The organism is Klebsiella sp. F11 (assembly GCF_056712265.1).
Genome location: NZ_CM160060.1, coordinates 5395744 through 5625211, shown reverse-complemented (window position 1 = coordinate 5625211; position 229468 = coordinate 5395744). Strand labels below are relative to the sequence as shown.

The window sequence follows — 229468 nt, the reverse complement described above, 5'->3', positions numbered from 1 at the left end:
GGGATTAAAAAAGCCCGATCACGGGCGGATGGTGCGCATAATCGGGTTTTGCAGGGAGATCAGCGTCTCGGTGGACTGAATTTCATCGATTGTTTGGATCTTGTTGATAAGTACCTGCTGGAGGGCGTCGATCGAGCGGCACATTACCTTAATAAAGATGCTGTAGTGGCCGGTGGTATAGTATGCCTCGGTCACTTCATCCAGGCTCTCCAGCCTGGCCAGCGCGGAAGGGTAGTCTTTGGCGCTTTTCAGGATAATGCCGATAAAGCAGCAGACGTCATAGCCGAGCTGCTTCGGATTCACGTCGATTCGCGCGCCGGTAATAATGCCCGCCTGCTTCATCTTCTCCACGCGCACGTGGATAGTCCCCGGGCTGACGCCAAACTGTTTGGCCAGTTCGGCGTAGGCGGTGCGCGCATTGGCCATTAAGGCTTCAAGGATGCCGCGGTCCAGATTGTCGATCTGATAATTTTCCATAGGTTTTTCTTATGATGTTTGAAGGTTCTTTCTATATTAGCCCTATATTTTAATGAATCAAAAGTGTATGCGCCTTTTTGTTGTTTGATTATTGAATTGACGGCCTGTTTTGTTGCTTAATCAAAAGCAACAGGACGCAGGAGTCATAAAAATGAAAACCGCATATATCGCAAAACAACGCCAGATCAGCTTCGTTAAGTCTCACTTTTCCCGCCAGCTGGAAGACAAACTGGGCCTGATCGAAGTCCAGGCTCCCATTTTAAGCCGCGTCGGGGACGGGACTCAGGACAACCTGTCTGGCTGCGAAAAAGCGGTTCAGGTAAAGTGAAAACGCTGCCGGACGCCCAGTTTGAAGTCGTTCATTCCCTGGCTAAATGGAAGCGGCAAACCCTGGGACAACACGACTTCAGCGCGGGCGAAGGGCTGTACACGCACATGAAGGCCCTTCGCCCCGACGAAGACCGGCTGACCGCCATCCACTCCGTTTACGTTGACCAGTGGGACTGGGAGCGCGTGATGGGCGACGACGAACGCCACGACGGGACGCTGAAATCCACCGTAAAAGCCATCTATGCCGGGATCAAAGCGACCGAAGCCGCCGTCGGCAAAGAGTTTGGCCTGACGCCGTTCCTGCCGGAGCAGATCCAGTTTGTTCATAGCCAGGAGCTGCTGAGCCGCTACCCGGATCTCGATGCTAAAGGGCGCGAGCGGGCGATCGCCAAAGAGCTGGGCGCCGTATTCCTCATCGGGATTGGCGGCAAGCTGACCGACGGCCAGCGCCACGACGTTCGTGCGCCGGATTATGATGACTGGAGCACCGAGGCTGCCGAAGGTTTTGCCGGCCTGAACGGCGATATTCTGGTGTGGAACCCGGTTCTGGAAGATGCTTTTGAGCTTTCCTCTATGGGGATCCGCGTCGATGCCGAGGCCCTGAAGCGCCAGCTGGCGATCACCGGTGATGAGGATCGCCTGAAGCTGGAGTGGCACCAGGCGCTGCTGCGCGGCGAAATGCCGCAGACCATCGGCGGCGGTATTGGCCAGTCGCGCTTGACGATGCTGCTGCTGCAGCTCGATCACATCGGCCAGGTCCAGTGCGGCGTATGGCCTGCACAGGTCCGTGAAAGCGTCGCTTCCCTGCTTTAATTCGCTTCTTAACGCCGCCAGCGTCTCAGCAGGCGGCTGCGCAGCCCGGTATCAAAGCGCCAGATATGATCGAAGATGCGCATGATCCCGGGTTTGCCATGCGCCGACATCGCCACCGCGTGGAAGCGATGCTGGTGCCTGCGCTGAAGATCTCCCACCTTACCGATCACCTCGTCCGGCAGGCGCTGGGCGATAAAATCGGAAATCACCACCGCATCGGCATCGGCCCACTGCGGGTTTTGCATGCGTTCGATAATGGCGCGAAAACAGCTGGCCAGATCGGTACCGCCGCGAAAGCGCTGGCTGAGGAAGCGAATCGCCTGCTCCAGTCCCTGCGGGCCGGTGAGCTCGTAGTGCACCACTTCGCTGGAAAACAGCATAATAAAGCAGTGCCGGTTGTCCGCCAGCGCAATCCGCATTAACGCCAGGCAAAAGGCCTTGGCGCACTGTTCGTTGAAGCCGCCCATCGATCCCGACGTATCGACGCAGACGATAAATGGCCCGCGCGGCTGCTCGTCAAAATCCTGGTGGATAACCGGCCGTTCGGTAATTTTTTCCCGCCATGCGTCGCCGTGCAGCCGGTAGGTCAGCAGCTGTTTTTCCACCAGCTTGCGGTAGAACTCGAACTCCAGTTCGGTGATCCCGAGGGTGGCCAGCTCCGGCGGAAGCAGGCGTAGGATATCGTCACTTTGCTGCAGGCCGTCAACCTGCTCCGGTACCGTGGCCGGTTCACGAACGAGGCTGCGAAAAGCCTCCATCGGCGCATCCTTTTTCGGGACCGATTTTGCTTCCCGCGAGCGCCCGAGCTGTTCAGCCAGCTGCATCAGCTCCGGCTGCTGCGTAAGAAAATCGCCATAGCGAACGATCAGCTGATAATCGCCTCGCTTCAGCTCGCCTGCGCTCATATCCCACAGGCGCCCTGCCGAGTTATCGTTTTCCACCAGCACCGGATCGAGCTGGCCGCTGAGGGTCATCCGCTCCTGCATGGTGTTGAGCAGCCGATCGCGTTCTTCATCCAGCAGCTGCTGGTTGAGGGTGGTGGCCTGCACCACCAGGCTCAGACGCCAGCGCTGCAGAAACAGGGTGTGCAACGCGGGCGTAAAGTGCGGGTTATCATCCGCCAGCTGCTGGGCCTGGGCGGCAAAAGGGGACTCAAGCTTGTGCAGCTGCGTAAGAATTTGCGGCAGCTGAACGATAAACTGCGAGGTCGAAAGAAGCTGCGACCGCTGATAGTTCTGCACTTCAGCATCGAGCTCGGGCGGGATATGCGTCTCTTTTAGCCTGGCTCTGACGGCTTCGCGCCAGCGCGGGATATCGGCGGCGATAATATTCTTCAGCCGCGGGAATTTCTCAAAGAAAACGGCAAGCTGCGGGGAGGCCAGCAGCGCCAGCAGCATCTCTTCGATCATCCCCTCTTCGCTGACTGCCAGCATGACATTCAGCATATCCAGCGTCATGGCTGACGGGCCTGTTTGATCTGCGCCCCGACGTCCTGCAGGCTGGCTTCGATACGTCCCAGCCAGTCACCGGGAATAAACAGACATTTTTGCTGTTCGCTAAAGCGGTTGTGCTGCTGATGCCACTCGTCGTCGAGGGCTTCCAGCTGCTGCCTGATCTCCGCCGGCATGTTTTCCTGCGCTTCGCTGCCGGGAAGAGCCAGCCGCGAACCCTGCAGGCTGACGTCGCGCACCACCAGATGCTGGCTGGTATCGACATCCATATTTAGCGGCTGGGCAAAACCAATGCCGTTGAGCTTGCCGCGGATCTCGCCGCCCTTCTCCAGCCAGTGGGAGAGCTCCTCGCGGGTAAAGGTAATATGGATGACCTCCATATCGTGCAGCTTAAGCGGCTGCTGCAGCAGTAAAAGAAGCGTGGTTCCTTCTACGTCGGCGGGAAGCTCATAGTGCGCTTTCCGGCTGAACATGCCGCCGAGACGGGTGACCTTCAGCGCGGTTTTGTCGCTGTGCTGCTGCTGGATCTGAATACGCCGTTGGGTAATCGCGCCGAGACGCGTCAGCATCGCCTGCTGCTGCCAGGCGTGGTTGGTCATCAGGGTTTCCAGCAGCTGCGACATCAGGTTCATGCTTTCGATGTCGTGCCACAGGCAGTCTTTCAGCAGGATCAGGTCGATGGGCGCGATGGTATCGCGGCCGCTGAAGAAGGCGCTGGCCTGCAGCAGGCGAATAGCCTTTTTCCAGCGGCGGTCCGAAACGTAGGGCGCTTTGGGCTGCGTCTCCAGCTGTTGGCGCAGCTGATAGATCAGTTCGAATACGCCATCCGTCAGCTTCACGCCGCTGATATCCTGCTGCCATTGGGCAAACTCTTCGCTGCTAATCTGCAGGGATGCCGGGACGGGATTGCTGTTTTCATCCTGCTGGCTGAGCAGCATGGAACGGAAGTTGGTTTTATCCTGTACCTTGTCGAGCCACAGGCGGATCAGCATTCGGTCATACAGCGCTTCCAGGCTGCTATCCGTTTCCGGGAGTTCGTTGGAGGCCGCCACCAGCAGGCGCATCGGGATTTTCACCTCGCTGGCGCCGTTGCGGAAATGGCGTTCGTTGATCGCGGTCAGCAGGGTATTAAGAATGGCCGGGCCGGCTTTCCAGATCTCATCGAGGAAGACGATCTCCGCTTCCGGCAGGTAGCCTGCGGTTAAGCGTTCGTAACGGCCTTCATCCTTCAGAGCCTGGATCGACAGCGGACCAAAAACCTCTTCCGGAGTCGAGAAGCGGGTCATCAGGTATTCAAAGGCGCGAGCCTGCTGGAAGGCGAATTTGAGACGGCGGGCGATCAGGCTTTTAGCGATACCCGGCGGGCCCAGCAAAAACACGCTCTCGCCGCTGAGCGCGGCCAGCAGACAGAGTCGTATCGCGTGGCTGCGTTCAAATAAACCTTTTTCCAGCGCCGCGCTCAGCCGGGAAATTCTTTCTGCCAGTAAATGTGATTGAGCCATAATTGAGTTGCATGCTTTTTCATGTGTCGTTATTGAGTCGAGTATAGATGTTTGATTAGGTGCGGTAATAGCCTGAAGATTCGATTTATTTTCTTTGAGCCAGGTTAATATGATGTCCGTTAGGGGTACGATTCAGCAAATAATCGTGCATACTGTGCGCTTTTTGTGAGCCTGAGGACCGGGAACACATTTGTTTTATATACACAAAAACATTCAAGTTGCGGCAAGGCAGCAAGGGATGAAATCCCCTGGCGCACGGCTATGTGACCGGGATTTCTGGACGCCAGCAGCGCAGAAGCAGCTTGAAAAATGATATGTATAAACGAAAAGACTAGTCTATGAGCTCTGATAATAAGCAATCGCTTCCGGCAGTAACGCTGGCGGCAATCGGCGTGGTGTACGGCGATATTGGTACCAGCCCGCTGTATACGCTACGTGAATGTCTGTCAGGTCAGTTTGGGTTTGGCGTTGAACGTGATGCTGTTTTTGGCTTTCTATCGCTAATTTTCTGGCTGTTAATTTTTACCGTATCACTCAAATATATTACCTTCGTTATGCGGGCGGACAACGCCGGTGAGGGGGGGATCCTGACGCTAATGTCGCTGGCGGGGCGCAATACCTCCGCGCGAACAACCTCGGTGCTGGTTATCCTCGGGCTGATTGGCGGCAGCTTCTTCTATGGCGAGGTGGTCATTACCCCGGCGATCTCGGTGATGTCGGCGATTGAGGGGCTGGAAATTATTGCACCCAATCTGGATACCTGGATTGTCCCGATCTCCATCATTGTGCTGACCCTGCTGTTTGCCATCCAGAAGCACGGCACCAGTATGGTGGGTAAGCTGTTTGCGCCGATTATGCTGATTTGGTTCCTGCTGCTGGCGGTGCTCGGCGCGCGCAGCATTATTGCGAATCCGCAAGTCCTGCAGGCGCTGAACCCGTACTGGGCGGTGCACTTCTTCCTCGAATATAAGACCGTCTCTTTTGTCGCCCTCGGGGCGGTGGTGCTCTCCATTACCGGCGTTGAGGCGCTGTATGCCGATATGGGCCACTTCGGCAAATTGCCTATTCGCCTGGCCTGGTTCTCGGTGGTGCTGCCTTCGCTGGTGCTGAACTACTTCGGCCAGGGGGCCCTGCTGCTCAAGCATCCTGAGGCGATTAAAAACCCGTTCTTCCTGCTGGCGCCCGAATGGGCGCTGATCCCGATGCTGATTATCGCCGCTCTGGCGACGGTGATTGCCTCCCAGGCGGTTATCTCCGGGGTCTTTTCGTTGACCCGCCAGGCGGTGCGCCTCGGCTATCTGTCGCCAATGCGCATCATTCATACCTCCGAGATGGAATCCGGGCAGATCTATATCCCGTTCATCAACTGGCTGCTGTACGTTTCGGTGGTCATCGTGATTATTAGCTTCGAGCACTCCTCCAACCTGGCGGCGGCGTACGGTATTGCGGTGACGGGAACAATGGTGCTGACCACCATTCTGTTCACCACCGTGGCGCGTCAGAACTGGCACTGGAATAAATTCCTCGTGGCGCTGCTGTTTATTGCCTTTATGTGCATCGACCTGCCGTTGTTCTCGGCCAACCTCGATAAGATCGTCTCCGGTGGCTGGCTGCCGCTGACCCTCGGTCTGGTGATGTTCACCGTGATGACCACCTGGAAGAGCGAGCGTTTCCGCCTGCTGCGCCGGATGCACGAACACGGCAACTCGCTGGAAGCGATGATCTCCTCGCTGGAGAAATCGCCGCCGGTCCGCGTTCCGGGCACTGCGGTGTATATGTCCCGCGCCCTGAACGTCATTCCGTTTGCTCTGTTGCACAACCTCAAGCACAACAAGGTGCTGCATGAGCGGGTGATCCTGCTGACGCTGCGGACCGAAGATGCGCCTTACGTGCATAACGTTCGCCGGGTGCAGATCGAGCAAATCTCACCGTCGTTCTGGCGCGTGGTGGCGAGCTACGGCTGGCGCGAAACGCCGAATATGGAAGAGGTTTTCCACCGCTGCGGGCTGGAAGGGCTGAGCTGCCGGATGATGGAAACCTCGTTCTTCATGTCGCATGAATCGCTGATTATCGGTAAACGACCGTGGTATCTGCGCCTGCGCGGCAAGCTCTATCTGCTGCTGCAGCGCAACGCCCTGCGGGCGCCGGATCAGTTTGAGATCCCGCCTAACCGGGTCATTGAGCTGGGTACCCAGGTCGAAATTTGATGTTCCGAAGCCCTTCCTTGCGAAGGGCTTTTTACCGCTATTGGCCTGCGTTCACTTTTCTCTCCCCGCGCGTTGCGAAACGTTTCGATGGCGATCACATTTCTCTCTTCTGGCGGTGGTTTTCTGCGCGCACTTTGACAATACTCTGTTCAGCGAAACGTTTCGCTACTGGAGCAGAAGAGAAAAATGAAAAAAGGTACCGTACTTAACGCTGATATTTCCTCGGTTATCTCCCGCCTGGGTCATACCGATACGCTGGTGGTTTGCGACGCCGGGTTGCCGGTTCCCCGCAGCAGCGCGCGTATTGATATGGCGTTAACCCAGGGCGTTCCCTCCTTTATGCAGGTTCTGGAGGTGGTAACGACGGAAATGCAGGTTGAGGCGGCGATCCTTGCGGAAGAGATTAAAACTCATAATCCGCAGCTCCATGCGACGTTGCTCACTCACCTTGAGCTGCTGCAGCAATACCAGGGAAACACCATTGAAATTCGTTACACCAGTCATGAGCAGTTTAAAAAACAAACCGCGGATAGTCAGGCGGTGATTCGCAGCGGGGAGTGTTCCCCGTTTGCGAACGTCATTCTCTGTGCCGGCGTCACGTTCTGAGGTCGCCGATATGGAAGCCTTATTGCAATTAAAAGGGATCGATAAAGCGTTCCCGGGCGTCAAAGCGCTCTCCGGCGCCGCGCTCAACGTCTATGCCGGCCGGGTGATGGCGCTGGTGGGCGAAAACGGCGCCGGTAAGTCCACCATGATGAAGGTGCTGACCGGGATCTACGCCCGCGACGCCGGCTCCTTAACGTGGTTAGGAAAAGAGACCACCTTCAGCGGGCCGAAATCCTCCCAGGAAGCCGGGATCGGTATTATCCACCAGGAGCTCAACCTGATCCCCCAGCTGACGATCGCGGAAAATATTTTCCTCGGCCGCGAGTTCGTTAACCGGTTTGGCAAAATCGACTGGAAAACGATGTATGCCGAAGCGGACAAGCTGCTGGCGAAGCTGAACTTACGTTTTAACAGTCAGAAGCTGGTGGGCGATCTGTCGATCGGCGACCAGCAGATGGTTGAAATCGCCAAGGTGCTGAGCTTTGAGTCGAAGGTCATCATCATGGATGAGCCGACGGACGCCCTGACCGACACCGAAACGGACTCTCTGTTCCGCGTTATCCGCGAGCTGAAGTCTCAGGGGCGTGGAATAGTCTATATCTCCCACCGTATGAAAGAGATCTTCGAGATTTGCGATGACGTTACCGTCTTTCGCGACGGGCAGTTTATTGCCGAGCGCGAGGTGGCGAGCCTGGACGAAGACCTGCTGATTGAGATGATGGTCGGCCGCAAGCTGGAAGACCAGTATCCGCGCCTGGATAAAGCGCCGGGCGCCGTGCGTCTCAAGGTTGATAACCTGTGCGGGCCGGGCGTGGAAAACGTCTCCTTTACCCTGCGCCAGGGGGAGATCCTGGGCGTCGCCGGGCTGATGGGCGCCGGGCGCACGGAGCTGATGAAGGTCCTGTACGGCGCGCTGGCGCGCAGCAGCGGCTCCGTCACCCTCGACGGGCACGAAGTGGTCACCCGCTCCCCGCAGGATGGTCTGGCAAACGGCATCGTTTATATCTCCGAAGACCGCAAGCGCGATGGCTTAGTCCTCGGCATGTCGGTTAAGGAAAATATGTCGCTGACCGCGCTGCGCTACTTCAGCCACGCCGGCGGCCGGCTGAAGCATAAAGATGAACAGCAGGCGGTGGGCGATTTTATCCGCTTGTTCAATGTCAAAACGCCATCGATGGAGCAGGCGATTGGCCTGCTCTCCGGCGGTAACCAGCAGAAGGTGGCCATCGCCCGCGGGCTGATGACCCGCCCGAAGGTCCTGATCCTTGATGAGCCTACCCGCGGCGTTGACGTGGGGGCGAAGAAAGAGATCTACCAGCTGATTAACCAGTTTAAAGCCGATGGTCTGAGCATCATTCTGGTCTCTTCGGAGATGCCGGAAGTGTTAGGCATGAGCGATCGCATCATTGTGATGCATGAAGGGCATCTCGGCGGTGAATTTACACGCGAGCAGGCCACCCAGGAAGTATTGATGGCTGCCGCTGTGGGCAAGCTTAACCGTGTGAATCAGGAGTAAAAAAGATGACAACCCAGGCTGTTGCTGGTCGCCGCTATTTCACAAAGGCATGGCTGATGGAGCAAAAATCGCTGATTGCCCTGCTGGTGCTGATAGCGATTGTCTCGACCATGAGCCCCAACTTTTTTACCGTCAATAACCTGTTCAATATCCTGCAGCAGACGTCGGTTAACGCCATTATGGCGGTGGGGATGACGCTGGTTATTCTCACCTCGGGGATCGACCTGTCGGTGGGGTCCCTGCTGGCGCTGACCGGCGCGGTCGCGGCATCGATTGTCGGCCTGGAGGTTAATGCGCTGGTGGCGATCGCCGCGGCGCTTGCCTTAGGCGCGGCGATTGGCGCAGTGACCGGCGTGATTGTGGCTAAGGGGCGCGTGCAGGCCTTTATCGCCACGCTGGTGATGATGCTGCTGCTGCGCGGGGTGACGATGGTCTACACCAACGGCAGCCCGGTCAATACCGGGTTTACTGATAATGCCGATCTGTTTGGCTGGTTTGGTATCGGCCGCCCGTTAGGGGTTCCGACGCCGGTGTGGATTATGGCGATCGTCTTCCTGGCCGCCTGGTACATGCTGCACCACACGCGTCTGGGCCGCTATATCTACGCGCTGGGCGGCAACGAAGCGGCCACGCGGCTGTCCGGCATCAGCGTCAATAAAGTCAAAATCATCGTCTACTCACTGTGCGGCCTGCTGGCTTCGCTGGCGGGCATTATCGAAGTGGCGCGCCTCTCCTCCGCGCAGCCGACGGCGGGGACCGGCTATGAACTGGATGCCATTGCCGCGGTGGTGCTGGGCGGTACCAGCCTGGCCGGCGGCAAGGGGCGTATCGTCGGCACCCTGATCGGCGCGCTGATCCTCGGCTTCCTGAATAACGGCTTGAACCTATTAGGCGTTTCTTCCTATTACCAGATGATCGTAAAAGCGGTGGTTATTTTGCTGGCGGTACTGGTAGATAACAAAAAGCAGTAACTAAGAACTCTACAGGACATCTTAACTATGAATATGAAAAAACTGGCGACCCTGGTATCTGCTGTTGCTTTAAGCGCGACCGTGAGCGCCAACGCGATGGCGAAAGATACCATTGCCCTGGTTATCTCGACTCTTAACAACCCGTTCTTCGTCTCCCTGAAAGATGGCGCGCAGAAAGAAGCCGACAAGCTGGGCTACAACCTGGTGGTGCTGGATTCGCAAAATAACCCGGCGAAAGAGCTGGCCAACGTGCAGGATTTGACGGTGCGCGGCGCTAAGCTGCTGCTGATCAACCCGACCGACTCTGATGCGGTAGGTAACGCCGTGAAGATGGCTAACCAGGCGAAGATCCCGGTTATTACCCTTGACCGCCAGGCGGCAAAAGGCGACGTGGTCAGCCATATTGCTTCTGATAACGTGCTCGGCGGCAAAATGGCCGGCGACTATATTGCGCAGAAAGCGGGCGAGAACGCGAAGGTTATTGAGCTGCAGGGTATCGCAGGGACATCCGCGGCGCGCGAACGTGGCGAAGGCTTTAAGCAGGCCGTAGCGGCGCACAAATTTAACGTGCTGGCGAGCCAGCCGGCAGATTTCGACCGTACCAAGGGCCTGAACGTCATGCAGAACCTGCTGACGGCGCATCCGGACGTGCAGGCGGTATTTGCTCAGAACGACGAAATGGCGCTGGGTGCGCTGCGTGCTTTACAAACGGCGGGTAAATCCGATGTGATGGTGGTTGGATTTGACGGTACTCCGGATGGCGAGAAAGCGGTAAATAGTGGCAAACTGGCTGCGACCATCGCCCAGCTGCCTGAGCAGATCGGCGTGAAAGGCGTCGAGACTGCTGATAAAGTGCTGAAGGGCGAAAAAGTGGATGCCAGCTATCCGGTTGAGCTGAAACTGGTCATTAAGCAGTAATATGCGATTCGGGCCGGCAACGGTCCGAGGGACAACATAAAAAAGAAAAGCAGGGCATGCGCCACCGGAGTCCGGTGGCGCGCTTTCCCGGGAACTCAAATGATGAAAACCTCAGGCAAACTTGTCGTCCTTGGCAGCATCAATGCCGATCACATTCTTAACCTTAAATCTTTCCCGACGCCGGGCGAAACCGTCACCGGTAACCATTATCAGGTAGCTTTCGGCGGTAAAGGGGCCAACCAGGCCGTTGCCGCCGGGCGCAGCGGGGCAAATATTGCGTTTATCGCCTGTACCGGCGATGACGATATCGGCGAGCGCGTTCGTCGCCAGCTGGCGAGCGATAACATCGACATCGCGCCGGTACGTGCGGTAAAAGATGAATCAACCGGCGTGGCGCTGATCTTTGTTAACGGTGAAGGTGAGAATGTCATCGGCATTCATGCCGGCGCCAATGCCGCGCTTTCCGTCGCCCAGGTGGAGGCGGAGAAGACGCGGATTGCCGACGCGGATGCGCTGCTGATGCAGCTGGAGTCGCCGCTGGAGAGCGTGCTGGCGGCGGCCAAAATCGCTCATCAGCATCAAACAAGCGTGGTGCTGAATCCGGCCCCGGCGCGCGAGCTGTCGGATGAGCTGCTGGCGCTGGTGGACATCATCACGCCTAATGAAACGGAAGCGGAGAAGCTGACCGGTATTCGCGTCGAAAACGATGACGATGCGGCCAAAGCGGCTAACGCGCTCCACAAGAAAGGCATCGGCACCGTTATTATCACGCTGGGCAGCCGCGGCGTCTGGGTGAGCCACGACGGTGAAGGCCGCCGGGTTCCGGGCTTTAAGGTTCAGGCCATCGATACCATTGCCGCAGGCGATACCTTTAACGGCGCCTTAGTGACCGCCTTACTGGAGGGCACCGCGCTGGCAGACGCTATCCGCTTCGCCCATGCCGCTGCCGCCATTGCCGTTACCCGCAAGGGCGCTCAGCCTTCAGTGCCGTGGCGAAAAGAAATCGACGAATTTTTACGTCAACAGGGGTAACGCTTGGCTACCATGAAGGATGTGGCCCGCGAGGCGGGCGTTTCCACCTCGACGGTTTCCCACGTCATTAATAAAGATCGTTTCGTCAGCGAGGCGGTTACCGCCAAAGTGGACGCGGCGATCAAAAATCTTAACTACGCGCCGTCCGCTCTGGCGCGTAGCCTCAAGCTCAATCAAACCCGTACCATCGGTATGCTCATCACTGCCAGTACCAACCCGTTTTACTCTGAGCTGGTGCGCGGCGTAGAGCGTAGCTGTTTTGAACGCGGCTATAGCCTGGTGCTGTGCAATACGGAAGGCGATGAGCAGCGCATGAACAGTAATCTGGAAACGCTAATGCAAAAGCGCGTTGATGGTTTACTGCTGCTCTGTACCGAGACCCATCAGCCTTCGCCAGAAATTATGCAGCGCTATCCTTCGGTGCCAACGGTGATGATGGACTGGGCGCCGTTTGATGGCGACAGCGATCTGATTCAGGATAACTCGCTGCTGGGCGGCGATATGGCGACCCAGTACCTGATTGATCAGGGGCATACCCGGATCGCCTGTATTGCCGGTCCGCGGGATAAAACGCCGTCGCGGCTGCGCCTGGAAGGTTATCACGCCGCGATGTCCCGCGCCGGGCTGGAGATAGCGGAGGGATACGTGATTAGCGGCGACTTTGAGTTTGGCGGCGGATTCAGCGCGATGCAGGAGCTGCTGACGTTATCTGAACGGCCGCAGGCAGTATTTGTCGGCAACGACGCCATGGCGTTTGGGGCGTATCAGTCGCTTTACCTGGCCGGGCTGCGTATTCCGCAGGATATGGCGCTGGTGGGCTATGACGATATTGAGCTGGCCCGCTATATGACGCCGCCGCTGACGACTATCCATCAGCCGAAGGATGAGCTGGGCGAGCTGGCGATTGATGTGCTGATCCACCGGATGGCCGATCCCGGACAGCAGCAGCAGCGCGTGCAGCTCACGCCCGAGCTTATCGTTCGCGGTTCAGCTTAGCGTTTGTGCCGTTCCTTTATCAGGTTGCGGCCATCCTTCGCTTTTAACAGCATAAACACCAGCGCGGACACCACGGTGATCGCGCCCATCGTAATAAAGGTGTAGTGAAACTGCTCCACGGTATTGGCGCTGTCGAATCCTTCATAGAAGCGCAGTACTGCCGCGCTAATCGCAACCCCGAGACTGATTGATAGCTGCTGCGTGACCGCCAGCAGGCTGTTGCCGCTGCTGGCATTATCATCGGTCAGGTCGGCAAGCGTAATGGTGTTCATTGAGGTGAACTGAGTGGACATCGCCATCCCCAGAACAAACAGCGGCAGCAGCAGCATCCAGACCGGCATCGCGGGCGACTGGAGCGAGAACTGGGCGATCATCAGGCCGATAAATATCGTGACCCCAACCAGCGTTTTCCGGTAGCCGAGCCAGCGCAGAATCTGCGTGACGGTGGACTTTGCGATAATAGAGCCGACGGCGGTCGGCGCAATCATGCAGCCGGCGATAATCGCCGGGTAGCCAAAACCGACCTGCAGCATCAGCGGCATCAGGAACGGCACGCAGCCCGTGCCCAGACGGGTGGCCAGATTGCCGGCGATCCCCACGGAAAAGGTTCGGGTCTTAAATAAAGAAAGCGAGATCAGCGGCGTGGGATGGCGGCGGGCGTGGCGGACATAGGCCAGCAGCAAAAGGACGCTCAGGGTGATAATCGCCAGCGCGATCCATGTGGCGACGATTTTCTCGCCAAACAGTTCGATGCCGCTGGAAAACAGCACCAGGCTCAGCCCAAACAGCAAAAATCCGCGGGTATCGAAGCGGCGACGTGGGGTAGTGAAGTTCGGCATGCATTTACGCGCGTAAAGGATGCCAATAATGCCAATGGGAATATTGATCAGGAAAATCCAGTGCCAGCTGGCCCAGGTCACCAGCACGCCGCCGAGCACGGGTCCGAGAATCGGGCCGACCAGCCCCGGCATCGTCACGAAGTTCAGCACCGGCAGCAGCTCGCTGCGCGGATAGGCCCGCAGTAACGCCAGCCGCGCGACCGGCATCATCATCGCGCCGCCGATCCCCTGAATGACGCGAAAGATGACCAGCTCCGCCAGGGAGCCGGAAAGCGCGCAGGCGAGGGAGCCGAGCGTAAACAGGCCAACGGCAATAATAAACACTTTACGCGTGCCGAAGCGGTCGGCCAGCCACCCGCTGACCGGAATGAGCATCGCCACCGTTAGCGTATAGCTGATGATCGCGGATTGCATTGCCAGCGGCGAACGGTTGAGGCTATGGGCTATTGCCGGAAGGGCGGTATTCAGAATGGTGGCGTCCAGCGCCTGCATAAAAAGGGCCATCGCCGCAATCCACGGCAGTCCGGCCATACTACGCCCTTTCTTCTCGGTCATGCGGAACCCTTTATTTAGCTGAATGGTTTGGCGCGCTCAGCAGGGCCTGACTGGCGCTGAGCGCCTGCGGGCCGTCGCTGTTCAGAATCGCGTCAACAATGGCCTGGTGGAGATCGAGCTTCACCACTTCATTTTGGGTAATAGAGGTGAAGTAGGTGTGATAGACCGAATGAAATAGCGAGGCGAAAGAGATCAGGAAAGGATTACCGCTCATTTCATAGATGTGCTCATGCCAGGCCATATCGACTTCAATCCAGCGCTCGCGCTGGAAGCGCCTTTTCAGCTCACCCATCTCTTCCATTAAGCTGTTGAGCTGCGCTTTCTGCTCCGCGCTGCCCAGGGTAGCGGCCAGGAAGCAGGCCTGCGGCTCAAGGCTGCTGCGCATGACGAGGAAATGGGTCACCACCTCTTCGAAGTTATCTTCCGTTAACCACCAGGAGAGCAGCTCCTTGTCGAGAAAGTTCCAGCTACTGCGTGGCATAACCCGGGTACCGATGCGCGGGCGCGGCAATAACATACCTTTCGCTGTCAGCGTCTTGACCGCCTCTCGTACCGCCGTTCGGCTGACGCCAAACTGTTCGCCCAGCTCCATTTCGCCGGGGAGAATACTTTCCGGCTGATATTCGCCGGTTAGAATTTTTTGGGCCAGTTTCTCCGCCAGTACCCAGGAGATGTTTTTCTGTGCCGCCAGTTGCTGTGCGCTTAGAGACATAAATGCCGTTCCTTTCTCTTTTCTACTCTATCAGTATGCCACCAGGCGGGGCGTTTCGTTGTTTAAAACGGCAAAACGCCGGGTTTTTGCCACTCTGCGACCCGTTTTGATGAAAAAAGAGGCGGTTGAAAAGTTTTTTGCAAACAGGGCTTGTCAACGCCGGAGAACTCCCTATAATGCGCCTCCACTGACACGGAACAACGGCCAGGGCGCCGCCGGGTCAGCAGGCTTCAGCGCTGAATATCAGCCGCGAAAGCCGACGGAGAAAAGCAAAATAAACGCTTGACTCTGAATGAGGAAAACGTAATATACGGGACCTCGCGACAGAGCGCTAAAGCGCGTCGCACCTGCTCTTTAACAATTTATCAGACAATCTGTGTGGGCACTCAAAGTGACATGGATTCTTAACGTCTTCGGACGAAAAATGAATACCAAGTCTCTGAGTGAACATACGTAATTCATTACGAAGTTTAATTCAAGAGCATCAAACTTAAATTGAAGAGTTTGATCATGGCTCAGATTGAACGCTGGCGGCAGGCCTAACACATGCAAGTCGGGCGGTAGCACAGAGAGCTTGCTCTCGGGTGACGAGCGGCGGACGGGTGAGTAATGTCTGGGAAACTGCCTGATGGAGGGGGATAACTACTGGAAACGGTAGCTAATACCGCATAACGTCGCAAGACCAAAGTGGGGGACCTTCGGGCCTCATGCCATCAGATGTGCCCAGATGGGATTAGCTTGTAGGTGAGGTAACGGCTCACCTAGGCGACGATCCCTAGCTGGTCTGAGAGGATGACCAGCCACACTGGAACTGAGACACGGTCCAGACTCCTACGGGAGGCAGCAGTGGGGAATATTGCACAATGGGCGCAAGCCTGATGCAGCCATGCCGCGTGTATGAAGAAGGCCTTCGGGTTGTAAAGTACTTTCAGCGAGGAGGAAGGCGATAAGGTTAATAACCTTGTCGATTGACGTTACTCGCAGAAGAAGCACCGGCTAACTCCGTGCCAGCAGCCGCGGTAATACGGAGGGTGCAAGCGTTAATCGGAATTACTGGGCGTAAAGCGCACGCAGGCGGTCTGTTAAGTCAGATGTGAAATCCCCGGGCTCAACCTGGGAACTGCATTTGAAACTGGCAGGCTTGAGTCTTGTAGAGGGGGGTAGAATTCCAGGTGTAGCGGTGAAATGCGTAGAGATCTGGAGGAATACCGGTGGCGAAGGCGGCCCCCTGGACAAAGACTGACGCTCAGGTGCGAAAGCGTGGGGAGCAAACAGGATTAGATACCCTGGTAGTCCACGCTGTAAACGATGTCGACTTGGAGGTTGTTCCCTTGAGGAGTGGCTTCCGGAGCTAACGCGTTAAGTCGACCGCCTGGGGAGTACGGCCGCAAGGTTAAAACTCAAATGAATTGACGGGGGCCCGCACAAGCGGTGGAGCATGTGGTTTAATTCGATGCAACGCGAAGAACCTTACCTGGTCTTGACATCCACGGAATTCAGCAGAGATGCTTTAGTGCCTTCGGGAACCGTGAGACAGGTGCTGCATGGCTGTCGTCAGCTCGTGTTGTGAAATGTTGGGTTAAGTCCCGCAACGAGCGCAACCCTTATCCTTTGTTGCCAGCGGTTAGGCCGGGAACTCAAAGGAGACTGCCAGTGATAAACTGGAGGAAGGTGGGGATGACGTCAAGTCATCATGGCCCTTACGACCAGGGCTACACACGTGCTACAATGGCATATACAAAGAGAAGCGACCTCGCGAGAGCAAGCGGACCTCATAAAGTATGTCGTAGTCCGGATCGGAGTCTGCAACTCGACTCCGTGAAGTCGGAATCGCTAGTAATCGTGGATCAGAATGCCACGGTGAATACGTTCCCGGGCCTTGTACACACCGCCCGTCACACCATGGGAGTGGGTTGCAAAAGAAGTAGGTAGCTTAACCTTCGGGAGGGCGCTTACCACTTTGTGATTCATGACTGGGGTGAAGTCGTAACAAGGTAACCGTAGGGGAACCTGCGGTTGGATCACCTCCTTACCTGAAAGAACCTGCCTTTGTAGTGTCCACACAGATTGTCTGATGAATGATAAATTTCAAAATGTACTGTTAAGTGCATTGTGAAATTTTGCTCTTTAAAAATCTGGATCAAGCTGAAAATTGAAACGACACACAGTTTCCTTTCTCCGTAATAAGAAAGGAAAAACGGTGTGTTCGAGTCTCTCAAATTTTCGCAACGCGACTGTTTTACGAAACAGCTTCGGGTTGTGAGGTTAAGCGACTAAGCGTACACGGTGGATGCCCTGGCAGTCAGAGGCGATGAAGGACGTGCTAATCTGCGATAAGCGTCGGTAAGGTGATATGAACCGTTATAACCGGCGATTTCCGAATGGGGAAACCCAGTGCAATTCGTTGCACTATCGTTAAGTGAATACATAGCTTAACGAAGCGAACCGGGGGAACTGAAACATCTAAGTACCCCGAGGAAAAGAAATCAACCGAGATTCCCCCAGTAGCGGCGAGCGAACGGGGAGCAGCCCGGAACCTGAATCAGTTTGTGTGTTAGTGGAAGCGTCTGGAAAGTCGCAGGGTACAGGGTGATACTCCCGTACACTAAAATGCACATTCTGTGAGTTCGAAGAGTAGGGCGGGACACGTGGTATCCTGTCTGAATATGGGGGGACCATCCTCCAAGGCTAAATACTCCTGACTGACCGATAGTGAACCAGTACCGTGAGGGAAAGGCGAAAAGAACCCCGGCGAGGGGAGTGAAAAAGAACCTGAAACCGTGTACGTACAAGCAGTGGGAGCCTCTTTTATGGGGTGACTGCGTACCTTTTGTATAATGGGTCAGCGACTTATATTCTGTAGCAAGGTTAACCGTATAGGGGAGCCGCAGGGAAACCGAGTCTTAACTGGGCGTTAAGTTGCAGGGTATAGACCCGAAACCCGGTGATCTAGCCATGGGCAGGTTGAAGGTTGGGTAACACTAACTGGAGGACCGAACCGACTAATGTTGAAAAATTAGCGGATGACTTGTGGCTGGGGGTGAAAGGCCAATCAAACCGGGAGATAGCTGGTTCTCCCCGAAAGCTATTTAGGTAGCGCCTCGTGAATTCATCTTCGGGGGTAGAGCACTGTTTCGGCTAGGGGGTCATCCCGACTTACCAACCCGATGCAAACTGCGAATACCGAAGAATGTTATCACGGGAGACACACGGCGGGTGCTAACGTCCGTCGTGAAGAGGGAAACAACCCAGACCGCCAGCTAAGGTCCCAAAGTCATGGTTAAGTGGGAAACGATGTGGGAAGGCCCAGACAGCCAGGATGTTGGCTTAGAAGCAGCCATCATTTAAAGAAAGCGTAATAGCTCACTGGTCGAGTCGGCCTGCGCGGAAGATGTAACGGGGCTAAACCATGCACCGAAGCTGCGGCAGCGACGCGTATGCGTTGTTGGGTAGGGGAGCGTTCTGTAAGCCGTTGAAGGTGGCCTGTGAGGGTTGCTGGAGGTATCAGAAGTGCGAATGCTGACATAAGTAACGATAAAGCGGGTGAAAAGCCCGCTCGCCGGAAGACCAAGGGTTCCTGTCCAACGTTAATCGGGGCAGGGTGAGTCGACCCCTAAGGCGAGGCCGAAAGGCGTAGTCGATGGGAAACAGGTTAATATTCCTGTACTCGGTGTTACTGCGAAGGGGGGACGGAGAAGGCTATGTTAGCCGGGCGACGGTTGTCCCGGTTTAAGCATGTAGGCGGAGGTTCCAGGTAAATCCGGAACCTTTTAACGCTGAGGTGTGACGACGAGGCACTACGGTGCTGAAGTAACAAATGCCCTGCTTCCAGGAAAAGCCTCTAAGCATCAGGTAACATCAAATCGTACCCCAAACCGACACAGGTGGTCAGGTAGAGAATACCAAGGCGCTTGAGAGAACTCGGGTGAAGGAACTAGGCAAAATGGTGCCGTAACTTCGGGAGAAGGCACGCTGATGGTAAGTGAAGCGACTCGCTCGTGGAGCTGAACTCAGTCGAAGATACCAGCTGGCTGCAACTGTTTATTAAAAACACAGCACTGTGCAAACACGAAAGTGGACGTATACGGTGTGACGCCTGCCCGGTGCCGGAAGGTTAATTGATGGGGTTATCCGTAAGGAGAAGCTCTTGATCGAAGCCCCGGTAAACGGCGGCCGTAACTATAACGGTCCTAAGGTAGCGAAATTCCTTGTCGGGTAAGTTCCGACCTGCACGAATGGCGTAATGATGGCCAGGCTGTCTCCACCCGAGACTCAGTGAAATTGAACTCGCTGTGAAGATGCAGTGTACCCGCGGCAAGACGGAAAGACCCCGTGAACCTTTACTATAGCTTGACACTGAACACTGGTCCTTGATGTGTAGGATAGGTGGGAGGCTTTGAAGCGTGGACGCCAGTCTGCGTGGAGCCATCCTTGAAATACCACCCTTTAATGGCTGGTGTTCTAACGTGGGCCCGTAATCCGGGTTGCGGACAGTGTCTGGTGGGTAGTTTGACTGGGGCGGTCTCCTCCCAAAGAGTAACGGAGGAGCACGAAGGTTAGCTAATCCTGGTCGGACATCAGGAGGTTAGTGCAATGGCATAAGCTAGCTTGACTGCGAGCGTGACGGCGCGAGCAGGTGCGAAAGCAGGTCATAGTGATCCGGTGGTTCTGAATGGAAGGGCCATCGCTCAACGGATAAAAGGTACTCCGGGGATAACAGGCTGATACCGCCCAAGAGTTCATATCGACGGCGGTGTTTGGCACCTCGATGTCGGCTCATCACATCCTGGGGCTGAAGTAGGTCCCAAGGGTACGGCTGTTCGCCGTTTAAAGTGGTACGCGAGCTGGGTTTAGAACGTCGTGAGACAGTTCGGTCCCTATCTGCCGTGGGCGCTGGAGAATTGAGGGGGGCTGCTCCTAGTACGAGAGGACCGGAGTGGACGCATCACTGGTGTTCGGGTTGTCATGCCAATGGCATTGCCCGGTAGCTAAATGCGGAAAAGATAAGTGCTGAAAGCATCTAAGCACGAAACTTGCCCCGAGATGAGTTCTCCCTGACTCCTTGAGAGTCCTGAAGGAACGTTGAAGACGACGACGTTGATAGGTCGGGTGTGTAAGCGTAGCGATACGTTGAGCTAACCGATACTAATGAACCGTGAGGCTTAACCTTACAACGCCGAAGCTGTTTTGGCGAAGAGACGAATAGTCAGCTTGATACAGATTAACTGACAGGCCTTATGGCGTGTCGGAAACAGAATTTGCCTGGCGGCAACAGCGCGGTGGTCCCACCTGACCCCATGCCGAACTCAGAAGTGAAACGCCGTAGCGCCGATGGTAGTGTGGGGTCTCCCCATGTGAGAGTAGGGAACTGCCAGGCATCAAATAAACAGAAAAACCTCATGCGAAAGCATGGGGTTTTTTGTTGTCCGCGGTTCAGGAAAAGCGATGTATCGCTGCGCTGGGCGCCGAGATACGCAACGAAACCTTGCGTCATCACCCTCGTTCTTCTTCTAACCAGCGCACAATAAACGCTGCGATCTGCGAGATATTATTTAAATCCAGCTGAGGCAAAGAGGTCGCAACCGGAGCATCGCTGGCCACGGCAATAACGTACTCATCCAGCACAAGATCCTCAACACCATGCCCGCCGTTTTGCCTAAAGAGTACGATCTTTGCCACAGGCTCATGCTTAAAACCTTCTACCAGCACAACATCCAGCTTTGCGGCATCCATCCGGCTAACCAGCCACGGCAGGTCTATTTCTTCTTGATCCGGGGTTTCCGTCATCAGCGCCCAGCGCTGCCTACTGGCGACAATAGTCTGCGCAGCGCCCGCTTTGCGCAGCTCATAGCTGTCTTTTCCGGGCTTATCGACATCCATATCGTGATGGGTATGCTTTATCAAACCGGGACGCAACCCCTCGGCGCATAATGCCGGGATCAGCTGCTTTAATAAGGTTGTCTTGCCGGTTCCGCTCCAGGCCGATATGGCCAATACAGGGATCATGAAGGCTCCTGGGTATCGTGAATATTCTGCAAATCAGCAAGCGTATTCATATTAATAAACGCCGACTTTACGTCACTAAAATCGACGCTATGCCCGCCCGCCTGGCGCATAAAGACCATCACCCGTCGCTCTCCGGCCGCCAGATAGGCCTCAAGCTGTGGTATCAGCCGGCGATGCATCAGGGCGATAGCGGGATGATCCCGCTCCCCGTCGTGCACCCAGACTACCGGGGATCCTTGTTTCTGCTGCAGCAAACGTTCAACCAGAAACGGAGGAATAAACGGCGTGTCGCAGGGGCAAAACGCAAACCAGGGGCACTCTATCCGCTGCATCACCGACAGCATACCGGCCAGCGGCCCGGGAAAATCGTTAAGACTATCGGTATAGATGGGGTAACCTGTCGCGTGCCATCTTTCCAGGTTACGGTTAGCGCTGATCGCCAGCTTTGTCACCTGCGGTTCCAGCGCATCGGTAACATAGCGCCACAGCGGCTGGCCGTTTAGCGGCTGCAGTCCTTTATCCACTCCGCCCATCCGCGTGGCTTTTCCGCCGGCCAGCACGATGCCGGTTATTGCCTCGCCTTGCATATAAATATCGCCTCTTTCATTGTGGGATTGACCCTGTTAACTTGTGCCTATCAAGAGTAAGGAGCATGACCATGAAATGTAAACGTCTGAATGAAGTTATTGAACTCCTCCAGCCGGCCTGGCAAAAAGAGCCGGAACTGAATCTGATTCAATTCCTGGAGAAACTGGCGAAAGAGGCCGGTTACAAGGGGGAACTTGCCGATCTCTCTGACGATATTCTTATTTACCATCTGAAAATGCGTGACTCTGCAAAAGAAGCCGTTATTCCGGGGATTCAGAAAGATTACGAAGAAGATTTCAAAACGGCGCTGCTGCGCGCTCGCGGCGTGATTAAAGAGTAAAAGGTTGTAAGTGCGACCGCAGAATGAGTTATGAGATGATATCCTGAACTATTCGTACGATTATCGGATGTCAGGATGCACGATAAGGCTTTCAATTTTCAGACGCTTCACCCGGATACCATCATTGATGGCCTGTTTGATCTGGGGATGCGGGTAGACTCAGGTCTTACCCCGCTAAACAGCTATGAAAACCGCGTTTACCAGTTTCAGGACGAAGATCGCCGCCGCTATGTGGTGAAGTTCTATCGTCCTGAACGTTGGTCTGCCGAACAGATCCTCGAAGAACACCAGTTTACCTTCCAGCTAGAGCAGGATGAGGTGCCCGTCGCCGCGCCGCTGCTCTTCAACGGTCGCTCGCTTCACCAGCACCAGGGCTTCTTCTTTGCCGTTTTCCCAAGCCTGGGCGGGCGTCAGTTTGAAGCGGATAACCTCGATCAGATGGAATGGGTCGGGCGTTTTCTTGGCCGCCTGCATCAAACCGGGCGCAAGCAGCTCTTTGTTGCCCGACCGGAGATCGGCATTAAGGAGTATTTACTCGAACCGCGCGCGGTCTTTGAGCGCTCAACGCTGATACCGGCCGGCCTGAAAGAGCGCTTTCTTGCTGCCGCTGATAAGCTGATCGCTGCGGTCACGGCGAAGTGGGACGGCGGCGCGCAGATCCTGCGCCTGCACGGCGACTGCCACGCCGGAAATATTCTCTGGCGCGACGGTCCGCTTTTTGTCGATCTGGATGATGCCCGCAACGGCCCCGCTATCCAGGATCTCTGGATGCTGCTGAACGGCGATAAGGCCGAGCAGCGCATGCAGCTGGAGACGATCGTTGAAGCCTATGAAGAATTCAGTCCGTTTAACACCGACGAAATTGCCCTCATCGAACCTTTACGCGCCATGCGCTTAGCTTACTACCTTGCGTGGTTGCTCAGACGCTGGGACGATCCTGCCTTCCCTATCAACTTCCCATGGTTAACCGGGGAAGACTACTGGCGCGGGCAGACCACAACTTTTCTTGAGCAGGTGAAGGTTCTACAGGAACCCCCTCTTCAGTTAACGCCAATGTATTAATCTGATATTTCCAGGAGAGAGTTAAAAATGAAAAAAATTTGGCTGGCGCTGGCTGGTATGATTCTGGCTTTTAGCGCATCCGCTGCCCAGATAACCGATGGCAAGCAGTATATTACCCTTGAGAAGCCGGTTGCCGGCGAGCCTCAGGTGCTCGAATTCTTCTCGTTCTACTGCCCGCACTGCTATCAGTTTGAAGAAATTCTACACGTTTCCGAAAACGTGAAGAAGAAGCTGCCGGAAGGCGTCAAAATGACCAAATATCACGTGGAGTTCCTTGGCCCGCTGGGCAAAGATTTAACTCAGGCGTGGGCGGTGGCCATGGCGCTGGGCGTTGAGGATCGGATCACCACGCCAATGTTTGAAGCGGTACAGAAAACCCAAACCGTGCAGACCGTTGCCGATATTCGTAAAGTCTTCGTTGACGCCGGCGTGAAGGGTGAAGATTACGATGCGGCCTGGAACAGCTTCGTAGTGAAATCGCTGGTTGCCCAGCAGGAAAAAGCGGCTGCTGACCTGCAGCTGCAGGGCGTACCGGCAATGTACGTTAATGGTAAATATCAGCTGAACCCGCAGGGGATGGATACCAGCAATATGGACGCTTTTGTCGCCCAGTATGCTGATGCTGTTAAACAGCTGGTTGAGAAGAAATAAAAAAATAACGCCGGTCACTGACCGGCGTTGTTGTTTTCGGGCCCAATAAGATTATTTTTCCTGCCGTTGCAGCATTTCCGTCAGCCGGGCGTCTTTTTCTTGCCATAACTCGTTCAGCCAGCGCTGAAAGCGACGTTTAAAGTTTTTATCATTCACATAATCACCGTGCAGCTCTTCAGCGACGGGCATCAGATTAACGCGGACCACAATGCGCGTGAGGCGGCCGCAGAGCATATCGTAAAAGGGGCGCCGATTATTCTGCGGATAGCATAGCGTCACGTCCAGCAGCTTATCGAACTGACTACCCAGCACGTTCAGCGCCATAGCAATGCCTGCCGCCTTTGGGGGCAATAGGTTGGCGTAAGGCGAACGGGTCTGGTGCTGCTTTTCCTCGGTGAAACGCGACCCTTCAACGAAGTTCACGATGGTTGTTGGGTAGGCGCGGAATTTCTCGCAGGAACGACGGGTCGTTTCAACATCTTTGCCGCGGCGCTCCGGGTGGCGAATTAAATAGCCTCGCGAGTAGCGGCGCATAAAGGGCATATCCAGCGCCCAGCAGGCAAGGCCGATAAAGGGCACCCAGGCTAGCTGCTGCTTGAGGAAGTATTTGTTCATCGGTATATGCTTGCGGAACAGAACGCAGAGCACCACGATATCCGCCCAGCTATGATGATTGCTGATGAGCAGATACCAGTTCTTTTTATTCAGCCCTTCAAGACCCTGCACGTCCCACTTCAGCTGCGGATTGAGGTATAGCAGCAGCGCCAGCCCTTCGCACCAGCAGTACATCATGAAATTACAAAAATGAGATATAGCCCGCCATACCGCGGGGATCGGCACCAGCAGTTTAATCAGTCCGGCGAGGATTATCGGCACGGAGCAAATAATGGTGACTAAGATGGTAAGAGCGATACTCAAAGGAAGCGTTATCGCAACGAGTAATCTCGACATAGTTATTTTATTCAGAAAGTTAGGCTGAGAAAGAGCGCAATTAAACGGCGCAAAAGCCTGATTTTATCAGAAAACGCAGCAAATGACGGGTCTAACGAGAACAGAAAAACAGGCGGATCTTATATCCACATGGAGCATTGAGTCATCTCTGCGGCTTCAAATCAATAATCTATATATAACATTATGATAAATAAAACTTAATTATAATGACGTATATCTTTTTTTAGACGCTCTGGCTACCAGCCTAAAACTATACACAAACTTATCCACAGACGGCCCTGCCGCAGGATCGACCGGATCGATGAATCTTTTCGGTGAAATGTGGGAAAAATTCAGGTTTTCATGCCTGTCTGTGGCATCCTTTACCCATAATCTGATAAACAGGCACGGAAATTATGGTTCAGATCCCTGAAAACCCTCTCATCCTCGTTGACGGCTCCTCTTACCTTTACCGGGCGTATCACGCATTCCCGCCGCTGACGAACAGCGCTGGTGAGCCGACCGGCGCAATGTATGGCGTGCTGAATATGCTGCGAAGCCTGATCCTGCAGTACCAGCCCACTCATGCCGTAGTGGTGTTTGATGCCAAAGGAAAAACTTTCCGTGACGAATTGTTTGAGCACTACAAATCCCATCGCCCGCCGATGCCAGACGATCTGCGCGCGCAGATTGAGCCGCTGCACACGATGGTGAAAGCCATGGGCCTGCCGCTGATGGCGGTACCCGGCGTGGAGGCCGACGATGTGATTGGCACCCTGGCGCGTGAGGCTGAAAAAGCGGGGCGTCCGGTATTGATCAGTACCGGCGATAAGGACATGGCCCAATTGGTGACTCCGGGTATCACCCTGATTAACACCATGACCAATACGATCCTCGGCCCGGATGAGGTAGTGACGAAGTACGGCGTCCCACCAGAGCTGATCATCGACTTCCTCGCCCTGATGGGCGACTCCTCGGATAATATTCCCGGCGTTCCGGGCGTCGGCGAGAAAACCGCTCAGGCCCTGCTGCAGGGATTAGGCGGCCTTGATACGCTGTATGCCGAAGCGGAAAAAATCGCAGGCCTGAGCTTCCGCGGCGCCAAAACTATGGCGGCGAAGCTGGAACAGAATAAAGAGGTGGCGTACCTCTCTTATCAGCTGGCAACCATTAAAACAGACGTGGAGCTGGATCTGAGCTGCGAGGAGCTGCTGGTTGAGGAACCGGCGGCGGACGATCTGCTGACGCTGTTTAAAAAGTACGAATTCAAGCGCTGGATAACCGACGTGGAGTCCGGCAAATGGATGCAGGCAAAAGGCGGTAAACCCGCGGCAAAACCCGTGCAGGCTGCGGCCGCTGAAGAAGAGGCTGTTGAAGCTGCGGCGACGCTATCTGCCGAAAACTACGTCACCATTCTCGATGAAGAGACGCTGATGACGTGGATCGAGAAGCTGAAGAAAGCGCCGCTGTTTGCTTTCGATACGGAAACGGACAGCCTGGATAACATCTCTGCCAACATGGTCGGCCTGTCGTTCGCCATCGAACCCGGCGTCGCGGCCTATGTGCCGGTTGCGCATGATTATCTCGATGCGCCGGATCAGATCCCGCGCGATCGCGTCCTTGAGCTGCTCAAGCCGCTGCTGGAAGACAACAGCCTCCTCAAAGTTGGGCAAAACCTGAAGTATGACCGCGGGATTCTGGCGAACTATGACATTGAGCTCCGCGGCATCGCCTTTGATACGATGCTGGAGTCCTACATCCTTGATAGCGTGGCGGGGCGCCATGACATGGACAGCCTCGCCGATCGCTGGCTAAAACATAAAACCATCACCTTCGAAGAGATTGCCGGCAAAGGAAAGAACCAGCTGACGTTTAACCAGATTGCGCTGGAAGAAGCGGGGCGCTATGCGGCCGAAGATGCCGACGTGACCCTGCAGCTGCACCTCAAGATGTGGCCGAAGCTGCAGCAGCACGAAGGGCCGCTGAGCGTCTTTAAAAACATCGAGATGCCGCTGGTTCCGGTATTATCCCGCGTTGAGCGTAACGGGGTAAAAATCGATCCGGCGGTGCTGCACGCCCATTCTCAGGAGCTTGCTAAGCGCCTGGTTGAGCTGGAGCAGAAAGCCTATGAAATCGCCGGGGAAGAGTTCAATCTCTCCTCGCCGAAGCAGCTGCAAACGATTCTGTTTGAGAAACAGGGCATTAAGCCGCTGAAGAAAACCCCGGGCGGCGCGCCATCGACTTCGGAAGAGGTGCTGGAAGAGCTGGCGCTGGACTATCCGCTGCCGAAGGTGATTCTTGAGTACCGCGGGCTGGCTAAGCTGAAGTCGACGTACACCGATAAGCTGCCGCTGATGATTAACCCTAAAACCGGCCGGGTTCATACTTCGTATCACCAGGCGGTCACCGCCACCGGGCGTCTCTCTTCAACGGACCCTAACCTGCAAAATATCCCGGTGCGTAACGAGGAAGGGCGACGCATTCGTCAGGCGTTTATCGCGCCGCAGGATTATCTCATCGTCTCCGCCGACTACTCGCAGATTGAGCTGCGCATCATGGCCCATTTATCTCGCGATAAAGGCCTGCTGACCGCCTTTGCTGAAGGGAAAGATATCCACCGGGCGACAGCGGCGGAGGTATTTGGCCTGCCGCTGGAGAGCGTCAGCGGCGAGCAGCGCCGTAGCGCTAAGGCGATCAACTTTGGTTTGATCTACGGCATGAGCGCTTTTGGCCTCGCGCGCCAGCTCAATATTCCGCGTCGGGAAGCGCAGAAGTATATGGATCTCTACTTCGAGCGCTATCCGGGCGTGCTGGAGTATATGGAACGGACCCGCGCGCAGGCGAAAGAGCAGGGATATGTTGAAACGCTGGACGGCCGCCGGCTCTATCTTCCGGACATCAAATCCAGCAACGGCGCACGTCGCGCGGGGGCTGAGCGAGCGGCAATCAACGCGCCAATGCAGGGTACGGCGGCGGATATCATTAAGCGGGCGATGATCGCCGTTGATGAGTGGCTGCTGAGCGAGAAGCCGCGGGTGCGGATGATCATGCAGGTGCACGATGAACTGGTCTTCGAAGTGCATAAAGATGACCTCGATAGCGTGGCGAAAAAGGTCCATGAACTTATGGAAAGCAGCACCACGCTGGCGGTACCGCTGCTGGTGGAAGTCGGTAGCGGAGAAAACTGGGATCAAGCGCACTAAGTATTTCGTGGAGATAGCCTTTTTCTGTAAGTAAGCAACATAACTTATAGCGTTTTGTGACGATCATTCGAATTTGCTATGTAAGGAGTGAAAAAAAACTACAAAAAGTGCTTTCTCCATAACTGAAAGAAGAGTAGAGTTAGTGACGTAGGGTACAGAGGTAAGATGTTCTATCTTTCAGACCTTTTACTTCACGTAATCGGATTTGGCTGAATATTTTAGCCGCCCCGGTCATTTATGACCGGGGCGTTTTTTATTGCGCGAAAGAAAATTTTTTATCGGACGCAATGGCGGGAGTCGGTCTGATTTTGTCGCCCGAATAAGGCGCCACGCGCCGTTATCCGGGGAGTCTGGCGGAGATTACTCTCCGTCTTCGATCTCTTCCTGAGGCGGGATTTCGTTAAACCAGCTATCGAGTTTCTGCCGCAGCTTATCGACGCCTGATTTCTTCAGCGAAGAAAACGCCTCAACCTGCACATCACCGTTAAAGGCGAGTACCGCCTCACGCACCATATTGAGCTGCGCTTTGCGGGCTCCGCTGGCCAGCTTATCGGACTTAGTGAGCAGCACCAGCACCTGGATATCGCTTTCTACGGCCCATTCGATCATCTGCTGGTCGAGGTCTTTCAGCGGATGGCGGATATCCATCAAAACCACCAGCCCTTTCAGGCACAGGCGTTTTTCGAGGTATTCACCCAGCGCCCGCTGCCATTTGATCTTCATCTCCTCAGGGACCTGAGCGTAGCCGTAGCCCGGTAAATCGACCAGGCGTTTGCCGTCGGCAACTTCGAACAGGTTAATCAGCTGGGTACGTCCCGGCGTTTTTGAGGTACGTGCCAGGTTTTTCTGATTCGTCAGCGTATTCAGGGCGCTGGATTTCCCGGCATTTGAGCGGCCGGCAAACGCCACTTCGATTCCGGTATCGGAAGGAAGATGGCGGATATCCGGTGCGCTGGTGACAAAATGCGTCTGTTGATAATTCCAGTTGGTCAAGACTGTCGTCTCCGTTAAATAAGGCTATGGCGGGGATTATACCTGAACAGCAGAAAAAGACTGTTTTTACCGCATCGCTCAAATTAAGGCCGCCGTAGGTAAAAACCATGCTATTTGTGAGATATTGACCATTCGTGGTATACGAAATCCGTGAGAAAGAGTAGCGGGATAATAGGTAAAGTAATTATATATCAATTACTTATTTGTTGAGGAGAATTCTGAAAAATGCTTTTTTGCACGGCAGCTGGTTGTGGGTTTCCCTTAACCCGGTAAAGTAGTGGTCAAGGCGAGGATGCCGGCAGGATTCGGGCTCAGGATGAGCGGTCAGGGAGCGCCAGGAGGCGAAGACCAGGGATTGTCAGGATGACGGACGTCTGGAGACGTTTTCAAAGGGAAAGGGATGTAACAAGGAACGTTTTAGCTAAGGGAAAGACAGGGTTTGTCGTTAGCTAACATGGAATGTGGAACCCTTTACGGGTTGTTCGTGAGGAAAAAGGCGACAGAGTAATCTGTCGCCTTTTTTCTTTGCTTGCTTTCTGCTAGATTCCGCCTCAATTCTATACTGAAGAAAACGATCTGAAGATTACACACCATGAAAAAACCGACAGCTGTATCCCGTGGTAAAACACAGCGCAAGACGCGTGAAGAATTGAATCAGGAAGCCCGCGATCGCAAGCGTCAGAAGAAACATCGCGGTCATACGGCAGGAAGTCGCGCCACCGGCGGAGAGAGCTCCTCGGCGGGCAAAAAAGCAGGTCAGCAGCAAGATCCGCGTATTGGTAGTAAAAAACCGATTCCGCTGGGCGTGACCGAGAGCACCCCGGCAACTAAGCAGCACAAACCAAAGAGCGAGAAACCTATGCTTTCACCGCAGGCTGAGCTGGATTTGCTGGAAAACGATGAGCGCCTGGACGCGCTGCTGGAACGTCTGGAAGAGGGGGGTTCCCTGAATGCTGAAGAGCAGAGCTGGGTTGATGCCAAACTCGATCGTATTGATGAGCTTATGCAGCAGCTCGGCCTTTCCTACGACGACGATGAAGATGAGGAAGAAGAAGAAGAGCGCAAGGAAGATATGATGCGCCTGCTGAAGGGTGGAAACTAACGTTTGCACTCGATCGGATTCCCGGTCCTGCTTATAACCCTTCTGGTTATGTGTTATCTGCTGTGGTTATTCGCTAAACTACGACGGTTGTCGCGGCGTCAGAAATGGCTGCGCAACCGGCTCATTACCCGAAGTGCGGTTGGGCCGGAGCGGCGTACCCGCCGGCGGCACCATCGGAAGGAGTGAGCATGTCTGTGCAGTTAATCGACTGGGATCTGGCCCTGATCCAAAAATATAACTATTCCGGGCCGCGTTATACCTCGTACCCCACCGCGCTGGAGTTTTCTCCCGAATTTGGCGCCGCTGAGTTCGACGAGGCGGTGGCTCGCTATCCGCAGCGCCCGCTATCGCTGTATGTGCATATCCCGTTTTGCCATAAGCTCTGCTATTTCTGCGGCTGCAATAAAATTGTGACCCGCCAGCAGCATAAGGCCGACCAGTACCTGGACGTGCTTGAGCAGGAAATTATTCATCGGGCCCCGCTTTTTACCGGGCGCCAGGTGCATCAGCTGCACTGGGGCGGCGGAACGCCAACCTATCTGAATAAAGAACAAATCAGCCGGCTGATGAATCTGCTGCGCGGCCACTTCAATTTTATTGCCGATGCCGAGATTTCAATTGAAGTCGATCCGCGGGAAATTGAGCTGGACGTGCTGGACCACCTGCGCGCTGAGGGCTTTAATCGCCTGAGTATGGGCGTGCAGGACTTCAATAAAGAGGTGCAGCGCCTGGTGAACCGCGAGCAGGATGAAGCCTTTATCTTTGCTCTGCTCAACCATGCGCGTGAGATTGGCTTTACCTCGACCAATATCGATCTGATTTATGGTCTGCCAAAGCAAACGCCGGAAAGTTTTGCCTTTACGCTCCGGAAGGTGGCCGAACTCAACCCCGATCGCCTGAGCGTATTTAACTATGCACATCTGCCCACGCTCTTTGCCGCGCAGCGTAAAATCAAAGAAGCTGACCTGCCAACGGCGGAACAGAAGCTGGATATCCTGCAGGAGACGATTGGCTCCCTTACCGATGCCGGCTACCAGTTTATCGGTATGGATCACTTTGCGCGCCCGGACGACGAGCTGGCGATTGCTCAGCGTGAAGGCGTCCTGCACCGCAACTTCCAGGGCTACACCACGCAGGGCGGCACCGACCTGTTGGGGATGGGCGTTTCCGCAATCAGCATGATTGGCGACTGCTACGCGCAGAACCAGAAAGAGCTGAAGCAGTACTATCAGCAGGTTGATGACATCGGAAACGGCCTGTGGCGCGGCATTGTGTTGACCCGCGATGACTGCATCCGCCGGGACGCGATCAAATCGCTGATCTGTAATTTCCGTCTCGATTTTTCTGCCGTCGCCGCGCAGTGGGAGATCGATTGTCAGCACTATTTTGCCGAAGACCTGCAGCTGCTCGCGCCGCTGGCGAAAGATGGGCTGGTGGACGTCGATGAAAAAGGGATTGAGGTGACGCCGAAAGGACGGCTGCTGATCCGCAACGTCTGCATGTGCTTTGATACCTATCTGCGCCAGAAAGCGCGGATGCAGCAGTTCTCACGGGTGATTTAAGCAAAACCCCGGCGGCGCATAGCCAGCCGGGGCGATAAAGCGGCTGGCCGCTCGGCCAGCGCGAACCGCGTTATTCCATTCCCAGCTCTTTCAGCTTGCGGGTTAGGGTGTTGCGTCCCCATCCCAGCAGGCGTGCGGCCTCCTGCTTGTGCCCCTGGGTATGGCGCAGGGCGGTGGTCAGCAGCGTCCGCTCCATTTCCGGCTGAGCCTCAGAGAGCAGGTTTTGATGACCGGATCGCAGGGCGCGATCGGCCCACTGTCCCAGCAGCGTCGCCCAGCTATCCGGCTGTATATGCGTTGGGCTGTCCGGCACCGAGGTTTCAAACAGCTCGCCGGGGAGATCCTGGGTCAGAACTTCCTGACCGGCGGCCATCACCGTCAGCCAGCGGCAGGTATTTTCGAGCTGGCGCACGTTACCGGGCCAGGCCAGGCGGGTGAGCGCCGTTTCCGTTTCCGGGTGCAGCAGCTTCGCCTCAACGCCAAGTTCGCGCGCCGCAACCTGCAGGAAGTGGCGCGCCAGGCGCGGAATATCCTCCCGCCGCTCGCGCAGCGGCGGCAGATGGACGCGAATCACGTTCAGACGGTGGAACAGGTCCTCACGGAATTTTCCCTCCTGGACGCGCTGTTCGAGGTTTTGGTGGGTCGCGGCAATAATCCTGACGTCCACCTTCACCGGCGCATAGCCGCCAACGCGATAGAACTGACCGTCGGCCAGCACGCGCAGCAGGCGCGTCTGCACGTCCAGCGGCATGTCGCCAATTTCATCGAGAAACAGCGTGCCACCATCGGCCTGCTCAAAGCGGCCCTGGCGCACGGTATTGGCGCCGGTAAACGCCCCTTTCTCGTGACCGAACAGCTCGGACTCGATCAAATCTTTTGGGATTGCGGCCATATTCAGGGCGATAAACGGCGCCTTTACCCGCGGGCTGTGGCGGTGCAGAGCGTGGGCGACCAGCTCCTTACCGGTACCGGATTCACCGTTGATCAGCACGCTAATGGACGATCGCGACAGGCGGCCGATAATGCGAAAGACATCCTGCATCGCCGGCGCTTCGCCGATGATATCGGCCGTCGGACTGTTTATCGGCGCATTTCGCGGTTGCTGCTGCTCCTGATAGTGGCTGATAGCGCGGTCAACCAGCGCCACGGCTTCGTCAATATCAAACGGTTTCGGCAGATAATCAAAGGCGCCCTGCTGGTAGGCGCTTACTGCGGCATCCAGATCCGAATGCGCGGTCATTATGATGACCGGAAGCATCGGATGGCGCTGCTTAATTTGTTTCAGCAGCGCGAGCCCATCCATCCCCGGCATCCGAATATCAGACAGCAGTACATCCGGGGTTTTGGTGGTCAGTGCATCAAGCACCTCGTTGCCGCTTTCAAACGTTGTACAACTCAAGCCTGCCCCGGTGAGCGCGCGTTCAAGCACCCAACGGATGGAGCTATCGTCATCAACGATCCAGGCTATCCCTCGTTGCATAAACACCTCTACTTCCGAATAGGCAGGAACACCGAGAATTCGGTATGCCCTGGCCAACTGGTAAATTCAATTTTGCCGGAGTGTCGATCGATGAGACTGCGGGCAATGGAAAGCCCCAGACCGGTACCGCCTTCGCGACCGCTAACCATGGGATAAAAAAGCGTATCCTGTAAATGGGACGGAATTCCCGGGCCGTCGTCTTCAACATCGATGCGCGCGGCGAGACGGTAGCGCTCGCCATGCAGCGTCAGCTGAAAGGCGGTACGGGTGCGCAGAATTATCTCTCCGCCTTCTGGCCCCAGCGCCTGCAGCGCATTGCGCACGATATTCAGCAGGACCTGTTCGATTTGGTCCGGGTCGTGCGCCAGCTCCGGCAGGCTAGGGTCGTAATCACGGGTAAGCTTGACGTTATCCGGCAGCTCCATAGAAACCAGCTTCACCACCCGCTCAGCGACTTTATGGATGCTTTCGGTAACGTGCATTCCGGGATGCTGCGGTCCCAGCAGGCGATCGACCAGGTTTCTCAGGCGATCGGCCTGCTCAATGATGACGTTGGTGTATTCCACCAGCGCCGGATCGGGTAACGCCTTGCTCAGCAGCTGCGCTGCGCCCCGCAGGCCGCCCAAAGGGTTCTTAATTTCGTGGGCCAGGCCGCGGACTAAATCACGCGCCGCGATTTGCTGCGCGTGCTGCAGCTGCTCCTGGCTCAAACGCCGCTGGTTATCCATTGGCGCCATCTCCAGCAGGATTTGCCCTTCAGGCAGGCGCTGGGCGGTTAAGGACAGGATATGCGAGCGGCCATCGATCACCAGGGTGACTTCGTTATCGGTAAAGCCCTGGCCCGCCTGCAGGCTCTCCTGCATCAGACCGATATTCAGCGAAAAGTAGCTCAACAGCTCGGGGAGCGGCGTGCCGTATAGTTTACGTGAACTTTGCGCCAGCAGCTGCTGCGCCGCCGGGTTCGCGTAATGCACCGCCAGGTCGTCATCGACCAATAAGATGCTGTTGATTAAAGAGTTAAGGATCTGCCCAGCATCGGGCTGAGTGCCTGTTGCCATCTGACAGTCTCCTGAAAAGAGTGCACTATTCTAGTGCAGTATAGCTTTTTATAAGTAAAAAGCGCATAAGATCAGCATGTTGGTGGAGAAAAAAGCCCATCCTGAGATGGGCTGAAAGTTTCCACGGCAACAAAATATCCCTGGTACCCCACGCCACAACACGGAATACCGAGGATTTACAGCAAAATTAAACGCTGTAGTACAGCTCGAACTCTACCGGGTGCGGAGTCATACGTACGCGGTCGTTCTCTTCCGTACGCAGGGCTATGTAGGCATCGATAGCGTCGTTGGTGAATACGCCGCCTGCGGTCAGGAACTCACGGTCCGCGTCCAGCGCGTTCAGTGCTTCTTCCAGAGAGCCGGCAACCTGTGGGATCTCTTTCGCTTCTTCCGGCGGCAGGTCATACAGGTTTTTGTCCATCGCTTCGCCCGGATGGATTTTGTTCTTGATACCGTCAAGACCAGCCATCAGCAGCGCAGCGAAGCACAGGTACGGGTTGGCAGCCGGGTCCGGGAAGCGCACTTCGATACGACGCGCTTTCGGAGAGGTGACCACCGGAATACGGATAGAGGCGGAACGGTTACGCGCAGAGTAGGCCAGCATAACCGGCGCTTCGTAACCCGGGACCAGACGCTTGTAGGAGTTGGTGGTCGGGTTAGCCAGGGCGTTAATTGCTTTAGCGTGTTTGATGACGCCACCGATGTAGAACAGCGCTTGCTCAGACAGGCCCGCATATTTGTCGCCAGAGAACAGGTTTACGCCGTTCTTGGACAGGGACATGTGGCAGTGCATACCGGAACCGTTATCGCCAAACATTGGTTTTGGCATAAAGGTCGCAGTTTTACCGAAGCGGTGAGCAACGTTATGCACAACGTATTTGTAGATCTGAATTTCGTCCGCTTTTTTGGTCATGGTGTTGAAGCGGGTCGCGATTTCGTTCTGACCGGCAGTCGCGACTTCGTGGTGGTGAGCTTCAACAACCAGGCCCATCTCTTCCAGGATCATACACATGGTAGAGCGGATGTCCTGAGATGAGTCAACCGGCGGAACCGGGAAGTAACCGCCTTTCACGCCCGGACGGTGACCTTTGTTGCCGCCTTCATATTTAGTGGCGGAGTTCCATGCGCCTTCGATATCGTCGATAGCCACGTGGGAACCGGAGATAGAAGCGCCAAAACGGACGTCATCGAACAGGAAGAACTCTGGCTCTGGCCCGAAGAGGACGGTGTCTGCCAGACCGGTAGAACGCAGATACTCTTCAGCGCGTTTCGCGATGGAGCGCGGGTCACGATCGTAGCCCTGCAGGGTGCCTGGTTCCAGGATATCACAGCGAATGATCAGCGTCGGTTCTTCGTAGAACGGGTCGATCAGCGCGGTGGTCGCATCCGGCATCAGAACCATGTCAGATTCGTTAATACCTTTCCAGCCACCAATCGAGGAGCCATCAAACATTTTGCCTTCTTCGAAGAATTCGGCATTAACCTGATGAGAAGGAATTGTGACGTGCTGTTCTTTACCTTTGGTATCGGTGAAGCGCAGATCGACAAACTTCACTTCGTGCTCGTTCAGCATCGTCAAAACGTGTTCAGCGGACATACTTAAACTCTCCCGGATTGGTCATTGTCGTCGTGGTAACGAAAACTTTTTTTACTACTTAAAGTGGCGTTGTTGCCTTAAAATAGATAAAGCGAAATCTGTGCCAACTTTTAAATGCTATGTAAAACGCTGTATCATGCGCACCATAGTGCAAAAGAACTGCACCATGATGGGAATAATGCACCAAAATAGTGCCTCAATGTGAACGTTGGGCACTATTTTGGTGCAATTTTTATTGCGGTGCCCTTTTATCGCTCCGTGAAAGCGATCACAAAGAAACTCTGCAATACTTGTTTGCGGAGGATGTTTGTGATCCTGTTCAGTCCTTCGCTTATTACGTGTACAATAACGCGCTATTTCTAATGCCTGAGGCAAAGTTTGTGATCGAAAATCTGCGTAACATCGCCATCATCGCGCACGTTGACCATGGTAAAACTACCCTGGTTGACAAGCTGCTCCAGCAATCCGGTACGTTCGATGCACGTGCCGAAACACAAGAGCGTGTGATGGACTCCAACGATTTGGAGAAAGAGCGTGGGATTACCATCCTCGCGAAAAACACCGCAATCAAATGGAATGATTACCGTATCAACATCGTTGATACCCCTGGGCACGCCGACTTCGGAGGTGAAGTTGAGCGTGTTATGTCCATGGTCGATTCCGTGCTGCTGGTGGTTGATGCCTTTGACGGCCCAATGCCGCAAACGCGCTTCGTCACCAAGAAAGCTTTTGCCCACGGCCTGAAGCCGATCGTGGTTATCAACAAGGTTGACCGTCCGGGCGCGCGCCCTGACTGGGTTGTCGATCAGGTCTTCGATCTGTTCGTAAACCTCGACGCTACCGATGAGCAGCTGGACTTCCCGATCGTTTATGCCTCCGCGCTGAACGGTATCGCGGGTCTGGACCACGAAGATATGGCGGAAGACATGACTCCGCTGTATCAGGCGATCGTTGACCACGTTCCGGCGCCGAACGTCGATCTGGACGGTACGCTGCAGATGCAGATCTCCCAGCTGGACTACAACAACTATGTTGGCGTTATCGGCATCGGCCGCATCAAACGCGGCAAAGTGAAGCCGAACCAGCAGGTCACTATCATCGATAGCGAAGGCAAAACTCGTAACGGTAAAGTCGGTAAAGTGCTGACCCATCTGGGTCTGGAACGTATCGACAGCGACATCGCCGAAGCGGGCGATATCATCGCGATCACCGGCCTGGGCGAGCTGAACATCTCCGACACCATCTGCGATCCGCAGAATGTTGAAGCGCTGCCGGCGCTGTCCGTTGATGAGCCGACCGTTACCATGTTCTTCAACGTCAACACCTCTCCGTTCTGCGGTAAAGAAGGGAAGTATGTGACCTCTCGTCAGATTCTCGACCGTCTGAACAAAGAGCTGGTCCACAACGTGGCCCTGCGCGTTGAAGAAACCGAAGACGCTGACGCATTCCGCGTTTCCGGCCGCGGTGAGCTGCACCTGTCCGTACTGATTGAAAATATGCGTCGTGAAGGTTTCGAGATGGCGGTTTCCCGTCCGAAAGTTATCTTCCGCGAAATCGACGGGCGCAAGCAAGAGCCGTTCGAAAACGTCACGCTGGATGTTGAAGAGCAGCATCAGGGTTCCGTGATGCAGGCGCTGGGCGAGCGTAAAGGCGATCTGAAAAACATGAATCCAGACGGTAAAGGCCGCGTACGTCTTGACTACGTGATCCCAAGCCGTGGTCTGATCGGCTTCCGTTCTGAGTTCATGACCATGACTTCCGGTACCGGTCTGCTGTACTCCACCTTCAGCCACTACGACGACGTTCGTGCGGGTGAAGTTGGTCAGCGTAACAACGGCGTACTGATCTCCAACGGTCAGGGTAAAGCGGTTGCTTTCGCCCTGTTCAGCCTGCAGGATCGCGGTAAGCTGTTCCTGGGTCACGGTGCAGAAGTGTACGAAGGCCAGATCATCGGTATTCACAGCCGTTCTAACGACCTGACCGTAAACTGCCTGACCGGTAAGAAACTGACCAACATGCGTGCGTCCGGTACTGACGAAGCCACGGTTCTGGTTCCGCCGATCAAGATGACCCTGGAGCAGGCTCTGGAGTTCATCGATGACGACGAACTGGTAGAAGTGACTCCGCAGTCTATCCGTATCCGTAAACGTCACCTGACCGAGAACGATCGTAAACGCGCCATGCGCGGTGCGAAAGAAGACTAATTCTCGCCGTCCGTTGATACCTAAACCCCGCCTTAATGGCGGGGTTTCTTTTTGGGCTGCAAAGCCCCCATCTCATAGTCAAACCTCGCCTTTCCCGCTACAGTTAATTTTCCACGGTGCAAAAGGAGAGGGCCATGCTCTATATCTTTGATTTAGGTAATGTGATTGTCGACATCGACTTCAACCGGGTACTCGGGACGTGGAGTGATTTAAGCCGCATTCCGCTTGCGACGCTGAAGCAGCACTTCACCATGGGTGAGGCGTTTCGCCAGCACGAGCGCGGTGACATCAGCGACGAAGCCTTCGCTGAAGCGATGTGCCATGAGATGAATATGCCGCTGAGCTATGAGCAGTTTTCTCACGGCTGGCAGGCCGTATTTGTGGCTCTCCGCCCGGAGGTCATTGCGATTATGCAGAAGCTGCGCGAGCAGGGGCATCGCGTGGTCGTGCTGTCGAATACCAACCGTCTGCATACCACTTTCTGGCCTGATGAATACCCCGAGGTGCGCGCCGCGGCCGATCGTATCTATCTTTCGCAGGAGATGGGGATGCGCAAGCCCGAGGAGCGGATCTACCAACGCGTCCTGCAGGAAGAGGGTTTTTCCGCCGCCGATACGGTCTTCTTTGACGATAATGCCGAAAATATCGCGGGTGCGAACCGGCTGGGAATAACCAGCATTTTGGTGACCGGAAAGGAGACCATCCCCGACTACTTTGCGCAATGATTATGTTAAAAACCGTTCATCAAAAAGCGAAGCGTCGCTGCCGGCCGCTGCTGGCCTGGCTAAAGCTGCTGTGGCGCCGGATTGATGAAGACAATATGACGACGCTGGCAGGAAATCTTGCCTACGTGTCGTTGCTCGCGCTGGTGCCGCTGGTTGCCGTAATATTCGCGCTTTTCTCCGCCTTTCCCATGTTTTCCGAAGTGAGCGGGCAGATTCGCCACTTTATCTTTGCCAACTTTATCCCGGCGACGGGGGACGTCATTCAGCGCTATATCGAGCAGTTTGTCGCGAACTCCAGCCGAATGACGGCGGTTGGCGCCTGCGGGCTGATCGTGACCTCGCTGCTGCTGATGTATTCGATCGATAGCGCGCTGAATACCATATGGCGCAGCGCGCGCGCCCGGCCGAAAATCTACTCTTTTGCGGTCTACTGGATGATCCTGACCCTCGGACCTTTACTGGCGGGGGCAAGCCTGGCGATCAGCTCATACCTGCTGTCGCTGCGTTGGGCCAGCGATCTCAACAGCGTGATTGATGACGTGCTGCGCATTTTCCCGCTGATTCTATCGTGGGCGGCGTTTTGGCTGCTTTACAGCATTGTCCCGACGACGCAGGTGCGAAACCGCGACGCGGTGATCGGATCGCTGGTGGCCGCGCTGCTGTTTGAGGCCGGTAAAAAAGCGTTTGCCCTGTATATCACCGCCTTTCCGTCGTACCAGCTGATTTACGGCGTGATAGCCGTGGTGCCCATTTTGTTCGTTTGGGTGTACTGGACGTGGTGTATCGTCTTGCTTGGGGCCGAAATTACTGTCACTCTCGGGGAATACCGCAAACTAAAAAAAGAAGAAACAGAACAACCATGATTGCATTAATTCAACGCGTATCCCGTGCCAGCGTTACCGTGGAGGGCGAGGTGACGGGCGAAATCGGCCCGGGCCTTCTGGTGCTGCTGGGGGTCGAAAAAGATGACGACGAGCAGAAAGCGAACCGCCTCTGCGAGCGCGTGCTGGGCTACCGCATCTTTAGCGATACGGAAGGTAAAATGAATCTCAACGTCCAGCAGGCTGGCGGCAGCGTGCTGGTGGTCTCTCAGTTTACCCTGGCGGCGGATACCGAGCGCGGCATGCGTCCGGGCTTCTCAAAAGGCGCCGCGCCCGACGCCGCTGAGGCGCTGTATGACTATTTCGTCGCGCGCTGTCGCCAGCAGGAAATGAACACGCGGACCGGGAGATTCGCTGCGGATATGCAGGTCTCGCTGGTTAATGATGGCCCTGTCACCTTCTGGTTACAGGTATGAGTCAGCTTCCGGGCAGGCTGCGGGTAACAAAAGAGAGTACGACTATGTATCACCTTCGTGTACCGCAAACAGAAGAAGAGTTAGAGAGCTACTATCAGTTCCGCTGGGAGATGCTGCGTAAACCGCTGCATCAGCCAAAAGGGTCGGAACGCGATGCCTGGGATGCCATGGCGCATCACCAGATGGTGGTCGATGAAGATGGAAACCTGGTTGCCGTAGGGCGGCTGTATATTAACGCCGAAAATGAAGCCTCCATTCGCTTTATGGCGGTGCACCCTTCCGTCCAGGATAAAGGACTCGGGACGCTGATGGCGATGACCCTCGAGTCGGTGGCGCGTCAGGAAGGCGTGAAGCGCGTGACCTGCAGCGCCCGTGAGGATGCGGTGGATTTCTTCGCCAAACTGGGGTTCGTCAACCAGGGCGAGATAACCACGCCCACCACCACGCCCATCCGCCATTTCCTGATGATCAAGCCCATTGCCTCGCTGGACGATATTCTTCACCGCGGCGACTGGTGCGGACAGCTGCAGCAGGCCTGGTATCAGCACATTCCGCTCAGCGAAAAAATGGGCGTGCGCATCCAGCAGTACACCGGGAAAAAATTTATCACCACCATGCCGGAAGCCGGCAACCAGAATCCGCACCATACGCTGTTCGCCGGGAGCCTGTTTTCCCTCGCAACCCTCACCGGCTGGGGGCTTATCTGGCTGATGCTGCGCGAGCGGCACCTGGGCGGCACGATTATCCTCGCCGACGCCCATATCCGCTACAGCCAGCCGATTAGCGGCCGCCCGAGCGCTGTGGCGGACCTCGGCTCCCTAAGCGGCGATCTTGACCGCCTCGCCCGCGGCCGAAAGGCGCGGGTACAGCTGCAGGTTGAGCTGTTTGGCGATGAGAATCTCGGCGCCGTTTTTGAAGGCATTTATATCGTTCTGCCCGCGAAGCCGTTTGGCTCGTACGAAGAGGGCGGCAACGAAGAAGAGTAGGCCGCCCCTCTTACCTTATGCGGCGCCTAGTGAACCGCTTCGCCAGGCGACATCCCGCATCGCATCCCGCGCCGCCGGGCTGATCCCCGCAAGCTGGAAGAAGCCGTGAATAACCCCGAGGTAGCGCTGCGCGCTGCACTCAACGTTCTGCTCTAGCAGCCGGCGATATAAGGCTTCGCCTTCATCGCGCAGCGGGTCGTATTCGGCGGTAATAATATGCACCGGCGGCAGGCCGTTGAAGTCTTCTCGCCACAGGGGGCTCGCCTCCGGATGGGCAAAGTCGGTCGAGGGTAGATACATCTCGTAGCCGCTCAGCAGCGTATCCCGGGTGATGATGTAATCTTCGCCGTTGCTAGCGTAGCTTGCCGAGCGGGCGGTGGCGTCCAGCATCGGGTAAATCAGGATCAGCTGCGCGGGCCGCCACTGTGCCGTTGTTTTCAGCCGCAGGGCGGTCACCAGTGCCAGATGCCCGCCGGCGCTGTCTCCGGCCAGCGTGATGCGCGCGGTATCGACCCCCAGCCGCCCGGCGTGGCGGTGGATAATTTCGGCGCCGCGCTGCGCATCATCATGTGCGGCGGGGAAGGTATACTCGGGGGCCAGCCGATACTGCACGGCGATGACCCGGCAGCGGCTCTCATACGCCAGCTGGCGAAGCTGCGGGTCGTGGGTGGCGAAGCCGCCGCTGATAAAGCAGCCGCCGTGATAGTAAATAACGGTGGGGAGCAGGCCGACGGCGTCCTGCGGCGATATCACGCGAAAGGTCATGCCTTCTATCACGATATCCTCGACCAGCACGCGGGTTTCAGGTTCTCCCGCCAGCGCCGTACTGGCCACGTAGCCCGCTCTCCGGTCATCAATATTCTGCTCCCGCGAAGAGGGGCGGCCGGCCGTGATAAACTCATCCACCAGCCGGCTAATGCCTTTTTCCAGCGTCATCTGTCACTCCTTTTTCTGTATGGATATACAGCTTTATAGCCTGGTTTATGGCGGATGAACACGGGATTATGCAGGGCGAGTGCGGGGGAATAGCGTGCAAAAAGCGCGCGGTTAACTCCGGTGGGGCTTTGACGTACGCGGCGTGAGAAGCGGCCGGGCAACCTGCGTTACCCGGCCACGGGGGACGATTTACTCGCCTTCGCCCGGGAACATAAACGGGTTGATAGAGCTTCGGGCAAAACCTTCCTGCTCCATGTGGGCATCCAGCACCAGCGAGGCAAGATCGTCGGCAACGGCCTCGACGTTGGGATCTTTTTCCTGATACATAATCTTCAGGTAAGTCCCGCAGTCGCCGCAGCTTTCGGCCTTGATAGCCGCCTGCTCGTTGTCCAGAGACCAGTAGTGCAAATCGCGGCTCTGTTCGCAGTTGCTGCACTTCACGCGCACGACGTGCCATTCGGTCTCGCACAGATTGCAGTGCAGGTAGCGCAGCCCCTGAGTGGTACCGATTTGCACCATGCTGGAGACCGGCATCGAGCCGCAAACCGGGCAGTGCTGGCGCTGCTCGCCGTACTCGGCGTGCGCTTTACCGGGGATCAGGCTCGCCATCTGCGCCCAGTAGAGCGACAGCGCGGCCCAGATAAACGGCGCCTTATCGCTGCTGACTAAGGCAAAGTCGGAGGCGAAAAGCGCGCTCGCCATCAGCTCAAGCTCCTGCTCGGACGCTTTTTCCAGGTTTTCGATCACCGTCAGCGCCGGGCCGCTCATTTCCGGCTTCAGCTCGGCGATAAGCGAATGCAGCAGCTTGTGCCAGTGCTTATCGCGCGGCAGGACGTGAATATCCAGCGGCGGTTTGCCCTGGCCATTCGCTTCTTTAAGGCGAGCCGTTAAATCCATCTGCAGCGGATGGTCGTACAGCACCACTTCCTGGGCGTGGGCGATCAGCGCGGCGAAGCGCAGGTAGTCGCCCAGCGGATTGTCTTCCGCCAGCTTGCGCAGGCGCTCGGCGCGGCGGTTATAAAGATTTTTTAGCCTGGGGAACAGTAGCGGCGGAATATATTCCGCCGTGCGTTTCTCGCTCGAACCCAGCTCATCTTGCGGGATTATGCGAATACTCATTCAGTCTTTTTTTCCTGTTTCTGGCGGACTTCGCGATACCAGCGCGGGTGATGCTTCTTGGCCCACGTTTTGGTAACCCAACCTTCCACCATCGCGGTAATGGTGCCTTTCACCCACAGGGCGGCGTAGATATGCACCATGATAACCACAATTAACGCCACTGCGGCAAATGAATGCAGCATTAACGCAAATCGGATCACCGGGATTGAGAACGCAGGCGCAAAATAGGGACGCCAGATGATCACGCCGCTCACCAGCAGCAGAACCAGGAAAATAATCGCCGCCCAGAATACGCATTTCTGGCCGAAGTTATAGCGCCCGGTGTCGCCTACCTCCTCGTTGACGACGATCTTACGAATATTCTTCGCCCAAAAGATATCATCCCGATTGATTAGGTTGTGGTGCCAGTAGCGGAAAAACATGATGATGAACGAGGCAAACATGATCACGCCGACAAACGGGTGCAGAATTCGCGCCAGCTGCGGCGTGCCCATGACGTGCATCAGCCAGTTGAAGGAGGGGAAAAAGAATCCCAGCCCGCTTATGGCCGCCAGCATAAAGCAGAAGGCGGTTACCCAGTGGTTGATTCGTTCCGGCGCCGTGTAGCGCACGATGGTGTCACGTCTTTTCATTTGCGCACCTCGTCATTCTCTTCATGCAGATTGTCTTCTTCCTCGTCCGCGCGGTTCGGACCAACTCCGACGTAGTGGAAGATGCTGGCTGCGAAGGTTGCGGCAAAGCCCACCGCCGCGAGCGGTTTCCAGATGCCTTTCCAGAACTTCACGGTGGCGCTGATTTGCGGATTTTCCGGCAGGCCGAGGTACAGATTCGGCTTGTCGGCGTGATGGAGCACGTACATCACGTGCGTTCCGCCGACGCCGGCCGGATCGTACAGGCCCGCGTTGTCGTAACCGCGGGTTTTCAGCTCGGTGACGCGCTCGCCGGCCAGCGCTTTCATATCCTCTTTGGAGCCAAAATGGATAGCACCGGTCGGGCAGGTTTTCACGCAGGCCGGCTCCTGGCCGACGGTCACGCGGTCGACGCACAGCGTACATTTGTAGACGCGGTTGTCTTCCGGGTTGAGCCGCGGGACGTCGAACGGACAGCCGGCGATGCAGTAGCCGCAGCCGATGCACTGCTCGGACTGGAAGTCGACGATACCGTTAGCATACTGAATGATAGCCCCTTCCGAGGGACACGCCTTCAGGCAGCCCGGGTCGGCGCAGTGCATACAGCCATCCTTACGGATCAGCCACTCCAGCTTGTCGTTCTGCTCTACTTCCGAGAAGCGCATCACCGTCCAGGATTTGGCGGTCAGATCGGCCGGGTTGTCGTACACGCCGACGTTGTGACCGACCTCATCACGGATATCGTTCCACTCTGAACAGGCCACCTGACAGGCTTTACAGCCGATACAGGTGGTGACGTCGATAAGCTTTGCGACCTCCTGCTGGTGGTCCCGCGCCTGAGGCGCGGGGGTGAAACCGTTAGTCGCGGAACGACGAATAATGTCTTGCGATTGATAAGCCATAAATCGTCTCCCTTACACCTTTTCCACGTTCACGAGGAAGGCCTTGAACTCCGGCGTCTGCGTATTCGCATCACCGACGAACGGCGTTAGCGTGTTGGCGATAAAGCCCTTCTTCGCCACCCCTTCATAGCCCCAGTGGATCGGAATACCGATAGTATCGACATCCTTGCCGTCCACCTTCAGCGTGCGAATACGCTTGGTCACCACCGCCTTGGCCTTAATATAGCCGCGGTTGGAGGAGACCCTGACGGTATCGCCGTGGGCAATACCGAGCCTGTTCGCCAGCTTCTCGCCGATTTCCACGAACTGTTCCGGCTGCGCGATGGCGTTAAGCAGCGCGTGCTTGGTCCAGTAGTGGAAGTGCTCGGTGAGGCGATAGGTGGTGCCGACGTACGGGAACTTATCCGCTTTACCCATCTGCTCCAGGTCACCCTTAAAGACGCGGGCGGCCGGGTTGGAGACCACGTTGGGGTGCAGCGGGTTAGTGCCCAGCGGCGTTTCGAACGGTTCGTAGTGCTCAGGGAACGGTCCTTCCGCCATTTTGTCGATGGCAAACAGGCGGCCCATCCCTTCAGGCTGCATGATAAACGGCCCGACGTCGCTGCCAGGCGCGGCGGCACTGTAGTCCGGAATATCCATGCCAGCCCATTTGGCGCCATCCCATTTGAGGATCTGACGCTTCGGATCCCACGGTTTGCCCTGCGGGTCTGCGGAGGCGCGGTTATAGAGGATGCGGCGGTTAAGCGGCCACGCCCACGCCCAGCCCAGCGTATTACCCAGCCCCGACGGGTCGGCGTTATCGCGGCGTGCCATCTGGTTGCCATCCGGCGTCCAGCTGCCGGCGAAGATCCAGCAGCCGCTGGCGGTGGTGCCGTCATCGCGCAGCTGCGCAAACGAGCTCAGCTGCTGCCCTTTCTTGACGATAACCGCGCCGGTGGCCGGGTCGGTGATATCCGCCAGCGCCTTGCCGTTGCTCTCCATCGCCACCTCTTCCGAAGCCGGCTCATGCGGGGTGGAGTAGTCCCAGGTCATATTCAGCACCGGCTCCGGCGTCGGGCCGCCCTCTTCGGCGTACATTTTGCGCAGGCGCGTAAAGATGCCGGCGAGGATTTCGCCATCGGTGACGGCGATCCCCGGGGCGTCCGCGCCTTTCCAGTGCCACTGCAGCCAGCGTCCGGAGTTAACGATCGAGCCGTTCTCTTCGGCGAAGCAGGTTGACGGCAGGCGGAAGACTTCGGTCTGGATTTTCGCCGGATCGACGTCGTTCGACTCACCGTGGTTCTGCCAGAAGGTGGACGTTTCGGTGTTAAGCGGGTCGATAGTGACCAGGAACTTCAGCCGCGACAGCGACGCGACGACCTTGTTCTTATTCGGGAACGAGGCCACCGGGTTAAAGCCCTGGCATAGATAGCCGTTCACTTTGCCCTGGCTCATCATGTCGAAGTACTGCAGCACGTCGTAGCTTTTATCCCACTTCGGCAGCCAGTCGAAGCCCCAGCTGTTCTCCGCCGTTGCCTTATCGCCGTAGAAGGCCTTCATCATCGAGACGAAGAATTTCGGGTAGTTGCCCCAGTAGTTCACCTGATCCTTCAGCAGCGGTTTCGGCGTGCTGGCGGCCAGGTAGGTCTGGATATCGGCCTGTTTTTCGCTCGGCAGGTTCATGTAGCCCGGCAGGCTGGTGGAGAGCAGCCCGAGGTCGGTCAGACCCTGAATATTGGAGTGGCCGCGCAGCGCGTTCACGCCGCCGCCCGCCATCCCCATATTGCCGAGGAGCAGCTGGATCATCGCCATGGTACGGATGTTCTGCGCGCCGATAGAGTGCTGCGTCCAGCCGAGAGCGTAGAGGAACGACGCGGTTTTATCATGGGCGCTGGTTTCGGCGATATATTCGCAGACCTTCAGGAAGTCGGCTTTTGGCGTACCGCAGATATTTTCTACGACGTCCGGCGTATAGCGGGAAACGTGCTGCTTCAGCAGATTCCACACGCAGCGCGGATGCTGCAGGGTGGTATCGCGTTTGGCAAAGCCGTTTTCGTCCAGCTCGTAGTTCCAGCTGGTCTTATCGTAGCTGCGTTTTTCGGCGTCGTAGCCGCTAAACAGACCGTCATCGAAGCTGTAATCCTCACGCACGATCAGGCTGGCGTTGGTATAGGCTTCGGTGTACTCACGGTTAATTTTTTCGTTGTTGAGCAGATACAGGATCACCCCGGAGAGGAAGGTAATATCCGTCCCGGAACGAATTGGCGTATAGAAATCGGCCACCGATGCCGTACGCGTAAAGCGCGGATCGATAACGATAAGTTTGGCGCCGTTGTGGATTTTAGCTTCCATCGCCCAGCGGAACCCTACCGGGTGCGCTTCAGCGGCGTTGCCGCCCATAACCACGATGAGGTTGGCGTTTTTAATGTCAACCCAGTGGTTGGTCATCGCACCGCGACCAAATGTTGGAGCAAGACTTGCTACCGTTGGTCCGTGTCAGACGCGCGCCTGGTTGTCGACCGCGAGCATACCGAGCGCACGGGTGAATTTCTGGGTTAAATAGCCGGTTTCGTTACTGGATGCGGAAGCGCACAGCATCCCGGTGGTCAACCAACGGTTGACGGTGGTGCCAGCGTCGTTTTTGGCGATAAAGTTGGCATCGCGGTCTTCTTTCATCAGCTTAGCGATGCGATCGAAGGCGTCGTCCCAGCTGATTTGCTGCCATTTATCGGAGCCTGGCGCGCGATATTCCGGGAATTTCAGGCGGCTTTCGGAGTGGATAAAGTCCACCAGACCGGCCCCTTTCGGGCAGAGCGCACCACGGTTGACCGGATGGTCCGGGTCACCTTCGATATGAAAGATGGATGCTTTGGCGTTTTTCGCCCCGTCGCCGAGGCTGTACATTAACAGCCCACAGCCGACAGAACAGTACGTACAGGTGTTACGGGTTTCGCGGGTACGCAGCAGCTTATACTGCCGGGTCTCCGCCAGCGCGGCGCCTGGGGCAAAGCCCAGCGCCGCGGCCGTAGTGCCTGCCATACCGCCAGCGCAGATCTTAAAGAACTGCCTTCTGCTGACCTGCATGGTTCACTCCTTGTCTCGACATTGTCACATATAGTTATTTACTTTGCGGTGAGGACCGCGAAGGTTCAGAATTGAGAGACGATCGCCCTTTCGCTTGAAGGGGTATACGGAAGAATACCACATTGTGTGTATGCCTGTTCCAATACGGTTAAGACAAAGTGAATAAGAACCCTCACCAACAAACTGAAAATGTGACGAATGTCTCAGGTTACCGTCAGGTCGCGCTGTGGAAGCGCGAGAATTTGCAACATCCTCAGTCTGACGAGTTAGCCGAGGAGGTTCCGGTCGCGCTGGTCTATAACGGTATCTCCCACGTCGTGATGATGGCCTCTCCCGGGGATCTGGAGCGTTTTGCCGTGGGGTTTTCCTTATCCGAAGGGATTATCGAAAATCGACGAGAGATCTACGGGATGGAGGTGGTGCCGGCCTGCAACGGTCTGGAAGTGCAGATTGAGCTCTCCAGCCGCCGTTTTATGGGGTTAAAAGAGCATCGGCGCGCGCTGGCCGGGCGAACCGGCTGCGGGGTATGCGGCGTCGAACAGCTCAACGATATCGGCAGGCCGGTGCGCCCGCTGGCGTTTACGCAAACTTTCAACCTCGCGAACCTCGATCGCGCGCTGGAGCGCCTTAACGACGTGCAGCCCATTGGCCGCATCACCGGGTGCACCCACGCGGCAGCCTGGGTTCGGCCGTCAGGCCAGCTGGCGGGCGGGCATGAAGACGTTGGCCGTCACGTTGCCCTCGACAAGCTGCTCGGACGGCGAGTGGAAGAGGGGAGCGACTGGCAGAACGGCGCGGCGCTGGTCTCCAGCCGGGCCAGCTACGAGATGGTGCAGAAGGCGGCCATGTGCGGCGTGGAAATCCTGTTTGCGGTCTCCGCCGCGACCGCGCTGGCGGTTGAGGTCGCGGAACGCTGCAACCTGACGCTGGTGGGGTTTTGCAAGCCGGGCAGGGCGACGATTTACACCCATCCGCAGCGGTTTATTGCGGGGTAATAAAGGTCAACTTTTTTGAATAATGACAACAAATCCTTCCGCTTTTCGTTATGGAATGTGAGGGCTATTATTTATCACATCAAGGCACAGCGCCTTATCCAAACAACCTAATTGAAGGATTTACATCATGAAAAGCATCAAAACTTTTGTCGCAGTTATCGCTCTGGCCGCTTCTTTTGGTTCTTTCGCCGCTGAAAGTGTGACCGCCACCGCCGCAACCATGGACGGGGCTGAAGCGAAAATTGCCGCTCAGGCACAGGCCGCTGGCGCATCGTCTTATAAAATTACCGAAGCCTTTACCGGTAACCGCGTGCACATGACGGCGGAACTGAACAAATAAGCGAAGTGCTACCGTCGAAAGAGCGCCCCTGGGGCGCTTTTTTAGTTTATACCCGCCAGACGCAGCAGCGCCGTAACGATGGCCGCCGCGATAATCACCACGATCAGCGGCATCTTACGCCAGGCAAGAAACACCGCGAAGCCTACCCCAAGCACCCGCGCCATCCCGGCAAAATGTTCGCCTTCATACAGAGTCGTTGCCAGAGCGACCGAAAACAGCAATACCGTCGCGGCATCGGAGAGCAGCGCCTGAGAATGCTCGGAAAGCGCCAGCCGATTGCCGATCCTGGCGCCGCCGAGGCGCATCAGGTAGGTTCCTGCCGATAAGAGAGCTATCCCGGCGATCAACAGCGTGATATTGCCCATTATTTTTTCCTCGCCAGCAGGCCGAACAGGGAGAACAGCACCGGCAGACCCGCCGGGGCAAAGGGGACCGACACAAGGGATAGCGCCGCGCCGCTGCAGGCGCGGATTAAGGTGGTGCGGTTTTTCAACGCGGGAATGACCAGCGCCAGCAGAATGGCGGGGAAGACGGCATCGAGGCCGATGGTTTGCGGATCCGGCAGGATCTTGCCGACCAGCGCCCCAAGCAGCGCCCCCAGCGGCCAGATAATGGCTACGCCGAGCCCGCACAGCCAGTAGGCGGCTTTACGCTGCTCCGGCGTTTTTTGCGACAGCCCGAAGACCACGCTCTCGTCATTCATAATATGGCAGCCCAGCAGGCTGGCGCCGCGCCTGCCGACCAGATCGCGAACCGTCACGCCGAACGGCACGTGGCGAGCGTTGACCAGTAAGCCTGCCGCGGCGGCGGCCAGCGGATTGCCGCCGCTGGCGACGATACCGATAAACATAAACTCCGAGGCCCCCGCCAGCACGCAAATCGACAGCACAAACGGCACCCACACCGGGAAGCCATAGGCTATCGCCAGCGAACCGTAGGAGAGGCCGACGACGCCAACGGCCAGGCAGACTAAGAATATCGCTTTGATCGTGTCTCCTTTGAGACTGGAGAAGTGCTGCTTCATACTATTTAGCCATATCGAACGAATTTCCATTATAATGAACGCAACCCTTTCGACTTTCAAGTCGAACGAATCGTTCTATATAAAAAACGCGGAGCCGTGTATGACACAGCCAATTAGCCTGATTGCCGCGAGTCTGGTACGCGAGCGTTCGCGCACCGGACTCTCGCTGGCGGAAGTCGCTCGCCGGGCCGGTATTGCCAAATCGACGCTATCGCAGCTGGAGTCAGGCAACGGCAACCCCAGTCTCGAAACGCTGTGGGCGCTCTGCGTCGCCCTCGATATTCCGTTTGCCAGGCTGCTGGAGCCGCAGGCGCAAAAAACGCAGGTATTGCGCCGTGGGGAAGGGATTAAGGTGGTGGCTGAGCAGGCCCACTATCAGGCAATTCTGCTGGCGGCCTGCCCGCCCGGCGCCCGGCGCGATATCTATTTACTGCTGACCCAGCCGGGCGCGGACCGTATTTCTCACCCGCATCCGCCGGGATCGATAGAACATATTATCGTCACCCAGGGGCGCGCGCTGGTGGGCCTGACGGAAGCCCCGGAAGAGCTGGGCGCCGGGGATTACATCTGTTATCCCGCGGATCGGGAGCATCTCTTCCAGGCGCTGGAGCCGGATACCCAGGCTATTCTGGTGGCCGAGCAAAACTAGCGTCATCGCGCGGCGATGGCCGCGCCGCTCTCTGGACGTCCCGCCCGTATTGCGGGACACTAGTCGTTTCCTCCACCGTCGACTGGGATACGTATGTCGCTGAAAGCTATTGCTCAAGAACTTGGGATCTCGGTAACCACCGTCAGCCGCGCGCTGAACGGCTATGACGATGTGTCGCAGGAGACGCGCGCCCGCGTGGAGGCGGAAGCGCAGCGCCGTGGCTACCGGCCCAATACCTTCGCGCGACGGCTTAAAATGGGTAAAATTGACGCCGTGGGTCTGGTATTTCCCATCAGCCCGGCCCCGCTGAATAACAACGTGTTTCTCGACATGGTCGGCGAAATTAGCCACGAGCTGTCGCGCTATGAGATTGATTTGCTGCTAATTGCCGACGACGAGCAGGCGGATAAGCACGGCTATATGCGGATGGTCCAGAGTCGGCGGGTCGATGCGCTGATTGTCGCCCATACCCTGGATGACGACCCCCGCCTGACGCAGCTTCTCTCCTCCGGTTTTCCTTTCCTCGCCCTTGGCCGCAGCCGGCTGCCGCAGCCCTATGCCTGGTTTGATTTTGATAATCAGGCCGGGACCTTGCGTGCGACCCGCCATTTGATTAGCCAGGGGCATCGGCGCATCGCGCTGCTGAGCGAAAACAACAATCAGGCGTTTATCACCCAGCGCCGCAACGGCTATCTGCAGGCGCTGCGCGAGGCCGGATTAGCGGATACCTGGCTGCGCAGCGTACCGCCAACCCGCCGCGGCGGCTATCAGGCGACGATGGAGCTGCTGCGTTTGCCGGAACCGCCCACGGCGATCGTGACCGACTGTAATACCCACGGCGACGGCGCGGCGATGGCGCTCTCCCAGCTGGGGCGCTTGACCGGCGATAATCGCGTTTCGCTGGTGGTTTACGACGGACTGCCGCAGGACAGCATTATTGAAACCCCGGTCGCGGCGGTAATTCAATCCACTCGCCAGGTCGTTGGTCGCCAGATCGCCGGCATGGTCCGTCGGCTGATTGCCGGCGACGACCTTTCCTCCCTGCAGGTACTCTGGCAGCCCGAATTTACCCCCGGCGACACCGCCTGATTACCCTCCCGCTACGCTAATTTCTGCACTCGATCACGAATCCGAAACGTTTTGGTTGGCATCCGAAACGTTTCGGATCAACAGTAAGGCATTCCTTGTTGTGGAGATGTCTGATGTCTGATTCGATTTTACGCCTGCAAAGCGCAGGGGCCGATGTGGTAATCAAAACCCATCCGTTTGCCGAAATTATCTACTGGGGGCCGCATTTAAGCCATTTTTCGCCGCAGGATGCGGCCAGCCTGGCGCGTCCGGTGGCGAACGGTCGCCTGGACGTTGATTCCCCGGTGACGTTAATGGCCGAGCTGGGTCATGGTCTGTTTGGCGCGCCGGGGATCGAAGGACACCGCCATGGGCTGGACGGCTCGCCGGTGTTCGCCACCGCTGAGGTTGTGCAGGATGGACAAAATCTAACCATTATCAGCGAGGACCCGCATGCCGGCTTGCGCCTGCGTAGCGAAATCGTGCTCGATAGCAGCGGCGTGCTGAGCGTTCGTCACGGACTGACCAACCTACGCGCGCAGTCCTGGCAGGTGGACCGGCTTGCGGTCACTCTGCCGGTTGCCGAACGTGCCCACGAAGTGATGGCCTTTCATGGCCGCTGGATCCGCGAGTTTCAGCCGCATCGGCTGGTTCTTGAGCACGACAGCTTCGTGCTGGAAAACCGCCGCGGGCGCACCTCCCACGAGCATTTCCCGGCGCTGATCGCCGGCAGCACCGCCTTCAGCGAGATGCAGGGCGAAGTGTGGGGAGTACACCTCGGCTGGAGCGGTAACCACCGCCTGCGCGCTGAGGTAAAAACCGATGGTCGCCGCTATCTGCAGGCGGAAGCGCTCTATTTACCGGGTGAGATGGCGCTGGCCGAAGGCGAAACGCTGTGGACGCCGTCGCTGTACGCCAGCTATTCGGCGCAAGGGCTGAACGGCATGAGCCAGCAGTTCCATCGCTACCTGCGCGAGCAGATCGTGCGCTTCCCGGATAATAAGCCGCGTCCGGTGCATCTGAATACCTGGGAAGGGATCTATTTCAATCATGATCCGCAGTACATCATGCGTATGGCGGACGAGGCGGCGGAACTTGGCGTCGAACGCTTCATCATTGACGATGGCTGGTTTAAAGGGCGCAACGACGACTGGGCGGCGCTTGGCGACTGGTATCTGGATGAGAAAAAGTACCCTAACGGACTGACGCCGGTTATCGACCACGTGAAGTCGCTGGGCATGGAGTTCGGCATCTGGGTTGAGCCGGAAATGATCAATCCGGATTCGGACCTCTTCCGCGCGCACCCCGACTGGGTACTGGCCCTGCCGGGCTATACGCCGCTGACTGGCCGCCATCAGTACGTCCTGAACCTCAATATTCCGCAGGCCTTTGACTATCTGCTGGAGCGGATGAGCTGGCTGCTGGGCGAGCACGCCGTGGATTATGTGAAGTGGGATATGAACCGCGAGCTGGTACAGCCGGGCCATAACGGTAAAGCCGCCGCCGATGCGCAGACCCGCGAGTTTTATCGTCTGCTGGACGCCCTGGTTGCCCGCTTCCCGCATATCGAATTTGAATCCTGCTCCTCCGGCGGCGGACGCATCGATTATGAGGTGCTGAAGCGCAGCCATCGCTTCTGGGCTTCCGATAACAACGATGCCCTGGAGCGCAACGCTATCCAGCGCGGCATGAGCTATTTCTTCCCGCCGGAAGTGATGGGCGCGCATATCGGCAACCGCCGCTGCCACGCCACCTTCCGCCAGCACAGCATCGCATTCCGCGGCCTGACCGCGCTGTTTGGCCATATGGGTCTGGAGCTGGATCCGGTGAGCGCCGACGAACAGGAGCGCGCGGGCTACCGCAAGTATGCCGCGTTGCATAAGCAGTGGCGCGATGTCATTCATCACGGCGTGCAGTGGCGTATGGATATGCCGGACGCCACCACGCTGGCGCACGGCGTGGTCAGTGAAGATAAGAGCCAGGCGATTTTCCTCGTCAGCCAGCTGGCGATGCCGGATTACACCCTGATGGCGCCGCTGCGGGTAGCGGGGCTGGACGCGGGCGCCCGCTATCGGGTAACGCTGCTCGATCACCCGGATATTCAGATTACGGGAGAGGGCGGTCATACCATGCGCAAGCTGCCGGAATGGATGATTACCCCACAAACGGTGAGCGGCGAGTGGCTACAGCAGGCGGGGCTGGCGCTGCCAATCCTCGATCCGGAAAGCGCCATTCTGATTGGCCTGCAACGCGTGTAATGGTGACGGGCCGCCAGGCGGCCCTGACTGAGGAATATAAAATGAACCCGACTGCCTGTACCCACAAAAACAACCCTAACTTCTGGATTTTCGGCCTGTTCTTTTTTCTCTACTTTTTCATTATGGCTACCTGCTTCCCGTTCCTGCCGATCTGGCTATCGGACGTTATTGGCCTGAATAAAACCGAGACCGGCATCGTTTTCTCCAGCCTTTCCCTGTTTGCAATCTGCTTCCAGCCCGTTCTGGGGGTCATTTCCGATAAGCTGGGGCTGAAAAAACACCTGATGTGGATCGTGACGATTTTGCTGGTGTTGATTGCGCCGTTCTTCCTCTATGTCTTTGCGCCGCTGCTGAAAATCAATATCTGGCTGGGGGCATTAAGCGGGGGCGCCTATATTGGTTTCGTGTTCTCCGCCGGCGCCGGCGCGATGGAAGCCTATATCGAACGCATTAGCCGCAACAGCGGGTTTGAGTACGGTAAAGCGCGTACCTTTGGCTGCCTTGGCTGGGCGCTGTGCGCGACGACCGCGGGGATGCTGTTTAGCGTCAATCCCGAGTGGGTATTCTGGATGGGATCGGCCGCCGCGCTGCTGCTGGTGGTACTGGTGGCTATCGCGAAACCGCAGGCCAGCCAGACCGCCCAGGTAATGGATTCTTTGGGAGCGAATCGCCCATCGGTGGATTTAAAAACCGCCTTACGGATGTTCCGTCAGCGCAAAATGTGGATGTTCATTTTGTATGTGGTCGGCGTGGCGTGCGTATACGACGTCTTCGATCAGCAGTTTGCCACCTTCTTTAAATCCTTCTTCGCTACGCCGGAATCGGGCACCCGCGCCTTTGGTTTTGCGACCACCGCCGGGGAGATTTGCAACGCGATCATCATGTTCAGTTCGCCGTGGATTATTAACCGCATCGGCGCGAAGAACACCCTGCTGATTGCCGGGATGGTGATGGCGGCGCGGATGATCGGGTCATCGTTCGCCACTACCGCGGTTGAGGTCGTGGCGCTGAAAATGCTCCACGCCCTGGAAGTGCCGTTCCTGCTGGTGGGGGCGTTTAAATATATTACCGGCGTATTTGACGTCCGGCTGTCGGCGACGATTTATCTGGTTGGCTTCCAGTTCTCCAAACAGGTGGCGGCGATTTTCCTCTCCGCATTTGCTGGCAATATGTATGACCGGATTGGTTTCCAGGAGACGTATATGATCCTTGGCGGTATTGCATTGTCCGTGACGTTAATATCGGCCTTTACGCTTTCAGGGAAATCCGCCGCTGCCAGCGTCGGTAATAAAGCAATGACCATTTGATAAATTAACAGACTAAATTCTCACAGGGATGTGCTGAATAAATGGAGAACAGGTTGGCGATGGATATTAAAAAAAGAATGAACAGCGGTGAATTATACACTGATGGTGGCTACGGGCTGCCGGAGGAGCGGCTGATGGCAAAGGGGCGGGCCTATGAATATAACCACTCGCACCCTTTCGGTCAGGAGCTAAGAGACGATATTATTCAGCGCATGTTTGCGAGCGTGGGTAAACAGTGCTGGATCGAGCCGCCGATCAATATTGCTTACGGAATTCACACTACTATTGGCGATAACTTCTACGCAAACTTCAATCTGACGCTGGTCGATGATGCCGAGATTATTATCGGCAATAACGTGATGTTCGCACCGAATGTGACGATCTCTACCGCCGGCCATCCGGTGCATCCGGATCTGCGCCATACGCTGCAGCAGTTCTCTCTGCCGGTCATCATTGAGGATGGCGTCTGGCTTGGCACCGGGGTGATTATTAATCCAGGCGTTACCATCGGCAAAAACTCGGTGATTGGCGCCGGCAGCGTGGTTAATCGCTCGATCCCGGCGAACGTTGTTGCCGCCGGGGTGCCTTGCCGGGTATTAAGAGATATTACCGATGAGGATAAAAATAAATATCATATATATACCGGTTGATAAATTAATATTGCATATTAATTAGCCGTTTTGACTATATAAAAATAATGAAGATAAAAAGATGAGTTATTAACTCACCTGACCTCCCTGTTACCTCCGGAAAATAAAAATGAATAAAAAGACGATAGCGTTAGCGATGAGTTTATGTTTGATGGCGAGTTCAGCAGTAGCTAAAAATATACTCAATAAACTTCAAAGTGCAGATTGTTTCAGGGAGCCACATTAAGTCCTGCAGATGAAAATATTTATTTTTGACTTTATTGAGTATTTTAACCTTGGTCTTTATTATCAGCAGCCATTAACTCCAGCAGATTTCCATCAGGATCCCGAAAGAAAACAGATTGTGATGGCTGACCTGAACTCGTTTCACGGGGCACCGGGCCATGGATTATTTCGATATCGTTTTTCTCAAGTAGCTCTAACACGCTGAGAATTGTCCCTCCCCACCGGAAGCATAAATCAGCACTCCCTGGCATTGGCCTTTTAGCTACAAGTTCCACGCCATTCTCAACCTGATGTAAACTCAGGACAATATCACCCAGCGATACCTGCCTTACAAGCAGTTTCCCAAAGGGGGCGTACTCTGCATGAATTTTTGCACCAAACAATTTATCGTAAAAACAGTAAGATACTTCAAGGTCGGCAACAGTTATTGCAACATGATCAATGAGAGTTATTTTGTTCACAGGTGAACACCTTACGCTATACGTCGTTATGTCTCTGACACGGAACTGAGCACCTGAAAATTGTCGTTGATACGACAGCCCAGTTTCTGCCCCAGTTCCGGCAGGGTTCGTTCAAAAAATCCTCTTATCGCGTCCCTGAAGGCTTTCGCTGACGCAAAATACCGGTTATTCCGCACATGCTCATTCATCACCTTCCACAACCGTTCTGTCGGGTTCAGGTTCGGGCTGTACGGCGGCAGATAATGCAGTTCAATATTCATCACGAAGGCCCAGTCCTTAACCAGCGATGCCCGGTGATAAGGCGCACCGTCCAGTATCAGATGCACTTTCTGCGACACCGGATAAGTCTGGCGAACTGCAATAAAAAAACGGCAGATAGCATCCGCATTAATCTGCGGATAATCACGGGTCACCGTCCGGGCCAGGTCGTTCACGCTGAGGGCGCTGATGATGTTCAGGCGGGTCCGGCTCCCGGTGGTTTTCACCGCTTTCAGTTCCCCCTTTCTTATCCAGCCACAGCTCAGCTTCGTTGACTGCGTCGGATGTACCGCATCCATAAACAGAATGGGTTCGCTGTCACCGGCAGCCTGCTTCAGCGCTTCATAATGCGTCATGAACTGCTGCTGTTGTGCCGGGCAGAACTTATGGGGAATACCTGACGGTTTTTTCCAGGTGAACCCGTTGCGGTGAAGCCACTTATTCATACCCGGAATGCTGTAGCGCACACCGAAGCGGTCACGGACAAGCGACACGATACTGGCCGTCGTGATGTGAACAGTGTCAGTCAGAAGCTGACGAAGTTCGGCAGACTCCCCGGGAGTCAGATGCTCCTGCGAACCGCCGTTATCAGAGGTGAGCTTACCGTCGCTGAGATAATCCGATAGATGACGCAGAACCGTGGTCTCATGAATGAGCTGAGACTGCGCAATCATGGCAGGAGACCAGCCCTGAGCAGAAAGCAGCACGCAGCGTATCCGGTCGCAGACACGGCGGTCACGACTCTGCCGGTGCTGAGCCTCAAGGGCGGCAATCTGTGCGGAGGTCAGTTTTACGTTCATGGCCTGAGCATGATCCTCAGCACCGACGAAATCAAGCAGTTTCAATGATCACGGGTATATTAAAAAAGGCGAGCGCCTTCTTTGCGAAGCACATGTCGTGAGATACCAGTTTATCCTCGATAACGCAGGTAATTACAGGCTACGGACGCTTTGTCGCGTGATGCGCATTAGCCCGTCCGCATGGTATGCCTGGCGAAAAAAGCCGATAGCCTGCCCGCCGAAAGATACCGCAGTCAGGGTGATGCTCAAGGCGTTATTCTCTGCCAGTCGGGAAAGTGCCGGGAGCCGAACGCTGGTTAAAAAGCTCCGTGAAGAAGGCGTCACCATAAGTCGTTGGCGCGTTAGAAAAATCATGAGCGAAGAGGGACTTCTCTGCCGGCAACGCCGTGCCTGGAAGGTCACAACGAAACCGAAGAAAGGGGCTGATTTTGCACCAAATCTGTTGAATCAGAACTTCAATCCTCCCGGACCGGACCAGATATGGGTGAGTGATATTACGTATCTGAAAACGGGTGAAGGCTGGTTGTACCTGGCTGCGATCATGGATTTATATTCCCGCCGGATCGTCGGTTGGCACATTGACAAGAGAATGACATCGTCGCTGGTTTGCCGGGCTCTCATGCAGGCTTACAACCTGCGCAATCCACCGACAGGGCTGGTCGTCCATACCGATCGTGGAGCGCAGTATACCAGCAAGCGCTTCCAAACGCAGTTAACCAGTTACGGACTCAGAAGCAGCATGGGAGATGTTGGCGCCTGCTGGGATAACGCGGTAATGGAGCGTTTTTGGGGCAGTTTGAAACATGAATGGGTGCTGTTGATCCCGCAGCAGACGCGGGCAGGTATGAAACGTGATGTTGCAGACTATATGCGTTATTACAATCTTGACAGAAACCATGCTTCGAATGGGTATTTATCGCCAGAGCGATATGAACAGATGGCTGAGAAAAAAGTGTCCTGTTTAACTTGACCAGATCAGACTGTTGCTTGCAGGCAAACCGAGGATGCTTGTCGTCGGTGCCGTTATGCGGAAACTAATCCATATAGTATTCGGGGTACTAAAGTCAGGCACTGCGTTCAGTTCACGCATAGCTGTACATTCTGTAGTTACAAACTGATCACAGTAAACTGGCAGATACTCGACAGGTTCAAATGTGCCAGCTTCCATTTGGCCAACGGGCAGCTTTGTGCCATGAGCGGACGTTTACAGCTAACCCAAGGCTATCTCGTGCTCATAGCAAGTTTAGCCGCGAAGCATAAAAATAAGCCCCCTGTTGCCCTATCCATCACCTGGACAACGCGGCTTTTCTTCAATAAAGCTGACGCAAAATGCGTGGATAAAATGAGTGTGACTGACCATATAGTCCCAATCGCCACGTGGATGCTGACCAGAATAAAAGTCCATATCAAAGGTGAATGACCGGAAGGTATGAACTGCGGCAGAAAAGAGACATAGAAAATGCCCATTTTGGGATTGAGCACATTGCCCAGCATTCCTCTGATAAACCAGTTCCCCTGAGAACCGTTGTTGTCATCGCCATCACTGAAAGAGGCTCGGGGACGTATCAGCAGTTGTAATCCCAGCCAGCTCAGGTAGACAGCGCCACAAACTTTAAGCACAGTGTAGGCCATCTCTGAAACCGCCAGAAGAGCGCCAAGACCTAACGCGACCAACGCGCCCCATATAAAACAGCCAGCATCAATGCCAAGCGCAGCGTGAAAAGCCTTTTTACCGCCCTCAGCACAAGCGGTGCGCAGAATCAGTGCCGTATCGAGGCCGGGAGTCAGGGTAAGTAACAGTGCTGCGAGAGAGAATGCGAAGAGGGAATCGTTAACAGTCATTTTCTTTGTCCGAAAGAGAAGATGCTAATCATTTAGTTCCCTGCAATCAATCTATTTAATATCATTTTTAAAGGTCTGCTCCTCGCTCAGTGCTGACCTACACATGCCCCCCATCTAGATTGAATCCTTTTAGACTCAATAGAAAGTTGCAAATTAAGAGGGTATCTTATCGCACCGGACCTCCGGCGATGGCAGGCAGACAAGGGAGGGTCTCCCCTCCCCCACTGTTCCGGCGTGTCACGCCTGAGTTCTGACGGCGCGGGCCTCGCTCACCACGTACCGTAATACGCAGCGATCAAGCCAGCGGCGGGCCGGATCGCCCGGAAAACGGAGCATGTCAGTGATAACGTCTGCGCCCTCTATGTTTTCCTCCCGCTCGTTAACCAGCGTGAGCAGGACCGGGCAGAAACGCGCATCGCGCAGCAGGATGGCGTCGAGAACCTGATCCAGCCTGTCGGTCTCGCTTTCGTCCAGCCCGTTGTCATGATCGTACTCGTCGGCCAGCAGCCGCCAGTCACCGATACGCCTCTCCATCAGGCGCGGGGCGGAGGACGGTTGCAGGGCAGCGGCAAGGCGTTGCGCATCCCGGCGCACGATTTCCGCTATCTGGTCTGCTGAGGCTTTCAGAAAGGCCAGCAGGTCGTCACATTCCGCCGCCGTCAGCCACTCCTGCGCGTAGGGCAGCCGGATAACCTGACAGTCAGCCAGCCGTTCGGGGTGCAGATATGCCTTCGCCGGAAAGAGATGCAGACGCGCGGGGGTTCCCGCCAGTCGCCGGGCGCTGGCGGTTAACAACTCCGCCCGGCCATACGTGAGAGGCTGGCAAAGGTGCGTCGTCAGCGCCAGGATTTGCGCGGCATCAAGCGAGCCGCAGGCGGCCAGCCAGCCGGGAACGGTGTCCGGTGCAACCGGTGTCATATCAATGGGATCGGGCCAGCCAGCCTGACGTAGCAGGCGGTCGCCGTGGCGCAGGATGAGCGCGTTAAGGGTTTCATTTCTCATGTTTTGTTCCTGATCCGGTTGATGGCCCCGCAGCGCTGGCGGGGCGGGTGCGTTAAGCGGCCAGTTGCTGCCTGAGCCAGTTGATATCTGCCAGCGCGTCGGCGACGGTTGGATACTGCTGGCAGACCAGCGGCCAGACCCGCGCATCCTCCTCGCTGAGCGCCTGCCCGGCGATACAGGTCAGTTTCGCCAGCATACCGGCAGGGACAGTGACGCGGCGGGTGCTCTCCTGAATGCCCGCATACAGCGCCTGAACGGTGCAAAATGACACGCCTTCTTCGGCATGGTCGCCGGTGCCTGCCTGTCCGATGAGTTCGAGCACAATGTGGGCTTCGTCTTCCGTCATGTTCTCCACCTGGGCCATCACGTCCTCTTTCGTCCAGACCAGCAGGGCGTAACGTTCTTCGTCGCCGAACATGCGTTTCAGTTTCTTGTTGAGTTCTTTACGGGTGCCGTACAGCATGGTGTTTTCTCCGTGATTCAGTGGGGCGGCCTCGCCGCCCGGGGTTCAGTCCTTAAAAGATTCGTCGAGCATCAGGGCTTCGTTGTAAGCCTCATTCAGCAAGGTGTTGATGCGTCGCAGGCTCTGCCCGGCCAGCCGTTCGGCCCCTTTCCGGTGGTACTGCTCCAGCATTTCGATGCCGATATAGCGGCGTCCGGCGCGGTATGCGGCGACGCAGGTCGAGCCGCTGCCGGCAAACGGGTCGAGGACAATCGCGCCGGGGGCACTGAATGACTCAATCAGCGGCTGTAGCGCTTCCACCGGCTTCTGGGTCGGATGCAGCGGATTACCCGTGTACGGGAAAGACAGCACGTCCGGCAGCGGTTTTTCAGGTGGCACCGGGCGGCCTTTGGCGAGCACGTAGGCCCCTTCATGGCGGTAATCCACAAATCCGCGACGCCCCTTCGCGCTGCGGCGGTTGGAGGCATAGGTTTTGGTGAACACAATCTGCCCCACGGCGTAGAACCCCGCCGCTTTCCACGCCGCCATAAAGCGGTCAACGCGGTTCCAGCCGTAGAAGCTGACCATCAGCGCGTCTTTTTTCAGCACGCGGTACATCTCAAGGGTGGCAGGCTCCAGCCATTCATCGGTGACGTCGCCGGCAATCTGGCGGCCTGAACGATCCTTAAAGCCGACGAGGTAAGGCGGATCGGTCACAATAAGGTCAACGGCACGGTCGGGAAATCCGCGCATCACGTCAGTACAGTCCCCGAGAAGGTCAAGTCCGTCAAGGTGGTGTAAATTCGGTTCCAGCTCTCCGGTCCGGTAATGGGCCTGTTATGCGCTGACCGGCAGCGCTTCGATTACGTCCTCTTCAGCGGTCTGGTCTATCTCCGCCATGCTGTGTTGTGGCAGGTAGCGGTTCTGTAGCAGCCATTCCTCGTTCTGCTCCGTCAGCACCGCACCCAGCAGCCGCATGATGCTCTCTTCGTTGGGGAAGATGCCCACTACATCAGCACGCCGTTTCACCTCTTTGTTCAGACGCTCCAGCGTGTTCGTGGAGTGGATTTTCACCCGGTGCGCTTTCGGGAAGGCGAAGTACGCCAGCACGTCTGCTTCCGCCTCGTCCATCATCTCCGTGACTGTCGGCGCGCTTTTTTCCAGCTGGCCGGCGACCTCACGCCAGGTCGCATGGGCACTTTTCTCATCGGTCTGCACGAACACCTGTTGCAGCGCCGCGCGCACCACTGACTGGTTCGCCCTGCTGACGCGGCCCAGAACGTTACGCATGAAGTGGACCCGGCAGCGCTGCCAGCTGGCACAGAACACCTGCTGTATTGCCGCTTTCAGCCCGCTGTGCGCGTCGGAGATAACCAGCTTTACGCCCTCAAGGCCGCGCTCTTTCAGACCCAACAGGAAGGCCAGCCAGAACGCTTTCGCTTCTGACTCACCGATGCCCATCCCGATAATCTCCCGGCGACCGTCCGAGCTGACCGCGCAGGCGATTATCACCGCCACGCTGACCACCCGGCCGTTCTTGCGCACCTTCACGTAAGTCGCATCCAGCCACAGGTAAGGCCATTCGCCTTCCAGCGGTCGCTGCAGGAACGCCTGCACACGCTCATCGATGCCGCGACAGATGGACGACACCTGGCTGCGGGAGATGCCGGTCATCCCCATCGACTGCACCAGGGCGTCCACCTTGCGGGTGGAGACGCCATTTATCCACGCCTCCTGGATAACCGCGTTGAGCGCCTTCTCCGACAGCCTGCGGGCCTCGAGGAAGGACGGGAAGTACGAGCCTTCCCGGAGCTTCGGGATACGCAGGTCCAGCGTGCCGACGCGGGTGTTGTACTGACGGTCGCGGTAGCCGTTACGGTAAGTCTCACGCTCATCCGTTCGCTCATGAGGTTCCGCGTTGATGCGCTGGGTGACATCGGCTTCCATGATGCGGTTGAGCATAAATTCGGTGAGTTCACGCAGGAAGTCCTCACCGCCAAGTTGCATCAGGGTATTGCTGAATGTCATGCTGTTGTCAGCCATCGGTTTGTTCCTTTTAAGATAATGTCTTCGTAACCATTACCTTACCGGATAAGCCGATGGCGCTCACCATCCTGCTGAATTTACACCACGTCCTAAGACTCTACCCCCGAGAATGAATCTGGACATGGCAGCACTCCTGTAGTCAGAGGGGGCAGGAGGCATCACCGCGATACCGTTCCCTGCCGCACGCTGCCTGTTCATCGCGTCCGGTCACGGGTCAGGCCGACTGTGGAATACCGCAGCCGTCAGTCTTTTCGACGGCGAGGATATGCCGCAAAAGCGGCTTGAAGGGCGTTCCTTAAAGGGCGAGGGACTGGCGTAAACTGTCAACGACGCCGGGCCGGAGCGGAAAAGCCGCCCGCCCCGTACCAGACCGGACGCGAGACACTGGCAGCGTGCGGCAGTCTCATTCCCCGCGACGCCGTCGCGGATAAAAGCGGAGCCGGGATGAGGCGACAACCTTTGCCGGGGTAAAAAAACCGGGCAGAACGCCCGGTCAGGAAAAGGTCAGCGGGTGATATCCCGCCAGTCATCGCCCCACTCGTCGCAGACGACTGGCGCCTCCGGCTTACCGAAGACACGCCAGGTGTCGAGGAATTTCAGACCGTGCAGGATACGGGTCTCCAGGTCATCGAGCAGAATGATGCTGTTAAACCAGACGTCGCCGTCCGGATACAACCACCTGTGCCCGTCACCGGCACATCTGTCCACAATGCATCTGTTTAACCCTGTGGATAACCTGAAGGCAGGCAGCGGAGAGCCACGGGAAGACAGGCGTCACAACGACTGTTCCTTTTTTGAACAGCCGGAAGGGAATAATCAGCGGTACCGGGATGTATCCCCGGCCACAGACAGGCCGATATACACGCCTGCGCCCCAGATAACCTGCGACAGAACAAAAACCCACTGCGGTACGTCGAACACCAGAAGCGGGAGCAGGCAGAGGGTCACGGTCAGTATCAGCCGGCTGCCGAATTTTCTGCGTACCGGTTCACGGCTGTCGACGGGAACGCCGGCAAACCGGAGAACATTTCTGAAGCCGGGTGACATAAAGCGCTCCTCGGGGAAAAAAACACATCGGATATCTGTATATGACAGGATACCTGCGCCTGTGCAGTCCTGCCCCCCGTTTTTCCGCCACTCGCTCTTTTCGCCATGACAGCAGGGAATCAGCACAGACCTGTATAAAGAGGCTTGCAAATTCTGCCGAACGGAAAAATAATAGCTGTACATCCATACAGTAATGAGGTGCATCATGTTACAGATTTCCGTTCGTTTTTCTCCGGAGCAGGTGAAAGCCATGCGCAGCGGTACCTTTGCCGCACTGCAGCAGGAAATTGAGCGCCGCCTGACACCACGCTACCCTCAACTCTGGCTGAATATCGGGAAAAGCTCGCAGACTGCGCTGGATGTCAGCGGCGCGCGCAGCGACCAGGAAAAGTCGGACATCATGAACATGCTCGAAGCCATCTGGCAGGATGACGCATGGCTGCCGGAATGAGTCGCAGGGAGCCCCTGTTTGACCCGGAGGCGGTGCTCACGCTTCCGGCCGCGCCCTCTTCCCTGCAGATGCCCCTGTTTGCGGATGCCTGTGCGGCGGGTTTCCCGAGCCCTGCCGGGGATTATATTGAGCAGGAGCTCGATTTAAACAGCCTGTGCATACGTCACCCTGCCGCGACGTACTTTTTACGCGCCAGCGGGGAAAGCATGAAAGACCTCTGTCTGTATGACGGCGACATTCTGGTGGTGGACCGGGCGGAAACCGCCGTGGACGGCGACGTGGTGATTGCGGAGGTGGACGGCGGGTTTACCGTGAAGCGGCTGCGCCTGCACCCCCGCCCTGCCCTGGAGCCGATGAATCCCGCTTATCCGACGCTCTGGCCGGAAGAACTCACCCTGTTCGGGGTGGTGATGCACTTCATTCACCGTACCCGGGCCCGCCTGTAAGGAGTGCCGGTATGTTTGCCCTGGCTGACGTGAACAGCTTCTATGCGAGCTGCGAGAAAGTGTTTCGCCCGGACCTGCGCGACAGGCCGGTGATAGTGCTCAGCAACAATGACGGCTGCGTCATCGCACGCAGCAGGGAGTCAAAATTGCTGAATATCCCGATGGGCGCCCCCTGGTTTAAGGTGAAGGCGCTGGCGGAAAAGCACAACGTGGCGGTGTTTTCCAGCAATTATTCGCTTTATCACAGTATGTCAGAACGCGTGATGCGCTGTCTTGAGGACCTGTCACCGCGCGTGGAGCAGTACAGTATTGATGAGATGTTCCTCGACATCGCCGGCATCGACAACTGCATCGCCTTTGAGGATTTCGGTCGTCAGCTGCGTGAGCATGTTCTCCGCCATACCGCACTGACCATCGGCGTCGGGATGGGCCCCACGAAAACACTGGCAAAATCCGCCCAGTGGGCGTCAAAAGAATGGCCGCAATTTGGCGGCATACTGGCATTAACGGCAGGAAATCGCCGCAGGACGGAGAAACTGCTCTCGCTGCAGCCGGTGGAGGAAATCTGGGGCGTCGGACGCCGCATCGGGAAGAAACTGAACACGATGGGCATCACCACAGCGCTGCAGCTGGCGCGCGCGGATCCGGCCTTCATCAGAAAAAACTTTAACGTGGTGCAGGAGAGAACGGTCCGGGAGCTGAACGGAGAGGCCTGTATTTCGCTGGAAGAAGCCCCTCCCCCGAAACAGCAGATTGTCTGCAGCCGGAGTTTTGTAAGCGTAAACCCAGTGCCGTATGTAGCCATTAAACCAGTACTGGTAACTTAGTGCGTATTCCGCTCTATTCGATCACGGATTGGCATCGAAGTTCGATCAGCGATTCGCATCTATTCGATCAACCGGGAACTTAACTTTTCCTGCTGCTTTTTAACCTGTTTTTTCGTCGCTTTCCACTGCCGGTTTATTTTTCCTCATTGACTCACCCTGGAGTATCAGCCTGTGCGCGTTATGCACCAGCCTGTCCAGGATCGCATCGGCCGTTGTCGGGTTCTCCATCAGACCGTGCCACTTGTCTACCGGGAACTGGCTTACCACGATGGTGCTGCTTTGTCCGTAGCGGTCTTCGATTATCTCCAGCAGGTCGTTACATTGCGCGTTGGTCAGCGGCTCCAGACCCAGATCGTCCAGTATCAGCACCTGCGTTTTCTGCAACTGTTTAAGATGCTTCAGCCAGCTGCCGTCAACACGACCCTGCGCCAGCATCTCCAGCAGCCGCCCCGTACGCCAGTACTGCACGCTGTGTTTCTGTCGGCATGCCTGCTCACCCAGCGCATTGGCTATCCAGCTTTTTCCGCACCCCGTCGGACCGGTGATCAACAGGCTTTTCTTGTGGGTGATGTAGTGGCCGTTCAGCAGCTCCCGCATCTGTTCGGCCCGCAACCCCCGTGAGACCGGGTAATGCAGCCCCTCCGGGGCTGCCTGGTACTTCAGGTTGGCGCTTTTTCTCAGCCGCGCAACACGACCGTTTTCTCTGTTCAGCAACTCATCATCGGCCAGCAGGGTCAGCCGTTCCTCGAACGACAGCTCGTCGTAGGTCTGGGGCGTTTCTCGCTGGCGTATCAGACTACCGGCCATCGCCGGAAGCTTCAGTTGGGTCAGTTTATTCAACAGGTTATCGCTCATACAACAGGTTCCTTTGGTTGGCAGTTAATGGTAGTAGCCCGGGCCGCGCAGGTTTTCATGCTCAGGTGACGTTGCTGAGTGTTGCTCGCTATGACGGGATAACGGCAGCTCCTGGTTCTCCCGGTGGTGACGCAGCAGGTTGTCGATGAACCGTCTGTCCGGCGCGTTATAGTGCCAGGCGACGCAACTGGCTTTTTCCAGCCGCTCTTTGCCATATTTTTTCTGCAGCGCAGTCAGGCCAAGGACTGCGCGGTAGGCCTGCTCCGGATGGGCCTTTGCTTTCAGCATGGCGTCAACCACTCTGCCGGTGAACGGGCCGATGCTGCACCCCATCTCGAGCAGACGTTCCGGTGTCCAGGTACCGTGCCCCCGGTGCTGAGCCGGCATGTGAAGCGGATTGGTGGAGTGCTTATACTCATGCGAGCTGCGCGGATGCTGCGCCACGCACTGCCCCTTGTGCCAGACCTGAACCACCGACTGACCCGCCTTCAGCGACAGACGCTGACCAACCAGTTCGTGCGGGACCGAGTACCAGTGGCGGGCATATTCAACGTGGTAGTCAGGACCGACCTTCACCGCCTTGTATTCTCTGTATTCATACGTCACCAGAGGCAGCGGTGAGAGTGCCGGTGCATCCAGCATGCGGAAGCGCTCTGCACGGGTCTGGTTGCCGTACCCTTTCATTGGCCGGTTATTCATATCCGTCAGCAGCTCCCGCAGGCGGGTATTCAGCGCCCTGAGCGTATAGAAGGTTTCATTGCGGATGCGGGCAAGCAGCCATCTTTCGACAATGAGGACGCCGTTTTCTGCTTTCGGTTTGTCTTTCGGCTTATAGGGGCGGGTCGGGATAATAACGGTGCCGTAGTGCTCCGCCAGCGCCTGATAGCTGTCGTTGATGACAGGCTCATAGCGATCGGCCTTTTTCACCGCGCTTTTGAGGTTATCGGGGATAAGCAGCTTCGGCACGCCGCCCAGGAAGGTCAGGCAGCGGCTGTTGGCGTTCAGCCAGGACATCATGTCCTGACCTTCACACGCCTCGACATAGGTGTAGCTGGATGCCCCCATCACGGCCACGAAGATGGCCACCCGGCGTATTTCTCCGGTATCCGGATTGATAACGGGGACCGTCGGACCACAGAAGTCGATAAAGAGCTTTTCCCCGGCCCGGTGCTCCTGGCGCATGGAGAGACGGCGTGTTTTTTTCCACTCCCGGTAGCAGCGGCAGAAGTGGGAGTACCCCATCGCCAGTTCCCCCGCCTGAGCCTTGTATTCCATCCACAGCAGTTGCCGTGTCACGCCAGGCTTTCTCATCTCGGTATCGAAGTGAAGCAGGTCAGGCATCACCAGTTCTGATGCGGATGTGCCTTTAGCCGGGAAGATGAGTTTTTCAAGGGCGTCGTGGGACATCCCTGCGGGGAGGGGCCATGACAGAGAGGTGGCTTTAAAGCGGGCGAGGACTTCAAAAACCGTCGAGGAGCTGATTTTCATTGTCAGCCCGATACAGCGGTTGGTCAGCTTCTGGTCGAACTTGAGCTGAAGGATCTTAAAACAGGTTTCCATGGAACTCCTGGCTTTTCTCTTTTTGGACATCGATGTCTCCATTGGATTAAAAAACAGCAATGAAGACTGTAATGGAAAGAGTTAATTCCCGGAGTGCTCGACAGGATGCCAATCAGTGATCGGATGCGTGCCAAATCGTGATCGATTGTGATGCCAAACCACGATCGGAGATGCATGCCAAATCATGATCGATTCGAATGCCAAACATTGATCGATTCAGATGCCATTTTGCAAACTTAGACGCCCACTTGTTACAGACGGACATCTAAGTATGGAATCCCAATACTGGCGAAAAGAACCCCGCAAGAATTATTCGAATGACTTCAAGCTCCGTATGGTTGAACTGGCTTCCCGTCCCGGCGCCTGCGTTGCTCAGATTGCCCGTGAAAACGGCGTTAATGATAACGTCATCTTCAAATGGCTGCGGCTCTGGCAGAATGAAGGCCGCATATCGCGCCGCCTTCCGGCTACCGTAGTGACTTCATCACTACCAACGATACTACCTGTTGAGGTTGTACCTGATCCGACTCCATCTGGCAGGATGAACACTGAGCCAGCTCAGTTCTCAGCGCTGAACGCCTCCTCCTGTTGCGTCGAGTTCCGCCACGGCAAAATGACGCTTGAGAACCCGTCACCGGAGTTGCTGGCCGTGCTGCTCCGCGAGCTGACCGGGAGAAGCCAATGATATCCCTCCCGTCAGGCACCCGTATCTGGCTGGTTGCTGGCGTCACGGATATGCGTAAATCGTTCAATGGACTGGGCGAGCTGGTACAGCATGCACTTGATGAAAATCCGTTCTCCGGGCACCTGTTTATCTTCCGTGGCCGCAAAGGTGACACCGTGAAGATCCTCTGGGCTGATGCTGACGGTCTGTGCCTGTTTACCAAACGGCTGGAGGAAGGCCAGTTCATCTGGCCTGCTGTACGCGAGGGTAAAATCGCCATCACCCGCTCACAACTCGCCATGCTCCTCGATAAGCTGGACTGGCGTCAGCCAAAAACAGCCCGACTTAACTCACTGACAATGTTGTAAAAAGAGCATGACCGCATTATAAATGAGGTCATGAGTCAGGACTATATCGCCCGTATCGCCGCGCTGGAAGACGCGCTTCGCCAGAAAGACAGTCGGCTCAGCCTCGTTGCAGAGACTGAGTCGTTCCTGCGTTCTGCGCTGGCCCGCGCAGAAGAGAAAATAGAGAACGAAGAGCGCGAAATAGAGCATCTGCGGGCACAGATAGAAAAACTACGGCGGATGCTGTTCGGTACCCGCTCCGAAAAACTTCGCCGACAGGTTGAAGACGCCGAAGCCCTGCTGAAACAGCAGGAGCAGCAAAGCGATCGTTACAACGGCCGGGATAACGATCAGCAGGTTCCGCGTCAGCTTCGACAGTCGCGCCATCGCCGTCCTCTGCCTGACCATCTTCCACGCGAAATAAACAGGCTGGAGCCCGCCGAAACCTGCTGTCCGGACTGCGGCAGCGATATGGCATACCTCAGAGAAGTCAGCGCAGAGCAACTGGAGCTGGTCTCCAGCGCTCTGAAAGTGATCCGCACGGTCAGGGTGAAAAAGGCCTGCACCCGATGCGACTGCATCGTTGAAGCGCCTGCGCCATCACGCCCTATCGATCGGGGTATCGCCGGTCCGGGTCTGCTGGCCCGGGTGTTAACGGCCAAATACTGTGAACACCTGCCGCTATATCGCCAGTGCGAAATCTTTGCCCGTCAGGGCGTGGATCTGAGCCGGGCTCTGCTCTCCAACTGGGTGGATGCCTGTTGCCGGTTGATGGTCCCGCTGGATGAGGCTCTTTACCGCTACGTGATGGACTGCCGCAAACTGCATACGGATGACACTCCGGTGCCGGTACTGGCACCGGGCAGAAAGAAGACGAAAACCGGGCGCATCTGGACGTACGTTCGCAATGACCGGAACGCGGGGTCGTCAGACCCGCCCGCAGCGTGGTTCGCCTTCTCGCCGGATCGGCAGGGGAAACATCCTCAACAACATCTTCGCCATTACCATAGCGTTCTGCAGGCCGATGCCTTCGCTGGTTACGACAGGTTGTTCAGTGCAGAGCGTGACGGCGGCCCGCTAACAGAAGCAGCCTGCTGGGCTCACGCGCGCCGAAAAATCCACGACGTCTATATAAGTACTCAGACGGTCACAGCAGAGGAAGCCCTGAAACGTATCGGTGAACTGTAATAACAAAACCCACCTTAAGGTGGGTTTCGCCAGAAAGTATCTCTGGTATTCAGAAGCGCCTTTACCGGACTTGGCCTGACCAGCGTAACTGGTAGCGGGATGTCTGGATTAACCAGTCTGCTGCATCCTTAACTGTATTATAGTGACCTCATGTGTTATTGCAACCAATATACCATAACCCTGTATTACGTCTTTGGTGGTTGATGAGTGATTACAAATGTATTACATATGTAATAAGGATAACCTATCCGACATCCCGACTGGATACGGGGTTTGACGGCCATTGATGTAAAAAACCACGCTAAGCAGTATCAGAAATCAATTCTGATACGACACGGTATCAAAATGACCAAAAAACGACATTTGGAACCGCTTTTTTGCCCTTAAGATGCAGTCTCATAAATCTTAATATATGATACCTTCATAAAGATTATGGAACAATGAATCGCGAAGGAACGTACTGATGAGCGCTGATTTTCTCACCGACAGCCAGGTTCAGAATTATGGACGTTATGCCGCCGAGCCAAATGAAGTCCAGCTGGCGTGTACTAGCTCAGACCTGATCTGACAGTTACCGGTTATTTATACAGGTGTCTGTCAGATTAAATCTGGTTCAGATTCTTTTCTGCCCAGACCCGTTTTCCATCAAGTAACGTGGCCATTGGCGTACGCCCGCAGCACATTTTACCCTGATGAGTTCGCTCATTATTGTAATGCCACAACCAGTTGTCCAGATCCATTTGCAAGCTCTCCAGGTCTGCATATAGTTTCTTGCGGAACGTAACCTGATAAAATTCCTGCAAAATGGTTTTATGAAAGCGCTCGCAGATACCGTTCGTCTGAGGGGACATCGCCTTCGTTTTCGTATGGTCTATATCGTTGATGGCCAGATACAGCTGATAATCATGTTGCTCTACTTTACCGCAGTACTCGGTGCCCCTGTCCGTCAGTATTCTCAGCATCGGCAGCCCCTGGGCCTCATAGAACGGCAGTACCCGATCATTAAGCAGGTCCGCTGCAGTGATTGGCGTTTTACTCGTATACAGCTTGCAGTGAGCCATTTTCGAGTACGTATCCACGAACGTCTGCTGGTAAATGCGGCCCACCCCTTTCAGATTGCCAACGTAGAAGGTGTCCTGCGACCCCAGATAACCCGGGTGAGCCGTTTCGATTTCACCGCAGGCTTCGTCATCGTGCGCCTTTTTCTCCAGCGCAACGATTTGAGCTTCGCTAAGCACAATGCCTTCTCTGGCAACCTTTTCCTCAAGCGCCTTCAGCCGCTTACGGAAGTTCTCCAGGTTATGTCGTTGCCAGATGGAGCGCACGCCGCTGCCGGAGATAAATACGCCTTTTTTACGCAGCTCATTACTGGTCCGGTGCTGACCGTGGGCCGGGAACTCAATGGCGTACTCAACAACCGCCCGTTCAGTGGCCTGATCGGCCCGATTCTTCAGGTTGGGCACCCGACGGTTTTGACTCACCAGCGCGTCAATGCCGCCTGCTTCAGCCAGCTCCTGGTAGCGGTAAAAAGTATCGCGTGATACGCCCATGATTTTACAGGCTTTTGATACGTTACCGAGTTCTTCGGCCAGATTGAGCAGGCCGGCTTTGTGTTTGATGATGGGATTGTTAGTATAAAGCATGAGAGTTACCTCGTGTTTTGTATAAGGATTCGGCACCCATATCAAAACCGGTAACTCTCAACCTTTCAAGGTCCAGTGTCAGATCAAGTCGCGACTAATACAGCCTGCAGCAGTTAACTCTGTCCTTTCAGCATCGCCACCGCCTCGGTCCCCGGCATCTGGAACTGCACGTTGTGCCTTGCCGCAATATCAAGCGCAAACACTTTCGTGTAAACCTCCGTTGAGCTCACTGACTTGTGGCCCATCAGGCTCTGCAGGACCTTCAGCGGAATGCCGGCATACAGCATGTGCATGGCGTAACTGTGCCGGAACGTGTGGGGTGTCACCGGTACCGAGAATGTCACCCCGTCGGCAGCAGCCGCTTCAACCGCTTCATTAATCCACGTTCTCACGGTCCTGTCAGTGATGTCCCAGATACGGGCTTTTTCCATTCTGCCGGTGCGCTTGTTGCGTCTTTCCAGCGGAATTTTCAGCGTGGCCACCATCATCTGTAGCTGGCTGACGTAGTGGTGATCGGAAAGCGGGACCAGCCGGTGAGCCTGAATGGCGGCCGGCGTGCGGCCTGCCGTTCGGGCAGCTTTCTCGGTCCGTTGTTTGAGTGTGGCCAGCTGCACGAACGGCCAGGGCGGCGCCAGCGAAAAATCACTCCGGGTCAGCGCCAGCGCCTCGTTAATGCGTGCACCGGTGTTCCAGAGGGTTGCCAGCAGCATTTTGCGGTGAAGATCCGGCACGTAGTGGAGCAGGGCGCTGACTTCCGGCGCCAGCAGGTATTTCGGCAGTTCATCCTGAACGAGCGCCATCTGACGCAGGGCCAGTGCCGCCGGATAATCGATGGCGACAGGCAGCTGTGGAGGCTGTCCGGTGGAATACTCTGCCGGTAAGGTGACGGGTGAAGGGGGATTAATAACCGAGCCTGACATTTATATTCCCCAGAACATCAGGTTTATCGCATTTTTGATGTCATTTTCCCGGTGGCTGAGATCGGCCACTTCCTCCCCGGTGACGGAGGCCGTGACGCTGGCCATGTCCGTGGTCATCAGGCGATAGCTGTCGTCCCCGATATGCACCACCGGATACAGTTCGCGGGAGACCTTATCGGACAGCCGACGGGCACTGGCCAGCGGGATCACCATCCGCCGGCCGGGCGTGTCGATGATGTCACTCTGCACGTCCACAAACAGACGGTAGCGGCTCTCTCTTTTATAGGTGTAAACCCTGAACTGCATCTCACCAGTCCCTGTTTTCGTCGGCAAAAGAGCCGTTTGTTTCAATAAACCGGGCGACCTCGGCCATCCCTTCCTGATTTTCAGTCTGCCAGCGTTCAGCACGCAGTCGTCGGGCTTCATTCTGCATGGCCGTATTGACCAGCCCCGAGATGTTGACATCAGCCTGTTTGAGCAACTGATAGCTGTCGCTGTCAATCGTGACAGTAATACGTTGTTTCATAGTGCACGACCCTGCGCATATTCTGGATACATAAATAAGTATACATCCATGATGCTGGTAAAACCGCATCTTTTAGCGCATATGGTTATCACCCTGTCAGTTTACTTTGTTGACTTTCACAATTATTAATGTAGTTATAGTGATAATTACTATTGATATAGTAACAATATTAAATTACCGTACGCACCTTTCCAGCACTTCCGAAAAATCAATAATAGCAAGATTTCCGGAAATGATGCGTGAGTGATTGTAGGGATTAACCAATCATGCCGGGTTGAAATGCGGGAGGGAAATACAATCTAACTACCTAATATTATATCACATTTTTTTTGTTTGTCTCAAAAATCGTGCAAATAATCGCCGCGATCCGGAACCGGCAGAAATCGGATCTGACCGGGAAAAGAGATAGAGTGTATGTAAGTTCTGTACTGTATGTACTATATGTATTAATTGTATTGTGTGTATTATTTGTATTACGTGTATTGTGTATTTTTTACACCAGGCGTACGATGGCGCCATTCCCTGAGATACCGGAGCCAGACCATGACCACCCTCTCCCCGGACACCGTCCGCCGCATTGAAGACGCCGCAGCCGCCCTGATCGCCGCCGGCACCCCGAACCCGACCAACGAGCAGGTCCGTCAGCACCTCGGCGGCGGCTCCCTGTCCCACATCTCCCCGGTGATGCGCGCGTTCCGCGCCCGCCAGCGCGAGCAGGCCGCTGAGCAGGCCACGCCCCTGCCGCCGGAGCTGGCGCAGCTGCTGACCGGCCAGCTGGGGCTGCTGTGGCAGGCAGCCGTGAAACAGGCTGAAGCCGGGGCCCTGGCGGCGCGCGAGCAGGCCGACGACGACATTGCCCGGGCCGACCTGGAGCGGGATGAGGCGCTGGCGAACGTGGCCGCGCTGGAAAGCGAGCTGGCGGTGCTGCGCGAGGTGGTGGCCGAACGTGACCGCCTGCTGCAGGAGGTACGCGAGCTGCGCACGGAGGCGCTGCCGCTGCGCGAGCAGGTGGCCCGCCTGACCGCCACCGGCGAACACCTGGCGGCGCAGCTGCAGGACACGAAAGCGGAGCTGAAGGAAGCCCGGGAGGACGGCCGTCAGCTTCAGACCGAACTGCTGGCTCTGGCCCGCCAGGACGGGAAGGTGAAGAAATGAGAGAGGGGGTCTACGCCGTAATACCAGAAAATTCCGTAACCAAAGCTAAAGACCAACTGATTTACATGGAATTGAATAAATTACGGGTTATGTGACATGGTTCAGCGCCAAAATCGTTGTTTTAATGATTGTCACTCAACCGGTCATTTGTGTGACAAACCCTGCCATTACTGACTGCGAAAAAGACTAGGCTGTGTCCCTTAATTGCATAACCTTCTGTAAAACAGTCGGATGCAGCCCAGTTTCACCATCGCCAGATAATTCCTCGCCGTTTTATCGTAGCGTGTGGCAATGCGACGATATTCTTTCAGGCGACCAAAGCAACCTTCAACTACGTTGCGATTGCGGTAAGCATCACGGTCGAGTTGTGAGCGACCATCCGAGGCCATTTTCTCATTTGATTTGCGGGGGATGACAGTTTTTATACCTTTGCTTTTCAGCTCGTTACGTAACGCATGTCCGGAGTAGCCTTTATCAGCCAGTACGGCATGACCACGTCGCTTCATGCTGCCGTTCTGCCGCTGAACACAATGCCATCCAGAAGACGTTGTGCGAACTGGCTTTCATGGGCCTGGCCGGGACTCAGCAAGATGTTTAACGGGAGACCGCTTGCGTCTGTCGCCAGATGGATTTTGGTGCCAAAACCACCGCGAGAGCGACCCAGGCCGCTATCTCCGACGATATCGGGATGTTTTTTTGCGCGCCGGCGGCACATCTGAGCGCTCGGATATTACTGCCATCCAGCGCCGTCGCTGACCAGTCAACAAGGCCATGAGCGTCAAGAGATGATAGTAACTTATTGAAAATAATGTTAATTACCCCTGAATTTGACCACCGGTTAAAACGGTTGTAAACGGTCTTCCATGAACCATATCGCTCAGGCAAATCGCGCCAGGGTGCGCCTGAACACAGCACCCAGAACATGCCGTTGATGATCATACGATGTTCTGCCCATGGACGTCCGGCCCTTGGTATTGCTGGTTCAGCAGGTAATAGTGGCTGGATGAGAGCCCATGCTTCATCGGGGAGTTCGTAGCGAGCCATAGTTCAATGTGTTGTGGAAACAGACAGTTACTATAGCTCAGGAGATTAAGGGACACAGCCTAGTCGCGTTGTTCCGGGCTTAGCGATGAGTCGTTCATGCATCTTGAGGTTTATCGAGTATAGGCTTCTTCTGGCTTACTGATGATTTTTCTGGTTTTTTGACGGTTTCATCCATGCATCATCATACTTTATATTCCCTCTAAGATAGTTCCATTCAATCCCTCTAAATCTTAATCCTATGACTTCATGCATATTCGGAGAAGAGCTACCAGGATAGTAGACATGCGTAAAATCAACGGAAGAAATAACTACACTATCTAATGTGATTTTATATAGTTCAACTTCAACGCCTGCCTCTATAATAGCATAATATTTAATTACGGCTTTCTGTAAGCGTTTGGATTCACAAACAGCAAGAGCAAAAAAGGGACTCGTTTTGTCTAACTGTTTATGGACGGTAACAGGATCGTGCTGCCGTGTCCCTGTCATGCTTCCAGTAAAACTATCTACACCTTGCCTTACACCGTAGCTACTGTTCATGATTTCAATAGCGCCTTCTCTACCTGGCATCAGACAGTCGCCTTTTACCTGAACTCCATTCTCATCATATAAAAATAAATATGCTGGTAATGACATTTTCATAATCTCCCGTCGTTATCAATAAAAAATGAATCTGTGTACTGTTTGCCGTTTAAGCCATAATGGATGTTGTATTGATAACCATTTCTTAATTTGAATTTAAAACATGTGTTGGGATAGGATACATTTATTCCTTTATCGCTTTTAATAACCGTGTGGCTACCTTTCGGATAATAGTAGACATTGTAATATTCTAACGTATCATTTTTATTTACACTAAAGCACAAAGTATCTCCATGAATGAAGATGCTACGCTGGGAAGGGGCCGGCTTACCTCCCGGACAACCTGAGATAAGAGTGATTAAAGGGAAAATGACGAGTCTTTTCATCCAGGGAATCCTTTCATGACGGATTTATATTTATGAATTAAGAGCCTATCCCAAAAGGAATTATCGTATAATACGTTACGGTAATTTCTGAGGGGGAATGTATGGCGGGTAGCAAGTGGCAGATCAGCGACGAACTATGGGAAAAAATGGCTCCACTCATCCCGGAGCATAAAACCAGCCACCCACTGGGGACTCATCGTAGACGCGTTGATAACCGTGCTGCCATGGATGCCATATTCTTCGTCCTCAGGACCGGTTGCCAGTGGAACGCCCTGAACGCCACCGGGATATGTTCATCGAGTTCTGCACACCGACGCTTCCAGGAATGGCGCGATGCGGGAGTCTTCGAACGCTTCTGGCAGAACGGTTTGCTTGCCTGCGAACATCTGGACGGCATTGACTGGTCCTGGCTGTCGATGGACGGCTGTATGACCAAATCGCCATTGTCAGGAACAAAAAAACAGGCCGTAATCCCACGGACAGAGGGAAACAAGGCGTAAAGCGTAGCCTGCTGACAGACGCCAACGGGCTTCCTCTGTCGCTGGTTGTTGCAGCAGCGAACACGCACGATATCAAACTGGTTGCAGATACGCTCGATGCACTTCAGACGGGGCGTCCGGGGCAAAAACTCAGACTCTGCCTGGACAAAGGTTACGAAGCTGGCTGGCTGAAAACGTATCTACAGAGCCGCCGCTACGAGCCGCATATCCAGTCCCGTAAAGAGGAGTCTGATGCAGGTAAAAACACCGACTTCAAAGCCCATCGCTGGGTTGTCGAGAGGACTCATAGCTGGATGAATCGCTTTCGCCGGGTTCTGACCCGATGGGAAAAGAAGGCCGAAAATTACGAGGCCATGTTGCATTTTGCCTGCGGCATCATTGTCTGGAACAAAATCCTATTGGGATAGGCTCTAAATCATAAAGAGTCTTTTTTGATGTATAATCACGATATTCATATAACCCTCTGTTATTTTCGAAACCATAATTAATCAATAGCCAATAATCACTGGCGATTGATGCCTGTTGCTCTAACCCGTAATGGAGAAAATCTGCTTTATCCAGACTGTAGCTATAATCAGCGAAGCGAGAAAATAAACCTCTTGTCCTGACAAACATACCTTTTTGGGTTTGCCACGCATGAACCATTTCATGCATGAATCTATGTTTCTTTGCGAGATCTCGCTCTAATGAAAAATCTGGTGAATAGGTTTCTTCTCTGAACCATAGTTCACCGTTAGGGGTCATGGCAACATCAACGGGTTGAAGGTTAAAGGGTAAGTAACTTTCACGGTGTACCCAAATCCGACTATAGTTAAGACTTTCGCCAAAAAGCGTTTTCGCCAGAGCGATCTCACCAATTGTTAGTTGTCTTACGCCACCTGGGTTTATCGCCGTTCCTGATGTCGGTCTTATTCTTTCATCTACTGGCATTCAATATCCTCCTTGTCCATTATTGATATTTATATCGATACTACGCCTGAGTTTAACGAGCAAGAAAAAGGAATTTACGCGAAGAATCTTAAAATTATAGTAATTAGAGGGCGTTGAAGTTATTGCAGGCGCCACTGGCCAAAATGTATTATTAGTGGCGTCAATATAAACATAATTTTGAAATATAGTAAAAGAGATTGTGTTATATAAGATATATAAATGAATTATTGAAAGGCATATATAAATAGCATAGCGAGGAATAAAACGCGTTCTGAAAACTAACAATGAGTTTTAATCGTTTCTCCCACCTGCCGCGGGCCGGTTTCTTGCTGCAATCCCCTCAGCCACCACGGGTTTTAGCTGGTTAAGACCCCGCATGCGCAGGTCCGCCTGCATATCGTTTTTCCCTTTCTTCAGCTCATTAATCTGGCGCTGCCTGCTGTCGAGGTCGGGGGTTTCCCGCTATGATGAGCGGCTGATTTAAGGAGAACGTATGGTCTGGATAATGCTGGCAACGCTTGGCGTGGTGTTTATGGTCGGATTTCGGGTGTTGACCTCTGATTCCCGCCGGGCGATCAAACGCTTAAACGAACGACTGGGGATCACGCCGGTTGCGATTGAGTCGATGATCGACCAGTTTGGTAAAGCGGCTGGAACCGAGTTTATTCGCTACCTTGAGCGTCCTGATGAGGCCCATCTGCAGAATGCCGCGCAGGTGCTGCTGATCTGGCAGGTCTGTATTGTTGATGGCAGCGAAGAGAATCTGCTCAGCTGGCACCGCCTGCTGCGTAAAGCCCGGCTTGCCGCGCCGATAACCGATGCGCAAATCCGCCTGACGCTTGGCTTTATGCGCGAAATAGAGCCCGATCCGCAGGAGCTAAACGCTTTCCAGCTGCGCTACAACCAGCTCTTCCTGCCGGAAGAGGGAGTATTTTATCTTCATTGATATCACGAGTTATTGTGCTGCCCGTTCTGTCTCGTCGTTGAGTTTCTCCATGAGATACGCTGTGGCTATCTGATAGCGCGTTGTAATAAAAGAAAAACTGTCAACGCGTTAAATTCGTCACAGTTTTGATGATAGACTGCGTGGCTTTTCCGCACGTTTTTAGCTTCAGGTGACGTCATGACAGAACATATCAACACCACGAGTAAATCGCAGACCAAAGAGATTTCACGGCCAAACTGGTCGGCGGTCTTTGCGGTGGCCTTCTGCGTGGCCTGCCTGATAACCGTTGAGTTCCTGCCGGTGAGCCTGCTGACGCCGATGGCGCAGGATTTAGGTATTTCCGAGGGGATGGCCGGCCAGTCGGTCACCACGACCGCGTTTGTGGCCATGTTTGCCAGCCTGTTTATTACCTCCGTTATCCGCGCTACCGATCGCCGCTACGTGGTGATCCTGTTTTCCGTGCTGCTGACGCTCTCCTGCCTGCTGGTCTCCTTTGCCAACAGCTTTTGGCTGCTGCTGCTGGGGCGCGCCTGCCTGGGGCTGGCGCTCGGGGGCTTTTGGGCGATGTCCGCGTCGCTGACGATGCGCATAGTGCCGGCGCGGGTTGTGCCGAAGGCGCTGTCGGTGATCTTTGGGGCGGTGTCGATTGCGCTGGTGATCGCCGCGCCGCTGGGAAGTTTCCTGGGGGGCATTATCGGCTGGCGCAACGTCTTTAACGCGGCGGCGGTGATGGGCGTGCTGTGCACGATTTGGCTGCTGAAGGTGCTGCCGTCGCTGCCCGGCGAAGCGCCGCATCAGCAGCAAAACATGCTGGGCCTGCTGAAGCGTCCCGGCGTGATGGCCGGGATGGGCGCTATTTTCATGGCCTTCGCCGGACAGTTTTCTTTCTTCACCTACATTCGCCCGGTCTATATGACCCTCGCGGGTTTTGACGTTGATGGCCTGACGCTGGTGCTGCTGAGCTTTGGTATCGCCAGCTTTGTCGGGACCTCGCTGTCGTCGGTGCTCCTGAAGCGGTCGGTGAAAACCGCTCTGGCGGCGGCGCCTCTGGTGCTGGCGGTCTGCGCGGCGGTGCTGGTGCTGTGGGGAGAAAGCCGGATCGTGGCCTCGGCGGTGGCGATTATCTGGGGCTTTGCGTTTGCCCTGATCCCGGTGGGCTGGTCCACGTGGATCACCCGTTCGCTGTCAGACCAGGCGGAAAAAGCCGGGTCGATCCAGGTCGCGGTGATTCAGCTGGCCAACACCTGCGGGGCCGCGGCGGGCGGCGTGGCGCTGGACCACCTGGGCCTGCTATCGCCGCTGTTTATCTCGGGCGCCCTGATGCTGCTGACCGGGCTGCTGGTCACCACGAAGGTGCGGATATAATTGTCGTTTTCCCGGGGCGCTATGTCGTCCGGGCGGGCGAACCCGGGCCGGGCATTCACGCCGCGACCCGGGACCATTTTTTAGCTTAGAACCAGGCCTCGAACATACCGCCGACGTTCAGCGAGTCCAGCTGGTCGCTGCTGGTACCGTTGACCCTGGCGGTATGCTTATTATCCACCTGGCCGCCGGTGACGTAGAAGCGCAACATCGGCCGGAACTCCGGCCCCATTCCGATAGCAATGTTCTGCGACAGCGTCAGCTTCCAGCCCTTATTGTCGCCGCCCCGATCGTAGTCAACGCGCTGATAGCCGGCCTCCAGCCAGGTTGAATGCACGTCGTTCCAGAAATACATCGGACGAACAATCGCGCCGTAGTTTTTACGGTTATCGGTATTGTCCTTGCCGTTATCGTAATCATGGAAGGCCAGCAGATACTCCACCTGCGCCTGTTGGGTAAACTTGTGGCTGCCCTCAAAGCTGGCGTAAATGGCTGTCAGATCGTCGGTTTTGTTATAGACGCTGTTATCCGAGTTATCGGAATAGCGCAGGATAACTTTGTTGACCCCGCGGTCGTTGGTATGGCTCAGCACCAGGCCGCCCTGCCAGGCATCGAGCCGCGCGTCGTTATCCACCGCTTTCGAATCAAAGCCGTAGTTGGCGTACACCTCAACGTCGATTGGCCCGGCCTTCATATTGTGGATTTTTGAGGTCAGCGCATAGTGGCCGTTATCGCCGGTGCCCGAGCCGCCGGTACAGGTGATGCGCGACGGGTTGGATTCATCGGCCATCACCTCCGGGCTGCAGGACTCAACCTGTGAGACCCCTGCCACGTCGAACTGCACGCCGCCGATCTCAAAGTTTTTCACCCCGGCGCCCTGGCCGTCGTGGTTCATCCAGAAGTAGTCGTTGATCCCCTGCTGCGGCCGTTGGTGGAAGTCGCGGCCGGCCCAGATATAGGCGTTGGGATTTGATTCGAGGACGTTGGTGACGCCGACGTAGGCCTTTTTCAGGTTAACTTCGTCGCTCCAGTGGTCGAACATGACGTTAATATCCCAGATGGCGCCCTGGCTGCTCTTAAAGGCCTTGGTTATCTGGAATTCGCCGCCGTTACCTTCGTTGCCCAGACGGCCGATAGCCGACGCGCCGTTATAGGAGCCGTCGACGCCGACGAACTTCTGGTCGCCGGTCTGGAACTGGGCGCCGTAGCGGGCGTAGCCGCTAAACTTGAGGCCGAACGGGATAGCCATATCCGGCGAGGTCGCAGTGGTTTGTGGGTTGGTGATGACGTCCACTTTTTTATCGGCGGCGGCATCGATTTTGGCCTGACGGTCGGCCAGGGCTTTATCCACGGCTTTCGCCACAATGGCGTCTATTTGTTGCTGAGTAAAATCTTGCGCTAATACAGAAATTGGGCACAGCGCGGCAACGACCGCCATGGCTAATGGCAGCACTTTTACATTATTCATAATTATCTCGCGTGTAATAATTTATATATTAAGATAATAACCATCCCGCCCCGGTTTATAGCCAGGGAAAACGACAGGATGACGGATATATATTAACGTTGGTATAAGTGAATAATTTCCTGTGAAAATTCGCGAGCCAGCAGCGAGTTCATCAGATGATCCTGAGCGTGAACCATAATCAGCGTCATTGGCTGGCGCGCCTCGCCTGCATCCTGCTCGATCAGCCGGGTCTGCATCTGGTGCGCCCGGCGGGCGTAGCCATCGGCTTCATTAAGGAGCATCCTGGCTTCATCAATATTACCGTGGCGGGCAGCGTGAAGCGCTTCGAAACATAATGAGCGTGACTGTCCCGCATTCACGATAATTTCCATTACCGCGTCTTCTAATTCGATCATAATATTTCCTGAGGTATTAACTTTATTATTTAAAGCGTACGGCGAAAGTCCCTTTTCCGCATAATTCCTGATGACGGTGTTATTTTTATCGGATGCTCCGGGAAATAGCGCTGAGAGCGTATTTCCCGACTATTACTGACTGACGGTTTCAGCAACCGGAACGGCGCCTTTGGCTTTTTCGACTTCAGTTTTCATTAATGAACGTTCATAGGCGCGGAGGAATGGCAGGTAAATGACGGCAGACATCACCATGCAAATGACGCACATCACTACCGGGCTCAGGGTCCAGTTGGCGGCCCAGGAGGCGCCGATGGGGGCCGGCGTGGTCCACGGCGTCAGCGAGACCACCTGAGTCAGCCAGCCGAGACGCGTTGCGCCGTAGGCCAGTACCGCGTTGATCATCGGCACGAACACGAACGGGATAAACATCATCGGGTTCATGATAATCGGCGCCCCGAACAGGATCGGCTCATTAATGTTGAAGAAGCTTGGCACGATGCCCATTTTGCCGATAGTCCGCAGGTGCGCCACGCGGCTGCGCAACAGTAGGAAAGCCAGCGGTAGCGTCGAGCCCACGCCGCCAATCAGCAGATAGTGGTCCCAGAAGCCCTGCAGATAAACGTGCGGCAGCGCGGCGCCAGCGGCCAGCGCCGCCTGGTTTGCCGACAGGTTTGCCATCCAGAACGGGTTCATAATCCCGGTCACAATCAGCGAGCCGTGGATCCCGGCGAACCAGAAAATCTGGCACATCAGCACCGAGAGCAGAATTGCCGGCAGGGAGTCGGAGGCCGATACCAGCGGCTCCAGCAGGTGCATAATCGCCTGCGGCAGGATCATGCCGGTCTGTGCTTCGATAAACAGGTTCAGCGGATGCAGCGTACCGATCACCACCAGCACCGGGATCAGAATTTCGAACGAGCGAGCGACGCCGGTGGGCACCTCTTTCGGCAGGCGGATAGTAATATTATTCTGCTTCAGCCATGCATAAATACGGGTGGAGTAGATGGCGGTAATTAAGGCGGTGAAGATCCCCTGGCCTGACAGATACTGGGTGGAGATTTTGCCGTCAGCGTAGGGCGCCGCGACCAGCAGGAAGGCCATAAAGGCCAGCAGGCCGGACATCACCGGGTCGAGCTGAAACTGGCGACCGAGGCTGGCGCCAATCCCGACGGAAATGAAGAAGGTCATGACCCCCATGCTCAGGTTAAACGGCAGCATCAGCTGTTCACGATACTGCTGTGAGAAATCCAGCCAGCCGCGGGCAAAACCGTTGGTGGTGTCGGGTGAAAAAGGAGGAAAGATAAATACCAGCATGAAAGAGCCGATGATCATAAACGGCAATGCGGCAGTGAAGCCATCGCGGATGGCGATAACGTATTTCTGCTGCCCAAGGCGTCCTGCCAGCGGAGTAATAGATTGCTCGATCGCGGCAATCATGGACTGATACAGAGAACTCATTTGCACACCTCTTAATGCGCCGCTGCTATCAGCGACAAAGCATAATCCAGGACGTTATCTCCCCGCTGCATTCCGTAGTCCATCGCGTTTATCGGCTGGACAGGAATATTCAGGGAAGCGGCTTTCTCAGATAAGGTTTTCAGCATGTATTTTACCTGGGGTCCGAGCAGCACCACCTGGTATTGCGGAAACTGCATGTCAAATTCGGAAACACCGTAGGCATCTATCTGCACCGGCAGGTTACGCTCCTTCGCCTCATCGACCATCTTCCTGACCAGCAGACTGGTGGACATCCCCGCAGAGCAGCACAGCATAATCTTGTACATCGACACTCATCCTCAATATGTAAAAAGTTATTGCGTGGATGATTTGATATCAGACGGAAACCGGTTTCCATTTATAAAAAACAGAACTGTGATAACCGTCAAGAACTAACGGTGTAAGGGCTGATTAATTAGATTCTGCTCACATAATTCCGTGGTTTCTGCGATGATTTTCCATGAAACGGAAAATCGGTTTCCAAATAAAAAAGGAAACGGATATACTGCCGTTGGTTACTATTGAAGCGATTCAGGTTTTAAGATTTACAGGGATCGGCCCGACCCTGTCAGGGGAGAATGATGTCTACAATCAACGATGTATCACGCTTAGCTGGCGTCTCAAAGGCCACGGTTTCACGCGTATTGAGCGGTTCTCGCGGAGTCAAAGAGGCCAGTCGCCAGGCGGTACTGCAGGCGGCGGAAGAGCTCAATTATCGGCCAAATATGATTGCCCAATCATTGTTCAGCCAGAGCACGGGCTGCATCGGGGTGATTTGCGCCCAGGATAATATCAACCAAACCACCAGCTATCTGTATGCCCTGGAAAAACAGCTTAGCCAGCATCAAAAGCATCTCCTGCTGCGTTTTGCGAACACCCGCGACGGGGTGATGAACTCGCTCGAAGAGCTCAGCTGCGGCCTGTGCGACGATATCCTGATTATCGGCGCCCGCTTTCCATTGAATATCGACCGGCCGGACGTGGCGCTGATTGACTGCCTCGAGAGCGAAGGGGCGAACAGCATTCAGTTTGATCACGCTTTTGCTGCGGAAACTGCTTGTAACTATTTGATTAGCCAAGGTCGACGCCAGATTGCGCTTATCCACCCTGAGGGAAGCGGCTTTGCCGATCAGGTGCTGCTGGGCTACAAGCACGCGCTGGAGAAAAACTTCCTGCCATTTAATCGTAACCTGGTATTCCTTGACAGCATTTCGCCTTCGGTGGCGGTGCAGGAGCTGGTGAGCAACGCGACGACGCTGAATTTCAATGCGCTGCTGGTTGCCGATGAGCAGCAGGCGCAGCGGGTTGTCCCGCAGCTGCAGGCGTTCAGTCGCGCGGTGCCGGAGAAGGTGATGGTTTTTAGCCTGGCGGGATCGCTACAGCTGCCCGGTATTCCGACCATTCCGGCGATTGAGTACTCGATGGATGTGATGGCGATGCGGATCGTCAACTGGCTGACGGAAAAGACGCAAATGCTCGGTGGCAGCATGCTGCGCGGGGATCTTATTATTCCGAAAATCTAAGGCGGCCCGCGCGGGGACGCGTAAAGCGGTGATTGAGGCAAAAAAATACCTGCCAGCGGCGTAGCTGACAGATATCTTCATCCGCGCGGCGGACGGCCCGCTGGGCACCTCGCGAACGCATCACTGCGCCGGGCAGGTAATTTTGTCGATCGCCGCCCGGTAGTTCTTCTGGTTATTGCGCTCTTTTGCCAGGGTGGCCTCGCGCACGTAGGTTTGATTCTCTTTTGAGGCCAGAACGCTATTGGCAAAGTCGTTATCGCTAATGGCCGTCGCCGGGGCGCATTTTTCCTTTACCGCTTTCAATACCTGCTGTTTTTGCTGCTCGAACTGCAGGCTCTGTAGCGGCGATTCGGCCCGCGCCGCCGTGGCGCTGAGGGCGCTGACCAGGCACAACATCCAGCATGCTGCTTTCATGGCGCTTCTCCGTAAAAGGGGATACCAAACTATATGCATAGCGTGCAAAACATGCAAATCACCCCGCCTTTAACTTATTTAAAATCAGTAGATTGCTTTGCTATGCCACCCGAACGCGCCGCCGTGAATCCATGGCTATCAGCACCACCGACGACAGGATCAGCAGCGTGCCGAGCCAGTCCGGCAGCGTAAAGGTGATACCCAGCAGCAGCAGCGAGAGCAGGGCGCTGCTCAGCGGTTCGGCGCAGCTGAGAATGCCCGCTTTCGCGCCGCCAATCATCTGCGCGCCGTTCAGATAAAGGCTGAAGGTCAGCGAAGTGCCGATCACCACCAGATAGAAGAAGGCCAGCAGCAGGGGGCCGTTGACCACAAAGTTGCTGCCCTGACCGCCGTAGAACGGCAGCAGCATCGCCCCGCCGAGCAGCATGCTCCAGCCGACGATTGGCAGGGTGCCGTAGCGGTCGATAAGCGTTGACGGATAAGTGGTGTAGAAGGCGGCGGCAAAGGCCGAAGCCACCCCCCAGAACAGCGCCGCGGGCGAAATGGAGAGCGTGGTCGGATTGCCGTGGGTCACCAGCAAAAACGTCCCCGCCAGCGAGGTGCCGATGGCCGCCAGAACCAGCGGGCGGGGGCGCGTTTTGCGGGCCAGCGCGAACCAGGCGACGATAATCGTCGGCGACAGGAACTGCAGCACCGTCGCGGTCGCGGCGTTTGATTTTTCGATGGTCATCAGAAAGGTGTACTGCACGGTCAGCGCGCCAAACAGCGAGAAAATCAGCAGGCTGACGGCATCTTTGCGGTTTTGCAGGACGCGGAAAATTTTATCGCCGTGGACGAAAGAGAGCATCAGCAGAATCAGGCCGGCGAACAGCAGGCGCGTCATGGTCAGAAACGGCGATGACATCTGGCTTTGTTGCATAATGTACTGCGCGCAGACGCCGGAACTCCCCCATAGCACGGCGGCTATAAGCACATTCAGCATCCCTTTTTTACTGGAGCCCATCTTTCCCTCAGGTGGTATATCGCAAAAAGGGAATCATAGCATGGGCGCGTTCGGACGGCGGGGAAGGAAATGGTAGTCGCGTCCGGATAAGCGTGGCGCAGGCCGGGGAAGGGCTGGCCAGGCGCTCCCCTGACCAGCGCTGTGCCTTAGCTCAAATCAACGTTTTTACTGCCAAACAGCCAGGTCAGCGCAAAGCCGCACAGGTAAGAGACGGCCAGTCCCGCCGCGTAGACCGCCATCCCGGCGTAAATGCCGCTGCCGGAGGTCATCAGCGGCAGCGCCACCAGGCCGGAGGGCCCAAAGACCGTATTCAACCCCACCGGCAGGCCCAGCCACGCGATCAGGCCGAGGAAGAAGCCGCCGCAGGCGCCGCCGATGCAGGCGGTGATAAACGGCTTCATCCGCGGCAGGGTGACGCCATAGATCAGCGGTTCGCCGATGCCGAGAAAGCCGGGGATAATCGCCCCTTTGATCTGGGTGCGCAGCAGCGAGCCGTGCTTCGCCCGCCAGTAGAGGGCCAGCGCCGCGCCCACCTGCCCGGCGCCGGCCATCGCCAGAATTGGAAACAGCGAGTTAAAGCCCTGCGCATCCACCAGCGCGAAATAGACCGGGACAAAGCCCTGATGGACGCCAAACATCACCGCCAACAGGAACAGCCCCGCCAGCACCGCGGAGCCGAACGGATTACCGTTGAGGTGCAGGAACAGCCACGACATTCCGGTAAATAGCCAGCCGCCAATCGGCATGATCACCGTAAAGGTGACCGCGCCCATAATCAGCAGGGTGACCGCCGAGGTGAGGATCATATCGAGGTTGGCCGGCATGATACGCCGCACCTGTCTTTCCACCCATGCGCCGATAATCGAGGCGATCAGCACGCCGATAATATTACCGCGCGGGTCGATGCCGTGACCGAAGAAGGTGGAGATCCCGGCGTAAAATCCGCTGGTCGCTTCGGGGTTGTAGCCGAGGACGAACAGCGAGGCGATAATCGCTCCGTTAACCCCGGAGCCGCCGAACGCCTTCTGGGCGTTATAGCCGATTAAGATGCTCAGGAAGGTAAACATCCCTTTGCTGAAGATCTTCATATAGCCGATCAGCGCCACCAGGCCGGCGTTAGGGTGCGTATTCTCCAGGACGAAGATCTGCTCTGCCAGAGTGGCGAAGCCGAGCAGCAGGCCGACGGCGATGAAGCCGGGGATCAGCGGCGTAAAAATGGTGGCGAATTTGGCGAGAAACTTCTGCACCCCGCTGGTTTGCTTGCTCTTCAGCGCCTGCTTTTTCTCAGCGGCGATATCCGCCAGCGACGATGCATCCTGCGGCGAATCCTCCAGCATGGCGTTCATTATTTCCGCCGCGGTTTGCGCTTTTCCCGGGCCAAGGACGACCTGGAACTGCTCATCGCTGACGATAACCCCCATCACGCCTTCAACCTGACGGATTGCGGCGCTATCGGCCAGCGCTTCGTCACGCAGCGTCAGGCGCAGGCGGGTCATACAGTTGCCCGCCTGCGCCACGTTTGCGGCTCCGCCGACGTGGGCAAGGATCCGCGCTATCATCTCTTTATTTATTTTTGCCATTGCAGATTACCTGTCTGTTAGCGCTCAGGCGTTGCCCAGCGCTTTGCGGATATAGCCGCTATTTTTAGCCAGCAGCGACTGCGCTTCTTCGGCGCTGATATCGGCAAGCACCATCACAATCGCCGTCTTACAGCGGCGACCGCAGGCGTCAAGCGCCCGCCGGGCGACGTCGCGATCGCACTCGGTCGCCTCCATAACGATGGAGATTTGACGCTCGATAAGCTTGGCGTTGGTCGCTTCAACGTCCACCATCAGGTTGCCGTAAACCTTACCAATGCGGATCATTGCCCCGGTAGAAATCATATTCAGTACCAGCTTTTGCGCGGTGCCGGCTTTCAGACGGGTCGAGCCGGTCACCACTTCCGGGCCGACCGTCGGGGTGATAGCGACGTCCGCCAGCCGGGCCATCTCGCCGTGCGGATTGCAGCTGACGATGGCGACAAAGGCGTTCTGGCTATGGGCGTACTCCATCGCGCCGATGACGTACGGCGTCCGTCCGCTGGCGGCAAGGCCCACCAGCACGTCGCGGTTGCTGAAATTAAGGTTCTGCAGGTCCATTGCGCCCTGCGCTTTGTTGTCTTCGACGTTTTCCACCGCGCTAAGAATCGCTTTATGCCCGCCGGCGATAATCCCGACTACCTGCTCCGGGTGCGTGCCGAAGGTGGGCGGACACTCGCTGGCATCGAGGATCCCGAGGCGCCCGGAGGTGCCTGCGCCGATGTAAATCAGGCGCCCGCCTGCCTGCAGCGCCGCGGCGACCTTGTCGACAACCTGAGCGATCTGCGGCAAATAGGGGGTAATTGCCTCGGCTACCTGCCGATCTTCCTGGTTAATCACCGTCAGCATCTCAACGGTCGGCAGGGTGTCAATATTGGCGCTATTGGCGTTGCGCTGCTCGGTCAGCAATTTGCTCAGGTCGATACTCATAACAAAACCTCATTATTCACGGTGGCGGGTATTCTAAGGAATTAATTATTCCATTCATGTGAAGGTTATCACGATTAGCGCATGGCGGATAATAAGATATTTTCAGGTATGACGGGTGATTGTGCGGTAATAAAACTGGAATATTTTATTACCGCAGGCTGGGCTAGCGTGGCGCAGCGGGGTTTTTCAGGCTTAGCAGCAGGGCCAGAAAATAGCTTATCGCCATCGCCAGGCTCATTTTCAGCATGGTTTCACCGCCGAGTCCGGCGATCGGCGCGGCGATGCCGCCAAAGACAAACATCAGCGTACCTAACAGCGCGGACGCGGTGCCCGACTGCCCGGCATCAACGGCATTCATCGCTTCGGCCCCGGCCACGGTACTGATGCCGCTCATAAACGACACGGTGAAAAACAGGCCGATCAGCGCCAGCAGCGGCAGCTTCAGCCAGGCGAACAGCAGCATGCCGGCGGCGCACAACACCGCCAGCATCAGCCCGGTGCGCAGCAGGGACTCTGCCGAAAAGCGGCGCGTCAGGCGGGAGAAGATAAGCGCGGCAATAATCAGCCCGATCCCGTTCAGGCCGAACAGCAGGCTGAACTGCATGGCGCTCATGGCAAATTCGCTCTGCATCACGAAGGACGACGAGCCGATATAGGAGAACAGGCCGGCCATCATAAAGGCCTGAATCAGGCAGTAGCGCATAAAGCGGCGATTTTTCAGCACCGAGGTGCCGCCCGCTTTACGCGAGGTAGCGGCGCCTTTTGGCGGCAGGGTTTCGTGGAGGATCGCCAGGCTTAACAGCAGCAGTACGCCGCCAATCGCCGCCATTATCCAAAACAGAGTGCGCCAGTCGAAGGCGGTGATGACGTAGCCGCCAAGCACCGGCGACAGAACCGGCGCAATGCCGTTGACGGTCATCAGCAGGGCAAAGAACTGCGTCAGCAGCGCGCCCTGGTAGCGGTCGCGGGCAATCGAACGCGACAGCACCGAGCCGCCCGCGCCGGCAAAGCCCTGCAAAAAGCGCCATACAATCAGCAGATGGATATCCTGGGTCAGGGCGCACATGACCGAGGAGACGATAAACAGCAGCAGCGAGAGAATCAGCGGCTTGCGGCGGCCGATGCGGTCGCTGAGCGGGCCAAAAAACAGCTGGCCGAGGCCCAGCCCGAGCAGCGCGGCGGTCAGCGAGAGCTGGGTTTGCGTGCTGGTCGCGTTCAGCTGGCGGGTGATATCCGGCAGCGCCGGCAGGTAGAAGTCGGTACAGAGCGGGCCAATGCCCGAGAGCAGCCCGAGAATAACAACCCAGGAGAGAGAAATACGCGGCATAGCGGGTCCTTATGAGGATGCCGGGCCCTGCGGCCCGGCGGGAGCAGATCAGCTGGCGCCGCCTCCCAGCGACTGCCAGAGCGTAATGCGGTTTTCCAGATCTGTCTGCTGCAGGGAGATCAGCGTGGCCTGTGCCGACCACAGCGTACGCTGCGCGGTGAGCACCGACAGATAGTTGCCGATCCCTGCCTGATAGCTGCGGGTGGCGATATCCAGCGATTTCTGCTCGGCGGCGACGTACTGCTGCTGGGCATCCAGCTGTTCACCCAGCGTCTCCCGGCGCGCCAGCGCATCGGCGACGTCTTTGAAGCCGCTCTGAATGCTTTTCTCGTAGGTGGCGATCAGCCCCTTTTTCTCCGCTTCGGCATAGCGAAGCTGCGCCAGGTTGCTGCCGCCGGTAAACAGCGGCAGGCTGATCGATGGCGCGAACGACCACACCTGCATCCCGTGGCTGAACAGCGAAGAGAGCGAATCGCTGCCGACCCCGGCGCTGGCGGTCAGCGAAATGCTCGGGAAGAAGTTGGCGCGCGCGGCGCCAATATCGGCGTTGGCGCTCTTGAGGTTGTGCTCGGCCTCCTGAATATCCGGGCGGCGCAGCAGGACCGATGAAGAGACGCCGGCGGGGATCAGGGCGATGCTGTTGGCGCCGAGGCTTTGCAGCGTGCCGGGCAGCAGGCTCTCAGGGACGGTTTCGCCGGCCAGCAGATTGAGCGCATTTTTATCCTGCGCGACCTGGGTGCGATAGCTGGCGACGCTGGCGCGCGCCTGCTGGTAAACCGCTTCGGCATCGCTCAGATCGCTGGCCGCAGCGGTACCGACCGCCATCTGGCGGGCGACGATTTTGCGCGAGCTGTCGGCGCTGGCCATGGTTTCTTCGGCCAGCGCCAGGCTGCTGTTATCCGCCGCGAGGGTGATCCAGGCGGTGGTCAGGTCGGCAATCATGGTCAGCCGCGTATTCTGCGCGGTGTATTCGCTGGCAAGCCAGGTTTCCCGCGCCGCGCGGCTCAGGCTCTGGTTCTTGCCAAACAGGTCCAGCTCGAAGCTGGAGACAGCCCCGTCGGCTTCCGCCGATGAGGTGAGGCCGCTGGCCACCGTTTTGCTGCGGGTATGGCTCAGCTCGGCGTCAACGGTGGGGAACAGCGAAGCGCGGGTTTCGCCATATTCGGCGCGGGCGGCTTCAATATCGGCCAGCGCCTTTTGTACGTCGCGGTTGCTGTTCAGCGCGATGGTCACCACCTTTTTGAGCCGCGCGTCGTTCACCACCTGCTGCCACTGGCTGACGACCGTCGTCGCTTCGCCGTGGGCGCCGGGCAGCGTAGAGGGCACCGGCGCTGTCGGGCGCTCATAGTGTGGATCAAGCGAGACGCAGCCTGCGCTCAGGAGCGCGATAAAAACTAACGTAAAACGAAACATAACCTACTCCTGAGAAGGACGCTGGCGGGTGAAGAATCGCTTCACCAGCACAAAGAACAGGGGAACGAAGAAGACAGCCAGCAGCGTGGCGGTCAGCGTGCCGCCGATGATCCCGCTGCCGATCGCCACGCGGCTGTTGGCCCCCGCGCCGGTGGCCACCGCCAGCGGCAGCACACCGGCGATAAACGCCAGCGAAGTCATGACGATAGGGCGCAAGCGGGTCTGCGCGGCGCGGATTGCCGCCCGCGAAAGCGAATAGCCCTCATCGACCGCCGACTCGGCGAATTCAACGATCAGGATGGCGTTCTTCGACGACAGGCCGATAGTGGTTAACAGCGCCACCTGGAAGTAGACGTCGTTATTCAGATCGCGTAGCCAGGCCGCCAGCGCCGCGCCGAGCAGGCCGAGCGGGATAACCATGATGACCGAGAATGGCACCGACCAGCTCTCATACAGCGCCGCGAGGCACAGGAACACCACCAGAATTGAGATGGCGTACAGGCTCATGGCCTGGCCGCTGGCCAGTTTTTCCTGCAGCGACATGCCGCTCCATGCCCAGGTGGTGCCCGCCGGCAGGCTGTTAGCCAGGGCCTCCATCTTATCCATCGCCGCGCCGGAGCTGGAGCCGGCGGCGTTTTCGCCCTGGATTTCAAATGCGGCGGAACCGTTGTAGCGCACCAGGCTTTCCGGACCGTACTGCCAGCGGGTGGTGGCGAAGGCGGAGAACGGCGTCATGGCGTCATCGCTGCCGCGCACGAACCATTTGCCAAGATCGGCGGGTGCGGCGCGAGAATCGCTATCGCCCTGGATATAGACCTTTTTCACCCGCCCGCGATCGATAAAGTCGTTGACGTAGGTGCCGCCCCAGGCGCTGGAGAGGGTGTCGGTGACGTCGCTCAGCGATAGCCCCAGCGCCACCGCCTTGTTGTTGTCGATATCCACCTGCAGCTGCGGCATCTGCGGCAGGTCGTTGGCGCGCACCGACTGCAGCTGCGGGCTCTGATTGGCTGCCGCCAGCAGCTGGCTGCGCATTTTCATCAGGCTGTCGCGATCGGTGCCGCCGCTGGCCAGCAGCTCAAAGGTAAAGCCGTTGCTCTGCCCGAGGCCGTCCACCGAAGGGGGCGTCATGGCAAACAGCGAGGCGTCGCGGATGCTGCCGAGATCTTTGGTGGCGCGCAGGGCAATGGCCTGCGCGGTGTTGGCTTCGCCCTTGCGCTGGGACCAGTTTTTCAACGACACAAAAGCCATCCCGGCGTTCTGTCCGCTGCCGCTGAAGCTGAATCCGTCGACGGTAAAGATAGCGTTGGTATTGGCCTTCTCTTTGGTCAGGAACCAGTCGGTCACCTGGCGGCGAACCTCGGCGGTGCGCACGGCGGTCGCGCCTGCCGGCAGGGTGTACTGGACCATGATTTCGCCCTGATCCTCTGCCGGCAGGAAGCTGCCCGGCAGCTTCCACATCGCCAGCGCCATGACGGCACAAATCAGCGCGAAGGCGCCCATCATCGTCGCCGAGCGGCGCAGGCCGCCCAGCACGCGATGCTGATAGCCCTGCTCCGTGCGCCCCCACAGGCGGTTGAACGCCCCGAAGAAGCCCGTGGTATGAGGCTTAGGATGGCTAAGTAGCGCGCCGCACAGCGCCGGGGTTAAGGTCAGCGCCACCACGACGGAGAGCAGCATCGCCGAGATGATGGTCACCGAGAACTGGCGATAGATCACGCCGGTTGAGCCGCCGAAGAAGGCCATCGGCAGGAACACCGCCGACAGCACCAGGGCAATGGCGATCAGCGCCCCGGAAATTTCGCCCATCGACTTCTCGGTGGCTTCACGGGCGGAGAGCCCCTCATCGCGCATAATTCGCTCGACGTTCTCCACCACTACGATGGCGTCATCCACCAGCAGGCCGATGGCCAGCACCATCGCAAACAGCGTCAGCGTATTGATGGAGTAGCCAAACAGCGCCAGCACGCCGAAGGTGCCAAGCAGCACCACCGGGACCGCCACCGCCGGGATAAGCGTGGCGCGGAAGTTCTGCAGGAACAGATACATCACGCAGACCACCAGCACGATGGCCTCAAACAGCGTTTGAATCACATCCTCGACCGATATTTTAATAAACTCGGTGCTGTCCTTCGGATAGGCAATATCGTAGCCCTGCGGCATCTGGCGCTGATACTCGGCAATCTTATCCTTCACGCGCGTCGCGGTATCCAGCGCGTTGGCGCCCGGCGCCATCATGACCGCGATGCCGGCGGCAGGGTGGCCGTTGAGGTTCGCCGAGGCGGTGTAATCTTCGCTGCCCATTTCAACCCGGGCGACGTCGCTCAGGCGGACGACCGCGCCGTTGGTCTTGCTCTTCACAATGATGTTTTTGAACTGATCGACGGTTTGCAGGCGCGACTGAGCGCGCACGGTGGCGGTGAGCTGCTGGGTGTTAGAGGACGGCAGCGCGCCGATTTTACCCGCCGAGATCTGCACGTTCTGCGCTTCGATTGCCGTTTCGACATCGGAAGGCATCAGCGCATAGGAGGCCAGTTTGGTCGGGTCCAGCCAGATGCGCATCGCGTATTCTGCGCCAAATACATGCAGGCTGCCGACGCCTTCAACGCGCGCCAGCGGATCCTGCATGTTGCTCACCAGCCAGTCGGCGATATCGGAGCTGGTAGCCTTGTCGGTTTTATCGTACACCGCGAGGATCAGCAGGAAGCTGCTCTGCGATTTCACCACCGTCACGCCGGACTGCTGCACTTCGCTGGGCAGCCGCGATTCGGCCTGCTGAACTTTGTTTTGCACCTGCACCTGCGCGGTGTCGGGATCGGTGCCTTGCTCAAAGGTTACGTTAATGCTGACCGAGCCGTCGGAGCTGCTGGTGGAGCTGAAGTAGAGCAGGTTATCCAGCCCGGTAAGCTGTTGTTCGATAACCTGCGTCACGCTGTTTTCCAGGGTTTCGGCAGAGGCGCCGGTGTAGGTGGCGGAAATTTTCACCGACGGCGGCGCGACGTCCGGGTACTGGGCGACCGGCAGCGTGCGGATGGCGAGGATCCCGGCGAGCATAATCAGGATAGCGATAACCCAGGCGAACACCGGGCGCCGGACGAAGAAGCGGGAGAACATCAGGCGTTGCCTCCGCTGTTTTTCATTTCAACGGCTTTGACCTGCTGCCCGGCGGCAACCTTGCCGGTTCCTTCAACGATCAGCCTGTCGCCGCTCTTCAGGCCGCTCTCTACCAACCACTTATCGCCGTAGGCTTCACCGGTTTCGACCTCACGCAGGGCGACTTTGCCGCTGGCATCGACCACCAGCGCGGTGGCGTGACCTTTGGCATCGCGAGTGATGCCCTGCTGCGGGGCGAGGATCGCATCGTCCATCACGCCCTCATCGACGTGGGCGCGCACGAACATTCCCGGCAGCAGGAGGTGCTGCGGGTTGGGGAATACCGCGCGCAGCGTGACCGATCCGGTTGCTTCGTCCACCGCCACTTCGGTCAGCGCCAGGCGGCCCTTTTCACCATAGGTGCTGCCGTCTTCGAGGCTCAGGGTGACGCTGAGGGTATCGGCGTTGCTTGCCAGCGTTTGCTGGCGTAAGCGCAGCAGATCAACGCTCGATCGCGTGAGATCGACGTAAATCGTCTCCAGCCCGCGGATCGTCGCCAGGGCGGTATCCTGATCGGCGGAGACCAGCGCGCCCGGGGTGACGGAGGAGATACCAATCCGCCCGGCAATCGGCGCGCTGACGGTGGTCCAGTTCAGGTTGATGCGGGCGCTCTCCAGCGCGGCCTTTTTCGACTCGACGCTGGCCTTGTCCTGGTTACAGGTCGACTGCGCGTCATCGGCATCCTGCAGCGACACGCCGTTATCTTTTACCAGCTGCGTATAGCGCCGGGCCTTCTGGCAGTCGGCAACCGTCAGCGATTGCGCCTGCTTCAGGGCGGCCGCGGCTTCGTTATAGGCTGCTCGATAGCTGGCCGGGTCAATTTGATACAGCGCCTGGCCGGCTTTTACCATGTCGCCTTCGTTAAACAGGCGCTTTTGAATGATACCGCCCACCTGCGGGCGCACTTCGGCGCTGAGCGATGCGGTAGTGCGGCCGGTCAGTTCGCTGATAACGGAAACGGGCTGACCTTTCAGGGTGACAACGCCGACTTCCGGCGTCGTTTGCGGCGGGGCGGATGTTTGCGAATTATCGCATCCAGCCAGCAGAAATAATGCTGTTGCGATGGGTATGATGGTGTGTTTCATTATATTCTCTCAGGATGAACGACGTCCGACCCGCTAATTAAATCGTGAGGTGATGGGCTGGGCGCTGAGGCATTTTCGGGTAAACGAAAATGACAAAAAGGGAACCCAGGCGTTCCTGTATGCTGTTATTCGACGATGGCCGCCGGAGCGGTCATTTCTTGGCTCCTCTGCGGCAGAGATGCCTCCACTCCTGGATTTATTGTGCGAACGATCATTCTCATTTTTTCTCGTTATACGTCTCTAACGGGTCATCAAAAGGTTTTTTTGTCTACATTTGAATCGTGAAAATTAAGACAAAAAATAATGGAGGAAATAAGAATTTTTTGTGAAAGTAAGCGCCAATAATACCCTGACGTCATTTAAGCTGGAGGCATTAATGGCTCTAATAATAACAACAAGCATTAATCCCGCGGATCGGGAAGCGCTGCTGGCGGGGCCACGAGAATGCAACCTGCCTGATTTCCCGCACCCTGGCATGGAACGTCATTATCTATCGAAGGCGCTGTAAGGCCGCTGGCGACGCGGATATTAGCCGCCAATCCCCCGTTGGATCATCGCCAGCGCGTGGCTGACGATGGTTTCCCGGGGGATCGCTTTTAGCCTCGCGTCGGTGCGAATGCGCGAATAGGGCACCAGCACCAGGCTAATCAGGCTGGTGAACAGCAGCTCCGGCGACAGGGCCGGGTTGAGTTTTCCCTCCTGCTGCCAGCGGCTTATGGTCTCCAGCATCCGGTGATACTTATCGTCGCCAAAGCGGGCGTGCATATGCTGGCGCAGCACCGGCATTTCGCCAATCATCTCCTGCATCCACAGCGGCGCAAACCAGTCGTTTTGCTCCGCCAGCGCGGCGAGCGCCTCAATCAGCAGGGTAAACGCGGTCAGCGGATCTTGCGGATGGGCGATAAAAATCTTGCTGATTTCGCTGCGCAGCGGCATAAAGCGCTCCTCCAGTAGCTGGTCGACTAATATCTCCCGCGAGTCGAAATAGTAATGCAGCATCGCCGGCGTGACGCCGGCCTCTTTGGCGATGGCGTTCAGCGACGTCCGGGCGATGCCCTGGCGGGCAAACAGCGCCAGCGCAATATCCATCAGCTGTTCACGGTTAGCGGTGCCCGGTTTTTTGCCGCGCGGGCGGCCCGGACGGCGAGGCGCATCATTGTCTTTTTGTGCCGTCATTTCTTCACTGTCTCTTGACCAGATTCATCATTTCCCTAAATATTAATTATGTATTTAATTAATTTCAAGCGAGTGTTGCTATGACATCTGAAATCGCCGCCCGGCCGGCGCCGTCGATCCGCCTGCTGTTCAGCGCGCTGCTGCTGGTAATGCTGCTGTCGGCGCTGGACCAGACCATCGTCTCGACCGCGCTGCCGACCATCGTCGGCGAACTCGGCGGGCTGGATAAGCTCTCGTGGGTGGTCACGGCCTATATCCTGAGCTCGACCATCGTGGTGCCGCTGTACGGTAAATTCGGCGATCTGTTCGGGCGAAAAATCGTGCTCCAGGTGGCGATCGTGCTGTTTCTCGTCGGCTCGGCGCTGTGCGGCCTGGCGCAGAATATGACGCAGCTGGTGCTGATGCGCGCGCTGCAGGGGCTGGGCGGCGGCGGCCTGATGGTGATCAGCATGGCGGCGGTCGCCGACGTGATCCCCCCGGCGAACCGCGGCCGCTATCAGGGGCTATTCGGCGGAGTCTTTGGCCTGGCGACGGTCATCGGGCCGCTGATCGGCGGTTTTCTGGTGCAGCACGCCTCCTGGCGCTGGATTTTCTATATCAACCTGCCGCTGGGGCTGTTTGCGCTGCTGGTTATTGGCGCGGTGTTCCACAGCAGCAACAGACGCAGCGCGCACCAGATAGACTGGCTGGGGGCGTTTTACCTGAGTATGGCGCTGGTGTGCATCATCCTCTTTACCTCCGAAGGCGGCAGCGTGCGGCCGTGGAATGACCCGCAGCTGTGGTGCACTCTGGCCTTTGGCGTGGTGGGGATGATTGGCTTTATTTATGAGGAACGGCTGGCCCTTGAACCTATTATTCCGCTCTCGCTGTTCCGTAACCGCACCTTTCTGTTGTGCAGCATGATTGGTTTTGTGATCGGCATGGCGCTGTTTGGCTCGGTGACCTTCCTGCCGCTCTATCTGCAGGTGGTGAAGGCGGCCACTCCGACCGAAGCCGGGCTGCAGCTGATCCCGCTGATGGGCGGCCTGCTGCTGACGTCGATCGTCAGCGGGCGCATTATCAGCCGTACCGGTAAATACCGCCTGTTCCCGATTCTCGGCACTCTGCTGGGCGTGGCGGGGATGGTGCTGCTGACCCGCATTACCATCCATTCGCCGATGTGGCAGCTGTATCTGTTTACCGGCGTATTGGGGGCGGGCCTGGGGCTGGTGATGCAGGTGCTGGTGCTGGCGGTACAGAACGCGATGCCCGCCCAGATGTACGGCGTGGCCACCTCGGGCGTGACGCTGTTTCGCTCGATTGGCGGCTCGATCGGCGTGGCGCTGTTCGGCGCGGTCTTTACCCACGTACTGCAAAACAACCTGCAGTGCCTGCTGCCGGAGGGCGCTGAGCTGCCCAGGGCGCTGAATCCGGAGGCGGTACAGGCCCTGCCGACGACGATCCGCCTCGATTATCTCGACGCCTTCGGCGCGGCCATTCACGCCGCCTTCCTGATGGCCGCCGGCATTATGGCCGTTGCCTTTATGCTTTCATGGCTGCTGAAAGAGGTGCCGCTGAAAAAGGCGGCTGGCTAGGCGGTTCCGGCGATACGCAGCAGCGCCCGGCGCAAAGCCGGCGCGGCGAAGCTGAGGAACTTGCGCAGCTTGAGCGGGGCCAGATCCCGGCTGGTATACAGCAGGTGCACCGGCGCCGGCTCGGGTTCCACCGATTCCAGAATGAGCTGCAGCTCACCGCGGGTCAGGCCGTCGATGGCCTGATAGTGCAGCAGCCGCGCCACGCCAGCCCCCAGCCGGGCGGCGTCCGCGGCGCTTTCCGGGGTGGTGACCGACAGCACGGCGCGCAGAGCTACCAGCCGATCTGCCGCTTCGGCGGCGCGAAAGCGCCAGCCGCGATAGGGCATCGGCGATTCAATACTAATAATCGGCAGCCCTTCCAGCTCGCGCGGGCGCTGCGGCACGCCGTGCTTTGTCAGCAGCAGCGGGTGGGCGCAGGTGACGATACGCATCTCGCCGAGGCGGGTGGCCACCATACCGCTATCCGGCAGCGCGCCGATGCGCACCGCCAGGTCGACGTGGTCGTCTATCAGGTCAACGTTACGGTCGCTGAGCAGCAAACGAACGTTAATTTGCGGATAACGGGCGAGAAAATCGGTCACCACCGGCAAAACGTGGACGCGACCGAACATCGTGGGCGCGGCGATCACCAGCTCGCCCTTGGGCTGCAGATACTCCCCGGCCGCCTGCCGCTCGGCGTTGTCCACCTCTTCAAGGATCCGCCGCGCGGCGGCGACGTACTCTACGCCGGCATCGGTCAGCGTAAGCCGGCGGGTGGTGCGGATCAGCAGGCGCGCGCCGAGCGCGCTTTCCAGCTCGGCAATATTGCGGCTGACGGTGGTCAGCGGCGTGTTCAGCGCGCGTGCCGCCGCCGACATACTGCCCAGTTCGGTAACCTTCACCAGCAGCGCCATCGCGCTTAATCGGTCCATTATTATCCCGCTCTACGGAAAGATGATTGCCAGATCTCCAGTATTATCATTTGTCGCAGCAGAGTCCATGCTGTGGTCAGCGATACGAGGTGCGGAGGATCTATGGCCGGTGACTTTCTTGGCATTGCCATCACCCCGGATGTGATGGATGTCCAGCATGAAATGGGCAGCGACGGGCTGTGGCAATCGCCCCATAGCCACCGTCAGGCGGAGCGCTTTACCGCCAGCGAGGAGGCGATGATTACCACCCGGGATAGCTTTTATCTGGCCACCGTTTCGCAAACCGGCTGGCCCTATATCCAGCATCGCGGCGGGCCGCCCGGCTTTCTGCATCTGCTGGATGAGACGACCCTGGCAATGGCTGATTTTAGCGGCAACCGGCAGTACATCAGCACCGGCAACCTGCGGGGAAGCGCCAGGGCGTGCCTGTTTTTGATGGATTACCCGCGCCGTGCCAGGCTGAAAATCTACGCCACCGTTGAGGTGCTGGCGGTGGATGACGATCCCGCGCTGCTGGCGCGGGTAAAGCCGGAAAATTACCGCGGCAGGGTTGAGCGCATTTTTCGCTTTCATCTGCAGGCGTTCGACTGGAACTGCCCGCAGCATATTACGCCGCGCTATAGCGCCCAGCAGGTGGCGGAGTATAGCCAGACGCTGCAGCAGCGTATTCACGACCTCGAGCAGGAGAATCAGCGCCTGCAGCAGTTAACCCACACAGGAGAAGATCATGACTGAACAACGCCCGCCGCTGCCGCCGTTTACCCGCGAAAGCGCGGCGCAAAAGGTACGCGCCGCCGAAGATGGCTGGAACAGCCGCGATGCGCAGAAGGTCGCGCTGGCCTACACTCCCGATAGCGAATGGCGCAACCGCAGCGAGTTTGTGCACGGGCGCGCGGAAATCGTCGGCTTCCTGCAGCGCAAATGGCGCAAAGAGCAGGAGTACCGGCTGATTAAGGAGCTGTGGGCGTGGAGCGATAACCGCATTGCGGTGCGTTTCGCCTACGAATGGCATGACGACAGCGGCAACTGGTTCCGCTCGTACGGCAATGAAAACTGGGAGTTTGATGAGCACGGCCTGATGCGCACGCGCTACGCCTGCATCAACGATCTGCCGATCGCCGAAAGCGAACGCCTGTTCCACTGGCCCCTGAGCCGCCGCCCTGATGACCATCCGGGGCTCAGCGCTCTGGGGCTGTAAAGCAGGCGTTAACTTACGGGTTAATCGGCTTGCGGGAAATCAACAACCGTATCGTTAACCCGGTTCACCATGTTGGTGAACAGAATTGCGTCCGGCGAGTGGCGACGCCGGTTCAGGCGAAAATAGTCGTCCGGTTTTCGGTTGCCGCCTCCAGGGGCGAAGCGCCAGAATCCTGCGCATAACAACAAAACCGGAGGACATATGGATTTCGCACAACAACATCATCAGGCCACGCCAGTGCTGCTGGCTAACGTCTGGGACGTCCCCAGCGCCAGAGCCGCGGCTGCCGCGGGCTATTCGGCGGTAGGCACTTCCAGCGCCGCTATTGCCGACACCTGTGGTTATAACGATGGTGAAGAGCTCGCGTTTGCTGAGCTGCTCTTGCTCGTCACGCGTATCCGCGTGCAGGTTGCGCTGCCGCTGAGCGTGGATATGGAGTTCGGGTATGGCGCCAGCGTCGCCGAGGTGGTAGATAATCTGTGCGCGCTGGCGCAAACCGGCGTGGCAGGCGTTAATCTCGAGGACAGCGTGGTGATCGACGGCGAGCGGCGTCTGGTGGATGCGGAAACCTATGCCCGCCGCCTGCGGGCGGTTAAAACGGGGCTGGAGCAGGCTGGCGTCGCGTTGTTTCTTAATATTCGCACCGATCCGTTTTTGCTTAACCGACCGCAGGCGCTGGCTGAGACGGTTGCCCGGGGTCAGCTGTACGCGCGAAATGGGGCTGACGGCCTGTTTGTCCCTTGCGTTACCGAGGCGGCGGATATTGCGGCGATAGCGGCGGCGGTTGCGCTGCCTCTGAACGTCATGGCGATGCCCGCGCTGCCCGATATTGACCAGCTGACTCGTCTCGGAGTGAAGCGGATTTCTATGGGCAACGCGCTGCATAGCGCCCTGCAGGAGCATCTGCGCTCTCTGCTGCAAAACGTGCGACAGCAGCAATCGTTTAAAGGGGTATTCAGCCATGCAGGTGACTGATAAAGGGTTATGCGATACCTGGTATGAGGCGCTGGTGGCCCGCTCATCCCAATACGCCGGGCTTTTTTACGTCGGCGTGAAAACCACCGGCGTGTTCTGCATCGCCACCTGCCGCGCCCGCAAGCCAAAGCGGGAAAACGTGGAGTTTTATAGCGATTTCAAAGCCGCGCTCAGCGCCGGCTTTCGCCCGTGTAAAATTTGCCGGCCGACGGAAAACGCCAGCTCCGCGCCGCCGATGGTGGAGCAGGTGATGCAGCAGCTGCGCGCCGCGCCCAAGGTGCGGATCACCGACGACCAGCTGCGCCAGCAGCACATCAGCCCGGAACGCATGCGCCGCTGGTTTAGCCAGAACTACGGCATGACCTTTCAGGCCTTCCAGCGGATGCTGCGGGTCAATACCGCCCTGCAGGAGCTGCAGGGCGGGCGCAGCGCGACCGAGGTGGCGTTTGACAGCGGCTACGATTCGCTAAGCGGCTTCGGCTATACCTGCAAAAAGCTCACCGGCCGGGCGCCGAGCAAAGCGGGGCGGGTGATCCTGATCCAGCGCTTTACCACCCCCATCGGGCCGATGTTTGTTTGCGCTACCGAGCGCGGGGTTTGCCTGCTGGAGTTTGTCGACCGACGGATGCTGGAGAGCGAATTCCGCGATCTTCAGCGCCTGCTGGCGGCCAATATTATTGCCGGGGAAAACGCCCACACGCGCCAGGCGGTGGCGGAGATCGGGGAGTACTTTGCCGGCCAGCGGCAGCGCTTTTCCCTGACGCTTGAGGCGCCGGGCAGCGATTTTCAGCAGGCGGTCTGGCAACAGCTGCGGGCGGTGCCCTACGGCACAACCGAGCATTATCAGGGGCTTGCTGAGCAGATGGGCAACGCCGGGGCGGTACGCGCGGTGGCCAACGCCAACGGCGCCAACCGGCTGGCGATCGTTATTCCCTGCCACCGGATTATTGGCAAAGATGGCTCGCTCACCGGCTATGGCGGCGGCCTGGCGCGCAAAGAGTGGCTGCTGGCCCATGAGGCGAAATTCAGCAGATGATTTTATTTCCTGTTGCTGCTTTTGATGTTTAAAAGCTGGCCATAAAGCCGTTATAGTTTCGTACGAAAATAATAATGACTTTCTAATGGACTAACAGGGTGAAAATAATGAACTTGCGTTTATGGGCAGCCGCCGCGGTGGCGCTGGCGGGCCTGCTGCTGGCGGGTTGCGATCGGCAGGACGGCGATGCGAAACACATTAAAGTTGGCGTCATTAACGGCGCAGAGCAGGATGTGGCGGAAGTGGCGAAGAAGGTGGCGAAAGAGAAGTATGGCCTTGACGTTGAGCTGGTTGGCTTTAGCGGCTCCCTGCTGCCGAACGAATCGACGAACGCCGGGGATCTGGACGCCAACGTCTTCCAGCACCGGCCGTTCCTCGAGCAGGATAATAAAGCCCACGGCTATCACCTGGTGGCGGTCGGCAACACCTTCGTATTCCCGATGGCGGGCTACTCGCGCAAGATTAAATCGGTCGCCGACCTGAAAGACGGGGCGACTATCGCCATTCCTAACGATCCGACCAACCTCGGCCGCGCGCTGCTTCTGCTGCAGCAGCAGAAGCTGATTACCCTCAAAGCCGGCACCGGGCTGCTGCCGACGGCAATCGATATCACCGCCAACCCGCATAACCTGAAAATCATGGAGCTCGAAGGCGCGCAGCTGCCGCGGGTGATCGACGATCCCAAAGTTGATGTGGCGATTATCAGCACCACCTACCTCCAGCAAACCGGGCTCTCTCCGGTGCGCGACGGCATTTTTATCGAGGATAAAAACTCCCCCTACGTGAACATCATCGTCACCCGCGAAGACAATAAAGATGCGCAGAACGTGAAGGAGTTTATGCAGTCCTACCAGTCGCCGGAAGTGGCGAAGGCGGCGGAAACGATCTTCAACGGCGGCGCGGTGCCGGGCTGGTAATCACTCACGCAGGGAGGGGGGTCTATGATTCGGCAACGTCAGGCGGATTTGCTGCTGGTCGCCGCCACGGTCATCGCCGCGTGCGGGTGGATATTTTCGCGTGAAGCCATCGCCGGGATGCCGGTTTTTGCCTTCCTCGGCCTGCGCTTCTTTTTCGCCGCGCTGCTGCTGCTGCCCTTCTGCCGCGGTTTCCGCGTCGGGAGGCGGCAGTGGCCGCAGATACTCATCAGCGGCCTGTGGTTTGCGCTCAACCTGTGCCTGTGGATTTACTCGGTATCGACCACGCCGTCGCTGGGCGAGGGGGCGTTTATCATGAGCTTGTCGATGCTTTTCGTGCCGCTGACCGCATGGGTGATGATGAAAACGCGCCCGGCGCGCGCTTACTGGGAGTGCCTGCCGCTGGCGATCGTCGGCCTTGCCCTGCTGAGCCTGCATATGCCGATTGCCTTCCACCCCAGTCAGGGCTGGTTTCTGCTTACCGCGCTGGTGCAGTCAATCTGGTTCTGCTACACCAGCCGCTGCGCCCGCGAGGTGCCGCTGATCCCGCTGACCGCCGTGCAGCTGGGGATCACCGGCCTGGTGGGGCTGGCGATCTCGGTGGCGTTTGAAAGCTGGGATCGGCCGTTTACCCTGCCCACCTTCGGCTGGCTGCTCGCCAGTATCGTTATCGCCACCAGCCTGCGCTTCGGCCTGCAGATGAAGGGCCAGAAGTACGCGGCGGTTGCCAGCGCGGCGATTATTATGGTGCTCGAACCGCTGCTGACGGTGATTGCCGCCGCCCTGTGGTATCACGAGCAGCTGCCGCTGCAGAAAATTGTCGGCGGCGTGCTGATCCTGGTCGCCCAGCTGTGGTTCCGCTGGCGCATGCTTAAGCCGTTACGCTAAACCGCCGCGCTGCTGCGCCATCAGGTGCAGCAGCGGCACCAGCGATAGCCCGTCCGGCATCTCGCCGCGGGCGATCAGCTCCCCGATCTCTTCGAAGGTAAACCAGCCGGTTTCCATCACCTCATCCTGATCGGCGTCCATCCCAACGTACTCCAGATCGCGGGCAAGCCAGGTGATGAATAGCTGGTCGCTGCTGCCGTAGGAGGGGTTGTAGCGGATAATCTCTTCGGCGTTTTTGGCCTGCCAGCCGGTCTCTTCGCGCAGCTCGCGCAGGGCGGCCGCCCGCGGCTCTTCGCCTTCATCGATGCCGCCCGACGGAATAGCCCATACCACCTGGTCAATCAGATAGCGGTAGTGGCGGATCAGCAGCACTTTATCCTGCTGCATCGCCACAATGCCTACCGCCGGGCGCGGGTAGTGGATGGAGTAAAAGTCGCGGCGTTGGTCGGCGGTGACGTCGATAGCCACCTTGCGCATGCTGAACCAGGGGGTGTCGGCAATCACTTCGGCATCGTGCATATCGTCGGCGGTCAGTCTCTTTTTCATCGGGGCCACTTGTGCAGAAAATTGAGCGTTCAGCACACCATAGCCGGCGGCGGCTGGCAAGCGCGGAAAGTTGGCCCAATCCCATCGATCATTGCCCGAATGCCCATATTGCGCCAGGCTTGCGGGACGTACGATGTTCGCCAGATTCCCCCGAAGAGGCATGCGCATCATGAACATCACCCACATCCGTAACGCGACCCAAATAATTGAATACGCGGGTAAAAAGTTTCTCATCGATCCGATGCTGGCGGATAAGGCCGCCTGGCCGGGATTTGTCGGCACCGCCCGCAGCGAGCTGCGTAACCCGCTGGTGGGGCTGCCTTTTCCGCTCTCTGTCATTGTTGACGTCGACGCCGTTATCGTGACCCATACCCATGAGGATCACTGGGACGCGGCGGCGATCGCCGCGATTCCCAAAGCGCTGCCGGTTTTTGTCCAGCATGAGGCCGATGCCCGGCTGCTGCGTAGTCAGGGGTTTAGCGATATTCGCCTGCTGTCTGAGAGCAGCGAATTTGCCGGCGTGACCCTGCAGAAAACCACCTCCGGGCAGCATGGGAGCGATCGCACCTATGCCGTGCCGGCGATGGCGGAGCGCCTGGGCGAAGCCTGCGGCGTGGTGCTGCGTCATCCGCAGGAGAAAACGCTGTGGCTGGTGGGTGACACCATCTGGCGCGATGAAATCGAAGCCGACATGATCCGCCTGCGCCCCGACGTGGTGGTGCTGAATGCCGGATATGCCCACGTCATCGGCTTTGGGCCGATCATCATGGGTAAAGAAGACGTGCTGAAAACGCACTTTACCCTGCCGGAAGCGCAGATCGTCGTCGGCCATATGGAGGCGGTGAACCACTGCCTGCTGAGCCGCCGGGAGCTGAGCGAGTACGTGGCTGACAACCAGATTGCCGGGGTGGTCAGCATCCCGCAGGATGGGGAAAGCATGGTATTTTAACTTCCTGACGGGGAGAGGAGGCAGCGATGAAATTAACCGACGTGGCGATTGTCGCGGTGGAAGGGTTTAGCCCGTTTCACTACTCCGTTCCCTGCATGCTGTTTGGCGACAGCGTGTCAGAAACGAAGCGCTTTAACCTCCATCTGTGCGCCGAGCGGCCAGGGCTGCTGACCGCCCGCGACGGCTTTGCGCTTCACGCCCGGGATGATTTTACCGCCCTTGAGCGGGCGGATATTGTGGTGGTGCCCTACTGGGGCGCGGTAAATCAGCGCCCGCCGCAGGCGCTGCTCGATAGCCTGGTGCGGGCGAGCGACAACGGCGCTGAAATTGTCGGTCTCTGCGTGGGGGCGTTCGTGCTGGGCTACGCAGGGCTGCTGGACGGCAGGCGGGCGGCGACCCACTGGGAGTTTGAGCAGGATTTTCAGCGCCTGTTCCCGCAGGTGCGGCTGGATATCAACGCGCTGTACGTTGATGACCGGCGGATAATCACCTCAGCGGGCACCGCGGCGGCGCTCGACTGCTGCCTGTATATTATTCGTCAGCGCTTCGGCAGCCTGGCGGCCAACCAGATTGCCCGCCGGATGATCGTTCCGCCCCATCGCGAAGGCGGTCAGGCGCAGTTTATCGCCCAGCCGGTGCCGAAAAGCACCCGCGATGCGCGCATTAACTGCCTGCTTGAGTATCTCCAGCAGCATATTCACGAAGCGCACAATCTCGATTCGCTGGCCCAGCTGGTGGCGATGAGCCGCCGCACCCTGACCCGTCATTTTGCGCAGGCCACCGGGATGAGCATTGCCGACTGGCTCACCGCCGAGCGGCTGCGGCGCAGCCAGATCCTGCTCGAAGCGGGCGAGATGCCCGTTGAGCAGGTGGCGGAAATGGTCGGGTTTCGCTCCGCCGTCACCTGGCGCCAGCAGTTTAAGTCCCGCTTCGGCGTCAGCCCGGCGGAGTGGCGAAGGACCTTCCGCCGCGGGGCTTAGCCGGCGAGGGTGGCGATGTCGATCACGAAGCGGTATTTGACGTCGCCTTTGATCATCCTTTCCCACGCTTCGTTGATCCGATCCCCGCGGATCAGCTCGATATCGGCGACGATACCGTGTTCGGCGCAGAAATCGAGCATCTCCTGGGTTTCCGGGATCCCGCCAATCATCGAGCCGGCAATCGACCGGCGGCGAAATATCAGGTTAAACACTTCCGGCGACGGGTGCGGGGTCGCCGGCGCGCCCACCAGGGTCAGGGTACCGTCGCGTTTAAGCAGCGTGGTGAAGGCATCGAGGTTGTGTGACGCCGCCACGGTGTTAAGAATAAAGTCGAAGCTTTTGACATGCGCCGCCATTTCCGCCTCGTTGCGCGACACCACGACTTCATCCGCACCCAGCTCCCTGGCCGCGTCACGCTTGGATTCCGAGGTGGTAAAGGCCACCACGTGGGCGCCCATGGCGTGGGCCAACTTGATCCCCATGTGCCCCAGCCCGCCGATGCCGACGATGCCTACTTTTTTACCCGGCCCGACGTTCCAGTGGCGCAGCGGCGAGTATGTGGTGATACCGGCGCACAGCAGCGGCGCCACGGCGGCCAGCTGCTCCTGCGGGTGGCGCACGCGCAGCACGTAGCGCTCGTGAACCACGATTTGCTGGGAGTAGCCGCCCAGCGTATGGCCGGGCGCATCCTGAGTGGGGCCGTTATAGGTGAGCACCATGTTGTCGCAGTAGTTTTCCAGCCCAGCCTCGCACTCATCGCACTGCTGACAGCTGTCGACCATACAGCCGACGCCCACCAGGTCGCCCACCGCGTGGCCGGAGACGTGGTCGCCGACGGCGGTGACCCGGCCCACGATTTCATGCCCCGGCACGCAGGGATAGATCGTCCCTGCCCATTCCGAGCGGGCCTGGTGCAGGTCGGAGTGACAGACGCCGCAGTAGTCGATGGCGATCTGCACATCGTGCGGCCCCGGCTCGCGGCGGGAGATGGCCATCGCGGCCAGCGGCTGGCTGGCGGAGTTGGTACCAATAGCGTTGATCTGCATAGCGAAACCTCTTCTGAATAAACGTGCTGAATGGGGCGGAGGGAGGTGCGTGTTTTTTGCGCGGCAACGCTAAGCGTAGCCTGGCTAGCGCCGGATGGGAGGGGATTAGCTCAAAGGGTTAAAAAGGGGCGGACGCTCCCCCGGCCGGCGGGGGAGTCAGGGGTTATCGGGGCTCAACGGCCGTCAGAAAGGCGCTTCAGTGCCGCAAACCGTTGTCTTAGAATCCTTCCAGCACGATTTTGCCCACCGCGCGTCCGGTTTCAAGATGAGCGTGGGCTTTCTGCAGATTCTCCGCGGTGATGGCGCCGTAGTGTGCGCCGAGCGTGGTTTTAATCGTTTTATCATCAATCAGCGCGGCGACGCGGGTCAGCAGCCGATGCTGGGCAATGATATCCGACGTTTCAAACATTGAGCGGGTAAACATAAACTCCCAGTGCAGCGAGATGCTTTTGGCCTTCAGCGGCCGGGCGTCGAGAGTTTGCGGATCGTCGATCAGCGCCAGCTTGCCCTGCGGCGCGAGGGCGGCAATCAGCTGCGGATAGTGCTGCTCGGTGTTGGTCAGGCTGGCGACGTGGGTCACTTCCTTCACCCCGATGCGGGCCAGCTCTTCGCTCAGCGGCTTATTGTGGTCAATAACCTGATGCGCGCCGGCGTCCAGCACCCATTTCTGGCTCTCCGGACGCGATGCCGTCCCGATCACCGTCATCCCGGTCAACCTGCTGGCCAGCTGGGTCAGGATTGACCCGACGCCGCCCGCTGCGCCGACGATCAGCAGCGTGTCGCCGGCGTTGCCGCCCTCCTGGACGCCCAGGCGGTCAAATAACAATTCCCAGGCGGTGATGGCGGTGAGCGGCAGGGCGGCCGCGGAAGCGTTATCCAGCGAGCGCGGCTTGAGGGCGACGATCCGTTCGTCCACCAGCTGAAACTCCGTGTTGCTGCCCGGACGACCCAGCGCGCCGGCGTACCAGACCTCGTCGCCCGGCGCGAAGAGGGTGACCGCATCGCCAACGGCTTTGACCGTACCAACCGCATCCCAGCCCAGCACGCGCGGCGTATCGGCATCGAATCCGGCGCGCACCTTGGTGTCCACCGGGTTAACGGAAATGGCCTTGACCTCAACCAGCAGGTCATGGCCCTCGGCGGTCGGAACCGGCAGCTCGATGGCGCTTAAAAAGGGGATATTGCGGCCTTCTGCCGCGGCGCGGGTAATGGCGATTGCTTTCATATACTCTCCGGTTTGCTAATGGGTTCATCGGTTGAATGCGTCGAGGATAGACCGGCGCCGTCCGGGGAAAAACGGTCCGGCGGCGATAAGAGTTATATTCAAAAAGAGAAAATCAGCTCAGGGTACAAGGTTAGGACGATATGGGCCCCGCTGTTTCATATTTGAGAATAATTTTGCGTAGACTTCAAAAATATTAATTCCTGAAGTAATGAATAATAATATTGCGTTATAGCTCAAAGTTTATGCCTTGACTCACGCCAGGCTGCATGCGACTTTCTCTATATCAAATAATAAACAGAGTTTCATATTTGAGACAAAAATATCATCATCGCGATATTTAGCTGATTGTTTCACCGCTGAGACAAATTAATTAAAAACGCCACTATTTAGCGGCGGCGGACTTCTGTTGCTTATTAAAATATAAAGTGAGGCATGTGCTATGCGTAAAATTATCATCACGCTGCTGCTGGGCGCGTGTACCGGGGGCTTCGCCCAGGCGGAGCAAGGAAAGTCGTTTCCGCATATCGGCTGGCGCAGCGCCGATAATCTCGCCGGCGTGGATTTTGGCGGCGCCCTGCGGGCAAACTACCGCTATGAAGACTGGCAGGGCAGTAATTATCGCAATCCGCCGCATCTGCGTTTCGATACCTTTCGTATCGACAGCAGCGGATTTTATAATAACTATTTCTTCGATGCCGGATTCTGGTTTCAGGATCATCATAAATATGCCGTCGACCGGGCCTATGTGGGCTATCGTTTAAACGATAATAACAATATTACGCTCGGTATTCCGGGTAAACCTTTTGGCCTTGAACCCTATCCGCAATTCGGCTGGTCCTACGGCATTCCCTTTTATTTAGGCTTTGGCGTTAATGCCGGCAGCGGGGTGAACTATCAATATCACGATAAGGTAATGCCTCCAATCAGTAGAACATGTACTTTTCGATGAAGGCACCGATGACCTTTTCGTGCAATTCGATGGAACGTGAAAAACATATTGTTTTGCGTGCCAGCCGCTTGATACGGGTTCGCAGCGTCAGATTGTTTCGCTCAATGCGCTGTGTGAAAATTTTACCAGTCAGATGTATCTCCTTCGGCACCTCTCTGGCATAACTGCCCCAGTTATCGCTGGTAATCATGCCGATGCTAAAGGGCGTCAACAGGGCCAACAGTTCCCGACATGTCTCATCGGTACGTGGGCCGAAAGTATAAGCCAGTACGCCACCCGTTTTGGTATTGTAAGCATACCAGAGCCAGTGCTGCCGGGCTTTACTGCCAACAAAGCCCCACTGCTCATCAAGCTCGCAGATGAGTGCCACATCGGCATGAGCGACAGGAGAAGCGGTTATCCGGGACGGCGAGAGCTTTTTAATGTCCGTATGACGGTATTGATACCGACCTTAAGAACTCTGGCGGTATCGCGGACGCCGGCACCGTTGTGTGCCAGTTCAACTATCTGTTCTTTTACACCGGGTTTTCTGGCTTCATAGGTATAAGCCAGCTGAAAAACGCGGCGACATGACCGGCAACGAAAGCGCTCGTGCCCGGAACAGCTGTGCCCATGGCGATAAACAGAATCGGAATGGCAACGAGGACAATGAACAGTAACGGTAGCCATAGAAAGCCCTAAATACCAGTAGCATATCATGGTTTTCTATCGATTGAAGGCATTACCCACGATAATAACTGGTCGCTGGATATGGCCTACTTTCCGTGGATGGAGCCGGAAAACCTGCGCTATGCGCCGGAGGCGGGCGACTACAGCCGCCTGAAGAACACCTTCTATCCCAGCCAGCACCAGCAGCGTAACGAGAAGCGCGATCAGGTTAACGTCCGCATCGCCCGGGAGTTTCGCGGTGGAGGCTGGAATAACGAGCTGGGCGGCTCGCTGGCGCTGGCGCGTCTGCACAATCGCGAAACGGACGATGACGGCACCTTCTGGGCGGCAGGCCTGCACGGAATGGCGCACAACGGGCCGTGGCAGCTCACGTCGCAGGTCATTCGCTATCAGTACGATCCTAAGAACCCCGCGGGCGTCAGCGACGATACGATCCTGATGGGCGGCAACGGCCTGACGCCGGCCTATCTTATTCCGGCCAAGGGCACCACCGCGTCGCTAAACCTCGCCCGCGACGTTGATGTGAAGTGGGGAGCGGTGTCAAAGCTGCGTTTCTATAACGACTACAGCGTGCTGTGGAAGGACAAAAGCGGCTGGCAGGATTCGCAGATGAATACCGTTGGGGTGCAGGTATTTGCCCTGCCGGTGATGCTGTGGGTCGACCTCAGCTGGGCGAAGAACGCCAACCCCTGGGGCGGGGCGCTGAACGCCACGGGCTGGACCAGCACCGAGTCTGAGGGCAACGGAAAATGGTATTTCCGCACTAACGTTAATATTGGCTATTACTTCTGACAGGGGAATATGGTGTACAGGTTGCTGGCGAACTATCCGGATTTTCCGGATAGTTACCTTTTGACCCGGTTGGCCTGTAGAAAAAATGCTGGTGTTAATGGTTCGAACTGAAGGTTTTCAGGCGTCAGGCAAGATGGAGCGTGCTATTGACGCTTTTAAGCGAATGCTGAATTTTCTTTAATTCGGCTTTGAGCATCTCTTCTTTTTCATTGAGCGGCATCAGCACAATGCAGCCGTCCATTACCTTAACCGTGACCGGCTTCCCGGTATCGAATCCCGCTTCGCGCAGCCACTTGCCGGAAAGGGTAAGACTTGGTGTACTGGTATCCCGGCCATTTGGCCGATAGCCAACCAGCAGCTGACGCTCGGTTCCGCTAACGGTGATATCTGGGGTAGAATGCGAATCAGCCATAATCAACTCCTTGATAGTTGGTGAGGTTGGACGCCCTTTAGTGCTCCAACACTATCGGGCGTTGTAATAATTTCAAATCCATATGGTAGGTACCATATGTGGATAAATTAACCTAAGTGGTACCTACCATGCAAGAGAAAAAGAAACCAAATTTTGACCGCACTAAAAGCACGATGAAGAACATCCGGTTTGAGGATGAGCTTTTGGAACAGATTGAGAAAGCAGCAGGAAAAGGGAATTTCAGTAAATGGGTGAAAGAGGCTTGCCTAATGCGGTTAGCACAGCAAAAAAAATTCTCCTTTAGAGGCTAAAAATGGAAAAATTAATCTCTACATCTCGTCACAGAACATCCAGTGCAAAACATGATACTATCCTTGCTTCCACACAAAGTGATCGTGCCAGGTTAATATATTCAGCAGCATTCAGGCGGCTACAGCAAAAGGCTCAGGTATTTTCTTTAGAAAGTAATTCAGCAGTACGCTCGAGATTAACCCACTCTATAGAGGTTTCTCATATTGGGCGTTATATTGTTGCAACAATTTTAGAAAAAATATCTAATAGTAATGTTCTCGATGATGATGTTAAGATTTTTTGGCAGAAGAATAGTTTATCTATATCAAATATTGTTGAAACTGCATGTTTAATGCATGATATTGGAAACCCGCCTTTTGGTCATTTCGGAGAGGCTGCAATTGTAGAGTGGAGTAAATCAGAATCTGTTGAAAGTGCATTAAAAATTTCACTTGCTGAAACTTTCTCAAGGAAAATTTGTAACTCTGTACTTTCTGATTTTAAACATTTTGATGGAAACCCCCAAGGGTTGAGGATAATTACAAAACTACAGGGTGACGATGGTTATTACGGACTTAACTTAACTTATACTCAATTAGCATCGTTTATAAAATATACCTTTTGTCCTGATGATATAAAATCTGAACTTCCATTCAGTAAAAAAATTGGTTATTTTCCCACAGAAAAGCATGTAATGGAAACAGCATGGCAAACCTTATCGATGAAAAAAAATTCTCGACATCCTCTTGGATTTTTAATGGAGGCATCCGATGATATCTCATATTGTATTAGTGATATTGAGGATGGAATAGAAAAAGGAATAATCACTGTTAGTGAGTTTAGTGAATTTACTTGTGGTAAAATTCAGTCATTAAAGGAAATTCATAGCGATTTCAAAGAGCAATGTGATGAACTGATATCATGTTTAACTCAGAGTAATACAGTACCTATTGGGAATTTCCTTTTCTTTAAAACTACTCTTTCTAATTTCTTAGTTAAAAGAGTGGCAGAGATTTTTGTAAAAGATTACTCCTTATTTGTGAATCAAGAGCGGACAGAAGAAATAATATCTGAAGGGACGTTTGAGTATGATGTTTTAGATATTCTAAAAGACTATACCTCAATCTATCTCTTTACATCTTCTGAAGCAGAGTGTATGGAATTATCAGGGTTCGCTATAATAAAAGGTATTCTTGATGAGTATACTGCGTTAATAAAACTACCAAAAGAAAAATTTTTACATCTTATCTTAAAAGAAAACAAGCAAATACGTTGTAATAATTTGCATATTGAAAGGAGATTATTCAATAGATTGCCAGGTAAGCATTTGAAATCATACTATACCGCAATAGTCGGTCTCCCCTATAATAATGAAAAATTTAGTAATGAGTTGTTAAGGGATAAATTTAATGATATTTCTCGAGAAAATGAACTTTCCTTAAGAATACATTTAATTGTTGATTTCATTTCAGGTATGACTGATCAATTTTCTATGGAAATGTATCAGCTTCTTAAAGGTATTAAGGTGAGGTGATATGGAAAAATTCCAACAATTTTATACACATATTCAAAAACATCCATTTACTTGGGTCAAACATCTTATTGATTTTAATATAAATAAAAAATACATATCACAGGATATTTCGCTACACTTCAGTCGGTATAAATATACACCTCAGTCATTTTCAGATGAACGTTCAAATTTAGTTATCCCTTTCAAAGCATTTAACGAAAAAATACTATATGATATTATGATGAGTATGGATGTGTCTGAAGAGTTGGCATTCCACTCAACGATACAGGGATTTGGTAGTTCTTATCATTTTCCATTAATTGACTTTGGTAATGTTGATAGAGGAATTATAGATACGAGTCCATTGCGAGAATTGGCTGCACACTGGAATATTTCTTTTCATATTTATAATAGTGGTAGATCTTTCCATGCTTATGGTAATATACTCAATAAACTTCAAAGTGCAGATTGTTTCAGGGAGCCACATTAAGTCCTGCAGATGAAAATATTTATTTTTGACTTTATTGAGTATTTTAACCTTGGTCTTTATTATCAGCAGCCATTAACTCCAGCAGATTTCCATCAGGATCCCGAAAGAAAACAGATTGTGATGGCTGACCTGAACTCGTTTCACGGGGCACCGGGCCATGGATTATTTCGATATCGTTTTTCTCAAGTAGCTCTAACACGCTGAGAATTGTCCCTCCCCACCGGAAGCATAAATCAGCACTCCCTGGCATTGGCCTTTTAGCTACAAGTTCCACGCCATTCTCAACCTGATGTAAACTCAGGACAATATCACCCAGCGATACCTGCCTTACAAGCAGTTTCCCAAAGGGGGCGTACTCTGCATGAATTTTTGCACCAAACAATTTATCGTAAAAACAGTAAGATACTTCAAGGTCGGCAACAGTTATTGCAACATGATCAATGAGAGTTATTTTGTTCACAGGTGAACACCTTACGCTATACGTCGTTATGTCTCTGACACGGAACTGAGCACCTGAAAATTGTCGTTGATACGACAGCCCAGTTTCTGCCCCAGTTCCGGCAGGGTTCGTTCAAAAAATCCTCTTATCGCGTCCCTGAAGGCTTTCGCTGACGCAAAATACCGGTTATTCCGCACATGCTCATTCATCACCTTCCACAACCGTTCTGTCGGGTTCAGGTTCGGGCTGTACGGCGGCAGATAATGCAGTTCAATATTCATCACGAAGGCCCAGTCCTTAACCAGCGATGCCCGGTGATAAGGCGCACCGTCCAGTATCAGATGCACTTTCTGCGACACCGGATAAGTCTGGCGAACTGCAATAAAAAAACGGCAGATAGCATCCGCATTAATCTGCGGATAATCACGGGTCACCGTCCGGGCCAGGTCGTTCACGCTGAGGGCGCTGATGATGTTCAGGCGGGTCCGGCTCCCGGTGGTTTTCACCGCTTTCAGTTCCCCCTTTCTTATCCAGCCACAGCTCAGCTTCGTTGACTGCGTCGGATGTACCGCATCCATAAACAGAATGGGTTCGCTGTCACCGGCAGCCTGCTTCAGCGCTTCATAATGCGTCATGAACTGCTGCTGTTGTGCCGGGCAGAACTTATGGGGAATACCTGACGGTTTTTTCCAGGTGAACCCGTTGCGGTGAAGCCACTTATTCATACCCGGAATGCTGTAGCGCACACCGAAGCGGTCACGGACAAGCGACACGATACTGGCCGTCGTGATGTGAACAGTGTCAGTCAGAAGCTGACGAAGTTCGGCAGACTCCCCGGGAGTCAGATGCTCCTGCGAACCGCCGTTATCAGAGGTGAGCTTACCGTCGCTGAGATAATCCGATAGATGACGCAGAACCGTGGTCTCATGAATGAGCTGAGACTGCGCAATCATGGCAGGAGACCAGCCCTGAGCAGAAAGCAGCACGCAGCGTATCCGGTCGCAGACACGGCGGTCACGACTCTGCCGGTGCTGAGCCTCAAGGGCGGCAATCTGTGCGGAGGTCAGTTTTACGTTCATGGCCTGAGCATGATCCTCAGCACCGACGAAATCAAGCAGTTTCAATGATCACGGGTATAACTCTCTGACGCTTGAACAGCGTATGGAACAGCTGGAAGCGCGGCTTGCCGCGGCTGAAAGTCGGGCAACGGTGGCGGAAGGCCAGGTGCGGGAATTACAGGCAAAGCAGAATGCCGCTATTCCGCTGGCACAAACGACCGTTGCGGTAAAAAGCGTTGCGTCTGTCGCAGAGAGCAAAAAGAATATTACCACGCCGGAGCTTAAACTCTCCGGTTATGGCGATCTGAAGATCTACGGGGACGTTGAGTTCAACATGGACGCCGAGAGCAAGCACGGTCTGCTGGCGATGACTAACGCCGATGTTGGCAGCGACCCGACCTACGATAACTGGGATTTAAACGGCCGCATTCTGCTGGGCTTTGACGGCATCCGCACCATGAGCAACGGCTATTTTGCCGGATTCTCGATTCAGCCGCTGGCCGATATGACCGGCTCCATGAACCTTGATGATGCCGCCTTCTTCTTTGGTCAGGAGAAGGACTGGAAGATAAAGGTCGGCCGTTTCGAAGCCTATGACATGTTCCCGCTGAACCAGGACACCTTTGTTGAGCATTCGGGTAATACCGCCAACGATCTTTATAGCGACGGTCACGGCTATATCTACATGATGAAAGAGGGGCGCGGGCGATCCGACGCGGGCGGTAATTTCCTGCTCAGCAAGCAGCTGGATAACTGGTATTTTGAGCTGAATACGCTGCTGGAGGACGGCACCTCGCTGTATGACGGCGAAGACTACCACGGCCGCGACATGGAGCAGAAAAAGAACGTCGCCTACCTGCGTCCGGTTGTTTCGTGGGCCAAGGATGAGTTCTCCGTCGCCGCGGCGATGGAGTCAAACGTGGTGAAAAATGCCTACGGTTATAGCAACGCGCGGGGAGACTTCGTCGATCAGTCCGATCGTACCGGCTATGGGCTGACCATGACGTGGAATGACCTGAAAACCAACCCTGCCAATGGCGTGGTGGTGAATGTGAACACCGCGTATATGGATGCCAACAATGAAAAAGACTTCACCGCCGGGGTTAACGCGCTGTGGCAGCGCTTTGAGCTGGGCTATATCTACGCCCATAATAAAATCAATGACTATGCCGGGGTGATTTGCGATACCGACTGCTGGATTAAGGATGAGGGAACCTACAATATTCATACCTTCCACGCCTCGTATCAAATCCCGAACGTGATGAATATGCAGAACTTTAATATCTATCTCGGGGCCTACTACTCCATTCTTGATAGCGATGTGCAGGCCAATAAGAGCGATGACGACGATCGCTACGGCGCGCGCGTGCGCTTTAAATACTTCTTCTGAAGAGCGTAAAAAGCGGCCCCGCTAAACATCGTCCGGCGGGGCCGCCGGGGATTTAATCCAGATAGAATACCGGCTTCAGCTCGGCGCTGACCGGGCTGTTATCGGCATTTGCCGGCATCACGTCGCGCATATGCTTCCACCAGCGCTGGCAGACCTCGGTTTCGGCGACGGCGTTCCAGCGCGCTTCCGATTCAATCTCCACCGTGGCGAACAGCAGATTGCGCTCTTTATCGAGATAAATGGCGTAATGGTGCGCGCCGTGGGCCTTCAGGACCGCCTCCAGCTCCGGCCAGATTGGCGAATGCCGGCGCTGATACTCCTCGTGCGCGTCGGGATTCACCTGCATCACAAACGCCTTGCGGATCATAGCGCCTCCAGGTACAGCTCACGCACTTCGTCGCGGCTGGCGGTTCGCGGGTTGCACGGCGCGCACGGGTCGGCGAGGGCCTTGTCCAGCCAGCCTTCGATGTCGGCTTTGCTCACTCCCAACTGGCTGAAGCCCTGCGGAATGCCGACGCGTTTGCTCAGTGCGCGAATCGCCTCGATCGCCGCCATGCTGGCGGCCTCATCGCTCATGTCGCGAGTATCGACGCCCATCGCCTGCGCCACGCGGGCAAAGCGGGCGACGGCGTTCGGGCGGTTAAAGTTTTCGATGATCGGCAGCAGAATGGCGTTGCATACGCCGTGGGGCAGATTGTGAGTCGCGCCCGGCTGATGCGCCAGCGCATGAACCAGGCCGAGCCCGGCGCTGTTGAACGCCATGCCCGCCAGATACTGGCCGAACGCCATCTGCTCGCGCGCCTCAAGGTTATGCCCGTCGTCGACGGCTTTCGGCAGCCACAGATTAATCAGCCGAATGGCCTCAAGGGCGTTGGCATCGGTTAGCGGATGGGCGCCGACTGAAACGTAGGCTTCAATAGCGTGGGTTAGGGCATCCATACCGGTGGCCGCGGTGATAGAGGCCGGGATATCCAGCATCACGCTGGCGTCATCGACGGCGATGTCCGGGATAATATTGGGATCGATAATCACCTCTTTTACCCGGCGCGCGGAATCGATAATGACCGCATTGCTGGTCATCTCCGCTGCCGTTCCGGCGGTGGTATTTATCGCCACCAGCGGTACGCCGGCGTTTTTCACCTTGCCGACGCCGGAATAGGCGGTGGAAGGGGCGGGATTGGCGGTGAGGATTTTAACCGCTTTCGCGGTATCGATGGGGCTACCGCCGCCAAAGGCGATAATGTAATCGCACTGCGCGTCGTGGAAGCCGGTAATGCCTTGATGCACCAGCGCTTCGGTGGGGTTGGGGAATACCTCGTCAAACAGGTGCCAGGACATCTGGTGCGCATCAAGCGCGGCAAACAGGCTGTCCAGCAGGCCCAGCTTCACCAGCTGACCGTCGGTGACGATCAGCGCTTTGCCCCACCCTTTATCGGCGACCAGATTGACCATATCGCCAATGGCGCCCGCGCCGTGCAGGCTGATTTTCGGCAATGCCAACATAAAGCTCATAATAACTCTCCTGTTAAGAAAATCCCGTATCCCCCCACCGTCAGGCGAAGGGTTAATGTCTTCGCTGCAGCACCCGGCGGGCGATAATCGGCAGTGAAATCACCGCGATCAGCATGGCGCCGATGATTATCGACATCACGATGCCCGGTACGTTGAGCAGGCTCAGGCCAAAGGTCACCAGCCCCATCAGGAAGGCGGCGATAATCACCCCAACCATGCTGCCGGAGCCGCCGAGGATATTGATGCCGCCGAGCACCGCCATCGTCACCACCGCCAGCTCCCAGCCCGCCGCCAGCGTTGGGCGGGTGCTGCCCAGCCGCGACGTCAGCAGCACCGCGGCCAGCCCCGCCATCAGCCCGACCAGGGCAAACAGGATCAGGTTATGGCGCTTGACGTTGATCCCGGAAAACCAGGCGCCGGTCGGATTATTGCCAATCGCGTAGGTGCGGCGGCCAAAGTTAGTTTTATGCAGCAGGAAGGTGAAGGCGGCCGCCAGCAGCAGGAACAGCGCAAATTCAAACGAGAGCGCTCCCCAGACGTAGCCCTGGCCGAACCAGGCGAAGCTGTCCGGATAGTGGTTTAGCGCCTTATCGCCCAGCAGGATATAGGTCAGGCCGCGATAGAGGCTCATGGTGCCGATGGTGATGACGATCGACGACAGGTTCAGGCGCGTCACCAGGATGCCGTTAAACAGGCCGCACAGCAGGCCGACGCCCAGCCCAACGGCAACCAGCAGCGGCGTATCCATCCCCGCCGCCGCGCAAAAGCCCATCGCCGTGGAGCTCAGCGCCATAGTTGAGGCGACCGAAAGGTCGATCTCTCGGGCGATAATCAGCATCGCCATCGGCAGGACGATAATCGCCTTCTCGGTGAAGTTGAAGGTAGCGTCCGACAGGTTCCAGATATTAAGGAAGTAGGGCGACGCCAGCGCGTTGGCGGCGAAAACGGCCAGCGTCACCGCCAGCAGGAAGCCCTCCCAGCACAGCAGGCGGCGCATCGGCGACGGCGCCGCCGGGCGGTTTGTCATCTCTTCTGTGGTCATTATTTTGCTCATGGTTTCACCGTCTGTTTTTGCGAAGCCAGCACCGCGCTGCGCAGAATGAGCCGTCCGTGACGTTTGTTCCCGCGCTCGTTAAGCACCACGGCGATGACAATCACCGCGCCGGAGATAGCCATTTGCCAGAAAGGGGAGATGCCGATAACCGGCAGCGCGTTGTTGATAATCCCGAGGAACAGCGCGCCGCACAGGCAGCCCGCCACGCGCCCGGTACCGCCCATGGTGCTGATGCCGCCGATGACGCAGGCGGCCACGACCTGCAGCTCGAAGCCGTTGGCGACGTCAACGTAGGCGACGGCGAAGCGGGAGATCCACAGATAGCCGCAAAATCCCGCCAGCGCCCCGGAGAGGCAGAAGCTGATGAACTGCATTTTCCCGGCGTTGATCCCGGTGTAGTACGCTGCGGTGGCGTTGCCGCCTGCGGTATACAGCGCCCGTCCGGTGCGGCTATAGCGCAGGAAGTAGCCCACCAGCAGCAGGGCGGCGATGGCGCACCAGCTCAGCAGCGGCAGCCCCAGCAGCGAGGCGCGCGGCAGGCCGAGGAAGTCCGCGCTCATCTGGTGCGAGTTAACCCAGCCGCCGTCGGAGAGCAGGAAAATAATGCCGCGGTAGATGCTCATGGTGCCGAGGGTCACCACGATCGCCGGAATGCCGAGGCGCCAGACCAGCAGGCCGTTAATCACCCCCATCAGCAGGCCGAGCAGGGTGGCCAGCAGCAGCAGCGCCCATACCGGAATCTCCGGGTGATGGGCGTTGAGCAGGGCGACGATCATCCCGGTCAGCGCCAGGTTGGCGGCCATCGACAGGTCGATCCCTTTGGTCAGCAGCACCATCATCTGGCCGAGGGTGAGAACGATCAGAATCGAGGTGTCGTTAAACATCTCTATCAGGTTTTCCACCGCGATGAACGACGGCACCCGGCTGCCGATCCCCGCCACCATCAGGATAATGACCGCCGCCAGCAGCGCTTCGCGGTGTTTAAGTAGTTGTCGCCACATTACGCAGCCTCCCGGGCAATGCCGCTGGCGGCGCTGACGATCGTTTCCGCCGTCGCTTCGCCGGCGCGATATTCGGCCACCATCAGCCCTTCATGCATCACGATGATGCGGTCGGCCATTCCCATGACCTCCGGCAGCTCTGATGAGACCATAATGACCGCCAGCCCCTGGCTCACCAGCTCGGACATAAACTGGTGTACCGCCGCTTTTGAGCCGATATCAATGCCTTTCGTTGGCTCATCGAGAATGATCGCTTCCGGATGGGTGGCCAGCCATTTGCCAATCACCACCTTCTGCTGGTTGCCGCCGGAGAGGGTTTCTACCGCCTGCCGCCAGCTGAAGGCTTTGACCTGCAGGCGTTTGGCATACTCATCGGCCAGCCGCCATTCGCGCACGTCGTTCAGCACGCCGCGGGGGTTGAGCCTGGCGAGCTGGGGCAGGCTGATGTTCTGCGCGATCGGCAGGGCGATAATCGCCCCCTGCTTCTGCCGCTCTTCCGGTACGCAGACGATACCGGCCTGAATGGCGTCCGCCGGCTGGCGAAAGCGTACCGGCTTGCCTTTCAGCACGATTTCGCCGGAGCAGGGATGCGATACGCCGGAAAGCGCCTGCATAAGCTCGGTGCGCCCGGCGCCGACCAGGCCGTAGAAGCCGAGGATTTCGCCTTTGCGCAGGGTGAAGCTGATATTGGCGAACTCGGTGGGATGACAGAGGTTGTTGACCTCCAGCACCGTCTCTCCCGGCGTGCAGCTCACTTTCGGGTAGGTCTGGGTAATGGCGCGCCCGACCATCATCGCCACCATCCGCTCTTCGGTGATCTCGTTGATGGCGCCGGAGCTCACGTATACGCCGTCGCGCAAAATGGTGTAGTAGTCCGCCAGCTCGAAGATTTCATCGAACTTATGCGAGATAAACAGGATCGCCTTACCGTCCTGCTTCAGGCGCTCGACTATCTGATAAAACTCCAGAATTTCGTGCTGCGAGAGCGCGGCGGTCGGCTCGTCAAGGATCACCACCTGCGCCTCAAAGGAGAGCGCCCGGGCGATGGCCACCATGTGGCGTTGGGCGATGCTCAGGGTTTTTAGCGTCGCGCGCGGATCGATCTGCACTTCCAGGCGGCGGAGAATATCCCCGGCCTTCTGGTGCATTGCCGGCCAGTCGAGCTTCTTCAGCAGGCCCTTATGCAGATACTGGCCGACAAAAATATTCTCGGTCACCGAGAGTTCGTCAAACAGCACCGTTTCCTGATGGATGGCGGTGATCCCGACCCTGTGCGCCGACTCCGGATGGGGCAGATGAATCGGGATCGCTTTATAAAGAATTTCGCCCTCTTCGGGCTGATAAATGCCGGTCATCACTTTGACCAGCGTGGATTTGCCGGCACCGTTTTCGCCAATTAAGGCGGTCACTTTGCCGGGCCAGAGATCGAGCTGTACGTTCTCAAGGGCGCGTACACCGGGGAAAACCTTGGTGATGCCCTTCAGCGACAGCAGCGGGGTGGACGCCGTCATGATAAGTCTCCGGTTTTATCCCCGTTTCCAGGCGAAACGGGGGCTGAGGATTAGAAAATTTTGGAAAACTTATCGATGTTGCCGGCATCGTAGACGAACGGCTGCGCCATCGCGCCGCTGCCGTCGGCATCCAGCTTCACCTTGCCCAGTCTGCCCATATTGGCTTCGGTTTTGGTGGCCGTACCTTTGACTAAATCGTCGGCGAGGTAGGTGGCGGCGTAGCCGAGGTCAATGGGGTTCCAGATAGCAAAGCTTTTGCTGGCGCCGGATTTAATCGCCCCGGCCATTTCGGACGGCAGCCCCAGCCCGGTAACGTACACCTTGCCAATCTTGCCCTGATCCTTCACCGCCTGGGCGGCGGCAACGATCCCTACCGACGAAGGCGAGACGATCGCTTTCAGATTCGGATATGACTTCAGCAGGCCGACCGCTTCGCGGTAGCTCTTATCGGAGAGATCGTCCCCGTAGGCCACGGTGACCAGGTTGACGGAGGGGTACTTCGGCAGCACCTTCTTCATCTCTTCGATCCAGATGTTCTGGTTGGTTGAGGTTGGAGTGGCGCTCAGGATCGCCACGTCGCCTTTTTCGACGTTCAGCGCTTTGAGGGCATCCGCGGCGAGCTTAACGTTGGTCTCGCCGATTAGTGCGTTATTGGAGGGATTCAGGTGGATCTGACGGCCCGCCGGCGCCACGCCGGAATCCCAGGAGACCACTTTGATCCCGCGCTGCATCGCTTTTTTCAGCACCGGCACCACGGCGTCCGGATCGTTGGCGGAAATGGCGATCGCGTCCACCCCCTGGGCGATCAGCCCGTTCAGCACTTCGATCTGCGCTTCGGCGGTGGTGGTGGTGGGGCCGGTATAAATCACTTTCACATCGCCTAACTCTTTCGCCGCTTCCTGCGCGCCGACGTTCGCTGCCTCAAAGAATCCATTTCCCAATGATTTTGCCACGAGGGCAATTTTAACTTCTGCTAAAGCGGAACCGGACAACGCCAGGGCGGCAACGGTGAGGATCAAGCTTGTCTTTGTTTTCATTGCTTTTACTCCACATGATTGAGTTAGTTTCCCCTTATCTTTCAGCCTGCCGATGCGTGGTCTGCCGCAGGGCGAAGAGGTGGGGTTGGGTTTGCAGGTGACAGAGTTCGCCCCGTCTCGGTGAGCGGGGCGCGATGTAATTATTGATAAAGGTCTAACGCGGACTGCATAGGCTGCACATCAAAGCGCTTGCCGAGGGCAATCAGCTCTTCGCGGGTGATGGTCTGCTTCATGCCACCCATGGAGTAAACCTTCACCAGTACTTCGGCCGATTTCTCGGCGGTATCGATCAGGCCAAAGGTCTCATCCAGCGTCGGGCCGCTGCCGAAGACGCCGTGGAACGGCCACAGCACCAGCGAATGCTTACGCATTTCCAGCGCGGTGGCCCCGCCGATTTCGTCGGTACCCGGTACCATCCACGGCAGAATGCCGACGCCGTCCGGGAACACCACCAGGCATTCGGTGCTGCCTTCCCAGAGCTTGCGGGTGAACAGATCGCTGTTGTTCTCCAGCACGTAGGTCAGGGCGATCAGGTTGGTGGCGTGGCAGTGCATGATCACGCGATCTTTGCCGCCGGTTAGCCTGATGCGCTCGCTGTGTGAGAGGAAGTGGGCCGGCAGTTCCGAAGTCGGCACCGCCTCGTTCTCCAGGCCCCACAGGATGTGATATCCCGCACCGTCGCTGTCGACTTTGACCACGCCGAGGTTGGCGGCGGGATCGAGCTGGACGTTGCGGAAAAATTTACCGGAGCCGGTGACGATAAACGGCTGATTGGCCAGCGTCGGCATCGCCTGGCTGAGGGCGATATAGCGCGGTTTGGCGTGGAAATCCGCCGCGAAAGGTTCGATATCGGCCTCGTCGAGGCGCAGCGTCAGGTTGCCGCCGTTGCGCTCATCCCAGCCCTTCAGCCAGGCGTCGGAGGTGGCTTTAATCATGCCCTGGACGAACCAGGAGTCGATAATGGTGTGCATAGTCTTGTGCTTCCTGTTGATTCGGCGCGGGCTTGACCCCGCGCCCTGAATAGGTTGTTTATCTGCCGGCTGCCGGGCTACCCGCGCTGGCTCAGCACATCTTTCTCGTAGCCGCGCACGCTATCCAGCCACTGGCTGCCCGCCGGCGTATCGTGACGCTGGCAGTACATCTCCCAGGCGGCCTGCCACGGCAGGCATTTCTGCTCTTCCAGCAGCGCCAGGCGGGCGGTGTAATCGCCGTCGGCTTCCAGCTGGCGCAGCTGTTCCGTTGGTTCCAGCAGCGCGCGCAGCAGCGCTTTCTTCATGTTGCGGGTACCAATCACCCACGCCGCGATGCGGTTGATGGAGGCGTCGAAGAAATCGAGGCCGATATGCACCCGGTCAAACAGGTTGTGGCGGATGATTTCGCTGGCGATGGCCTGGGTTTCGTCATCCAGTAGCACCACGTGATCGCTATCCCAGCGCACCGGGCGGCTGACGTGCAGCAGCAGGCGCGGAATGTAGAGCATGGCGGCGGAGATCTTGTCGGAAATCACCTCCGTGGGGTGGAAGTGCCCGGCATCGAGGCACAGCGCGGTCTGGCGGCTGGCGGCGTAGCCCATATAGAACTCGTTGGAGCCGACGGTGTAGCTCTCCGCGCCGATACCGAACAGCTTGCTCTCCACGGCATCGATATGGTGCGCCGGGTCGAGCTTCTCGCTGATGACCTCATCCAGCGCGTTCAGCAGGCGCTGGCGCGGCGCCAGGCGGTCAACGGTGATGTCCTTCATGCCGTCCGGGACCCAGATATTCATCACCGACGGGGTGCCCAGCTGCTCGCCGAAATAGGCGGAAACCCGGCGGCTGGCCTTGCAGTGATCGATCCAGAACTGGCGAATCTCGTCGTTGGCGTGCGACAGGGTAAAACCGTCGGCGCTCAGCGGATGCGAGAAGCAGGAAGGGTTAAAGTCGAGCCCCAGGCCGTTGCTTTTGGCCCACTCCACCCAGTTTTTAAAGTGCTGCGGTTTGATTTCGTTGCGCGCAACCGGGACATCAGACTCCAGATAGATAGCGTGCAGATTCAGCCGTTTTGGACCGGGGATCAGGCTCAGCGCCTGCTCAAGATCGGCGCGCAGCTCGCCCGCGTTGCGGGCCTTGCCCGGATAGTTGCCGGTAGCCTGAATGCCGCCGGTTAAGTTTCCCTCCGGGTTTTCAAAGCCCGCGACGTCATCGCCCTGCCAGCAGTGCATGGAGACGGGCAGCCGGTCCAGCTGGCGCAGGGCCTCCTCGACATCCACGCCGACGGCGGCGTAGCGCTGTTTAGCGATTTCCCAGGCTTGTTCAAGTTGAGTGGTCATGCGCAAAGCTCCTTGGTCTGTTGTGGCTGAAACTGCGCAACGAAGCGGGCAATTTCATTTTCAGGATTAGGGGTAAACGTGGTGAGCGCGTAGTTGTCGCGCACTACCTGACGGAAATCATCGACGTTGTTCAGCTCGTCTAGCGTCATCAGCTGGATGCCGATATTGCCGAGCGTAGAGGCCTCGACGGGGCCCGCGATAACCGTAATGCCGCAGGCGTCCGCGCACAGCTGATTGAGCAGCGCGTTCTGACAGCCGCCGCCGACGATATGCAGCTGGCTGAAAGGACGCCCCCGCAGCCGGGCAAGCTCGCCGAGCACGCGGGCGTAGAGCAGGGCCAGGCTGTCGAAAATGCAGCGCGCCAGCTCGCCGTCGCTGGCGGGGACCGGCTGCCCGGACTCACGGCAGGCGGCCTGAATCTCGGCGCTCATACTGGCCGGGTTGATAAAGCGCGCGTCGTTGCAGTCAATCACCGAACGGCAGGCAGGGAGCCCGGCGGTATGGGCAATCAGCGCGGGCAGGTCGCTGACGTTCTGCTCTTTCAGCACCCGCTGCAGCAGCCACAGCCCCATAATATTTTTCAGCACCCGATAGCGGCCTTCCGCGCCGCCTTCGTTGGTGATATTGGCCTTCAGCGCATCGTCGCCGGTGTAGGGGGTTTGGCTTTCAAAGCCCATAAGCGACCAGGTGCCGGAGGAGAGCCAGGCGGCGTCCGGGTCCTGCTGCGGAACGGCGATCACCGCGCTGGCGGTATCGTGGCTGGCGACGGCGACGACCGGGATCGCGTTGCCCTGCGGGCAGCTCCAGCGGCCGATGACGTTGCCGGGATGGGTCGGGGTGCCGAACCACTCGCGCGGCGCGCCGCTCCAGTTCAGCAGCTCTTCGTCCCAGCTATCGCTGTTGATATTGACCAGCTGGGTGGTGGTGGCGTTGGTGTATTCCCAGTTCATCTGGCCGGTGAGGCGGAAGCTGAAATAGTCCGGGATCAGCAGCGCGTGCGCGGCCTGGCTCACCAGCTCCGGCTGCTGCTCAACCAGGGCGCGCAGCTGGTACAGGGTGTTGAACGGCAGAAACTGAATGCCGCTGCGGCGATAGATATCCGCGCGGCCCATCTGCGCTTCGGCGTGCTGCATCAGGCCGAGGGTGCGAGCGTCGCGATAGGAGACCGCCAGGCCGACGCGCTGGCCCTGCTTGTCGACCAGGACATAATCCACGCCCCAGGTATCAATGCCGATGCTATCGATAAGGATGCCCTGCGCGCACACCTTCTCCAGCCCCCGGCGAATGTCGCCTTCCAGGCTATCGATATCCCAGCAGTCGTAGCCGTCCACCTTGTGCAGGCTGTTGGTAAAACGGTGGACTTCACGCAGCGTCAGCGCACGCTGCCCGCTTTTATAGCGGGCGAGCATCACCCGCCCGCTGGAGGCGCCTAAATCAACGGCAACACAATGACGAAAACTCATGGCAGAGATCCTTCTAAAAATCATTGCCAGCAGTCTAAAAAAGTCGCCGGTCGCGCACCTTCTTGCCACGGACAGGGAAATTTCCCGGCTGGCAAGAAAGCAAAGGTGACAGTGAGAGAGCTCACAGTTTCATTCTGTCGCTATGGGCGCGGGTGATGTGACGCTGTCCGCAGTTCCGGATCTTTCCGGCTGTTTCTTGAAAAACCGGCAGGCTTTACGCCGTTTGCGGTCAAAAATTGAAGGTCGGATTGCCGGTCCTTAATTACTATTTGCCACACTGATTGATAACATTTCTCATTACGAGGGAGCTGCTATGACCATATTGCACAGTGTGGATTTCTTTAAGTCCGGGACTTCTGCTGTTGCTATTGAGCCACGCCTCCCTCAGCCGGCGTTTCCGGAACATCATCATGATTTCCATGAAATTGTTATCGTCGAGCACGGGACGGGGATCCACGTTTTCAACGGCCAGCCCTATACCATCAGCGGCGGCTCGGTGTGCTTTATTCGCGATCGCGACCGCCATCTTTATGAACATACCGATAATCTGTGCCTGACCAACGTGCTCTACCGCGCGCCGGACGCCTTTCGCTTTCTGAACGGCCTGAACCTGCTGCTGCCGCAGGAGCAGGAAGGCAACTATCTCTCGCACTGGCGGGTTAATCAGGGGGCTTTGCAGCAGGTGCGGCAGATCGTCAACCAGATGGAAGGCCTCGGCGCCGAGTCGGATGTGCATACCATCGCCAGCCGGGAAATTCTCTTTATGCAGCTACTGGTGCTGCTGCGCAAAAGCAGCCTCGCGGAAGGGGCCGCCGATAGCGAGGCGCGGCTCAATCACCTGATGGCCTGGCTGGAAGATCACTTTGCCGAGGATGTCTGCTGGGAAGCTGTGGCGGCGCAGTTTTCACTGTCGCTGCGTACGCTGCATCGCCAGCTCAAGCAGCAGACCGGCCTGACGCCGCAGCGCTACCTGAACCGGGTGCGGCTGATGAAGGCGCGCCACCTGCTGCGCCACAGCGATGACAGCGTCACGGATATCGCCTATCACTGCGGGTTCGGCGACAGTAACCACTTTTCGACGCTTTTTCGCCGAGAGTTTTCCTGGTCGCCGCGCGATGTCCGCCAGGGGCGCGACGCCATTCTTCAGTAACGCGAGAGCAGTCAACGTTTTAGCGAGCAAAAATGCGAATAATGAAACGTTATTTGCGCCTGGAGTTGTCGCGGTGGCCGGTCAGTTGATTCTTCGCAAAGATGAGTTTTTTGCCTCGCCCTCTCAGGCGGTGGCGGTAGCGGATCGCTACCCGCAAAACGTTTTCGCCGAGCATACCCACGAGTTCTGCGAACTGGTGCTGGTATGGCGGGGAAACGGCCTGCACGTGCTTAACGATCGCCCGTGGCGCATTACCCGCGGCGATCTGTTCTATATCCGCGCCGAAGATAAGCACTCCTACGCCTCGGTTAACGATTTGGTCCTGCAAAACGTCATCTACTGCCCGGATCGGCTGCGGCTCAACTTTGACTGGGCGGCCCATATTCCCGGCCTGTTCGGTACGCCGTGGCTTCCGCACTGGCGAATTGGCAGCTCCGGTATGACCCAGGTGCGGCAGGTAATTACCCTGCTTGAGCAGGAGAGCAACCGCAGCGACGCCCAGGCCAACCAGATGGCCGAACTGCTGTTCGCCCAGCTGGCGCTGAGCCTGCACCGGCATCGCTATGCGACCGACAACCTGGCGGCGACCCAAAGCGAAGCCCTCCTTGATAAACTGCTGACCGAGCTGGCGGGCAGCCTGAACCGGCCTTTTTTTCTCGATCGCTTTTGCGCACGGGAGGCGTGCAGCGAGCGCGCCCTGCGCCAGCAGTTTCGCCAGCAGACGGGGATGACGATCAACCACTATTTACGTCAGCTGAGAATTTGCCACGCGCAGTATCTGCTGCAGCATACGGAGCGGCTGATCGGCGAAATCGCCATGCAGTGCGGATTTGAAGACAGTAACTACTTTTCGGTGGTCTTTAACCGTGAGATTGGCATGACGCCGGGACAGTGGCGGCAACGCAGTCGCGTCGCCGCCCAGGCGATTTAGTTCGCCATCCCAAGGCCAACGATATTGGCGGCAATAATGATCACCACGCAGCCGAGGCTGAGCACGCTGACCGGACGCCGCCCGGCGTTTTTCCACTCCTTCAGCACCAGCCCAACCAGCCCGCCGCACAGCACGTAGAAGCTCATATGCAGCATCCAGCTCATATAGTCGTACTGCGCCGGAATGCTGGCGTGGCCCCATGCGTAGAAAAAGAACTGCAGGTACCACATCAGGCCGCCGAGTGCGGAAAGCAGAATATTGGCGACGATGAGCGGTTTTGCCCGTGAAAAGTCCGCTTTTATCGACAAATTCTTCACTTTGGCCAGCCGAATAAAGCAGAATCCGAGGTTTACCAGCGCGCCGCCGCCCATGATGATCACGTAGCTAGGCAGGGCGGTGTATAGCGGGTCGACCCCCAGCGCCGCGGCGGCTTCGTGCATCGGTTTGGCGGCGTTCATCGCAAACGACATCCCCGCCGAGAAAATCCCGCACATCACCGCCAGCAGCAGGCCTTTTTTCAGATTGAAGTCTTCGGCTTTAATGCCCATTTTGCGCTCTTTCAGCTGCCCCGCGCGGGTCACAATAGCGACACCAATCACTGCGATCAGCACGCCGAGCAGCGTCATCTGGCCGCCTTTGGTATTGATTAAAACCCCGAACTGACCGTTGAGAATGGGGGTCATCAGCGTTCCGACGATCAGGGTAATACCAATGGCGATACCGATCCCCATCGACATGCCGAGATAGCGCATGGTCAGGCCGTAGTTGATATTGCCGATCCCCCACATTGCGCCGAACAGGAAGACCGGTAGCAGAGTCGAGGTGCTGAAGGAGCCGTAATAGGCCCAAAAATCAGGCAACAGCATGGCGCTTATAGTCCAGGGAAGGATCAGCCAGGAGACAATCCCGCCGATAGACCACATGGTTTCCCATGACCACTGTTTAACTTGTTTGAACGGAGCATAGAAACAGGCTGCACTGGCCGCACCTATCAAATGCCAAAAAATGCCCATCGTAATCGCGTGATTCATTGATCTTATCCTCATCTATTTTTTATCGGATAAATCTTCTTCCGACCCGATGAGTGTAAAAATCGGTCAGTTTTATCGCCTTCAGGCTGTTGCCACGTGTTGGAAAACTCTGGCAACCAACGGCTTAATTACTTGTTCCAGCTCACAAAATCGCAGGTATCACACTCTGTTATAACCTTATTAAAAATACGGCATTGATAAGCGTTTTCAATATCATTTAATTAACTATAATGAACCAACTGCTTACGCGGCCTTAACACTCGCAGCCGCTCGACAATAATGGAGATGATTATGAGTTTTACACTGCCAGCCCTGCCGTACGCTTATGACGCCCTGGAACCACATTTCGACAAGCAGACTATGGAAATCCACCATACTAAGCACCACCAGGCTTACGTTAACAACGCCAACGCTGCGCTGGAAAGCCTGCCGGAATTCGCCGATCTGTCTGTTGAAGAGCTGATTACTAAACTGGATCAGCTGCCGGCTGACAAAAAAGGTCCTCTGCGTAACAACGCGGGCGGTCACGCTAACCATAGCCTGTTCTGGAAAGGCCTGAAAACCGGTACCACCCTGCAGGGCGACCTGAAAGCGGCTATCGAGCGCGATTTCGGCTCCGTTGATAACTTCAAAGCCGAGTTTGAGAAAGCGGCAGCCACTCGTTTCGGCTCCGGCTGGGCGTGGCTGGTGCTGAAAGGCGACAAACTGGCCGTGGTTTCTACCGCGAACCAGGACTCTCCGCTGATGGGTGAAGCTATCTCCGGCGCTTCCGGTTTCCCGATCCTGGGCCTGGACGTGTGGGAACACGCTTACTACCTGAAATTCCAGAACCGTCGTCCGGACTACATCAAAGAGTTCTGGAACGTGGTTAACTGGGACGAAGCCGCAGCGCGTTTTGCCGCCAAAAAATAAGGTTGCATTGTGCTGACCGAGAAGCGAGTCTGATGACTCGCTTTTTTTATACCTGTAGCAGGGGGCAGCAGATGCACTATCCGGTGAACGTCTTTGTAGGCAAAATAAGGGATTACGAAGGAAGCCGTCCGAGCGCCATCGGGAAAATCCAGGTCGATGGCGAGTTAACCCTCGGCGATCTGGGGCTGGAAGGCGATGAGCAGGCGGAAACGAAAATTCACGGCGGTCCGGATCGCGCGCTCTGCCAGTACCCGCGTGAGCACTACGCCGACTGGGTCCGCGAATTCCCCCAGCAGGCCGGCCTTTTCTGCGCGCCGGCCTTTGGCGAAAACCTCTCTGCAGAAGGGATGACCGAGAAAAACGTCTATATCGGCGATATCTTTCGCTGGGGCGAGGCGCTGATTCAGGTGACGCAACCGCGATCGCCGTGCTTTAAGCTCAATTTCCATTTTGCTATCAGCGATATGGCCCAGCGAATGCAGAATAGCGGCAAAACCGGTTGGCTGTATCGGGTGGTGGCGGGGGGCGTGGTGTCCTGCGACGCGCCGCTGGAGCTGGTGTCCCGGGTGAGCGATATCAGCGTACACGAGGCCGGCGCGATTGCCTGGCATATGCCGTTTGATGATGAGCAGTATCATCGCCTGCTCTCTGCGGCGGGGCTGTCGGTAAGCTGGAGCCGCACCATGCAGAAGCGGCGTTTAAGTGGGCAGATCGAAGATAGTTCCCGCCGACTGTGGGGAAAATAATGCTCCCCCGGCTGCGGACGCAGGCCGGGGGACATCTCGTCAGGTGCGCTTATACAGCGGCAGCCAGATGGTCAGCCGCAGGCCGCCCAGCGGGCTGTCGTCGGCCTTCACCCAACCGCGATGCTGCTGAATAGCGGCTTCGACAATCGCCAGCCCCAGGCCGGTACCGCCTGACTCGCGATCGCGCGCTTCGTCGGTGCGGTAGAACGGACGGAAAATCTGCTCGCGATCCTCAGGGCTGACGCCCGGCCCGTCATCATCGACGTTAACCGTGATACCGTCTTTATCCACCGAGAAGCTCACCGAAATTCGGGTATGCGAGTAGCGCAGGGCGTTGCGGACGATATTCTCCAGCGCGCTTTCCAGCGCGTTGGGGTTGCCGTACAGCGGCCATGGCCCCGGCGGATACTCCACGGTGAACGATTTCCCTACCTGTTCGGCCTCAAAGGCGGCGTTATCCAGCACCTCGCCCCACAGCTGGTTGGCTTTTACCGTCTCGCTAACCAGCGCGTTGTTGGCCTGATTGCGCGACATCACCAGCAGATCGTTGATCATGCTGTCCAGCCGATGCGCCTCCATCTCAATACGCTCCAGCTCCTTGCTCTCGCCGCTGCGGCGGCGCAGCAGCGCGGTGCCCAGCTGCAGGCGCGTAAGCGGCGTGCGTAGCTCGTGGGAGATATCGGAGAGCAGACGCTGCTGGCTGGTCATCATCCGTTCCAGGGCGGTGACCATCTGGTTAAAGCTGGTCCCGGCGGCTAAAAACTCCTGCGGGCCGGCTTCCAGTTCCGGGTGCTGGCGCAGGTTCCCCTGGGCGACCTCGTCGGCGGCGTTTTTCAGCTTACGCGCCGGTTTTGCCAGACTCCACGCCAGCCATAGCAGCAGCGGGGCGCTGACCAGCATGGTGACGATAAGCAGCAGCAGCGGACGGTCAAACAGCAGGTTGATGAAATCGGATTGGGACGTGCTGGCGGGGCGGATCAGATAGAGCTGATAATTATCTTCGCCATCCCTGACGGAAAACGGGCCGACCATTTCCAGACGACCGTAGCGTTTTTTCTGCGGATGATCGGCGTTATCGGCCTGGCCGATAAAGTTGCGAATGATCTGCATTTCGTTGCGTTCTGCGCCGATAACGCGCCCTTCGCTGGTGACCAGCAGCAGGCGCTGTCCCGGCGGAGCCCATTTATCTATCGCCCGAAACAGACGACGCCACCACATCAGATCGTTGGGGGGATCGGTTGCCAGTTCGGCCTCAACGTGCTGCTCAATCATGATGCCCTGGCGTTGCTCGCTTTCCAGAAGTTCGGTCATCTGGCGCGAATCCAGCTTAGGCAGCATCAGAACCAGCATCAACACCAGCGCCAGCGTGAGCCAGAAAATAGCGAAGATGCGTGCGGTTAAACTTCCAATCATGAAGCTGAGACCATCAGATAGCCGCGCCCGCGCAGGGTTTTAAACCACGGGTGGCCGTCTTTTCGTTCCGGCAGCTTACGCCGCAGGTTAGAAATATGCATATCGATGGCGCGGTCGAAGGGCGTCAGGCGTTTACCCAATACTTCCTGACTCAGGTGCTCACGAGAGACCACCTGGCCAAGGTGCTGCGCCAGCAGGTACAGCAGGGTGAACTCCGTGCCGGTCAGCTCCAGCGTTTGACCATCGAAATTGGCTTCCTGGCGGCCTGGATTGAGGCTCAATGCGTCAACCTCCAGCGTCGGCGAGCCCACTTCGGTGGTTTGCTGCTGCTCGCTCCAGTGGGAACGGCGCAGAATCGCGCGTATGCGCGCCACCAGCTCACGATCATTAAACGGCTTAGGCAGATAATCATCCGCGCCCAGTTCAAGGCCGAGAACGCGATCCAGCTCGCTACCGCGGGCAGTTAGCATGATAACGGGAGTCTGGTGTGTCTGACGCAACTCTTTAAGCGTATCGATACCGTTTTTCTTCGGCATCATCACATCAAGTAAAAGTAAATCGATGCTGTCGTCCAGGAGAGCCAGCGCCTGTTCCCCGTCATGGGCCACGAGCACGTTAAAGCCTTCCATATCGAGCAGCTCTTTTAACAGGGAGGTGAGCTCCCGGTCATCATCAACTAACAGGATTTTGTTCATTGTTTAAATACCTCCGAGGCAGAAATTACGTCATCAAGGCTCGCTAATCCATGACTTTACGTTGTTTTACACCCCCTGACGCATGTTTGCAGCCCGAATCGTAGACTGTCTCTCGTTGAATCGCGACACAAACGTTTTGGGAGTATGTGATGCGCAATGTTATTGCTGCCGTCATGGCCTCAACGCTGGCGCTAAGTGCTTATAGCCAGGCCGCTGAAGTCGTTACCAGCGTTAACTGGCTCCCGGGAGAAGAAGGGGCGCAGCGCAGCAGCCAGGGCCATATGTTTGATGGCATAAGTTTAACCGAACAGCAACGGCAGCAGTTACGAGATCTTATGCAACGGGCACGCCACGATAGGTTACCCGTTAATGTTAGCGAAATGGAGACAATGCATCGCCTTGTCATCGCAGAAAATTTTGATGAAAACGCTGTGCGCGCTCAGGCCGATAAGATGGCGCAGGAACAGGTTGACCGCCAGATCGAAATGGCGAAGGTTCGCAACCAGATGTACCACCTGTTAACGCCAGAGCAGCAAGCGGTTTTAAATGCTAAGCACCAGCAGCGAATGGATCAGCTGCGTGAGGTTGTAAGGATGCAGAAAGGCTCAGCGAAGATGCTTTCAAGTAGTAGCAATACCGTGCAACCCCAGTAACAAACCCTGTTTTCCTTGCCATAGACACCATCCCTGTCTTCCCCCACATGATGTGGGGGTTTTTTTTGCCTGTCATTCAGCTAAACGACCCCCCGCTTGCCATCCGTCGTCGCAATAGATCGGGTTATACTAAGCGCATTGCGGGTGAAGGAGCGTTTATGAATCAATCTTATGGCCGGCTGGTGAGTCGTGCGGCTGTTGCGGCGACGGTGATGGCCTCCACGTTACTTTTGATCAAAATTTTTGCGTGGTGGTACACCGGTTCTGTGAGTATTCTGGCTGCGCTGGTGGACTCGCTGGTGGATATTGCCGCTTCGTTAACCAACCTCCTGGTGGTGCGCTATTCGCTGCAGCCTGCCGATGAGGAGCATACCTTTGGCCACGGTAAGGCCGAGTCGCTGGCGGCGCTGGCGCAAAGTATGTTTATCTCCGGGTCGGCGCTGTTCCTGTTTTTAACCGGCATTCAGCATCTGGCGCGCCCGGAACCGATGCAGGCGGCGGGCATCGGGATGATTGTGACCCTGATTGCGCTGTTCAGTACGCTGGTGCTGGTGACGTTTCAGCGCTGGGTGGTGAGAAAAACGCAGAGTCAGGCGGTGCGCGCAGATATGCTTCATTATCAGTCTGATGTTATGATGAACGGCGCTATTCTGGTGGCGCTGGGCCTCTCCTGGTACGGCTGGCATCGTGCCGATGCGCTATTTGCGCTGGGAATTGGCGTCTATATTCTGTATAGCGCGCTGCGTATGGCCTATGAGGCCGTCCAGTCGCTGTTAGACCGCGCGCTGCCTGATGAGGAACGTCAGGACATTATCAATATCGTGACCGCATGGCCGGGCGTCAGCGGAGCACACGATCTACGGACGCGGCAGTCAGGGCCGACTCGCTTTATTCAAATACATTTGGAAATGGAAGATAACCTGCCATTGGTTCAGGCGCACGTCATTGCCGACCAGGTGGAGCAGGAGATTCTGCACCGTTTTCCGGGTTCTGATGTCATTATCCATCAGGACCCCTGTTCTGTGGTGCCGCTGGCGCGGCAGGGCGTTTTTTAAGCTTTGAGTTATAGTCTGTAAACTCGATGTAAAAATGTGGGGCAGCCCGGCATTATTTGTATAAATTACCGCCGTTTGGTCTGACCTGAATCAATTCAGCCAGAAGCGTTTGATATACTATTGCAATTATCGTCGTGCACTCCTGATAAGGGAGCGCTTCAGGCAACAGGATTATTTTTTGCTTCCTAAGTTCAGAGGTGGTCATGATTAAGAAAATCGGTGTGTTGACAAGTGGCGGTGATGCGCCGGGCATGAACGCGGCAATTCGCGGCGTTGTGCGCGCGGCATTAACGGAAGGTCTGGAAGTTTTTGGAATCTATGACGGTTACCTCGGCCTGTATGAAGATCGCATGGTTCAGCTCGACCGTTATAGCGTTTCCGATATGATCAACCGTGGCGGCACCTTCCTGGGGTCGGCGCGTTTCCCGGAATTCCGCGAAGAGCATATTCGCGCCGTGGCCCTTGAGAACATGAAAAAGCGCGGCCTGGATGCGCTGGTGGTTATCGGCGGCGATGGTTCGTATATGGGGGCGATGCGCCTGACTGAAATGGGCTTCCCGTGTATCGGCCTGCCGGGCACCATCGATAACGACATCAAGGGCACCGACTACACCATCGGTTTCTTCACCGCGCTGAGTACCGTTGTTGAAGCAATCGACCGCCTGCGCGATACCTCTTCTTCCCATCAGCGTATTTCCGTTGTTGAAGTGATGGGCCGTTACTGCGGCGACCTGACCCTGGCCGCGGCGATTGCCGGAGGCTGTGAGTTCATCATGGTGCCGGAAGTAGAATACTCGCGTGACGATCTGGTCGCAGAAATCAAAGCGGGCATCGCCAAAGGGAAGAAACACGCCATCGTGGCGATTACCGAACATATGTGCGACGTGGACGAGCTGGCGCACTACATCGAGAAGGAAACCGGCCGCGAAACCCGCGCTACCGTTCTGGGCCACATTCAGCGCGGCGGCTCTCCGGTTCCTTACGACCGTATCCTGGCATCCCGCATGGGCTCATACGCGATTGAACTGCTGCAGCAGGGCTTTGGCGGCCGCTGCGTCGGTATTCAGAACGAGAAGCTGGTTCATCACGACATCATCGACGCTATCGAAAATATGAAGCGTCCGTTCAAAAATGACTGGCTGGATTGCGCGAAGAAACTGTACTAAGTTTCGGCGTGAAACAAAAAGGCCTTCTCAGAGAGAAGGCTTTTTTTATTGGGCGGGTTATTCGATATCCAGCGCATCCTCGGAGAGAATGATTCCGGTATTATCGGCGTACAGATGGTCGCCGGAGAAGAAGGTCACGCCGCCGAAGTTGACGCGGACGTCGCTTTCGCCGATGCCTTCACCTGCGGCACCTACGGGAATGGCCGCCAGCGCCTGGATGCCGATATCCAGCTCTTCCAGATCGTCTACCTGACGCACCGCGCCGTAAACCACCACTCCTTCCCACTCATTCTGTACCGCCAGACGCGCCAGGTCTGCGTCAATTAGCGCCCGTCGGACGGAACCGCCGCCATCGATCAGCAGAATATGACCACGGCCGTTCTGTTCGAGCATATCGTATAGCAACCCGTTATCCTCGAAACATTTCACCGTGATGATTTGTCCACCAAACGACGACCGTCCCCCAAAGTTGGAGAACAGAGGTTCCACTACGTTGACATCCTCCTGGTAGATGTCACAAAGCTCGGAAGTATCGTATTTCATAGGCTTAACGTTCAGTTGCTGCGAGAGTTTTTAGTATATCTCGCGAAACCCATTGTTGGCAAAATCATCAATTGTTAATTGATATTTGTCAGTTAACCCAGCAGCTTGCTGCAAATAATCCCGATGACAAACAGCAGGTTGGTTAACAGAGCCGCTTTTACCGTTCGTTCCAGCATCGGACGCATCGCCACCGGTTCGCGCTCGCGCATGACAAATCGCGCCTGCTTCACCAGCAGCGGCGTAGCGAGGATAAACAGCCAGCCCCACGGGCTGTGCAGAGAAAGCAGATTAAACAGCGCCAGGCATAGCGGAGCGCCGATTAACAGGCAGGCGTGGTAGCGACGGGCGTTGATCGGGCCAAGGCGCACGGCCAGCGTGTTTTTGCCGTTTTCCCGGTCGCTATCGATATCGCGCAGGTTATTGATATTGAGTAGCGCCGCCGCGAGCAGGCCGCAGGCCGTTGCCGGCAGGAAGACGCTGGCGGCAATCGTGTGGGCCTGAAGGTACCAGCTGCCCGCCACGCTCAGCCAACCAAAGAAGACCAGCACCGAAATGTCGCCAAGGCCGATATAGCCGTAAGGGCGGGTGCCGACGGTATAGGTGATGGCCGCTACGATGGCCAGGCCGCCCAAAACCATAAAGCCAATAAAATCGGCCATGGTTTGCCAGGCGGAAAATAGCAGAGCCAGTCCGGAAAGACAGATCAGCACCACGGTGAGGATGAGCGCGCGTTTCATTTGCGCCTGGCTGATCGCCCCTTTTTGCATCCCGCGAAGCGGGCCCAGGCGATCGGGCTTGTCGCTGCCCTTTACCGCATCGCCGTAATCGTTAGCCAGATTGGATAAAATTTGCAGCAAACCGGCGGTAATCAGCGCCAGCAGAGCCACCCAGGGATCGAAATAGCCCTGGTGCCAGGCAAGCGCTGTACCGACAACGATAGCGGCAAAGGCCAGAGGCAGCGTTTTTGGGCGCAGGCTTTCCAGCCAGGCCTGGGTGCGGTTTATAGGTTGTTCAGTCATGGTTCCCGGCCAATAAAAATGGGGCTATATATAGCCCCATCGATTGTGATGAAAATATATTGAACCGGATTATAGGATAAAACGGCTCAGATCTTCATCTGCCACCAGAACATCGAGATGTTTACCGACATATTCAGCATCAATGGTGATGCTCTGGCCGTTCATTTCGCTGGCATCGTAGGAGATATCTTCAATCAAACGCTCCAGGACGGTGTGCAGACGGCGCGCGCCGATGTTCTCGGTCGTTTCGTTGACCTGCCATGCGGCCTGGGCGATACGCTTGATACCCTCTTCGGTGAACTCAATGTTCACGCCTTCGGTGGCCATCAGCGCTTTATACTGCACGGTAATCGAAGCATTCGGCTCGGTGAGGATGCGCTCGAAATCTTCGGTAGTCAGCGCTTTCAGCTCAACGCGAATCGGCAGACGACCCTGCAGTTCAGGGATCAGGTCCGATGGACTGGCCACCTGGAATGCGCCGGAGGCGATAAACAGAATGTGGTCAGTTTTCACCATCCCGTGCTTGGTTGAGACGGTGCAGCCTTCAACCAGCGGCAGCAGATCGCGCTGAACGCCTTCACGAGACACGTCCGGGCCGGAGCTATTGCCGCCGCGCTTACAGATTTTGTCGATCTCGTCGATAAACACGATGCCGTGCTGCTCGACCGCATCGATAGCATCCTGCTTTAGCTCTTCCGGGTTAACCAGTTTCGCCGCTTCTTCTTCAATCAGCAGCTTCATCGCGTCTTTGATTTTCAGCTTACGCGGTTTCTGCTTCTGGCCGCCCAGGTTCTGGAACATGGACTGCAGCTGGCTGGTCATCTCTTCCATGCCCGGAGGGGACATGATCTCTACGCCCATCGGCGCCGCGGCAAGGTCAATCTCGATCTCTTTATCATCGAGCTGGCCTTCGCGCAGCTTTTTACGGAACGCCTGACGAGCCGCGGACGGCTCCTGAGTTTGCTCAGCCTGGCCCCAGTTATTTTTCGCCGGCGGGATCAGCACGTCCAGAATGCGCTCTTCCGCCAGCTCTTCCGCGCGATAGCGGTTTTTATCGATGGACTGCATGCGAACCATTTTGATCGCCGCATCGGTCAGATCGCGGATGATGGAGTCCACTTCTTTACCGACATAGCCCACTTCGGTGAATTTGGTCGCTTCAACTTTGATGAACGGCGCGTTGGCCAGCTTTGCCAGGCGACGCGCGATTTCGGTTTTACCGACGCCGGTTGGGCCGATCATCAGAATGTTTTTCGGCGTAACTTCATGGCGCAGCTCTTCGGTAAGCTGCATACGGCGCCAGCGGTTACGCAGGGCGATAGCGACAGAACGCTTAGCCGCGTCCTGACCAATAATATGTTTGTCCAGTTCGCTGACAATTTCGCGTGGGGTCATTTCAGACATGGGAGATCCTTACGCTTTAGAGGCTAATTCTTCGATGGTGTGGAAATGGTTGGTATAAATGCAGATATCGCCTGCAATATTCAACGCCTTCTCTGCGATGTCGCGAGCGCCCATATCGGTATTTTCCAGCAGAGCGCGGGCAGCGGCCTGGGCGTAGGGACCACCGGAGCCGATAGCAATTAAATCATTTTCTGGCTGCACCACGTCACCGTTACCGGTGATGATCAGGGAGGCGTTTTCATCCGCTACCGCCAGCAGCGCTTCCAGCTTGCGCAGCATGCGGTCGGTACGCCAGTCTTTCGCCAGCTCAACGGCGGCTTTGACCAGATGGCCCTGATGCATTTCCAGTTTACGTTCAAACAGTTCAAACAGCGTAAAGGCGTCTGCGGTGCCGCCGGCGAAGCCCGCAATCACTTTATCATTGTAGAGACGGCGGACTTTTTTCACGTTGCCTTTCATTACGGTGTTGCCCAGCGTGGCCTGGCCATCGCCGGCAATAACCACATGGCCGTTACGGCGAACACTAACTATTGTTGTCACGAGCGGACCCCTTGGTTACAAAAGCGGAATAGGGGCCCCGCGCTTTACGCGGGGCGGAATGCAATTATAGATGGGGGGGATTTTGAGGGTTTCAACCCCTGGCGGCGAGACGAATGCAGTTTGCGTGTCCGGCCATTTTCAGGCGAACGATCGTGTCGTTGGCATTTTCCTTGCCTTTCAGCGGCCCAATGACCACGCGATTCCAGCCGTTGTTGGTGGTGATGTGCGAAGCAAAGCCTTCAAAGGCCAGCTGAGCACGCACGGTTTCCGCCTGTTCGGCGCCTTTAAAGGAGCCGCACTGGACCATCCAGCTGCGATCGTCTTTCTTCTCGGCGGCGGCTTTTGGCGCTTCTTCAACCCGCGCAACCGGCGCGGGGGCCTGCGTTTTAGGCGCCGTTGCGGTATGCGCTGGCGTCTGCAGCAGATCCTGATACGGCTGCTGCGCTGCCGCAGTTTGTTTCGGCTGCTGTACCGGCTTAGGCTGCTGAACCGGCTGCTCGACGACCCGCTGTTGCGCTCGCGGCTGCTGTACCGGCGCCTGCTGCTGGGTTTGCGTCCACTGCTGCTGCTGTACCTGCTGCTGAGCCAGACGCTGGCGCTGCAGCGTCTGCTGGCGCTGCGCCGGAGTCTGTTCGTTCCACGGCACTTCGGTCAGCTGAGTGGGCTGCTGGCGCATATCGGCCTGCATTTGCGCCAGCAGCTGGCGCTGTTCGTTGGTCAGCTGTTCGGGCTTCATCACTTCACCGCCGGCCGTCGGTTCAGTCGGCGCGCGGACGCCGGGCTGACGACTTTCCAGCTCTTTAATATAGCGCCAGCGCTCTTCCGGTTTCGGCGGTAGGCCGTTACCTGCCGCCTGGCGGTTTTGCAGCGCTTCAGCTTCTTCTTTTTTATGGTGCGTGATGAAGTACAGTCCACCGATAAAGGCCACCAGCACGGCCGCCGCGATTGCCACCATAGTTGGTGAAACAGCAGAAAGGCCGCTTTGCTTGTTCCTTGAGCTTCGGGTATTGCTCTTTTTGCGCCGCGAAGAAGCCGGTTGGCTGCGGCGTACATAATCTCGTTGTGCCACTATCGTTTCGCTGTCTTATTCATTCGTCAGTCCGCCATGTTACTTAAGCGGCGGGCCTTTGACCAGAAGAGCAGGCCCGAAAGCCTGATGGTTATACTCTGATTCTTCGCGTACTGCCGCGAACGACCAGCTCGCAGTCCAGCAACCGCGAGCCGCTGCTGACGCTGTGGCCCTGCAGCTGGTCCAGCAATAGCAGCATCGCTTCGCGGCCGATATCAAAGCGCGGTTGCGCAACGGTCGTCAATGGCGGATCGCAAAATTCAGACAAAGAGATGTTATCGAAACCAATAATAGACAAATCGTCAGGAATTTTCAGGCCCCGGCGTTTTGCCAGCGACAGCGCCCCCAGCGCCATAATATCGCTATGGCAGAATACGGCCGTCGGCGGCACGGGCAGCGATAACAGCTGCTCGAGGGCGTTAGAGCCGGCTTCATAGGTAAAATTGCCGCGGGCAATATACTGCGGCTCGACGGTTATCCCGCTGCGGCGCAGCGCCTGAACGTAGCCCTGCAGGCGGTAGTGGCACAGCGGCATCTCTTCCGGACCGGCGATACAGCCAATCCGTTTGTGTCCCAGCTCGTGGAGGTAGTTGACGGCGTTGAAGGCGGCGGTGAGGTTATCGATATGCACCGTCGGCAGCTCGAGCTCTGGCGCAAATTCGTTTGCCATTACCATCGGCGGCAGATTGCGCTGCTCCTCTACGCCGGCATCGAACGGCAGCCGGGAGCCGAGCAGCAGCATGCCGTCGATCTGCTTGGTAATAATCAGATCGATAAAGGTTTTTTCCTGACGGTTTTGATGGGCGCAGTCGCCGATCAGCACCAAGTACTCCTGTTCCGCAGCGGTGATTTCGATACCGCGGATGATTTCACTGAAGAAGGGATCGCAAATATCCGGCACGATGACCAGAATCGTGCGCGATTCGTTGCGTTTCATATTCCGCCCGAGCGACTGCGGCAAATAGCCGACTTCCAGCGCCGCCTGCTCCACCCGATTACGGGTAGTTTGTGAAACCTTATCGGGATTCATTAGCGCTCGGGATACGGTTGCCGTTGAAACGTTAGCCTTCAGGGCGACGTCTTTCATTGTGGCGGCAACCACCTGTTTTTTTGGCTTCACCTGTTTTCTCCTCGCTGACTGGCGCAGACACATCCCTTGCGTTCTGACATCAACAACATTTTTAACAGATAGTCGCTGCGGAGAGTTACAGAATTTTCATGAAAAACGTGATGAGCATTGAATTTTTTCGATCCGCCTCGTAAGAGAAGGCTTAACCTTCAATAGGATCGACGTCCAGCATCCACTTCACCTTGCGTGCTTCCGGCAGCGTATTGATCAGCGCCAGCGTACCGCTGACGATGTGCTGCAGGCGGATACGCGACGGATGCTGCAGAAGGATCTGCCAGCGCCAGCGGCCTCCGCGCTTTGGCGCCAGCGCCGGAACCGGGCCGAGCACCCACAGCTTATCATCTGCCAGCGGGCTGGCCTGCAGCAGGTTACGCAGCTGCTGCAGGAACAGCGGCGCCTGCTGATTGTTATGGTCTTCCGCGCGAATCAGCACGTGGCTGGTCCACGGCGGCAGCTGCATCGCCTGGCGTTCGGCGAGCGCCTCATCCGCGAAGGCGTCATAGCCTTTATATAACAGCGTTTGCAGCAGCGGATGCTCCGGGTGGTGGGTCTGGAGAATGACCTCGCCCTGTTTCCCGGCGCGGCCCGCGCGGCCTGATACCTGGGTGTAGAGCTGGGCGAAGCGCTCCGCCGAGCGGAAATCGGCGGAAAACAGCGCCCCGTCGACGTCGAGCAGAGAGACCAGGGTGACATCCGGAAAGTGGTGACCTTTTGCCAGCATCTGGGTGCCAATCAGAATACGCGCGCCGCCGCGATGAATATCCGAGAGATGCTGTTCAAGCGCCCCTTTACGGCTGGTCGTATCCCGGTCAACGCGGGACAGCGGCACGCCGGGAAACAGCGGTTCCAGCGCCTGCTCCAGCTGCTCCGTACCGAGCCCTACCGGCACCAGATGCGTCGAGCCGCAGGAGGGGCACTGACGCGGGACGGGGCGCTGGCTGTCGCAGTGGTGGCAGCGCAGATGATGCTGGGCCTGGTGCAGGGTGTAGTAGCTGTCGCAGCGCGGGCATTCGGCGATCCAGCCGCAGTCATGGCACAGCAGCGCCGGGGCGAAGCCGCGACGGTTTAAAAACAGGATAACCTGATTATCGGCCTGCAGGTGCTGGCGCATGCGGGCAATCAGCGCCGGGGAGAGGCCCGCCTGCAGCTGCTGTCCTTTTAAGTCCAGCACGTGCTGCTGCGCCGGACGGGCGTTACCCGCGCGCTTCGTCAGCTTCAGCTGGTGATACTTCCCCTGGCGGACGTTGTATAAGGTCTCCAGCGCCGGGGTTGCCGAGCCGAGGATAATCGGGATTTGCTCGCTATGGGCGCGCCACACCGCCAGATCGCGGGCGTGATAGCGCCAGCCCTCCTGCTGCTTATAGGAGCTGTCGTGCTCTTCATCGATAACGATCACCCCGAGGTCTTTAAACGGGGTAAACAGCGACGAGCGGGTGCCGATAACGATGGCCGCTTCGCCGTTTTTGGCTTTTAGCCATGCTGAGAGACGCTCGCTGTCGTTAAGGCCGGAGTGCAGGACCTCAACCGGGGCGTTAAAGCGCTGGCGAAAGCGGGCGATGGTTTGCGGCGTCAGGCCGATTTCCGGCACCATCACCAGCGCCTGGCGGCCCTGCGCCAGCACGTTTTCCAGCACGCTCAGATAAACTTCGGTCTTCCCTGAGCCGGTGATCCCCGCCAGCAGCCAGGTGGAAAAGCGGTCAGAGGCGCTGTGGATCGCCCCGACGGCGGTGGCCTGTTCAGTATTCAGGCGCAGCCGCTCTCCGGGGATGGAAAAGCCGGCCCGCCAGTCGGTGAGGGCCGGGGCTTCATTCGCCAGCTCGCAGAGCCCTTTCCCACGCAGCGCCTGCAGCGCCGCGTCGCTGAATTCCAGCTCCGCCACCTGGTGGCGCCAGATTTTTCCCTGACGCAGCGCGGCCAGCGCCTGCTGCTGCTTCGGCGAACGCCTGAGGCCGTTGATGTCAACCGCCTGGCCCTGCTCGGTGGCGAACCAGTACCAGAGCGGCGTCGCGCTGGCCGGTTTTCCCTGACGCAGGGCGATGGGCAGGGCGTGAAACAGTACATCGCCAATTGGGTGATGGTAGTAGTCGGCGGCCCACAGCAGCAGCCGCCAGATAGAGGAAGAAAAGACCGGCTCGGCGTCCAGCGCTTCGGCGACCGGCTTGAGCCCGTCCAGCGGCAGCTCGCTGCGCTCGCTAATCGCGGTGACAATCCCAATGCGCTCCTGCTTACCGAACGGCACGCGCACGCGACAGCCCGCTTTGACCGCGATGCCCTCAGGCAGCAAATAGTCAAAGGTACGGGGCAGCGGAACGGGCAGGGCTACGTGGGCGACGGGCATGTCATCTTCCTGACTTGAAATCTGGCCGCTTAGTATACACATTGTGATAAGGGCTCGCGGATCAGTTTGCATCCACCGGTCAAATTCTGTATGATTCGCCGCCTTTGGTGTGCTTCGTGCAGCATCAAAGCATATACTATTACCCATGAGTTCCGCACGGCGGAAAGTCTACGGGAAATTATTAACATCGCGTGGTGTCTGGCGTTAGGGCTGGAAGAGCGACGCGGCCTTAACTGAGGTTCTCCCATGAAAAAAGATATTCACCCGAAATACGAAGAAGTTACTGCTAACTGCTCTTGCGGTAACGTCATGAAAATCCGCTCTACCGTTGGTCACGACCTGAACCTCGACGTGTGCGGTAAATGCCACCCGTTCTACACTGGCAAGCAGCGTGATGTTGCGACCGGTGGCCGCGTTGACCGCTTCAACAAGCGCTTCAGCGTACCGGGCACCAGCAAGTAAGTTGCCGGAAGCCAAAAGAAAAAGCCGCCTCAGGGCGGCTTTTTTGTTTCTCTCGTCGTCAAACGCGGAGAAATAAAAAAGGCAGAATTTTTCTTCTGCCTTTTTTATTGGCTTAGTATTCCCACGTATCCGGGTCGATACCCATCTCACGCATAATCTGTTTCGCCGCTTCCGGAATTTCATCACTGCGTTCTTTACGCAGGTCTTCATCGTTTGGCAGCGGTTGACCGGTAAATGCATGCAGGAACGCTTCACACAGCAGCTCGCTGTTGGTGGCGTGGCGCAGGTTGTTGACCTGACGACGCGTGCGTTCATCTGTGAGGATCTTTAACACCTTCAGAGGAATGGAAACCGTAATTTTTTTTACTTGCTCACTCTTCTTACCGTGCTCAGCGTATGGGCTGATATATTCGCCGCTCCATTCAGCCATGAGATACCTTTAATCCTCTAGTCATTAGTTAAGGGCCTGAAGCTTGAGTTCGGGCCATAATCGCGCGTAGTTTACCGCATGAGTCGTCTTTCTGACATGAGATAAGCCGATACGGATGTGCGCTAATGCATATAATTTTAACGGCTATTTCCTGTTTGCTCAATCTATACGCAAAGAAGTTTAGATGTCCAGATGTATTGACGTCTATTGTGACAATGATTACTCTGGAGCCTGACATTTCACCGATTCAGCCCAGGAACTGCCCAACATGACGCGTAAACAGGCCACCATCGCAGTGCGTAGCGGTTTAAATGACGACGAACAGTACGGCTGCGTTGTCCCGCCGATCCACCTCTCCAGCACCTATAACTTTACCGGCTTTAACGAACCTCGTGCCCATGACTATTCCCGCCGCGGCAACCCAACTCGCGACGTGGTACAGCGCGCGCTGGCGGAGCTGGAGGGCGGCGCCGGTGCGGTTCTGACCAATACCGGGATGTCGGCTATTCTGCTGGTGACCACCGTCTACCTGAAACCGGGCGACCTGCTGGTGGCGCCGCACGACTGCTACGGCGGCAGCTACCGTCTGTTTGATAGCCTGGCGAAACGCGGCTGCTACCGCGTGCTGTTTGTCGATCAAAACGACGAGCAGGCGCTGAGCGCGGCGCTGGCGGAAAAACCGAAGCTGGTATTGGTTGAAAGCCCAAGTAATCCATTGCTGAGAGTGGTGGATATTGCGAAAATCTGCACGCTGGCGCGTGAAGCGGGGGCGGTGAGCGTGGTAGATAACACCTTCCTGAGCCCGGCTCTGCAAAATCCGCTGGCGCTGGGGGCCGATCTGGTGTTGCATTCATGCACCAAATACCTGAACGGCCATTCAGACGTCGTCGCCGGCGTGGTGATTGCCAAAGATCCGCAGGCTGTCACCGAACTGGCATGGTGGGCGAATAATATTGGCGTCACTGGCGGGGCCTTCGATAGCTACCTGCTGCTGCGCGGCCTGCGTACGCTCTCCCCGCGTATGGAGGTGGCCCAGCGCAACGCGCAGGCGATCGTCGACTATCTGAAAACTCAGCCGCTGGTGAAAAAACTGTATCATCCGTCTCTGCCGGAAAATCAGGGGCATGAGATTGCTGCGCGTCAGCAAAAAGGTTTTGGTGCGATGCTAAGCTTCGAGCTGGATGGCGATGAGCAGACGCTGCGCCGTTTCCTGAGCGGATTGTCGCTATTTACGCTGGCGGAGTCGCTGGGAGGCGTAGAAAGTCTGATTTCTCACGCTGCGACGATGACCCACGCAGGCATGGCGCCTGAAGCGCGCGCGGCGGCGGGGATCTCAGAAACGCTTCTGCGTATTTCGACCGGTATTGAAGATGGTGAAGATTTAATTGCCGACCTGGAAAATGGCTTCCGGGCAGCAAACGAGGGATAAACATGAGTGTGATTGCGCAGGCAGGGGCGAAGGGTCGTCAGCTGCACAAATTTGGTGGGAGTAGTTTAGCGGATGCGAAATGTTACCTGCGCGTCGCGGGGATCATGACGGAATACTCGCAGGCAGGCGACATGATGGTTGTCTCCGCCGCTGGCAGCACCACCAACCAGCTGATTAGCTGGCTGAAGCTCAGCCAGACCGATCGCCTCTCTGCGCATCAGGTCCAGCAGTCGCTGCGTCGTTATCACATGGAGCTGATCGCCGGTCTGCTGTCGGCCGACGCCGCCGACACGCTTATCGCGGCCTTTATTCACGATCTTGAACGGCTGGCGGGTTTACTGGATAGCGGCGTCACCGATGCGGTATACGCTGAGGTGGTTGGCCACGGCGAAGTCTGGTCCGCGCGCCTGATGGCCGCGGTCCTCAATCAGCTGGGGCTGGAGGCCGCGTGGCTTGACGCGCGCAGCTTCCTGCGCGCCGAGCGCTCGGCGCAGCCGCAGGTGGATGAAGGCCTGTCCTACCCGCTGCTGCAGCAGCTCATGGCGCAGCATCCGAACAAACGCCTGGTGGTGACCGGTTTTATCTCGCGTAATAACGCCGGAGAAACCGTGCTGCTGGGACGTAACGGTTCCGACTATTCCGCCACCCAAATTGGCGCCCTGGCCGGCGCGTCCCGCGTTACTATCTGGAGCGACGTTGCCGGGGTTTACAGCGCTGACCCGCGTAAGGTGAAGGATGCCTGCCTGCTGCCGCTGCTGCGTCTGGATGAGGCCAGCGAGCTGGCTCGCCTGGCAGCGCCGGTGCTGCACGCGCGCACGCTCCAGCCGGTCTCCGGCAGCGATATCGATCTGCAGCTGCGCTGCAGCTACACGCCTGAACAAGGCTCTACGCGTATTGAACGCGTGCTGGCCTCCGGGACCGGGGCGCGGATCGTTACCAGCCATGACGACGTGTGCCTGATTGAGTTCCAGGTGCCCGCGGGTCAGGATTTCAAGCTGGCGCACAAGGAGCTGGATCTTATCTTTAAGCGCGCCCAGCTTCGCCCGCTGGCCGTTGGCGTCCATGCCGACCGCAGGCTGCTGCAGTTCTGCTATACCGCCGAAGTGGCGGACAGCGCGCTGAGGCTGCTCGACGAAGCCGGTTTACCGGGCGAGCTACGCCAGCGCCAGAAGCTGGCGCTGGTGGCGATGGTTGGCGCCGGCGTTACCCGCAATCCGCTGCACTGTCACCGCTTCTGGCAGCAGCTGAAGGGGCAGCCGGTCGAGTTTACCTGGCAGTCTGAAGAGGGGATTAGCCTGGTGGCCGTGCTGCGCGCGGGCCCAACCGAGAGCCTGATTCAGGGCCTGCACCAGTCGCTGTTCCGCGCGGAAAAGCGCATCGGCCTGGTGCTGTTTGGTAAAGGCAATATCGGTTCCCGCTGGCTGGAGCTGTTTGCCCGCGAGCAGACCACGCTTTCCGCCCGCACCGGCTTCGAGTTTGTTCTCGCCGGGGTGGTGGACAGCCGCCGCAGCCTGCTGAATTACGAAGGGCTCGACGCCAGCCGCGCGCTGGCCTTCTTCCATGATGAAGCCGTTGAGCAGGACGAAGAGTCGCTGTTCCTGTGGATGCGCGCCCACCCGTATGATGATTTAGTGGTGCTGGACGTGACCGCCAGCGAGCAGCTGGCGGATCAGTACCTTGATTTTGCCAGCCACGGCTTCCACGTGATCAGCGCCAATAAGCTGGCCGGGGCCAGCAGCAGCGATAAATACCGTCAGATCCACGACGCGTTTGAGAAAACGGGGCGTCATTGGCTGTACAACGCGACCGTTGGCGCCGGGCTGCCGGTAAACCATACGGTGCGCGACCTGATCGACAGCGGCGATACCATTCTGGCGCTGAGCGGTATCTTCTCCGGCACGCTCTCCTGGCTGTTCCTGCAGTTTGACGGCACGGTGCCGTTTACCGATCTGGTCGATCAGGCATGGCAGCAGGGGCTGACCGAGCCGGATCCTCGCGTTGACCTTTCCGGCAAAGACGTGATGCGCAAGTTGGTGATCCTCGCCCGTGAGGCGGGCTATGATATCGAACCTGACCAGGTGCGCGTGGAATCGCTGGTGCCGGCGCACTGCGAAGAGGGCTCCGTCGATCACTTCTTCGAGAATGGCGACGAGCTGAACGAGCAGATGCTGCAGCGCCTTGAGGCCGCCCGTGAAATGGGGCTGGTTCTGCGCTATGTCGCGCGTTTCGACGCCAACGGCAAGGCGCGCGTTGGCGTTGAGGCCGTGCGCCAGGAGCATCCGCTGGCGGCGCTGCTGCCGTGCGATAACGTCTTCGCTATCGACAGCCGCTGGTATCGTGATAATCCGCTGGTGATCCGCGGCCCGGGCGCCGGGCGCGATGTTACCGCTGGCGCGATTCAATCGGATATTAATCGCCTGGCGCAGCTGCTGTAATCTCCCTGTCAGAGAGGCCGGACGCCCGTCCGGTCTCTTTTCCCGCCAGGCCTGGCGAACACCTCTTTGGCGGCAAACAGCCCGTTGAGGGCGGCCGGGAATCCGGCATACACCGCCATCTGCATGATCGCTTCAACTATCTCTTCCTGCGTCAGGCCGACGTGCAGCCCGGCGGCAATATGCACCTTCAGCTGCGGGGCGGCGTTGCCCAAGGCGGTCAGTGCGGCAATGGTGGCGATTTCACGACTGCGTAAATCGAGTCCGGGTCTGGCGTAAATATCGCCAAAAGGGAACTCAATCAGATAGCGGGCAAAATCAGGGGCGATGTCGCTCAGGCTGTTAACGACGGCTTCGCCGCCCTTACCGTCAACGCGCTGCAGCATCTCCATACCGGTAGTAAAACGTTCTGAAGTCACGATCTTTCCTCATAATGTGGGGTGTGATGAGGAGGGTAAGAAAGTTTGCCGGGCTTGAGTAATACCCTTTTCGTGATACCTTTTCGGTATGACAAATTCACGCCTCTATTCTCTGGATCTTCGTCTGCTGCGCTATTTTGCCGTGGTGGCGGAGGAGAACAATATTAGCCGGGCGGCGCAGCGCTTATTTATCTCACAGCCGCCGCTCAGCCGTCATATCCGTCACCTGGAAGAGCAGCTGGGGACCGCGCTATTCGTGCGCCATACCCGGGGCCTGATCCTGACCGAGGAGGGGCAGCGGGTGCTGGATATCATTCGCCCCTTGCTGGCGCTACAGGAACAAACCTTAACCGCCCTGGGCCAGCTGTCTGATAGCGGGCAGCCACCGCTGCAGATCGGGCTGACAACCGCCTTTGAGCAGGGCGTGTTTACCGCCGCCGAAGCTGCGCTGAGGGATAAGGCCCGCACTTTGCAGATTAGCCGTCACGGCTCGCCAACCCTGGCGCAGCAGGTGCGCAAGGGCCGGCTGGACGCGGCGCTGGTGGCGCTTCCCCTCGATGCCGGCGGGCTGGTTTTGTCCCCCTTGCCTTATCAGGAGCCGCTGATCGCCGCTCTGCCGGCGTCATGGCCGGAAGCCAGCGTCGCCGGGCTGGCACTAAGGGACTTTAGCCACCGGCCGCTGTTTTGGTTTAAACGCGAGCGCAATCCGGCATTTTTTGACTACACCCGACGGATGTTTGAACGGGCGGGGTATGCGCCTGCCTACGTGGAAGAGCCCGTAGAACATGACGTTTTGTTGGCCCGCATCGCGCGCGGGGAGGGGATGATTTTGCTGCCGGCGTCCTTTGCCGCTATCCAGCGTCAGGGTGTGGTCTTTTATCCGCTGGATGAGGCCAGCCTGCATTTTCCGCTGGCGTTGGGCGTGGTCACGCTGCCGCAAAATGATGCCTTGCGCGCGTGGCTGCTCCCCTTGCTTGAGGAATCATTAGCTTAGCGCCGAACCCTGTGGCGTTTAGCATAAACGACGTGAACCAATTTCATCTTCTCTGAATATTCCTCACTCTTTACGCTGATTTTTCTATTGACGCCCGGGCTCTTTTCCGTCATTTTTACATCTGGACGTCTAAACGTATAGAAGTTCGCAACACGACAAACAATAAAATGCGATTGATGAGGTAAGGTATGAGCTTTTTTCACGCCAATCAGCGGGAAGCCCTGAATCAGAGCCTGGCAGAAGTGCAGGGCCAGATTAATGTGTCTTTTGAATTCTTTCCGCCGCGGACCAGTGAAATGGAGCAAACCCTGTGGAAATCCATCGATCGCTTAAGCAGCCTGAAGCCAAAATTTGTTTCGGTGACCTACGGTGCGAATTCTGGCGAACGCGACCGTACCCACAGCATCATCAAAGGTATCAAAGAGCGCACCGGCCTTGAGGCGGCGCCGCACCTGACCTGTATCGACGCCAGCCGCGACGAGCTGCGCACGATTGCTCAGGATTACTGGAACAACGGGATCCGCCATATCGTCGCCCTGCGCGGCGACCTGCCGCCGGGCAGCGGTAAGCCGGATATGTATGCCGCGGACCTGGTGACGCTGCTGAAAGAGGTGGGCGACTTTGATATCTCCGTGGCGGCCTACCCGGAAGTGCACCCGGAAGCGAAAAGCGCCCAGGCGGATCTGCTGAACCTGAAGCGTAAGGTTGAGGCCGGCGCGAACCGCGCGATCACCCAGTTCTTCTTTGATGTTGAAAGCTACCTGCGCTTTCGCGATCGCTGCGTCTCCGCGGGAATTGATGTCGAAATTATCCCCGGCATTCTGCCGGTATCCAACTTCAAGCAGGCGAAGAAATTTGCCGATATGACCAACGTGCGCATCCCAACGTGGATGTCGAAAATGTTTGAAGGCCTGGATAATGATGCGGAAACTCGCCAACTGGTGGGGGCGAACATCGCTATGGACATGGTCAAAATTTTAAGCCGCGAAGGGGTGAAGGATTTCCACTTTTACACCCTAAACCGCGCGGAGATGAGCTACGCGATTTGCCACACCCTGGGCGTGCGCCCGGCGGTGTAAAAAAATGGCCCTCCTTGAGGGCCATTTTTATTTATTCCCACTCCTCCAGGAAACGTTGCCCGTACTGGTCGGCGACCAGCAGCGCGGCGTAAACCTCATCCGCTGTGGCTCCGCCGGGCATGTTATGGATAGTTTCCCCCTCCGCGCAGGCGGCTTCGGCGACGATCCGCATTTTACCCGGAATATCCTCTTTGATATCCAACTGGGCCAGGGTGAGCGGCAGGCCCACGCTGTGACACAGCGCGGCGGCGGTTTCAATCTCTTCAACCGGCGCGTTTTCCAGCACCAGCTGCGTCAGCGTGCCGAAGGCGACCTTTTCGCCGTGATAGTAATGATGGGCGTCCGGCAGGGCGGTCAGGCCGTTGTGGATTGCGTGCGCGGCTGCCAGTCCGCCGCTTTCAAAGCCGACGCCGCTGAGATAGGTGTTGGCCTCGATCACTTTCTCCAGCGCCGGCGTGACGACGTGCTGTTCCGCCGCCAGCATCGCTTTTTCACCCTCTTCAATCAGCGTGTGGTAGCACAGCTCAGCCAGCGCCAGCGCCGCCTGGGTGCATTTTCCGCCGGCCATGGTGGTAGCGCCGCTGCGCGAGCAAGCGCGGGCTTCAAACCAGGTGGCCAGCGCATCGCCGATACCGGCCGCCAGCAGGCGCGGCGGAGCGCCGGCAACGATCCGGGTATCAACAATAACCATGTTTGGGTTGCGCGGCAGCATCAGATAACTGTCAAACTCGCCCTCGTCGGTATAGATAACCGAGAGCGCGCTGCAGGGGGCGTCGGTGGAGGCGATGGTGGGGGCAATTACTACCGGTAGATTCATAAAATGCGCTAATGCTTTTGCGGTATCCAGCGTTTTACCGCCGCCGATACCCAGCACGGCATCGCAGCGGGCTGAGCCGGCGATATCGCGCAAGCGATTGATTTCATTATGCGAGCATTCGCCGCCGAACGGGGCGATTTCGCCGACCAGGCCGGCTTCGGTCAGGCTTTGACGCAGCGTTTCTTCGGCAAAGCCCAGCACAAACTTGTCGCCAACGATAAGCCAGCGCTCGGCCAGCGGTTTGAGATAGCCGCCGAGGCGGGTGATAGCATTTGCACCCTGAATGTATTTGCCTGGCGATTGAATAATGCGATCCATTTCTATTCCTCCTGGATGACCGTGATACCGCCCGCGGGCGGTTCGCCGATCGGGTTACAGGTTCAGATTTCCAAAAGCGCTATTCCAGTCCTGCTCAAACTTCTCAATTGCTGACTCTACCGCGGGCGTACCGAGCATTTGTTGCGCTACATCTAAAGGAAGGGTGATAGCTTCACACCCGGCCAGCAGGCAGTCCAGCGCCTGACGCGGGGTTTTAAAGCTGGCGGCCAGGACCTTGCTGCCCGGGGCGTGCAGCGTCAGCAGGGTCTGCAGCTCCTGCACCATACGGATGCCGTCGCCGCCCTGGGCGTCAACGCGGTTGACGTAAGGCGCGACGTATTTTGCCCCGGCCAGCGCCGCCAGCAGACCCTGAGAGGCGCTGTACACCGCGGTGCCGAGCGTGGTGATACCCTCTTTTTTCAGCAGCTTTATCGCGGCAAGGCCTTCGGCGGTTACCGGAATTTTTACCACGATGCCGGGTATGGCGTTGCTCAGGCGTTTGGCTTCTTCAACCATGCCCTGCGCATCGCGGCTCATGGTCTGGGCAAACAGGACCCCATCCGGGCCAACGGCTTTTTGCAGACGGGGCAGCACGTCCCAAACCGAGGTTTTTCCCGCGGCGATGATGCTGGGATTGGTGGTTACTCCGGCCAGCGGGTAGATGCGTGCCAGGCGTTCAACTTCTGCTACGTTCGCGGTGTCCAGATAGAGTTCCATAGCCTTTCCTCAATTCTCAATTCAATGATGTTGAGATAAGAATACGGCCTCCGTCCGGCGGGTCGCCAGATGACAAATTTGCCAAAAACTGGATAAATGTACGCATTGCGGCTAAGAGTGATTTAGATCACGTTTATCCGCCTGTGCCTGGCATCCCTGGAGAGATCCGCGGGGATGGCCGTAAGGGAAAACTTACAAAAGTCTAGTTTTTCGCCGACGGATGCTTTTCCGTCAGCTGGCTATGATACTGGCGGCGATATTCTGACGGCGAACGTTCGGTATTTTTACGAAACAGGCGGCAGAAGTAGTTACTGTCGGCAAAGCCGCAGGCGTGAGCGACATCCTTAACCTTCATATCGTGGCCTTTTAGCAGCATTCGGGCCTGTTCGAGACGCACGTGGTTCAGGTATTCGTTAAAGCCCATGGGGCCGCATTTCTGGAACAGATGGGAGAGATAGTTGGGGGAGAGGTAAAACTCCTCGGCGACCGACTCGCGGGTTAAAGGGTCGGCGAAACGGGAATCGATATATTTGCGGATCGCTTCAAACAGCGCCTGGCTGCGGGAAGCGGTTTGCACCTGGCTGCCGAGGAGATCGGCGCAGTGGCTTAGCAGGCTTATCACGATGCAGCGCGCCGTTTGCTGCTCCTGCGGCTGCATCTGCATTTCATTGAGCGCCTGTAGCAAAAAGGAGCCCACGCGAGGGCCGCGGCGCGGCGTCTGCACTCTCTCTGCAATATGCAGCGTTTCGCCGTCCCAGCGCTGGAGGGTGAACTCCAGCTGCTGCTTACCAAACTGAATGCTCAACGCGGTGCAGGGCGCCTGCCACTGCGGAAGATTCCAGCCGCCTGCGGGGATATACAGCACATCATAGCGGGCAAGCAGAGCCGGCTCGGCCCTGATACCGGGATCGCCGCGCTGGCCTTCGAGGATAACCTCGAGGCGCGGAAAATCGACCCGCAGCGCCAGCGCGGAGGCCGGGCGATGTTCGGTAGTAAAGCGGACCTGCCCGATCGCCGTCTGGCCTTTAATTAAGGCGTCGATGCGCTGACTGAGATGGCCGTCCATTTCTGCTCCTTAAAAAGCCCCACATTTTTATCATACCCGACATCGCGGGAAGGGCAAAAGTCGGGGGGAACCTGTACGCATCAGATGTTGCACAACATAAATGTTATGTTATATCGTAACGTTTTATTGCAAAAGTTAACTCAGGAGAGAGTGATGACCACAAAGATATCCCTATTTGCGCTTGGCGCTGGCCTGCTGCTGGCCGGTAGCCAGGCTTTTGCCCACGGGCACCATGACCACGGCCCCGCATTGACGGAGGCGGAAGTGAAGGCGAGTGAAGGGATTTTCGCCGATAAGGACGTCAAGGATCGCCCGCTAAGCGACTGGGACGGTATCTGGCAGTCGGTGAATCCGTATCTGCTTAAAGGGGACCTGGATCCGGTGCTCGAGCAGAAGGCCAAAAAGCCGGGGGCGAAAAGCGTCGCCGAGTATCGGGAATATTATAAGAAGGGCTATGCCACCGACGTCGATCAAATTGGGATTGAAGACAACGTGATGGAGTTCCACGTCGGGAAAGAGGTTAGCGCCTGTCGGTACGCCTATTCCGGCTATAAGATCCTGCACTATGCTTCCGGCAAGAAGGGCGTGCGCTATTTATTTGAATGCCAGCAGGCAGACTCGAAGGCGCCAAAATTCGTTCAGTTTAGCGATCATACGATTGGCCCGAGAAAATCGCAGCACTTTCATATTTATATGGGGAGCGATTCGCAGGAGTCCCTGCTGAAAGAGATGGATAACTGGCCGACGTACTACCCTTATGCGCTGCATAAAGAGCAGATTGTCGACGAGATGCTGCACCATTAATAAAAATCCCCGGGGGCGCGTACGCCGCCATCCGGGGATTTATGCTGATGCAGGAGAGTGGTTAGCCGGTGTTACGCATGCCGGCAGCCACGCCGGCGATGGTGACCATCAGCGCCTGCTCAACGCGCGGGTCCGGATCCTTGCCCTGCTCTTCCGCCAGACGCGAACGGTACAGCAGCTCGGCCTGCAGGACGTTCAGCGGGTCGGTATAGATATTACGCAGCTGAATAGACTCGGCAATCCACGGCAGATCGGCCATCAGGTGGGAATCGTTGGCGATATCGAGCACCACGCTGATACCGGAAGAGAGCAGCTCGCGCAGCTCGCTGCCGAGGCCCCACAGCTCGGGTTTCACCAGGCGCTGATCGTAATATTCCGCCAGCCACAGGTCGGCCTTCGAGAACACCATTTCCAGCATCCCGAGACGGGTTGAGAAGAACGGCCAGTCGCGACACATGGTTTCCAGCTCGCTCTGTTTGCCATCTTCCACCACTTTCTGCAGCGCGGTGCCGGCGCCCAGCCAGGCCGGCAGCATCAGGCGGTTCTGCGTCCAGGCGAAGATCCACGGGATCGCGCGCAGAGATTCTACCCCGCCGGTAGCACGGCGTTTCGCCGGGCGTGAGCCGAGCGGCAGCTTGCCCAGCTCCTGCTCCGGAGTGGCGGAGCGGAAGTAAGGTACGAAGTCTTTATTTTCACGCACGTAGCCGCGGTACATTTCACAAGAAATGTCGGACAGCTCGGCCATGATATTGCGCCATTCCGGCTTGGGTTCCGGCGGTGGCAGCAGGTTCGCTTCGAGAATGGCGCTGGTATACAGCGACAGGCTGCTGATGGTGACTTCCGGCAGACCGAACTTGAAGCGGATCATCTCGCCCTGTTCGGTTACGCGCAGGCCGCCTTTCAGGCTGCCAGGAGGCTGAGAAAGCAGCGCCGCGTGCGCCGGGGCGCCGCCGCGACCGATAGATCCGCCGCGACCGTGGAACAGCGTCAGCTCGATACCGGCTTTTTCGCAAGTTTTGATCAGCGCGTCCTGAGCCTGGTACTGCGCCCAGGAGGCGGCCATGACGCCCGCATCTTTCGCCGAGTCAGAGTAGCCGATCATGACCATCTGTTTGCCCTGAATAAAGCCGCGATACCAGTCAATATTCAGCAGTTGGGTCATCACGTCGTTGGCGTTGTTCAGGTCGTCGAGGGTTTCAAACAGCGGAGCAACCGGCAGCGCGAAGCCAATGCCGGCTTCTTTGAGCAGCAGGTGTACGGCCAGCACGTCAGACGGCGTCTTCGCCATGGAGATCACGTAGGCGGCGATGGATCCGTGCGGCGCTTCGGCGATCACTTTGCAGGTATCGAGCACTTCGCGGGTTTCATTGCTCGGCTCCCACTGGCGCGGCAGCAGCGGGCGCTTGGAGTTCAGCTCGCGGATCAGGAAGGCCTGCTTGTCGGCTTCTGACCAGCTTTCATAATCGCCGATGCCGAGATAGCGGGTCATTTCGCCCAGCGCTTCGGTATGGCGGGTACTTTCCTGACGAATATCGATGCGTACCAGCGGCACGCCGAAAGACTTCACGCGGCGCAGGGTATCGAGCAGCTCACCGTTGGCGATAATGCCCATGCCGCAGGCCTGCAGGGATTTGTAGCAGGCGTAAAGCGGCTCCCACAGCTGTGCGTTCTGGGTAATCAGGCCAGCGGGTTTCGGCAGCTTTTGCCCTTTCAGGCGCGCTTCCAGCCAGGACTGGGTATCCATCAGCTGGCCGCGCAGCTTTTTCATCAGATAGCGGTACGGCTCCTGTGCCCCTTCGGCGCCGGCCATTTCGCGCAGTTCGTCGGTACACTCGACCATCGACAGCTCAGAAATCAGCAGCTGGACGTCTTTGAGGAACAGATCGGTGGCTTTCCAGCGGCTAAGCAGCAGCACGTGGCGGGTGATATCGGAGGTCACGTTCGGGTTGCCGTCGCGGTCACCGCCCATCCAGGAGGTGAAGCGCACCGGTACGAAGTCGACCGGCAGCTGATAGCCGAGGTTTTCTTCCAGCTGTTCGTTCAGCTCGCGCAGGTAGTTCGGCACGCCTTCCCACAGGCTGTTTTCGACCACCGCAAAGCCCCACTTCGCCTCGTCAACCGGCGTCGGGCGATATTTACGGATTTCATCGGTATGCCATGACTGGGCGATCAGCTGGCGCAGGCGGCGCATCAGCTGGTGGTGCTCGTAGTCAGCGATCTCTTTGTTATCAAGCTGCTTCAGGCAGTTATTCACTTCCACCATTTTGTGGATCAGCGTGCGGCGGGTGATTTCGGTCGGGTGGGCGGTTAATACCAGCTCCAGCGACAGCGACTCCACCGCTTTTTTAATGGTCTCTTCGTTGAGATGGGATTGGCCTTTGAGCTTTCTCAGGGTACGGGCAATCACTTCCGGGTTGCTGGCCGCTTCGCCGTTTGGCGAAATGCTGTGGTACTGCTCTGCGGTATTGGCCAGGTTCAGAAACTGGCTGAAGGCGCGTGCAACCGGCAGCAGCTCATCGTTGGACAAATTTTGCAGCGTGGTGAGCAGCTCCTGGCGATTGGCTTCATTGCCGGCGCGAGAAGACTTGGACAATTTACGAATAGTTTCGACACGATCAAGAATGTTCTCTCCCAGCGCATCCTTGATGGTATCGCCTAGCACCTTACCGAGCATACTGACATTACTACGCAAAGCGGAATATTGTTCGTTCATGTTACCCCAGACACCCCATCTCATTTTATTTTGTTATATCCGCTACTCGGCAACGATGAGCCGCGGATAAGCAGCCGTCTTTTATAAAGCCACGTAAAAACCCCTACGTCAATTGTTGCGAAATCGCTTCAGCAAACGAATAAATGGCGGCAATTTGCGAAATTTAACTCAGAGGTCGCTTGATAAGCATTGCTTATGGGAATGTGACAATTGTCACTGTCCCGCCCCTGAATAAAGGGCGGGGAAAAAAGCGGTCTCAGTGCCAGCAGAAATGATGGACAACCTGGGTAATAAGCTCGCGGGTCGGCTTAATAAACCGGGTTTCCAGATACTCATCCGGCTGGTGGGCCTGGTTGATGGAGCCTGGACCGAGGACCAGCGTCGGGCAGATGGTCTGGATAAACGGCGCTTCGGTGCAGTAGTTGACGACTTCGGTTTGTGCGCCGAGCAGTTTTTCCACCACCTGAACGAGCTGATGATCCGGCGGGCACTCATAGCCGGGGATCGGCGGGTGGAGTTCGCTCACGCTCAAACGGCCCGGCCAGCGTTCGCTGACCGGCGCCAGCGCCTCATCCAGCAGCCCGTTGAGATCGTTGAGCGTCATGCCCGGCAGCGGGCGGATATCCATATGCAGCTCGCAGCAGGCGCAGATGCGGTTAGAGGCGTCGCCGCCGTGAATCGAGCCTAGGTTGAGCGTCGGGTAGGGGACGGTGAAGGCGGCAAAGTGATAGCGCTCTTTCAGCGTATCGCGCAGCTGCATAATGCGGCCAATCGCGTCGTGCATCAGCTCAATGGCGTTAACCCCGCGCGCCGGATCGCTGGAGTGGCCCGACTGGCCCTGGACGCGAACGGCGGTGGAGATATGGCCCTTGTGCGCCCGCACCGGCAGCAGGGAGGTTGGCTCGCCGATAATTGCGCAGTCCGGGCGCAGGCGGGTGGTTTCGGCAAAGTAGCGAGCCCCGGCCATGCTGGTCTCTTCATCGGCGGTGGCCAGAATATAGAGCGGTTTTTTGAGCTTACTGACGTCGACATCGCGCAGGGCGTCAAGAATAAAGGCGAAGAAGCCCTTCATGTCGGCGGTGCCGAGACCGTAGAGCTTGTTGTCATGCTCGGTGAGGGCGAACGGATCGCGGGTCCAGCGGCCATCATCGAACGGCACGGTATCGGTATGCCCGGCGAGCAGCAGGCCGCCGGCGCCCTGGCCGGTACTGGCCAGCATGTTGAATTTATTGCGCGTATCCGGCACCGGCTGAACTTCGACGTTGAAGCCAATTTCGCGGAACCAGCCTGCCAGCAAATTGATTAAAGTCTCATTGCTTTGATCCAGCGACTCTTCGGTTGCGCTGATGGAGGGTGTGGCGATCAATGCGCGGTAAATCTCGATAAACGGCGGTAAATTGTTTTTCATTGTTGACACACCTCGGGTCGTGATAGTATCAATATTCATGCAGTATTTGTGAATAAAAATACATTATCGTTGAGCGTAAGAAAACCCATCGAATGTAAGGAAATGCTCTTACGGCTTAACAGGGTGAGGAAGATAACGGTCTTCCCAGGCAAACAGATGTAAGAAGGTGAAGAGCCCCAATGTTGAATACGCTGATAGTGGGTGCCAGCGGTTATGCCGGCGCAGAGCTAGTGACCTATGTAAATCGCCATCCTCATATGACCATAACCGCTTTGACGGTCTCCTCGCAAAGTAATGATGCGGGGAAATTAATTTCCGATTTACATCCGCAGCTGAAAGGCATAGTCGATCTGCCGCTGCAGCCCATGTCAGATATCAGCGAATTTAGCGCCGGGGTGGACGTCGTCTTCCTCGCGACCGCCCATGAAGTGAGCCACGACCTGGCGCCGCAGTTTCTCGCCGCCGGCTGCGTGGTGTTTGATCTCTCCGGCGCGTTCCGCGTGAACGACGGCGCCTTCTACGAGAAATATTACGGCTTTACCCATCAGCATCCGGCGCTGCTCGAGCAGGCGGTCTATGGCCTGGCCGAGTGGGGCGCCGAGCGGCTGAAAGAGGCCAATTTAATCGCCGTTCCTGGCTGCTACCCGACCGCGGCCCAGCTGTCGCTAAAACCACTGATCGATGACGGGCTGCTGGATCTTAATCAGTGGCCGGTGATCAACGCCACCAGCGGCGTGAGCGGAGCGGGCCGTAAGGCGGCGATCGGCAACAGCTTCTGTGAAGTGAGCCTGCAGCCGTACGGCGTTTTCAACCATCGTCACCACCCGGAAATCTCTACTCACCTTGGCGCGGAGGTTATTTTTACCCCGCATCTGGGCAACTTTAAGCGCGGTATTCTGGAAACCATCACCTGTCGTCTGAAGCCGGGCGTCAGCAAAGAGCAGGTAGCCGCCGTCTTCCAGCAGGCATACGCCGATAAACCGCTGGTCCGTTTATACGATAACGCGCTGCCGGCATTGAAAAATGTCGTGGGTCTGCCATTCTGTGATATCGGTTTTGCGGTCCAGGATGAGCATATCATCGTGGTGGCGGCGGAAGATAACCTGCTTAAAGGCGCAGCGGCGCAGGCAGTCCAGTGCGCGAATATTCGTTTCGGCTTCGCTGAGACGCAGTCTCTTATTTAAGGTGTGATTATGAACCCATTAATTATCAAACTCGGCGGCGTGTTGCTGGATAGCGAAGAAGCGCTGGCGCGCCTGTTTACCGCGCTGGTGAACTACCGTGAAACGCATCAGCGTCCGCTGATTATCGTGCACGGCGGCGGCTGCGTGGTCGATGAGCTGATGAAGCAGCTTAACCTGCCGGTAAGCAAGAAAAATGGGCTGCGGGTAACGCCGGCGGATCAAATCGACATTATTACCGGCGCGCTGGCGGGCACCGCCAATAAAACGCTGCTGGCGTGGGCGAAAAAGCACGGTATTGCCAGCGTTGGCCTGTTCCTCGGCGATGGCGATAGCGTTAAGGTGACCCAGCTTGCCGAAGAGCTGGGGCACGTTGGCCTGGCCCTGCCGGGCTCGCCGGCGCTGATCAATACCCTGCTGGCGGGCGGCTACCTGCCGGTGGTGAGCTCTATCGGCGTGACCGATGAAGGGCAGCTGATGAACGTCAACGCCGATCAGGCCGCGACCGCGCTGGCGGCCACCCTCGGCGCCGATCTGATCCTACTTTCCGACGTCAGCGGTATCCTTGATGGTAAAGGCCAGCGCATCGCGGAGATGACCGCGGAGAAGGCGGAACAGCTGATTGAACAGGGTATTATTACCGACGGCATGATCGTAAAAGTGAACGCCGCGCTGGATGCGGCGCGCGCGCTGGGTCGCCCGGTGGATATTGCCTCCTGGCGCCACGCGGAGCAGCTGCCGGCGCTGTTTAACGGCACGCCGATCGGCACGCGTATTCTGGCCTGATTGAAAACATTTGCAGACGGGGAGCGCAGGGCTTCCCGGCAGAAATAAACAAATTTGAAGGAAGCACATTATGGCACTTTGGGGCGGGCGTTTTACTCAGGCAGCAGATCAGCGGTTCAAACAGTTCAACGACTCTTTGCGCTTCGACTATCGCCTGGCGGAGCAGGATATCATTGGCTCCGTTGCCTGGTCCAAAGCGCTGGTGACGGTTGGCGTGCTGAGCGCCAGTGAGCAGCTGGAGCTGGAAGAGGCGCTGGGCGTGCTGCTGGAAGAGGTGCGGGCTAACCCGCAGCAAATCCTTGAAAGCGATGCGGAAGATATTCACAGCTGGGTGGAAGGCAAGCTGATCGACAAAGTCGGCCAGCTGGGTAAAAAGCTGCATACCGGCCGTAGCCGCAACGACCAGGTGGCGACCGACCTCAAGCTGTGGTGCAAGGATACTATCGCCGAGCTGCTCTCTGCGAATCGTCAGCTGCAGGGCGCGCTGGTTGAAACGGCGCAGAGTAATCAGGATGCCGTGATGCCGGGCTACACCCATCTGCAGCGCGCGCAGCCGGTGACCTTTGCCCACTGGTGCCTGGCCTATGTAGAAATGCTGGCGCGTGATGAAAGCCGCCTGCAGGACGCCCTGAAGCGCCTCGACGTTAGCCCGCTGGGCAGCGGCGCGCTGGCGGGGACCGCCTATGAAATCGATCGCGAACAGCTGGCCGGCTGGCTGGGCTTCGCCTCGGCAACCCGCAATAGCCTGGATAGCGTGTCTGACCGCGATCACGTGCTGGAGCTGCTCTCCGGCGCCGCGATTGGGATGGTGCACCTGTCGCGCTTTGCTGAAGACCTGATTTTCTTTAATACCGGCGAGGCGGGCTTTATTGAGCTCTCCGATCGCGTGACCTCCGGCTCCTCCCTGATGCCGCAGAAGAAAAACCCGGACGCGCTGGAGCTGATCCGCGGTAAGTGCGGCCGCGTTCAGGGTGCGCTGACCGGGATGATGATGACGCTGAAGGGCCTGCCGCTGGCCTACAACAAAGATATGCAGGAAGATAAAGAAGGGCTGTTTGACGCCCTCGACACCTGGCTTGATTGCCTGCATATGGCCGCGCTGGTGCTGGACGGCATTCAGGTGAAGCGCCCGCGTTGCGAAGAAGCGGCGCAGCAGGGTTACGCCAATGCGACCGAGCTGGCGGATTATCTGGTGGCGAAGGGCGTACCGTTCCGCGAAGCGCACCATATCGTGGGGGAAGCGGTGGTCGAAGCGATCGCCCAGGGCAAGCCGCTGGAAGAGCTGGCGCTCGCCGACCTGCAGAAATTTAGCAGCGTGATTGCCGATGATGTCTATCCCATTCTGTCGCTGCAATCCTGTCTGGATAAGCGCGCGGCCAAAGGCGGCGTTTCACCGAAGCAGGTTGCGCAGGCGATCGCCGATGCGCAGCAGCGCCTGGCGTAAACCGGTCGCCTTAGGGAACAAAAATGAGAAGCTCGAGCGATGCCCGGGCTTTTTTATGCAAAAAAAAGCGGACACGAGGTCCGCAAAAGTTCACGTTGGCTTTAGTTGTTCGGTTAGGGAAAACGCTGAGGCAATTCGGTAATTTTCTGATACCTGCCTCGTTTCTGGGTTTATTATTGAACAGAAAACTTGATAGGGATAATCGTTCGTTGCTATTCTATCTATCGCCATGAACTATCATGGCGACGGAGGATGAATAATGAATATTCGCGATCTTGAATACCTGGTTGCGCTAGCCGAGCACCGCCACTTCCGGCGCGCGGCGGACTCTTGCCACGTTAGCCAACCGACGCTTAGCGGGCAGATCCGCAAGCTGGAGGATGAGCTTGGAGTCATGCTGCTGGAGCGTACCAGCCGTAAGGTTCTGTTTACCCAGGCGGGCCTGCTGCTGGTGGATCAGGCGCGTACGGTGTTGCGCGAAGTAAAAGTGCTCAAGGAAATGGCAAGCCAACAGGGCGAGACGATGTCCGGGCCGCTGCATATCGGCCTGATTCCAACCATTGGCCCGTATCTGCTACCGCATATTATCCCGATGCTGCACCAGACTTTTCCCAAGCTGGAAATGTATCTGCATGAGGCCCAAACCCATCAGCTGCTGGCCCAGCTGGATAGCGGCAAGCTCGACTGCGCTATCCTGGCGCTGGTTAAAGAGAGCGAAGCCTTTATTGAGGTGCCGCTGTTCGATGAGCCGATGATGCTGGCTATCTACGCAGATCACCCGTGGGCCAACCGCGACCGCGTGCCGATGTCCGATTTAGCCGGGGAGAAGCTGCTGATGCTGGAAGATGGCCACTGCCTGCGCGATCAGGCGATGGGCTTTTGCTTTGAAGCCGGTGCCGATGAAGATACGCATTTCCGCGCCACCAGTCTTGAAACGCTGCGTAACATGGTTGCCGCCGGGAGCGGGATTACCCTGCTGCCTGCGCTGGCGGTGCCGCAGGAGAGAAAGCGCGACGGCGTGGTGTACATTCCGTGCATTAAGCCCGAACCGCGACGCACCATTGGGCTGGTTTATCGCCCCGGTTCGCCGCTGCGCAGCCGCTATGAACATCTGGCGGAGGCCATCCGTAGCACGATGGATGGCCATTTCGACGAAGTGTTAAAACAGGCGGTTTAAGCCGTTTAACGCGGCTACCCGATAGGCTTCCGCCATCGTCGGGTAGTTAAAGGTGGTGTTGACGAAGTACTCAATGGTGTTACCGCCACCTTTCTGCTCCATAATCGCCTGGCCGATGTGAATAATTTCGGCCGCGCGCTCGCCAAAGCAATGAATGCCGAGGATCTCTTTCGTTTCCCTGTGGAACAGGATTTTCAGGGTTCCCACGCTCATGCCGACGATCTGCGCGCGCGCCAGGTGCTTGAACTGCGCGCGACCCACTTCGTACGGGACCTTCATGGCGGTCAGCTGCTGTTCGGTTTTACCCACCGAGCTGATTTCCGGAATGGTGTAGATCCCGGTCGGAATATCTTCGATCAGGTGAGCCGAAGCCTCGCCTTTAATCAGCGCCTGCGCGGCGATGCGTCCCTGATCGTAAGCGGCCGAAGCCAGGCTCGGATAGCCGATAACGTCGCCAACGGCATAGATATGCGGCAGCGCGGTCTGATACATGCTGTTCACCTTCAGCTGGCCGCGGCTGTCGGTTTGCAGGCCGATATTTTCCAGCGCCAGGGAGTCGGTGTTGCCGGTACGGCCGTTGGCGTAGAGCAGACAGTCCGCCTTCAGCTTTTTGCCCGATTTCAGATGCATGATCACGCCATCATCCACGGCTTCAATCTTCTCGTACTCTTCGTTGTGACGAATCACCACGCCACTGTTCCAGAAGTGATAGGAGAGGGAGTCGGACATCTCCTGATCGAGGAACGCCAGCAGCCGATCGCGGGTGTTGATCAGATCCACCTTCACTTCCATCCCGCGGAAGATCGACGCGTATTCGCAGCCGATGACCCCCGCGCCGTAGATGATCACATGGCGCGGCTCGTGCTGAAGGCTGAGGATGGAGTCGCTGTCGTACACGCGCGGGTGGGAAAAATCGACGTCTGCCGGGTGGTACGGGCGCGAGCCGCAGGCGATAACGAATTTCTCGGCGGTGACCGTTTCAACGGTGCCGTCGTGACACTCCAGGGCGATCGTATGTTCATCAACGAAGTGCGCATTGCCCTGCAGGATTTCGCAGTGGTTGCGCTCATAGAAACCCTGACGCATATGGGTCTGCTGGTTAATGACGCTGTCGGCATGGTTAAGAATGTCGGCGAAGGAGGAGCGAAGAAGGCGGGAGTGGTCGCTGTAGAGAGGGTTTTGGTTAAACTCGATAATACGGCTGACGGCGTGGCGGAGCGCTTTCGACGGGATGGTTCCCCAGTGGGTACAGCCACCGCCGACGTTATGGTAGCGTTCAATAACGGCAACGCGGGCTCCCTGTTTCACCAGCCCCATCGCAGCGCCTTCGCCGCCGGGGCCGGAACCAATTACTATTGCATCATAATCCCAAGAGTGCGACATGGCATTACTCACCTGTTTTATACATAAAATAAACACGATGATAACATTCACCGATGTTTAACCCAATTATCGTTGCGCTTTTTTGCGGCATAAAAGCATGATCGGCTCGTAAACAATCTTTCACAAACCAGTGTAAACCGATTAGTTTTATCTCTGGTATAGTGCCAGCAGGGTTACTGGAAGGATTCATACAACGTGATGGGCGTAAGAGCGCTACAAAAAGAGAAAACCCGGCGTTCGCTGGTAGAAGCGGCATTTAGCCAACTTAGCGCCGAACGGAGTTTCGCCAGCTTAAGCCTGCGTGAAGTTGCGCGCGAGGCGGGGATTGCGCCGACCTCCTTTTATCGTCATTTTCGCGATGTCGATGAGCTCGGCCTGACGATGGTCGATGAAAGCGGCCTGATGCTGCGCCAACTGATGCGTCAGGCGCGCCAGCGTATTGCCAAAGGCGGCAGCGTGATTCGCACCTCGGTCTCGACCTTTATGGAGTTTATCGGCAATAACCCGAACGCTTTTCGCCTGCTGTTGCGCGAACGTTCAGGGACTTCCGCGGCGTTTCGTGCCGCCGTGGCGCGCGAAATTCAGCATTTCATCGCGGAACTTGCCGACTATTTAGAAATCGAAAACCACATGCCGCGCGCCTTTACTGAAGCGCAGGCCGAAGCTATGGTCACCATCGTATTTAGCGCCGGCGCTGAGGCGCTGGACGTCGGGCTTGAACAGCGTCGACAGCTGGAAGAACGGCTGGTGCTGCAGCTAAGAATGATCTCGAAAGGCGCGTATTACTGGTATCGCCGTGAACAAGAAAAAATATCAAATCATTCCGAATAACGTGAAGGACGAGCAATGAAACACTCAGTTCAAGATAAAGGTACGCTGCTGCTGGCGCTGATCGCTGGCCTGTCGATTAACGGAACCTTCGCCGCGCTGTTCAGCTCGATTGTTCCCTTTTCCATCTTCCCGATTCTTTCCCTGCTGCTGACGGTCTACTGCCTGCATCAGCGCTACCAGAACCGGAGCATGCCCGTGGGGCTGCCGGGCCTGGCTGCCGCCTGCTTTATTCTCGGGGTTCTGCTGTACAGCACCGTGGTGCGGGCGGAATATCCGGACATCGGCTCTAACTTCTTCCCGGCCGTGCTGTCGGTCATTACGGTATTCTGGATCGGCTACCGGATGCGTAACCGGAAGGATGCGGCGGCAGAGTAATCGCTTAACGCCAGAACCCGGCAGGCATTGCGATGCCGGGTTCTGTGAATATCGCCTACCTGCGGGTTAATAAGACGCCGCACTCCATATGATGGGTGTACGGGAACTGATCGAACAGTGCCAGGCGCGTAATATAATGGGTCTGGCTGAGGGTTTCCAGGTTCTGGCACAGCGTCTCCGGGTTGCAGGAGATGTACAGAATTCGCGGATACGCCTGCACCATTTTCTCCGTTTCGCTGTCCAGCCCGCTGCGCGGCGGATCGACAAAAATCGTCTCACAGCGGTAGCTTTGCAGGTCGATACCCTGCAGGCGGTTAAACTCCCGCACCCCGTTCATCGCCTGGGTAAACTCCTCTGCCGCCATACGGATAATCTGCACGTTATCGATATGGTTGGCCGCGATGTTGTACTGCGCCGCGGCGACGGAAGGTTTGGCGATTTCCGTGGCCAGCACGCGATCGAAATTACGCGCCAGCGCGAGGGAGAAGTTGCCGTTACCGCAGTACAGCTCCAGTAAATCCCCGGTCGATCCTTGCGTACTCTCCAGCGCCCACTCCAGCATCTGGATATTCATCGCCGCGTTCGGCTGGGTGAAGCTGTTCTCAACCTGGCGGTAGATCATTTCCCGACCGGCTACCGGCAGACGTTCGTCGATGTAGTCCCGATCGAGCTCGATTTTCGTTTTGGTTGCCCGGCCAATCAGCTGCACGTTGAGATTTTGCGCGCGCAGCGCGTCGCGTAATGCTTCCGCCTGCTGACGCCACTCGTCGCCGAGCTTTTTGTGATACAGCAGCGATACCACGGCCTGGTTGCTCATGGTCGTCAGGTAGTCGACCTGGAACAGCTTATGGCGCAGAACCGGGTTATCGCGTACGCCGTCGAGGATAGCGACCATCAGCTGATTGATAAGCTCGCTGGCCGCCGGGAAGCTATCGACGCGAATCCGCGATTTGGTCTGCTGGTCAAACATAATGTGGTAGAGATCGTCGCCATCGTGCCACAGGCGGAATTCAGCGCGCATGCGGTAGTGGCTGACCGGCGAACGAAATACCTCCGGAACCGGGGCGGCAAAAGGCGCCATCATTTTTTGCAAACGAATGACTTTCTCCGCCAGCTGCGCTTCATATTGTTCGGTGGGAAGGTGTTCGGGGGTCATGATGCATCCTGAATAAAATAAGTACGCGGGGATTGTAGGGAAAGCATCGGGGAAGTCCAGCCCGGATGAGGGATCAAATATAATTATAGAAGTCTGGACTTCTATATGTTTCTGATTATAGCATTGTGTAACCGGTCCTGTGAGTTAAAAGGGAACCCAGTGTAAATCTGGGGCTGACGCGCAGCGGTAAGGAAGGTGGGATGAACGCAATCTGCAGACACTGCCGATATTCGGTGGGAAGTCCTCATCCATAACACGCCCCGAGCCCGAAGACCTGCCGGTATACGTCGCATTTGGTTTCTATCATCGCGTGCTACTGATGAAACCCGCGGCATCCTTTATATGTTACGGATGCTTTTACAATGATTAAAAAAGCTTCGCTGATGACGGCTCTCTCCGTCACGGCATTTTCTGGCTGGGCGCAAGACAGCAATTCAGACACGTTAGTGGTGACAGCAAATCGTTTTCAACAGCCGGTTAATACGGTCCTTGCGCCGACCGATGTGGTGACCCGGGAAGATATCGATCGCTGGCAGGCGAAGAATTTAAACGATGTGATGCGTCGTTTGCCTGGCGTTGACGTCGCGCAGAACGGAGGAATGAGGCAGACGTCTTCCCTGTTTATTCGCGGTACTGAGGCTAAGCAGGTGCTGGTACTGGTTGATGGTATCCCCATGTCCCGCCCGGGTATTACGAATAACCCCGATCTGAACCAAATCCCGCTGTCGCTGGTACAGCGCGTGGAATATATCCGCGGCCCGCGTTCGGCTATTTATGGTTCCGGCGCAATGGGGGGCGTGATTAACGTCATTACCCATTCCGATAAAGAGCAATCTAAGATTACCGCCGGCGTCGGTTCTGAAGGCTATCAGCAATATGATGGCACCCTGCGTCACCGCTTTGGCGATACGGTTGCCACGGTGGCCGGCTCTTATGAGGGTAATAAAGGCTTTAACGTCCAGCCAGACTCAACCTGGGACCATGACCAGGATCGCGACGGCTTCCGTAGCAAAGCATTCTGGGGCAGCCTGGAGCATAAATTTAACGATAGCTTTGATGGCTTCTTCCGCGGTCGTAGCTACACCAACAACACTGACTACGATTTGGGAAGCCCGCCGTACACCCCAGCCTACAGCGCAGATGAAGAGCAGCTCTATAATCAGAGCTGGGACGCGGGACTGAAGTACAGCTCTGGGATCTACTCATCGCAGCTCGTTGCCAGCTATCAGAAGGTCAAAGACTATAACTACAGCAGCATCTATGGCCGTTATAATGATGGCACCACGCTCGATCGCATGACCCAGCGTAATCTGCAGTGGGGTAACAACCTTATTGTTGGTCATGGCTCGGTGAGCGCTGGCGTAGACTGGCAGCAGCAGCGTTTGACCTCCTCGGATACGGTATTATCGGACACCTACAAGCGCGACAATACCGGCCTGTATCTGACCGGGCAGCAGCAGTTTGGCGACGTGACCCTCGAAGCCTCCGGCCGCGAAGATCACGACGAACAGTTTGGCTGGCACGGAACATGGCAGACCACTGCCGGCTGGGAGTTTGTCGAAAACTATCGTGTGACCCTGGGCTATGGTACCGGCTTCCTTGCCCCTTCGCTGGGACAGCAGTTCGGTTCTACTCGCTTTGGAATCAGCTCAAATCCAAACCTGAAGCCTGAAGAGTCGCAGCAGTGGGAAGCCGGGCTTGAAGGGCTCACCGGGCCGCTGGACTGGCGCCTCTCGGCGTATCATTACAAGATTACTAACCTGATTACCTACTATTCAGATCCTGTCACCTTCGAAGGCGAGTATGACAATATCAACGCCGCGACGATCAAGGGCGTTGAATGGACGGGAAGCGTGGATACCGGTATTTTCAGCCATCGCGTGACGTTGCAGTACGTCGATCCGCGTAATGATGACAATGGTGAAGTCCTGGCCCGACGCTCTAAGCGGCAGGCGAAGTACCAGCTGGACTGGACGATGTTCAACGTCGATATGGACGTATCGTGGCAGTACTATGGCAAGCGTTACGACAACAACACCTCTCAGTACAATAATACGCAGAGAATTTTGCCATCCTACAGCACAGTTGACGTTTCTGCGGCGTATCCGATCACCGATTGCCTGACAGTTCGTGGTAAAATAGCCAACCTGTTCGATAAAGATTACGAGACAGCTTATGGCTACCAAACTGCAGGACGGGAATACTACTTGTCTGGCAGCTACACCTTCTGATCCACGCCCCACCGTGCTGGTTTTTGACTCCGGCGTCGGTGGGTTGTCGGTTTATAATGAGATTCGGCAGCTGCTGCCGAATCTGCATTACATCTACGCTTTCGATAACGTGGCTTTTCCTTACGGGGAGAAGAGCGAAGAGTTCATCGTTGAGCGCGTGCTTGAAATTGTCACCGCCGTGCAGCAGCGTTATCCGCTGGCGCTGGCCGTGATAGCCTGTAACACCGCCAGCACCGTTTCCCTCCCCGCTCTTCGTGACCGCTTTGCTTTTCCCGTCGTGGGCGTCGTTCCGGCGATTAAGCCTGCGGCCCGCTTGACGGCGAACGGCGTCGTCGGCCTGCTGGCGACGCGCGGTACGGTGAAGCGCCCCTATACGCGTGAGCTGATCAGCCGCTTTGCTAATGAATGCAAAATAGAGATGCTGGGTTCCGCAGAGCTGGTTGAACTGGCGGAAGCGAAGCTGCATGGTGAGCCGGTCCCGCTGGAGGAGCTACGGCGCATTCTGCGTCCGTGGCTGAGAATGGCCGAACCGCCCGATACGGTGGTGCTGGGCTGCACCCATTTCCCTCTATTACAGGAAGAGCTGCAGCAGGTGATGCCGGAAGGGACGCGAATGATTGATTCCGGTGCCGCCATCGCCCGTCGCACCGTCTGGCTGCTGGAGCATGAGGCGCCAGATGCGAAATCCAGCGATCCAAACCTTGCATACTGCATGGCGCTGACGGCGGAAACTGAACAGCTTTTACCCGTTTTACAGCGCTACGGCTTTGAAACGCTGGAAAAACTGCCAGTTTAGGCGCGTTTTGATGAAAAAAGAGGCGGTTGAAAAGTTTTTTGCAAACAGGGCTTGTCAACGCCGGAGAACTCCCTATAATGCGCCTCCACTGACACGGAACAACGGCCAGCACGCCGCCGGGTCAGCAGGCTTCAGCGCTGAATATCAGTCGCGAAAGCCGACGGAGAAAAGCAAAATAAACGCTTGACTCTGAATGAGGAAAACGTAATATACGGGACCTCGCGACAGAGCGCTAAAGCGCGTCGCACCTGCTCTTTAACAATTTATCAGACAATCTGTGTGGGCACTCAAAGTGACATGGATTCTTAACGTCCTCGGACGAAAAATGAATACCAAGTCTCTGAGTGAACATACGTAATTCATTACGAAGTTTAATTCAAGAGCATCAAACTTAAATTGAAGAGTTTGATCATGGCTCAGATTGAACGCTGGCGGCAGGCCTAACACATGCAAGTCGGGCGGTAGCACAGAGAGCTTGCTCTCGGGTGACGAGCGGCGGACGGGTGAGTAATGTCTGGGAAACTGCCTGATGGAGGGGGATAACTACTGGAAACGGTAGCTAATACCGCATAACGTCGCAAGACCAAAGTGGGGGACCTTCGGGCCTCATGCCATCAGATGTGCCCAGATGGGATTAGCTTGTAGGTGAGGTAATGGCTCACCTAGGCGACGATCCCTAGCTGGTCTGAGAGGATGACCAGCCACACTGGAACTGAGACACGGTCCAGACTCCTACGGGAGGCAGCAGTGGGGAATATTGCACAATGGGCGCAAGCCTGATGCAGCCATGCCGCGTGTATGAAGAAGGCCTTCGGGTTGTAAAGTACTTTCAGCGAGGAGGAAGGTGTTGAGGTTAATAACCTCAGCAATTGACGTTACTCGCAGAAGAAGCACCGGCTAACTCCGTGCCAGCAGCCGCGGTAATACGGAGGGTGCAAGCGTTAATCGGAATTACTGGGCGTAAAGCGCACGCAGGCGGTCTGTTAAGTCAGATGTGAAATCCCCGGGCTCAACCTGGGAACTGCATTTGAAACTGGCAGGCTTGAGTCTTGTAGAGGGGGGTAGAATTCCAGGTGTAGCGGTGAAATGCGTAGAGATCTGGAGGAATACCGGTGGCGAAGGCGGCCCCCTGGACAAAGACTGACGCTCAGGTGCGAAAGCGTGGGGAGCAAACAGGATTAGATACCCTGGTAGTCCACGCTGTAAACGATGTCGACTTGGAGGTTGTTCCCTTGAGGAGTGGCTTCCGGAGCTAACGCGTTAAGTCGACCGCCTGGGGAGTACGGCCGCAAGGTTAAAACTCAAATGAATTGACGGGGGCCCGCACAAGCGGTGGAGCATGTGGTTTAATTCGATGCAACGCGAAGAACCTTACCTGGTCTTGACATCCACGGAATTCAGCAGAGATGCTTTAGTGCCTTCGGGAACCGTGAGACAGGTGCTGCATGGCTGTCGTCAGCTCGTGTTGTGAAATGTTGGGTTAAGTCCCGCAACGAGCGCAACCCTTATCCTTTGTTGCCAGCGGTTAGGCCGGGAACTCAAAGGAGACTGCCAGTGATAAACTGGAGGAAGGTGGGGATGACGTCAAGTCATCATGGCCCTTACGACCAGGGCTACACACGTGCTACAATGGCATATACAAAGAGAAGCGACCTCGCGAGAGCAAGCGGACCTCATAAAGTATGTCGTAGTCCGGATCGGAGTCTGCAACTCGACTCCGTGAAGTCGGAATCGCTAGTAATCGTGGATCAGAATGCCACGGTGAATACGTTCCCGGGCCTTGTACACACCGCCCGTCACACCATGGGAGTGGGTTGCAAAAGAAGTAGGTAGCTTAACCTTCGGGAGGGCGCTTACCACTTTGTGATTCATGACTGGGGTGAAGTCGTAACAAGGTAACCGTAGGGGAACCTGCGGTTGGATCACCTCCTTACCTGAAAGAACCTGCCTTTGTAGTGCTCACACAGATTGTCTGATAGATGTAGAGAAGCAAGACGGCTGCGAAGTCGAGACACTTTGTGTCCCCTTCGTCTAGCGGTTAGGACTCCGCCCTTTCACGGCGGCAACAGGGGTTCGAATCCCCTAGGGGACGCCACTTGCTGGTTCGTGAGTGAAAGGCACAACCCATCAGTATCTCAAAACTGATTACGCTATGAAAATAGCAAGTCACGTTTGAGATATTTGCTCTTTAAAAATCTGGATCAAGCTGAAAATTGAAACGACACATCGTTTCCTTCCTCCGTAATTAAGAAAGGAAAAGCGGTGTGTTCGAGTCTCTCAAATTTTCGCAACGCGACTGTTTTACGAAACAGCTTCGGGTTGTGAGGTTAAGCGACTAAGCGTACACGGTGGATGCCCTGGCAGTCAGAGGCGATGAAGGACGTGCTAATCTGCGATAAGCGTCGGTAAGGTGATATGAACCGTTATAACCGGCGATTTCCGAATGGGGAAACCCAGTGCAATTCGTTGCACTATCGTTAAGTGAATACATAGCTTAACGAAGCGAACCGGGGGAACTGAAACATCTAAGTACCCCGAGGAAAAGAAATCAACCGAGATTCCCCCAGTAGCGGCGAGCGAACGGGGAGCAGCCCGGAACCTGAATCAGTTTGTGTGTTAGTGGAAGCGTCTGGAAAGTCGCAGGGTACAGGGTGATACTCCCGTACACTAAAATGCACATTCTGTGAGTTCGAAGAGTAGGGCGGGACACGTGGTATCCTGTCTGAATATGGGGGGACCATCCTCCAAGGCTAAATACTCCTGACTGACCGATAGTGAACCAGTACCGTGAGGGAAAGGCGAAAAGAACCCCGGCGAGGGGAGTGAAAAAGAACCTGAAACCGTGTACGTACAAGCAGTGGGAGCCTCTTTTATGGGGTGACTGCGTACCTTTTGTATAATGGGTCAGCGACTTATATTCTGTAGCAAGGTTAACCGTATAGGGGAGCCGCAGGGAAACCGAGTCTTAACTGGGCGTTAAGTTGCAGGGTATAGACCCGAAACCCGGTGATCTAGCCATGGGCAGGTTGAAGGTTGGGTAACACTAACTGGAGGACCGAACCGACTAATGTTGAAAAATTAGCGGATGACTTGTGGCTGGGGGTGAAAGGCCAATCAAACCGGGAGATAGCTGGTTCTCCCCGAAAGCTATTTAGGTAGCGCCTCGTGAACTCATCTTCGGGGGTAGAGCACTGTTTCGGCTAGGGGGTCATCCCGACTTACCAACCCGATGCAAACTACGAATACCGAAGAATGTTATCACGGGAGACACACGGCGGGTGCTAACGTCCGTCGTGAAGAGGGAAACAACCCAGACCGCCAGCTAAGGTCCCAAAGTCATGGTTAAGTGGGAAACGATGTGGGAAGGCCCAGACAGCCAGGATGTTGGCTTAGAAGCAGCCATCATTTAAAGAAAGCGTAATAGCTCACTGGTCGAGTCGGCCTGCGCGGAAGATGTAACGGGGCTAAACCATGCACCGAAGCTGCGGCAGCGACGCGTATGCGTTGTTGGGTAGGGGAGCGTTCTGTAAGCCGTTGAAGGTGGCCTGTGAGGGTTGCTGGAGGTATCAGAAGTGCGAATGCTGACATAAGTAACGATAAAGCGGGTGAAAAGCCCGCTCGCCGGAAGACCAAGGGTTCCTGTCCAACGTTAATCGGGGCAGGGTGAGTCGACCCCTAAGGCGAGGCCGAAAGGCGTAGTCGATGGGAAACAGGTTAATATTCCTGTACTCGGTGTTACTGCGAAGGGGGGACGGAGAAGGCTATGTTAGCCGGGCGACGGTTGTCCCGGTTTAAGCATGTAGGCGGAGGTTCCAGGTAAATCCGGAACCTTTTAACGCTGAGGTGTGACGACGAGGCACTACGGTGCTGAAGTAACAAATGCCCTGCTTCCAGGAAAAGCCTCTAAGCATCAGGTAACATCAAATCGTACCCCAAACCGACACAGGTGGTCAGGTAGAGAATACCAAGGCGCTTGAGAGAACTCGGGTGAAGGAACTAGGCAAAATGGTGCCGTAACTTCGGGAGAAGGCACGCTGATGGTAAGTGAAGCGACTCGCTCGTGGAGCTGAACTCAGTCGAAGATACCAGCTGGCTGCAACTGTTTATTAAAAACACAGCACTGTGCAAACACGAAAGTGGACGTATACGGTGTGACGCCTGCCCGGTGCCGGAAGGTTAATTGATGGGGTTATCCGTAAGGAGAAGCTCTTGATCGAAGCCCCGGTAAACGGCGGCCGTAACTATAACGGTCCTAAGGTAGCGAAATTCCTTGTCGGGTAAGTTCCGACCTGCACGAATGGCGTAATGATGGCCAGGCTGTCTCCACCCGAGACTCAGTGAAATTGAACTCGCTGTGAAGATGCAGTGTACCCGCGGCAAGACGGAAAGACCCCGTGAACCTTTACTATAGCTTGACACTGAACACTGGTCCTTGATGTGTAGGATAGGTGGGAGGCTTTGAAGCGTGGACGCCAGTCTGCGTGGAGCCATCCTTGAAATACCACCCTTTAATGGCTGGTGTTCTAACGTGGGCCCGTAATCCGGGTTGCGGACAGTGTCTGGTGGGTAGTTTGACTGGGGCGGTCTCCTCCCAAAGAGTAACGGAGGAGCACGAAGGTTAGCTAATCCTGGTCGGACATCAGGAGGTTAGTGCAATGGCATAAGCTAGCTTGACTGCGAGCGTGACGGCGCGAGCAGGTGCGAAAGCAGGTCATAGTGATCCGGTGGTTCTGAATGGAAGGGCCATCGCTCAACGGATAAAAGGTACTCCGGGGATAACAGGCTGATACCGCCCAAGAGTTCATATCGACGGCGGTGTTTGGCACCTCGATGTCGGCTCATCACATCCTGGGGCTGAAGTAGGTCCCAAGGGTACGGCTGTTCGCCGTTTAAAGTGGTACGCGAGCTGGGTTTAGAACGTCGTGAGACAGTTCGGTCCCTATCTGCCGTGGGCGCTGGAGAATTGAGGGGGGCTGCTCCTAGTACGAGAGGACCGGAGTGGACGCATCACTGGTGTTCGGGTTGTCATGCCAATGGCATTGCCCGGTAGCTAAATGCGGAAAAGATAAGTGCTGAAAGCATCTAAGCACGAAACTTGCCCCGAGATGAGTTCTCCCTGACTCCTTGAGAGTCCTGAAGGAACGTTGAAGACGACGACGTTGATAGGTCGGGTGTGTAAGCGTAGCGATACGTTGAGCTAACCGATACTAATGAACCGTGAGGCTTAACCTTACAACGCCGAAGCTGTTTTGGCGAAGAGACGAATAGTCAGCTTGATACAGATTAACTGACAGGCCTTATGGCGTGTCGGAAACAGAATTTGCCTGGCGGCAACAGCGCGGTGGTCCCACCTGACCCCATGCCGAACTCAGAAGTGAAACGCCGTAGCGCCGATGGTAGTGTGGGGTCTCCCCATGTGAGAGTAGGGAACTGCCAGGCATCAAATTAGCAGTGAACCGGGGCAATAAACCGGTAGTTGTAAAGAAATTCGGTGGAGCGGTAGTTCAGTCGGTTAGAATACCTGCCTGTCACGCAGGGGGTCGCGGGTTCGAGTCCCGTCCGTTCCGCCACTTATTAGAAAATTAAGCCTGCTTAACTAGCAGGCTTAATAATAAGCAGTATTTAGGGGCGTAGCTCAGTTGGTAGAGCACCGGTCTCCAAAACCGGGTGTCGCGAGTTCGAGTCTCTCCGCCCCTGCCATACAATAATCCTTTGCTTCGGCAAAGGATTTTTTTTGCTTTAAATTCCATGAGGTTACGATCGCTCAACGCTCTCCGTCCCTGGAGAGGTGTGCTTATTCCAGGATGCTGGTTTTCAGAATCTCACGGATCTGCGCCTGTTTATCGCTGTTTTGCAGCCAGATGGCGTACAGCGGGCGCGAAAGCGTGGTGCCATCCGTTACCGGATGAAGAGCGTTCTTACCCTTTGCCCAGTGCGTTGGTAGCCACGTACAGCCATTGAGAGGGGCGAGCTGCTGGTACGCCAGCTCAGCGGAACTGGTGGTAAGCAAAGGTACGTCGTCGCTGCCAATCAATCCGACTTCATTTTGTTGAAAGTCCGGCCCCCACTCCAGGCGCAGGTAATTCAATTCGCTTTTGTTTTTAACCGGCGTTGCGCAATAAAGGGTCAGCGTGAAATTACCGAGCAACTGGCTACTTAACTCATCCATCTTCGGCGATTCTGTCGTGATCAGCAGATCAAGCTGCCGTTCATGCAGCTGTTTGACCAGCGACTGACGCTGGGCAATACGGGCCTCGAACTGCAGGTTATAGGGCTCCCTGTACAGCCTCCCGAGCCATCCGTTAAGCATGCACTCCCAAAGAGATGCGCTGCCGCCAATTGAAAACTCATTGTGTCGGGAGGAGTTGGCAACCTCTTTACGCGCGGCCTGCCAGGTATTCATTAGGGTCTCAGCATAGGGAAGCAGCTTCTCTCCAGCCGGGGTCAAACGGATATTGTTGCGATGGCGGGTAAACAGGTTAACGCTAAGCTGATTTTCCAGCTGACGAATACGAAAGCTAACCGCTGACTGCGTCAGGTAAAGCGCCTCCGCTGCCCGCCCAAAGTGGCGAGTTCTGCTCACCTCAAGGAAAGTTTTGAGCAATTCCGTATCCACACTCTTCTCCGCAAAATTATTTGTCGTAATGATTTAAATCTTTTGTTTTACACTCTGTCAAGCGTAACTAATACTCCGCGCCATAAATAGCTCGGCCGAAGAATCAGGAGTGTGTAGGATGGCGGAAAGCTTTATGACGACTAATCGTTTTTTCGATAATAAAAATTATCCGCGCGGGTTCTCCCGTCATGGTGATTTCACCATCAAAGAGGCGCAACTGCTGGAACAGCATGGTTATGCCTTTAACGAACTGGAACTGGGTAAACGCGAACCTGTCACTGAAGATGAAAAGCAGTTTGTTTCGGTATGCCGCGGTGAACGTGAGCCGGTAACAGAAGTAGAGCGCGTGTGGATTAAGTACATGGCGCGTATTAAGCGGCCTAAGCGTTTCCATACGCTCTCCGGCGGTAAACCGCAGGTAGAAGGCGCTGAAGATTACACTGAAAGCGATGAATAAGAAAAAGGGCGAAAGCCCTTTTTTTATGGCATAAGCTTTTGCAGATGGTTCAGCATCCGGTCTATCGCCCGATAGCCCAGCGCCTCCTGCAGATGATGGCGTTCGATACGCGGATCGTGCTTTATATCGGCAATAGTCCTTGCCACCTTAAGCAACCGTTGCCAGGCCCGTATAGAGAGTCCCAGCTGCGTCAGAGTCTGCTCAAGCCAGATAGCATCATTCTTATTCAACGGGCACCAGGTTTTCATCTCGCTATTGTCTAAATCAGCGTTGAGCTTGTGCTGTCGGGCCAGCTGCCGCTCACGCGCGGCAAGAACCCGCCGACGTACGGTCGCGCTATCCTCCCCTCCACCACCTTGCTGGCTGAGCACTCCGGGCGGCGGTAGCGGTATTTCCAAAGAGAGATCGAAGCGGTCAAGGAAGGGGCCGGACAGCCGCCCCAGATAGCGCAGCGTCTGCTCGGGGGAGGCGCGATTGTGATGGCCCTGATAATGTCCGGTTGGGCTGGGATTCATGGCCGCAATCAGTTGGAAATGCGCCGGATAGTCAATTTTTGCCCGGGTACGAGAAATATGTATCTTTCCCGATTCAATTGGCTCACGCAATGCGTCCAGCACTCTGCGTTCAAACTCCGGCAGCTCGTCAAGAAACAGCACTCCATTATGGGCCAGTGAGATCTCGCCGGGCGCGGGTATGGCGCCACCGCCGACCATTGCAGCGACCGAAGCGCTGTGATGCGGGGCGCGAAATGGCCTGTGACGCCACCGCGTGGTCGCATAGTTGGTGCTTACCAGACTGAGAATAGCAGCGCTTTCAAGCGCCTCCTGATTGCTTAACGGGGGCAGTAATCCAGGCAACCGGCTGGCAAGCATCGTTTTCCCTGTACCCGGAGGGCCGATTAATAGCAGGTTATGCCCGCCGGCAGCGACGATTTCCAGCGCGCGCTTGCCCTGCTGTTGGCCAATGACGTCGCGTAAATCGTGGCGTGTTTCCTGCGGATCTTCTGCCGCCGCCGCGGGCGAGGAGAGCTGATGTTGTCCTGCCACGAAGGCGCAGACCTCCTGCAGATGCCCGGCGATAAGGCAGCCGCTGCCGCCAATCAGCCCCACTTCGGCCGCGTTATCTTCGGCAACGATAATTTGCCGTTTGGCCCTGATGGCCTCCATGGCGCTGGAGATAGCGCCAGGAACGCCGCGTAGGGCCCCTGTAAGCGCGAGCTCACCGATAAACTCATATTGATTCAATCCGGGAGCCTCCAGCTGCCCGGAGGCGACCAGAAGCGCAAGAGCGATGGGGAGATCGTATCGCCCTCCCTCTTTTGGTAAATCGGCAGGTGCGAGGTTGATGGTGATTTTTTTTGCCGGAAAAGTATAGCCGCTGTTGATGATTGCGCTGCGTACCCGATCACGAGCCTCCCTCACGGTTGTTTCCGGTAGCCCAACCATAGTTAGTCCGGGAAGGCCGCTGCTGATATGAACCTCAATGGTGATAAGCGGGGCGCTGATACCGAGAGCGGCCCGCGTGTAGACGATCGCGAGTGACATAGTGCCTCCTGAGTGTCGGCATCATGTCGGCAACGTCGCCATTAGTCATCCGCCGGAACTGTGCTTTACGCGCCACGTTCCAGATAATTCGCCGCAGATCGTTACATACTTTTCGTTATTGAACCCGGCTCGCAGATTGTCGCCAGGGCAGGATAGCGCGTTATAAAAAGCGATACCGCAAGGTGATAAATTGAAATATCTTCACTTTATATTTTTCCCATTAAAAACAATTGTTTCACGGAAAATGGTTAGCATGATAAGAAAACGAGCCATAAAAAAATCTTGTGTTTAACGTGACGTCTGTGGTACCTCTTTAGGTATTCCTTCGAACAAGAAGCCAGAAAGTACATAAAATGACAGCCCTTCTACGAGTGATTAGCCTGGTCGTGATTAGCGTGGTGGTGATTATTATCCCACCGTGCGGGGCAGCACTTGGACGAGGAAAGGCATAGAAATCAAGCCTTAACGAACTAAGACCCCCGCACCGAAAGGTCCGGGGGTTTTTTTATAACTTAAAAATGACAGGCGGGGAGCAGAGAATGAATATCAGCATAAAATTCTGTTTCTTCCGATCTATGACGGGGAAGTAACTATGAATGGCGCGCAGTGGGTAGTACATGCTTTGCGGACACAGGGGGTCGATACGGTTTTCGGCTATCCGGGTGGCGCGATTATGCCGGTTTACGATGCGTTGTATGACGGCGGCGTGGAACACCTGTTGTGCCGTCACGAGCAGGGGGCAGCCATGGCGGCCATCGGCTATGCGCGGGCAACCGGTAAAACGGGTGTTTGCATCGCAACTTCCGGCCCCGGTGCGACGAACCTGATCACCGGCCTGGCGGATGCCCTGCTGGATTCTATCCCCGTTGTTGCGATTACCGGCCAGGTGGCGGCGCCGCTTATCGGTACCGATGCCTTTCAGGAAATCGACGTGCTGGGACTGTCGCTGGCCTGTACCAAACATAGTTTCCTGGTACAGTCTCCGGAAGAGCTGCCGCGGGTCATTGCTGAAGCTTTCCTCGTTGCGAACTCAGGCCGCCCGGGTCCGGTGCTGGTTGATATTCCGAAAGATATTCAGCTGGCGACCAGCGAGTTCGAGCCCTATTTTTCCACGGTCGCTGATGACGTTACCTTCCCCTACGCCGAGATTGAGCAAGCGCTGCAGATGCTGACTCAGGCGCAAAAGCCGATGCTGTACGTCGGCGGCGGCGTCGGTATGGCGCAGGCAGTTCCCGCCCTGCGTGAGTTTATTGCGGTTACGCAAATGCCGGCGACCTGTACGCTGAAGGGGCTGGGTGCGGTTGATGCAGAATATGCCTATTACCTGGGTATGCTGGGTATGCATGGGACGAAGGCGGCTAACCTGGCGGTGCAGGAGTGCGACCTGCTGATTGCGGTAGGGGCGCGTTTTGACGATCGCGTGACCGGCAAGCTGAATACTTTTGCTCCGCATGCCAAAGTTATCCATATGGATATCGATCCGGCGGAGCTGAACAAGCTGCGTCAGGCGCATATTGCCCTGACCGGCGATCTCAATACGCTGCTGCCGGCCCTGCAGCAGCCGCTGGCTATTGACGCCTGGCGTCAGCACAACGCGGAGCTGCGCGCCGAGCACGCATGGCGCTATGACTATCCGGGCGAAGGTATCTATGCCCCGCTGCTGCTCAAGCAGCTTTCCGATCGCAAACCGCCTGAAAGCGTGGTGACCACCGACGTAGGCCAGCATCAGATGTGGTCTGCACAGCATATGACCTACACCCGCCCGGAGAATTTCATCACCTCCAGCGGCTTAGGGACGATGGGCTTCGGCCTGCCGGCGGCGGTAGGCGCTCAGGTCGCGCGCCCGAACGATACGGTAATCTGTATCTCCGGTGACGGCTCCTTCATGATGAACGTTCAGGAGCTGGGCACCGTAAAACGCAAGCAGCTGCCGCTGAAGATCCTGCTGCTGGATAATCAGCGTTTAGGCATGGTTCGTCAGTGGCAGCAGCTGTTTTTCCAGGAGCGTTATAGCGAAACGATCCTCACCGATAACCCCGATTTTGTCACTTTGGCCAGCGCCTTCGGCATTCCTGGCCAACATATCACCCGTAAAGACCAGGTTGAAGCGGCTCTCGACACCATGCTTTCGAGCCAGGGGCCATACCTGCTTCATGTCTCAATCGATGAGCTTGAGAATGTCTGGCCGTTGGTGCCGCCCGGCGCCAGTAACTCAGAAATGCTGGAGAAATTATCATGATGCAACATCAGGTCGCTTTGCAGGCCCGCTCCAACCCGGAAACCTTAGAGCGCGTGCTGCGCGTGGTGCGTCATCGTGGCTTTCAGATTTGCGCCATGAATATGGAGACCGCCGCGGATACCCGCAATATAAATATCGAATTGACCGTTGCCAGCCAGCGGCCCGTCGAATTACTGTTTAGTCAATTAAGCAAACTGGTGGACGTTGCCTGCGTCGAAATCCAGCAACCCACATCACAACAAATCCGCGCATAGGCGCAAGGGAAGAAAAATGACGACGAAAAAAGCTGATTACATTTGGTTCAACGGCGAGATGGTTGCCTGGGGCGAGGCGAAGGTCCACGTTATGTCGCATGCGCTGCATTACGGTACTTCCGTCTTTGAAGGCATCCGCTGCTATGACTCGCACAAAGGGCCGGTGGTGTTCCGTCATCGTGAACATATGCAGCGTCTGCGTGATTCAGCCAAAATCTACCGCTTCCCGGTTTCGCAGAGCGTTGATGAGCTGATGGAAGCCTGTCGCGAAGTGATCCGTAAAAATGGCCTGAGCAGCGCCTATATTCGTCCGCTGGTATTCGTGGGTGACGTAGGCATGGGCGTAAATCCGCCAGAAGGATATACCACTGACGTGATCATCGCGGCGTTCCCGTGGGGAGCCTATCTTGGCGCCGAAGCTCTGGATCAGGGGATCGATGCCATGGTCTCTTCCTGGAACCGCGCGGCGCCGAATACCATCCCGACCGCAGCGAAAGCCGGCGGTAACTACCTCTCCTCCCTGCTGGTCGGCAGCGAAGCGCGTCGACACGGCTACCAGGAAGGCATCGCGCTGGACGTGAACGGCTACATTTCCGAAGGGGCGGGTGAGAACCTGTTTGAAGTGAAAGATGGCGTGCTGTTTACCCCGCCGTTTACCTCTTCCGCGCTGCCGGGCATCACGCGCGACGCCATCATTAAGCTGGCAAAAGATCTGGATATCGAAGTTCGCGAGCAGGTGCTGTCGCGCGAATCCCTGTACCTGGCGGATGAAGTCTTTATGTCCGGTACTGCAGCAGAAATTACGCCGGTGCGCAGCGTTGATGGCATTCAGGTCGGCGAAGGCCGCTGTGGCCCGGTGACTAAGCGTATTCAGCAAGCATTCTTTGGCCTCTTCACCGGTGAAACCGAGGATAAATGGGGCTGGTTGGATCAGGTTAATCAATAAATATCCGTCATATTTTAAGCTGCATGTGCTTTGGCTGCGCTCACTTACCGCAGCCGGCCGGAGATTCTCGCTCCTGCCACCTTTCTGCAGCTTGAGCTATTTAGGGTAAATAAGCATAAAAGACAGGGCGACACGCAGCGCCCCGTTTAACAGAAACTGGGAGTAAAAGCATGCCTAAGTACCGTTCCGCCACCACCACTCATGGCCGTAATATGGCGGGTGCCCGCGCGCTGTGGCGCGCAACCGGGATGACCGACGCTGATTTCGGTAAACCGATTATCGCCGTTGTGAACTCCTTTACCCAATTCGTCCCGGGCCACGTGCACCTGCGCGATCTGGGCAAGCTGGTCGCCGAGCAAATTGAGGCATCGGGCGGCGTTGCTAAAGAGTTCAACACCATCGCGGTGGATGACGGGATCGCCATGGGTCACGGGGGTATGCTTTATTCACTGCCATCCCGCGAGCTGATCGCCGACTCGGTAGAGTACATGGTCAACGCCCACTGTGCCGATGCCATGGTCTGCATCTCCAACTGCGACAAAATCACCCCAGGGATGCTGATGGCCTCTCTGCGCCTGAATATTCCGGTGATCTTTGTCTCCGGCGGTCCGATGGAAGCGGGTAAGACCAAGCTTTCTGACAAGATCATTAAGCTCGATCTGGTCGATGCGATGATTCAGGGCGCGGACCCGAAAGTTTCCGACTCACAGAGCGAGCAGGTTGAGCGTTCCGCCTGTCCGACCTGTGGCTCCTGTTCCGGGATGTTTACCGCCAACTCGATGAACTGCCTGACCGAAGCGCTGGGCCTGTCTCAGCCGGGCAACGGTTCCCTGCTGGCCACCCATGCCGATCGTAAACAGCTGTTCCTCAACGCCGGGAAACGCATTGTGGAGCTGACCAAACGCTATTACGAGCAGGACGATGCCTCCGCGCTGCCGCGCAACATCGCCAGCAAAGCGGCATTTGAAAACGCCATGACCCTGGATATCGCCATGGGCGGCTCCACGAATACCGTCCTGCACCTGCTCGCCGCCGCCCAGGAAGCCGAAATTGACTTCACCATGAGCGATATCGATAAGCTTTCGCGCAAGGTTCCTCAGCTGTGTAAAGTCGCGCCGAGTACGCAGAAATACCATATGGAAGACGTTCACCGCGCCGGCGGCGTGCTAGGGATCCTCGGCGAGCTGGATCGCGCTGGTCTGCTGAACCGCGAGGTGAAAAACATTCTCGGCCTGACCCTGCCGCAAACGCTCGATCGCTACGATGTGATGCAGACCAAAGACGATGCGGTGAAAGAGATGTTCCGCGCCGGCCCAGCGGGTATTCGCACCACCCAGGCATTCTCGCAGGACTGTCGCTGGGATACGCTGGACGACGATCGCGCTGAAGGCTGCATTCGTTCGCTGGAGCATGCCTACAGCAAAGACGGCGGCCTTGCCGTGCTGTACGGCAATTTTGCTGAAAACGGCTGTATCGTAAAAACCGCAGGCGTTGATGACAGCATCCTCAAGTTTACCGGCCCGGCAAAAGTGTATGAAAGCCAGGATGATGCGGTAGAAGCTATCCTCGGCGGTAAAGTCGTCGCGGGCGACGTGGTGGTGATTCGCTACGAAGGGCCGAAGGGCGGTCCCGGCATGCAGGAAATGCTCTATCCGACGACCTTCCTGAAATCAATGGGCCTGGGTAAAGCCTGCGCGCTGATCACCGACGGCCGCTTCTCCGGCGGCACTTCCGGTCTGTCGATTGGTCACGTTTCACCAGAAGCGGCGAGCGGCGGCAATATCGCCATCATCGAAGACGGCGATATGATTGCCATTGATATCCCGAACCGCGGTATTCAGCTGCAGCTGAGCGACGCCGACATTGCCGCACGCCGTGAAGCGCAGGAAGCCCGGGGCGATAAAGCCTGGACGCCGAAAACGCGTGAACGTCAGGTCTCCTTCGCTCTTCGGGCGTACGCCAGCCTGGCGACGAGCGCGGATAAAGGCGCGGTACGCGATAAATCAAAACTTGGGGGCTAACCATGGCCGAGTCACAACCCCTTTCCGCCGCCCCTGAGGGGGCGGAATATCTCAGAGCGGTGCTACGCGCGCCGGTCTATGAAGCGGCGCAGATCACGCCGCTGCAAAAAATGGAAAAAATCTCCTCGCGGCTGGATAACGTCATCCTCGTGAAGCGGGAGGATCGCCAGCCGGTCCATAGCTTCAAGCTCCGCGGGGCTTACGCGATGATGGCGGGGCTGGATGAAGCGCAAAAAGCGCGCGGCGTGATCACCGCTTCCGCGGGCAACCATGCCCAGGGCGTGGCGTTTTCCGCCTCTCGCCTTGGCGTTAAGGCGCTGATTGTTATGCCTACCGCGACGGCCGACATCAAGGTTGATGCCGTACGCGGCTTTGGCGGCGAAGTGCTGCTGCACGGCGCTAATTTTGACGAAGCGAAAGCGAAAGCCATCGAACTGGCGCAGCAGCAGAATTTCACCTGGGTCCCGCCGTTCGATCATCCGATGGTCATTGCCGGGCAGGGCACGCTGGCGCTCGAATTACTGCAGCAGGATGCCCATCTTGACCGCGTGTTTGTGCCGGTGGGCGGCGGCGGTCTGGCGGCGGGCGTGGCGGTACTGATCAAGCAGCTGATGCCGCAGATTAAAGTGATTGCGGTGGAGGCGGAGGATTCAGCCTGCCTGAAGGCGGCGCTGGACGCCGGCCATCCGGTGGATCTGCCGCGCGTTGGGCTGTTTGCTGAAGGCGTCGCGGTGAAGCGCATCGGCGATGAGACCTTCCGCGTCTGTCAGGAGTATCTCGACGATATTATCACCGTCGATAGCGACGCCATCTGTGCGGCGATGAAAGACCTGTTTGAAGACGTGCGCGCGGTGGCTGAACCCTCCGGCGCGCTGGCGCTGGCGGGCATGAAAAAATATATCGCGCAGCACAATATTCGCGGCGAACGGTTGGCGCACATTTTGTCCGGGGCTAACGTGAATTTCCACGGCCTGCGCTACGTTTCCGAACGCTGCGAGCTGGGAGAGCAGCGCGAGGCGCTGCTGGCGGTGACGATCCCGGAAGAGAAGGGCAGCTTCCTGAAGTTCTGTCAGCTGCTGGGTGGCCGTTCGGTCACCGAGTTCAACTATCGCTTTGCGGATGCCAAAGATGCCTGCATTTTTGTCGGCGTTCGCCTGAGCCGCGGGCTGGAAGAGCGTAAAGAGATCCTGGACCTGCTGCACGAGGGGGGCTATAGCGTCGTCGATCTCTCCGATGATGAGATGGCCAAACTCCACGTGCGCTACATGGTCGGCGGCCGTCCGTCGAAGCCGCTGCAGGAGCGCCTGTTTAGCTTCGAGTTCCCGGAATCACCGGGCGCGCTGCTCAAGTTCCTGCATACCCTGGGCACCCACTGGAACATCTCTCTGTTCCACTACCGTAGCCACGGTACCGACTATGGCCGGGTGCTGGCGGGCTTTGAGCTGGGCGATCATGAGCCGGATTTTGAAACCCGACTGCATGAGCTGGGCTACGACTGCCACGACGAAACGCATAATCCGGCGTTCCGCTTTTTCCTCGCCGGCTAGTGGCCCGGGTTGGGTAAAATCGACCAGAATGCATCGATAAGCGGCTCATAGAGCCGCTTTTTTTGTGCGCACACGCCGAGCTCAAAAGGCGTTTTCTCATCGCTGCGCTCTAAAATCATCACCCGGTTGCGCACCGGTTCCGGGCTGTTCTCCAGTACCACCTCCGGCAGGAGCGCGACGCCGCAGCCGAGGGCAACCATGGAAACCATCGCCTCGTGGCCGCCGACGGTGGCATAAATCGACGGATTGCTGATTTTATGCCGCCGGAACCACAGCTCAATGCGCCGACGTACCGGCCCCTGATCGGCCATGATAAACGGCACGGTCGACCAGTCGGGCTGCTCCTGGGTGACCTGGTTACGCACCGGGCAGGCTAAGGCCGGGGCGATCAGTACCACCGCCAGATTTTCCAGCATCGAGAAGGCAACCGAGCCGGGCAGCGTTTCCGGTTTCCCGGCAATGGCCAGGTCCGCTTCTCCGGTGACGACCTTCTCCATCGCGTCGGCGGCATCGCCGGTCGAAAGCTTGATCTCTACCGAAGGATGGGCGGCGCGAAAGCGATCGAGAATCGGCGGCAGATGGCTATAGGCTGCGGTCACGGAACAGAAGATATGCAGCTCGCCGGAGAGCGATGGCCCCTGTTGGTCAATGGCGTGGCGCAGCTGCTGATACTGCAGCAGGGTCTGCTGGGCGAAAAGGCGCAGCTCTTCGCCCGCTTCGGTTAGCGTCACGGTGCGGTTATCGCGTACGAATAGCGGCTGGCCGAGGTCCTCTTCGAGGCGCTGGATCTGCCGCGAAAGGGTCGAGGGGCTAACGTGCATGGCCCGCGCGCTGCGGCCAAAATGACGGCTTTCAGCCAGGTGCAGGAAGGTTTTCAGATCGCGTAAATCCACGGGCCGCACTCCACGATTTTATATTGCAGATATTGCAACATTACGTTGTGAATATATCAATTTCCGCAATGTATTTCCTGTCATATAGTAAGTTCATTCTCGCAAAAGCGAACCGAACAATAAGACACGCAACATCACGGAGTACATCACCATGGCTAACTACTTTAATACACTGAACCTGCGCCAGCAGCTGGCACAGCTGGGCAAATGCCGCTTTATGGCGCGCGAAGAGTTCGCCGATGGCGCGAGCTACCTTCAGGGTAAAAAAGTGGTCATCGTCGGCTGCGGCGCTCAGGGTCTGAACCAGGGCCTGAACATGCGCGACTCCGGCCTGGATATCTCCTACGCTCTGCGTAAAGAAGCGATTGCAGAGAAGCGCGCTTCCTGGCGTAAAGCGACCGAAAACGGCTTTACGGTCGGCACCTATGAAGATCTGATCCCGCAGGCCGATCTGGTGGTTAACCTGACGCCGGACAAACAGCACTCTGACGTTGTTCGTTCCGTACAGCCGCTGATGAAAGACGGCGCGGCGCTGGGCTACTCCCACGGTTTTAACATCGTTGAAGTTGGCGAGCAGGTTCGTAAAGACATCACCGTTGTGATGGTAGCGCCGAAGTGCCCGGGTACCGAAGTTCGTGAAGAGTACAAACGCGGTTTCGGCGTACCAACCCTGATCGCCGTTCACCCGGAAAACGACCCGAAAGGCGAAGGTATGGCTATCGCGAAAGCGTGGGCCGCGGCCACCGGCGGCCACCGTGCAGGCGTGCTGGAGTCCTCTTTCGTTGCGGAAGTAAAATCTGACCTGATGGGCGAGCAGACCATCCTCTGCGGTATGCTGCAGGCGGGTTCCCTGCTGTGCTTCGATAATCTGGTGGCGGAAGGTACCGACCCGGCATACGCGGAAAAACTGATTCAGTTCGGCTGGGAAACCATCACCGAAGCGCTGAAGCAGGGCGGCATCACTCTGATGATGGACCGTTTGTCCAACCCGGCTAAACTGCGCGCTTACGCGCTGTCAGAGCAGCTGAAAGAGATCATGGCGCCGCTGTTCCAGAAACATATGGATGACATCATCTCCGGCGAATTCTCCTCCGGCATGATGGCTGACTGGGCCAATGATGATAAGAAACTGCTGACCTGGCGTGAAGAGACCGGCGCAACCGCGTTCGAAACCGCTCCGCAGTTTGAAGGTAAAATTGGCGAGCAGGAGTACTTCGACAAAGGCGTTCTGATGATTGCGATGGTGAAAGCGGGCGTTGAGCTGGCGTTTGAAACCATGGTGGCATCCGGCATTATCGAAGAGTCCGCGTACTATGAGTCGCTGCACGAACTGCCGCTGATTGCCAACACCATCGCGCGTAAGCGTCTGTATGAAATGAACGTGGTTATCTCCGATACCGCCGAGTACGGTAACTACCTGTTCTCTTACGCCTGCGTACCGCTGCTGAAAGAGTTCATGACCACGCTGCAGACCGGTGACCTGGGCAAGGCGATTGCTGAAGGTGCCGTAGATAACGCCCAGCTGCGCGATGTGAACGAAGCGATTCGCAGCCACGCTATCGAAAGCGTTGGCCACAAGCTGCGCGGCTACATGACCGATATGAAACGTATCGCTGTCGCAGGTTAATTCCCGCCGTCTTGCGGCCCGCGGGCCGCATCGACCGGCAAATCCTCTAAAGGCCCGGTAAGCATAAGCGCTACCGGGCCTGCTTATTTACGCCTTAACGCAATAACCGAATCCGATACCTCTCCCTCCTCGCCCTCCGGCCCGCGCATCACTCGCGACACATCATCGCAGAAAATAATCTCCCACCCTTCAGGTAGCGGACCAAGCGACGCGATGGCTTCTTTTGCCGACTGGAACGGACGATCGGCATACTTTGACCATGACGGCGGTTTAGCGTGGGAGGTAATCAGCAGCGTGCCTCCCGGCGCAACGTGGGCAAATGCGGCGCGGAAGATATTCTGCCGATCGAAGGTGAGCGGCGATTCCAGAAAAGAGGCCACAATCAGATCGAACTGGCCCTCAGGAAAACCTGCGGTCAGATCGCATCGGGTGAAGGTAATACGATCGCTGACCGCGGAGCGTTCCGCGTTGCCGGCGGCGTATTCCAGCGCCCTCAAGGATAGGTCCACGGCAGTGACCTGCCAGCCTTTTTTCGCCAGCCACACGCTATCGTCCCCGCGCCCGCAGCCCAGCTCCAGCGCTTTGCCCGGGACTAATCCTTCGGTAAAGCGCACCAGAATTTTACCTGGAATGCCGTTGGAGAGAGGAGACATCGCGTCATAATGCGATTCCCAAAACTCTTCCGGCGTCTGTTCCTGATTGTGCATACCTACCTCATCGTTAACGGAAAAATCATGTAATGTTCAAAGTAACATAAGATTCATTTTGGTCAACAGCATGAGGTGAAAATATAAATTCGTTTAATTATCAGTGTATTGATGAGTTTTTTGGTTTTATTGCGTTAACGGGAATTGCGCAGCATAGCCATTATGTAATATCGTAAGTTACATGAAAACAAATAACTCATTCTCAGCAACGCTGCACATCCTGCTGCACCTGGAGCAGATGGATAAACCCCTGACGTCGGAGCAGATGGCCACCTTTATTGATGGTAATCCGGCGTTTATCCGCAAACTGCTTGCCGGCCTCAGGGAAAAAAACATTGTCTGTGCCACCAAGGGGCATCACGGCGGCTGGCGGCTATGTCGGCAGGTAAGCGAGATTACGCTTTACGACATCTACATAGCATTAGGCGAACCGGCGCTGTTTGCGCTGGGCAACCGCAGCGAAAACCCACAATGCCTGGTGGAACAGGGGGTAAACCGGGTGATGTCGGCGACGCTTGCCGATGCGCAAACGCTGATCCTCGATCGTTTTAAAAGCCTGACGCTACAGGATATTGGCAGCGAATTTATTAACTACTTCAACGATAAAGGCCATAACCCATGATTGCTACCTTAACGACCTGCCTGATGATTGCCCTGGCGGCTAGCAGTATTTCGATGACGGTGACGCAGACGGAGCTGTTTGCCGCGTTCCGCGAGTGGACGGCAAAAAAGAATGCGCTGATGGGGCATCTGTTTCAGTGTTTCTACTGCTTAAGCCACTGGGTGGTTTTTGGCGGGATGGCAGTGTATCGCCCGGCGCTGTTGCACAGCGGTTTTGCGCTGATTGACTGGGTGATGACGGCGTTTATCACCATCACCTTCGCGACGTTGATTAACGGACTGATGTTTAAGGTGTTCCAGGCAGCTATCAGCATGCATGTCATGAAGCATGAAGCGCAAAAAACGCTGCAGGCGAAATAAGAAAAAGCCTCTCTGCGCCAGAGAGGCTTTTTAATGCATTAGTTACGGTACAGCACCTTAATGATGTGGTAACCGAACTGGGTGTGCAGCGGGCCGGTCGGCTCCAGCACCGGGCAGGAGAAGACCACTTTATCAAACGCCGGAACCATCTGACCCTGGCGGAATTCGCCCAGATGACCGCCTTTCTTGCCTGACGGGCAGGTAGAGTGTTTCTTCGCCAGCTTCTCGAAATCGCCGCCGTTTTTAATTTGTTCCAGCAGGTCGAGTGCCAGCTTCTCTTCTTTTACCAGGATGTGCATTGCTGCCGCTGTTTTAGCCATGATTGTGCCTTGATAGGTTGCGATGAATCAGGGCGCAATCTTAGCATGCGTTAGCGGCGATATAGCACCTTAATGATATGGTAGCCAAAGCGGGTTTTGACCGGGCCGAAGGGTTTTAGCAGCGGGCAGGTGAAGATCGCGCTATCAAACGGCCCAACCATTGCGCCTTGCTGGAACTCGCCTAAATCGCCGCCGTTGCGCCCGGAGGGGCAGCGGGAATAGCGCTTCGCCAGGTGATCGAAGCTGACGCCGCGCTCCAGTTTGGCGAGGATCTCCTGCGCCAGCTTCTCTTCTTTGACCAGGATATGCAGGGCCGCTGCGGACTTTGCCATAGTTTCGCTCTCAGGATGACGGGTGTGGCCAACACTTTACCATTAGCCGGTAAATCTCCTCCCGGCTTTCTGCTACAATCCTCACCCCGTTCGAAGATTGAGCAAGACTCCCATGCGTTTAAACCCTGGCCAACAACAAGCCGTCGAATTCGTTACCGGACCGTGCCTGGTGCTGGCGGGCGCCGGTTCCGGTAAGACCCGCGTGATCACCAATAAAATCGCGCATCTGATCCGCGTCTGCGGCTATCAGGCGCGTCATATTGCGGCGGTGACTTTTACCAACAAAGCGGCGCGCGAAATGAAAGAGCGCGTCGGGCAAACGCTGGGACGCAAAGAGGCGCGCGGCCTGATGATCTCCACCTTCCACACGCTGGGGCTGGACATTATTAAGCGCGAATACGCCGCGCTGGGGATGAAATCCAACTTTTCCCTGTTCGATGATACCGACCAGGTGGGTTTGCTCAAGGATCTGACCGAAGGGCTGATCGAAGACGACAAGGTAGTGCTCCAGCAGCTGATCTCGACGATCTCTAACTGGAAAAACGATCTACGCACGCCGGCGCAGGCGGCGGCCAGCGCCAGGGGCGAGCGGGATCGGATCTTCGCCCACTGCTACGGGCTGTATGACGCGCATATGAAAGCCTGCAACGTGCTGGACTTCGACGATCTGATCCTGCTGCCGACGCTGCTGCTGCAGCGTAATGAAGAGGTCCGCGAGCGCTGGCAGAACAAGATCCGCTACCTTCTGGTGGATGAGTATCAGGATACCAACACCAGCCAGTATGAGCTGGTGAAGCTGCTGGTGGGACAGCGGGCGCGCTTTACGGTGGTGGGGGATGACGATCAGTCGATCTATTCGTGGCGCGGGGCGCGGCCGCAGAACCTGGTCCTGCTGAGTCAGGATTTCCCGGCGCTGCAGGTTATCAAACTGGAACAGAACTACCGCTCTTCCGGACGGATACTGAAAGCGGCCAATATCCTGATCGCCAATAACCCGCACGTGTTTGAGAAGCGCCTCTTTTCCGAGCTGGGCTACGGCGTCGAGCTGAAAGTCCTCTCCGCCAATAGCGAAGAGCATGAAGCGGAGCGGGTGACCGGGGAGCTGATTGCCCACCACTTTATCAATAAAACCCAGTATAAGGATTATGCGATCCTCTACCGCGGCAACCATCAGTCGCGGGTGTTTGAAAAAATGCTGATGCAAAACCGCATCCCGTACAAAATTTCAGGCGGTACCTCGTTCTTCTCCCGTCCGGAGATCAAAGACCTGCTGGCCTATCTGCGGGTGTTGACCAACCCGGACGACGACAGCGCGTTCCTGCGTATCGTCAATACGCCGAGGCGCGAGATTGGCCCGGCAACGCTGCAAAAGCTCGGCGAGTGGGCGATGACCCGCAATAAAAGCCTGTTTACCGCCAGCTTTGATATGGGCCTCACCCAGACGCTGACCGGGCGCGGCTATGATTCGCTGACCGCCTTCACGCAGTGGCTGGCCGAAATTCAGCGGCTGGCGGAAAGTGAGCCAGTTGCCGCGGTGCGCGATCTGATCCGCGGCATTGACTATGAATCCTGGCTGTATGAAACCTCGCCCGGCCCGAAGGCCGCGGAGATGCGGATGAAAAACGTCAACCAGCTGTTCAGCTGGATGACCGAGATGTTGGAAGGCAGCGATATCGATGAGCCGATGACGCTCACCCAGGTGGTCACCCGCTTTACCCTGCGCGATATGATGGAGCGCGGCGAATCAGATGAGGAGCTGGATCAGGTGCAGCTGATGACCCTGCACGCTTCGAAGGGGCTGGAGTTTCCGTACGTCTATCTGGTCGGCATGGAAGAGGGGCTGCTGCCGCATCAGAGCAGCATTGACGAAGATAACGTCGATGAAGAGCGCCGGCTGGCGTACGTGGGCATCACCCGGGCGCAGAAAGAGCTGACGTTTACGCTATGTAAAGAGCGCCGCCAGTACGGCGAACTGGTGCGTCCGGAGCCAAGCCGTTTTCTGCTGGAGCTACCGCAGGACGATCTTATCTGGGAGCAGGCGCGCAAGGTTATCTCGGCGGAAGAACGTATGCACAAAGGACAGGCTAACGTTGCCAACATCCGGGCGATGCTGGCAAAGGCGAAGGAGAAGTAGCGCTCGCCCCGGTATCAGACGACTTCTAAGGCCCAGTGGACATAGCTTTGCCACTGGCACTCCTGCTCAACCATCTCGCTGCCCAGCGGATGGTTTTCCAGCCAGCCTTCCGGCAGCCTCAGCATCAGCTTTTCATCCTCGGCGGCCAGGTTGACGGACGGCAGCAGATCGTCCCGACGGCGGCTGGCAAACAGAATGGCCAGACGCAGCAGGCGGCATAAATGCTCCGCAACCCGCGGCTTGACCGCGTTCTGCTGGTGGAGTGAAGATAGATCGATAGCGTTAGTTTGGTTGAGCAACAGCGTGGCGAGCAGCTTTTTCTGCGCCGGCGTGAAGCCGGGAAGATCGAGATTACGCACCAGGTAGGCCGCGTGCTGCGGAGCAGACTTAAAATCAACGCTCAGGCCAATTTCATGCAGGGCGCAGGCGCTGAGCAGCAGATCACGGCTAAGCGGCTCCAGCTCCCAGCAGCTATCCAGCTGGTTCACCAGGTCTGCAGCCAGACGGGCGACGCGCTGGGCCTGCTCGGTATCGATCATAAAGCGGCGCTGAATGTTGCGCAGCGTCCGGCTACGGATATCCTGATCGACCGCCAGGTGCAGCATGCCGTAAACCAGACCTTCGCGCAGCGCGCCGCCGGCCAGGGTCATGCAGCGGATATTCAGCTCGCTAAATATGGCGATGAGAATCGCCAGGCCGCTGGGAAAAACCAGCGCGCGCTCGAGGGTCAGGCCTTCTATTTCAAGCTCTTCCAGCCGCCCGCACTGAATCGCCCGCTGTTTGAGCTGCTGCAGTTTGGCCAACGTAATGCGCTCATCCATCCCCTGCGCCATCATGATTTCCTGCAGGGCCTGAACGGTGCCCGAGGCGCCAACGCACACTTTCCAGCCGTGATAGTTCAGCGTATCGGTGATAGGACGCAGGACTTCGCGCGCCGCATTTTCGGCAAGATCGAAGTTGTCTTTCGTGAGGTTGCGATCGGCGAAGTAGCGTTCCAGCCAGGTAACGCAGCCCATCGCCAGGCTGAAAAGAGAGGTCGTTTGTGCGCCGGTTCCGGTGACCAGCTCGGTGCTGGCTCCGCCGATATCGACCACCAGGCGCTGGTCTTCTCCGCCGGTGGTATGCGCAACGCCCTGGTAAATCAGGCGCGCTTCTTCCTCGCCGCTAATGACCTGCACCGGGCAGCCGAGAATATCTCTGGCCCTGGCCAGAAACTCATCGGCATTGACCGCCAGACGCAGAGTCGCGGTCGCCACCACGCGGATTTGTGCCGGAGGGATATCCTGCAGGCGCTCGGCAAACAGCCGTAAACACTGCCAGCCGCGCTCCATCGCTTCCGCGGAGAGCGCGTTGTCGCTATTCAGGCCCGCGGCAAGACGCACTTTGCGCTTGATACGGCTGAGAGTCTGTATGCTCCCGGCCACCTCGCGAACAACCAACATATGAAAGCTATTAGAGCCAAGATCTATAGCTGCATAAAGCGAGGTGGAACTCATACACTTCATCCTTCAAATTGCCTCTGCGAAAGTAGCGTGCTTATTTGGCCCATCCCAGGGACTCACCCCGATGGGGCCGCTGCAAGCAGCGTTCAAATCCGTCAGACGCAGATTTGTCACCCGAACCACTTACTAAAGTAAGTCATTCGGGATTCGCTAACCTGGCGTCTTGATGCATCCCGAATGATTTGTGTATGACATACCTTATTAACCCGAACGACGGCGGTTACGGGGCGGTCCGTTGCGGCGCGGGCCGTTGCCCGTGCGTGGACGCGCCAGGCGCAGCGGCCGTGGCAGATCGGTCATCAGCACATCGGGGTTGTACTTGCTTACCGGAATGGAATGCCCGATATAGGTTTCAATCGCCGGCAGGTTCAGCGCGTACTCTTCACAGGCCAGGCTGATGGAGTGACCGCTGGCGCCGGCGCGACCGGTACGGCCGATGCGGTGCACGTAGTCTTCGCAGTCATCCGGCAGGTCGAAGTTAAAGACGTGCGTAACGGCTGGAATATGCAGCCCGCGCGCCGCAACGTCCGTTGCCACCAGAATATCGATGTCGCCGCGGGTAAACTCTTCGAGGATCCGCAGGCGTTTTTTCTGCGCCACGTCGCCGGTCAACAGGCCTACGCGATGACCGTCCGCGGCGAGGTGGCCCCAGATATCTTCACAGCGATGCTTGGTGTTGGCGAAGATAATGGCGCGATCCGGCCACTCTTCTTCGATCAGCGTCTGCAGCAGGCGCATTTTCTCTTCGTTGGAAGGATAGAACAGCTCTTCTTTAATACGGTGACCCGTTTTCTGTTCCGGTTCTACTTCAACGTACTCGGCGTTGTTCATCTGCTCAAACGCCAGCTCGCGGACCCGATAGGAGAGGGTGGCGGAGAACAGCATGTTCAGGCGCTGGTTAGCCGGCGGCATGCGGCGGAACAGCCAGCGGATATCTTTAATAAAGCCGAGATCGTACATGCGATCGGCTTCGTCGAGGACGACAACCTGAATAGCGCCAAGGTTGATATGATTTTGTTTGGCGTAGTCGATAAGGCGACCGGTGGTACCGATCAGAATGTCGACGCCGCTCTCCAGCACTTTCAGCTGCTTATCGTAGCCATCGCCGCCGTACGCCAGACCGAGCTTCAGGCCGGTGGCCTGCGCCAGCGGTTCCGCGTCGGCATGGATCTGTACCGCCAGCTCACGCGTTGGCGCCATGATCAGCGCGCGCGGTTGGTTGACCTGGCGGTCAGCGATAGCCGGGTGAGAGAGAAGATAATGAAACGTTGACGTCAGAAACGCCATCGTTTTACCGGTACCGGTTTGCGCCTGCCCGGCGACATCACGGCCTTCCAGCGTTAGTGGAAGAGCGAGTGCCTGAATGGGCGTACAATTATGAAACCCTTTCTTTTCAAGAGCTTCGATAACTGCCGGGTGCAGGGCGAAGTCGGAAAACTTCTGTTCTGTTAAATGTGTTTTGCTCATAGTGTGGTAGAATATCAGCTAACTATTGCATTAAGAAAGCGTATCCGTTGAAATAACGTCAACCTTTCGTTGGCTATACGCGAAATGACTGAAGGTGCTCTGCGGCAACCGAATGAATCTTCGAAAGCTTAGACTACTAAGCGGACCGAAGGTGAATAATCTACCGGTAACGGATTTGAACACGGTTTGCTTTGACTCCTGCGCGGCGAGGTCCATGATGGACCGGGTCGCACAGGCTGTCAGTTAAAGGGGCATCCTGAAGAATGACGTGTATAACGTAGCATCAGCGCGTCGTTGATGTCTGCGACACCAGCACACCAGGCTTATTCCTGTGGAGTTAAATATGAGCGATAAAATTATTCACCTGACTGACGACAGTTTTGACACGGACGTACTCAAGGCTGACGGGCTAATCCTCGTCGATTTCTGGGCAGAGTGGTGCGGTCCGTGCAAAATGATCGCCCCGATTTTGGATGAGATCGCCGGCGAGTATCAGGGCAAGCTGACCGTAGCGAAACTGAACATCGATCAGAACCCGGGCACCGCGCCGAAATACGGCATCCGTGGCATCCCGACTCTGCTGCTGTTTAAGAACGGCGAAGTGGCGGCGACCAAAGTTGGCGCACTGTCTAAAGGCCAGCTGAAAGACTTCCTCGACGCCAATCTGGCGTAAGCAGTTTGCCATTCCGGCGTCCGGATTCCTATTTTTTGCGGAACTCTGGACGCCCGGCTTGAGTCGTGCTAAGTTAACTTCAGACTTCGTTTTAAACATACCTTTATTGTTTGAATCTTGCTTTACCCGAAGCATCCCGCAGAAATGCGCGTGAAGCTAAAAATTCCGGGCCTTATCACTCATTCCGTTTTGTCGTTTCAGCTCTGCGTTTTTTCCTGTGACCAGGCAACGTACAGACACGAGATGTAGGCCGCTAACAGGCATGGATGTTCCTGCCATACCATTCACAACATGAAGTTCGAGTTCTACCCCGAGTTTAAGAACCCACACCATTATGAATCTTACCGAATTAAAGAATACGCCGGTTTCTGAGCTGATTACTCTCGGCGAAAATATGGGGCTGGAAAACCTGGCCCGTATGCGTAAGCAGGATATTATTTTTGCCATCCTCAAGCAGCATTCGAAGAGTGGCGAAGATATCTTTGGCGATGGCGTGCTGGAGATACTGCAGGATGGATTTGGTTTCCTCCGCTCCGCAGACAGCTCCTACCTCGCCGGCCCCGACGACATCTACGTATCCCCTAGCCAAATCCGCCGTTTCAACCTTCGCACCGGTGACACCATTTCCGGTAAGATTCGTCCTCCTAAAGAGGGTGAACGTTACTTTGCGCTGTTGAAAGTCAACGAAGTTAACTACGACAAGCCGGAAAACGCGCGCAATAAGATCCTGTTCGAGAACTTAACGCCGCTGCACGCAAATTCACGTTTGCGTATGGAGCGTGGTAACGGCTCGACTGAAGACTTAACCGCTCGCGTGCTGGATCTGGCTTCGCCGATCGGCCGCGGTCAGCGTGGTCTGATTGTTGCTCCGCCGAAAGCCGGTAAAACGATGCTGCTGCAGAATATTGCGCAGAGCATCGCTTACAACCATCCTGACTGCGTGCTGATGGTCCTGCTGATCGACGAACGTCCGGAAGAAGTGACCGAGATGCAGCGTCTGGTTAAAGGTGAAGTCGTTGCTTCTACCTTTGATGAACCAGCATCCCGCCACGTTCAGGTTGCCGAAATGGTTATCGAGAAGGCCAAGCGCCTGGTTGAGCATAAGAAAGACGTTATCATTCTGCTCGACTCCATCACCCGTCTGGCTCGCGCCTACAACACCGTCGTGCCGGCCTCCGGTAAAGTTCTGACCGGTGGCGTGGACGCCAACGCCCTGCACCGTCCGAAGCGTTTCTTCGGCGCCGCGCGTAACGTCGAAGAGGGTGGCAGCCTGACTATCATCGCTACGGCGCTGATTGATACCGGCTCCAAGATGGACGAAGTTATCTACGAAGAGTTTAAAGGCACCGGCAACATGGAGCTGCACCTCTCCCGTAAGATCGCAGAAAAACGCGTCTTCCCGGCTATCGATTACAACCGTTCCGGTACGCGTAAAGAAGAGCTGCTCACCACTCAGGAAGAGCTGCAGAAGATGTGGATCCTGCGCAAAATCATCCATCCGATGGGTGAAATCGATGCGATGGAGTTCCTCATCAACAAGCTGGCTATGACCAAAACTAACGATGATTTCTTTGACATGATGAAGCGTTCGTAAGTTTAAAAAAGCTAAAAAACGCCACGCAACCGCGTGGCGTTTTGTTTTTGGGATTTGTATGATCCAGAAAGGGAAATCTGAGCGGGTATTATCGTATGATGAGCGCGCCTCTCCTGGCGGAGATAACTTTAACAGACTAAAATCTATACAATAAATTTGTAATGATCTGCATTACCCCTTCAGGAGTTGAGACATCGTCGTTATACTTCCCGGATTAACCATGCTGAGAGCACATGCGTTGTGAATTTACTCACTGCTATTACTGAATTAATCAGTATTTTCTTATTCACTACCCTATTTATATTTGTGGCTCGTAAGGCGGCAAAAAAGGTTGGGTTAGTCGATAAGCCTAACTATCGAAAGCGGCATCAGGGTTTGGTTCCGTTAGTGGGTGGCATCTCAGTTTACGCGGGTATTTGTTTTACATTTGCGATTGCGGATTATTACATCCCCCATGCCTCGCTGTACCTGGCGTGCGCCGGTATTCTGGTACTGGTCGGCGCGCTGGATGACCGATTTGATATCAGCGTAAAAATTCGCGCGGTTATGCAGGCCGCCATTGCCGTCGTCATGATGATGGCAGGAAACCTGCATCTTAGCAGCCTGGGTTTTATTTTTGGCTCATGGGAGCTGGTGCTCGGCCCCTTCGGCTTCTTCCTCACGCTTTTCGCCGTTTGGGCGGCAATTAACGCCTTTAATATGGTTGATGGCATTGATGGCCTGCTTGGCGGTCTCTCCTCGGTTTCTTTCGCAGCGACGGGCATTATCCTGTGGTTTGACGGTCAGTACAGCCTGGCGATGTGGTGTTTCGCGATGATCGCCGCCATTTTGCCCTATATTTTACTTAACCTCGGCGCGCTTGGCCGCCGCTACAAGGTTTTTATGGGCGATGCCGGCAGCACCATGATTGGCTTCACCATTATCTGGATCCTGCTGGAAACCACGCAGGGTAAAACGCATCCCATTAGCCCGGTGACCGCGCTGTGGCTTATTGCAATTCCGTTGATGGATATGGTGGCGATTATGTATCGTCGCCTGCGCAAAGGCATGAGTCCGTTCTCTCCGGACCGCCAGCATATTCATCATTTGATCATGCGCGCCGGGTTTACTTCCCGGCAGGCATTCGTCCTGATCACGCTGGCGGCCGCTTTGCTGGCGCTGGTCGGTGTGGTGGCGGAATATACCCGTATCGTTCCTGAATGGGTGATGTTAATACTCTTTTTGTTAGCCTTCTTCCTTTACGGCTACTGCATTAAACGCGCCTGGAAAGTGGCACGCCTGGTTAAGCGCATCAGACGCAGAATACGGCGACACAGCAGTAATAATCCAAAATTAACCAAGTAGAACTGGGGACGTGATGACTCAACCATTACCGGGAGCACAAGCAGTGAACGTTGAGAATGAGCTGGATATTCGCGGGCTGTTTCGCGCCTTATGGGCAGGGAAAATTTGGATAGCGGGGATGGCCGTGCTGTTTGCGCTGATCGTACTGGTTTACGCCTTTTTTGCTCGCCAGGAGTGGAGCGCGACGGCGATTACCGACCGGCCAACCGTGAATATGCTGGGCAGCTACTACTCGCAACAGCAGTTTTTACGCAATCTGGATATCAAAGCCAATCTTGCGCCGGTCGATCAGCCTTCGGCAATGGACGACGCTTATAAAGAGTTCATCATGCAGCAGGGGTCCTGGGATACCCGCCGTGATTTCTGGCTGCAAACCGACTATTACAAACAGCGTCAGTCGGGCAATTCGCGCGCCGATGCCGCGCTGCTGGACGATCTGATTAACAATATTCAGTTTATGCCGGGCGATGCGGTAAAGAATATCAACGATAGCGTGAAGCTGACGGCCGAGACCGCGCCGGACGCCAATAATCTGCTGCGCCAGTACGTGGCGTTTGCCAGCCAGCGCGCGGCGGGTCACCTGAATGACGAGCTGAAGGGCGCCTGGGCGGCGCGTACCGTGCAGATGAAAGCGCAGGTTAAACGTCAGGAAGAGGTTGCCCGGGAGATTTTCAACCGCCGCACCCACAGCGTGGAAGAGGCGCTGAAAATCGCCCAGCAGCATAATATCTCCCGCAGCGAAACCGACGTTCCTGCCGATCAGCTGCCGGATTCCGAGCTGTTTTTACTCGGCAGGCCGATGCTGCAGGCGCGGTTAGAGAATTTGCAGGCGGTAGGTCCGGAATACGACCTTGACTATGACCAGAACCGCGCGATGCTGAATACCCTGAACGTCGGGCCGACTTTAGATCCGCGTTTTCAGACTTACCGGTATTTGCGTACGCCGGAAGAGCCTGTAAAACGCGATAGCCCGCGCCGCGTATTTCTGATGGTGATGTGGGGGATTGTGGGCGCGCTCATCGGCGCAGGCGTGGCGCTATCGCGACGTCGTATCCAGTGAATGCGGCCTGTGATGACGTTCATGCGGACTTCATCACCTAATCGAAGAGAATCGATGTGAAAGTACTAACTGTATTTGGCACAAGACCCGAAGCCATCAAAATGGCACCGCTGGTTCACGCGCTGGCCAGAGATCCTCATTTTGAGGCGAAAGTGTGCGTAACCGCGCAGCATCGGGAGATGCTCGATCAGGTGCTGAAGCTGTTTGCTATTGTTCCGGATTACGACCTGAATATCATGCAGCCGGGTCAGGGCCTGACGGAGATTACCTGCCGCATCCTCGAAGGGCTGAAGCCGGTTCTGGAGTCGTTTAAGCCTGACGTGGTGCTGGTGCATGGCGATACCACTACGACGATGGCGGCGAGCCTGGCCGCTTTCTATCAGCGTATCCCGGTGGGGCACGTTGAGGCGGGGCTGCGGACCGGCGATCTCAGCTCGCCGTGGCCGGAAGAGGGTAACCGGACGTTAACCGGGCGGCTGGCAACCTGGCATTTTGCGCCGACGGAGACCTCGCGGCAGAACCTGCTGCGGGAGAATATTGCCGATAGCCACATCACGGTCACCGGTAATACGGTTATCGATGCGCTGTTCTGGGTTCGCGATCGCGTGCTGGGCGATGAGGCGCTGCGCATCGAGCTGTCGCAGCGCTATCCGTTCCTTGCTAACGGAAAGAAGATGATTCTGGTCACCGGCCACCGTCGCGAAAGCTTCGGCCGCGGGTTTGAGCAAATCTGCCAGGCGCTGGCGGAAATTGCGGCCAGCCATCCCGATGTACAAATTGTCTACCCGGTGCACCTGAACCCAAACGTCAGCGAGCCGGTCAACCGCATTCTTGGCCACGTTGATAACGTGATTTTGATTGAACCGCAGGATTACCTGCCGTTTGTCTGGCTGATGGATCGCGCATGGCTGATCCTCACCGACTCCGGCGGTATTCAGGAAGAAGCCCCTTCTCTGGGCAAACCGGTTCTGGTGATGCGTGAGATGACGGAGCGGCCGGAGGCGGTGGCCGCTGGTACCGTCACGCTGGTCGGTACCGATAGCCAGCGCATCGTCGCGGAAGTCACGCATCTGCTGCACAATGATGCCGCATACCAGGCGATGAGCCGGGCGCATAACCCTTACGGCGATGGACAGGCATGTAGCCGCATTTTGACCGCACTTAAAAATAATCGGGTAACGCTATGAGTTTTTCTACCATTTCAGTGATTGGCCTTGGGTATATCGGTTTGCCAACCGCTGCCGCGTTCGCCTCCCGGCAAAAGCGCGTGGTCGGCGTTGATGTTAACCAGCACGCCGTGGAGACTATTAACCGTGGCGAGATTCATATCGTGGAGCCGGATTTGGCCAGCGTCGTTAAGACGGCGGTCGAGCAGGGCTATTTAAGCGCCACGACCGTCCCGGTTGAAGCGGACGCCTATCTGATTGCCGTGCCGACGCCCTTTAAGGATCTGCACGAGCCGGATATGGTCTTCGTCGAGTCGGCGGCAAAATCGATCGCGCCGGTGCTGAAGAGGGGGGCTTTGGTTATCCTTGAGTCCACCTCCCCCGTCGGCGCGACGGAGCTGATGGCGGGCTGGCTGGCGGAGCTGCGTCCCGATCTGAGCTTCCCGCAGCAGGCAGGCGAAGCGGCGGACGTCAATATCGCCTACTGCCCGGAGCGCGTGCTGCCGGGTCAGGTGATGGTTGAGCTGATTAAAAACGACCGGGTGATTGGCGGGATATCGCCGGTCTGTTCCGCCCGCGCCAGCGAGCTGTATAAAATTTTCCTCGAAGGCGAGTGCGTGGTGACCAACTCCCGCACCGCAGAGATGTGCAAGCTGACCGAAAACAGCTTCCGCGACGTCAATATCGCCTTTGCCAACGAACTGTCGCTGATCTGCGCCGAGCAGGAGATTAACGTCTGGGAGCTGATTCGCCTGGCGAATCGCCATCCGCGCGTCAATATCCTGCAGCCGGGACCGGGCGTTGGCGGCCACTGTATCGCGGTCGATCCGTGGTTTATCGTGGCGCAAAACCCGCAGCAGGCGCGGCTGATCCGCACCGCGCGTGAGGTCAACGACCATAAGCCCGAATGGGTTATCGAGCAGGTGAAGGCGCGGGTGGCGGAGTGTCTTGCCGCCAGCGACCGGCGCGCCAGCGAGCTGAAAATCGCCTGTTTTGGCCTGGCCTTTAAGCCGAATATCGACGATCTGCGCGAAAGCCCGGCGATGGCTATCGCCATGCAAATTGCGGGCTGGCATAGCGGCGAAACGCTGGTTGTCGAGCCTAATATTCACCAGCTGCCGAAGAAGCTCGACGGTCTGTGTACTCTGACATCGCTGAATGATGCCCTGGCGAACGCCGATGTACTGGTGATGCTGGTCGATCACCATGAGTTTAAAGCGATCGGCGGCGACAGCGTGACCCAGGCATTTATCGTCGATACCAAAGGGGTATGGCGGTGAGAACGATTCTGGTCACCGGAATGAGCCAGGTCCCGCTGCCTGGCTCAGGCTATGGCCAATATTTACTGGATCTCGTCCGTGTCCGTCCGCGCCAGTATTGAACCCCTGGAGTGGGAAAACCGCTTCTTTGGCGTGAATAGCGCGATCGTGCGCTTTCGCGACGACGCTCCGCCGCTGACCAGCCAGGCGCTGGCCGGCTGGTCGCGTCTGCAGGCGAAGATTGCGGCGGACGATACCGAACGGCTGGATGCCTTACAGCAGCTGGGTTTCCAGCTGGTGGAAGGGGAAATCGATCTGGCGCTGCCGGTCGGGACGGCTGACGACCTCGGGGGCGAAGTCGCCACCGCGTCGGACATTCCGCGCCTGCGGGAACTGGCGGCGCAGGCGTTTGCCCTCAGCCGCTTTCGCGCGCCGTGGTATGCCGCTGATGCCAGCGGCCGTTTCTACGCCCAATGGATTGAAAATGCGGTGCTGGGGACCTTTGATAACCAGTGCCTGATTTTTCGCGCCTCCGACGGCGATATCCGCGCTTTTGTCTCCCTGCGCCAGCTCAACGCCACGGACGCGCGGATCGGCTTGCTGGCCGGCCGCGGCGCCGGCGCTGAGCTGATGCAGGCGGCGCGAAGCTGGGCCGGATCGCGCGGGCTCTCTACATTGCGGGTGGCGACCCAGATGGGGAATACCGCCGCGCTTAAACGTTATATTCTCAGCGGTGCGAATGTGGAAAACACCGCGTACTGGTTATACAGGTGACATGATGATTCCATTTAACGCGCCGCCGGTGGTGGGAACCGAGCTTGATTATATGCAGTCTGCGATGAGCAGCGGCAAGCTGTGCGGCGACGGCGGATTTACCCGCCGCTGCCAGCAGTGGATGGAGCAGCGCTTCGGCACGGTAAAAGCGCTGCTGACCCCGTCCTGTACCGCTTCGCTGGAGATGGCGGCGCTGCTGCTGGATATCCAGCCGGGCGACGAAGTCATTATGCCGAGCTATACCTTCGTTTCTACCGCCAACGCCTTTGTGTTGCGGGGAGCCAAAATTGTTTTTGTCGATATTCGTCGCGATACCATGAATATCGACGAAACGCTGATCGAAGCCGCCATCACTGAGAGGACCCGGGCGATTGTGCCGGTTCACTATGCCGGCGTGGCCTGCGAGATGGACACCATTATGGCTATTGCCGGCAGGCATAACCTGTTCGTGGTGGAGGATGCCGCCCAGGGCGTCATGTCGACCTACAAAGGGCGCGCGCTGGGCACCATCGGGCACATCGGCTGCTTTAGCTTCCATGAAACCAAAAACTATACCGCCGGCGGCGAAGGCGGGGCGACGCTGATCAACGATCGCCAGCTGGTCGAGCGCGCGGAGATCATTCGCGAAAAAGGCACCAACCGCAGCCAGTTCTTCCGCGGACTGGTGGATAAGTACACCTGGCGCGATATCGGCTCCAGCTATCTGATGTCCGACCTGCAGGCCGCCTATCTGTGGGCGCAGCTGGAAGCGGCGGAGAAAATTAATCAGCAGCGCCTGACGCTGTGGCAGAGCTATTACGACGCCCTGCTGCCGCTGGCGCGCGCCGGGCGCATCGAGCTGCCGATTGTCCCTGCCGACTGCGGGCATAACGCGCATATGTTCTATATCAAGCTGCGGGATATCGACGACCGCAGCAGGCTGATCGCGTGGCTGAAAGAGGCCGAGATTCTCGCCGTCTTCCACTATATCCCGCTGCACAGCTGCCCGGCAGGGGAGAACTTCGGCGAGTTCCGTGGCGAAGACCGTTTTACCACCCAGGAGAGCGAGCGCCTGCTGCGCCTGCCGCTGTTCTACAATCTGTCGTCGGTGAACCAGCGGACGGTGATTAACTCGCTGCTGAGCTACTTCTCCTGATATGTCGTTGGCAAAAGCTTCGCTGTGGACCGCGGCGTCCACTCTGGTCAAAATCGGCGCCGGGCTGCTGGTGGTTAAGCTGCTTGCCGTCTCCTTCGGGCCGGCGGGCGTAGGCCAGGCCGGTAACTTTCGCCAACTGGTCACCGTGCTTGGCGTCCTCGCCGGCGCCGGTATTTTCAATGGCGTAACCAAGCTGGTGGCGCAGCATCATGACGATCGCCAGCAGCTTACCCGGGTAGTCGGCACTTCCTCTTCGATGGTGCTGGGCTTTTCGACGCTGCTGGCGCTGATATTTTTACTCGCCGCGGCGCCCGTCAGCCAGGGGCTGTTTGGTCATACGCAGTATCAGGGGCTGGTGCGGCTGGTGGCGCTGGTGCAGATGGGCATTGCGTGGGCTAACTTCCTGCTGGCGTTGATAAAAGGCTTCCGCGATGCGGCGGGGAACGCGGTATCGCTAATTGCCGGTAGCCTGATCGGCGTGGTGGCGTACTATGCCTGTTACTCTTTCGGCGGCTATCAGGGCGCGCTGCTTGGGCTGGCGCTGGTGCCGGCGCTGGTGGTGGTTCCGGCGGCTATCGTTTTGTGGCGGCGGGGGACCATCCCGCTTAGCGCGCTGCGCCCGCGCTGGGATAACGGCCTGGCGGGGCAGCTGTCAAAATTTACCCTGATGGCGCTGATTACCTCGGTAACGCTGCCGGTCGCTTACGTGATGATGCGTAACCTGCTGGCGGAGCATTACGACTGGGAAGCGGTCGGGATCTGGCAGGGGGTGAGCAGTATTTCCGACGCCTATCTGCAGTTTATCACCGCGTCATTCAGCGTCTATTTGCTGCCTACGCTCTCCCGGCTAACCGCCAAAGCGGATATTACCCGCGAGATCGGCAAATCGTTAAAGTTTGTCCTGCCGGCGGTGGCGGCGGCAAGCCTGACCGTCTGGCTGCTGCGCGACTTTGCCATCTGGCTGCTGTTTTCCGAACGCTTTACGGCGATGCGCGATCTGTTTGCCTGGCAGCTGGTGGGCGATGTCCTGAAGGTCGGAGCCTATGTTTACGGCTACCTGGTGATCGCCAAAGCGTCGCTGCGTTTTTATATTCTGACGGAAATCAGCCAGTTCACGCTGTTGACCGCCTTCTCACACTGGCTTATTCCGGCGCACGGCGCAGTTGGCGCGGCGCAGGCGTATATGGCTACGTATATTGTTTATTTCGTCCTCTGTAGCGGCGTGTTTTTACTTTGGCGTAAACGGGCATGACAGCACTGATACACGTACTGGGATCGGATATTCCACACCACAACCAGACCGTTCTGCGGTTCTTTAATGACCAGCTGGCCGGCGACGACGAGCAGGCGCGCACGTTTATGGTCGTCGGCGACGCAGCGGGCGTCCGCGAGGCGTACCCGGCGCTATCTATCACCTGTTATCCCGGAAAGAAGTCTCTGGCGCAGGCGGTGATTTCCGCGGCGAAAGCGGATCGGCGCCAGCGCTTTTTCTTTCACGGTCAGTTCAATACCGGCCTGTGGCTGGCGCTGCTCGGCGGCGGAATTCGCCCTTCCCAGTTCAACTGGCATATCTGGGGCGCCGATCTGTATGAGAATTCCTCCAGCCTGAAGTTCAGGCTTTTCTATCCGCTGCGCCGGCTGGCGCAGGGGCGGGTAGGGCGCGTTTTTGCCACCCGCGGCGACCTGAGCTGGTTTGCCCGTCGTCACCCTAAGGTGGCGGGGGATCTGCTCTACTTCCCGACCCGGATGGATCCGGCGCTGAACGCGCTGGCGGATAGCGCTCCGCGTGCCGAAACGCTGACTATTCTGGTGGGCAACTCGGGCGATCGCAGCAATGAACATATTGCGGCGCTGCGCGCTATTCATCGGCAGTTTGGCGATACGGTAAATGTGATTGTCCCGATGGGCTATCCGGCCAACAACGCGGAATATATTAACGAAGTGCGCGCGGCGGGCGCGGCGCTGTTTAGCCCCGGGCGTTTACAGATACTCAGCGACAGGCTGGAATTTAACGATTATCTGGCGCTGCTGCGCCGCTGCGATCTGGGCTATTTCCTCTTTGCCCGCCAGCAGGGGATCGGTACGCTGTGCCTGCTGATTCAGGCGGGCATCCCCTGCGTACTAAATCGGGAGAATCCGTTCTGGCAGGATATGTCGGAGCAGAATATTCCGGTACTCTTTACCGGCGATACGCTGGATGTTGCCATCGTGCGTGAAGCCCAGCGTCAGCTGGCCAGTGTGGATAAAAACCAGATCGCCTTTTTCCGGCCCAACTACCTGACGGGCTGGCGGCAGGCATTGCGGGTTGCTGCGGGGGAGAGCGTATGACATTGATGCAATTTTGCGGGCTGCTGGTGGTCTGGCTGCTGTCGTCGCTGTTTATTGCCACCGCCACGTATTTCGAGTTTCGTCGGGTGCGTTTTAACTTCAACGTTTTCTTTTCGCTGCTGTTTCTGCTGACCTTCTTCTTCGGCTTCCCGCTGACCAGCATTCTGGTCTTCCGCTTTGACGTCAGCGTGGCGCCGCCGGAAGTGCTGCTGGAAACCCTGCTGGTTTCGGTGTGCTTTTACGCGGTGTATTACGTCACCTACAAAACGCGGCTGCGCTCGTCCGCGCACGATCATCAGCGCCGTCCGCTGTTCACCATGAACCGCGTGGAGACCCACCTGGCGTGGATGATTCTGCTGGGCGTGGCCCTGCTGTGCGTCGGCATTTTCTTTGCCCACAACGGATTCCTGCTGTTCAGGCTCAACTCCTATAGCCAGATTTTCTCCAGCGAAGTCTCCGGTGTGGCGCTGAAGCGCTTTTTCTATTTCTTTATCCCGGCGATGCTGGTGGTCTACTTCCTGCGCCAGGACTATAAGGCGTGGATTTTCTTCCTTATCAGCACCACCGCCTTCGGTCTACTGACCTACGCCATCGTCGGCGGCACGCGGGCGAATATCATTATTGCCTTCGCCATCTTCCTGTTTATCGGTATTATTCGCGGCTGGATAAGCCTGTGGATGCTGGCCGCGGCCGGCGTGCTGGGTATTGTCGGGATGTTCTGGCTGGCGCTGAAACGCTACGGGATGAACGTCAGCGGCGATGAGGCGTTTTATACCTTCCTCTATCTGACCCGCGACACCTTCTCGCCGTGGGAGAACCTGGCGCTGCTGCTGCAGAACTACGATAAGATAGCGTTCCAGGGCCTGGCGCCGATGATCAGGGATTTCTACGTCTTTATCCCCGGCTGGATGTGGCATGGCCGGCCTTCGATGGTCCTGAATACCGCCAACTACTTCACCTGGGAGGTGCTGAATAATCACTCCGGGCTGGCCATCTCGCCGACGCTGATTGGTTCGCTGGTGGTGATGGGCGGGGTGTGGTTTATTCCGCTGGGGGCGGTCGCGGTCGGGCTGATCATCAAGTGGTTTGACTGGCTGTATGAGCTGGGCAACCGTGAGAGTAACCGTTACAAGGCGGCGATTCTGCATAGTTTTTGTTTTGGCGCGATCTTCAATATGATCGTGCTGGCGCGCGAAGGGCTGGATTCTTTTGGCTCCCGCGTGGTGTTTTTCCTCGCGATCTTTGGCCTCTGCCTGCTGGCGGCGAAGCTGCTGTACTGGTTCCTGGATAGCGTAGGACTGATTCATAAGCGGACCAAACCGCTTTCGCAACCTCAGGTCTGATAAGGATTAACATGTCTGAGAGTACTTCCGCGCCGTTGTATCCGCTGAGAGATTTACAGCTCATCGGATGGCGCGATATGCAGCATGCGCTGGATTTTCTCTACGCTGACGGCGCAATTCGTCAGGGTACGCTGGTGGCAATCAACGCCGAAAAGATGTTGGCAGTCGAGGACGATCCCGAGGTTCGGGCGCTGATTGAAGCGGCTGAATTTAAATATGCCGACGGCATTAGCGTGGTGCGGTCATTACGTAAAAAATATCCTCAGGCGCAGGTATCGCGCGTGGCGGGGGCCGATCTATGGGAAGCCCTGATGGAGCGCGCCGGAGCCGAGGGCACGCCGGTCTTTCTGATCGGCGGCAAGCCGGAGGTGCTGACCCAGACCTGCGCGCAGCTGCGCCAGCGCTGGAACGTTAACATTGTCGGCAGCCAGGACGGCTATTTCTCCGCCGACCAGCGTCAGGCGCTGTTTGCGCGCGTTCGCGACAGCGGCGCCAGGATTGTCACCGTGGCGATGGGCTCACCGCGCCAGGAGATCCTGATGCGCGACTGCCGGCAGGTCTATCCCCAGGCGCTCTACATGGGCGTGGGCGGCACCTACGACGTCTTTACCGGCCACGTTCATCGGGCGCCCAGATTCTGGCAGGACATGGGGCTGGAGTGGTTCTATCGTTTGATATCACAACCCAGCCGAATTAAAAGACAGATCAGGCTGCTACGATATTTACGTTGGTATTATACCGGCCAGCTCTAATATTCCACTGCAATCTGGCGATTTTTCACCCATATTCTGTGTAATACATTCACTTGGCTGATACTTTATTTGCCATTTCGGCAAAATTCATTAACCATTCGTATGCTTAATGCGCGTCGGCACGCTTTGCCGGCGCGCAGGCAGGGCTATTTCCTTTCACATAAAAATAACCGGTATATGCGCGGGACCTTCAGAAGGGTATCAGGACGGGCTCATCAGCTAACTTTCCGACAGCGATAATCATGACGGAGGGACAAGTGCGGGCCGCCAATAGCGATGCCGTTCGACGGGAACCCGTAAAATCCGGAGCAGGGCAAACACAAGAGGCTATATGACGGAGAAAAAAACGGAACTTCAGCGCGGGCTGGAGGCCAGGCACATCGAGCTAATCGCTCTTGGCGGTACGATTGGCGTCGGTTTATTTATGGGATCGGCGAGTACGTTGAAGTGGGCCGGCCCGTCCGTTCTGCTGGCGTATATTATTGCGGGCTTATTTGTCTTCTTCATCATGCGTTCGATGGGGGAGATGCTGTTCCTCGAACCGGTAACCGGATCGTTCGCCGTTTACGCCCACCGCTATATGAGCCCGTTCTTCGGCTATCTGACCGCCTGGTCCTACTGGTTTATGTGGATGGCGGTAGGGATATCGGAGATTACGGCCATCGGGGTTTACGTTCAGTTCTGGTTCCCCGACATGGCGCAGTGGATACCGGCTCTGATTGCCGTTGGGCTGGTGGCGCTGGCGAACCTGGCGGCGGTGCGCCTGTACGGTGAGATCGAGTTCTGGTTTGCGATGATTAAGGTTACGACTATCATCGTGATGATCGTGGTCGGACTGGGGGTTATTTTCTTTGGTTTTGGTAACGACGGGCACTCCATCGGCTTTGGCAACCTGACCGAACACGGCGGCTTCTTTGCCGGCGGCTGGAAGGGCTTCCTGACCGCGCTCTGTATTGTTGTAGCCTCCTACCAGGGCGTTGAGCTTATCGGTATTACCGCCGGAGAAGCGAAGAACCCGCAGGTTACCCTGCGCAGCGCGGTCGGCAAAGTTCTGTGGCGCATCCTGATTTTCTACGTGGGCGCCATTTTCGTGATTGTGACTATTTTCCCGTGGAATCAGATTGGCTCCGGCGGCAGCCCGTTCGTGCTGACCTTTGCTAAGATCGGCATCACGGCGGCGGCGGGCATTATCAACTTTGTGGTGCTGACGGCGGCGCTTTCCGGCTGCAATAGCGGAATGTACAGCTGCGGCCGCATGCTCTACGCGCTGGCCAAAAACCGTCAGCTGCCGGCGGCAGTCGGCAAGGTCTCCCGCAACGGCGTACCGGCGGCTGGCGTCGCGCTGTCGATCCTGATCCTGCTGGTCGGCTCCTGCCTGAACTATATTATTCCGAACCCGCAGCGGGTATTCGTCTACGTCTACAGCGCCAGCGTGCTGCCGGGGATGGTGCCGTGGTTTGTGATCCTCATTAGCCAGCTGCGTTTTCGTCGCACCCATCGGCAGGCCCTGGCCAGCCACCCGTTCCGCTCGCTGTTCTTCCCGTGGGCGAACTATTTTACGATGGCATTTCTGATTTGCGTGCTGATCGGCATGGGTTTTAACGACGATACCCGGATGTCGCTGTTTGTCGGCATTGTTTTTCTGGCCCTGGTGACCTTTATTTATAAGGCTTTTGGCCTCGGGCGGCATGGAAATGTCGATAAAGCGGCTGAATAAGCAGCAAAGCGCATAAAGTGTGAGCAAACGGAAATTTTATTTAAAAAGGCACTAGACAGCGGGGGGGGAAGTCCGTAATATCCGACCCCGCAACGGCGCTAAGCGCCCGTAGCTCAGCTGGATAGAGCGCTGCCCTCCGGAGGCAGAGGTCTCAGGTTCGAATCCTGTCGGGCGCACCATTTAACCCGGTGCTTGAGCTGCGGTGGACTGTTTTAGACAGTGCCGCGTGAAAAGGTTTGTCGTGGTGGCTATAGCTCAGTTGGTAGAGCCCTGGATTGTGATTCCAGTTGTCGTGGGTTCGAATCCCATTAGCCACCCCATTATTTGATAGAGTTGTGAATTGCGAAGGTGGCGGAATTGGTAGACGCGCTAGCTTCAGGTGTTAGTGTCCTTAGGATGTGGGGGTTCGAGTCCCCCCCCTCGCACCACGACTTTAAAGAATTGAACTAAAAATTCAAAAAGCAGTATATCGGCGAGTAGCGCAGCTTGGTAGCGCAACTGGTTTGGGACCAGTGGGTCGGAGGTTCGAATCCTCTCTCGCCGACCAATTTTGAACCCCGCTTCGGCGGGGTTTTTTGTTTTCCGCTCTTCAGGAAACCTTCATATCTCCCTGATTTAAAAAATAAAACCTCTTCGTCTTCGGCGTCATTTTTTGTCCAGAAAACTCCCAATTCGTCATCGGGGGAGATGTCATCTCCACAGAACCTGTGCGATAATAAGCGGGTAGATGCTCATTCCATCTCTTATGTTCGCCTTTGCGCCTCATAAACTCAGGAATGATGCAGAGCCGTTTACGGTGCTTATCGTCCACTGACAGATGTCGCCACTATCTGGTCTCATCAAACACCATGGACACGACGTTGAGTGAAGCACCCAATTTGTTGTCATACAGACCTGTTTTAACGCCCGCCCTGATTATCAGTGCGGGCGTTTTTTTCTTTCAGGGGCTGGTAAGAAAAGCGCAGGGGATAAACGAAGAATGCGGCGCGAGGAGAAGCGCGCTGCCGCCCCCGATGAGGCGACAGCGGCGGGGACGGCTACTGCGATGTATTGTTCTGCAGGGTTAGCAGCAGGCCATCGCGACGCAGAGCGGCGGCCTCTTCCGGCTGGTGCAGGCGGTCGAGCGTATCGGCCAGCCAGGCGTAGTCAAACGCATCCGGGCGCTGCTTCAGCGCGGCGCGGAACGCGATGCTGGCCTCCTGCCATTCGCCGTGGCGCATCAGCGATTGCCCCAGCGTACTCCACAGCAGCGGACGATCGCCGACGGTTTTGATCTGCTGGCGCAGCACTTTTTCCAGCTGTTCCGGATTATTGGTCTTCAGGCGCGGGATAAGCATCACCAGACGATCGTCATACTGCTTTTTCAGGCCGTCGATAATGATTTGCTGCGCGGTATCGTGGTCATCGCTCTCGATGAGCAGATTCGCCATCGCCACCTGCAGCGCGACCTGGCCACGCGTTTTACGGCTTTGGTTTTTCCACCATTCGCGCAGGCCTTCGCTGCCCCGATCGGCCAGCGTCTTATCCATTAAGCCGATCCACGCCTGCTGCTCCAGCGCGGCGCGATGCTCTTCATCGCCGACGTTGGCTTTTGCCATGGACGGAATGATGTCCAGCAGCGAGTGCCAGGCGCCGGTGCGGGTGTAGGCCTGTTCCGCCAGGCGCAGGACTTCAGGATGGCGGGGGGTGATTTCCAGCAGTTTATCAATACCGTGGCGAGCCGCATGATTTTCGTTCCGCGCCAGCTGCAGGCGCACGCGGGCAATCTCTACCGGGATCAGATCGTCTCCGGCCAGCTCCGTCGCGCGCTCAAGATGCTGATTGGCGCGGGCTTCATCGCCGCGCTGCTGGGCCGCTTCCGCCGCCAGCAGATAGTTAACCACCGGCTGCTCGGCGTGATCGGCATTTTTGGCCATCAGCTTTTCAACCTGCTGGTAGTCGCCTTCCGCTAGTTTTAGCAGCGCCTGCTCGGTTTGCTTGCGCGCGCGGCGGCGTTTACGCCCTACGAACCAGCCGCGGGTATGGGCGCTGGTGCGAAAAATACGCCGCAGCAGCCATTCAATGGCAAACAGCACCACCATCGTGAGGATCAGCACGATCGCCAGGCCGGTGACGCTGGTTTCAATGTTGTAGTTATCGGTTTGGATCAGCACGTAGCCCTGATGCCCGGAAATAATGGGACCGATAACGATCCCGGCGATTAGCAGTGCGAAGAGTAAAAGAATTTTCAACATGCGTTACTCTCCTTGTGGCGCAGGTGCCGGCACGGCTGGCGTCGGGGCAGGTGCCGGGGTCGCGCTCTGCGCGACGGCGGGCTGGGCCATCAGGTTGCGTACTCGCGTTTGCATCAGCTTCTCGAGGATCGCCTGGCTCTGCAGATTATCCGGCACGTTCATGGTAATGCTCTGCTGGCTCAGCTTATCGATATCCTCAAGGAAGGCCCGGGTCGAGGCATCGTCGGTGTCGTAATAGGCGCGAACCCAGGTCGACACGTTATCCAGCGCCTGTTTGTAGGTCTCTTCCTGGTGGCGCGGCACCGCCTGCGCGGCGACCAGCAGACGGGAGCGAATATTCTCGCGCAGGTAGACGTCCTGGTTCGGCGCCAGCAGCGGCACCGCCGTTTCGTCGCGGCGGCGGATGGTGATAAAGCTGTCCATAAAGCTCTGCCAGCTCTTCTGCAGGTTAATGCGCCACTCGCCGATGGAGCTGGATAGCTCTTCGCTGTCGGAATCCATCGGCGAGTCGTCGTCGTTATTATCCGCCAGACGCAGGTTGTCTATCTGATTAGCGAGCTGATTCACTTTGAGAATGATGCCGTCGTAGTCGACCTGGCTTACCGCGGAGAGCGAGGCGATATCGTCGGTGATGGCGCGGCGGGCGCCAATCAGGCTGGGGTCATTCATGTCGGCGAGGCTGGCATCGGCGCTTTTTAGCAGCGCGGCGGCGGTGGTGACGTCCTGATCGCTCCACAGCTTGCGTCCGGCAACTTTCACCAGGAAATCCGCCTGCGCCAGCAGCCAGGTTTTGGCGTCGCTGCCGGAGATAACGGCTACTTTCTGCTGCACCTCTTCCAGCTGCTTCGCCAGCGCGTCCTGCTGACTTTTAGCCGCGGTCAGCTGGTCAGCCTGCTGCCTGATGATGCCCTCGAGTTCGGTTTTTTGGCCTTCCTGTGATTTTTGCAGGGCCGTAATCTGCTCGGCCAACGCTGAGCTGGCCGCGTTCTGCCGGGATAGCTGCTGCTTATGCACGCTGTACAGGCCCACACCGGCGGCGAGGGCAATCGCGATAGCGACCGCGCTCAAAACGAGACTGGTTTTATTCCCGCCGTTTTCCTTCCCGGTTTTCTCTGGCTGTGGCGTCTTTTCCACGGCCTCCCTGGTCTCTTCAACCACGGCGGATTGATCTTGTTGTTCCGTCATTATGGCTTCCAATGTTGAGAGTTATTGTAATGCGCGTAGCAGCGTATCGTTGTCGGCGCTTTCGGCAACCTGGATATCCTGCCAGCCCAATTCCCGTGCCTGCTGGGCCAGGCGCTCGCTGACAACTAAAATGCGACAGCGGAGGAGCCACCGTTCTCGATACCATTGCGGGATCAGCGTCCAAAGCTGTTGCAGCATCTCACCGCTGGTAACGACCAGCGTGGAGATGCCGCGAGACTGCCAGCGCATTGCTTCTTCTGCACCATCATAATGCTTTGCACAGCGTTGATAGCACTCGCAAAAAGTGACATCCGCGCCGCGCTCGCGGAGCGTTTCGCCGAGTAGTTCCCGGCCGCCGTTGCCGCGAAGCAGGAGGGTCTTCTTACCTGCAATGTTTTGTAATTCAGGTAATTGTAGCAAGACTTCGCTGATTTCCCGATCTAATGGGTAGCGAATGTCCTGGCCGCTGACCTTATGCAGCGACAGCGCGGTGGTGCGGCCGATGGCAAAATAGCCCGGAACCGGCGGCCAGCGCCGGCCCTGCTGCTGCAGGCGGGCGTGGGCAAACTCCACTGCGTGCTGCGAGAGTGCGAATAGTAAATCGCCCGCGGAGAGGGCGGCCAGCCGGTCGCCGAGCGCGTGCAGCTCGCGGCCGGGCGTAAATTCAATCAGTGGAAAGCTCCAGGCCACGCGTCCCAGCCCGCGCAGGCGGCTGACCAGCTCTTCGCCCTGCGGCAGCGGACGGGTGACCAGAATACTCATCGTGGCGCTTCTCCGGCATAAACGGCGGTCAGGATCTGCCGGGCGCCGTTATCCAGCAGCTCTTCCGCCAGAGAGACGCCAAGGCGCTCGGCGTCTTCCGGGCGTCCGCGGCGTTCGCCCTGAACCATCAGCGAACCGTCCGGCGCGCCGACCAGCGCGCGTAGCCACAGCTCCCCGTTAATAAGCTCGGCGTAGCTGCCGATGGGAACCTGACAGCCGCCCTCAAGGCGGGTGTTCATCGCCCGCTCGGCGCAGACCCGTATCGCCGTTGGCGTATGGTTCAGCGGAGCCAGCAGCGCCTGCGTCCACTGGTCGTCAAGGCGGCACTCAATGCCGACTGCGCCCTGGCCGACGGCGGGGAGCGATTGTTCAGGGCTTAACGGTTGGCGAATTCGCGCTTCCAGTCCGAGGCGTATCAGCCCCGCGGCGGCGAGAATAATCGCGTCATACTCACCGCTATCAAGTTTGCCCAGCCGGGTACCGACATTGCCGCGCAGGGAGCGAATCTGCAGATCCGGGCGCCGTGCGGCCAGCTGACACTGGCGGCGTAAACTTGACGTGCCAACAATGCTGCCCGGAGGCAGCGCATCGATGGAGGAATAGTGATTTGAGACAAAAGCGTCGCGTGGATCTTCTCGTTCACAAATTGTTACCAGTCCCAATCCCTCGGGAAATTCGACGGGAACATCCTTCATAGAATGGACCGCGATATCAGCGCGTCCTTCCATAATGGCAAGCTCTAACTCTTTGACAAACAGGCCCTTGCCGCCCACTTTTGCGAGGGGCGTATCAAGCAGCACGTCGCCGCGTGTCACCATCGGCACCAGTTCAACCCTGAGCTGCGGATGGCAGGACTCAAGGCGCTCTTTCACATAATGCGCCTGCCATAGCGCAAGTGGGCTTTGCCGTGTGGCAATTTTTAAAACTTTGTCTAACATGCTTGTTACCGTCATTGTCGACCACAAACCATCCTAACATTGTTGTCTTAAGGATGTTAGTTTTGTGGGTCAGGAGCTCGGCCATCTCTTTATTAGCCTTTTATGCGCATATCGGTTGCCGAACCGTAGAGAGGAATTTACACGCGGTAAACGGTGCTACACTTGTATGTAGCGCATCTTTCTTTACGGTCAATCAGCAAGGTGTTAGATTGATCACGTTTTAAACCATTTGTCCGTCAGCAGTTCATCACAACCACACCGACGACGAATGGTGACGGTTTTTGTTGAAATACTGAAACCCGGTACTGGCTATGGTACGTCGGGTTTTTGAACATCAGGCGATATGTCTTGTACCTCTATATTGAGACACTGAAACAGAGACTGGATGCCATCAACCAACTGCGCGTAGATCGCGCGCTTGCTGCTATGGGACCCGCTTTCCAGCAGGTTTACAGTCTACTGCCGACATTACTACATTATCATCACCCGTTGATGCCGGGTTACCTTGACGGTAACGTTCCCCGAGGCATTTGCCTTTACACGCCTGATGAAACCCAACGCCACTACCTTGACGAGCTTGAGCTGCACCACGGCATGCTGACGCAGGAGCCGCCGAAAGGCGAGCTGCCGATTACCGGCGTTTACTCGATGGGCAGCACCTCATCCGTCGGCCAAAGCTGCTCTTCCGACCTTGATATATGGGTTTGCCACCAGGCCTGGCTCGATACCGATGAGCGTCAGCTGCTGCAGTGTAAATGCAGCCTGCTGGAGAGCTGGGCGGCGTCGCTGGGCGTGGAGGTTAGTTTCTTCCTGATCGATGAAAACCGCTTCCGCCATAACGAAAGCGGCAGCCTCGGCGGTGAAGACTGCGGCTCAACCCAGCACATCCTGCTGCTGGACGAGTTCTACCGCACCGCCGTGCGCCTTGCCGGCAAGCGTATTCTGTGGAATATGGTGCCGTGCGACGAAGAAGAGCACTATGACGACTACGTCATGAGCCTCTACGCCCAGGGCGTGCTGACGCCGAACGAATGGCTGGATCTCGGCGGCCTGAGCTCGCTGTCGGCGGAAGAGTATTTCGGCGCCAGCCTGTGGCAGCTGTATAAAAGCATTGATTCGCCCTATAAAGCGGTGCTGAAAACGCTGCTGCTGGAAGCCTATTCCTGGGAATACCCAAATAACCGCCTGCTGGCGAAAGATATTAAACAGCGCCTGCACGACGGCGAGATCGTCTCCTTCGGTCTCGATCCCTACTGCATGATGCTGGAACGCGTCACGATCTACCTGCAGGCCATTGAGGACGATACGCGCCTCGACCTGGTACGCCGCTGCTTCTACCTGAAAGTGTGCGAGAAGCTGAGCCGCGAGCGCGCCTGCGTGGGCTGGCGTCGCGAGGTGGTAAGCCATCTGGTGAAAGAGTGGGGCTGGGATGAAAAACGCCTGGCGATGCTGGACAACCGGGCCAACTGGAAGATCGACGAAGTACGCAAAGCGCACAACGAACTGCTTGATGCGATGATGCAGAGCTACCGCAACCTGATTCGCTTCGCGCGCCGCAACAACCTGAGCGTTTCCGCCAGCCCGCAGGATATTGGCGTCCTGACCCGCAAGCTGTACGCGGCGTTCGAAGCGCTGCCGGGGAAAGTGACCCTGGTTAACCCGCAGATATCGCCGGATCTCTCCGAACCGAATCTGACCTTTATCCACGTCCCGCCGGGCCGCGCTAACCGCACCGGCTGGTACGTCTATAACCGCGCGCCGGATATGGAATCGATCGTTAGCCATCAGCCGCTGGAATATAACCGCTATCTCAACAAGCTGGTGGCGTGGGCGTGGTTTAACGGCCTGCTGACCTCGCGTACCCGGCTGTTTATTAAGGGTAACGGCGTTGTCGACCTGGCGAAGCTGCAGGAGATGGTGGCCGATGTTGCTCACCACTTCCCTTTGCGTCTGCCTTCACCTACGCCGAAAGCGCTATATAGCCCCTGCGAAATCCGCCATCTGGCGATTATCGTAAACCTTGAATACGATCCGACCGCCGCGTTCCGCAATCAGGTGGTGCATTTTGACTTCCGCAAGCTGGACGTATTTAGCTTTGGCGAAGAGCAGAAGTGCCTGATAGGCAGCGTGGATCTGCTGTATCGCAACTCGTGGAATGAAGTGCGAACCCTGCACTTCAACGGCGAGCAGGCGACAATCGAAGCGCTGAAGACCATTTTGGGTAAAATGCACCAGGACGCCGCGCCGCCGGATAGCGTGGAAGTGTTCTGCTACAGCCAGCATCTGCGCGGGCTCATCCGCACCCGCGTGCAGCAGATGGTCTCCGAATGCATTGAGCTGCGCCTTTCCAGCACCCGTCAGGATACCGGCCGCTTCAAGGCGCTGCGCGTTGCCGGACAGACGTGGGGTCTGTTCTTCGAGCGTCTTAACGTTTCGGTGCAGAAGCTGGAAAACGCCATCGAATTCTATGGCGCTATCTCGCACAACAAGCTGCACGGCCTGTCGGTGCAGGTGGAAACTAACCACGTTAAGCTGCCGCAGGTGGTGGATGGTTTTGCCAGCGAAGGGATTATTCAGTTCTTCTTTGAAGATGCGGATAACGACAGCGGGTTTAATATCTATATTCTCGATGAGAGCAACCGCGCCGAGGTTTACCATCACTGTGAGGGCAGTAAAGAGGAGCTGGTGCGCGACGTTAGCCGCTTCTACTCGTCATCGCACGATCGGTTCACCTACGGTTCCAGCTTTATCAACTTCAACCTGCCGCAGTTCTACCAGATCGTTGCCGTTGACGGCCGGTATCAGGTTATTCCCTTCCGCAGCCAGGCTATCGGCGCGGTGACGGCCCCGATGAACCAGGATACCGCGGTGCCGCCAATGCTCCAGCAGCACTACTCCTGAGCGAAAAGCCCGGCTGGCGCTGAGCCGGGCGCGCGGATTAACGGAAACTGACCGCTTCGCCTGCCTGCTGCGTTGCCGCCTGTTCCAGCAGATCCCAGAAGGTTTCGCCGCTGCGATCGCAAATCCACTCGTCGCCTTTGAGGTCAAAATGGTAGCCGCCCTGCCTGGTCGCCAGCCAAACCTGATGCAGCGGTTCCTGACGGTTGATAATGATTTTGCTGCCGTTTTCAAAGCTAATGGTCAGCACGCCGCCGTTAATTTCACAATCGATATCGCTCTCGCCGTCCCACTCGTCCAGGCGCTCTTCGATAGTCATCCACAGGCTGTCGGCTAGGCGATGGAATTCACTGTCATTCATGGTTCTACCCTGCTTTTTTGAAGATGGCGGCAGTATAGCGCGAAACAAAAGCGCGCGCAGTCGGATGCTAAACGCTTGCTTTTACGTCTTCTCCTGCGATGATAGAAAGCAGAAAGAATGACTCACGGGCAACTATCAATGAAAAACGTTTTTCCTACGCTTGCCGTTCTGCTGGCGATCTTCAGCCTCACCGGCTGTGGTCTGAAGGGGCCGCTCTATTTCCCACCGGCGGATAAAACGGCGCCGCCGCCGACCAAACCGGTCGATAGCGGTATCCAGAGCGCGACGCCGGATCGTAACGATCGCGGCGATAGCGGTGGCCCGACCCAGGTAGACTACTGACGATACTCCCCGGGACGAACGGCCTGCCGTCCTCCTGAAACGCAAATTAGTTAGAGTACAGATGATGCAGTTTTCTAAAATGCATGGCCTGGGTAACGACTTTATGGTCGTTGACGCGGTAACACAGAATGTTTTTTTCTCTCCGGAGCTGATTCGCCGGCTGGCAGACAGGCATCTTGGCGTGGGCTTCGATCAGCTGCTGGTTGTCGAGCCGCCCTACGATCCGGATCTGGATTTTCATTACCGCATCTTTAACGCTGACGGCAGCGAAGTGTCGCAGTGCGGCAACGGCGCGCGCTGCTTTGCGCGGTTTGTTCGTCTGAAAGGCCTGACCAATAAACGTGATATCCGCGTCAGCACGGCGAACGGGCGTATGGTATTAAGCGTAACGGAAGACGATCTGGTGCGCGTGAATATGGGCGAGCCGAACTTCGAGCCCTCCCAGGTCCCGTTCCGCGCGAACAAAGCGGAAAAGACCTATATTATGCGCGCCGCGGAACAGACAGTATTGTGCGGCGTGGTCTCAATGGGGAACCCGCACTGCGTCATCCAGGTCGATGATGTGGAAACCGCGGCGGTGGAAACGCTTGGCCCGGTGATGGAGAGCCACGAACGCTTCCCGGAACGTGCGAATATCGGTTTTATGCAGATAGTCGAGCGTCATCGCATTCGCCTGCGCGTCTATGAACGCGGCGCGGGCGAGACTCAGGCCTGCGGCAGCGGCGCCTGCGCGGCGGTCGCGGTCGGTATCCAGCAGGGGCTGCTGGCCGAGGAAGTGCGCGTGGAATTACCTGGCGGGCGGCTTGATATCGCCTGGAAAGGCCCGGGCCAACCTTTATTTATGACTGGCCCGGCGGCACACGTCTACGACGGATTTATTCATCTATGAAACAACTCGGGGAAGAACAGCAGGATACGATCGGCGCGCTGGATGACCGCGCGGTGGTGGACTATCTGTTGCAACATCCTGAATTCTTTATTCGTAATGCCGCTCTTGTGGAGCACATGCAGGTTCCTCACCCGGTTCGCGGTACCGTTTCGCTGGTCGAGTGGCACATGGCCCGCGCGCGTAATCATATCAACGTGCTGGAAGAGAACATGACGCTGCTGATGGAGCAGGCGACGGCCAACGAAAGCCTGTTCCAGCGTCTCTTTCATCTGCAGACGCGGCTGGCGGCGGCAGACAGCCTCGATGAGATGCTCAATCGCTTTCATCGCTGGGCCCGCGAGCTGGGCCTGGCCGGGGCGACGGTACGCCTGTTCCCCGATAGCTGGCGGCTCGGCGCGCCTTCAAAATTCACCCATCTGGCGCTGACCCGACAGGCCTTCGAACCCGTGCGCATTCAGCGTCTCAGGCAAGAGCGCCACTACCTCGGTCCGCTGAACGGGCCGGAGCTGCTGGTGGTGCTGCCGGAAGCGAAAGCCATCGGCTCGGTGGCGATGTCGCTGCTGGGCGGCGATGATGCGCCCGGCGTGATGCTGTTCAGCAGCCGCGATGCGCAGCACTATCAGCAGGGGCAGGGCACGCAGCTGCTGCAGGAAATCGCCCTGATGCTGCCAGGCCTGCTGGAGCGCTGGGTTGAACGCGCATGACCGACTCTCCCCTGTTTACCGCCGTTGCCCGCTTCCTGCGCTATCTTGGCGTGGAGCGTCAGCTTAGCCCGATTACGCTGCTTAACTACCGCCGCCAGCTCGATGCGCTGATTGCGCTCGCTGAGCAGGCCGGGCTGAAAAGCTGGCAGCAGTGCGATGCCGCCCAGGTCCGCGGCCTGGCGGTGCGGAGCCGCAAACAGGGATTGGGGCCGGCAAGCCTGGCGCTGCGCCTCTCCGCGTTGCGCAGCTTCTTTGACTGGCTGGTGGCGCAGGGCGAGCTGACCGCGAACCCGGCAAAGGGGATTTCGGCGCCCAAAATACCGCGCCATTTACCGAAAAATATCGACGTCGACGACGTCAACCGGCTGCTGGATATCGATCTCAACGATCCGCTGGCGGTACGCGACCGGGCGATGCTGGAAGTGATGTACGGCGCCGGCCTGCGTCTTTCTGAGCTGGTAAACCTCGACATTAAGCACCTTGATATGGAGTCCGGCGAGGTGTGGGTGATGGGGAAGGGCAGCAAAGAGCGCCGCCTGCCGATCGGCCGCAGCGCGGTGGCGTGGATTGAGCACTGGCTGGATCTCCGCGGCCTGTTCGGCACCGATGACGACGCGCTGTTCTTATCAAAATTGGGTAAACGCATTTCTGCCCGTAACGTGCAAAAGCGTTTTGCCGAATGGGGAATTAAGCAGGGGCTGAACAGCCACGTGCATCCGCACAAGCTGCGCCACTCCTTCGCCACGCATATGCTGGAATCAAGCGGCGATCTGCGCGGCGTGCAGGAGCTGCTGGGCCATGCTAACCTCTCCACCACTCAAATCTATACCCACCTTGACTTTCAACACCTTGCCTCGGTGTACGATGCGGCGCATCCGCGCGCCAAACGGGGGAAATAATGCGCTTTTACCGACCTCTGGGCCAGATTTCTGCCCTGACGTTTGACCTGGACGACACCCTTTATGACAACCGCCCGGTGATTGACCGGACGCTGCATGAGTCGCTGGCCTTCGTGCGCAGCTACCACCCGTCATTAAGCCAGTTCGACGCCAACGAGCTGCAGCAGCTGCGCCAGACGCTGCTGGAGACCGAGCCCGAAATTTACCACGACGTGACCGAGTGGCGCCGCCGCGCGCTGGCGCTGGGGATGATGAACGCCGGGCTGACCGCCGAGCAGGCCGCCTTCGGCGCCGATGCGGCGATGGAAAACTTCGCCCGCTGGCGCAGCGCGATCGATGTGCCGCAGGAAACCCACGATACCCTGGCGGCGCTGGCGAAAAAGTGGCCGCTGGTGGCTGTGACCAACGGCAATGCGCAGCCGGAGCTGTTCGGCCTGAGCGGCTATTTCCGTTTTGTTCTGCGCGCCGGGCCGGACGGGCGATCGAAACCCTTTGCCGATATGTATCATCTGGCGGCGAAACGGCTTGAGCTGCCGCTGGGTCAGATACTGCACGTCGGCGACGACCTGACCACCGACGTGGCGGGCGCGATCCGCTGCGGCATGCAGGCCTGCTGGATCAAGCCGCAGGGCGCCGATCTAATGCGCGCCGCCGACAGCCGCCTGCTGCCGCACATTGAAATTTCGCGGTTGGCATCTCTGACCTCGCTGATATAATCACCATTACTTCTGTATATATTAACAGTATGCCCGGTCGGCGAAGCGCTGCCGGGCGGCTTATTTCCGGCGGTGCCAATGGACGTTTCTTACCTGCTCGACAGCCTTAATGATAAACAGCGTGAAGCCGTCGCGGCCTCGCGTACCAATATGCTGGTTCTGGCTGGAGCGGGCAGTGGTAAGACCCGCGTACTGGTGCATCGCATTGCCTGGCTGATAAGCGTAGAGAACTGTTCGCCGTTCTCCATTATGGCGGTGACCTTTACCAATAAAGCGGCGGCGGAAATGCGCCATCGTATCGGCCAGCTGATGGGCACCACCCAGGGCGGCATGTGGGTGGGCACCTTCCACGGTCTGGCGCACCGTCTGCTGCGCGCCCACCATCTTGATGCTAACCTGCCGCAGGATTTCCAGATCCTCGATAGCGAAGATCAGCTGCGCTTGCTGAAGCGTCTGATCAAAGCGATGAACCTCGACGAGAAGCAGTGGCCGCCGCGTCAGGCGATGTGGTATATCAACGGCCAAAAAGATGAGGGGCTGCGCCCGCATCATATCCAGAGCTACGGCAATCCGGTGGAGCAGACCTGGCAGAAGGTCTATCAGGCCTACCAGGAAGCCTGCGATCGCGCTGGGCTGGTGGATTTTGCCGAACTGCTGCTGCGCGCGCACGAGCTGTGGCTCAATAAGCCGCATATTCTTCGGCACTACCGCGAGCGCTTTACCAACATCCTCGTCGATGAATTCCAGGATACCAACAATATTCAGTATGCCTGGGTCCGCCTGCTGGCGGGCGATAGCGGCAAGGTGATGATCGTCGGCGATGATGACCAGTCGATCTACGGCTGGCGCGGCGCGCAGGTTGAGAATATCCAGCGCTTCCTGAGCGATTTCCCCGGCGCCGAGACCATTCGCCTGGAGCAGAACTACCGCTCTACCAACAATATTCTTAGCGCCGCCAACGCCCTGATTGAAAATAACAGCGGGCGCCTGGGTAAAAAGCTGTGGACCGACGGCGCCGACGGCGAGCCGATCTCTCTGTACTGCGCTTTTAACGATCTCGACGAAGCGCGTTTCGTGGTTAACCGGATTAAAACCTGGCAGGAAAACGGCGGGGCGCTGGAGCAGTGCGCTATCCTCTACCGCAGCAACGCCCAGTCGCGCGTGATGGAAGAGGCGCTGCTGCAGGCCAGCATGCCGTACCGTATCTATGGCGGCATGCGCTTCTTCGAACGCCAGGAGATTAAAGATGCGCTCTCCTACCTGCGCCTGATTGCCAATCGCAACGATGATGCGGCGTTTGAGCGCGTGGTCAATACGCCGACCCGCGGCATCGGCGATCGCACCCTGGACGTGGTGCGTCAAACGTCGCGCGACCGCCAGATGACGCTGTGGCAGGCGTGCCGCGAGCTGCTGAAAGATAAAGCCCTCGCCGGCCGCGCCGCCAGCGCCCTGCAGCGCTTTATGGAGCTGATTGACGCCCTGGCGCAGGAGACGGCGGATATGCCGCTGCACGTCCAGACCGATCGGGTGATTAAAGATTCCGGCCTGCGCATCATGTACGAGCAGGAGAAGGGCGAAAAAGGCCAGACGCGTATCGAGAACTTAGAAGAGCTGGTGACGGCAACGCGCCAGTTCAGCTACAACGATGAAGATGAGGATTTAATGCCGCTGCAGGCGTTTCTTTCCCACGCCGCGCTGGAGGCGGGCGAAGGGCAGGCGGATACCTGGCAGGATGCGGTCCAACTGATGACCCTGCACTCGGCGAAAGGCCTGGAATTCCCGCAGGTGTTTATCGTCGGCGTGGAGGAGGGGATGTTCCCGAGCCAGATGGCGCTCGACGAGGGTGGGCGTCTGGAAGAGGAGCGCCGCCTCGCCTACGTTGGCGTGACCCGCGCGATGCAGAAGCTCACCCTGACCTACGCCGAAACCCGTCGTCTGTACGGCAAAGAGGTTTACCATCGTCCGTCGCGCTTCATCGGCGAGCTGCCGGAAACGTGCGTGGAAGAGGTGCGCCTGCGCGCAACGGTGAGCCGTCCGGTTAGCCATCAGCGAATGGGCACGCAGATGGCGGAAAACGATACCGGCTACAAATTAGGCCAGCGCGTACGCCATCCGAAGTTCGGCGAAGGCACCATCGTCAATCTGGAAGGCAGCGGCGAACATAGCCGCCTGCAGGTGGCTTTCCAGGGGCAGGGTATCAAATGGCTGGTGGCGGCCTATGCGCGGCTGGAAACAGTGTAACAGTAAGAAAAGTATCGTTTTTTTGTAATAATCTGCTAGCCTTATATGCTAAAGAGCAGGATTTGCTCTTTAGCGTTCCGTTGCGTGTTGACGCCGTTTTTGCGCTGGCGTAACATGCGCGCACGATTACGCTAAGAGGACATTCGCCTTGGACACACCCAGTAGATGCTGGCTCAACTTCCTGTCCGTCAGGAACAACTCCTAAGGCTATCCTCTTATGCTGATAGCCTTAGCGGTTGTCAGCGACCCGTCGTACCCGTCGCTCTGAGTCAGGCTTAATGGTCTGAAACCCCTTTTGTTTCTGTGTGCCCACCGAACTGTCCGATAATTTTTTTGCATTGGGAGTCCCGGTCATGCTGAGCGCATTTCAACTGGAAAATAATCGTCTGACGCGCCTCGAAGCCGACGAGATCAAGCACCTTGCCAGCTCGGTGTGGGTCGATCTGGTCGAGCCTGACGATGACGAACGTAGCCGCGTGCAGACGGAACTGGGCCAGAACCTGGCAACCCGTCCGGAGCTGGAAGATATCGAAGCGTCGGCGCGTTTCTTCGAAGATGAAGACGGTTTACACATTCACTCATTTTTCTTCTTTGAAGATGCGGAGGATCACGCCGGCAACTCCACGGTGGCGTTTACCATCCGCGAGGGGCGCCTGTTTACCCTGCGTGAGCGTGAGCTGCCTGCGTTTCGTCTCTACCGCATGCGCGCGCGCAGCCAGGCAATGGTTGATGGTAATGCCTATGAGCTGCTGCTCGATCTGTTCGAAACTAAAATCGAACAACTGGCGGATGAAATTGAAAATATCTACAGCGACCTGGAAAAGCTGAGCCGGGTAATTATGGAAGGCCGCCAGGGCGACGAGTACGATGACGCGCTCTCTACCCTGGCGGAACAGGAAGATATCGGCTGGAAGGTGCGCCTGTGCCTGATGGATACCCAGCGGGCGCTGAACTTCCTCGTGCGTAAGGCGCGCCTGCCGGCGGGCCAGCTGGAGCAGGCGCGGGAGATCCTGCGGGATATCGAATCCCTGCTGCCGCATAACGAGTCTCTATTCCAGAAGGTGAACTTCCTGATGCAGGCGGCGATGGGTTTTATCAACATCGAGCAGAACCGCATCATCAAGATCTTCTCGGTGGTCTCGGTGGTGTTCCTGCCGCCGACCCTGGTGGCTTCCAGCTACGGGATGAACTTTGAGTTTATGCCTGAGCTGCACTGGAGCTTTGGCTATCCGGGGGCGATCGTCTTTATGATGCTCGCCGGACTGGCGCCATATCTCTACTTTAAGCGTAAAAACTGGCTTTAAAACAATTGATTATATCAAAACCGGCCGCCTTATCAGGTGGCCGGTTTTTTTTCGCCTTATTGCCGGCCAGCCGCGCTGGCTAGCGGAAATATACGTTGCCTATCGCCGCTGACTTAATTCTCTTCGCATCAAAAGTATGGGCCGTGTATCACAAGAACGGTGCGAGATAATTGTTACCATCGCAATATTCCCGCTAAACAAAGGTGAAATTTCATAATGAAAAGTATCTTTACACTAACCTTCCTGGCCCTTGCCTGCCTCTCTGCCAATACACAAGCTGCTGATAAACTTGCTGGTAATGAAATTCTCGCGGTTCAAAAGGGCGGCGTTGCGGATAAAATATACGCCGAGAATTATCCTCAGCTGAAGATTGCGACCTATAACATCGGCAAAAATGAAGCTTCCGATAACGTGACGGATTTTACTGCACTCAATTTAGCGATTAAGAACATCGGCGCCGATATTATTGCGGTTCCGGAAGTCGATAATAAAACCGCCAGAAGCCAGAAAATCGATCAGCTAAAAACCATCGCGGACGCCAACCACTATCATTACGCCTTCGGCAAAGCGCTGGATTTCGACGGCGGTGAGTATGGTCTCGGCATTCTGTCCAAATATAAAATCGACCACACCCAGGTGATTAAGCTGCCGTCGGGGGATGCCGAGCAGCGAATTGCCCTGCTGGCGCAAATCGCCGTTCCCGGCTTTGACAGCCCCGTGCTGGTGATGGTGACCCATCTCGACTGGCAGAAGGACCCGACGATGCGCGTGGCGCAGGTTCGCCATCTGCTGGACGTGAGCATCGGCGATGCCCCGTCGGACTTTAAAGATATTGCCTCATCGATCAAAATCCTCGCCGGCGATTTTAACTCCACGCACGATGAGCAGCCGTTAAAAGAGGTGGGTTATTTCTTTAACCCCGTGGCGAAGCAGGGAACGGATTACCGCACCTGGCCTGCGGTTAACCCGGCGATAGATATTGACCATATTTTTACCTTCAAAGGGCAAAAATGGAATGTGAAGAAAATCGAGGTGCCGCATAACTCACCGGCCTTTGCCTGGTCATCCGCCAGCGATCATCTACCGCTGATTGCCGACCTGGAGCTCACCGAGCAGTAAGATTACGCGCCCGCCTCCGCGGATGAGAGGCCGGCGCGTGATTTCGACGCTACGCGCGACGCAGCCGGCGCTGGGTATACAGGGCGTCGGCGATAAACACCGCCAGCGCCACCCAGATAAAGGCGAAGGTCACCATCTTATCCGCTCCCGGCACTTCCCCGTAAAACAGCACCGCCAGCAGGAACATCAGCGTCGGGCCAATATACTGGAAAAAGCCCAGCGTCGAGAGGCGCAGGCGGGTGGCCGCGCCGGTAAAGCACAGCAGCGGGATGGTGGTCACGACGCCGGCGGCGATCAGCAGCAGGTTCAGCGACCACGGGTTGTGTCCCATATGGCTGGTGGGACTATTGGCAATGCCGAACAGGTAAAGAGCGGCAACCGGCAGGAGCCACAGGGTTTCAAACAGCATCCCGGTTTGGGCATCGACGGCAATCTTCTTGCGCACCAGACCGTAGAAGGCAAAGCTAAACGCCAGCCCGAGGCCAATGATCGGCAGCGAACCGAAGGTCCATAGCTGCACCAGCACTCCGCAGAGGGCCAGCAGCACCGCCAGCCACTGCATGCGGCGAAAGCGCTCGCCGAGGAAAATCATCCCCAGCACGATATTGACCAGCGGGTTAATAAAGTAGCCCAGGCTGGCCTCCAGCATATGGTGGTTATTCACCGACCAGATAAAGAGCAGCCAGTTGCCGCCAATCAGCACCGCCGA

The 229468-nt window shown here is 56.9% G+C and carries 203 protein-coding genes, 7 tRNA genes, 6 rRNA genes, 11 pseudogenes and 1 riboswitch (1 of these 228 cut by a window edge); of the genes and pseudogenes, 124 read left to right on the top strand and 103 right to left on the bottom strand.

Annotated features, from left to right (window positions below):
• Positions 1-18: 18 nt before the first annotated feature.
• Complete coding sequence (gene asnC / locus AC1M2H_RS27600; protein ID WP_045853727.1) at positions 19-477, bottom strand: transcriptional regulator AsnC; 459 nt, start codon at positions 475-477, stop codon at positions 19-21.
• A 151-nt stretch (positions 478-628) separates the two neighbouring features.
• Here asnC and asnA point away from each other — a divergent pair.
• Positions 629-1620: pseudogene (asnA, locus tag AC1M2H_RS27595) on the top strand (aspartate--ammonia ligase).
• Between the two features lie 8 nt (positions 1621-1628).
• Here asnA and viaA read toward each other — a convergent pair.
• Together viaA and ravA are read right to left on the bottom strand one after the other, a co-directional pair.
• Positions 1629-3077 (bottom strand): ATPase RavA stimulator ViaA, encoded by a 1449-nt coding sequence (gene viaA, locus AC1M2H_RS27590; protein ID WP_480149825.1) that lies wholly within the window; start codon positions 3075-3077, stop codon positions 1629-1631.
• A complete protein-coding gene (gene ravA, locus AC1M2H_RS27585) occupies positions 3074-4573 on the bottom strand; it encodes an ATPase RavA (protein WP_480149824.1) in 1500 nt (499 codons plus the stop codon). Before ravA ends, viaA begins: the two co-directional genes overlap by 4 nt.
• A 338-nt stretch (positions 4574-4911) precedes the next feature.
• On the opposite strand from ravA, the gene kup reads away from it, so the two are divergent.
• The 7 genes from kup to rbsR all read left to right on the top strand — a co-directional run bounded on the left by kup (position 4912) and on the right by rbsR (position 12819).
• Positions 4912-6780: a low affinity potassium transporter Kup gene (gene kup / locus AC1M2H_RS27580; RefSeq protein WP_480149823.1), complete on the top strand. Its 1869-nt coding sequence runs from the start codon at positions 4912-4914 to the stop codon at positions 6778-6780.
• Between the two features lie 186 nt (positions 6781-6966).
• Positions 6967-7386: a D-ribose pyranase gene (gene rbsD, locus AC1M2H_RS27575; RefSeq protein WP_480149822.1), complete on the top strand. Its 420-nt coding sequence runs from the start codon at positions 6967-6969 to the stop codon at positions 7384-7386.
• A gap of 10 nt (positions 7387-7396) precedes the next feature.
• Positions 7397-8902 carry a ribose ABC transporter ATP-binding protein RbsA gene (gene rbsA, locus AC1M2H_RS27570; RefSeq protein ID WP_480149821.1) on the top strand — a complete coding sequence of 502 codons (1506 nt, stop codon included), beginning with the start codon at positions 7397-7399 and terminating at the stop codon, positions 8900-8902.
• Between the two features lie 5 nt (positions 8903-8907).
• Positions 8908-9873: a ribose ABC transporter permease gene (gene rbsC / locus AC1M2H_RS27565; protein ID WP_426813674.1), complete on the top strand. Its 966-nt coding sequence runs from the start codon at positions 8908-8910 to the stop codon at positions 9871-9873.
• Positions 9874-9900: 27 nt separating this feature from the next.
• Entirely contained in the window at positions 9901-10791 is an 891-nt protein-coding gene (gene rbsB / locus AC1M2H_RS27560; RefSeq protein ID WP_426813673.1) for a ribose ABC transporter substrate-binding protein RbsB, read from the top strand.
• Positions 10792-10890: 99 nt separating this feature from the next.
• Positions 10891-11823, top strand: a complete 933-nt coding sequence (gene rbsK / locus AC1M2H_RS27555; protein WP_480149820.1) for a ribokinase — start codon at positions 10891-10893, stop codon at positions 11821-11823.
• A 3-nt stretch (positions 11824-11826) separates the two neighbouring features.
• Positions 11827-12819: a ribose operon transcriptional repressor RbsR gene (gene rbsR / locus AC1M2H_RS27550; RefSeq protein WP_480149819.1), complete on the top strand. Its 993-nt coding sequence runs from the start codon at positions 11827-11829 to the stop codon at positions 12817-12819.
• On the opposite strand, the gene mdtD is transcribed toward rbsR, so the two are convergent.
• Together mdtD and AC1M2H_RS27540 are read right to left on the bottom strand one after the other, a co-directional pair.
• Positions 12816-14213, bottom strand: coding sequence for a multidrug transporter subunit MdtD (mdtD, locus tag AC1M2H_RS27545; protein ID WP_480149818.1), 1398 nt, complete (start codon positions 14211-14213; stop codon positions 12816-12818). The genes rbsR and mdtD overlap by 4 nt on opposite strands.
• 10 nt (positions 14214-14223) lie before the next feature.
• Positions 14224-14925, bottom strand: a complete 702-nt coding sequence (locus AC1M2H_RS27540; RefSeq protein WP_480149817.1) for a FadR/GntR family transcriptional regulator — start codon at positions 14923-14925, stop codon at positions 14224-14226.
• Between the two features lie 492 nt (positions 14926-15417).
• On the opposite strand from AC1M2H_RS27540, the gene AC1M2H_RS27535 reads away from it, so the two are divergent.
• From AC1M2H_RS27535 to rrf (AC1M2H_RS27525), 3 genes are all read left to right on the top strand, one after another.
• Positions 15418-16957, top strand: a 16S ribosomal RNA gene (locus AC1M2H_RS27535).
• A 231-nt stretch (positions 16958-17188) separates the two neighbouring features.
• Positions 17189-20095, top strand: a 23S ribosomal RNA gene (locus AC1M2H_RS27530).
• A 91-nt stretch (positions 20096-20186) separates the two neighbouring features.
• A 5S ribosomal RNA gene (gene rrf, locus AC1M2H_RS27525) occupies positions 20187-20302 on the top strand.
• Together the 16S, 23S and 5S rRNA genes form the textbook arrangement of a ribosomal RNA operon.
• Before the next feature lie 116 nt (positions 20303-20418).
• Here the strand turns inward: rrf (AC1M2H_RS27525) and mobB are convergent.
• Together mobB and mobA are read right to left on the bottom strand one after the other, a co-directional pair.
• The gene (gene mobB, locus AC1M2H_RS27520; RefSeq protein WP_480149816.1) at positions 20419-20931 is read right to left on the bottom strand and encodes a molybdopterin-guanine dinucleotide biosynthesis protein MobB; all 513 of its coding nucleotides are present in this window, start codon (positions 20929-20931) and stop codon (positions 20419-20421) included.
• On the bottom strand, positions 20928-21518 hold the full coding sequence (mobA, locus tag AC1M2H_RS27515; RefSeq protein WP_480149815.1) for a molybdenum cofactor guanylyltransferase MobA: 591 nt from the start codon (positions 21516-21518) through the stop codon (positions 20928-20930). Before mobA ends, mobB begins: the two co-directional genes overlap by 4 nt.
• Positions 21519-21589: 71 nt before the next feature.
• Here mobA and AC1M2H_RS27510 point away from each other — a divergent pair, with 71 nt between their 5' ends.
• The 3 genes from AC1M2H_RS27510 (at position 21590) to dsbA (ending at position 23572) form a co-directional block, all read left to right on the top strand.
• On the top strand, positions 21590-21859 hold the full coding sequence (locus AC1M2H_RS27510; protein WP_480149814.1) for a YihD family protein: 270 nt from the start codon (positions 21590-21592) through the stop codon (positions 21857-21859).
• Between the two features lie 75 nt (positions 21860-21934).
• On the top strand, positions 21935-22921 hold the full coding sequence (locus AC1M2H_RS27505) for a serine/threonine protein kinase (RefSeq protein ID WP_480149813.1): 987 nt from the start codon (positions 21935-21937) through the stop codon (positions 22919-22921).
• Positions 22922-22948: 27 nt separating this feature from the next.
• Positions 22949-23572, top strand: coding sequence for a thiol:disulfide interchange protein DsbA (gene dsbA, locus AC1M2H_RS27500; RefSeq protein ID WP_480149812.1), 624 nt, complete (start codon positions 22949-22951; stop codon positions 23570-23572).
• A 51-nt stretch (positions 23573-23623) separates the two neighbouring features.
• Here the strand turns inward: dsbA and AC1M2H_RS27495 are convergent, their stop codons facing one another.
• The gene (locus AC1M2H_RS27495; protein WP_480149811.1) at positions 23624-24523 is read right to left on the bottom strand and encodes an acyltransferase; all 900 of its coding nucleotides are present in this window, start codon (positions 24521-24523) and stop codon (positions 23624-23626) included.
• 395 nt (positions 24524-24918) lie between these two features.
• Between AC1M2H_RS27495 and polA the strand changes: the two genes are divergently transcribed.
• Entirely contained in the window at positions 24919-27705 is a 2787-nt protein-coding gene (polA, locus tag AC1M2H_RS27490) for a DNA polymerase I (protein ID WP_480149810.1), read from the top strand.
• Positions 27706-27870: 165 nt separating this feature from the next.
• Positions 27871-27918 (top strand): small protein SpfP, encoded by a 48-nt coding sequence (gene spfP / locus AC1M2H_RS27485; protein ID WP_071892919.1) that lies wholly within the window; start codon positions 27871-27873, stop codon positions 27916-27918.
• A gap of 147 nt (positions 27919-28065) precedes the next feature.
• On the opposite strand, the gene yihA is transcribed toward spfP, so the two are convergent.
• Positions 28066-28698 carry a ribosome biogenesis GTP-binding protein YihA/YsxC gene (gene yihA / locus AC1M2H_RS27480; RefSeq protein ID WP_480149809.1) on the bottom strand — a complete coding sequence of 211 codons (633 nt, stop codon included), beginning with the start codon at positions 28696-28698 and terminating at the stop codon, positions 28066-28068.
• A 592-nt stretch (positions 28699-29290) separates the two neighbouring features.
• Here yihA and yihI point away from each other — a divergent pair.
• Positions 29291-29800, top strand: a complete 510-nt coding sequence (gene yihI, locus AC1M2H_RS27475) for a Der GTPase-activating protein YihI (protein ID WP_480149808.1) — start codon at positions 29291-29293, stop codon at positions 29798-29800.
• Positions 29801-29988: 188 nt separating this feature from the next.
• Positions 29989-31362, top strand: coding sequence for an oxygen-independent coproporphyrinogen III oxidase (gene hemN / locus AC1M2H_RS27470; protein WP_480149807.1), 1374 nt, complete (start codon positions 29989-29991; stop codon positions 31360-31362).
• A gap of 70 nt (positions 31363-31432) precedes the next feature.
• Here the strand turns inward: hemN and glnG are convergent, their stop codons facing one another.
• From glnG to glnA, 3 genes are all read right to left on the bottom strand, one after another.
• The gene (gene glnG / locus AC1M2H_RS27465) at positions 31433-32842 is read right to left on the bottom strand and encodes a nitrogen regulation protein NR(I) (protein WP_480149806.1); all 1410 of its coding nucleotides are present in this window, start codon (positions 32840-32842) and stop codon (positions 31433-31435) included.
• A gap of 8 nt (positions 32843-32850) precedes the next feature.
• Positions 32851-33900 carry a nitrogen regulation protein NR(II) gene (gene glnL / locus AC1M2H_RS27460; protein ID WP_480149805.1) on the bottom strand — a complete coding sequence of 350 codons (1050 nt, stop codon included), beginning with the start codon at positions 33898-33900 and terminating at the stop codon, positions 32851-32853.
• Between the two features lie 187 nt (positions 33901-34087).
• Positions 34088-35497, bottom strand: coding sequence for a glutamate--ammonia ligase (gene glnA / locus AC1M2H_RS27455; protein WP_480149804.1), 1410 nt, complete (start codon positions 35495-35497; stop codon positions 34088-34090).
• A 380-nt stretch (positions 35498-35877) separates the two neighbouring features.
• Here glnA and typA point away from each other — a divergent pair, with 380 nt between their 5' ends.
• The 5 genes from typA to fabY all read left to right on the top strand — a co-directional run bounded on the left by typA (position 35878) and on the right by fabY (position 40709).
• Positions 35878-37701, top strand: a complete 1824-nt coding sequence (typA, locus tag AC1M2H_RS27450; RefSeq protein WP_480149803.1) for a ribosome-dependent GTPase TypA — start codon at positions 35878-35880, stop codon at positions 37699-37701.
• Between the two features lie 134 nt (positions 37702-37835).
• A complete protein-coding gene (gene yihX / locus AC1M2H_RS27445; RefSeq protein ID WP_480149802.1) occupies positions 37836-38426 on the top strand; it encodes a glucose-1-phosphatase in 591 nt (196 codons plus the stop codon).
• Between the two features lie 2 nt (positions 38427-38428).
• On the top strand, positions 38429-39289 hold the full coding sequence (locus tag AC1M2H_RS27440; protein ID WP_480149801.1) for a virulence factor BrkB family protein: 861 nt from the start codon (positions 38429-38431) through the stop codon (positions 39287-39289).
• The gene (gene dtd / locus AC1M2H_RS27435; RefSeq protein ID WP_480149800.1) at positions 39286-39723 is read left to right on the top strand and encodes a D-aminoacyl-tRNA deacylase; all 438 of its coding nucleotides are present in this window, start codon (positions 39286-39288) and stop codon (positions 39721-39723) included. The genes AC1M2H_RS27440 and dtd overlap by 4 nt, the downstream gene beginning before the upstream one ends.
• A 44-nt stretch (positions 39724-39767) precedes the next feature.
• Positions 39768-40709 carry a fatty acid biosynthesis protein FabY gene (fabY, locus tag AC1M2H_RS27430; protein ID WP_480152049.1) on the top strand — a complete coding sequence of 314 codons (942 nt, stop codon included), beginning with the start codon at positions 39768-39770 and terminating at the stop codon, positions 40707-40709.
• Between the two features lie 15 nt (positions 40710-40724).
• Here the strand turns inward: fabY and AC1M2H_RS27425 are convergent, their stop codons facing one another.
• From AC1M2H_RS27425 to fdnG, 5 genes are all read right to left on the bottom strand, one after another.
• Positions 40725-41645 carry an alpha/beta hydrolase gene (locus tag AC1M2H_RS27425; RefSeq protein WP_480149799.1) on the bottom strand — a complete coding sequence of 307 codons (921 nt, stop codon included), beginning with the start codon at positions 41643-41645 and terminating at the stop codon, positions 40725-40727.
• A 189-nt stretch (positions 41646-41834) separates the two neighbouring features.
• Positions 41835-42764, bottom strand: a complete 930-nt coding sequence (gene fdhE / locus AC1M2H_RS27420) for a formate dehydrogenase accessory protein FdhE (protein ID WP_480149798.1) — start codon at positions 42762-42764, stop codon at positions 41835-41837.
• Positions 42761-43396, bottom strand: a complete 636-nt coding sequence (fdoI, locus tag AC1M2H_RS27415; protein ID WP_426813657.1) for a formate dehydrogenase cytochrome b556 subunit — start codon at positions 43394-43396, stop codon at positions 42761-42763. The genes fdhE and fdoI overlap by 4 nt, the downstream gene beginning before the upstream one ends.
• The gene (gene fdxH, locus AC1M2H_RS27410; protein WP_480149797.1) at positions 43393-44295 is read right to left on the bottom strand and encodes a formate dehydrogenase subunit beta; all 903 of its coding nucleotides are present in this window, start codon (positions 44293-44295) and stop codon (positions 43393-43395) included. The genes fdoI and fdxH overlap by 4 nt, the downstream gene beginning before the upstream one ends.
• A 12-nt stretch (positions 44296-44307) precedes the next feature.
• A complete protein-coding gene (gene fdnG / locus AC1M2H_RS27405; RefSeq protein WP_480149796.1) occupies positions 44308-47358 on the bottom strand; it encodes a formate dehydrogenase-N subunit alpha in 3051 nt (1016 codons plus the stop codon).
• A gap of 158 nt (positions 47359-47516) precedes the next feature.
• Between fdnG and fdhD the strand changes: the two genes are divergently transcribed.
• Together fdhD and AC1M2H_RS27395 are read left to right on the top strand one after the other, a co-directional pair.
• On the top strand, positions 47517-48353 hold the full coding sequence (gene fdhD, locus AC1M2H_RS27400) for a formate dehydrogenase accessory sulfurtransferase FdhD (protein ID WP_480149795.1): 837 nt from the start codon (positions 47517-47519) through the stop codon (positions 48351-48353).
• 127 nt (positions 48354-48480) lie between these two features.
• Positions 48481-48693 carry a YdgH/BhsA/McbA-like domain containing protein gene (locus AC1M2H_RS27395; RefSeq protein ID WP_480149794.1) on the top strand — a complete coding sequence of 71 codons (213 nt, stop codon included), beginning with the start codon at positions 48481-48483 and terminating at the stop codon, positions 48691-48693.
• Positions 48694-48734: 41 nt separating this feature from the next.
• On the opposite strand, the gene AC1M2H_RS27390 is transcribed toward AC1M2H_RS27395, so the two are convergent.
• Together AC1M2H_RS27390 and AC1M2H_RS27385 are read right to left on the bottom strand one after the other, a co-directional pair.
• Positions 48735-49058, bottom strand: coding sequence for an AzlD domain-containing protein (locus tag AC1M2H_RS27390; RefSeq protein WP_480149793.1), 324 nt, complete (start codon positions 49056-49058; stop codon positions 48735-48737).
• Positions 49058-49717: an AzlC family ABC transporter permease gene (locus AC1M2H_RS27385; protein WP_480149792.1), complete on the bottom strand. Its 660-nt coding sequence runs from the start codon at positions 49715-49717 to the stop codon at positions 49058-49060. The genes AC1M2H_RS27390 and AC1M2H_RS27385 overlap by 1 nt, the downstream gene beginning before the upstream one ends.
• 100 nt (positions 49718-49817) lie before the next feature.
• On the opposite strand from AC1M2H_RS27385, the gene AC1M2H_RS27380 reads away from it, so the two are divergent.
• The 5 genes from AC1M2H_RS27380 (at position 49818) to AC1M2H_RS27360 (ending at position 55649) form a co-directional block, all read left to right on the top strand.
• A complete protein-coding gene (locus AC1M2H_RS27380) occupies positions 49818-50366 on the top strand; it encodes a helix-turn-helix domain-containing protein (RefSeq protein WP_480149791.1) in 549 nt (182 codons plus the stop codon).
• Positions 50367-50459: 93 nt separating this feature from the next.
• Positions 50460-51455 (top strand): substrate-binding domain-containing protein, encoded by a 996-nt coding sequence (locus AC1M2H_RS27375; protein WP_480149790.1) that lies wholly within the window; start codon positions 50460-50462, stop codon positions 51453-51455.
• A 113-nt stretch (positions 51456-51568) separates the two neighbouring features.
• Entirely contained in the window at positions 51569-53692 is a 2124-nt protein-coding gene (locus AC1M2H_RS27370) for an alpha-galactosidase (RefSeq protein ID WP_480149789.1), read from the top strand.
• Between the two features lie 41 nt (positions 53693-53733).
• The gene (locus tag AC1M2H_RS27365) at positions 53734-54999 is read left to right on the top strand and encodes an oligosaccharide MFS transporter (protein WP_480149788.1); all 1266 of its coding nucleotides are present in this window, start codon (positions 53734-53736) and stop codon (positions 54997-54999) included.
• 59 nt (positions 55000-55058) lie between these two features.
• A complete protein-coding gene (locus AC1M2H_RS27360) occupies positions 55059-55649 on the top strand; it encodes a maltose acetyltransferase domain-containing protein (RefSeq protein WP_480149787.1) in 591 nt (196 codons plus the stop codon).
• Between the two features lie 269 nt (positions 55650-55918).
• Here AC1M2H_RS27360 and AC1M2H_RS27355 read toward each other — a convergent pair whose 3' ends face one another.
• Both AC1M2H_RS27355 and AC1M2H_RS27350 read right to left on the bottom strand, forming a co-directional pair.
• Positions 55919-56335 (bottom strand): VOC family protein, encoded by a 417-nt coding sequence (locus AC1M2H_RS27355; RefSeq protein ID WP_480147914.1) that lies wholly within the window; start codon positions 56333-56335, stop codon positions 55919-55921.
• Between the two features lie 26 nt (positions 56336-56361).
• The gene (locus tag AC1M2H_RS27350) at positions 56362-57393 is read right to left on the bottom strand and encodes an IS630 family transposase (protein ID WP_480151833.1); all 1032 of its coding nucleotides are present in this window, start codon (positions 57391-57393) and stop codon (positions 56362-56364) included.
• Between the two features lie 97 nt (positions 57394-57490).
• On the opposite strand from AC1M2H_RS27350, the gene AC1M2H_RS27345 reads away from it, so the two are divergent.
• Both AC1M2H_RS27345 and AC1M2H_RS27340 read left to right on the top strand, forming a co-directional pair.
• Positions 57491-58363 carry an IS3 family transposase gene (locus AC1M2H_RS27345; RefSeq protein ID WP_480149786.1) on the top strand — a complete coding sequence of 291 codons (873 nt, stop codon included), beginning with the start codon at positions 57491-57493 and terminating at the stop codon, positions 58361-58363.
• Between the two features lie 7 nt (positions 58364-58370).
• A pseudogene (locus AC1M2H_RS27340) lies at positions 58371-58511 on the top strand (IS110 family transposase); the annotation flags it as partial.
• 103 nt (positions 58512-58614) lie between these two features.
• Here AC1M2H_RS27340 and AC1M2H_RS27335 read toward each other — a convergent pair.
• The 8 genes and pseudogenes from AC1M2H_RS27335 to AC1M2H_RS27300 all read right to left on the bottom strand — a co-directional run bounded on the left by AC1M2H_RS27335 (position 58615) and on the right by AC1M2H_RS27300 (position 63772).
• The gene (locus AC1M2H_RS27335; RefSeq protein WP_480149785.1) at positions 58615-59235 is read right to left on the bottom strand and encodes a LysE family translocator; all 621 of its coding nucleotides are present in this window, start codon (positions 59233-59235) and stop codon (positions 58615-58617) included.
• A 237-nt stretch (positions 59236-59472) separates the two neighbouring features.
• A complete protein-coding gene (locus tag AC1M2H_RS27330) occupies positions 59473-60237 on the bottom strand; it encodes a hypothetical protein (protein ID WP_480149784.1) in 765 nt (254 codons plus the stop codon).
• Between the two features lie 52 nt (positions 60238-60289).
• Complete coding sequence (locus AC1M2H_RS27325) at positions 60290-60700, bottom strand: DUF1380 family protein (protein ID WP_480149783.1); 411 nt, start codon at positions 60698-60700, stop codon at positions 60290-60292.
• 45 nt (positions 60701-60745) lie between these two features.
• Positions 60746-61432, bottom strand: coding sequence for a DNA methyltransferase (locus AC1M2H_RS27320; RefSeq protein ID WP_480152048.1), 687 nt, complete (start codon positions 61430-61432; stop codon positions 60746-60748).
• Between the two features lie 84 nt (positions 61433-61516).
• Positions 61517-62722 (bottom strand): IS256 family transposase, encoded by a 1206-nt coding sequence (locus AC1M2H_RS27315; protein WP_480149782.1) that lies wholly within the window; start codon positions 62720-62722, stop codon positions 61517-61519.
• A gap of 197 nt (positions 62723-62919) precedes the next feature.
• Positions 62920-63181: pseudogene (locus AC1M2H_RS27310) on the bottom strand (hypothetical protein).
• Between the two features lie 48 nt (positions 63182-63229).
• Positions 63230-63415 (bottom strand): annotated as a pseudogene (locus AC1M2H_RS27305) (hypothetical protein); the annotation flags it as partial.
• Between the two features lie 126 nt (positions 63416-63541).
• Positions 63542-63772: a hypothetical protein gene (locus AC1M2H_RS27300; RefSeq protein WP_480152047.1), complete on the bottom strand. Its 231-nt coding sequence runs from the start codon at positions 63770-63772 to the stop codon at positions 63542-63544.
• A gap of 205 nt (positions 63773-63977) precedes the next feature.
• Here AC1M2H_RS27300 and AC1M2H_RS27295 point away from each other — a divergent pair, with 205 nt between their 5' ends.
• The 3 genes and pseudogenes from AC1M2H_RS27295 to umuC all read left to right on the top strand — a co-directional run.
• Positions 63978-64223 carry a DinI-like family protein gene (locus AC1M2H_RS27295; protein WP_480149781.1) on the top strand — a complete coding sequence of 82 codons (246 nt, stop codon included), beginning with the start codon at positions 63978-63980 and terminating at the stop codon, positions 64221-64223.
• A gap of 68 nt (positions 64224-64291) precedes the next feature.
• The gene (gene umuD / locus AC1M2H_RS27290) at positions 64292-64669 is read left to right on the top strand and encodes a translesion error-prone DNA polymerase V autoproteolytic subunit (protein WP_480152046.1); all 378 of its coding nucleotides are present in this window, start codon (positions 64292-64294) and stop codon (positions 64667-64669) included.
• An 11-nt stretch (positions 64670-64680) separates the two neighbouring features.
• Positions 64681-65442: pseudogene (gene umuC / locus AC1M2H_RS27285) on the top strand (translesion error-prone DNA polymerase V subunit UmuC); the annotation flags it as partial.
• A 153-nt stretch (positions 65443-65595) separates the two neighbouring features.
• Here umuC and istB read toward each other — a convergent pair.
• Entirely contained in the window at positions 65596-66351 is a 756-nt protein-coding gene (gene istB / locus AC1M2H_RS27280; protein ID WP_480149780.1) for an IS21-like element helper ATPase IstB, read from the bottom strand.
• A 24-nt stretch (positions 66352-66375) separates the two neighbouring features.
• Entirely contained in the window at positions 66376-67911 is a 1536-nt protein-coding gene (gene istA, locus AC1M2H_RS27275) for an IS21 family transposase (RefSeq protein ID WP_480149779.1), read from the bottom strand.
• A gap of 271 nt (positions 67912-68182) precedes the next feature.
• Between istA and tnpA the strand changes: the two genes are divergently transcribed.
• From tnpA to tnpC, 3 genes and pseudogenes are all read left to right on the top strand, one after another.
• A complete protein-coding gene (gene tnpA / locus AC1M2H_RS27270; RefSeq protein ID WP_480148419.1) occupies positions 68183-68596 on the top strand; it encodes an IS66-like element accessory protein TnpA in 414 nt (137 codons plus the stop codon).
• Positions 68593-68943: an IS66 family insertion sequence element accessory protein TnpB gene (gene tnpB / locus AC1M2H_RS27265; protein ID WP_191939720.1), complete on the top strand. Its 351-nt coding sequence runs from the start codon at positions 68593-68595 to the stop codon at positions 68941-68943. Before tnpA ends, tnpB begins: the two co-directional genes overlap by 4 nt.
• Positions 68944-68973: 30 nt before the next feature.
• Positions 68974-70107, top strand: a pseudogene (tnpC, locus tag AC1M2H_RS27260) (IS66 family transposase); the annotation flags it as partial.
• Positions 70108-70712: 605 nt separating this feature from the next.
• On the opposite strand, the gene AC1M2H_RS27255 reads toward tnpC, so the two are convergent.
• From AC1M2H_RS27255 to ccdA, 4 genes are all read right to left on the bottom strand, one after another.
• Positions 70713-71753: an IS481 family transposase gene (locus AC1M2H_RS27255; protein ID WP_480149778.1), complete on the bottom strand. Its 1041-nt coding sequence runs from the start codon at positions 71751-71753 to the stop codon at positions 70713-70715.
• A 113-nt stretch (positions 71754-71866) separates the two neighbouring features.
• Positions 71867-72673 carry a site-specific integrase gene (locus AC1M2H_RS27250; protein WP_480149777.1) on the bottom strand — a complete coding sequence of 269 codons (807 nt, stop codon included), beginning with the start codon at positions 72671-72673 and terminating at the stop codon, positions 71867-71869.
• Positions 72674-72979, bottom strand: a complete 306-nt coding sequence (ccdB, locus tag AC1M2H_RS27245) for a type II toxin-antitoxin system toxin CcdB (protein WP_480149776.1) — start codon at positions 72977-72979, stop codon at positions 72674-72676.
• 1 nt (position 72980) lies between these two features.
• Complete coding sequence (ccdA, locus tag AC1M2H_RS27240) at positions 72981-73199, bottom strand: type II toxin-antitoxin system antitoxin CcdA (protein WP_480149775.1); 219 nt, start codon at positions 73197-73199, stop codon at positions 72981-72983.
• A gap of 543 nt (positions 73200-73742) precedes the next feature.
• On the opposite strand from ccdA, the gene AC1M2H_RS27235 reads away from it, so the two are divergent.
• Positions 73743-74354 (top strand): DNA-binding protein, encoded by a 612-nt coding sequence (locus AC1M2H_RS27235; RefSeq protein WP_480149774.1) that lies wholly within the window; start codon positions 73743-73745, stop codon positions 74352-74354.
• A gap of 200 nt (positions 74355-74554) precedes the next feature.
• Here the strand turns inward: AC1M2H_RS27235 and AC1M2H_RS27230 are convergent.
• The 3 genes and pseudogenes from AC1M2H_RS27230 to AC1M2H_RS27220 form a co-directional block, all read right to left on the bottom strand.
• Positions 74555-75398 (bottom strand): annotated as a pseudogene (locus AC1M2H_RS27230) (IS5 family transposase).
• A 135-nt stretch (positions 75399-75533) separates the two neighbouring features.
• On the bottom strand, positions 75534-76034 hold the full coding sequence (locus AC1M2H_RS27225; protein ID WP_480152045.1) for an Hcp family type VI secretion system effector: 501 nt from the start codon (positions 76032-76034) through the stop codon (positions 75534-75536).
• A gap of 2 nt (positions 76035-76036) precedes the next feature.
• Positions 76037-76366, bottom strand: coding sequence for a putative T6SS immunity periplasmic lipoprotein (locus AC1M2H_RS27220; protein ID WP_480149773.1), 330 nt, complete (start codon positions 76364-76366; stop codon positions 76037-76039).
• A gap of 101 nt (positions 76367-76467) precedes the next feature.
• Between AC1M2H_RS27220 and AC1M2H_RS27215 the strand changes: the two genes are divergently transcribed.
• Positions 76468-77273 (top strand): IS5 family transposase gene (locus AC1M2H_RS27215; RefSeq protein WP_480147878.1). Its coding sequence is split into 2 segments (ribosomal slippage): positions 76468-76818 and positions 76821-77273, totalling 804 coding nucleotides; the frame shifts between segments, so codons are not numbered across the junction.
• On the opposite strand, the gene AC1M2H_RS27210 is transcribed toward AC1M2H_RS27215, so the two are convergent.
• Positions 77242-77796, bottom strand: a complete 555-nt coding sequence (locus AC1M2H_RS27210; protein ID WP_480149772.1) for a type IV secretion protein Rhs — start codon at positions 77794-77796, stop codon at positions 77242-77244. The two genes, AC1M2H_RS27215 and AC1M2H_RS27210, sit on opposite strands and share 32 nt — an antisense overlap.
• Positions 77797-78289: 493 nt before the next feature.
• Here AC1M2H_RS27210 and AC1M2H_RS27205 point away from each other — a divergent pair, with 493 nt between their 5' ends.
• Positions 78290-78742, top strand: a complete 453-nt coding sequence (locus AC1M2H_RS27205; protein WP_480149771.1) for a DUF1198 domain-containing protein — start codon at positions 78290-78292, stop codon at positions 78740-78742.
• Between the two features lie 177 nt (positions 78743-78919).
• Positions 78920-80107, top strand: coding sequence for a purine ribonucleoside efflux pump NepI (gene nepI / locus AC1M2H_RS27200; RefSeq protein ID WP_480149770.1), 1188 nt, complete (start codon positions 78920-78922; stop codon positions 80105-80107).
• An 85-nt stretch (positions 80108-80192) separates the two neighbouring features.
• Here the strand turns inward: nepI and AC1M2H_RS27195 are convergent, their stop codons facing one another.
• The 4 genes from AC1M2H_RS27195 to AC1M2H_RS27180 form a co-directional block, all read right to left on the bottom strand.
• Positions 80193-81572, bottom strand: coding sequence for a carbohydrate porin (locus AC1M2H_RS27195; RefSeq protein ID WP_480149769.1), 1380 nt, complete (start codon positions 81570-81572; stop codon positions 80193-80195).
• Between the two features lie 92 nt (positions 81573-81664).
• On the bottom strand, positions 81665-81967 hold the full coding sequence (locus tag AC1M2H_RS27190; RefSeq protein ID WP_480149768.1) for a PTS lactose/cellobiose transporter subunit IIA: 303 nt from the start codon (positions 81965-81967) through the stop codon (positions 81665-81667).
• Between the two features lie 132 nt (positions 81968-82099).
• The gene (locus AC1M2H_RS27185; protein ID WP_480149767.1) at positions 82100-83425 is read right to left on the bottom strand and encodes a PTS sugar transporter subunit IIC; all 1326 of its coding nucleotides are present in this window, start codon (positions 83423-83425) and stop codon (positions 82100-82102) included.
• An 11-nt stretch (positions 83426-83436) separates the two neighbouring features.
• The gene (locus AC1M2H_RS27180) at positions 83437-83751 is read right to left on the bottom strand and encodes a PTS sugar transporter subunit IIB (RefSeq protein ID WP_041143294.1); all 315 of its coding nucleotides are present in this window, start codon (positions 83749-83751) and stop codon (positions 83437-83439) included.
• Between the two features lie 294 nt (positions 83752-84045).
• Between AC1M2H_RS27180 and AC1M2H_RS27175 the strand changes: the two genes are divergently transcribed.
• The gene (locus AC1M2H_RS27175) at positions 84046-84987 is read left to right on the top strand and encodes a LacI family DNA-binding transcriptional regulator (RefSeq protein WP_426815580.1); all 942 of its coding nucleotides are present in this window, start codon (positions 84046-84048) and stop codon (positions 84985-84987) included.
• A gap of 120 nt (positions 84988-85107) precedes the next feature.
• On the opposite strand, the gene AC1M2H_RS27170 is transcribed toward AC1M2H_RS27175, so the two are convergent.
• The 9 genes from AC1M2H_RS27170 to AC1M2H_RS27130 form a co-directional block, all read right to left on the bottom strand.
• Positions 85108-85401, bottom strand: coding sequence for a YicS family protein (locus tag AC1M2H_RS27170; protein WP_480149766.1), 294 nt, complete (start codon positions 85399-85401; stop codon positions 85108-85110).
• 100 nt (positions 85402-85501) lie between these two features.
• Entirely contained in the window at positions 85502-86404 is a 903-nt protein-coding gene (locus tag AC1M2H_RS27165; protein ID WP_480149765.1) for a DMT family transporter, read from the bottom strand.
• Positions 86405-86550: 146 nt separating this feature from the next.
• A complete protein-coding gene (gene murP, locus AC1M2H_RS27160; protein ID WP_480149764.1) occupies positions 86551-87984 on the bottom strand; it encodes a PTS N-acetylmuramic acid transporter subunit IIBC in 1434 nt (477 codons plus the stop codon).
• A 24-nt stretch (positions 87985-88008) separates the two neighbouring features.
• A complete protein-coding gene (gene murQ / locus AC1M2H_RS27155) occupies positions 88009-88911 on the bottom strand; it encodes an N-acetylmuramic acid 6-phosphate etherase (protein ID WP_480149763.1) in 903 nt (300 codons plus the stop codon).
• Between the two features lie 163 nt (positions 88912-89074).
• Entirely contained in the window at positions 89075-90238 is a 1164-nt protein-coding gene (locus tag AC1M2H_RS27150; RefSeq protein ID WP_480149762.1) for a multidrug effflux MFS transporter, read from the bottom strand.
• A 48-nt stretch (positions 90239-90286) separates the two neighbouring features.
• Positions 90287-91651, bottom strand: coding sequence for an efflux transporter outer membrane subunit (locus AC1M2H_RS27145; RefSeq protein WP_480149761.1), 1365 nt, complete (start codon positions 91649-91651; stop codon positions 90287-90289).
• A gap of 3 nt (positions 91652-91654) precedes the next feature.
• The gene (locus AC1M2H_RS27140; protein WP_480149760.1) at positions 91655-94762 is read right to left on the bottom strand and encodes an efflux RND transporter permease subunit; all 3108 of its coding nucleotides are present in this window, start codon (positions 94760-94762) and stop codon (positions 91655-91657) included.
• Complete coding sequence (locus AC1M2H_RS27135) at positions 94762-95886, bottom strand: efflux RND transporter periplasmic adaptor subunit (RefSeq protein ID WP_480149759.1); 1125 nt, start codon at positions 95884-95886, stop codon at positions 94762-94764. Before AC1M2H_RS27135 ends, AC1M2H_RS27140 begins: the two co-directional genes overlap by 1 nt.
• 528 nt (positions 95887-96414) lie before the next feature.
• Positions 96415-97062, bottom strand: coding sequence for a TetR/AcrR family transcriptional regulator (locus AC1M2H_RS27130; RefSeq protein WP_480149758.1), 648 nt, complete (start codon positions 97060-97062; stop codon positions 96415-96417).
• A gap of 80 nt (positions 97063-97142) precedes the next feature.
• Between AC1M2H_RS27130 and AC1M2H_RS27125 the strand changes: the two genes are divergently transcribed.
• Positions 97143-98636, top strand: a complete 1494-nt coding sequence (locus tag AC1M2H_RS27125; RefSeq protein ID WP_480149757.1) for an MDR family MFS transporter — start codon at positions 97143-97145, stop codon at positions 98634-98636.
• Here the strand turns inward: AC1M2H_RS27125 and AC1M2H_RS27120 are convergent.
• Positions 98633-99547 carry a LysR family transcriptional regulator gene (locus tag AC1M2H_RS27120; protein ID WP_480149756.1) on the bottom strand — a complete coding sequence of 305 codons (915 nt, stop codon included), beginning with the start codon at positions 99545-99547 and terminating at the stop codon, positions 98633-98635. The genes AC1M2H_RS27125 and AC1M2H_RS27120 overlap by 4 nt on opposite strands.
• A 102-nt stretch (positions 99548-99649) precedes the next feature.
• Between AC1M2H_RS27120 and AC1M2H_RS27115 the strand changes: the two genes are divergently transcribed.
• Both AC1M2H_RS27115 and AC1M2H_RS27110 read left to right on the top strand, forming a co-directional pair.
• Entirely contained in the window at positions 99650-100282 is a 633-nt protein-coding gene (locus tag AC1M2H_RS27115) for a pyridoxamine 5'-phosphate oxidase family protein (RefSeq protein ID WP_480149755.1), read from the top strand.
• Entirely contained in the window at positions 100275-100745 is a 471-nt protein-coding gene (locus AC1M2H_RS27110; RefSeq protein WP_480149754.1) for a nuclear transport factor 2 family protein, read from the top strand. The genes AC1M2H_RS27115 and AC1M2H_RS27110 overlap by 8 nt, the downstream gene beginning before the upstream one ends.
• 20 nt (positions 100746-100765) lie before the next feature.
• On the opposite strand, the pseudogene AC1M2H_RS27105 reads toward AC1M2H_RS27110, so the two are convergent.
• Positions 100766-100834: pseudogene (locus AC1M2H_RS27105) on the bottom strand (carboxymuconolactone decarboxylase family protein); the annotation flags it as partial.
• Positions 100835-100946: 112 nt separating this feature from the next.
• Here AC1M2H_RS27105 and AC1M2H_RS27100 point away from each other — a divergent pair.
• The 4 genes from AC1M2H_RS27100 to AC1M2H_RS27085 all read left to right on the top strand — a co-directional run bounded on the left by AC1M2H_RS27100 (position 100947) and on the right by AC1M2H_RS27085 (position 104558).
• Positions 100947-101720, top strand: coding sequence for an isocitrate lyase/PEP mutase family protein (locus AC1M2H_RS27100; RefSeq protein WP_480149753.1), 774 nt, complete (start codon positions 100947-100949; stop codon positions 101718-101720).
• Entirely contained in the window at positions 101707-102756 is a 1050-nt protein-coding gene (locus tag AC1M2H_RS27095; protein WP_480149752.1) for a bifunctional transcriptional activator/DNA repair enzyme AdaA, read from the top strand. Before AC1M2H_RS27100 ends, AC1M2H_RS27095 begins: the two co-directional genes overlap by 14 nt.
• Before the next feature lie 107 nt (positions 102757-102863).
• Positions 102864-103673 carry a lipoprotein NlpA gene (nlpA, locus tag AC1M2H_RS27090; protein ID WP_480149751.1) on the top strand — a complete coding sequence of 270 codons (810 nt, stop codon included), beginning with the start codon at positions 102864-102866 and terminating at the stop codon, positions 103671-103673.
• Positions 103674-103697: 24 nt separating this feature from the next.
• On the top strand, positions 103698-104558 hold the full coding sequence (locus tag AC1M2H_RS27085) for a DMT family transporter (RefSeq protein ID WP_480149750.1): 861 nt from the start codon (positions 103698-103700) through the stop codon (positions 104556-104558).
• Here AC1M2H_RS27085 and AC1M2H_RS27080 read toward each other — a convergent pair.
• On the bottom strand, positions 104550-105104 hold the full coding sequence (locus AC1M2H_RS27080; protein WP_480149749.1) for an NUDIX hydrolase: 555 nt from the start codon (positions 105102-105104) through the stop codon (positions 104550-104552). The genes AC1M2H_RS27085 and AC1M2H_RS27080 overlap by 9 nt on opposite strands.
• A gap of 169 nt (positions 105105-105273) precedes the next feature.
• On the opposite strand from AC1M2H_RS27080, the gene AC1M2H_RS27075 reads away from it, so the two are divergent.
• Complete coding sequence (locus AC1M2H_RS27075) at positions 105274-106053, top strand: MBL fold metallo-hydrolase (protein WP_480149748.1); 780 nt, start codon at positions 105274-105276, stop codon at positions 106051-106053.
• A gap of 26 nt (positions 106054-106079) precedes the next feature.
• Complete coding sequence (locus AC1M2H_RS27070; RefSeq protein ID WP_480149747.1) at positions 106080-107033, top strand: GlxA family transcriptional regulator; 954 nt, start codon at positions 106080-106082, stop codon at positions 107031-107033.
• On the opposite strand, the gene AC1M2H_RS27065 is transcribed toward AC1M2H_RS27070, so the two are convergent.
• Both AC1M2H_RS27065 and AC1M2H_RS27060 read right to left on the bottom strand, forming a co-directional pair.
• On the bottom strand, positions 107030-108079 hold the full coding sequence (locus AC1M2H_RS27065; RefSeq protein WP_480149746.1) for an NAD(P)-dependent alcohol dehydrogenase: 1050 nt from the start codon (positions 108077-108079) through the stop codon (positions 107030-107032). The genes AC1M2H_RS27070 and AC1M2H_RS27065 overlap by 4 nt on opposite strands.
• 217 nt (positions 108080-108296) lie before the next feature.
• The gene (locus tag AC1M2H_RS27060; RefSeq protein WP_480149745.1) at positions 108297-109304 is read right to left on the bottom strand and encodes a zinc-binding alcohol dehydrogenase family protein; all 1008 of its coding nucleotides are present in this window, start codon (positions 109302-109304) and stop codon (positions 108297-108299) included.
• A gap of 439 nt (positions 109305-109743) precedes the next feature.
• Here AC1M2H_RS27060 and AC1M2H_RS27055 point away from each other — a divergent pair.
• Positions 109744-110211, top strand: a pseudogene (locus tag AC1M2H_RS27055) (hypothetical protein); the annotation flags it as partial.
• A gap of 16 nt (positions 110212-110227) precedes the next feature.
• Here the strand turns inward: AC1M2H_RS27055 and AC1M2H_RS27050 are convergent.
• Positions 110228-110922, bottom strand: a protein-coding gene (locus AC1M2H_RS27050; protein ID WP_480147781.1) for an IS1 family transposase whose coding sequence is annotated in 2 segments (ribosomal slippage) — positions 110228-110676 and positions 110676-110922 — 696 coding nt in all. Because the reading frame shifts where the segments join, the coding sequence is not laid out codon by codon here.
• 57 nt (positions 110923-110979) lie between these two features.
• Between AC1M2H_RS27050 and AC1M2H_RS27045 the strand changes: the two are divergent.
• Positions 110980-111714: pseudogene (locus AC1M2H_RS27045) on the top strand (hypothetical protein); the annotation flags it as partial.
• A 124-nt stretch (positions 111715-111838) separates the two neighbouring features.
• Here the strand turns inward: AC1M2H_RS27045 and AC1M2H_RS27040 are convergent.
• Positions 111839-112126 (bottom strand): SymE family type I addiction module toxin, encoded by a 288-nt coding sequence (locus AC1M2H_RS27040; protein WP_480149744.1) that lies wholly within the window; start codon positions 112124-112126, stop codon positions 111839-111841.
• Between the two features lie 128 nt (positions 112127-112254).
• Between AC1M2H_RS27040 and AC1M2H_RS27035 the strand changes: the two genes are divergently transcribed.
• From AC1M2H_RS27035 to AC1M2H_RS27025, 3 genes are read left to right on the top strand one after another with little or no spacing between them, the layout of a single operon-like run.
• Complete coding sequence (locus tag AC1M2H_RS27035) at positions 112255-112437, top strand: YlcI/YnfO family protein (protein WP_480149743.1); 183 nt, start codon at positions 112255-112257, stop codon at positions 112435-112437.
• Positions 112438-112439: 2 nt separating this feature from the next.
• Positions 112440-113951: a dGTPase gene (gene dgt, locus AC1M2H_RS27030; protein WP_480149742.1), complete on the top strand. Its 1512-nt coding sequence runs from the start codon at positions 112440-112442 to the stop codon at positions 113949-113951.
• A 1-nt stretch (position 113952) separates the two neighbouring features.
• Positions 113953-114420: a primase 1D-like protein gene (locus AC1M2H_RS27025; protein WP_480149741.1), complete on the top strand. Its 468-nt coding sequence runs from the start codon at positions 113953-113955 to the stop codon at positions 114418-114420.
• A 43-nt stretch (positions 114421-114463) separates the two neighbouring features.
• On the opposite strand, the gene AC1M2H_RS27020 is transcribed toward AC1M2H_RS27025, so the two are convergent.
• Both AC1M2H_RS27020 and AC1M2H_RS27015 read right to left on the bottom strand, forming a co-directional pair.
• Entirely contained in the window at positions 114464-114880 is a 417-nt protein-coding gene (locus tag AC1M2H_RS27020; protein ID WP_480147914.1) for a VOC family protein, read from the bottom strand.
• A gap of 26 nt (positions 114881-114906) precedes the next feature.
• Positions 114907-115938: an IS630 family transposase gene (locus AC1M2H_RS27015; protein WP_480151833.1), complete on the bottom strand. Its 1032-nt coding sequence runs from the start codon at positions 115936-115938 to the stop codon at positions 114907-114909.
• 82 nt (positions 115939-116020) lie between these two features.
• On the opposite strand from AC1M2H_RS27015, the gene AC1M2H_RS27010 reads away from it, so the two are divergent.
• A complete protein-coding gene (locus tag AC1M2H_RS27010; protein WP_480149740.1) occupies positions 116021-117307 on the top strand; it encodes a carbohydrate porin in 1287 nt (428 codons plus the stop codon).
• A gap of 52 nt (positions 117308-117359) precedes the next feature.
• Here the strand turns inward: AC1M2H_RS27010 and rhaM are convergent, their stop codons facing one another.
• The 9 genes from rhaM to rhaB all read right to left on the bottom strand — a co-directional run bounded on the left by rhaM (position 117360) and on the right by rhaB (position 127193).
• The gene (rhaM, locus tag AC1M2H_RS27005; protein ID WP_480149739.1) at positions 117360-117674 is read right to left on the bottom strand and encodes an L-rhamnose mutarotase; all 315 of its coding nucleotides are present in this window, start codon (positions 117672-117674) and stop codon (positions 117360-117362) included.
• Complete coding sequence (gene fucO / locus AC1M2H_RS27000; RefSeq protein WP_480149738.1) at positions 117671-118819, bottom strand: lactaldehyde reductase; 1149 nt, start codon at positions 118817-118819, stop codon at positions 117671-117673. Before fucO ends, rhaM begins: the two co-directional genes overlap by 4 nt.
• A 52-nt stretch (positions 118820-118871) precedes the next feature.
• Positions 118872-119873: an ABC transporter permease gene (locus tag AC1M2H_RS26995; RefSeq protein WP_480149737.1), complete on the bottom strand. Its 1002-nt coding sequence runs from the start codon at positions 119871-119873 to the stop codon at positions 118872-118874.
• On the bottom strand, positions 119870-120874 hold the full coding sequence (locus tag AC1M2H_RS26990; RefSeq protein ID WP_480149736.1) for an ABC transporter permease: 1005 nt from the start codon (positions 120872-120874) through the stop codon (positions 119870-119872). The genes AC1M2H_RS26995 and AC1M2H_RS26990 overlap by 4 nt, the downstream gene beginning before the upstream one ends.
• A complete protein-coding gene (locus tag AC1M2H_RS26985) occupies positions 120874-122385 on the bottom strand; it encodes a sugar ABC transporter ATP-binding protein (protein WP_480149735.1) in 1512 nt (503 codons plus the stop codon). Before AC1M2H_RS26985 ends, AC1M2H_RS26990 begins: the two co-directional genes overlap by 1 nt.
• Positions 122386-122435: 50 nt before the next feature.
• Positions 122436-123422, bottom strand: coding sequence for a rhamnose ABC transporter substrate-binding protein (rhaS, locus tag AC1M2H_RS26980; protein ID WP_331839158.1), 987 nt, complete (start codon positions 123420-123422; stop codon positions 122436-122438).
• Positions 123423-123562: 140 nt separating this feature from the next.
• On the bottom strand, positions 123563-124393 hold the full coding sequence (rhaD, locus tag AC1M2H_RS26975) for a rhamnulose-1-phosphate aldolase (RefSeq protein WP_480149734.1): 831 nt from the start codon (positions 124391-124393) through the stop codon (positions 123563-123565).
• A gap of 77 nt (positions 124394-124470) precedes the next feature.
• On the bottom strand, positions 124471-125730 hold the full coding sequence (gene rhaA, locus AC1M2H_RS26970) for an L-rhamnose isomerase (protein WP_480149733.1): 1260 nt from the start codon (positions 125728-125730) through the stop codon (positions 124471-124473).
• Positions 125727-127193 (bottom strand): rhamnulokinase, encoded by a 1467-nt coding sequence (gene rhaB, locus AC1M2H_RS26965; RefSeq protein ID WP_480149732.1) that lies wholly within the window; start codon positions 127191-127193, stop codon positions 125727-125729. Before rhaB ends, rhaA begins: the two co-directional genes overlap by 4 nt.
• 313 nt (positions 127194-127506) lie before the next feature.
• On the opposite strand from rhaB, the gene rhaS (AC1M2H_RS26960) reads away from it, so the two are divergent.
• Together rhaS (AC1M2H_RS26960) and rhaR are read left to right on the top strand one after the other, a co-directional pair.
• Complete coding sequence (gene rhaS, locus AC1M2H_RS26960) at positions 127507-128343, top strand: HTH-type transcriptional activator RhaS (RefSeq protein ID WP_480149731.1); 837 nt, start codon at positions 127507-127509, stop codon at positions 128341-128343.
• 73 nt (positions 128344-128416) lie between these two features.
• Positions 128417-129274 (top strand): HTH-type transcriptional activator RhaR, encoded by an 858-nt coding sequence (rhaR, locus tag AC1M2H_RS26955; RefSeq protein WP_480149730.1) that lies wholly within the window; start codon positions 128417-128419, stop codon positions 129272-129274.
• On the opposite strand, the gene rhaT is transcribed toward rhaR, so the two are convergent.
• The gene (rhaT, locus tag AC1M2H_RS26950) at positions 129271-130305 is read right to left on the bottom strand and encodes an L-rhamnose/proton symporter RhaT (RefSeq protein WP_480149729.1); all 1035 of its coding nucleotides are present in this window, start codon (positions 130303-130305) and stop codon (positions 129271-129273) included. The two genes, rhaR and rhaT, sit on opposite strands and share 4 nt — an antisense overlap.
• Before the next feature lie 291 nt (positions 130306-130596).
• Between rhaT and sodA the strand changes: the two genes are divergently transcribed.
• Together sodA and yiiM are read left to right on the top strand one after the other, a co-directional pair.
• The gene (sodA, locus tag AC1M2H_RS26945) at positions 130597-131217 is read left to right on the top strand and encodes a superoxide dismutase [Mn] (protein ID WP_041143426.1); all 621 of its coding nucleotides are present in this window, start codon (positions 130597-130599) and stop codon (positions 131215-131217) included.
• Between the two features lie 71 nt (positions 131218-131288).
• On the top strand, positions 131289-131963 hold the full coding sequence (gene yiiM / locus AC1M2H_RS26940) for a 6-hydroxyaminopurine reductase (RefSeq protein WP_480152044.1): 675 nt from the start codon (positions 131289-131291) through the stop codon (positions 131961-131963).
• A gap of 39 nt (positions 131964-132002) precedes the next feature.
• Here the strand turns inward: yiiM and cpxA are convergent, their stop codons facing one another.
• A complete protein-coding gene (gene cpxA, locus AC1M2H_RS26935) occupies positions 132003-133376 on the bottom strand; it encodes an envelope stress sensor histidine kinase CpxA (protein ID WP_041143428.1) in 1374 nt (457 codons plus the stop codon).
• Complete coding sequence (cpxR, locus tag AC1M2H_RS26930) at positions 133373-134071, bottom strand: envelope stress response regulator transcription factor CpxR (protein ID WP_004869370.1); 699 nt, start codon at positions 134069-134071, stop codon at positions 133373-133375. The genes cpxA and cpxR overlap by 4 nt, the downstream gene beginning before the upstream one ends.
• Positions 134072-134220: 149 nt before the next feature.
• Between cpxR and cpxP the strand changes: the two genes are divergently transcribed.
• From cpxP to pfkA, 3 genes are all read left to right on the top strand, one after another.
• Entirely contained in the window at positions 134221-134724 is a 504-nt protein-coding gene (gene cpxP, locus AC1M2H_RS26925; RefSeq protein WP_480149728.1) for a cell-envelope stress modulator CpxP, read from the top strand.
• A gap of 158 nt (positions 134725-134882) precedes the next feature.
• Positions 134883-135779: a CDF family cation-efflux transporter FieF gene (gene fieF, locus AC1M2H_RS26920; protein ID WP_480149727.1), complete on the top strand. Its 897-nt coding sequence runs from the start codon at positions 134883-134885 to the stop codon at positions 135777-135779.
• A gap of 203 nt (positions 135780-135982) precedes the next feature.
• Positions 135983-136945 (top strand): 6-phosphofructokinase, encoded by a 963-nt coding sequence (gene pfkA / locus AC1M2H_RS26915; RefSeq protein WP_132731810.1) that lies wholly within the window; start codon positions 135983-135985, stop codon positions 136943-136945.
• Positions 136946-137002: 57 nt separating this feature from the next.
• Here pfkA and rraA read toward each other — a convergent pair whose 3' ends face one another.
• The 7 genes from rraA to priA all read right to left on the bottom strand — a co-directional run bounded on the left by rraA (position 137003) and on the right by priA (position 144987).
• On the bottom strand, positions 137003-137488 hold the full coding sequence (gene rraA / locus AC1M2H_RS26910) for a ribonuclease E activity regulator RraA (RefSeq protein ID WP_095105378.1): 486 nt from the start codon (positions 137486-137488) through the stop codon (positions 137003-137005).
• A gap of 92 nt (positions 137489-137580) precedes the next feature.
• Positions 137581-138507, bottom strand: coding sequence for a 1,4-dihydroxy-2-naphthoate polyprenyltransferase (gene menA, locus AC1M2H_RS26905; protein ID WP_480149726.1), 927 nt, complete (start codon positions 138505-138507; stop codon positions 137581-137583).
• Between the two features lie 69 nt (positions 138508-138576).
• Entirely contained in the window at positions 138577-139911 is a 1335-nt protein-coding gene (hslU, locus tag AC1M2H_RS26900; RefSeq protein ID WP_480149725.1) for an HslU--HslV peptidase ATPase subunit, read from the bottom strand.
• A gap of 9 nt (positions 139912-139920) precedes the next feature.
• Complete coding sequence (gene hslV / locus AC1M2H_RS26895; RefSeq protein WP_095105382.1) at positions 139921-140451, bottom strand: ATP-dependent protease subunit HslV; 531 nt, start codon at positions 140449-140451, stop codon at positions 139921-139923.
• A gap of 91 nt (positions 140452-140542) precedes the next feature.
• Positions 140543-141520, bottom strand: coding sequence for a cell division protein FtsN (gene ftsN, locus AC1M2H_RS26890; RefSeq protein WP_480149724.1), 978 nt, complete (start codon positions 141518-141520; stop codon positions 140543-140545).
• A 91-nt stretch (positions 141521-141611) separates the two neighbouring features.
• On the bottom strand, positions 141612-142640 hold the full coding sequence (cytR, locus tag AC1M2H_RS26885) for a DNA-binding transcriptional regulator CytR (RefSeq protein WP_480149723.1): 1029 nt from the start codon (positions 142638-142640) through the stop codon (positions 141612-141614).
• 151 nt (positions 142641-142791) lie between these two features.
• Entirely contained in the window at positions 142792-144987 is a 2196-nt protein-coding gene (gene priA / locus AC1M2H_RS26880) for a primosomal protein N' (RefSeq protein ID WP_480149722.1), read from the bottom strand.
• Between the two features lie 246 nt (positions 144988-145233).
• On the opposite strand from priA, the gene rpmE reads away from it, so the two are divergent.
• A complete protein-coding gene (rpmE, locus tag AC1M2H_RS26875) occupies positions 145234-145449 on the top strand; it encodes a 50S ribosomal protein L31 (protein WP_045853658.1) in 216 nt (71 codons plus the stop codon).
• Between the two features lie 112 nt (positions 145450-145561).
• Here the strand turns inward: rpmE and metJ are convergent, their stop codons facing one another.
• Positions 145562-145879, bottom strand: a complete 318-nt coding sequence (metJ, locus tag AC1M2H_RS26870; protein WP_004869405.1) for a met regulon transcriptional regulator MetJ — start codon at positions 145877-145879, stop codon at positions 145562-145564.
• Between the two features lie 268 nt (positions 145880-146147).
• On the opposite strand from metJ, the gene metB reads away from it, so the two are divergent.
• Positions 146148-147308 carry a cystathionine gamma-synthase gene (gene metB / locus AC1M2H_RS26865; RefSeq protein ID WP_426813593.1) on the top strand — a complete coding sequence of 387 codons (1161 nt, stop codon included), beginning with the start codon at positions 146148-146150 and terminating at the stop codon, positions 147306-147308.
• 2 nt (positions 147309-147310) lie between these two features.
• Complete coding sequence (locus AC1M2H_RS26860; RefSeq protein ID WP_480149721.1) at positions 147311-149743, top strand: bifunctional aspartate kinase/homoserine dehydrogenase II; 2433 nt, start codon at positions 147311-147313, stop codon at positions 149741-149743.
• Positions 149744-149751: 8 nt separating this feature from the next.
• On the opposite strand, the gene AC1M2H_RS26855 is transcribed toward AC1M2H_RS26860, so the two are convergent.
• A complete protein-coding gene (locus AC1M2H_RS26855; RefSeq protein WP_480149720.1) occupies positions 149752-150159 on the bottom strand; it encodes a carboxymuconolactone decarboxylase family protein in 408 nt (135 codons plus the stop codon).
• Positions 150160-150247: 88 nt separating this feature from the next.
• Here AC1M2H_RS26855 and AC1M2H_RS26850 point away from each other — a divergent pair, with 88 nt between their 5' ends.
• Positions 150248-151153, top strand: a complete 906-nt coding sequence (locus tag AC1M2H_RS26850) for a LysR family transcriptional regulator (protein WP_480149719.1) — start codon at positions 150248-150250, stop codon at positions 151151-151153.
• Positions 151154-151341: 188 nt separating this feature from the next.
• Positions 151342-152232 (top strand): methylenetetrahydrofolate reductase, encoded by an 891-nt coding sequence (metF, locus tag AC1M2H_RS26845; protein ID WP_041143444.1) that lies wholly within the window; start codon positions 151342-151344, stop codon positions 152230-152232.
• A 31-nt stretch (positions 152233-152263) separates the two neighbouring features.
• Here the strand turns inward: metF and gldA are convergent, their stop codons facing one another.
• The 3 genes from gldA to AC1M2H_RS26830 form a co-directional block, all read right to left on the bottom strand.
• Positions 152264-153367, bottom strand: coding sequence for a bifunctional L-1,2-propanediol dehydrogenase/glycerol dehydrogenase (gene gldA, locus AC1M2H_RS26840; RefSeq protein WP_480149718.1), 1104 nt, complete (start codon positions 153365-153367; stop codon positions 152264-152266).
• 54 nt (positions 153368-153421) lie between these two features.
• Entirely contained in the window at positions 153422-154084 is a 663-nt protein-coding gene (gene fsa / locus AC1M2H_RS26835; protein WP_480149717.1) for a fructose-6-phosphate aldolase, read from the bottom strand.
• 202 nt (positions 154085-154286) lie between these two features.
• Entirely contained in the window at positions 154287-155150 is an 864-nt protein-coding gene (locus tag AC1M2H_RS26830; protein ID WP_480149716.1) for a helix-turn-helix transcriptional regulator, read from the bottom strand.
• Positions 155151-155303: 153 nt separating this feature from the next.
• Here AC1M2H_RS26830 and zinT point away from each other — a divergent pair, with 153 nt between their 5' ends.
• On the top strand, positions 155304-155954 hold the full coding sequence (gene zinT, locus AC1M2H_RS26825; RefSeq protein ID WP_480149715.1) for a metal-binding protein ZinT: 651 nt from the start codon (positions 155304-155306) through the stop codon (positions 155952-155954).
• Positions 155955-156015: 61 nt separating this feature from the next.
• On the opposite strand, the gene ppc is transcribed toward zinT, so the two are convergent.
• Positions 156016-158667 (bottom strand): phosphoenolpyruvate carboxylase, encoded by a 2652-nt coding sequence (gene ppc / locus AC1M2H_RS26820; protein ID WP_480149714.1) that lies wholly within the window; start codon positions 158665-158667, stop codon positions 156016-156018.
• Between the two features lie 256 nt (positions 158668-158923).
• On the bottom strand, positions 158924-160075 hold the full coding sequence (gene argE / locus AC1M2H_RS26815) for an acetylornithine deacetylase (RefSeq protein WP_480149713.1): 1152 nt from the start codon (positions 160073-160075) through the stop codon (positions 158924-158926).
• Between the two features lie 179 nt (positions 160076-160254).
• Between argE and argC the strand changes: the two genes are divergently transcribed.
• From argC to oxyR, 4 genes are all read left to right on the top strand, one after another.
• Positions 160255-161259 (top strand): N-acetyl-gamma-glutamyl-phosphate reductase, encoded by a 1005-nt coding sequence (gene argC, locus AC1M2H_RS26810; protein ID WP_480149712.1) that lies wholly within the window; start codon positions 160255-160257, stop codon positions 161257-161259.
• Between the two features lie 6 nt (positions 161260-161265).
• Positions 161266-162042 carry an acetylglutamate kinase gene (argB, locus tag AC1M2H_RS26805; protein ID WP_480152043.1) on the top strand — a complete coding sequence of 259 codons (777 nt, stop codon included), beginning with the start codon at positions 161266-161268 and terminating at the stop codon, positions 162040-162042.
• A gap of 70 nt (positions 162043-162112) precedes the next feature.
• Positions 162113-163486 (top strand): argininosuccinate lyase, encoded by a 1374-nt coding sequence (gene argH, locus AC1M2H_RS26800; RefSeq protein ID WP_480149711.1) that lies wholly within the window; start codon positions 162113-162115, stop codon positions 163484-163486.
• A 259-nt stretch (positions 163487-163745) separates the two neighbouring features.
• On the top strand, positions 163746-164663 hold the full coding sequence (oxyR, locus tag AC1M2H_RS26795) for a DNA-binding transcriptional regulator OxyR (RefSeq protein ID WP_480149710.1): 918 nt from the start codon (positions 163746-163748) through the stop codon (positions 164661-164663).
• On the opposite strand, the gene sthA is transcribed toward oxyR, so the two are convergent.
• Complete coding sequence (gene sthA / locus AC1M2H_RS26790) at positions 164646-166046, bottom strand: Si-specific NAD(P)(+) transhydrogenase (protein WP_426813580.1); 1401 nt, start codon at positions 166044-166046, stop codon at positions 164646-164648. The genes oxyR and sthA overlap by 18 nt on opposite strands.
• 195 nt (positions 166047-166241) lie before the next feature.
• On the opposite strand from sthA, the gene fabR reads away from it, so the two are divergent.
• Positions 166242-166877: an HTH-type transcriptional repressor FabR gene (gene fabR, locus AC1M2H_RS26785; RefSeq protein WP_045853644.1), complete on the top strand. Its 636-nt coding sequence runs from the start codon at positions 166242-166244 to the stop codon at positions 166875-166877.
• 15 nt (positions 166878-166892) lie between these two features.
• Positions 166893-167252, top strand: coding sequence for a YijD family membrane protein (locus tag AC1M2H_RS26780; RefSeq protein ID WP_128879367.1), 360 nt, complete (start codon positions 166893-166895; stop codon positions 167250-167252).
• Positions 167253-167307: 55 nt separating this feature from the next.
• Here the strand turns inward: AC1M2H_RS26780 and trmA are convergent, their stop codons facing one another.
• Complete coding sequence (trmA, locus tag AC1M2H_RS26775) at positions 167308-168408, bottom strand: tRNA (uridine(54)-C5)-methyltransferase TrmA (RefSeq protein ID WP_480149709.1); 1101 nt, start codon at positions 168406-168408, stop codon at positions 167308-167310.
• 115 nt (positions 168409-168523) lie between these two features.
• Positions 168524-168703, top strand: a riboswitch (cobalamin riboswitch).
• A 67-nt stretch (positions 168704-168770) separates the two neighbouring features.
• Between trmA and btuB the strand changes: the two genes are divergently transcribed.
• The 8 genes from btuB to AC1M2H_RS26735 all read left to right on the top strand — a co-directional run bounded on the left by btuB (position 168771) and on the right by AC1M2H_RS26735 (position 177135).
• Entirely contained in the window at positions 168771-170639 is a 1869-nt protein-coding gene (gene btuB, locus AC1M2H_RS26770; protein WP_480149708.1) for a TonB-dependent vitamin B12 receptor BtuB, read from the top strand.
• Positions 170584-171435, top strand: a complete 852-nt coding sequence (gene murI / locus AC1M2H_RS26765) for a glutamate racemase (protein ID WP_480149707.1) — start codon at positions 170584-170586, stop codon at positions 171433-171435. The genes btuB and murI overlap by 56 nt, the downstream gene beginning before the upstream one ends.
• Before the next feature lie 393 nt (positions 171436-171828).
• Positions 171829-173368, top strand: a 16S ribosomal RNA gene (locus AC1M2H_RS26760).
• A gap of 87 nt (positions 173369-173455) precedes the next feature.
• Positions 173456-173530 (top strand) — tRNA-Glu (locus AC1M2H_RS26755).
• A gap of 230 nt (positions 173531-173760) precedes the next feature.
• Positions 173761-176667 (top strand): 23S ribosomal RNA (locus tag AC1M2H_RS26750).
• 91 nt (positions 176668-176758) lie between these two features.
• Positions 176759-176874 (top strand): 5S ribosomal RNA (rrf, locus tag AC1M2H_RS26745).
• 54 nt (positions 176875-176928) lie between these two features.
• Positions 176929-177005 (top strand) — tRNA-Asp (locus tag AC1M2H_RS26740).
• A gap of 54 nt (positions 177006-177059) precedes the next feature.
• Positions 177060-177135, top strand: a tRNA-Trp gene (locus AC1M2H_RS26735).
• A gap of 94 nt (positions 177136-177229) precedes the next feature.
• Here AC1M2H_RS26735 and hdfR read toward each other — a convergent pair.
• On the bottom strand, positions 177230-178051 hold the full coding sequence (hdfR, locus tag AC1M2H_RS26730; RefSeq protein ID WP_480149706.1) for an HTH-type transcriptional regulator HdfR: 822 nt from the start codon (positions 178049-178051) through the stop codon (positions 177230-177232).
• 118 nt (positions 178052-178169) lie between these two features.
• Here hdfR and AC1M2H_RS26725 point away from each other — a divergent pair, with 118 nt between their 5' ends.
• Positions 178170-178508: a MaoP family protein gene (locus AC1M2H_RS26725; RefSeq protein WP_426813576.1), complete on the top strand. Its 339-nt coding sequence runs from the start codon at positions 178170-178172 to the stop codon at positions 178506-178508.
• 23 nt (positions 178509-178531) lie between these two features.
• Here AC1M2H_RS26725 and AC1M2H_RS26720 read toward each other — a convergent pair whose 3' ends face one another.
• A complete protein-coding gene (locus tag AC1M2H_RS26720) occupies positions 178532-180052 on the bottom strand; it encodes a YifB family Mg chelatase-like AAA ATPase (protein ID WP_480149705.1) in 1521 nt (506 codons plus the stop codon).
• A 353-nt stretch (positions 180053-180405) separates the two neighbouring features.
• Between AC1M2H_RS26720 and ilvL the strand changes: the two genes are divergently transcribed.
• The 6 genes from ilvL to ilvA all read left to right on the top strand — a co-directional run bounded on the left by ilvL (position 180406) and on the right by ilvA (position 187059).
• Entirely contained in the window at positions 180406-180504 is a 99-nt protein-coding gene (gene ilvL, locus AC1M2H_RS26715) for an ilv operon leader peptide (protein WP_001311244.1), read from the top strand.
• Between the two features lie 140 nt (positions 180505-180644).
• The gene (gene ilvG / locus AC1M2H_RS26710) at positions 180645-182291 is read left to right on the top strand and encodes an acetolactate synthase 2 catalytic subunit (protein WP_480149704.1); all 1647 of its coding nucleotides are present in this window, start codon (positions 180645-180647) and stop codon (positions 182289-182291) included.
• Positions 182288-182545: an acetolactate synthase 2 small subunit gene (gene ilvM, locus AC1M2H_RS26705; protein WP_041143465.1), complete on the top strand. Its 258-nt coding sequence runs from the start codon at positions 182288-182290 to the stop codon at positions 182543-182545. The genes ilvG and ilvM overlap by 4 nt, the downstream gene beginning before the upstream one ends.
• A gap of 16 nt (positions 182546-182561) precedes the next feature.
• The gene (locus AC1M2H_RS26700) at positions 182562-183491 is read left to right on the top strand and encodes a branched-chain amino acid transaminase (RefSeq protein WP_480149703.1); all 930 of its coding nucleotides are present in this window, start codon (positions 182562-182564) and stop codon (positions 183489-183491) included.
• A gap of 170 nt (positions 183492-183661) precedes the next feature.
• Positions 183662-185512: a dihydroxy-acid dehydratase gene (gene ilvD, locus AC1M2H_RS26695; protein WP_480149702.1), complete on the top strand. Its 1851-nt coding sequence runs from the start codon at positions 183662-183664 to the stop codon at positions 185510-185512.
• Between the two features lie 2 nt (positions 185513-185514).
• Entirely contained in the window at positions 185515-187059 is a 1545-nt protein-coding gene (gene ilvA / locus AC1M2H_RS26690; protein ID WP_480149701.1) for a threonine ammonia-lyase, biosynthetic, read from the top strand.
• Here the strand turns inward: ilvA and ilvY are convergent.
• Positions 187056-187952, bottom strand: a complete 897-nt coding sequence (gene ilvY / locus AC1M2H_RS26685; protein ID WP_041143469.1) for an HTH-type transcriptional activator IlvY — start codon at positions 187950-187952, stop codon at positions 187056-187058. The two genes, ilvA and ilvY, sit on opposite strands and share 4 nt — an antisense overlap.
• 151 nt (positions 187953-188103) lie before the next feature.
• On the opposite strand from ilvY, the gene ilvC reads away from it, so the two are divergent.
• Positions 188104-189579 (top strand): ketol-acid reductoisomerase, encoded by a 1476-nt coding sequence (gene ilvC, locus AC1M2H_RS26680; protein WP_480149700.1) that lies wholly within the window; start codon positions 188104-188106, stop codon positions 189577-189579.
• Positions 189580-189662: 83 nt separating this feature from the next.
• On the opposite strand, the gene AC1M2H_RS26675 is transcribed toward ilvC, so the two are convergent.
• Entirely contained in the window at positions 189663-190286 is a 624-nt protein-coding gene (locus AC1M2H_RS26675) for a class I SAM-dependent methyltransferase (protein ID WP_480149699.1), read from the bottom strand.
• A gap of 181 nt (positions 190287-190467) precedes the next feature.
• Between AC1M2H_RS26675 and AC1M2H_RS26670 the strand changes: the two genes are divergently transcribed.
• Both AC1M2H_RS26670 and AC1M2H_RS26665 read left to right on the top strand, forming a co-directional pair.
• The gene (locus AC1M2H_RS26670; protein ID WP_480149698.1) at positions 190468-190908 is read left to right on the top strand and encodes an Rrf2 family transcriptional regulator; all 441 of its coding nucleotides are present in this window, start codon (positions 190468-190470) and stop codon (positions 190906-190908) included.
• Positions 190905-191267: a DUF1360 domain-containing protein gene (locus AC1M2H_RS26665; protein ID WP_480149697.1), complete on the top strand. Its 363-nt coding sequence runs from the start codon at positions 190905-190907 to the stop codon at positions 191265-191267. The genes AC1M2H_RS26670 and AC1M2H_RS26665 overlap by 4 nt, the downstream gene beginning before the upstream one ends.
• Before the next feature lie 38 nt (positions 191268-191305).
• Here AC1M2H_RS26665 and ppiC (AC1M2H_RS26660) read toward each other — a convergent pair whose 3' ends face one another.
• Positions 191306-191587 (bottom strand): peptidylprolyl isomerase PpiC, encoded by a 282-nt coding sequence (gene ppiC, locus AC1M2H_RS26660; protein ID WP_024555327.1) that lies wholly within the window; start codon positions 191585-191587, stop codon positions 191306-191308.
• A 50-nt stretch (positions 191588-191637) separates the two neighbouring features.
• Positions 191638-191919 carry a peptidylprolyl isomerase PpiC gene (gene ppiC / locus AC1M2H_RS26655; protein ID WP_480149696.1) on the bottom strand — a complete coding sequence of 94 codons (282 nt, stop codon included), beginning with the start codon at positions 191917-191919 and terminating at the stop codon, positions 191638-191640.
• Positions 191920-192031: 112 nt separating this feature from the next.
• On the opposite strand from ppiC (AC1M2H_RS26655), the gene rep reads away from it, so the two are divergent.
• Positions 192032-194053 (top strand): DNA helicase Rep, encoded by a 2022-nt coding sequence (gene rep / locus AC1M2H_RS26650; protein WP_480149695.1) that lies wholly within the window; start codon positions 192032-192034, stop codon positions 194051-194053.
• 14 nt (positions 194054-194067) lie between these two features.
• On the opposite strand, the gene gppA is transcribed toward rep, so the two are convergent.
• Together gppA and rhlB are read right to left on the bottom strand one after the other, a co-directional pair.
• Positions 194068-195558 (bottom strand): guanosine-5'-triphosphate,3'-diphosphate diphosphatase, encoded by a 1491-nt coding sequence (gene gppA / locus AC1M2H_RS26645; RefSeq protein WP_480149694.1) that lies wholly within the window; start codon positions 195556-195558, stop codon positions 194068-194070.
• Positions 195559-195756: 198 nt separating this feature from the next.
• A complete protein-coding gene (gene rhlB / locus AC1M2H_RS26640; RefSeq protein ID WP_480149693.1) occupies positions 195757-197022 on the bottom strand; it encodes an ATP-dependent RNA helicase RhlB in 1266 nt (421 codons plus the stop codon).
• A 343-nt stretch (positions 197023-197365) separates the two neighbouring features.
• Between rhlB and trxA the strand changes: the two genes are divergently transcribed.
• The 18 genes and pseudogenes from trxA to AC1M2H_RS26550 all read left to right on the top strand — a co-directional run bounded on the left by trxA (position 197366) and on the right by AC1M2H_RS26550 (position 212714).
• Positions 197366-197695 (top strand): thioredoxin TrxA, encoded by a 330-nt coding sequence (gene trxA / locus AC1M2H_RS26635; RefSeq protein WP_041143475.1) that lies wholly within the window; start codon positions 197366-197368, stop codon positions 197693-197695.
• 175 nt (positions 197696-197870) lie between these two features.
• Positions 197871-197933, top strand: a pseudogene (locus AC1M2H_RS26630) (rho operon leader peptide); the annotation flags it as partial.
• 96 nt (positions 197934-198029) lie between these two features.
• A complete protein-coding gene (rho, locus tag AC1M2H_RS26625) occupies positions 198030-199289 on the top strand; it encodes a transcription termination factor Rho (protein ID WP_002883293.1) in 1260 nt (419 codons plus the stop codon).
• Positions 199290-199529: 240 nt separating this feature from the next.
• Entirely contained in the window at positions 199530-200633 is a 1104-nt protein-coding gene (wecA, locus tag AC1M2H_RS26620; RefSeq protein ID WP_480152042.1) for a UDP-N-acetylglucosamine--undecaprenyl-phosphate N-acetylglucosaminephosphotransferase, read from the top strand.
• A 13-nt stretch (positions 200634-200646) separates the two neighbouring features.
• Positions 200647-201693, top strand: coding sequence for an ECA polysaccharide chain length modulation protein (wzzE, locus tag AC1M2H_RS26615; protein ID WP_480149692.1), 1047 nt, complete (start codon positions 200647-200649; stop codon positions 201691-201693).
• A 56-nt stretch (positions 201694-201749) separates the two neighbouring features.
• Positions 201750-202880: a non-hydrolyzing UDP-N-acetylglucosamine 2-epimerase gene (gene wecB, locus AC1M2H_RS26610; protein WP_480149691.1), complete on the top strand. Its 1131-nt coding sequence runs from the start codon at positions 201750-201752 to the stop codon at positions 202878-202880.
• The gene (gene wecC / locus AC1M2H_RS26605; protein ID WP_480149690.1) at positions 202877-204139 is read left to right on the top strand and encodes a UDP-N-acetyl-D-mannosamine dehydrogenase; all 1263 of its coding nucleotides are present in this window, start codon (positions 202877-202879) and stop codon (positions 204137-204139) included. The genes wecB and wecC overlap by 4 nt, the downstream gene beginning before the upstream one ends.
• A gap of 78 nt (positions 204140-204217) precedes the next feature.
• On the top strand, positions 204218-204892 hold the full coding sequence (rffC, locus tag AC1M2H_RS26600) for a dTDP-4-amino-4,6-dideoxy-D-galactose acyltransferase (RefSeq protein WP_480152041.1): 675 nt from the start codon (positions 204218-204220) through the stop codon (positions 204890-204892).
• A gap of 4 nt (positions 204893-204896) precedes the next feature.
• Positions 204897-206027: a dTDP-4-amino-4,6-dideoxygalactose transaminase gene (gene rffA / locus AC1M2H_RS26595; RefSeq protein ID WP_480152040.1), complete on the top strand. Its 1131-nt coding sequence runs from the start codon at positions 204897-204899 to the stop codon at positions 206025-206027.
• 1 nt (position 206028) lies between these two features.
• Positions 206029-207279, top strand: a complete 1251-nt coding sequence (wzxE, locus tag AC1M2H_RS26590) for a lipid III flippase WzxE (RefSeq protein WP_480149689.1) — start codon at positions 206029-206031, stop codon at positions 207277-207279.
• Positions 207276-208355: a TDP-N-acetylfucosamine:lipid II N-acetylfucosaminyltransferase gene (locus AC1M2H_RS26585; RefSeq protein WP_480149688.1), complete on the top strand. Its 1080-nt coding sequence runs from the start codon at positions 207276-207278 to the stop codon at positions 208353-208355. Before wzxE ends, AC1M2H_RS26585 begins: the two co-directional genes overlap by 4 nt.
• Positions 208352-209698: an ECA oligosaccharide polymerase gene (gene wzyE / locus AC1M2H_RS26580; RefSeq protein ID WP_480149687.1), complete on the top strand. Its 1347-nt coding sequence runs from the start codon at positions 208352-208354 to the stop codon at positions 209696-209698. Before AC1M2H_RS26585 ends, wzyE begins: the two co-directional genes overlap by 4 nt.
• Before the next feature lie 11 nt (positions 209699-209709).
• Positions 209710-210450, top strand: coding sequence for a lipopolysaccharide N-acetylmannosaminouronosyltransferase (gene wecG, locus AC1M2H_RS26575; RefSeq protein ID WP_480149686.1), 741 nt, complete (start codon positions 209710-209712; stop codon positions 210448-210450).
• A 331-nt stretch (positions 210451-210781) separates the two neighbouring features.
• Entirely contained in the window at positions 210782-212167 is a 1386-nt protein-coding gene (thrP, locus tag AC1M2H_RS26570; protein ID WP_480149685.1) for a bifunctional threonine/serine APC transporter ThrP, read from the top strand.
• Between the two features lie 102 nt (positions 212168-212269).
• A tRNA-Arg gene (locus tag AC1M2H_RS26565) sits at positions 212270-212346 on the top strand.
• A 65-nt stretch (positions 212347-212411) separates the two neighbouring features.
• Positions 212412-212487: transfer RNA gene (locus tag AC1M2H_RS26560), tRNA-His, on the top strand.
• 22 nt (positions 212488-212509) lie between these two features.
• Positions 212510-212595 (top strand) — tRNA-Leu (locus AC1M2H_RS26555).
• A 42-nt stretch (positions 212596-212637) separates the two neighbouring features.
• Positions 212638-212714: transfer RNA gene (locus AC1M2H_RS26550), tRNA-Pro, on the top strand.
• Positions 212715-213204: 490 nt separating this feature from the next.
• Here AC1M2H_RS26550 and hemY read toward each other — a convergent pair.
• From hemY to hemC, 4 genes are read right to left on the bottom strand one after another with little or no spacing between them, the layout of a single operon-like run.
• Positions 213205-214401 (bottom strand): protoheme IX biogenesis protein HemY, encoded by a 1197-nt coding sequence (gene hemY, locus AC1M2H_RS26545; RefSeq protein WP_480149684.1) that lies wholly within the window; start codon positions 214399-214401, stop codon positions 213205-213207.
• A gap of 3 nt (positions 214402-214404) precedes the next feature.
• Complete coding sequence (gene hemX / locus AC1M2H_RS26540; protein WP_480149683.1) at positions 214405-215586, bottom strand: uroporphyrinogen-III C-methyltransferase; 1182 nt, start codon at positions 215584-215586, stop codon at positions 214405-214407.
• 21 nt (positions 215587-215607) lie between these two features.
• Positions 215608-216348 carry a uroporphyrinogen-III synthase gene (gene hemD / locus AC1M2H_RS26535; protein ID WP_480149682.1) on the bottom strand — a complete coding sequence of 247 codons (741 nt, stop codon included), beginning with the start codon at positions 216346-216348 and terminating at the stop codon, positions 215608-215610.
• Positions 216345-217286, bottom strand: coding sequence for a hydroxymethylbilane synthase (hemC, locus tag AC1M2H_RS26530; protein WP_480149681.1), 942 nt, complete (start codon positions 217284-217286; stop codon positions 216345-216347). Before hemC ends, hemD begins: the two co-directional genes overlap by 4 nt.
• Positions 217287-217634: 348 nt before the next feature.
• Between hemC and cyaA the strand changes: the two genes are divergently transcribed.
• On the top strand, positions 217635-220187 hold the full coding sequence (gene cyaA, locus AC1M2H_RS26525) for a class I adenylate cyclase (protein WP_480149680.1): 2553 nt from the start codon (positions 217635-217637) through the stop codon (positions 220185-220187).
• Positions 220188-220224: 37 nt separating this feature from the next.
• Here the strand turns inward: cyaA and cyaY are convergent, their stop codons facing one another.
• The gene (gene cyaY / locus AC1M2H_RS26520) at positions 220225-220545 is read right to left on the bottom strand and encodes an iron donor protein CyaY (RefSeq protein WP_480149679.1); all 321 of its coding nucleotides are present in this window, start codon (positions 220543-220545) and stop codon (positions 220225-220227) included.
• Between the two features lie 138 nt (positions 220546-220683).
• Between cyaY and lptM the strand changes: the two genes are divergently transcribed.
• The 9 genes from lptM (at position 220684) to AC1M2H_RS26475 (ending at position 228759) form a co-directional block, all read left to right on the top strand.
• Positions 220684-220887 (top strand): LPS translocon maturation chaperone LptM, encoded by a 204-nt coding sequence (gene lptM / locus AC1M2H_RS26515; protein WP_041143491.1) that lies wholly within the window; start codon positions 220684-220686, stop codon positions 220885-220887.
• A 64-nt stretch (positions 220888-220951) separates the two neighbouring features.
• A complete protein-coding gene (gene dapF / locus AC1M2H_RS26510; protein WP_045853712.1) occupies positions 220952-221776 on the top strand; it encodes a diaminopimelate epimerase in 825 nt (274 codons plus the stop codon).
• Positions 221773-222480, top strand: a complete 708-nt coding sequence (locus AC1M2H_RS26505) for a DUF484 domain-containing protein (RefSeq protein ID WP_237376076.1) — start codon at positions 221773-221775, stop codon at positions 222478-222480. Before dapF ends, AC1M2H_RS26505 begins: the two co-directional genes overlap by 4 nt.
• Positions 222477-223379 carry a tyrosine recombinase XerC gene (xerC, locus tag AC1M2H_RS26500; RefSeq protein ID WP_480149678.1) on the top strand — a complete coding sequence of 301 codons (903 nt, stop codon included), beginning with the start codon at positions 222477-222479 and terminating at the stop codon, positions 223377-223379. The genes AC1M2H_RS26505 and xerC overlap by 4 nt, the downstream gene beginning before the upstream one ends.
• Positions 223379-224095 carry a 5-amino-6-(5-phospho-D-ribitylamino)uracil phosphatase YigB gene (gene yigB / locus AC1M2H_RS26495; RefSeq protein ID WP_480149677.1) on the top strand — a complete coding sequence of 239 codons (717 nt, stop codon included), beginning with the start codon at positions 223379-223381 and terminating at the stop codon, positions 224093-224095. Before xerC ends, yigB begins: the two co-directional genes overlap by 1 nt.
• Positions 224096-224173: 78 nt before the next feature.
• Positions 224174-226336 (top strand): DNA helicase II, encoded by a 2163-nt coding sequence (gene uvrD / locus AC1M2H_RS26490; RefSeq protein WP_480149676.1) that lies wholly within the window; start codon positions 224174-224176, stop codon positions 226334-226336.
• Positions 226337-226484: 148 nt separating this feature from the next.
• Positions 226485-226541 carry a YsgD/CorL family protein gene (gene ysgD, locus AC1M2H_RS26485; protein WP_350028775.1) on the top strand — a complete coding sequence of 19 codons (57 nt, stop codon included), beginning with the start codon at positions 226485-226487 and terminating at the stop codon, positions 226539-226541.
• Positions 226542-226689: 148 nt separating this feature from the next.
• Positions 226690-227640 (top strand): magnesium/cobalt transporter CorA, encoded by a 951-nt coding sequence (gene corA, locus AC1M2H_RS26480; protein WP_283824555.1) that lies wholly within the window; start codon positions 226690-226692, stop codon positions 227638-227640.
• 216 nt (positions 227641-227856) lie between these two features.
• On the top strand, positions 227857-228759 hold the full coding sequence (locus AC1M2H_RS26475; protein WP_480149675.1) for an endonuclease/exonuclease/phosphatase family protein: 903 nt from the start codon (positions 227857-227859) through the stop codon (positions 228757-228759).
• A 49-nt stretch (positions 228760-228808) separates the two neighbouring features.
• Here AC1M2H_RS26475 and rarD read toward each other — a convergent pair whose 3' ends face one another.
• On the bottom strand, positions 228809-229468 hold the 3' portion of the coding sequence (rarD, locus tag AC1M2H_RS26470; protein WP_480149674.1) for an EamA family transporter RarD. It continues 234 nt past the right edge of the window; only the last 660 of its 894 coding nucleotides appear in the window; its start codon lies beyond the right edge, outside the window; the stop codon is at positions 228809-228811.

Bases quoted from the DNA above. Each gene is read 5' to 3' on its own strand.
- asnC (WP_045853727.1), bottom strand. From the start codon at position 477: ATGGAAAATTATCAGATCGACAATCTGGACCGCGGCATCCTTGAAGCC.
- viaA (WP_480149825.1), bottom strand. From the start codon at position 3,077: ATGACGCTGGATATGCTGAATGTCATGCTGGCAGTCAGCGAAGAGGGG.
- ravA (WP_480149824.1), bottom strand. From the start codon at position 4,573: ATGGCTCAATCACATTTACTGGCAGAAAGAATTTCCCGGCTGAGCGCG.
- kup (WP_480149823.1), top strand. From the start codon at position 4,912: ATGAGCTCTGATAATAAGCAATCGCTTCCGGCAGTAACGCTGGCGGCA.
- rbsD (WP_480149822.1), top strand. From the start codon at position 6,967: ATGAAAAAAGGTACCGTACTTAACGCTGATATTTCCTCGGTTATCTCC.
- rbsA (WP_480149821.1), top strand. From the start codon at position 7,397: ATGGAAGCCTTATTGCAATTAAAAGGGATCGATAAAGCGTTCCCGGGC.
- rbsC (WP_426813674.1), top strand. From the start codon at position 8,908: ATGACAACCCAGGCTGTTGCTGGTCGCCGCTATTTCACAAAGGCATGG.
- rbsB (WP_426813673.1), top strand. From the start codon at position 9,901: ATGAATATGAAAAAACTGGCGACCCTGGTATCTGCTGTTGCTTTAAGC.
- rbsK (WP_480149820.1), top strand. From the start codon at position 10,891: ATGATGAAAACCTCAGGCAAACTTGTCGTCCTTGGCAGCATCAATGCC.
- mdtD (WP_480149818.1), bottom strand. From the start codon at position 14,213: ATGACCGAGAAGAAAGGGCGTAGTATGGCCGGACTGCCGTGGATTGCG.
- AC1M2H_RS27540 (WP_480149817.1), bottom strand. From the start codon at position 14,925: ATGTCTCTAAGCGCACAGCAACTGGCGGCACAGAAAAACATCTCCTGG.
- mobB (WP_480149816.1), bottom strand. From the start codon at position 20,931: ATGATCCCTGTATTGGCCATATCGGCCTGGAGCGGAACCGGCAAGACA.
- mobA (WP_480149815.1), bottom strand. From the start codon at position 21,518: ATGCAAGGCGAGGCAATAACCGGCATCGTGCTGGCCGGCGGAAAAGCC.
- AC1M2H_RS27510 (WP_480149814.1), top strand. From the start codon at position 21,590: ATGAAATGTAAACGTCTGAATGAAGTTATTGAACTCCTCCAGCCGGCC.
- AC1M2H_RS27505 (WP_480149813.1), top strand. From the start codon at position 21,935: ATGCACGATAAGGCTTTCAATTTTCAGACGCTTCACCCGGATACCATC.
- dsbA (WP_480149812.1), top strand. From the start codon at position 22,949: ATGAAAAAAATTTGGCTGGCGCTGGCTGGTATGATTCTGGCTTTTAGC.
- AC1M2H_RS27495 (WP_480149811.1), bottom strand. From the start codon at position 24,523: ATGTCGAGATTACTCGTTGCGATAACGCTTCCTTTGAGTATCGCTCTT.
- polA (WP_480149810.1), top strand. From the start codon at position 24,919: ATGGTTCAGATCCCTGAAAACCCTCTCATCCTCGTTGACGGCTCCTCT.
- yihI (WP_480149808.1), top strand. From the start codon at position 29,291: ATGAAAAAACCGACAGCTGTATCCCGTGGTAAAACACAGCGCAAGACG.
- hemN (WP_480149807.1), top strand. From the start codon at position 29,989: ATGTCTGTGCAGTTAATCGACTGGGATCTGGCCCTGATCCAAAAATAT.
- glnG (WP_480149806.1), bottom strand. From the start codon at position 32,842: ATGCAACGAGGGATAGCCTGGATCGTTGATGACGATAGCTCCATCCGT.
- glnL (WP_480149805.1), bottom strand. From the start codon at position 33,900: ATGGCAACAGGCACTCAGCCCGATGCTGGGCAGATCCTTAACTCTTTA.
- glnA (WP_480149804.1), bottom strand. From the start codon at position 35,497: ATGTCCGCTGAACACGTTTTGACGATGCTGAACGAGCACGAAGTGAAG.
- yihX (WP_480149802.1), top strand. From the start codon at position 37,836: ATGCTCTATATCTTTGATTTAGGTAATGTGATTGTCGACATCGACTTC.
- AC1M2H_RS27440 (WP_480149801.1), top strand. From the start codon at position 38,429: ATGTTAAAAACCGTTCATCAAAAAGCGAAGCGTCGCTGCCGGCCGCTG.
- dtd (WP_480149800.1), top strand. From the start codon at position 39,286: ATGATTGCATTAATTCAACGCGTATCCCGTGCCAGCGTTACCGTGGAG.
- fabY (WP_480152049.1), top strand. From the start codon at position 39,768: ATGTATCACCTTCGTGTACCGCAAACAGAAGAAGAGTTAGAGAGCTAC.
- AC1M2H_RS27425 (WP_480149799.1), bottom strand. From the start codon at position 41,645: ATGACGCTGGAAAAAGGCATTAGCCGGCTGGTGGATGAGTTTATCACG.
- fdhE (WP_480149798.1), bottom strand. From the start codon at position 42,764: ATGAGTATTCGCATAATCCCGCAAGATGAGCTGGGTTCGAGCGAGAAA.
- fdoI (WP_426813657.1), bottom strand. From the start codon at position 43,396: ATGAAAAGACGTGACACCATCGTGCGCTACACGGCGCCGGAACGAATC.
- fdxH (WP_480149797.1), bottom strand. From the start codon at position 44,295: ATGGCTTATCAATCGCAAGACATTATTCGTCGTTCCGCGACTAACGGT.
- AC1M2H_RS27395 (WP_480149794.1), top strand. From the start codon at position 48,481: ATGAAAAGCATCAAAACTTTTGTCGCAGTTATCGCTCTGGCCGCTTCT.
- AC1M2H_RS27390 (WP_480149793.1), bottom strand. From the start codon at position 49,058: ATGGGCAATATCACGCTGTTGATCGCCGGGATAGCTCTCTTATCGGCA.
- AC1M2H_RS27385 (WP_480149792.1), bottom strand. From the start codon at position 49,717: ATGAAGCAGCACTTCTCCAGTCTCAAAGGAGACACGATCAAAGCGATA.
- AC1M2H_RS27380 (WP_480149791.1), top strand. From the start codon at position 49,818: ATGACACAGCCAATTAGCCTGATTGCCGCGAGTCTGGTACGCGAGCGT.
- AC1M2H_RS27375 (WP_480149790.1), top strand. From the start codon at position 50,460: ATGTCGCTGAAAGCTATTGCTCAAGAACTTGGGATCTCGGTAACCACC.
- AC1M2H_RS27370 (WP_480149789.1), top strand. From the start codon at position 51,569: ATGTCTGATTCGATTTTACGCCTGCAAAGCGCAGGGGCCGATGTGGTA.
- AC1M2H_RS27365 (WP_480149788.1), top strand. From the start codon at position 53,734: ATGAACCCGACTGCCTGTACCCACAAAAACAACCCTAACTTCTGGATT.
- AC1M2H_RS27360 (WP_480149787.1), top strand. From the start codon at position 55,059: ATGGATATTAAAAAAAGAATGAACAGCGGTGAATTATACACTGATGGT.
- AC1M2H_RS27350 (WP_480151833.1), bottom strand. From the start codon at position 57,393: ATGAACGTAAAACTGACCTCCGCACAGATTGCCGCCCTTGAGGCTCAG.
- AC1M2H_RS27335 (WP_480149785.1), bottom strand. From the start codon at position 59,235: ATGACTGTTAACGATTCCCTCTTCGCATTCTCTCTCGCAGCACTGTTA.
- AC1M2H_RS27330 (WP_480149784.1), bottom strand. From the start codon at position 60,237: ATGAGAAATGAAACCCTTAACGCGCTCATCCTGCGCCACGGCGACCGC.
- AC1M2H_RS27325 (WP_480149783.1), bottom strand. From the start codon at position 60,700: ATGCTGTACGGCACCCGTAAAGAACTCAACAAGAAACTGAAACGCATG.
- AC1M2H_RS27320 (WP_480152048.1), bottom strand. From the start codon at position 61,432: ATGCGCGGATTTCCCGACCGTGCCGTTGACCTTATTGTGACCGATCCG.
- AC1M2H_RS27315 (WP_480149782.1), bottom strand. From the start codon at position 62,722: ATGGCTGACAACAGCATGACATTCAGCAATACCCTGATGCAACTTGGC.
- AC1M2H_RS27300 (WP_480152047.1), bottom strand. From the start codon at position 63,772: ATGTCACCCGGCTTCAGAAATGTTCTCCGGTTTGCCGGCGTTCCCGTC.
- AC1M2H_RS27295 (WP_480149781.1), top strand. From the start codon at position 63,978: ATGTTACAGATTTCCGTTCGTTTTTCTCCGGAGCAGGTGAAAGCCATG.
- umuD (WP_480152046.1), top strand. From the start codon at position 64,292: ATGCCCCTGTTTGCGGATGCCTGTGCGGCGGGTTTCCCGAGCCCTGCC.
- istB (WP_480149780.1), bottom strand. From the start codon at position 66,351: ATGAGCGATAACCTGTTGAATAAACTGACCCAACTGAAGCTTCCGGCG.
- istA (WP_480149779.1), bottom strand. From the start codon at position 67,911: ATGGAAACCTGTTTTAAGATCCTTCAGCTCAAGTTCGACCAGAAGCTG.
- tnpA (WP_480148419.1), top strand. From the start codon at position 68,183: ATGGAATCCCAATACTGGCGAAAAGAACCCCGCAAGAATTATTCGAAT.
- tnpB (WP_191939720.1), top strand. From the start codon at position 68,593: ATGATATCCCTCCCGTCAGGCACCCGTATCTGGCTGGTTGCTGGCGTC.
- AC1M2H_RS27255 (WP_480149778.1), bottom strand. From the start codon at position 71,753: ATGCTTTATACTAACAATCCCATCATCAAACACAAAGCCGGCCTGCTC.
- AC1M2H_RS27250 (WP_480149777.1), bottom strand. From the start codon at position 72,673: ATGTCAGGCTCGGTTATTAATCCCCCTTCACCCGTCACCTTACCGGCA.
- ccdB (WP_480149776.1), bottom strand. From the start codon at position 72,979: ATGCAGTTCAGGGTTTACACCTATAAAAGAGAGAGCCGCTACCGTCTG.
- ccdA (WP_480149775.1), bottom strand. From the start codon at position 73,199: ATGAAACAACGTATTACTGTCACGATTGACAGCGACAGCTATCAGTTG.
- AC1M2H_RS27235 (WP_480149774.1), top strand. From the start codon at position 73,743: ATGACCACCCTCTCCCCGGACACCGTCCGCCGCATTGAAGACGCCGCA.
- AC1M2H_RS27225 (WP_480152045.1), bottom strand. From the start codon at position 76,034: ATGTCATTACCAGCATATTTATTTTTATATGATGAGAATGGAGTTCAG.
- AC1M2H_RS27220 (WP_480149773.1), bottom strand. From the start codon at position 76,366: ATGAAAAGACTCGTCATTTTCCCTTTAATCACTCTTATCTCAGGTTGT.
- AC1M2H_RS27210 (WP_480149772.1), bottom strand. From the start codon at position 77,796: ATGCCAGTAGATGAAAGAATAAGACCGACATCAGGAACGGCGATAAAC.
- AC1M2H_RS27205 (WP_480149771.1), top strand. From the start codon at position 78,290: ATGGTCTGGATAATGCTGGCAACGCTTGGCGTGGTGTTTATGGTCGGA.
- nepI (WP_480149770.1), top strand. From the start codon at position 78,920: ATGACAGAACATATCAACACCACGAGTAAATCGCAGACCAAAGAGATT.
- AC1M2H_RS27195 (WP_480149769.1), bottom strand. From the start codon at position 81,572: ATGAATAATGTAAAAGTGCTGCCATTAGCCATGGCGGTCGTTGCCGCG.
- AC1M2H_RS27190 (WP_480149768.1), bottom strand. From the start codon at position 81,967: ATGATCGAATTAGAAGACGCGGTAATGGAAATTATCGTGAATGCGGGA.
- AC1M2H_RS27185 (WP_480149767.1), bottom strand. From the start codon at position 83,425: ATGAGTTCTCTGTATCAGTCCATGATTGCCGCGATCGAGCAATCTATT.
- AC1M2H_RS27180 (WP_041143294.1), bottom strand. From the start codon at position 83,751: ATGTACAAGATTATGCTGTGCTGCTCTGCGGGGATGTCCACCAGTCTG.
- AC1M2H_RS27175 (WP_426815580.1), top strand. From the start codon at position 84,046: ATGTCTACAATCAACGATGTATCACGCTTAGCTGGCGTCTCAAAGGCC.
- AC1M2H_RS27170 (WP_480149766.1), bottom strand. From the start codon at position 85,401: ATGAAAGCAGCATGCTGGATGTTGTGCCTGGTCAGCGCCCTCAGCGCC.
- AC1M2H_RS27165 (WP_480149765.1), bottom strand. From the start codon at position 86,404: ATGGGCTCCAGTAAAAAAGGGATGCTGAATGTGCTTATAGCCGCCGTG.
- murP (WP_480149764.1), bottom strand. From the start codon at position 87,984: ATGGCAAAAATAAATAAAGAGATGATAGCGCGGATCCTTGCCCACGTC.
- murQ (WP_480149763.1), bottom strand. From the start codon at position 88,911: ATGAGTATCGACCTGAGCAAATTGCTGACCGAGCAGCGCAACGCCAAT.
- AC1M2H_RS27150 (WP_480149762.1), bottom strand. From the start codon at position 90,238: ATGCCGCGTATTTCTCTCTCCTGGGTTGTTATTCTCGGGCTGCTCTCG.
- AC1M2H_RS27145 (WP_480149761.1), bottom strand. From the start codon at position 91,651: ATGTTTCGTTTTACGTTAGTTTTTATCGCGCTCCTGAGCGCAGGCTGC.
- AC1M2H_RS27140 (WP_480149760.1), bottom strand. From the start codon at position 94,762: ATGTTCTCCCGCTTCTTCGTCCGGCGCCCGGTGTTCGCCTGGGTTATC.
- AC1M2H_RS27135 (WP_480149759.1), bottom strand. From the start codon at position 95,886: ATGAAACACACCATCATACCCATCGCAACAGCATTATTTCTGCTGGCT.
- AC1M2H_RS27130 (WP_480149758.1), bottom strand. From the start codon at position 97,062: ATGACGGCACAAAAAGACAATGATGCGCCTCGCCGTCCGGGCCGCCCG.
- AC1M2H_RS27125 (WP_480149757.1), top strand. From the start codon at position 97,143: ATGACATCTGAAATCGCCGCCCGGCCGGCGCCGTCGATCCGCCTGCTG.
- AC1M2H_RS27120 (WP_480149756.1), bottom strand. From the start codon at position 99,547: ATGGACCGATTAAGCGCGATGGCGCTGCTGGTGAAGGTTACCGAACTG.
- AC1M2H_RS27115 (WP_480149755.1), top strand. From the start codon at position 99,650: ATGGCCGGTGACTTTCTTGGCATTGCCATCACCCCGGATGTGATGGAT.
- AC1M2H_RS27110 (WP_480149754.1), top strand. From the start codon at position 100,275: ATGACTGAACAACGCCCGCCGCTGCCGCCGTTTACCCGCGAAAGCGCG.
- AC1M2H_RS27100 (WP_480149753.1), top strand. From the start codon at position 100,947: ATGGATTTCGCACAACAACATCATCAGGCCACGCCAGTGCTGCTGGCT.
- AC1M2H_RS27095 (WP_480149752.1), top strand. From the start codon at position 101,707: ATGCAGGTGACTGATAAAGGGTTATGCGATACCTGGTATGAGGCGCTG.
- nlpA (WP_480149751.1), top strand. From the start codon at position 102,864: ATGAACTTGCGTTTATGGGCAGCCGCCGCGGTGGCGCTGGCGGGCCTG.
- AC1M2H_RS27085 (WP_480149750.1), top strand. From the start codon at position 103,698: ATGATTCGGCAACGTCAGGCGGATTTGCTGCTGGTCGCCGCCACGGTC.
- AC1M2H_RS27080 (WP_480149749.1), bottom strand. From the start codon at position 105,104: ATGAAAAAGAGACTGACCGCCGACGATATGCACGATGCCGAAGTGATT.
- AC1M2H_RS27075 (WP_480149748.1), top strand. From the start codon at position 105,274: ATGAACATCACCCACATCCGTAACGCGACCCAAATAATTGAATACGCG.
- AC1M2H_RS27070 (WP_480149747.1), top strand. From the start codon at position 106,080: ATGAAATTAACCGACGTGGCGATTGTCGCGGTGGAAGGGTTTAGCCCG.
- AC1M2H_RS27065 (WP_480149746.1), bottom strand. From the start codon at position 108,079: ATGCAGATCAACGCTATTGGTACCAACTCCGCCAGCCAGCCGCTGGCC.
- AC1M2H_RS27060 (WP_480149745.1), bottom strand. From the start codon at position 109,304: ATGAAAGCAATCGCCATTACCCGCGCCGCGGCAGAAGGCCGCAATATC.
- AC1M2H_RS27040 (WP_480149744.1), bottom strand. From the start codon at position 112,126: ATGGCTGATTCGCATTCTACCCCAGATATCACCGTTAGCGGAACCGAG.
- AC1M2H_RS27035 (WP_480149743.1), top strand. From the start codon at position 112,255: ATGCAAGAGAAAAAGAAACCAAATTTTGACCGCACTAAAAGCACGATG.
- dgt (WP_480149742.1), top strand. From the start codon at position 112,440: ATGGAAAAATTAATCTCTACATCTCGTCACAGAACATCCAGTGCAAAA.
- AC1M2H_RS27025 (WP_480149741.1), top strand. From the start codon at position 113,953: ATGGAAAAATTCCAACAATTTTATACACATATTCAAAAACATCCATTT.
- AC1M2H_RS27015 (WP_480151833.1), bottom strand. From the start codon at position 115,938: ATGAACGTAAAACTGACCTCCGCACAGATTGCCGCCCTTGAGGCTCAG.
- AC1M2H_RS27010 (WP_480149740.1), top strand. From the start codon at position 116,021: ATGGAACAGCTGGAAGCGCGGCTTGCCGCGGCTGAAAGTCGGGCAACG.
- rhaM (WP_480149739.1), bottom strand. From the start codon at position 117,674: ATGATCCGCAAGGCGTTTGTGATGCAGGTGAATCCCGACGCGCACGAG.
- fucO (WP_480149738.1), bottom strand. From the start codon at position 118,819: ATGAGCTTTATGTTGGCATTGCCGAAAATCAGCCTGCACGGCGCGGGC.
- AC1M2H_RS26995 (WP_480149737.1), bottom strand. From the start codon at position 119,873: ATGAGCAAAATAATGACCACAGAAGAGATGACAAACCGCCCGGCGGCG.
- AC1M2H_RS26990 (WP_480149736.1), bottom strand. From the start codon at position 120,874: ATGTGGCGACAACTACTTAAACACCGCGAAGCGCTGCTGGCGGCGGTC.
- AC1M2H_RS26985 (WP_480149735.1), bottom strand. From the start codon at position 122,385: ATGACGGCGTCCACCCCGCTGCTGTCGCTGAAGGGCATCACCAAGGTT.
- rhaS (WP_331839158.1), bottom strand. From the start codon at position 123,422: ATGAAAACAAAGACAAGCTTGATCCTCACCGTTGCCGCCCTGGCGTTG.
- rhaD (WP_480149734.1), bottom strand. From the start codon at position 124,393: ATGCACACCATTATCGACTCCTGGTTCGTCCAGGGCATGATTAAAGCC.
- rhaA (WP_480149733.1), bottom strand. From the start codon at position 125,730: ATGACCACTCAACTTGAACAAGCCTGGGAAATCGCTAAACAGCGCTAC.
- rhaB (WP_480149732.1), bottom strand. From the start codon at position 127,193: ATGAGTTTTCGTCATTGTGTTGCCGTTGATTTAGGCGCCTCCAGCGGG.
- rhaS (WP_480149731.1), top strand. From the start codon at position 127,507: ATGACCATATTGCACAGTGTGGATTTCTTTAAGTCCGGGACTTCTGCT.
- rhaT (WP_480149729.1), bottom strand. From the start codon at position 130,305: ATGAATCACGCGATTACGATGGGCATTTTTTGGCATTTGATAGGTGCG.
- sodA (WP_041143426.1), top strand. From the start codon at position 130,597: ATGAGTTTTACACTGCCAGCCCTGCCGTACGCTTATGACGCCCTGGAA.
- yiiM (WP_480152044.1), top strand. From the start codon at position 131,289: ATGCACTATCCGGTGAACGTCTTTGTAGGCAAAATAAGGGATTACGAA.
- cpxA (WP_041143428.1), bottom strand. From the start codon at position 133,376: ATGATTGGAAGTTTAACCGCACGCATCTTCGCTATTTTCTGGCTCACG.
- cpxR (WP_004869370.1), bottom strand. From the start codon at position 134,071: ATGAACAAAATCCTGTTAGTTGATGATGACCGGGAGCTCACCTCCCTG.
- cpxP (WP_480149728.1), top strand. From the start codon at position 134,221: ATGCGCAATGTTATTGCTGCCGTCATGGCCTCAACGCTGGCGCTAAGT.
- fieF (WP_480149727.1), top strand. From the start codon at position 134,883: ATGAATCAATCTTATGGCCGGCTGGTGAGTCGTGCGGCTGTTGCGGCG.
- pfkA (WP_132731810.1), top strand. From the start codon at position 135,983: ATGATTAAGAAAATCGGTGTGTTGACAAGTGGCGGTGATGCGCCGGGC.
- rraA (WP_095105378.1), bottom strand. From the start codon at position 137,488: ATGAAATACGATACTTCCGAGCTTTGTGACATCTACCAGGAGGATGTC.
- menA (WP_480149726.1), bottom strand. From the start codon at position 138,507: ATGACTGAACAACCTATAAACCGCACCCAGGCCTGGCTGGAAAGCCTG.
- hslU (WP_480149725.1), bottom strand. From the start codon at position 139,911: ATGTCTGAAATGACCCCACGCGAAATTGTCAGCGAACTGGACAAACAT.
- priA (WP_480149722.1), bottom strand. From the start codon at position 144,987: ATGCCCGTCGCCCACGTAGCCCTGCCCGTTCCGCTGCCCCGTACCTTT.
- rpmE (WP_045853658.1), top strand. From the start codon at position 145,234: ATGAAAAAAGATATTCACCCGAAATACGAAGAAGTTACTGCTAACTGC.
- metJ (WP_004869405.1), bottom strand. From the start codon at position 145,879: ATGGCTGAATGGAGCGGCGAATATATCAGCCCATACGCTGAGCACGGT.
- metB (WP_426813593.1), top strand. From the start codon at position 146,148: ATGACGCGTAAACAGGCCACCATCGCAGTGCGTAGCGGTTTAAATGAC.
- AC1M2H_RS26860 (WP_480149721.1), top strand. From the start codon at position 147,311: ATGAGTGTGATTGCGCAGGCAGGGGCGAAGGGTCGTCAGCTGCACAAA.
- AC1M2H_RS26850 (WP_480149719.1), top strand. From the start codon at position 150,248: ATGACAAATTCACGCCTCTATTCTCTGGATCTTCGTCTGCTGCGCTAT.
- metF (WP_041143444.1), top strand. From the start codon at position 151,342: ATGAGCTTTTTTCACGCCAATCAGCGGGAAGCCCTGAATCAGAGCCTG.
- gldA (WP_480149718.1), bottom strand. From the start codon at position 153,367: ATGGATCGCATTATTCAATCGCCAGGCAAATACATTCAGGGTGCAAAT.
- fsa (WP_480149717.1), bottom strand. From the start codon at position 154,084: ATGGAACTCTATCTGGACACCGCGAACGTAGCAGAAGTTGAACGCCTG.
- AC1M2H_RS26830 (WP_480149716.1), bottom strand. From the start codon at position 155,150: ATGGACGGCCATCTCAGTCAGCGCATCGACGCCTTAATTAAAGGCCAG.
- zinT (WP_480149715.1), top strand. From the start codon at position 155,304: ATGACCACAAAGATATCCCTATTTGCGCTTGGCGCTGGCCTGCTGCTG.
- ppc (WP_480149714.1), bottom strand. From the start codon at position 158,667: ATGAACGAACAATATTCCGCTTTGCGTAGTAATGTCAGTATGCTCGGT.
- argE (WP_480149713.1), bottom strand. From the start codon at position 160,075: ATGAAAAACAATTTACCGCCGTTTATCGAGATTTACCGCGCATTGATC.
- argC (WP_480149712.1), top strand. From the start codon at position 160,255: ATGTTGAATACGCTGATAGTGGGTGCCAGCGGTTATGCCGGCGCAGAG.
- argH (WP_480149711.1), top strand. From the start codon at position 162,113: ATGGCACTTTGGGGCGGGCGTTTTACTCAGGCAGCAGATCAGCGGTTC.
- oxyR (WP_480149710.1), top strand. From the start codon at position 163,746: ATGAATATTCGCGATCTTGAATACCTGGTTGCGCTAGCCGAGCACCGC.
- sthA (WP_426813580.1), bottom strand. From the start codon at position 166,046: ATGTCGCACTCTTGGGATTATGATGCAATAGTAATTGGTTCCGGCCCC.
- AC1M2H_RS26780 (WP_128879367.1), top strand. From the start codon at position 166,893: ATGAAACACTCAGTTCAAGATAAAGGTACGCTGCTGCTGGCGCTGATC.
- trmA (WP_480149709.1), bottom strand. From the start codon at position 168,408: ATGACCCCCGAACACCTTCCCACCGAACAATATGAAGCGCAGCTGGCG.
- btuB (WP_480149708.1), top strand. From the start codon at position 168,771: ATGATTAAAAAAGCTTCGCTGATGACGGCTCTCTCCGTCACGGCATTT.
- murI (WP_480149707.1), top strand. From the start codon at position 170,584: ATGGCTACCAAACTGCAGGACGGGAATACTACTTGTCTGGCAGCTACA.
- AC1M2H_RS26725 (WP_426813576.1), top strand. From the start codon at position 178,170: ATGGCGGAAAGCTTTATGACGACTAATCGTTTTTTCGATAATAAAAAT.
- AC1M2H_RS26720 (WP_480149705.1), bottom strand. From the start codon at position 180,052: ATGTCACTCGCGATCGTCTACACGCGGGCCGCTCTCGGTATCAGCGCC.
- ilvL (WP_001311244.1), top strand. From the start codon at position 180,406: ATGACAGCCCTTCTACGAGTGATTAGCCTGGTCGTGATTAGCGTGGTG.
- ilvG (WP_480149704.1), top strand. From the start codon at position 180,645: ATGAATGGCGCGCAGTGGGTAGTACATGCTTTGCGGACACAGGGGGTC.
- ilvM (WP_041143465.1), top strand. From the start codon at position 182,288: ATGATGCAACATCAGGTCGCTTTGCAGGCCCGCTCCAACCCGGAAACC.
- AC1M2H_RS26700 (WP_480149703.1), top strand. From the start codon at position 182,562: ATGACGACGAAAAAAGCTGATTACATTTGGTTCAACGGCGAGATGGTT.
- ilvD (WP_480149702.1), top strand. From the start codon at position 183,662: ATGCCTAAGTACCGTTCCGCCACCACCACTCATGGCCGTAATATGGCG.
- ilvA (WP_480149701.1), top strand. From the start codon at position 185,515: ATGGCCGAGTCACAACCCCTTTCCGCCGCCCCTGAGGGGGCGGAATAT.
- ilvC (WP_480149700.1), top strand. From the start codon at position 188,104: ATGGCTAACTACTTTAATACACTGAACCTGCGCCAGCAGCTGGCACAG.
- AC1M2H_RS26675 (WP_480149699.1), bottom strand. From the start codon at position 190,286: ATGCACAATCAGGAACAGACGCCGGAAGAGTTTTGGGAATCGCATTAT.
- AC1M2H_RS26670 (WP_480149698.1), top strand. From the start codon at position 190,468: ATGAAAACAAATAACTCATTCTCAGCAACGCTGCACATCCTGCTGCAC.
- AC1M2H_RS26665 (WP_480149697.1), top strand. From the start codon at position 190,905: ATGATTGCTACCTTAACGACCTGCCTGATGATTGCCCTGGCGGCTAGC.
- ppiC (WP_024555327.1), bottom strand. From the start codon at position 191,587: ATGGCTAAAACAGCGGCAGCAATGCACATCCTGGTAAAAGAAGAGAAG.
- ppiC (WP_480149696.1), bottom strand. From the start codon at position 191,919: ATGGCAAAGTCCGCAGCGGCCCTGCATATCCTGGTCAAAGAAGAGAAG.
- rep (WP_480149695.1), top strand. From the start codon at position 192,032: ATGCGTTTAAACCCTGGCCAACAACAAGCCGTCGAATTCGTTACCGGA.
- gppA (WP_480149694.1), bottom strand. From the start codon at position 195,558: ATGAAGTGTATGAGTTCCACCTCGCTTTATGCAGCTATAGATCTTGGC.
- rhlB (WP_480149693.1), bottom strand. From the start codon at position 197,022: ATGAGCAAAACACATTTAACAGAACAGAAGTTTTCCGACTTCGCCCTG.
- trxA (WP_041143475.1), top strand. From the start codon at position 197,366: ATGAGCGATAAAATTATTCACCTGACTGACGACAGTTTTGACACGGAC.
- rho (WP_002883293.1), top strand. From the start codon at position 198,030: ATGAATCTTACCGAATTAAAGAATACGCCGGTTTCTGAGCTGATTACT.
- wzzE (WP_480149692.1), top strand. From the start codon at position 200,647: ATGACTCAACCATTACCGGGAGCACAAGCAGTGAACGTTGAGAATGAG.
- wecC (WP_480149690.1), top strand. From the start codon at position 202,877: ATGAGTTTTTCTACCATTTCAGTGATTGGCCTTGGGTATATCGGTTTG.
- rffA (WP_480152040.1), top strand. From the start codon at position 204,897: ATGATTCCATTTAACGCGCCGCCGGTGGTGGGAACCGAGCTTGATTAT.
- wzxE (WP_480149689.1), top strand. From the start codon at position 206,029: ATGTCGTTGGCAAAAGCTTCGCTGTGGACCGCGGCGTCCACTCTGGTC.
- AC1M2H_RS26585 (WP_480149688.1), top strand. From the start codon at position 207,276: ATGACAGCACTGATACACGTACTGGGATCGGATATTCCACACCACAAC.
- wzyE (WP_480149687.1), top strand. From the start codon at position 208,352: ATGACATTGATGCAATTTTGCGGGCTGCTGGTGGTCTGGCTGCTGTCG.
- wecG (WP_480149686.1), top strand. From the start codon at position 209,710: ATGTCTGAGAGTACTTCCGCGCCGTTGTATCCGCTGAGAGATTTACAG.
- thrP (WP_480149685.1), top strand. From the start codon at position 210,782: ATGACGGAGAAAAAAACGGAACTTCAGCGCGGGCTGGAGGCCAGGCAC.
- hemY (WP_480149684.1), bottom strand. From the start codon at position 214,401: ATGTTGAAAATTCTTTTACTCTTCGCACTGCTAATCGCCGGGATCGTT.
- hemX (WP_480149683.1), bottom strand. From the start codon at position 215,586: ATGACGGAACAACAAGATCAATCCGCCGTGGTTGAAGAGACCAGGGAG.
- hemD (WP_480149682.1), bottom strand. From the start codon at position 216,348: ATGAGTATTCTGGTCACCCGTCCGCTGCCGCAGGGCGAAGAGCTGGTC.
- hemC (WP_480149681.1), bottom strand. From the start codon at position 217,286: ATGTTAGACAAAGTTTTAAAAATTGCCACACGGCAAAGCCCACTTGCG.
- cyaY (WP_480149679.1), bottom strand. From the start codon at position 220,545: ATGAATGACAGTGAATTCCATCGCCTAGCCGACAGCCTGTGGATGACT.
- lptM (WP_041143491.1), top strand. From the start codon at position 220,684: ATGAAAAACGTTTTTCCTACGCTTGCCGTTCTGCTGGCGATCTTCAGC.
- dapF (WP_045853712.1), top strand. From the start codon at position 220,952: ATGCAGTTTTCTAAAATGCATGGCCTGGGTAACGACTTTATGGTCGTT.
- AC1M2H_RS26505 (WP_237376076.1), top strand. From the start codon at position 221,773: ATGAAACAACTCGGGGAAGAACAGCAGGATACGATCGGCGCGCTGGAT.
- xerC (WP_480149678.1), top strand. From the start codon at position 222,477: ATGACCGACTCTCCCCTGTTTACCGCCGTTGCCCGCTTCCTGCGCTAT.
- yigB (WP_480149677.1), top strand. From the start codon at position 223,379: ATGCGCTTTTACCGACCTCTGGGCCAGATTTCTGCCCTGACGTTTGAC.
- uvrD (WP_480149676.1), top strand. From the start codon at position 224,174: ATGGACGTTTCTTACCTGCTCGACAGCCTTAATGATAAACAGCGTGAA.
- corA (WP_283824555.1), top strand. From the start codon at position 226,690: ATGCTGAGCGCATTTCAACTGGAAAATAATCGTCTGACGCGCCTCGAA.
- AC1M2H_RS26475 (WP_480149675.1), top strand. From the start codon at position 227,857: ATGAAAAGTATCTTTACACTAACCTTCCTGGCCCTTGCCTGCCTCTCT.